Consider the following 210100-nt stretch of genomic DNA (forward strand, 5'->3'; position numbering starts at 1 on the left):
GTCTTAGTATTCAAGTTTTGAGCTTCGTTGTTTGATGCATCGTCCGCATATGGGTTCGCATTTGTATCTGCGTACTTGTCTGCCAACTCTTTATCGTCATCAACGAGCTTGTCACCTGTGATATCGAATTTCTCTTCAGAAACAACGTATTTCTCTGGTTGGAACTTAGGTTCTTCTGGAGGAGTTACACGGTTGTTGAACTCTTTATCCGCAATGTCGCCAACTTTCGCGATCAGAACTTTAGCTGTTCCGTCGTGTGATACAGTGACTGTTACATTCGCTTTCATTGTATCGTATGTAACGGTTGCGTCTGAGCCTTTAACTTCTTCTACAGTGTAGTTGTGTACGCCTTCGTCACCCTTCTTGAATGACATAGCTGAGAACTTAACGTTACCAGATGCATCATTGCTTACAGTTTCAAGAGTCTTACCTTTTGAATCTTTAAGAACGAAGCTGAATTCGTTCGCTTTCAGTTCACGGCCTTCCAAGCGTTTAGTGAAGTTGAATTCTACTTCAACTGGAACGTTGTTTACACGTTTTTCAGTTGGTTTGCTTGGTTTTTCAACTTTCTTAGTTGTTGGGTTGTAGTAGTTAACTACTTGAGCCGCAGTATTTTCAATATCTACACCGCCAGGAACGTCTGCGTTCACAGTTGCTGGAATGTCAAATTTATAGTAGCGTCCAAACTCGAACTTAGTAGTGTCGATGATTTGAGTGTTTTCAGCATCACCAAGTGACTTAGTGAAGCCATCTTTGAGGTTAGCTGTGATTACACCGTTAGAGATTGAGATATCAAACTTAGATGTAACATCCGCACCTGATACTGAATCGTATGCCTTGATGTCTGAAGCATTCACAGTCAACTTAGTTTCATCGAAGTCATCTGTGATACCAACTGTTTGGATGTTGTCCTTGTTAGCTGCATCAAATTGAGTAGTGTCAAGCCATACTTGGTAGTAAAGTTTTTGGCCACGTTTCACAGTCTTGGTGTTCAAGTTTTCTTCTTCGTTGTTTGATGCATCGTCCGCATATGGGTTAGCGTTTGTATCCGCAACCTTATTAGCCAATTCTTTGTCATCATCAACGAGTTTTGTACCTGTTACATCAAATTTCGCTTCAGAAACAACATATTTTTCAGGATTGAACTTAGGTTCTTCTGGAGGAGTGACACGGTTGTTAAATTCTTTATCCGCAATGTCGCCTACAGTCGCGATCAGAACTTTAGCAGTACCGTCGTGTTTAACTGTGACTGTTACATTCGCTTTCATTGTGTCGTATGTAACGGTTGCGTCGCTTCCTTTAACTTCTTCTACAGTGTAGTTGTGTACGCCTTCTTGGCCTTTCTTGAACTCAAGTTTAGAGAACTTAACGTTACCTGATGCATCGTTGCTTACAGTTTCAAGAGTCTTACCTTCTGAATCTTTCAATACGAAGCTGAATTCGTTCGCTTTCAACTCACGGCCTTCCAAACGTTTAGTGAAGTTGAATCCCACTTCAACCGGAACGTTGTTTACACGTTTTTCAGTTGGTTTGCTTGGTTTTTCAACCTTCTTAGTCGTTGGGTTGTAGTAGTTGACTACTTGAGCCGCAGTATTTTCGATATCTACTCCGCCAGGAACATCAGCTTTCACTGTTGTTGGGATGTCGAACTTGTAGTAACGTCCGAAGGCGAATTTAGTTGTGTCGATCACTTGAGTGTTGTCCGCATCGCCAAGTGACTTAGTGAAGCTATCTTTAAGGGTTGCAGTGATCACACCGTTGTTCACAGCGATATCGAATTTAGCTGTTACATCATCACCTGTTACTGAATCGTAAGCTTTGATCTTAGTAGAATCAAGTTCCAACTTCGTTTCATCGTAGTCATCTGAGATTCCTACTGATTGAATGTTGTCCTTGTTAGCTGCGTCGAATTTAGTTGTATCCAACCATACTTGGTAAACCAACTTGTCGCCACGTTTAACAGTCTTAGTATTCAAGTTTTGAGCTTCGTTGTTTGATGCATCGTCCGCATATGGGTTCGCATTTGTATCTGCGTACTTGTCTGCCAACTCTTTATCATCATCAACGAGCTTGTCACCTGTGATATCGAATTTCTCTTCAGAAACAACATATTTCTCTGGTTGGAACTTAGGTTCTTCTGGAGGACGAACAGTATTGTTGAACTCTTTATCAGCAGGATCTGTCACGTTTGTGATCAAGGCTTTCGCTGTACCATCATGACGAACTTCAACTGTAACGACAGCTTTCATTGTATCGTATGTAACGGTTGCGTCTGTTCCTTTAACTTCTTCTACTGTGTACTTGTAGGTACCTTCTTGACCCTTCTTGTATTTAAGGGCAGTGACAGTTTCACCAGCTTTATTTGTGTACTCTACTGGAGCAAACTTGATCTTACCAGCTTTGTCGTTGGTTGCAGTTGCGATCACAACATTGTCGCTGTCTTTCAACTCGAATGTAAATTCGCCAGCTTTAAGGTCGCGACCTTCCAATTTCTTAGTGAAGTTGAATTCTACTGAGATCGGAACACTGTTGACACGTTTTTCAGTTGGTTTGTTTGGTTTTTCAACAGTCTTGCTTACTGGGTTGTAGTAGTTAACAACTTGTGCTGCCTTGTTTTCAATATCTGCACCAGCTACGACATCGTCTTTCACTGTTGCTGGGATATCAAATTTATAGTAGCGTCCAAATTCGAACTTAGTAGTATCAATGATTTGAGTGTTTTCTGAGTCGCCAAGTGACTTAGTGAAGCCTGCTTTCAGGTTAGCTGTCAGAACACCATTGTTATCAGAGATATCAAATTTAGTTGTTACATCTGCACCAGTAACTGAATCGTAAACCTTGATATCTGAAGCATTAACAGTCAATTTATCCTTGTCGTAGTTATCTGTGATTCCTACTGTTTGGATGTTGTCTTTGTTGTTTGCGTCAAATTTAGTTGTATCCAACCATACTTGGTAGTAAAGTTTTTGACCACGTTCAACTGTCTTAGTATTCAAGTTTTCATCTTCGTTGTTGGCAGTTGTATCGACATATGGATTGGTGTTTGTTTCACCATATTTATCTGTCAATTCAGAATCGTCATCAACGAGCTTCGTACCTGTGATATCGAATTTCGCTTTAGAAACAACGTATTTCTCTGGTTGGAACTTAGGTTCTGTTGGTGGAGTGACACGGTTGTTGAATTCTTTATCGGCAGGTTCTGTCACGTTTGTGATCAAGGCTTTCGCAGTACCATCATGACTTACTTTAACAGTTACAACTGCAGCCATTTCATCGTAAGTAACAGTTGAATCTGTACCCTTAACCTCTGTTACAGTGTAAGTGTACGTACCTTCTTGACCCTTCTGGTATTTAAGGGCAGTGACAGTTTTACCAGCTTTGTTTGTGTAGTCAACTGGAGTGAACTTGAAGTTGCCGCTTGCGTCGTTGGTTGCAGTCGCAATCACAACATTGTCGCTATCTTTCAACTCGAATGTGAATTCGCCAGCTTTAAGGTCGCGACCTTCCAATTTCTTAGTGAAGTTAAATTCAACTGAGATTGGAACATTGTTTACACGTTTTTCAGTTGGTTTTTCAGGTTTTTCAACTTTCTTAGTCGTTGGGTTGTAGTAGTTTACAACTTGAGCCGCAGTATTTTCGATATCTGCACCAGCTACCACATCGTCTTTCACTGTTGTTGGAATATCGAACTTGTAGTAACGTCCAAATGCGAATTTAGTTGTGTCGATGACTTGTGTGTTTTCTGCATCGCCAAGTGACTTCGTGAAGCCAGCTTTCAAGTTAGCAGTGATCACACCGTTGTTCACAGTAATATCGAATTTATCTGTTACTTCTGCGCCTGTTACAGAGTCATAGGCTTTGATGTCAGCTTTATTAAGATTTAATTTAGCTTCATCATAGTTATCTGAGATACCAACTGTTTGGATGTTGTCCTTGTTAGCTGTATCAAATTTAGTTGTATCCAACCATACTTGGTAAACCAATTTAGAACCACGTTCAACAGTCTTGGTATTCAAGTTTTCTGCTTCGTTGTTTGATGCATCGTCCGCATATGGGTTCGCATTTGTATCTGCGTACTTGTCTGCCAACTCTCTATCATCGTCAACGAGCTTGTCACCAGTGATATCGTATTTTTCTTTAGAAACAACGTATTTCTCTGGTTGGAACTTAGGTTCTGTTGGAGGAGTTACACGGTTGTTGAACTCTTTATCAGCGATTTCGCCAAGCTTAGCCACTAAAACTTTAGCTGTACCTTTGTGTTCAACAGTGATAGCTACAGTTGCTTTCATTGTGTCGTATGTCACAGTAGCATCTGTTCCTGCAACTTCTTCAACAGTGTAGTTGTGAACGCCTTCTTCACCCTTCTTGAATGTAAGAGCTGAGAACTTCACATTACCATCTTTATCGTTGCTTACAGTTTCAACAACTTTACCTGTTGAATCTTTCAATACGAAGCTGAATTCGTTAGCTTTAAGCTCACGACCTTCCAAACGTTTAGTGAAGTTGAATTCCACTTCAACTGGAACGTTATTTACACGTTTTTCAGTTGGTTTGCTTGGTTTTTCAACAGTTTTGCTTACAGGGTTGTAGTAGTTGACTACTTGAGCTGCAGTATTTTCGATGTCTGATCCACCTGGTACATCAGCTTTAACTGTTGCTGGGATATCAAATTTGTAGTAACGTCCAAAGGCGAATTTAGTTGTGTCAATGATTTGAGTGTTTTCTGCATCGCCAAGTGACTTCGTGAAGCCAGCTTTAAGAGTTGCAGTCATCACACCATTTTCAACCTTGATGTCGAATTTGTTTGTTACATCGTCACCAGTTACTGAGTCATATGCTTTGATTGCTGAACCATCTACATCAACTTTTGTTTCATCGAAGTCATCAGTAATTCCTACTGATTGAACGTTTTCTTTGTTAGTTGCTGAGAATTTAGTTGTATCTAACCATACTTGATAGTAGAGTTTATCTCCGCGGTTAACAGTCTTCGTATTGATGTTTTCTGCTTCATTGTTGTTTGTTTTATCAACATATGGATCAGTATTTGTTTCACCATATTTATCAGTCAACTCAGCATCATCATCAAGAAGTTTGTTATCAGTGATTGAGTATTTAGCTGTATTCAATACATACTTCTCTGGTTGGAACTTAGGTTCTGTTGGAGGTGTTACGGTATTGTTGAACTCTTTGTCAGCTGGTTCAGTTACGTTAGCAACCAATGCTTTAGCTGTACCGTCGTGAGATACTGTTACAGTTACTTCTGCCTTCATTGTATCGTAAGTGACAGTTGCGTCTGTACCTTTCACCTCTGTTACAGAGTAAGTGTAAGTACCTTCTTGACCCTTCTTGTATTTAAGGGCAGTGACTTTTTCACCAGCTTTATTTGTGTACTCTACTGGAGAGAATTTAATCTTACCATCTGCATCGTTGGTTGCCGTTGCGATCACAACATTGTCGCTATCTTTCAACTCAAATGTAAATTCGCCAGCTGTTAGCGCACGACCTTCCAAACGTTTTGTGAAGTTGAACTCTGCAGTGATTGGTACACTGTTCACACGTTTTTGAGTTGGTTTTTCTGGAGTTTCAACAGATTTGCTTACTGGGTTGTAAACGTGAACGATTTGGTTGGCTTTGTTCTCGATGTCTACCCCACCTGCAACGTCTGCTTTAACAGTCGCTGGGATATCGAATTTATAGTAGCGACCAAATGCAAATTTAGTTGTGTCAATAACTTGAGTGTTATCAGCATCACCTAAAGATTTGTTCATAGAAGCTTTAGATGTCGCTGTAATGACTCCGTTAGCTACTGTAATATCAAATTTAGATGTTACATCAACTCCTGTTACACTATCGTATGCTTTAATGTCAGCAGTGTTAACAGTCAATTTATCTGCATCGTAAGTATCAGAGATACCAACAGATTGGATGTTGTTTTTGTCAGTGAAGTTCTTAGTATCCAACCATACTTGGTAAACTAATTTATCACCACGCTCAACAGTCTTCGTATTGATGTTTTCTGCTTCATTGTTCTTGACTTGATCAGCATATGGATTTGCATTTGTTTCTGTGTACTCATCCTGAAGCTCATTGTCATCGTCCATTAATTTTGTACCTGTTAGGTCAAATTTTTCTTTGTTAAGTACAAATTTTTCTGGTTGGAACTCTGGTGTTTCCGGAGGAGTGATTTTGTTGTTGAATACTTTATCTTCCTTACCATCAGTTGATGCTCCGTTATCATCTACACCACCAGTTGATGATACGTTTGTTACAGTTGTAAGAGCATGACCATTCTTAGCAACTTCAACAGTGATGGTTGCTTTCATCGTGTCATATGTCATACCTACTTCTTTAGTTGCAGGGATCACTTCTTCTACTGTATAAGTATGAGTACCTACTTTAGTGTTGTCAAATGAAATTTCTGTAAATGTTACAGTTCCATCTTTTTTGTTAGCTACCGTTTCAACTTCTTGTCCATTTGCATCTTTAAGAACAAATTTAAATTCTCCGTCTTTAAGTTCACGTCCAGCTAATTTTTTACTGAAGTCAAACTTAGTCTTAACTGGCGCTACAACATAGTTGTTGAAGATTTTATCTTCATCACTTGATTTGAATCCACCTTCAGCACTGTATTTAACTTTAGCTTGCAAATCACCTTGAGCGTTCTCAGTTACAGTAACAGTCATCGTAACTGTCATTGCATCGTAGTCAACGTTTGTATCAGAACCCTTTTGTTCAGTGATCTTGTATTTATAAGTACCAGCTTTGTTAAAGGTAAGTTTGCTAAATGTAGCTTTACCATCTTTATTGGTAACTGTTTCTTCGTGCTTGTCAGGAGTACTCTTCTCTTCTGTTAATTTGAAACTGAATTCACCATCAACAAGCACACGTCCTTCCAATTGTTTTTCAACTTCCGGAGTGACTGTTACTGGTTCTTGTTTGACATAGTAATAAATTGGTTGCTTGTATGGTGTCAATGAGTTGAGCAAGTCAACGTTTGTACCGATACCATTTACTCCACGAACTAATTGTTCGTTTGGAGAAAGGTGACCAATGTTATCTCCCAAGAATGGAACAAAGACAGTCTTATACGGTGTATATCCTGCAGCTTTTTGGAAGTCAAATGGAACTTCCTTACCATTTGCATAGGTTACACCTTTACTATCTGTGAAAGGAATTGTGTGAAGAGGTGATTTCTTAACATTTAATTCTTGTTTGTTATAATCACCAGGTTTAATAGGCTTCGTTTCTGCTAGCAACATGTAGCCATCGGTGCTCAAGGTACCATCCGAACGTTTGCTTTGTTGTTTTGGATCTAGAAGATAAACACGAACGACTACAGTTCCATCTTCACCTACGATTTCTTTAATTCGTTTAATTCCTGCACGCTCAGCGTCCATGAATTTAGTTCCAACTTTGTAAGGGCGACTTACATAACCTGATTGATCATTTGCATCAGCTGCTTGATACAATTTGTAACCATCAAATTGACGCTCTCCAGATGCTGTGAAGTTTTGCCCTTCCATAGCTTTAGTTGAATATCTAGCTAAATCTACTTCATTACCATTTTCTTTATAATCTTGAACCGTTACATCAGTTTTATTAGCGTTGAATGTAGGGTTGTTTTTATCAACTACTTTATAGTAAGTTGTTTTATTAATTGCTTCTGGTATTTTAGCATTAGTATCTGTAATGGTACGACCGTTATAAGCTGGTTCTACAACGTTGATAATATCTGTTGATGTACGAGCAGCATAAACAGCATCGTATAATTTTTGTTCGTCAGGTGTAAGTTGGTGTCCTGGAGCTACTAAAGCTTGGATGCTTGCTCCAACTTCATAACCATATTGAATAAATGGTTGGTCCGTTTTACCAGGACCAGTTCCTGTACCTGGATCGTAATCAACTTGCCAAGTTAATTCTCCTCTAGATGCAGTAGCAGTAGTAGTGAATTTTTGAATACCACTAGATGCAGTAATTTTTCTAGTTTCTACTACATTACCTGTATTTTTATCAATTAATTCTACAGTAGTATCAGTAGAATCATTAAATCCCTTGTAAGCACGTGTGTAGTAGTTTGTATTGTAACGTTCATTAAAGCGAGTGAGGTTTACGATGCTATAAGTATAGACATCGCCTTCCTTAGCAGCGTAACCAGCTGGCACAGGTTGAGATGAAACAGTTGCACCGTTTGGATTCGTCATATCAGGTGTAGCAACTTCACCGTCTTTTAAGAAAGTTGCTACAGCAACCGGCTCGTTATTGTGGTCTGTAGCGGCACGACGTCCACGACGGCTACGACCCGTTGCCAAAGCTCCACCGTTAGTCATATCAGTTGCTGCACGGTCAAGTACTGCGCTACGAACTTCAGCTGCTGCTTGATCTGCTTTAGGAGCTTCAGTACCACGAAGTGAAGCTGGCTGCGCTTTAGGATTGAGGGCTACTGCTGCAGCTTCACTTGCGCTTGTTGCTTCTGAGCTTTCGCTAGTTGCAGCGCTTGTAGAAGCAGCTGGTTTTGCTGCTTCTTCAGCTTTAGCTGGTGTTGCAGTTGCTTTCGGTGCTTCAGCTTTTGGAGCTGGTTTTGCTGCTTCTTCAGCTTTAGCTGGTTTTGCTGCTTCCTCAGCTTTAGCCGGTTTTGCTGCTTCTTCAGCTTTAGCCGGTTTTGCTGCTTCCTCAGCTTTAGCCGGTTTTGCTGCTTCCTCAGCTTTATCTGCTGCTTTGTTAGTCTCAGATTGCTCTGAGACTTCTTTCGCAGCACTTGTATTTGCTTGATCGACATTTGTTACTGGAGCATTATAAGATGCTTCAGTAGAAGAGGCAGTTGTTTCAGCTGCTACTGTGCTATCAGATGCAGACTCCGTCGAAGCTGACGTTGACGCACCTGAAGAGGCAGTTGTTTCCTCCGCAGAAGCCGTATTGGCACCTGCAGCAAAGAGCGCTGTTCCTAAGAGAACAGAACAAACCCCAACGCTATACTTTCGCAATGAAAAGCGCTGGCGCTTATTAAATACATCCTTCATTTATAGGATCTCCTTTTTCATATTTCATGATTCCATGATACAAATAAAATTGTAACATGATTGACACAGAGAATCAATGTGTCGAAATAAATATGTCATAATTTTGTAAAATTGTCATATTTTACACCGATTTTTTAATCATTTTGTCACATTTTTTCCTAGCCGGGTCATTTTTTTTACACCAATTAAAAAAGCCCGAGAAAACAAAGTTGTGTTATTTTCTTGGACTCTTCTATTTTATTTCACTTCGGAGATCAATCCGGTATCCACATCATACACAGCTCCTGAGATAATGACATCCTCTGGAATCAAAGGGGAAGCCTTGAGAAGCTTCATATCCTCGCGGACACTTTCTTCAATGTCTTGAAAGGGGAGGAAATCGCGATCTCCCACATCTACTCCCAGCTCTTTCTTGAGATGCTGCCGGAAACCTTCGTTTTCAAAGGTTTGTGCCCCACAGTCTGTATGGTGCAAGACGACAATTTCACGGGTTCCCATTTGCTGCTGGGAGATAACCAAGGAGCGGATCATATCATCAGTCACGCGCCCTCCAGCATTCCGCAAAATATGGGCATCTCCAAGAGCCAGACCTAGTGCAGGCGCCACGTGAAGACGGGAATCCATACAGGTCACGATGGCGACTTGTGTTTTTGGCTTAATCGGTAGACGGAGGTCTCCATGCAACGCCACATAAGCTTGGTTGGCTGTTAAAAAATTATCAAAATAAGACACGGTCTCTCCTTTATTCCTTTGAAATTCAAACCATCTATTATTTTACCATATCCTCTCTTTTCTGTCAGGTGCTATCTGCATGTATTTGTCACATCGGAAAAAGGCTCTAAACTTTTCCATTTAGCACCTTTTCTTCTATTGAAATACTTTTTTTAGGACTTCACTTAGTGTCGTCACACCGATGACTTGGATCCCCGATGGTGTCGTGATCCCAGTCAGAGAGTTTTTCGGAACATAAATCTTGGTAAAACCGAGCTTAGCCGCTTCATTGATCCGTTGCTCAATCCGGCTAACCCGACGGATTTCTCCTGTCAAGCCCAGCTCCCCTACAAAACATTCCTGCGGGTTGGTTGGCTTGTCCTTATAGCTCGAGGCAATTGCTACTGCTACGGCCAGGTCGATAGCAGGCTCATCTAGTTTGACACCACCTGCAGACTTGAGGTAGGCATCCTGATTTTGAAGGAGCAAGCCGGCACGTTTTTCTAGCACTGCCATGATGAGGCTAGCTCGATTAAAATCAAGTCCCGTCGTCGTCCGCTTAGCATTCCCAAACATGGTCGGAGTCACCAGGGCCTGTACTTCTGCAAGAATTGGACGCGTCCCCTCCATGGTGACCACGATAGAAGAACCCGTCGCCCCATCTAAGCGTTCCTCTAGAAAGACCTGACTCGGATTAAGAACTTCGACCAGCCCACCTGATTGCATCTCGAAGATCCCAATCTCATTGGTGGAGCCAAAGCGGTTCTTGACCGCTCTCAGAATCCGGAAGGTATGGTGGCGCTCCCCCTCAAAGTAGAGCACCGTATCCACCATGTGCTCCAACATACGCGGGCCCGCCAAGGTTCCTTCCTTGGTCACATGGCCAACGATGAAGATGGCGATGTTATTGGTCTTGGCCAGCTGCATGAGTTCAGCCGTCACTTCTCGCACCTGAGAAACCGATCCTTGTACTCCTGAAATCTCAGGAGACATAATGGTCTGGATCGAATCGATGATAAGAAAGTCAGGTTGGATCCGCTCTACCTCTGCACGCACGCTCTGCATATTGGTCTCAGCATAGAGGTAAAACTCGCTATCGATATCTCCCAATCGCTCTGCACGGAGTTTGATCTGCTGGGCAGACTCCTCGCCACTGACATAGAGAACCGTTCCCACTTGAGACAACTGGGTCGAGACTTGAAGGAGCAGGGTTGATTTCCCTATCCCTGGATCTCCCCCGATGAGGACCAGACTTCCTGGTACCACTCCACCTCCAAGGACGCGGTTGAATTCCTCCATTTCCGTCTTGGTCCGATGGACATTGATGGAGGTCACATCCGCCAGTTTCATGGGTTTGGTCTTTTCACCCGTCAAGGATACCCGGGCATTCTTAACTTCTGCAACCTCAACTTCCTCCACAAAAGAAGACCAAGCTCCACAGTTTGGACAGCGCCCTAGATATTTGGGTGAATTGTAGGCACAATTTTGACAAATAAATGTCGTTTTTTTCTTTGCGATGATAAACCTCTTTCTATATCTCTATCTCACATTCAATCACTTGGCAAAAATCAATGGTTTCATTCGGTACAAATTGACGAATGAGCATGCGATGGGCTACAACTACCACAGTTTGATGTTCCCGATACTTAGCCATGCATTCTAGAAAACGAGACTTCATCTCTACAGCTGTCTCATATTGAACAGGAGAATTTGGGAGCAACTCCCCCTTGTTTTCTAAAAACAGACATCTAGCTGTTTCAAAGTTCTCTATACCTGTTTCATAAACCTGCCATTCATGCAATAATGGCTCTACCCTCAAAGGTAGGCCCGTAGCACAAGCCAGATAAGAAGCTGTTTCTAAAGCTCGCGTCACTGCTGAAGCTACTAGCAGATCAGCTGATTGGAACAAGGGGTTTTGGCAAAGGTCCTGAGCCTGTTTCCTCCCCTTCTCAGATAAGGGAGCCAAATCTATCCCGAATCCAGTATAGGAACGTTCCTCTAACTCACGGTAATCCGGCTCCCCATGACGGACAAAGATAATCTTCATCTCAGTGCCCTGTGCTTCCAAATCCACCAGTACGAACTCCGTCTGCTTCATCTCCATCTGCGATTAAAAATGGTGCAAAAACAGCTTGAACCACGCGTTCCCCAACTTCAAGGACGACTTCTTGGTCCGTAATATTTTTCATCTGAGCAAAGATATGGCCTTCATTTCCTGGATTGCCATAGTAGTCTCCATCAATAACACCCACAGAGTTAATCAAGACCAGGCCTTTTTTGCGAGGGTTAGAAGAACGGTCGTAGAGATAGAGCACCTCACCCGCTTGCATATAGGCCTTGACCCCAGTTGGAACGAGGACGATTTCTCCTGGTGCAATCACTGTACGTTCTGCCACTTTTAAGTCATAGCCGGCCGCATGAGCCGTCTCCCGTTTTGGCAGCAAGTCCTGATTGGTATAGCTTGATACAAGTTCAAATCCACGAATTTTTGTCATCATAATTCCTCTTTCATTCTAAAATGTTTCTATCTCTTCTATTATACCATCACTTTGCCCTAGCGTCTCCTCAATTCTACTATTCGTATTCTTTCAATAAAAACTTACTTTTCCGTCCTTCTTTTTTGTAAATGGGTTGGTATTTTCGTGGTTATTTTCTGAAAGAGAACAAAAGTTGATGAAATCTCTTAAAAGTTCGTAATTCCTGCCTCATTTCATCAATTTTAGCTTGAAGCTACTCATTATTTTTGCTATAATTCCCTTTGTAGGGAATAATTTTAAAAGTAAAATATTTTACCCTATAAAATAATTTTATGGAGGTCGTGTCTCAGCACTCAATTCTTATTACCAACAGATAGGATTTGGACGTTCCTATCTTTAAGAGCAATCAGGCATTGATAACTAGGCACTAATTTTTTATGAAAAGGGAAGATAAGATGAAGAATAGAAATATTAAAATTTTCTCATTTGTCCTTTGTTTAGTCGCCATGCTTTTCGCTTTAGGTCTAAATCGCACTTCAGCAGAAACTCCTGGAGTGACCGTTAGCGGAAAATTGGTCGATACGATCAAAAATATCAAAGTTACCAATAATGAAGGTGGCAACCTTGATTGGGAATTACAACAATGGGCAACATTCCGAATTAACGCTGATTACGATTTGTCTGGAAAGAATGTTAAAGCAGGAGATTCAACTGTAGTTACAGTTCCAGATGCTTTAATGATTACTTCAGCTTCCTTTAAAATTCGTGATATCAATACAAATGAAATCATAGCGAATGCTGATGTAAACCCAGACAATAAATCCATTACAATTACCTATACAGATTATGTTGAAAAACACTCAGATACAAGTGGAAATTTCTTCTTCTATGCTCGTATAGATTTCAAAAAACACCCACAAAAAGGTGAAATTCCGATAGAAATCACCATTAACAAAGAAACAAAAGTTGGTGGTAAAGTATCATTTACTGGTATTGGCGATGGTAATCCTTATCTTTTAACAAAGACTAGTTGGGTTAATGAAGGTGATAAAAGAGAGGTCCAATACACTATTTCAGTCAATCGTACAAAACAAAACATCAAAGGTGTAACGATTGAGGACCACTTGCAATTTACAAATGCTTCTTACGTAAAAGATAGCATTAAGATTATTAAAGGTAAATTCTCATATGATACTGGTGAATGGGTATTCTCTGATAGAGTTGATGTAACAGACCAGCATAAGATTACAATTAGCGAAGATGGTCAATCATTTGTTATTGATTTAGGTGACATTACAGATCAAGATCAGTATCGTATTAATTATAAAGTTCGTTTAAATTATGATCCTGCCGACGGAGAAGTCTTGAAAAATGAAGCAACTCTTAAAGGTCTAGGTATTGAAAGCAAAAATGTAACTAATGCTGCTGCTGTTCAAATTGCTGGTGGTGCTGGTCTTGGTTATGTTTACTCAATCAATATCCATAAAGTAGATGAGGCGAATCAACCACTTAAGGGTGCTAAATTTAAAGTAGTTCGTCAAGCAAATAATCAAGTTATCGGTGAGTTTGAATCAGACGAAAATGGAAATATTGCTGTTGGAAAACTCTTAAAAGATAAATATATCTTAACTGAAATTGAAGCCCCTTCAGGTCACGTTATCAAGGATGCTGTTACAGAAGTTAATGTTGAAGATTTTGGTGCTGATCATTCAGTAACGAAAACAATTGTAAATCCGAAAGATAAGCCAAAAGAAACAAAAGCTACCATCGAACTTGATAAAACTCTTACCGGTCGTGATCTAAAAGACGGTGAATTCAGCTTTGAATTGTACGAGGGTGCAACTAAGCTTCAAACTGTTACAAACAAAAACGGAAAAGTAACATTTGCACCAATTGAGTACACCGAAGAAGGTGAACACACTTACACTGTTAAGGAAGTAGCTGGAAATACCCCAGGTATTACCTATGACAAGACTGATAAACAAGTAACTGTTAAGGTGAAAAAAGATGGCGACAACCTGAAAGCAGATGTGGCTTATCCAGATAATAAAACCTTCTCAAATACTTATACGGCTCCTCAACCAGCAAAAGCTAAAATTTCAGCTAGCAAGATTTTAGAAGGTGCTGAATTGAAGAATGGTGAATTCAATTTCCAATTGTTGGATGAGACCGGAAAAGTTCTTCAAACAAAACAAAATGCTGCAGATGGTACGGTAGCCTTTGATGACATTTCATATTCATTAGAGGACGCAGGAAAAACCTTCCACTACACGATTAAAGAAGTCATTCCTGAAAGCAAAGCAAAAGGAATGACCTACGATGAAGGAAGTATTGATGCGACTGTAACTGTCACAAAAGATGATGCAAGCAATACACTCAAAGCTTCTGTGACATATGGCGATAAGACATCCTTCACTAACAAATTGGTAACCACTTCAATCCCACCAACACCACCGACTGTTGACAAACCTGAATTGAAACTTTACAACATTCTATTGCACAAAGCTAACGCAGATGGAAATGCTCTTGCAGGTGCTGTATTTGGTCTCTTTGAAGCCGACGGTACAACTCCAGTTGCAAACCCATACGGCGAAGGTCAAGCGACCGCGACCTCAGATGCCAATGGTCTGGTTACCTTTACAGGATTTGAAGCAAAAGATTATGTAGTGAGAGAGCTTACAGCTCCAGAAGGTTATCAACTATCAACAGATGTGATTAAAGTTTCTGCTAGCGAGTTGAAAGCTGCGACTAACCTCGTCGTAGACAAAGGAACAGTGGTCAACAAACCATTCACTTCAATTCCGCCAACTCCTCCAACTGTTGACAAACCTGAATTGAAACTTTATAGCATTCAATTACATAAAGTCAACAATGAAGGAAAACCACTTGTTGGAGCCGTCTTTGGACTCTTTGAGGCAGATGGTACAACTCCAGTTGCCAACCCATATGGAGAAGGTCAAGCGACTGCGACCTCAGATGCCAATGGCCTCGTTACCTTTACAGGACTTGTAGCCAAGGATTATGTTGTGAAAGAAATCACTGCTCCAGAAGGCTACCAACTTTCTGAAGAAGCAATTACTGTTTCAGCTAGTCAATTGATTGCCTCAACTGACCAGGTGCTTGATCAAGGAAAAGTAGTCAATAAACCGTTCACTGCGATTCCACCAACTCCTCCGACAGTTGACAAACCTGAGTTAAAACTTTACAACATCCAATTGCATAAGGTGAATAAAGAAGGTAAAGCACTTGCAGGAGCTGTCTTTGGACTCTTTGAGGCAGATGGTACAACTCCAGTTGCCAACCCATACGGCGAAGGTCAAGCAACTGCGACCTCAGATGCCAATGGCCTTGTCATCTTCAAAGGATTTGAAGCAAGAGATTATGTCATCAAGGAGTTAACAGCACCAACTGGCTATCAACTATTAACGAATCCAATCACTGTCACAGCGGAAGACTATGTACAAGCTACAGACTTGGTTGTAGATAAAGGAAATGTAGTTAATGAACTAACTCCTCCGACACCTCCGACCCCGCCAACTACTCCTCCAACTCCACCAACTACTCCATCAACAGACAAACCAAAAGGTGATAAGCCTTCTGGAAGTCAACCAAAAGAAGAGAAGAAACATACTCTTCCTTCTACAGGTGAAACAGTGAGTGAGGGACTAGTGGCTGCAGGACTTGCTTTGGCAGTAGCTGGAAGCGCCTTGGTTTACAAAAAACGTGAAAATTAATTTCTAAAACAGGTTTTGTTCTAGCCCCGCTAGACAAACCTGTTTTTTTTACGCGATAAATAGTAGTTGTCTTTATCTATCGCCTATCGTGAATCAGGACATATCCTATCTTATTCTTTCACACATACATTGGGAAAGCTCCCTATCTTTAGTCTTTTGCCTGTTAACACACACGACAAGAGTCAGGAAAACATGGAGTAAAATATCCTATGTGCACTAAAAGAGAGGTTGATACCAATTCAACCTCTCTTTTTCTTATAATTCCTGTAATAAATAACGGAAGAGTTCTAAATTCCCTTTTTCTTCATTGACCAAGTATTCTGGATGCCACTGCAAGCCCATAATGCGATGACCATCTACTGCTTCAATGGCTTCGATGGTGTGATCGCGCGGATCAAAGGCGGTCGCACGGAAATTCGGTGCGAGATCCTTGATACTTTGACGGTGCACGGAATTAATTCGACTGGCCTGCCCAAAAAGTTGCTCTACCACACTACCTTTTTTAGTCTCTATAGAATGGGAAGTCCCAAACGGAAGTCCTTGCCAATGCCCTTCGATCTCTTGGTTGAGTGTTCCTCCAAAAGCCACATTGATCAACTGAACCCCACGGCAGATTCCTAGAACCGGTTTGTTTTGGCGAACCGCTTCCTTCAGTAGGGCAAGCTCAAATTGGTCCCGTTCGATATTGTAATCGTCGCTCTCGATCGTTTTTTCTTCACCATAAAGACTCGGGTCCACATTTTGGCCCCCACTTAAGATCAATTTGTCAATCGTTTCAACATAGTCCTTAACTAAGGAAGGATCCCCCATCGGGATGACCATTGGAAGCCCGCCTGCTTGACGAATCCCTTCTGCAAACTGACTAGATACGGAGGAATGAAGGTTTTTCCCTTCTGGGTCCACCGGACAGAGATTAGCGGATACTCCAACAATTGTTCTGCACATATTCATTCCTCCTTCATTTTAACTACTACTTATCTTACCACCCATTAGTGATAGTGTCTAATATGTATTTTTAAAGGAGATGATAAATAATATTTATCGCGTAAAAAAACAGGTTTGTCTAGCGGGGCTAGAACAAAACCTGTTTTAGAAATTAATTTTCACGTTTTTTGTAAACCAAGGCGCTTCCAGTTACTGCCAAAGCAAGTCCTGCAGCTACTAGTCCCTCACTCACTGTTTCACCTGTAGAAGGAAGAGTATGTTTCTTCTCTTCTTTTGGTTGACTTCCAGAAGGCTTATCACCTTTTGGTTTATCTGTTGATGGAGTAGTTGGTGGAGTTGGAGGAGTAGTTGGCGGGGTCGGAGGTGTCGGAGGAGTTAGTTCATTAACTACATTTCCTTTATCTACAACCAAGTCTGTAGCTTGTACATAGTCTTCCGCTGTGACAGTGATTGGATTCGTTAATAGTTGATAGCCAGTTGGTGCTGTTAACTCCTTGATGACATAATCTCTTGCTTCAAATCCTTTGAAGATGACAAGGCCATTGGCATCTGAGGTCGCAGTTGCTTGACCTTCGCCGTATGGGTTGGCAACTGGAGTTGTACCATCTGCCTCAAAGAGTCCAAAGACAGCTCCTGCAAGTGCTTTACCTTCTTTATTCACCTTATGCAATTGGATGTTGTAAAGTTTTAACTCAGGTTTGTCAACTGTCGGAGGAGTTGGTGGAATCGCAGTGAACGGTTTATTGACTACTTTTCCTTGATCAAGCACCTGGTCAGTTGAGGCAATCAATTGACTAGCTGAAACAGTAATTGCTTCTTCAGAAAGTTGGTAGCCTTCTGGAGCAGTGATTTCTTTCACAACATAATCCTTGGCTACAAGTCCTGTAAAGGTAACGAGGCCATTGGCATCTGAGGTCGCAGTCGCTTGACCTTCTCCATATGGGTTGGCAACTGGAGTTGTACCATCTGCCTCAAAGAGTCCAAAGACGGCTCCAACAAGTGGTTTTCCTTCATTGTTGACTTTATGTAATTGAATGCTATAAAGTTTCAATTCAGGTTTGTCAACAGTTGGAGGAGTTGGCGGAATTGAAGTGAATGGTTTGTTGACCACTGTTCCTTTGTCTACGACGAGGTTAGTCGCAGCTTTCAACTCGCTAGCAGAAACTTTAATCACATCTGTTGATAGTTGATAACCTTCTGGAGCTGTAAGCTCTCTCACTACATAATCTTTTGCTTCAAATCCTGTAAAGGTAACCAGACCATTGGCATCTGAGGTCGCGGTCGCTTGACCTTCTCCATATGGGTTGGCAACTGGAGTTGTACTATCTGCCTCAAAGAGTCCAAAGATAGCTCCAACAAGTGGTTTCCCTTCATTGTTGACTTTGTGTAATTGAATGCTGTAGAGTTTCAATTCAGGTTTATCAACAGTCGGTGGTGTTGGTGGGATTGAAGTATATGGTTTATTCACCACATTTCCTTTATCCACTGCCAAGTCTGCCGAAGCTGTCAATTCAGCTTCAGAAACGGTGATTGAAGCAGTTGAAAGTTGGTAACCTTCTGGCGCTGTCAATTCTTTGACCACATAATCTTTCGCTGCAAATCCTACAAAGCTGACAAGACCGCTCGCATCTGAAGTTGCTGTCGCTTGGCCTTCACCGTATGGATTAGCTACCGGGGTTGTACCATCTGCTTCAAAGAGGCCGAAGACAGCTCCTGCTAGAGCTTGGCCTTCACCATTAACCTTGTGAAGTTGGATGGTATAAAGCTTAGCTTCAGGTTTATCGACAGTCGGTGGTGTTGGCGGGATTTCACTCGTCACAAAAGTATTGATAAAGGATTTCTTTTCACCATAGGCCACTGTAGCGTTGATGGTATTGCTTGCTTCATCTTTCGTAACCGTTACTGTCACTTCGATGCTAGCTTGATCGTAGGTCATTCCTTTTTCTTGAGTTGTAGGGATCACTTCCTTAATCGTGTAGTGGAACGTTTTTCCTGCATCTTCTTGTGAATAAGAAATTTCATCAAAGGCTACAGAACCATCTGCAGCATTTTGTTTTGTTTGAAGGACTTTTCCAGCTTCATCCAACAAGGTAAAGCTGAATTCACCATCCTTCAAGGCACGGCCTTCCAAAATCTTGCTTGCTGAAATCTGAGCTTTTGCTGGACTTGGAGCTGAGTAAGTATTTGTAAAGACCTTGCTTTCTGGATAGACAACTGTTGCTTTTAGGTTGTTTCCATCTTTTGTTACCTTAACGGTGACTTGTTTTTCAGAAGTATCGTATGTGATACCTGGGGTAGTTCCCTTCACTTCCTTCACAGTATAAGTGTGTTCTCCTTCTGCTGTGTAAGGAATCGCATCAAAGCTTACTTTGCCAGATTTGTTGGTGACAGTTTGAAGTTTGTTTGCACCTTCATACAATTCAAAGCTAAACTCACCGTCTACCAAGTCACGACCTGTCAACTCTTTATCCAACTCAATTGTTGCAGTCGTTGCGTTTGGTGTGAAGGCATTGGTAAATGTTTTGCTTTCTGGATAGATAACTTCTGCTTTCAAAGCCTCTCCATTACGAGTGACTTTAACAGTTACTTGTTTTTCGGAAGCATCGTAAGTAATAGTCGCATTATCGCCTTTGACTTCCTTCACAGTATAAGTGTGTTCACCTTCTGCTGTGTAAGAAATCGCATCAAAGCTTACTTTGCCAGCTTTGTTAGTAACAGTTTGAAGCTTGTTTGTACCTTCGTACAATTCAAAACTAAACTCACCGTCTACCAAGTCACGACCTGTCAACTTTTTATCCAACTCAATTGTTGCATTCGCCGCCTTTGGGGTGAAGGCATTGGTAAATGTTTTGCTTTCTGGATAGACGACTTCTGCCTGCAAGGCATTTGCAACACGAGTAACCTTAATAGTCACTTGTTTTTCGGAAGCATCGTAAGTAATAGTCGCATTATCGCCTTTGACCTCTTTCACAGTATAAGTGTGTTCACCTTCTGCTGTGAACTCAATCGGCTCGAATGTAATTTTCCCGCTTTGGTTAGTCGTTGTTTGAAGCTTGTTTGCACCTTCGTACAATTCAAAGCTAAACTCGCCGTCTACCAAGTCACGACCTGTAAGAACTTTATCCAGCTCAATAACAGCTTGGGTTTTGGCCGGCTTCTCTTTCTTGTTTATAATGGTTTTGCTAACAGGTTTCGTTGGTGTCGTAAATTCACTAGCTTCAACAATTGTATCTTCTGCCAACTCATACCCTTCCGGAGCTTGAATTTCTTTGATGATGTATTTATCTCTCAAGAGTTCCTTAAGGCTAAATTCACCTTTAGCATCTGATTCAAACTCACCTAATACTTGGCCAGTTGCTTGACGGATAACTTGGAATTTCGCACCTTTCAGCGGTCCGTTACTTTCGTCAACTTTATGAACTTGAATGCCGAAGGCATAACCAACACCTTCACCACCCGCGATTTGGATATTTACTTTACTATTTGAATCGTATGGTTTTTTATTATCCCCTACGATAGTCGCCTTATTTTTGATCACCTCACGGTCAACCGCATCATAGTTAACAACTGCTTCATATTCAACTGCAAAGTGATCGTTAGCAGAAATGTTCCCTAGATTAATCGTAAATGTAGTATCTGTTGCATTTACAGTGTATTGAGAGGTGACATCTGTTTTGTTTTTAAGTTGCCATGTTCCAGTGCTGTAATCCCAAGTACCTTTGTAGATCTTAAAGCTACCAGCCTTGTAGGTGACACCTGGTGATTCCATAGAATCTGAAAGAACTGCATTGCTGATTGCCTCGTTGGTCCTATTTACAGAAATACGAAAACCTAGACTCTTGTGATCTCCATTATCCCAACCAGATTTGATAATAGTATACCGTTTACCTTCTCCGACAGTCCCACTTTTTACTGTACCATCGAATTTCACTTTGTTATTAACAGAGACCTTAACTGGCGCATTACCATCATTTGGAAACTTATCTTTATTAACACCAGCATAGAAGAAGAACGAACCTGAAATATCATTTTTCTCTTCAACAAACTTTGTGAATGTCAAGACAATTTTACCAGTAGTTGCATCAACCTTTGCGTTAGCGATCAATTTACCAGTAATGGAGTCATTAATTTCAAAATCCTGCGATTTGATGTCAATTGGAGAAGCAATAACTACTTCCGTCGTATCTCCTGCTTTAACGTTTTTTCCTTCCAAAGCAAACTTTGCATTAAGACGGAAAGTATCGTATCTTCCAAGCGGAGCTGTTAAATCCCCGCCATCATTGTTTTGAACTTTTACATCCGTGATAACATCCACTTTTTTAGATGTTTCTGCATTTACCTTTTTAGAAAAAAGCGTAAAGCATACTATCAATAATGAAAGCATCATCAATAGATATATTGCCAATTTTTTCATTTTATCTCCCCTTATATTCATAATAATAGGCAAAAAATATTATATCACAAATTAGTAGTAATGCAAGTAAAAGGTAGCTTTTTTTTATTTAGCATCTTGTCAAAATGAAATATCTTCACAAAACAATTGATAGTTATACAAGTTTTTTTACCTATATTATGTTAAAATAGAGAGGAAAATAGAATCATCTTCAAGGCCCTTTTGAGGCGGTTTTGAAGAGGCAAGTCCTAGATTTATAGCCTTGCTTAAAAATAGACATAGAAATGGAAGATACAATGGAAAAACAAACCGTTGCAGTATTGGGTCCTGGTTCATGGGGAACAGCCCTTTCACAAGTCCTCAATGATAACGGCCATGAAGTCCGTCTCTGGGGAAATATCCAAGAACAGATCGATGAAATCAACACTGATCATACCAATCAGCGCTATTTTAAAGACATCGTTATTAGCGATCAAATTACAGCTACGACCGATCTAAAAGCAGCCTTGGACAGTGTAGATGCCATCCTCTTTGTGGTCCCGACTAAGGTAACCCGCTTGGTAGCTAAACAAGTCGCTGAGACACTGGATCATCCTGTAACAGTTATGCACGCATCTAAAGGGCTAGAACCCGGTACACATGATCGAATTTCTCAGATCCTTGAGGAAGAGATCCCTGCTTCTCTTCGCAGTGAGATTGTGGTTGTTTCTGGTCCGAGCCATGCTGAAGAAACCATTGTCCGTGATATCACTCTCATCACAGCCGCTTCAAAAGATCTAGAAGTTGCACGCTATGTTCAAGAACTCTTTAGCAACCACTATTTCCGCCTTTATACCAATACCGATGTCATCGGGGTGGAAACAGCTGGTGCCTTGAAAAATATCATCGCTGTTGGAGCTGGAGCCTTACATGGACTTGGATACGGGGACAATGCCAAAGCAGCTATCATCACGCGCGGTTTGGCTGAGATCACCCGCCTGGGAGTGAAGCTCGGGGCCAGCCCTTTGACCTACAGTGGCTTGTCTGGTGTCGGAGACTTGATCGTTACTGGAACGTCTGTCCATTCCCGCAACTGGCGTGCTGGGGATGCGCTTGGACGTGGTGAAAAATTAGAAGACATTGAAGCCAATATGGGCATGATCATTGAAGGGATTTCTACAACCAAAGTCGCCTATGAACTCGCACAAGAGTTGGACGTCTATATGCCGATCACACAGGCCATTTACCAAGTCATCTACGAAGGGCAAGATATCCGAGAGGCCATCCACAACATGATGAGCAATGAATTTAAAGAAGAAAATGAGTGGAAATAAGTCAACCACTCTCTTATCAATCATACCTTTTAGAAAGGAATCTATATGACTAAAGTTAGAAAAGCAGTCATTCCTGCAGCTGGCTTGGGGACCCGCTTCCTCCCAGCTACCAAAGCTTTGGCAAAGGAAATGTTGCCAATCGTTGACAAACCTACGATCCAATTTATCGTAGAGGAAGCTCTCAAATCAGGTATCGAGGACATTCTGGTCGTAACAGGGAAATCAAAACGTTCGATCGAAGACCATTTCGACTCAAACTTTGAACTTGAGTACAACCTCAAGGAAAAAGGGAAAAATGATCTTTTACGATTAGTAGACGAAACAACAGGCATGCGCCTCCACTTCATTCGTCAAAAACATCCTCGTGGACTTGGAGATGCAGTTTTACAAGCTAAAGCTTTTGTTGGAAATGAACCCTTCGTCGTAATGCTTGGAGATGACCTCATGGATATCACGGATGACAGAGCCACCACGCTCACCAAGCAATTGATGAATGACTATGACGAAACACACGCTTCAACCATTGCTGTCATGAAAGTTCCCCATGAAGAAGTTTCTGCCTATGGAGTCATCGCTCCTCAAGGAGAAGGAATCAACGGACTGTATAGCGTTGAAACCTTTGTCGAAAAACCAGCACCCGAAGAGGCACCAAGTGACCTTGCCATTATCGGACGCTACCTGCTAACTCCTGAAATCTTCCAAATTTTGGAAAATCAAGAGCCCGGTGCTGGAAACGAAATCCAGTTGACCGATGCCATTGATACTTTGAACAAGACCCAACGAGTCTTTGCCCGTGAATTCAAGGGACGGCGCTACGATGTAGGAGACAAGTTTGGGTTCATGAAAACATCTATTGATTATGCCTTGAAACACCCACAGGTTAAAGATGATCTCAAACAATACATCATCAACCTTGGAAAACAATTAGAAGAAAAAGGAAAAGTGACCAAGGAGTAAAAAATACTCACCACGACTTTTCGACTATGAAGGAAAGAGACCGGACTAACCGTCCGGCCTCTTTTCATTTCTTAAAAAATTGCTTTTTAGACTTTGTTATGTTTGCGTTTTTCTACATAGAAGGCAAATCCAAGGGCACTAATCAAGACACCGCCGATGATACCAACCATTGAAATGGTTTGTCCAGTAGATGGCAATTTCTTGCTTTCTATTTTTTCTTCTACCTTAGTTGCCGATTTGTAGACAACGCCATAAGATGAGAAGTGATTGGTTGTGAAGGTTACCTTGCTCTTGTCTTCATTCAAGCTGAACTGGTAGGTTTCAACCTTGCCATCTTCTCCAATACCTACAACCGATTCTACTTCTTTCTTAGGATCAACTGGCATGGTCACTACAGTTGGGCTGAATTGATGAACAGGGCCATTTTGATTTGACAATTGAATGTCGTAAATCTGATAGTCTTTATCTTTGAGGGCTTGTACATCCTTCAATACAGAAGCTGCCAAATTAAAGCCACCTTGGGCAAAGTCTGGATTTTGTAAAGTGATTCCAGTAACAGGATCTACTAAAATGTAGGAATTCGTAGGAAGAACTGGACGATTGTTTGTAGTTGGAGCAGGGACAATCGTAGTTGGATGAGTTACATCCTTGCTTGGTTCAGTAGTTGTAGTTGTAGTTTCATCCTTACTTGGATCAGTACTTGGTTCAGTTGGCTTGGTTTCATCCTCGCTTGGCTTAGTACTTGGTTCGCTTGGCTTGATTTCATCCTCGCTTGGCTTAGCACTTGGTTCGCTTGGCTTGATTTCGTCCGTACTTGGATCGGTACTTGGCTCAGTTGGCTTGGTTTCATCCTTGCTTGGATCAGTACTCGGTTCGCTTGGCTTGATTTCGTCCGTACTTGGCTCAGTACTTGGCTCAGTTGGCTTGGTTTCATCCTCGCTTGGCTTAGTACTTGGTTCGCTTGGCTTAATTTCGTCCTTACTTGGATCGGTACTTGGCTCAGTTGGCTTGGTTTCATCCTTGCTTGGATCAGTACTCGGTTTGCTTGGCTTAATTTCGTCCTTACTTGGCTCAGTACTTGGTTCGCTTGGTTTGCTTGCGTCCGTTGGTTCCTTGTAATCATCTGGAAGAGATGCCCGATACGGATCATCTGTTCTACCCGCTTCTTTCAAGGTTGCTGAAAGCTCAGCTTCGTATTGTTTAAATTGTTTGAAAAGACGTTCAGAACGCGCTATTGATTCAGCAGTTACTTGATCTTCTGCCCCTTTTGCAGCTGCTTCATCAGCTTTCAAGGCAGCGTATTTTGCATCGCTCACTTTTTGTTCTATAATGAGCTGTTCTTCTAGTGCTTTCCAGTGATTTTGGATAGATTTTCCGAATAGATCTTGGTTATGGATGGCCATTTGGTCGATGTGCCAAACTGTCCAATACCATGAATTTGGATCATAAGTAGCTGTTTGAGGTTTAAAGGCTTCGTAAGTATCTTTTACATTTCCATAGAATGGAACATAAGGGGTATTCCGTGAAGGTCCCATGCCGAGCCATACAGTTCCACCAAATGATTTTGGAAGGTTTGGATTGATTTGATAGACATGGGCATCAATCACATTTTCATTTCCTAAAGCATACTTGTATTGGTCTTTACGAACAGTATCGTTGCTACCATCATCACCTTGTTTCTTAACACCAATTTGATCATCTGGTACAAAGCGTCCATTTAAGTGTTCAAAACGATTCCGTTGCAAAGCAAAAGCATCTTCTAAGGTGTATTTTTTGTTTGGATCGGTTGGTGAACGGAAGAGCTCATACTCATCATCCTCATAAGTGACTTTAGAGTCTGGATCTAGTAAGGTGATACCTGCATAGGTCCGTGAGCGGTCCCCTTCAGCATATTTTTCTGGTCCATAAGATTTAGCAATATGGAAATTGCCATCTTTATCAGTCTTGTAGTTGCCAGATTCCTTGGCTACTTTTTCTACATCTTTAGAGGCAATGACATTTTCAGTGTCATTCAAGTCTACATGGCCAAGGTAGTAGGTATTGGCAAAAACTGCATATTTATCTTCTGGCACCTTCACCGCTACATATTGGTGACCAGATAGAATTTCCATATACCAAGTTTCATTTTGGTCTGCAAAGACAACCACATTCCCTTCAGCTGAACCTTTTTCTTCGATGACTTTGGCCAGTAATTCAACCCCTTCACGGGCAGTCTTCACACGTGGCAAAATCACATCTAGCATAGCTGCTTCTGGTAGGCCATTCTCTTTCAAAGGATCCGTCGTCAAGACTTTCTTATTTGGGATTGCTGTTACTGTCGCAGTCATGGATACACCGGCTTCATTAAAACCGTGTTCCCCGAAAGCCCCGTTGCTACCGTCACCACGAGCAGAGTCATAAGTAGCTGTGTATTTCATTTCATTGACAGCATGCGGGTAGGTGAATCCGTTGGATTCATCCTCGATTTGATCTCCCTCATTATAGGTCTTGGCATCAACCACAACATAGTTTTTGTTGTGTTTTCCACCATTTGGATAATAAGGATAGTCCTCAGTCCGGCCAAACAGGGTCGTTCCATCCTTGGTCAACTGGCGACCAATGATAAATCCACAGCAGGCCTGAACGGCTTGAATTGGTAAGAGTAAGAACGTCATCGCTACCAAAGCTAGTTTAAACAACCATTTTTTCATGGCAAATCTCCTTTATGTTTGAATGTTCCTTTAGGAAAAAAGGTAGAATACCCGATTTTTTATACCTTAAGTCTATCTTTTTTCCACCTCTTTTGCAAGCGCTTTCTTCATTGAATGTTTATACTCTTTTATTCAGGACCTCCTAAGTTATCATCCTTCCAATACAGGATTCACTTACTTATCACAAGAATGTTATAATAAATATATATAATTACCGGTAATTTCATCAATTATCTGTTAGTTTACGATTTCGCTACATTTTTTAGTAAAAAAGAGGGAGTAGGAAAAAACTCCGTAAAATAAAAAAGATTGAAAAGGTTCTTCCAAACCTTTTCAATCTGCCCAGCCCCTTCTTAAAATAGGTTTAACAATTTGCCTAAAAAACAGAGGAATAGTAAGAGGTAAGACAAGGAGGCGCTGATCTGATAGCTTCGCTTCATAAAGAGGGCCTCCCCTCTTACTGGAAAGACATAAGCCAACATCACCCCAGCTACTAAGCCACCAATGTGGCCCGCCATACTGATGTCTGGCATAAAACTAAAGATCAGATTGACCACAATCAAGCTGGTATAGGACTGACTCAAGTGGCGAATATAGGGACTTTGGACAATAAAGCGCAGAGCGCCAATGGTCCCAAAAAGTCCAAAGAGGGCTGTAGAAGCGCCTGCTGCAATCACATCTGGCGTAAAAATAGCAACAAAGACATTGCCCATCATGCCTGATAAGAGATAAAGAGCTAAGAAAGCCTTGGAACCAAAGAGATCTTCTGCCAAACGTCCCAAGTAATAGAGGGTGATCATATTGAGCACAAAATGTTCTAGGCCGATATGAACAAAAGTAGCTGTCACTATTCGCCATAACTGGCTAGGATCGACTTTCACAGCCTCTCCAATAATACCACCGCTATAGTAAACAGCAGCACCCGTTTGGTAGTCGCCTCCAAATCGGATAAACATTGAAAGAAAAACTGCCGTTGTGACGAGCAACAAGATACTAGTCACAGGATAACGATGATCATAGAGTAATTTCATGGACTAGCACCTCCTGAACTGCTATATCAAATGTATTTGGCTGGAACTCCCCTTGCTGGATGGAATAAATGGTGCTGACTGTTTTTCCAGTAAAACCCTCTAAATAACGATCATAATAGCCACCACCATAGCCGATCCGATAGCCTTTAGATTGGAAAACCAAGCCCGGGACATGGATCAGATCAATCTCTGCTTTATCCACAACCTTGCCCTGTTCATTGGGCTCCAGCAAACCAAAGCGCGTTTTTTCCAAAATGTCAGGATCGTATTCCACAAATTCCATCCGACCTTGTGGATAGGTACGGGGAACACAGACGCGTTTTCCAAGTTGAAGAGCAGCTTGGATCAAGCCAGCTGTGGAAAATTCATGGTCAAAAGACAGATAGGTCGCAAGGGTCTTTGCCTCCTGAAAGGCTGGAAGCTCCAAGAGACGTTGAGTGAGCTGTTCATCTGCTTGAGTTTTCACGGATTCCGGCAACCGTTTCATGGCTGCGATGGTTTCTTTTCGTAGTGTTTTCTTCATTCCCTACTCCTTTTGTATAGCTTTAATTGTATCATTTTTTATGAAACATCCGAACAGTTTGCACACGAGAAAATAAAAATCCAACTCCAGGCGGAGTTGGAACAAACGCTTATTGGTTGGCTTTCACTTTCAAAAATTTACCAATGTTTTCCACAGCAAAGGGAAGGGCAGCCTCATTTGGGCTCATCTTCGGATGGTGCAGGGCATAAGGGGTATCAATTCCCAGCCAGAACATGACCCCAGGGACCTTGCTCAAGAGAAAGCCAAAGTCTTCTCCCGTCATCGCTGGCAAGATATCAATCAGGTTCACGTCTTCCTCAGCTGTGAAAAAGTCCATGAGTTCTTTGGCCAACTCTGGTTGGTTTTCCACAGGCAGGTAACCTCCTTGCTTGAGTTCCAGATCTAATTCTACATCAAAAGCGGCTGCAACCCCTTCCGCAATCGTTTTGACCCGTTTTTGAGTCAGGAGGTTCATCTCCATGGTCAAGGTTCGGATGGTCCCGTGAAGGAAGGCCGTTTCAGCAATCACATTATTGGTGGTTCCTGCATGCATGGAACCAAAGGTCACCACAGCACCTTCAATTGGATCAACATTTCGACTCACGACCGATTGGACTTGGGTAATGAAGTAAGAGGCTGCTACAAGAGCATCATTGGCCTCATGTGGAAAGGCAGCATGCCCTCCCTTTCCTGTAAAGGTGATCTTGACTTCACAGGTCCCTGCAAAAAGGGTACCGGTATTGGTCGCAATGTCCCCCACCTTCAAATCAGGGCGTACATGCAGACCATAAAATTCATCAGGGAGCCAGTCACCAAAAGCATTGTCCTTATACATGAGCATCCCACCTGCTTCATTTTCTTCAGCCGGTTGGAAGAGAAAGAGCAGGTTATTTTTTGGTTGCACTTGGACCAGTTGATCCAAAAGCCCGAGGGCTGTTGTCATGTGCATATCATGACCACAAGCATGCATCCGTCCTTCATGCTTAGAGGCAAAATCAAGGCCCGTTTGTTCCAAAATCGGTAAGCCATCGATATCCGTCCTCCAACCAATGGTTTTTTCAGGTGCAGCCCCATGGAGATAAACTAGGATCCCTGTCCGCCAAGTCCGTTTCTCTACAAACTCCTTGCCGGCTGTAATCTCTGCGATTCGCTCTAAGAGGTAGGCTTGGGTTTCAAATTCTTCCAGGCCAATTTCAGGGATTTGGTGCAAATCCCGTCTGATTTTGATTAAGTCCAATGTCATCGTTGTCTTCTTTCTATTAGAATAGGGAGTGGGAAAGAACTCTGATTAATTAAAAAGAGTTCGTTTTCCCACCCCCGCACAGTTGATTAGGTAGTCTTTGGAGCTTAATCAAGCGAACAAAGATGCCAATCAACCACTGCGTCATACAATTATTCCCTTTAAACACCAAAGGCTGGACACTTTTTGCCCGGCCTCTACTATCAATATGTTACAAATTACGCAAAGCGTCTTCCAAGGCTGTTTTTTGTTGTGTTTTTTCGTCAATTTCCTTGATGATGCGAGCTGGGACACCAGCTACAACCACATTTTCAGGGACATCTTGAGTAACGATCGCTCCAGCGGCAACGACTGAACCGTTTCCAACTTGAACTCCTTCGATCACAACAGCATTGGCACCGACCAAGACATTGTCCCCAATCCGAACAGGCTCCGCAGAAGCTGGCTCAATGACACCCGCAAGAACGGCACCCGCACCGATGTGGCTGTTTTTACCAACAGTGGCACGACCACCAAGGATAGCGCCCATATCAATCATGGTTCCTGCACCGATTTCAGCACCGATATTGATCACTGCTCCCATCATGACTACCGCATTGTCCTCAATCGTTACTTGATCACGGATAATAGCACCTGGTTCGATACGGGCATTCAGGTAGCGCTTGTCCAATAATGGGACAGCTGAATTACGACCATCTTGTTCTACCACATAATCCTTGTTCTCTGTTAAGTTGGCAAGAAGAGGCTCGATATCTTTCCAATCACCGAACAAAACATTGCCAAGTTTCGTAACAGAAGCAGGAACAGCTGTTGACAATTCCCCTTCAAAGGTTACTTTCACATTTGTTTTCTTTTCTGCATTTCCAATAAAAGCAATAATTTCTTGAGCAGACATTTTTTGTGCTGTCATAAGATTCTCCATTCATTTCAATTAAAGGTATTCATATTATACCACAATCCTAGTGGGATAAACACCTAAGGCGATGTGGATGTCGCCGAATCATCGAGACCCTTGATTTCACTGATAGTCCGATTACTTCCAAAACGAATAATGACTGATCGCGAATCAGAAAGTTTATAGTGAAAGGTTAAAAAAGACTCAGAACTCATTATACTCGACCAGGAAACACGGTTGGGGATTCCGACAGTATTCACAAGATCTGCATAGCTAGTTCCTATTTTAACACTCGCAAAATCCTCTCTGTTCAAACTGCCATTTTTATTGGCTAATTGCTCACTGTTTAAGTTCTCAAAATTAAGAGAAGATAGACGGTTACCAATCATATTTGAAAGCAAAACAGATACAGAAGAAGGGGATCCTTCAGCCTCATAATCCAAGCTTGTCATGAAAGGACCGACACTACCCTCTTGGTAGGTTTCTTCCCCACTACTAGCCTTGCCCAGTACAGCTACCACATCCTGCGGAGACAGATAAGTTGAAGAGGTACGGCCTTGATCCCCCTCACTTAAACCAGGAATCAGGGAAATCGCCTTCTCATAGGTCACTTGAAACTGAAATTCCCCCTCCGGAGCAATCAAGGTACTCGTGCCACTCTTCAAGGTTTCCTTTCTGACTCCATAAGACCGGCCAGTGCTTCCGTATTCACTAGTAGAAGAAGGATGTTCCTCTCTATGGATGCCTCCTGAAGGCATAAAAACAAATAATCCCACCATGGCCAATAAACCAAAAATAGCTGCAAGGAGAGAAGCTCCACTGCTTGAGGAAGAAGGATAGGCTCTCGCCGTATCCGATAGGACGTCCAGTCCAGTTTTTCTTGGTTCTTGGCGCCGGCCTCCTCCTAACGAAGCTAGATCTGCTTCTGAAATCAAGCGGGTCCCACCCTGGTGCTCTACTCTTTCCTCGCCCTTAGGGAACTGCTCTATTGCATCTTGTGTTGGTGGTTGTGATGTTAGCGGTCTGTCAGGAGAGTCTTCAACCAATACTTCGTTTTGCTCATCTATAGCTTTCTCAGTACCAAGCTCTGATTGGTCTTTTAGCTCCTCTACTTGCTTCACTGGTTCAGGAAAAATGGAGGAGTCTATCACTTCTGTCTCTTTTGGAAGCTTTTCTTCCAGCCTTTCATCCCTATTTTCAATGCTCTGGTTGGTTGAAGCGGAACTTTTCACTAGACTAGTTTCTTCTTCTAGCTGGCGTTTCGCAAATCGACTCTTGTGTTCATTTCGTAGGGTTGACCAGTCTTTCTTTCCCATTGTTCCCTCCTTAATTATTCTATAGCAAATTCATTCGGGCTGACCGTTTTTACGGTGCTGTAGGTGTCGAAGAAGAAGCTGGTGTGCTCGCTTCCACTTTAGGTGTGATATCCTTGATGGTTTGCCGGCTATCAAAATGGATGTGGACCGTTTGGGAATCAGCCAATCGATAAGTAAAGGTCGGTGCTTCACCGTAACCTAAAAGTCCGGACATATCTACCTCATCTGGAATCCCCACCGTATTAAGCAAATCTAAATAAGGCATCCCAACTTTGATATTAGTAAAATCGTCCTTCGTTAAACTGCCATTCTTATTTGCAAAACGATCACTTTTTAAGTGTTTCAAACTTAAAAAAGAAATCCTGTAATAGGCACCCATTTTTTCAAGGAGAACCTTCCCATATGCATCATCTGATTGGTAATCTAAGGTCAGCAAAAAAGGACTTGAACTGCTGTCACTATACGATGCCTCTCCACGGGTTGCTTTACCTAATGCTGCAACGATACCTTGCGGCGTAATCGTTCCAAAAGATGTCTTTTTTTCTTCTACTGCAAAATCAGGAATGAGAGACATGGCTTTTTCATAGGTTGTCTCAAATTGAACTTCCTTAGCAGATGCAACATAAGAACTATTTTCACTATTGAGATATTCTTTTCTGATACTATGCCGTGAAAAACTGTCAGCTCCATTGCTTGAGGAAGATGAAGAAAGAATCTTGTTGCCTGTGTTTTGAAGTACGAATACAAAGGCGACTAACAAGGCTAAGCATCCAAAAAATCCTAAAAGCGAACCGGTCCCTTCTTCTTTAGAAGAAGGTGAAGAACCAATAGTATCTGAATGACTTCTCATTTCTTGATGATTTTCCATCCCTAAAGAAGCTAGATCTTCTTCTGAAATCAAGCGAGTCCCACCCTGGTGAGATGAAGCCGCTTTTATGTCCGTCCGATGATTGTCCAATGATTTCTCCCTTCCTAAATCAAGACCAATTTTGAACCCTTTTTCTTCCATTCCATCACCACTTCTGGCTGACCTGGTATCTGATAACTCGCTCGATAACCCATTTCGCCATCTAGTAATTCCCCCCAGACCAAGCGTTGAGGATTTCCTAGCTTCTGAATGAGCTGGGCGAATTCTGTGCCTTTTTTGCCCTTTTCAGTAGTGATGTCTTTCTCACTGCTTGACTTCTCTGTTGCATCCAACAAATTCGTCGCATCCACCATCGTCAGGCGAAAACCTTTGGCCTGGTCCTGTTCAAACCATAGAGTGACACTTTTCTTGCCCTTATCTGACTGCTTGGCTGCATACGTCAAGACCAGAACAGTTTTATCCCCTTGAGCTGTTTTTGTGTACCGAACTTTTTGTGCTTTTCCCCATTTAGCTACAAGCGTTTCCAGGCGAGTCCCTGGTTGCTGACCTTGCTTAAGTCGGACTTTCAAATTTGCTACGGCTTCGATCGTCCACTGAAACTGCTTGACTTCTTGTTCATCAGTTACCAAATTCTGGTAATCTTTCGGCTGGAAATGGGTGAGTTTTTGAACCTCCTTAGTATCAGTCCCCTGCTCTTGCACCTGGATGGTTGCAATGGCAAGCAAGAGTCCTAGGAGCAAACACAAAAAGGGCAGTAAAAATTCTTTTTGATTTTTTTTTATCCATTCGATCATACACTTCACCCCTTCTTACTCAAACGATACTGACCACTCTGATCGCGTTCAAAGGTCAAAGAAACCAGCCCATCTGTTACCTGATAAGACAGGGCCAATACTTGTTTGTCCTTTATAGTGGTCAAACTAAGAGAATTGGGAAGGCCTGATCTTTTCAAGACGTCCTCTACTGCCGTTCCCTTTTCTTTCTTACCATCCAAGGGCTGATAGCTTGTAAAATCAGTCCGTTTCAAATTCTTTTTACTCTGATAGCGAGACGACTGGGGCGCAAACCCTTGAATGGCACTCAGATAAAAAGCACCCTCCTGCTTTTGGAATTCTATTGTAAAAGGATTAATCCCCTGGACAGCAGTCCCATAACCTAGCTGGACTTGTGCTCCAAAACTGGTTTCTTCTTGTGTAAAACTCTCTGCTTTCCCAAATTTCTTTACGAAGGCAGCCAAGGTCACCCAGTTCTTTCGAGTCTTGCTATCTTCCTTTGTAAGTTCTAACGATAAGAGGTCTTCTATTGCCAGTTCTTTGGTGGTTTTCCCAACATATTGTTGGCTTGTTTCTTGCATCTGAGGAAAGGTTAGTAAGCGATCTTTGGGCACGGTTTTAACCGGATGAATCATGAATACTAAGCAAGCACCGATCATAAAAGCTAGCAAAGCTATCCCAGCTTTTCGGAGGAGCCTTTTATGATTTTCTATCCATGTTTTCATTTCTTCCATCCTTTGTTCTCTTTCTATTCAAACTCCTTCTATTGTATAGAAAAATAGCGCATTTGTCTTGTCTTATCTGAAAGAAAAAAGGCTTGCGCCTCTTTCTTTTCTTATCCTGTTAATAGCTGTCTTTACTGCTCAAGAGGAAATCCCCATTGGATTGGCGAACAAAGGTCAAATCCACATAGTCCCCATTTTTCTTTTTGAAGTCCATGAGCATTTCCACCTTGCCTGAATAATCAGATGCTCTCACACTCAGATTGACACCATCCCCGTATTTATCCAAGAGCTCTTTATAAGAAGTGCCTCCAACACCTGTCTCACTATCTCCAACTTTTAAGCCATCTGCAAAATTATCCTCTACTATGAGATCTTTCTCATACTGATTGAATTCAAACTTAGAAAGCTGCAATTGTTTCCCATTCTTAGTATAAATGGCTCTGACCTCTTTATTATAAGAGCTATTATCCCAGTTTAATTTCAACTCTCCATCATCAAATTGAACAGCATTCGCTTTCCCATAAGCCTCTACCATTTCTTCAGGACTCATCCCATCATCTTCTCCAGTCAGAAATTGAAGTTTCTCGACATCTGACTGCTCCCAGCTAAAATTGGACTCTGCATCTTCAGAAGTCAATTGCTCCAAATCAATAGTATAAGGAGAACCTGACTTGTCAGCTGATAAAGAGGTGTCCTGCTTTCTTGCTTGAGAGCTACTAGGAGCGGCTTGGCCGATGAGATAGCCACTAATACCACCGATTAAGAGACCTACTAAAATGCCAAGCGCAAAACGAATAGCCTTTTTATCTGCCGGATCCATCGGTTTTCGGACAGGAGGAGTTTGCTGGATCTGGATAGCTGGACCAGGCTGTGCTTGTGAATCAGCTCGTTCAGAAGCAAGACTGTAAGGAGCTTCAGCTACAGGCTGGAATGGAGGAATAGACTGGGGAGGAGCAACTGCTTGCAGATCTTTTTCGACAGTTGGTTCACCCACATCTGGGATCTCGACGGTGTCTGAAATAGCTGCTTCCGTTGTTTCTTCCTTCATTTCTGTCGCTGGCATCCCTGGTATTCCCCCTGGTTCCGAAACGACGACATCTTCTGATGCTTCTTTTGGGACAAAGGCTGGCGCAGCTACATCAAAATGAGGCGCTCCATCCAACGGAGCATCGTTTATCAATTTTTCTTGATCTTTCTCTGACATTTCAGGTTCTCCTTTTTATTCTTCTCTTCTACTATAACATAAAACCAACCTAGGACCAACTCCAATCTATAGGGAGCAAAAAAACGACCTCTTTCGAGATCGTTTTGTTGTCTATTATAGACGAGCGTTGAGTTCTTTGCTCAATTCTTCAAATCCTGGTTTACCAAGAAGGGCAAACATGTTACGTTTGTAAGCTTCAACACCTGGTTGGTCAAATGGGTTGATGGCATTCAAGTAACCTGAAAGGGCGATGGCCAATTCGAAGAAGTAGATCGTGTAACCAAGAGTGAAGGCATCTTGCTCAGGAAGAGTCACGTACATGTTTGGCACGTCACCGTCAGTGTGGGCAAGAAGAACACCGTCAGTTGCTTTTTTGTTAACGAAGTCAACGTCTTTTCCTTGAAGGTAACCAAGTCCGTCAAGATCTTCTTCCAAAGTAGGGATAATCACGTTCTTACGTGGTTTGTCAACACGGACAACTGTTTCAAACATGATACGAGTTCCTTCTTGGATAAATTGACCCAATGAGTGCAAGTCTGTTGAGAAGTTAGCTGAAGTTGGGTAGATACCTTTTTGGTCTTTCCCTTCTGACTCACCAGCCAATTGTTTCCACCATTCTGAGAAGTATTGAAGCGATGGCTCGTAGTTTACCAATATTTCAGTTGCATAACCTTTACGGTAAAGGATGTTACGAACAGCTGCGTATTGGTAAGCTTCGTTTTCTGAAAGTTTGTCTGAAGTGTAGTCTTTACGAGCAGCATTCGCACCTTCCATAAGGGCTTTGATATCTGCACCTGATGCAGCGATTGGAAGCAATCCAACTGCTGTCAAGACTGAGAAGCGTCCACCGATATCATCTGGAACCACAAATGTTTCCCAACCGTTCGCATCTGCTTCAACCTTAACAGCACCTTTTTGGCGGTCAGTAGTTGCGTAGATCCGTTTGTTAGCTTCTTCTTGACCGTATTTCTTCACCAAAAGTTCTTTGAAGACACGGAAAGCGATAGCTGGTTCAGTTGTTGTACCTGATTTAGAAATCACGTTTACTGAGAAGTCTTTGTCTGCTACGTACTCTACCAAGTCAGCAAGGTAAGTAGATGAGATGGAGTTTCCAGCGTAAAGGATTTGTGGCGCTTTGCGTTCTTCTTTTGTTTGCAAGTTTGCAAAGTGGTGGTTCAAGAAGTCAATGGCAGCTTTCGCTCCAAGGTATGATCCACCGATACCGATCACGACCAAAACATCGCTGTCTGCTTTGATTTGTTCAGCAGCTTTCAAGATGCGGTCAAATTCTTCACGGTCATAATTTTCAGGAAGGTCCAACCAACCTAGGAAGTCACTACCAGCACCTGTTCCTTTACGGATCAATTCATCAGCTGCAGTCACTTGTGGTTGCATATATTCCACTTCATGTGGGGCAACAAATTTACCCAAAACTTTTGAGTAGTCAAATTTAATATGAGACATGTTATTCCTCCAAAATTTCTTCTTCTCTATGATATCGCTTTACAGGAATTTTATCAAGGGAAACCACCCTGTAAAACGTTTTCATTTGCTGATTTTTTTATTTTCACAAATCAAGCAACGACGCAATAGCAATCGTTTGCATATTTGCACTATTTTTGACTAGAAAATCCAAAAAAAGAAGCTTCTCACGAAACTCTATTTTTTCTCTTTTATTCTTTGAATATAAACAGGACTCTGGTAAGTGATAGCCCTCACGTCGCTTCACTCCTCAGGATCAATATCTCTAAGTTCGGTTACGCCTTACAGGCTTTTTTCATTTTACGCTATAGCCCTCACGTCGCTTCGCTCCTCAGGATCAATATCTCTAAGCTCATCTGCGACTTCCAGTCTTGATTCGTTAAGAGCTTTTATCGGTTTACAGCTTTTTCCCTAACGGGAAAAACTGCATCCATTGCTCTAGGATTCGTCTGCGTCCCTTGGACTTGACTCATCAAGAGCAATAGAAAAGAGCACACAGTTCACTTCGCTTAGGGCTGCTGGATTCCTCCCCTGACCCGCTTCACGCAGAACTGTTGCTCCGATAGGTATTATATCATAATTTGTGGATTTTGCAAAGGTCCGGTTTTTATTCTTGTGTTTCGGCCTTGGCTGCGAGTTTGGCTTGTTTTTTTCGTTCTCGACCTTGGCGGAAGAAGGTCTGCATGATGGCTGCACATTCTGCTTCCAAGATTCCTGTTTCTACTTCGACTCGGTGATTGAGGCGTTCATCTGCCAAAATGTCGTAGAGACTACCTGCTCCACCGAACTTCTGATTGGTCGCCCCGTAAATCACCTGGGGAATCCGAGCTAGACCAATGGCACCACTACACATGACACAGGGCTCAATCGTGACAAAAAGCGTCGTATCCAGCAGGCGCCAGCTATTTTCACGCTGATTGGCCTCCTCGATCGCCATGATTTCCGCATGCATAACCGCCCGCTGCAGCTCCTCACGCGCATTATGTCCACGCCCGATAATCTGACCATCCTTGACCAAGACACAGCCAATCGGTATTTCATCATTGGCGAGGGCAATCTCCGCCTCCTTCAGGGCTTCCCTCATAAACATCGCTTTTTCCTCTATCGTGTAGTCCATCTCTTCCTTCTTCCTTTTAGTTTCTTTGTTCATTATACCATAGGCAGCTTACGACTCACAAAAAAAGCCGCCGATTGGGCGACTCTTATGGGAGATTATTATGAAAAAGTTTAGGAGGTTTAAACAAAGTTAGGAGGTCTTTGTTTATGCTTCTAGTATAGCTGGCCTATCTTAAATAAAGCTTAAGTTCTCTGAGTATTGATGATTTTGGAAATATCACCACTTAGAATCTCAAAAATATCTGACAAATTGCTGGCTTACTACTATCCGCTTTGTCGCAGAACCAACTATTGTGGCATCGCTCATCCTTTACGTAACTCAAGGATTTGGTCATAGCGCTCTTCTTCATCAATATGATGGGCTATTTCTAGTACCGTGATCGGCAAAGAAAAGATTAGGTCTCTAACCAGACGACTATTTTTTTCGTCCAAAGCTGATGTCACTTCGTCCGCTAATAAAATATCCTTCTCGCGTAAGAGAAAACGAGCCAACTCTAATCTGACACGCTGACCTCCTGAAATGTTTTCACCATTATTATGAATTTCTACATTCAAAATATCCTGAAATTCATCTATTAAGCCAACTCGGTCCAATACCTCCAATAATTCATGGTCCTGAAAAGGCTGACCAAAAGTTAGATTATAGCGGATAGTATCGTTAAACAGGAAGGGATGCTGGCTAATTAAACCGATATTCCCTTGGAAATGACTCGTTATTTGATTTCCATCATACTGAACGAAAATGTCACCCTCATCACATACTTCTTCTCCTAAAATCAAGCGAAAAAGAGTCGTCTTTCCAGACCCGCTCGGTCCTTTGATTAAGACCTTCTGACCTACTGAAATCGTCGCCGTCAAATCAGAAAAAAGCTGACGTTCAGCAAAACTTTTTGAAATATGATTTAAGCGCAACGATTCGAGATTTTCAACAAATTGATCCTTTGTCTCTTCGAAATCAGGTTCTTCCTCGATAATCTTAAACAGGCGGTTCGCAGTCGGCAAGGCACCTTGGAGATTGGCTGCACTGTACATCAGAGTTTGGATCGGTTCTACCAGCATCCCCGCAGCAACATACATAGAGATGAGGCTTGTAATAGAAATAGAATTTCCCTGTAAACTCAAATAAAAGCCTAAAGCAAGAGGAACAACCTGACTAAAAAAGACCATAAATCCATTAAAGAAAAAAATAATATTATGTGTGAAACAAAATCTTTGGATGGCTTTTTGATATTCTCCGTTTAAATCATTCACGCGCTCTTCATTCAGCCTCATGGCCTGATTAATCCGTAAGGTTTGGCTGCCTTGCATACTATCCGAGACAAGCCCATGTAATTTCGTTCTAAGCTTGGACCAGCTGTCTCCCGAATCTTGTAAACGACGATTCATGATGAACTGAGGAATAGGTCTCATAATCGTAAAAATGACAAAAATAAGTCCTAAGAGAAAATTTTGTGAAACAATATAAATGGCTGTAACAAGGGCGACAAATCCCCAACTCACCATAACATTTATATTTTCCAAATAATTATCGCCCACATATTCCATATCTTGAGTTAGCAGACTAACTTTTTCATCATTGGAAAATTTAGGATTCAATATGACTTTCTTAAATAAAAGGGCACGGACACTTTTGTTGATTTCTCTTCGGAATATATTGTGCGAATAGTTTGAAAACAGCATCAGACTATAAATAACAAGATAGACAGACAAACCAAATAAAACAAAATTGAGAATTTTTCCATAAGAAAGGCCGTCTTGATCTAACTTCAAGGCCTTCGTTAAAATCAGAGGTTGCGCCAACACCAAACCACTATTCACAATACACCCTAAAAAAATAGGAAAAAGATACTTCTTATCAATGTACTTATAAATATTTCTCATAATTATCATCCATCAAAATAGAGGGCTAGCACAACCCTCTTCTCTAATTTATTTAAAATCGTGATTATTTACAATCACAATTATAGTTAAATACTCTAGGTTTAGCATTCATTTTGTCATCGAATTTGTTATTCACTTTAACCTACAGTAAGTATACACCGATAGAAATATTAAATCAAGCAATATTCAGCAGATTAGAACAGTTCCAACTTTTAATATTTTGGAAAAGGTTATCCTATAAAAGCTGCAATTTCGCCAACTTCTTGAGCAATATAGGTGGCGCCGGCTTCTTCCAATTCTTCCCTGCTTCCAAAGCCATAAAGGACACCGATAGAATCAAGCTTTTGCGCTTGAGCGCCAAGCACATCGTGCTCCCTGTCTCCAATCATGATGGTATGCGCCAAATCTGTAATCCCATTTTGCTCCAAGGCATACTGGATAACATCGCTTTTTTTACTACGTTTTCTATCCATGGTCGCACCAGCGACAAAGTCAAAATAATCATACAAACCAAAGTGTTTGAGAATTTGAATGGAAAATTCTTCAGGCTTTGACGTAGCTACAATCAACTGTTTGCCAGCCTGCTTGAGAGAAGCCAGCTAGTCAGGAACGCCTAGATAGACCTCATTTTCATAAAGGCCTTTTTCGGAAAAATACTCATGATAGTAGTCAATGGCCTTTAAACATTCTTCCTTAGAAAATCCATAAAAGCGCTCAAAAGACTCCTGCAAGGGCGGACCGATGAAAACTCTCAATGCTTTCTTGTCTGGCACTTGAATCCCATATTTTCCTAAGGCATAGGCCACCGAGTTGGTAATCCCTAGTTCTGAATTGGTCAAGGTGCCGTCTAGGTCAAATAAAATCGTTTGATACATTTTTTCCTCTTTCTGCTTTCAAAAAGAGGCTGGGACAAAAGTCCTAGCCTCTCAATTGTCTTTGGATTGTCGAGCAAGACGCAGTAGTTGAGTGGGCTCTACTACGCTGATTTCATCAGCTTTTACAGCCCTACTCAACTGTGCGGAGGTGGGACGATGAAATCGAATTCTAACGAATGACCGATTTCTGTCCCACTCTCTTATCTTCATTTGCTTATAAACTAGACCACACACTTTCAAGGATATTGGTTTGGTCACGATCTGGTCCGACTGAGAAGGTTGAAATGCGCACACCAACTAATTCACCGATCCGGCGGACATAGTTGCGGGCATTTTCTGGAAGCTCATCCAAGTGGCGAACACCTGTAATATCTTCTGACCAACCTGGTAATTCTTCATAGATTGGTTTGCAACGTTTGAGTTGCTCCAAGCTTGCTGGGTAGTGATCGATGCGTTCTCCATCCAAGTCGTAAGCCACACAGATTTTCACCGTATCCAAGCCTGACAAAACGTCGATTGAGTTCAAGCTAAGGTTGGTAATTCCTGATACACGACGGCTATGGCGCATGACAACAGAGTCAAACCACCCGACACGACGAGGACGACCTGTTGTTGTCCCATACTCATGGCCGACTTCACGGATCCGATCACCCACTTCATCGAAGAGCTCCGTAGGGAATGGTCCATCACCAACACGGCTAGTGTAGGCTTTACATACACCAACAACCTTGTCGATCTTGCTTGGGCCTACACCTGATCCAATAGTCACCCCACCTGCGACTGGGTTTGAAGAGGTTACAAATGGATAGGTTCCTTGGTCGATATCCAACATAACCCCTTGGGCTCCTTCAAAGAGCACGCGCTTACCGTTATCCAAAGCATCGTTCAATATGACAGAAGTATCGGTTACATATTGTTTGATCTGTTGACCATATTCATAGTATTCTTCGAAGATATCGTCAAAGGAAAGAGCCTCTGCATCATAGAGTTTGGTAAATTGACGATTCTTTTCTTCCAAGTTGATGCGAAGGCGTTCCGCAAAAACATCGCGATCTAAGAGATCCGCGATCCGGATTCCCACACGTGCAGCCTTATCCATATAGGCTGGTCCAATCCCTTTGATGGTCGTTCCAATCTTGTTGTCTCCTTTTGACTCTTCTTGGAGACGGTCCAATTCGATGTGGTAAGGAAGGATGACATGGGCACGGTCAGAGATTCGAAGGTTATCTGTTGTTACCCCTTCTTCATGAAGATAAGCCAACTCTTTGACCAATGATTTAGGGTTGACCACCACGCCGTTTCCGATGACAGAGATCTTTTCAGGGAAGAAGATACCAGAAGGAATCAAGTGCAACTTGAACTTTTTGCCGTCGATCACGATGGTATGGCCGGCATTGTCCCCACCTTGGTAGCGAGCAATGACTTCTGCATTGGCTGATAGGAAGTCTGTAATCTTCCCTTTTCCTTCATCACCCCATTGGGTTCCTACTACAACAACTGATGTCATAATTCTTTTTCATATACCATAGATAGTTCCCTATCTATGCCTTTCTTCAAACTAGGGGCAGGAGTCTCACCTGCAAGTTTGTTTTACACCCTATTATAAGAAATTTCCTCGTTTTTTTCAAGGTTGGCTATTTCTTTGCTTGGTTTTTTACCCTTAAAATCCGCTTCTCATTTTCCGAACATCCATCTTTTGATCGTCATTTTAAACGTTAAAGAATGATTGTTCGTCTTTTGCCTTCTTTACTTCCTAAAACAGATCCTATTCTATTCAGTTTCTAAGCGAAGCTCTCCCCTGAAAATTTTTATCCCTTCATCGTCTAAATAAATCAAGTTACTCCCTTCACCTCTTTTCCTTTTTTATGCTAAAATAGAAGCTATGGACAAAATTATTAAAACTATCTCAGAAAGTGGCGCTTTTCGTGCCTATGTACTAGACAGTACAGAAACTGTACGAACAGCCCAAGAAAAACATCACACACAAGCTAGCTCCACGGTCGCACTTGGCCGTACCCTCATTGCCAGTCAAATCTTGGCGGCAAACGAGAAAGGAGATACTAAAATTACGGTCAAAGTCCTTGGAACTAGCTCACTGGGTGCTATTATCACTGTGGCAGATACTCAAGGAAACGTCAAAGGCTACGTGCAAAATCCCGGTGTGGATATCAAGAAAACAGCGACCGGTGAAGTTGTGGTCGGACCATTTGTCGGAAATGGGGAATTTTTAGTGATTACCGACTATGGCACAGGCAATCCTTACCACTCCATGACGCCCCTGGTCACTGGAGAAATCGGTGAAGACCTGGCTTATTACTTGACTGAAAGCCAACAAACCCCATCTGCGGTTGGACTCAATGTCCTACTTGATGAAGAAGACAAGGTCAAGGTTGCTGGTGGTTTCTTGGTCCAGGTCTTGCCAAATGCCAAGGAAGAAGAAATTGCCCGCTTCGAAAAACGGATCCAAGAAATGCCAGCCATTTCTACTCTTTTAGACTCTGAAGACCATATTGAAGCCCTTCTTGCCGCTATCTATGGGGATGAACCTTTCAAACGCCTCTCTGAAGAAGAACTTCGTTTCCAATGCGACTGTAGCAAGGAACGCTTCATGGATGCCTTGGCTAGCTTGCCAGTCAAAGACCTTCAAGAAATGAAGGACGAAGACCAGGGAGCAGAAATTGTTTGCCAATTCTGTCAGACAGCTTATCACTTTGACGAAAACGACTTGGAGGAACTCATTCGTGACAAATCTTAATACACCATTTATGATTGGGAACGTCGAGATCCCAAACCGGACGGTCCTAGCACCCATGGCCGGTGTGACCAACTCAGCTTTCCGGACCATTGCGAAAGAACTCGGAGCAGGGCTTGTGGTCATGGAAATGGTCTCTGATAAAGGAATCCAATACAACAACGAAAAGACCCTGCATATGCTCCATATCGATGAGGGAGAAAATCCTGTATCGATCCAACTTTTCGGGAGCGACGAAGATAGCTTAGCACGCGCAGCTGAATTTATCCAAGAAAATACCAAGACCGATATCGTCGATATCAACATGGGCTGCCCGGTTAATAAAATCGTTAAAAACGAGGCGGGTGCTATGTGGCTCAAGGATCCTGATAAGATTTACTCCATTATCAACAAGGTCCAATCCGTCCTTGATATCCCTCTCACTGTTAAAATGCGGACAGGTTGGTCGGACCCTTCTCTAGCAGTGGAGAATGCCCTCGCAGCTGAAGCTGCAGGTGTCTCTGCCCTTGCCATGCACGGACGGACTCGGGAACAAATGTATACGGGGCACGCGGATCTTGAGACCCTTCACAAGGTTGCGCAAGCTCTGACCAAGATTCCATTTATTGCAAACGGAGACATCCGTACGGTTCAAGAAGCGAAACAACGCATCGAAGAAGTCGGTGCCGACGCGGTCATGATTGGCCGTGCCGCTATGGGCAATCCTTACCTCTTCAATCAAATCAATCATTACTTTGAAACAGGAGAAATCCTACCTGATTTAACCTTCGAAGACAAGATGAAGATTGCTTATGAGCATCTGAAACGCTTGATTGATCTCAAGGGCGAGCACATTGCCGTCCGTGAATTCCGCGGCTTGGCCCCTCACTACCTCCGTGGAACATCTGGCGCTGCCAAACTACGCGGAGCCATCTCGCAAGCTAGCACCCTAGCAGAGATTGAAGAACTTTTACAATTAAAAGCATAAGAAGCATAAAAATAGGACCTTATATGAACTACACCCCCAAAGTCAGACTCAAAAAATCTAGCTTTGGGGGTGTTTTTATTATGAAATTGACAGATGAAAGATATTTCGAAGTAAGCGAGTTGTTAAATCTTCTTTTTGCATGGATAATTTCTCCTAAATGAACGATGTGACTTTGTTTCTTTTACGAATTGATAGAGATAATAAAGATAAGTGATAGAAGAAAGGGTAGCGATAGTGAATAGTAAATAATAGTTCCAATTGCTTGAAACGGTTTTCAGCTGTGGTAAAGATAGAATCATGAATCATAAAGCATAATGCTAAGTTCAGTATACGCGTTTTTTGGGAGTCTATCTTTAGATAAGTCAGTCCTTTATTGAGTGCTGGAAGAAAGACTAGAACGAGGATTATATCGTAGATGGGCAAGTTTCCTAAAATGATGATGAAAGTGAGTAAGGAAGCAAACAAAAGATGATAGGTAAGCAGGGTTACTAGTGATTTCATAAGCTTTCTCCTAATTGTCATCTTGATCTTCCTTGGCTTTTCGAATGCGAAATGAGACACTCATTTGCATCACCAAGCCGAAAAAGAAGGCTGCGAAAAGGATTGATATAAAATGGCCTAGATTGAAAAGAGAGGTAAGATAGTTTTTGCTATTATCCGTTAAGACATTGAGAAGTGGTATTCCAAAGAACATAAAAACTCCATAGAGCAGACCAGCTTTAATGCCAGGATAGCGTATCTGTTTTCTTTCTTTTTGGCTCAACATTTCGGGATCAATGGCTGTGATGCCCGTTTTCTTGGTTTGGGAGACCACATAGAAAGCAGACATCATCGCAATGCAAAACACTACAAGAGGATAGCCAATAGCGACAATTTGAGGATATTTATAAGCAAGGACAAAAGGAATGAGATTGCCAAATATCATCAGGTAAAAGAGAACCATAAAGACTTTATTTCCAATGCGATCTGCCTCGCGTCGTTTGTGTTCATCAAGTGGTCCAGAAATGCCATATGTGCGTTTAATCAGTTTTTCAGTAAAGGTTTCTTGTTTCATTTTCTTTTTCCTTTTTGTTAAAAATCATCTTCCCAAAAGAGATTGTTGAGGTCCGTTTGGAGGCTGTGAGCGAGATTGAGACAGAGTTCCAGGGTCGGATTGTACTTGTCGTTTTCAATCATGTTGATGGTTTGCCTCGAGACACCAATATCCTTAGCAAGCTCAAGCTGAGAAATCCCCAATCTCTTGCGGAATTCTTTCACACGGTTCATGTTTGCTCCTATTAAATAAATGTCGTATATATTTGACCATAATATAGTATTTCTTGCTAAAAAAAGCCCTCAGCTACGAAAAGTAACTGAGGACTGGTAGAATGGGCCTCGCTCGACCTACTCTTTTAAGCGATAGGTTTTGCGTGGTTTTTTCTTAGGAACCCGCTTGACGCCCACTTCTTCTACGAATTCTCCGAACTTCACGAGGAAGTTATTGCTAACCATCGGACGTCCCGGATTGATCAGATTGACCAATTCCGTTGCTTCATAGACGGTAAAGGGCTCCTCTAACAGATAGAGGAAGGTTGGATTCCAGTCCAGACGTCCCTGAATCCGCTTGATCGATTCTTGAATGATTTGATAGTGGTCAAAGGCAAAATCAGAAGCCGTTAAAACCTTTCCCTCTAGCAGGCACTGGGACTTTTTAAAATCGACGTCTAGAAAAACAACTTCCTTGGCATCATCTCCTGCACGGGCTAAGTCTACTACTTCTGCTGGCAGATAGACCAGATGAGCGATGGTAATGACCCAGCCTCTGGGGTCCCGCCCAGGGGTGGAAACGGTCAAGAGCTGCTCCACCTTGTTTACAGTGAGATCAAGTCCGACTTCTTCTTTGACCTCTCGGATGCAGGCATGGGTCGCATCTTCATCCTTGTTCACAAAGCCACCCACTAAAGCTAGACGGTGTTGATAAGGGTGGGCCTTGCGTCGAATAGCTAAAAGCTTGAGCTGGCCTTCAACAAAACAGTAGGCCACCATATCGGCTGTGACACTTGGGGTTTCATAAGTCGGTAGGTCTTGTTCCTTGTACCACTTGAGAAAGTCCGCTTCACTAGCAACTGTCTCGAAATACTCCTTCTCCGTCATTCCTGCTGGAATTAAGAGACTGGTCATTTAGGCCACCTCCTTCTTGAGGGCTTTGGTCCATTGGTACCAGCCCACTAGGCTATTCAGCGTGTAAACCCAGTACATCCCTTGAATATGAAGACTCTGATCCCACCAGAGATAGATACTAAAGACGTTGGTCGCAATCCAGAAGATCCATTGTTCCCGGTAAAGGCGGGTCATGAGGAGCTGGCCGACCCCATTGGTCGCATCGGTGATACTATCCCGGAAAGGACGAGCACTATGGATGCTCTGATAAGCAAAGCCCATACCAATCCAGATCACGGCACTCAAGGCCAAGTAGCGCATCCACTCGATCAAGGTCAATTTCTTAGCTTCAAAGTGAGATTCTTCCGCTTTTCCTTGATCGTTAATCCGATTGGAGAGCCAGACATAAAGACCGATCGGTTGCATAATAAAGAAATAAAGAGTTGTAAGGACTTCCCCATAGAAGTTTTTATTGAGGGCTAAAACAAGGTAAATCGCTGAATTCACTGCTCCAAAGAGGTAGTTACTGGCGCGACCTTCTGCAACCAGGATAACACAGACAATCCCTGTCCAAGAGGCGAACAGTCCCAGCCAATCATGCTCACCTGTGCCGTTGGTCCATTCTAAGAAGAAGGGAACGCTGGAAAGAAGAAGAAGATAAATCCATTGAAAGGCTGTCCGTCCCATGAAAAGATCCTTCCATAGGAGTTTCATAATGTTGACAAAGCCTTGTTTTTTCGCTTCTTTGTGGACATTTCTAAAGTCTTGGATAAAGGTTGAGAATTTTTTAGATAGGTTGTTCATTAGGTTATTCATAAGTTGCTCCTTAGTCGGCTTGGTAGATGGCATCAATAACGTTCTTGGCTTCTTCGTAGTTGCCAAGATAGTCTGAGGCGAGGAAAGTTGTCGGAATGTTTCCTAGGTATTGCTGGCGCAATTGATCTAGGTAGTTAGAAAAACTGGTGCGGATCTCTTCATCGGCCATGCTCATGTCTCGGAAACCATCATTGACATAAGAACCAATAGGCTGAACAAAGAGGATCAGATCCCATTTTTCCTTAGCCAGAATGCTGACGAAAAGATTATCGAAGGTATCGTTCATGCCGGCATCCTGTCCTTCGACTTCCATATAGTAGTCGTAGTAGCCTTTGGTTACCAGGGAATTGGTGTCCGCGATGACAAGGCCTCGATTGGCACTACTATCGATGAGTTTAGAGGTTTGATCGTACTGACCTAATAGTAGGTAATAGTAGTCTTTTGGCGTGAGCTCATCATCCCGAACATTGTTCTTGATCTGGTATTCACGCGCATATTCGAGACTAACTGGCGCGTCGTAAAAGCGAGCCAAGTCCTTGGCAAGAGTCGTTTTCCCATTGCTGGCGCTCCCCATGATTAAAACCTTCTTGGTAAACTGGCGACGGAAGGGTTGGGCAATGTATTTCCAGTATTTGCTTGGATTTTCCCGAATCATGGTCGCCGAGATCCCGAAGCGGCGTTCCTGTAAATGAACTTCAAACCCTCTGGCTTCCAGCTCTTCCTTGTAGGCCTGCTCTCCCACATAAAAGATCAACTCCTCTGCCTCTGTTTGATATTGAATGGTTTCTAGAGCTGTTTGTAACCAAGGTTCCCAACCCAGCGGATAACGTGGAAGCTCTGTTTCATCTAGTTTATAGACTTGGGTCAATTCATCATTTGAGAAAGCCTCACGGATATAACGGAAGCGTTTCTGTAAGGTCAAGCCCACTTCTTCGCCTCGATCCCCTTCATAACCAGACACAACTACGCGAACGCGATCACATTGGCGTTTCGCTCGTTGAATGAGATCAATATGTCCTTGATGAAGAGGAGCAAAGGTTCCAAATACAACAGCGATTCTTTCTTTCTTCATACTGGCCCTTTTTATAATTTTTTATAAATAGATTTTCTTTATGTTTTTATTATATACTATATTTTCTATCTGTCAATAGTTTTTTATAAAAAAATATATTTTTCTTTAAATGATGAAAAAAGATCTGAAGAGGCCCAACCGACCTTTCAGATCTTCCAGAATTTATTCACGGGTGAGGGCGTGGCTGACACCGTCTTTGAGGACAGTCACGCTTGATACAGAACCATCCTTTCCAACCACAATATCAAGAGTCGCTGCAGAACCATCGCCTGCTGAGAGATTGGCATGGTAATGACCATCATCCAAGGTATAGTTATAGCCACTAATACCGTAAGTTACGGGTTGACCACCAGGAAGTTGGATGGTCACTTGACCACCTTGGCCAATAGTGACCCCAGTGTCCCGTTTGTCAGACCAGTTCCCAGCTGCCGCAGAAAAATCACCTGCTGCTACAGAATAGACTCCCTTGTACTGAGCATTTTCAGTGGTAGATGCTTGTTTCTTAGCCTGTGCATGACCTTCTTCTAGACTTGGAAGTTTCTCTTTAGCTGGTTTAGCTGGAGTGGCTACTTCCTTTGTTTCTTTTGTCACTGGAGCTGAGGGAGCTACTGGCGTTGTTTCTCTAGCGGGAGCAGGTGTTTGACTAGCTGCAGCTTGGTTATTTTTGCTACCAATGGTTTGACTTTCTTCTGATTTACTAGCAGAAGATGAAGTGGCAATCGGATCTTTACTAGTGATCACTTTTTTCTTGGAAGAAGAAGAACTTGTTTGTTTGACTTGACTGGTCTTTGAGCTGCTAGCTTCACTTGTCTTTTCTTCTTTAGAACCTCCACAAGCTCCTAGGAAAAGACTCGCTACAAGGGCCATTGCTGCTAAGGAAACAATCTTTTTATTTTTCATAACCGAACCTCTTTTGTAACATTTGTAATATTTTGTAACATCATTGTAACACTGTTATATCTGCCTGTCAATAGGGTCTCACCTATTTTTTCAAATGTGAAAGTAGTTTTAAAACAGATGCTCCTCCCTAACTCATACAAAAAGAAGTCAAGGCCAAAGACCTCAACTTCTATATAAGAGCTGTTTATTAATTTTCCGTATCTGCCATTTACAAGCTTTCATGAATAAAGTAGGTTTTCTAGACAATCTCAAACTTGATAGCGCCACCTGTCGTTCCAACCTTGATGGTTTGCCCTTCTTGGACTTGTCCTTTCAGCAATAGCTCTGCTAACTGATCTTCCACTTCAGTCAGCAAGACGCGACGAAGTGGACGAGCTCCCATTTCTGGATCATAGCCTTTGCTTGCAAGCCATTTAAGCGCTGAAGGCTGGAATTTAAGGGTCATGCCTTGTTCTGCCAAGGTTGAAATAAGCGGTTTAACCATGACTTTCACCACCTGCTGCATGTCTTCGCTTGACAGGCTATGGAAGACCACCTTTTCATCAATCCGGTTGATAAACTCTGGACGATAAGTCTTCTTCAACTCTTCAAACATGCGTTTTTCCATATTAGCTTGATCAAAGCGGATATCTTTGGCACCAAAGCCAACGGTCTTATCATCTCGAAGGGCTGTCGCTCCCAGGTTTGAGGTCATGATGATAATGGTATTGGAGAAGTCGATCTTTCGGCCCTTGCTATCGGTTAAGACACCATCATCCAAGACCTGTAAAAGGACATTGAAAATGTCAGGATGGGCTTTTTCTACCTCATCAAACAAGAGGACAGAATAAGGTTTGTTGCGGACTTTCTCCGTCAACTCTCCCCCTTCTTCGTAGCCCACATAGCCTGGAGGTGCACCATTGAGACGACTGGCCGCGAATTTTTCCATGTACTCACTCATGTCAAAGCGGATCAAAGCAGACTCGTCATCAAAGAGGACTTCTGCAAGGGCCTTTGCGAGCTCGGTTTTTCCGACACCGGTAGGCCCTAAGAACATGAAGGAACCGATGGGACGTTTATTGCTACGGATACCTGATTGATTGCGTCGAATCGCCCGACTGATACTAGAAACCGCTTGGTCTTGGCCAATCACGCGCTTGTGCAATTCTGTTTCTAAGTTTAGGTACTTCTTGGCATCGGTTTGGGTTAGCTTTTGAGTGGGAATACCCGATAATTGGCTCAAGGTCAGCAAGACATCTTGATCGGTGACTTCTTTCTTGTAAACAATCGGAGCCGCCTCAACTTGTAAAAGCTGGGCTGCTTTCTTCCACTTTCCTTCCATCAAAGCGCGGTCCAAGGCGGTTAACTCTTCTTTAACGTGACCATTTGAATCACGATTTTGAACGGTAGCCGCCGCTTCATCCAAGAGGTCAATAGCTGAATCTGGCAATTGACGACTGGTCAAATAGCGGTGGGCATATTTGACAGCTGTTTCGATCGCTTCATCGCTAATGGTCACATGATGGTGGTCTTGGTAGGTCTCTTTTAAGCCTTGGAGAATCTGAATGCTGTCTGCAACACTTGGTTCTTCAATGGTAACTTTCGCAAAGCGACGAGAGAGGGCCGCGTCTTTTTCGATATGCTTTTGGTACTCATCTTGTGTCGTTGCTCCGACTGTGCGCAAGGTTCCACGGGCTAGAGCCGGTTTTAGGATGTTGGCTGCGTCTAAAGTCGAATCAATGCCGGATCCTGACCCCATAATGGTATGCAGTTCATCGATAAAGAGAATGACGTGACCGTCTTCTTCGATATCCTGGATAATATTGTTCATCCGCTCTTCAAAGTCCCCACGGAAGCGCGTCCCTGCCACCACATTCATAAGATCCAACTCCAGGACACGCATTTGCGCGATTTCAGCTGGAACATTGCCACTAGCTACCCGCTGGGCCAACCCCAATGCCAGGGCTGTTTTTCCGACCCCAGCTTCTCCTACTAGAACAGGATTGTTCTTGGTCTTGCGGCTAAGGATTTGGATCATGCGCGAAATCTCTGCATCGCGGCCAATCACAGGCTCAAGCTGTCCTGAACGAGCCATTTCTGTCAAATCACGGGTATAATCCTCGAGTCCTCCACTTGTGCTTGGGGGCATGCCCATCATATTTCCCATGGTTTGGCGGTTAGGATTTTGGGCCCGGTAGAGGCTCCGGATAGCTTTGATGTCATTTTTGTCCCAGCCTGCTTTGTCTTCCAAATTCTTGCGAAGGGAAGCAATGGGAACACCCTTATCTTGCTCCGTAAAGGCAAAACCTGCAAACTCCATGACCTGGCTAGCCAAGGTCCCACGATCTGCTAAAAGAGAGAGGAGCACGTGCTCTGTCCCCAAAGTTTTGGCATGAAGGACTTGCGCAATCTCCGTCGCGTGTTTCATCATCGCTTCCATCCGATAAGAAAACGGGAAGATTTCATACCGATTGTCATTTTGAAACACTTGACCTGTAATATGCTCAGCTGCATCCTGAAATTCGTCGATCTGCATGGGGTAATCGCTGAGCACAGAACCTGCTACGCTATAGGGATTATTGGCCATAGCTGTCAAGAGATGCCAAGTGTCCAAGGTATCCCCCTGATAGTGACCTGCTAGTATTTGGGCCGCTTCTATACTTTCTAACAGTGCTGTTGAATAGTTCATCTAGTCGGTATTTCCTTTTCTATCTACTTGTTGAATGATTTTTTTCAGCATGTTTGCTCGCAGGTTTGGGGCATGCTGACCCAAAACCTCATCAGAAGTCGTTGCAAGCAAGAGCTGCGTTTCACGTTTTGTCAATAATTTCTCTTCAAAGAGCATCTCTAGAATATCATTGAAAACCTGCTGGCTGATGGTCTCTCCAATATTGGCCGCCAGGTCTTGAAGCATCTGATGGTGATCTGAAAACTGGACCTTGCCAATGCGGATATAACCGCCACCACCGCGTTTGCTCTCTACAATATAGCCTCGGCTTTCGGTAAAGCGGGTCTTAATGACATAGTTAATCTGACTGGGTACGACCTGAAAGACATCTGCCAACTCACTTCTTTTGAGTTCTGCCATGCCAGCTTGAGCCAGCAAGGCCTTGATATAAGCTTCAATGCTATCAGATGTGTTCTTATTTGCCATGATGCTCCTTTCTGGCTTTTTTTCTAGATGGATGCTCTACTCTTTGGCCCATAAAAAATGGCCTTGGAGTGTTCCTTCTCATCATTGACCTTATTTGACTATTATACAATTTTTACGGCTGTAAATAAAGCAAAGACTCTATGGAAATAGGAATCTCTTAAGAAGGCAAAATAAAAGAGGCTAGTAAGAACTAACCTCTTATGAGAAGAATGAACTATTCTTTGCACCCGCGCCTCAACAACCTAAAGCAAGAATTTCTCACCACATTCACAAAACCTTTCTTTGAATATCGGTTTAAGCTTCTTTTCCTTCTACCTCTTGAACCACTTCTTCCATCACTTGGACTGTCAGTTCTGGAATAAAGCCGACCAAGCTTCCTTGATCCGGATGCAACAATTTGACCTGAAAGTCATAGACATCGGTCGCTTTTCCTGCAAAATCAAGGGTTGGAACTTGGACTGTTTTTTCCGTCTCTCCATCTACGAACTCAAGGGTAACGTTGGTATCTTTGTAGACCTTACCATGAACCCCTGTTCCCGGCTCTGTGATCAATTTGAGACTGGCACTTCCTTTAGAGCCACCTTTTCTCTTGACGACGACTTGCGCTGGGTCGCCTTTCTTAACAGCTAGGGTTGGCTGAGCAAACTCAAAGAGACCCTTTTCTTGGTTATTGAGGGCATAAATCCCTTCCGTTGCGATCGCATCTCCCTTGCTATTGACCAAGGTCAAGGTGTGGGATCCGGCTACCAAGTCTGGCGTTTCATAGACCTTTTGGCTCCGTTTGCGGCTTGGGCTTTGGGTATTGACCGTCGCTTGCTTTTGGCCATCGACATAGACATCCATTTCCCCATGACCAGGGTCCACAGTTGCGACCACATAGGCCTTGGTGCCTTCGAACTGATAGGTCACCGAAGCTCCTTTTTCCTTGGTCCACATAGAGGTGCCTCGAACGCCTTCTCCCTCTTCATTCCATTGGCCATTGGCCCGGTCAGCAGTCCGGTCGGAATGATAGGTCAAGCCAAGTGGGTAGCCATCGGTTTCTTCGATGCTAACTGGCGTCTTATAGACAGAGACGCCGTTCAAGATCGGAGTGGCTTGGGCATCGGTGATGGACACCCGGAGGTAGCGACTATCAACTGGTTTCCCTTTGATCAAACGGCGGTATCCAACGGTTGACCCAGCCCCAAAAGGAACCCATTGGCCATTCACTGCCACATCAATGGTGAAGCCAGAAATCCGTTGGCCTTTCTCGATGGTTTCTTTGAGCTCTACCACATCAAAGTGTTGCTCTTTTCCAAGATCGAGGACAAAAGATCCGGTCTTGGCATCATCGGCAGGTGCCCAACTGGTCTTCTCATCTCCATCCGTCAAATGGATGGCTGAGTAATGAGAATTGCGCCGTGTCGAGTCAGCTTCTACCAAAGCGCCCGCCGCATAGTCCACGCTGTAGAGTTGGTCCAGGGTCTGGCGGAATTCTTTCAAACGGGCCACATCGGCATCCGCAAATTTCCCATCTTGGTTGGGTGGGATATTGAGCAAAAGTGGGGTGCCACGGCCGACCGATTTGAAGTAAATGTCCATCAATTCGTGCAAGGACTTAGGCTCTTGGTTGTCATGGTAGAACCAGCCGGAGCGAATAGAAACATCCGCTTCTCCCACTGAGTATTGCTTCCCTTCCGGATCCCCGTGATTGAGGTAACTATTGGATGGATTGTTGCGAATCTTATCCGGATTGACCTTATGCCAAACTGGATCTCCAGCAATTCCCTTTTCATTTCCGATCCAACGAACATTGGTGGGCTCAGCTGAGAAGATGGCAATATCCCCTTGAGCCTTGCGGATGGCATCAAACCACTTGTCGAAGGTATAGGTGACTTTTTGAGCCCCATCGCCACGCGCTCCATCCATCCAGACTTCTACGAACTTGCCCTTGTTTCCATATTTTGGATCTTCAAGGATTTCTTTGAGCTGGTTGAGGTAGTATTGATTGTATTGGTCCTCTGTATCCACATGGTAGAGTGGGCTGTGAGCATCCCAAGGCGAGAGATAGACCCCCATATCCATGTCATACTTGCTAGCAGAAGCAGAAACTTCAGCTAGGACATCGCCTTTTCCTTCCTTCCAACCGCTTTTGGCAATGGTATGGTCGGTGTATTTAGAAGGGTACAAGAGGAAACCATCGTGGTGCTTGACGACCATGATGGTCCGTTTGAAGCCAGCGTCTTTCAGGGTTTTGATCCACTGATCGGTATCCAGATGCTCTGGATAGAAATCATAAGGATCTTCTTGCCCATCTCCCCATTCACGATCGTAGTAGGTATTCATCCCAAAGTGGATGAAAGCTGCTAGTTCTTCGCGGTGGTATTGCATTTGAGCCTTGCTTGGAAGGGGACCGTAGTCTGCAATCTCAGGCTCCTCATCTGGAGAAGTTGCTGGTTGGGTGGCTTCTGTCCCCTGGCTAACTACGCGGTTTTCTTTCTCACTCGTTACGGGTGAGGAATATTCTGATTTTTCTTGGTGCTCTTTCACAGTGCTCTCCTCCTCTCTTTGCTGTTTATCATATCTCAGTTTAATCGCCGGTGGCTCTCACTATTCTTAGTGATTTGTTGAACAAAAAGCCCAAAGATAAGCGATTGATTGTCTGTATCTTCAAGTAGCCTAGACTGTTGCTACAGTTCATCATCACTTGTGAGATGGAGGCGGTATTCTTGTAAGATAGTACCATCTTCTGCTTTATGGATGACACGGATTGGCTCACCTTCATGGACGCTTGGCACAACCGTTGCAAGACCGTGATAGCTAGCTGTCGCTTCCACTTGTGGATAAGCTCGATCACGCGCATCAATATAGTAATCGGTCACACTTGGATTGACACCTGGCAATACCTCACCATTGACACGAATGGTCACCTGGCTCTTTTCTTCTGCCGCAACCTTATTGGCAAATACCTGAATCTCTGAAATAGAGCTTCCACGTTTGCCTTCTGGTGTCTTCATGCGGATACGAACGGCATAGGTGTCGACTTTATCAAGACTGAAATGATTCATCTTGCCAGCTGTTACTGCTTCTTGAACACTTAGGTTGCTGACTTCTTTCCAGTTAGCTGGGTTGTTAAATGGATGGTCTGTTTCGTCTTTGACGCGATTGGGATTGCTTGGTACTGTTGGGATTTGCTCCCCTACATAGTACTCAATCACGTATTCACTTGGAGCCCCAACGCCGTGGTCTTCATGGAAACCAACATGGAGGTTGTCCACTGCTCGCTTGGTCAAGATACCAGAATCTCCAAACAAGATACCGACAGAATCTTCCGCATTGTCACGGCCCCAGTTGGTCCAACGGTTAGCTGGAGCATCGGTAAAGGAGATGACCTTATCATTGACCTTAGCAACTGGATCTGCATCGTTAGAGTCACTTGCAAAGGCAAGTGGCAAGACTGAGCCTGTCCATTGTTCTGCTACGTTGGCTCCCTTAACTGTGTTTGCGGAAACACGGATATGGAGACGAGTTGAAAGGTTGGTTCCTTCTACACGACCGGAGATAACAACTTCTCCTTCTTGGGCTAAGAGTTGCGGATCGACCGCATCCCAGGCTACCTTAGCAGCATAGGTCTTGCCATTAGAGTGATAGGTCCGCACGCTTTCTGGAAGTGCTGGTTTTTCATCTACTGGAGTTGTGGTGCTGACTTCTTCTACAGCGATAATGCCTTCAACTGTGACTTGGGCTTGGGCTTCTTTCTCCACCCCCTCTACCTGACCTGTGACTGTAAAGTTATGGTAATCCTTGACTTGATCTGCTGTTACGGCATCCCAGGTCACGCGTTTTTCTTTCGGGAATCCCTTGTCATACTCAACCAAGACTGTCTCTGGAAGAGCTGGCAAAACGTTTCGATCGGTGCTGATCCGTACAGGACGCACCTTGACAACCGTCTTTTCTTCAGTATTTGGTGTGATGGTAAAGCTGATTTCTCCTGTCTGTCCTTGGAAGCTAGCTTGTAAATGAACCAATCCTGCTTCCCGCAGTTCCAAACCTTTCTTAGTTGCGACTGCTTTTCCTTGACTATCAGCTGTTGTTTTGACATTGATTTGATCTGCTTGGAGGCTAGCTAGACTGCCATCTTGGTAATGGGCAATGACTTCAAGTGGTACCGTTTGGTCTTCCTTGAGTTCCTGTCCTTCTGGCAGACGCAATTCTAAACGCTCAATCTGTGGACTTTCTTCTTGGAATTGGACCACATAGGTCTGTACAGCTCCCGTATCCTGAGCAGTGACAAAGATTTGAGCTCTCAAACCATTTTCACGGCTAGCTTGTAGGACCGTCACTTGGGCATTTTCTGTACTTGCTGTGACTTGACCAGGCTCTTGCCCATAAGCCAATGGGCGGAAAATAGTATGGTTGCCACTACCAAATTTTGGAAGGGCTACCCCATCTAGCTGAGCCGTTGGTTTCTTAGCCTTGCTGACTGTTCCACCTGCAACCACTAGCGTCGCTTGGACGGCTTCCCCATTGCCTAGGAGACCTGTCGCCTTCAACCGTGCTCCTGGTGTGGACAACTGATCTTCCTGACCAGCTTCCAAGGTCCATTGATCAACTTCATAGCTAACTGTTTGGCCATCTGTGAAGACCAATTGCACAGTCTTATCCACTGTTGCTAGATCTGCTCCCTGTGGGATTTGTTTGATGACTGGAAGGACTTGCTCCACGCCGATCACATCGACCAGAGCTTCGACCGTCCGCCCTTGAACATGACCGGTCACACGAACTTGACCAGCACGACTATAGTCTGCCGCATCCCATTCAACGGCTTCTTCTTGGGCCTTGCCATCGCTATAGACGACAGATACGCGACTTGGAAGTTCAGGATTTTGTCCCAAGTACACTTTAGTTCGAACCGGTTCAACTCCCAAGACAGAGCGTTCTTCCTGGTCCTTCTTACCAGTAAAGAGGCTGACTTGGTCTGACTGCAAGCGGTCTGAGTCTGCATACAGGGTAAAGGCACCTGCTTGCTCAGTCGATTTGACAATCACCACCCCTTTGCCGTTAAAGGCCCGACGTTGCCATGAGCCATCTTCCTGTGCTTTGTAGCGTTCCCGGCTAGCTTGTTCCCCGTTGTCGACGCCGACAATTTGGCCTTGGCCATGCAAATGGAAATGCACCAAGTTATTGGCAGTTGGTACGACACGGCCTGCTTCATCGACAATCTCATAGGTAATATAAGTCAAATCCTTGCCGTCTGCCGCAATGGCGTGTTCTTCTTTCAGCAGACGAACACCGGCTGGCTTCCCAGCTGTTTCGATCTGATCGCGGGCAATCACTTCTCCTGCTTTGTTGCGGGCAATAGCTTCCACCTTACCTGGCACATAAGGAACCAACCATTCTAGATAGAGTCCATCCGGATTTGCCCCTTCTTGGTAGGTCCGGCCATCTACTGTGGTCTTCTTGGTATAGGTTTTGACTCCTTGTGATTCCCCATTGACAATCAATTCTACACTGTGGGCATTGGAGAAGGCACGAACAGGGATCCGACCTTCTTCATCCATGACACGATTGGCTAATTCTGGATTGTCCCAGTTCCAATGTGGTAAGAGATGAACCATTGGATGTTTCTCAGCTGACACCCATTGACTTTGGTAAAGGTAAAAATCATTCTTTGGAAGGCCGGCAGTATCGACAATACCGAAATAAGAACTTTTCACAGGTGTGTCATTTTGGTTGTGCCATGGTGTTGGCTCACCGATATAGTCGGTACCTGTCCAGATAAATTGACCTGCATAACCGGCATGATCGCGGTCAAAGGTCCAAGAGGCTGTCGCTGTCCGACCCCAACCAACCCGGTCATTGCCGTAGTCTGATTGTTCATAGTGGCGGTCTTCTTGGTTGCTTCCGACCCACTCTCTTTCAGGATGGTAGTAAGAGCCCCGCGTCCGCGTTGCAGAAGAGGTTTCAGAACCATAAATGAGCCAGTTTGGATGTTTAGCGCGTAGGCTTTCATAGTTGGCCTCTGAATAGTTAAATCCAACCGCATCGAGCTCTGCCGCTACCTTTTCATGCCCTCCCAAACCATCACCAAAGCGGAATTTATCAGCTCCCATGGTGACATAGCGAGTTGCATCCACTTCCTTGATGGTCTTGACCAGACGACGAACGGTTGCGACAGACTTATCCGATCCATCTGCTTCACCGACTTCGTTACCGATTGACCACATCACAATAGAAGGATTGTTCTTGCCTCGCACTACCATGGTCCGAAGGTCATAGTCAGACCACTTATCCCCTTTACGAGCTTCTGGATGTGTTGCATCCTTTTCAAAGAATCGACCGTAATCGTATTGCTTCTTGCCACCATACCAAGTATCAAAGGCTTCTTCTTGGACCATCAAGCCCAACTCAGCCGCAATTTGCAGGGTTTGTTCACTCGCTGGGTTGTGGGTCGTCCGGATGGCATTGACCCCCATGTCCTTCATCTGTTTGAGACGGCGGTATTCAGCCTTGTAATTTTCCTCAGCTCCGAGGGCCCCATGGTCATGGTGAAGGGAAACACCGTGAAATTTCGTAGCCGCTCCGTTAAGGAAGAAGCCACCTTCTGGTGTCCAGTTCAGATAGCGATAACCAAAGCGTTCCTTTTGCACATCGACCAATTGCGAATCCCGATAGACCCGCGTATACAGCGTATAGAGGGCTGGGTTATTGGTCTTCACATCCCAGAGGGTCGGTTTTTCAACATGAAGGGTATGAGACAGGTTGATCTCTTGACCAGCCAAAACGGATTGCACTTCACTGCGCACCTTTTCACTGACCACTTGACCATTTTGATCGACGATTTCGTATTCTGCATAAATACTGTGGGCTTGATCATCTTGGTTGACAATACGACTCTTCACAAGAGTATCGACTGCCCCCTTCTGTTGTTCTTCTAATTTTGGACTCGTGATGGTGGTCCCATACTTAGCAACATGGACCTTATCCGTCACACTGAGTTTGACATCACGGTAAATCCCACTTCCAGAATACCAACGACTACTTGGTTGTTGGTTGACCACATGAACCGCGATGGTGTTTTCACTTCCATCCGCATTCAAATAAGGAGTAATATCATAAGAAAAAGCATTGTAGCCATTTGGATAATGACCAACAAATTGCCCATTTACATAGACTTTCGAATCCATGTAAACTCCTCCAAATTCCAAACGCACCTTCTTATCCAGGTCCTTATCATCCAAACGGAAGGTCTTGCGATACCAAGCATCCCCACCGTTTAATTGTCCCCCTTCATTTTGGGCCGGAGAGTTGTGATCGAAGTCAAAGAAGATCGACCAATCGTGTGGTACATCTAATTTTTTCCAGTTTTTGACATCCACCTGGCGACCTTCTGCACCAGGAGCTGCATTTAATTTAAAATACCAATCTTTATTAAAGTCTCGTTCTCTATCTTTCACCATATCCTCCGCAATCCGATATTGATCTGGAAAAGTTCTTTCTTCCGCTATAGTAGGCGCTCAGATCCATCCGAAACGGGTTGACCTTTATCTGGAGGCTCCAACCTTTCTTCTATCCATGTAGGGGTGATGATAAAGGGAGCATCGTGAGGAGTTGAATGAACTGTTCCTACTGTCACAATCTGTTCTTCACTAGAGGCTATCAGCTCCTCTTCGACTAATGCTTACCCATCCTCCTAAGCTAAGATAAATGGAGCACCGTTTACTACAAAACAAAGTCGCCCCCAAAGTTTGCCAATCCTAAAAATAAAACGCTTTTCAAACAGCCTTCCCTATAAGAATCTCCTCTTAGGATGAACAGCTTAATATGAGCCTACTCTTACTTTCTATACAATCTCATATTAACTATATCAAAAAAAGAAGTGCAATAGCCCCCCATTTCGCTCCAACTATAGTTCGATTAAGAATTCCTTTAATTAGTTGAAAGCCTCTCAAACTGCCTAAAGATAGTAAAAAAGAAGCCATATGGCCTCTTTTTCCATCATATCTTATAACCCTGGTTCTTGACCGAGCTCAGCAGCCACCATCCAGATGTTCTTTTCAAGTTCTGCTTTTGCACCAACAAAGATATCATTGGTCACATCGTCGCCTTCAGCGTCCGTAACATCCATAGCTTTTTGGTAAAGGCTAGCAAGGTAACGGAAGATTTCAAGAACACGCGCCAAGCTTTCTTCTACATTGTTAGTAAATGCTCCACGACGTTCTTCAATATTGCTGTGCTCTAAAAATTCAGTCATGCTAGAATATGGAGCTCCACCAATTGTGATTAAGCGTTCACTCACTTCGTCCAAAGTAGCATCCAAGCTGTCCATGTATTCATCCATTTTTGGATGCCATACCAAAAAGCCACGTCCACGCATGTACCAGTGTACTTGGTGAAGAGCAATGTGAGCCACGTAGAGATCAGCTACCACTTGGTTCAAGATTGCTTTTGTTTCTGGAAGAGTTTCTTTATTGGAAGGTGCAAAGTTTGCTACATCAGTAGCTGCTTCATGTTTCATCATTGTCATGTTGTTCTCCTTTTTATAATAATTCTAATTAATTATGTCTTTATTATAATCCTTCTAATTAATAAAGTCAAGATAAAAGATCCAAAAAAAGATAAATTTAAAAAAAGTTGGAATAGTTGTCAATTGATAGAAGATACGATAGAATGAAGAAGACTAATCGAAAGGCTTTTCTAATGAAATACATTCTTACATTTTTGATCTCTATGGTTCCTCTCGTGGAACTTCGTGGCGCAGTTCCCTTCGCTATTTCAAGAGGAATCCCCCTCTGGCAGGCCCTCGCTATTGGGGTTATTGGCAATATGCTTCCGATACCTATAATCTTCTTCTTTGCCCGTCATATTCTCGCTTGGGGAGCAGATAAACCAGTCATCGGCTCCTTCTTTACCTGGTGTTTGAACAAGGGCCATAAGGGGGGACAGAAACTGGAAAAAGCTGCAGGAGATAATGGAATCTTCTGGGCATTACTGCTATTTGTTGGAATTCCGCTTCCTGGGACCGGTGCCTGGACTGGAACCCTCGCTGCTTCCATCCTAGATTGGGATTTCAAACGCAGTGTTCTAGCAGTTATGTTAGGGGTCATTTTAGCCGGACTCATCATGGGGATCCTCTCTCTCTTACTTGGACTGAATACCTTCGCCCACTAATTACAAAAGGACTGAAACAGCTGTTTCAGTCCTTTTCATTTTGCATAAAAGAGGCTGGGACAAAAGTCCTAGCCTCTCAATTGTCTTTGGATTGTCGAGCAAGACGCAGTGGTTGAGTGGGCTCTACTACGCTGATTTCATCAGCTTTTACAGCCCTACTCAACTGTGCGGAGGTGGGACGACGAAATCGAATTCTAACGAATTACCGATTTCTGTCCCACTCTCTTTTTAGTATTCTTAGTTGTTAAGAGCTGCTGCCATTGTAGCTGCAACTTCTGATTCAAAGTCGTTAGCTGCTTTTTCGATTCCTTCACCAACTTCAAAGCGAGCGAACTCAACTACTGAAGCATTTACAGACTCAAGGAAAGCTTCAACTGTCTTGCTGTCGTCCATGATGTAGACTTGTGCAAGAAGAGTGTATGCTTGGTCAACTTTTGTGTTGTCAAGCATGAAGCGATCCATTTTACCAGGGATGATCTTATCCCAGATTTTTTCTGGTTTGCCTTCTGCTGCTAATTCTGCTTTGATATCTTCTTCAGCTTGAGCAATGACTTCGTCAGTCAATTGAGCTTTAGAACCATACTTCAAGTGTGGAAGAGCTGGTTTACCAACCATTGCACGGCTTTCGTTGTCTTGGTCGATCACGTGGTTCAATTGTGCCAACTCATCTTTCACGAATTGCTCATCCAATTCTTTGTAAGAAAGAACAGTTGGTTTCATTGCAGCGATGTGCATTGAAATTTGTTTAGCAAGCGCTTCGTCTCCACCTTCGACAACAGAGATAACACCGATACGTCCACCGTTGTGTTGGTAAGCACCGAAGTGTTGGGCATCTGTTTTTTCAAGCAAAGCAAAACGACGGAATGAAATTTTTTCACCGATTGTAGCAGTTGCAGATACGTATGCTGCTTCAAGAGTTTCACCTGAAGGCATTGTCAACGCAAGAGCTTCTTCGTTGTTAGCTGGCTTCCCTTCAGCGATGACTTTTGCAGTTTCGTTTACCAATTCAACGAATTGAGCGTTTTTCGCAACGAAGTCAGTTTCAGCATTCACTTCAACTACTGCTGCAACGTTTCCGTCTACATAAACACCAGTCAAACCTTCAGCGGCAACACGGTCAGCTTTCTTAGCTGCTTTAGCCATACCTTTTTCGCGAAGCAATTCGATCGCTTTTTCGATATCACCATCAACTTCAACCAATGCTTTTTTAGCGTCCATGACACCAGCACCAGATTTTTCACGCAATTCTTTTACAAGCTTAGCTGTAATTTCTGCCATTTTTGTTCTCCTATATTTTTTTAATAAAATAAGAGGGTCGGGCTGAGCCCTGCCCTCTTAGGTTCGTTACGTATAAACTAGAATTAAGCGTTGTCGCCTTCTACAACTTCAACGATTTCTTCGATTGAATCAGCTTGACCTTCAGTCGCTGCCAATTCAGCTTCTACTGTCGCAACACTGTCTTCACCTTGACGACCTTCGATAACAGCATCAGCCATTTTCGCAGTGATCAATTTAACAGCGCGGATAGCGTCATCGTTCGCTGGGATGATAACATCGATATCATCTGGGTCAGTGTTTGTGTCGACCATCGCTACAACTGGGATACCCAATTTCTTCGCTTCTTTAACAGCGATTTGTTCTTTATGTGGATCCACAACGTACATTACGTCTGGAATACGAGGCATGTCTTCGATACCGCCCAAGAATTTTTCAAGACGAGCGCGTTGTTTGTTCAACAATGCAACTTCTTTCTTAGGAAGAACTTCGAAAGTTCCATCTTCTTCCATGCGTTTGATTTCTTTCAAACGAGCGATACGTTTTTGGATTGTTCCCCAGTTAGTAAGGGTACCGCCCAACCAACGGTGGTTGATGAAGTATTGACCTGCACGAACAGCTTCTTCTGCAACAGCATCAGCAGCTTGTTTCTTAGTACCTACGAACAAGATCACTGCATCGTTTGCAGCTGCATCACGCATGAAGTCGTATGCTTGGTCTGCATATTTTACAGTTTGTTGCAAGTCGATCACGTGGATTCCGTTACGTTCAGTGAAGATGTACTTAGCCATCTTAGGGTTCCAGCGACGAGTTTGGTGACCAAAGTGTACACCAGCCTCAAGAAGTTGTTTCATTGAAATTACTGCCATGAGTAAGTTCTCCTTTTTTGTTTTTTTCTCCTCTCTCAGACGTCAACTTGCAGCACGACCACAAGGGCAACGGTACCACAATGGATCCGAGATGAGTATTTGCTGTCTTAGACAACTCTATAAGTATAGCAGAAATCCCTAGAATTCGCAAGCTATTTGAGAGATTTTTTCTCCTCTCTCTTTCTTGATTGATTTGAAACAAAAAGTTTTTCTTGACCTATCTTGATTTTTAGGTTACAATATTATATGTTATGGCGGTATAGCCAAGTGGTAAGGCACGGCTCTGCAAAAGCTTGATCGTCGGTTCAAATCCGTCTACCGCCTTGATAATAAAATTTTTATCATCTTTTATCTTTTAAAAATTCCCCTAGCAATAGGGGGTTTTTTATTGCCATTTGCCTCACTTATCGATTATTGATATAATAAAACCCTCGCCTGATAGGCAAATGACAATTGAAAGGATATTTATGAAAAACATTCGTTTCTATACAGTCGGCCTTCTTTCACTTTTAACGCTAGCAGCTTGCTCACCTGCCAATTCTGCGCAACCAGCAAAAACAGCTTCTAGTTCCAAAAAGTCGGTCCAATCATCTTCAAGCAAAACATCATCGAGTAAAGAGACAAGCACGTCTTCTGAAAGTAATAGCTCAGATGATTTTTCAGATCGCTTCAGCATGGATCCGGATGACGGGGCTTCTCTCCAATATGTACCTGGAGCTGCGTCCATTCCTGAAATTGAAAAGCTTAGGAACCTTCATCCTACAACTGGTTTTGTACTAAGAACCCAAGATGGACAAGAGGTCGGAGGACCAAAAGCAAGAAGCAGTTACGATGACGTGGTCGCTGCCTTTGGCCAGCCAGTAAGTAGTACGGACAGTGCGAATCCCGGCGATGGGGTCAATGTCTGGGTAACAGACAATGGCGATATCATGGCTTTCTTCAACAATGGTGTCCTAACAGACATTACCTTTCGTTTAAGAGGGGGTGAGACCAACCACCAGTCTACTGGCGGAATTTCCAAATCAGATACAGCCAAAACGGCCCTCAAACGCCTCGGGAAACCCTATGCCATTATGCGTTCTGAATCCGGGACCAGCTATGTCTATAAAGATAGCAATGGGGATGAATCTAGCTTCTCTACACAAGGAGACAAGATCTTCAATGTCACGTCTGCTGCAGAAACCAAGCAGTTAAAAAAAATCACTGGCCTAGATAAAAATCAATAACGATCCATACAAAGAGGCTGGGACAAAAGTCCTAGCCTCTTAATTGTCTTTGGATTGTCGAGCAAGACGCAGTGGTTGAGTGCTCAAAGCACTGCTTTGAGGTGGCGGATAGAACTTGCGAAGCAAGTATCCTAAGTCTTTGTTCGCTTTTTAAGCTTCAAAGATGCCCTATGTTGACGGAAACTATGTTTCCTTTATCTGCAACCTTCAACAGTCTCCCAGACTGTTGAAGCTGTCCCACTCTCTCTTTCTTACAATTCAGCAATTTGGTTCAAATTCACTTCTGCAACTGTATCGTTACCGAACATAGAAATGACCATTTTCACCTTGTTGTTATCAATTTCAGTGATCTTTCCAGTGTAGTCTGTGAAGGCACCATCGATGATGCGAACCGTATCGCCCACCTTGACATCCAGATCAAACTCTTGCACGGTTTGACCCATAGAGAGCAAGATGCTGCGGATTTCTTCTTCCAACAATGGGGTTGGTTTTGAACGGTTCCCGTGTGATCCAACGAAACCAGTAACGTTAGGAGTATTCCGAACGACAAACCAAGCTTCATCTGTCATGACCATTTCCACCAAGACATAACCTGGGAAGCGGTTTTCTTCGATTTCTTTTGATTTACCGTTTTTCTCAACTTGTACGGTCTGAGTTGGAATCTCTACGCGCAAGATATTTTCTAACATATTGTAGGTTTGCGCACGTTGCAAAAGATTCTCTTTTACTTTGTTTTCATATCCTGAGTAGGTTTGTAATACAAACCAGCCTTTGTCAAAACTGTCCATTTGGGCATCCTTTCTTTCTGTTTAGCCTGCTCGAGCTTTTGTGAACATACTAAAAAAAGCCTCTTGGCTTTCGTTTTCCTAGCTTCATTATACCACATTTTGTAGGAATGCAAAGAGGTTTGCTGATTTATTTTTTAGAAAAGACAATAAAAAATGGGACCCTGAGGGTCCCATCTGGCTTCTTTTCTTAAAAGAAATTGATCATGTGCAATAGGCCACGTGCAATGACTTTGTCAAACAAATAAATCAAAGCTACAAAGAAAGCGGTGTACTCAATCACTGAGATAAAATTTTTCCATCTTTCCTTGCGATTTGGCCAAGTTGTATCTTTTAGTAAGACGAAAATATCTTTAATGAATTTCACAACTCTCTCCTATCGTGTTTCTTTATGGATGGTATACTTGCTGCAATGTTTGCAGAATTTATTGACTTCTAGACGTGTTGGTTTTGGCGTCCCACTCAACTTAATGGAGTAATTGCGTGACCCACAAACCGTACACGCTAGACTTGCTTTTTTTAATGCCATAACGCCTCCGTTCACCCCATTATAGCAAGTTTTCTACGTTTTGACAAGATTAGAAATCTCCCCACCAAGAAAAAAGCAAATATAAAGCGTTATCACTCTGGTTTTCTCTTCATTTTTGGTAAAATAATACAAAAGGAGACGAATATGAAAAGTGATAACCTAAAAGAAAGTAGAAATATCGAAGATCGACGAGGACAAAGCTACTCCCAATCTTCTAGCAATAGCAACCTTGGCGGGGGCATTTTACAGATCCTCTTATCTCCTGGAAGCTTCAAGAGCAAGATCGTCATTATCCTCCTCATGGTCCTTCTGGGTGGGGGAGGAGCTAGTCTTGGCGGACTCTTTGGAAATGGAAGCTCCCAGCCTTACCAGTCCACTCAAGTCACACGCACCAACCAGACCCATGTCGACGATGCAGACGCTCAGTTCGTCAGCAAGGTCCTGGGGACAACAGAAGATCATTGGCACAAGCTCTTTCAAGCAGAAGGTCGGACCTACCAGGAACCCAAACTTGTCTTCTATACTGGACGGACAAAGACAGGCTGTGGCATCGGACAAGCGTCAGCTGGTCCCTTCTACTGTCCAACCGATAAGAAAATTTATTTGGATATGAGTTTCTACAAAGAATTGACCACCAAATACAAGGCTAGTGGGGACTTTGCCATGGCCTACGTTATCGCCCACGAAGTCGGCCACCACGTACAAAACGAGCTGGGGATCCTTGGAAAATACCACCGGATGCAGCAAGGACTTTCTGAGAAGGAACGAAATGCCATCAGTGTCCGTATCGAGTTACAAGCCGATTATCTAGCAGGTGTTTGGGCACGCTCCATTCAAGACCGAAACCTCCTAGATATTGGGGATATTGAAGAAGCCATGAATGCGGCCCATGCAGTCGGTGATGACACTCTCCAGGAGCAAGCTTACGGCTACTCCGTACCAGACAGCTTTACCCACGGGACTTCTGAGCAACGCATGCGCTGGTTCAAACGGGGCTACCAGTACGGAGACTTACAACACGGCGATACCTTTAGCTTGTCAGATAGTGAACTCTAAACAAAAAACGATTCAGAAGAATTTCTGAATCGTTTTTTTGATTAGAAACCAAGCCAACCTTTGAAAGTATCCCAAGCGTTTTTCGCTTTTCCTGGAATATCGGCTTCGTCGATTGCTTTTTTCGCATCATCGACCATATTCGTCGCCTTTTCTTTGACTTCCTCAAAGAATCCTTTGTCTTCCTTGGTATCTGTTTCTGTATTTTCTTCTCCAACTGGAGCAATGCCATTTTCAGCATAAGAGTTCTTCACGGAATCAAACTGGGTACCGTCTGTATAAGGCAGGACGCTGTTGGCAACATTGCGGAAGATCTCTGACGCCGTTCCGGCACTACTATCGGTCAGGTAATGACCTTCATCGGTCGTTGGGAAACCAAGCCATTGACTGATGACCACATCTGGCGTGTAGCCGATCACCCATTGGTCTCCAGAGAGGTCCTTGTTAAAGCTGGTCTCTGTCGTACCGGTTTTTCCTGCCATGGTATAGCCATAAGGTGCAGCGTTAACCCCCGTACCATTACTGAAGGTTCCCAGCATCATATTGGTCATCTTATCCGTTGCGGATCCACTAAGCACCCGGGTTGATTTCTGACTATGGCTCTTGACCACCTGACCACTAGCATTTTCGATCTTGGTAATGAGGTGGGCATCATTCATGACCCCGCCATTGGCAAAGGTTCCATAAGCTTGGGCCATCTGCATTGGATTGGTCGTTACACCGGCTCCCAAAGCAACTGCAAGCGATTTTTCCACCTTGTCCATGTTGAGACCGAATTTTTTTCCGTATTCAAAGACCGTATTGAGACCCAAATCATTGGCCGTCGCAACGGCTGGAAGGTTGAGGGATTCTGCCAAGGCCTGGTACATCGGTACCGTTGGGCTCGACTGGATTCCTGCATAGTTATTGACTTCATAACTTCCGTATTGAGTGGTACTATTGTCCAATTCCTTATTGGTCGACCAACCTTCTGCAACAGCTGGGCTATAGACCACTAAAGGTTTGATGGTCGATCCCGGACTACGAGCAGCTTGGGTGGCATAGTTGTAAGTCCGAAATCCTGGATTTTCATCGCTACCGACACGACCTACGAGAGCCCGAACCCCGCCAGTCTTAGGATCAAGGGCCACACTACCGGACTCTGCGCGCGTCCCATCTTCTGCTACTGGGAAGAGAGCTGTATTGTCATAGATCACCTGCATGCTCGCTTGGTAATTTTGATCCAGCTCAGTGTAGATCCGGTAGCCATTTTTGACAATGTCTTCTTCGGTCAGGCCATATCTATTGACCGCTTCATTGATGACCGCATCAAAATAGGAAGGGTAGCGGTAGTCCTCTGACTTGCCTTCATAGGCATCGACTAGCTGGCCATGGATATCAACAGCAGCAGATTGATCGGCTGTTGCCTGGTCAATATAGCCAGCCGCTACCATATTTTGAAGGACCGTATTGCGGCGGTTGGTCGCATTCTCTACCGAATAGAGCGGGTTATAGATTTCCGGCCCCTTGAGCATGCCTGCTAGAACCGCTGACTGATCTAGACTTAATTGACTGGCTGAAACCCCAAAATACTTCTTAGAGGCATCTTCAATTCCCCAAACTCCATTTCCAAAATAGGCATTATTGAGGTACATAGTGAGGATCTCTTTTTTACTGTATTTTTTATTAATTTCAAGCGCCAAGAAGAACTCTTTGGCCTTACGCTCCACCGTCTGGTCCTGAGACAGAAAGGCATTTTTAGCCAGCTGCTGGGTGATGGTCGATCCTCCACCTGAGCGACCCAGGGTCAAAATCGCTAAGAAGAAACGGCCATAGTTGATCCCGCTGTTCTTGTAAAAACTCCGATCCTCTGTGGCCACTACGGCATTCTGCAGATTTTCACTAATGGCATCGAGTTCGACATAGGTTCCTTTTTGCCCGGTCAAACTTCCAGCCTGGTCCCCATTCTTATCATAGATAATAGTGGTTGCCTTGAGTGCATTCTGCAGATCCTTGACATTGGTTGTCTTAGCAAGGTAGAAGAGATAGCCCCCTGTCAAGAGGCTAAAGCCTAGCCCAATGATCAGGAGAATCTTGGTTAAATGGAAACGACGCCAGAAACGACGGAAGGGGTGCTGAGACAGAGGCTTGCTTCTGTGCTTGCCCGAGCGACTATAGGTCGTCTCCACCGCTTCTTCTGGTAACTCAGTGTCTGGCACTTCTTCTGCCACTGTTTTGGGCGGATGATCCTTTCTAAAAAAAGTGATCGCATTTTCAAATAATTCTTTTATTCTTTTCATACCTGTTATTGTAACACCTTATCCTTGTCCTAGCAAGAAAAGATCGCTCCTCGCTGTTTCTCATTTAGTTTTCTTTAAGCTTAGATTTTGCTACAATAGGGTCATGAACTATCAATTTACCATTCCACAATCCTTTCCCCAAATGACTGTGAAAGAGCTCCTTGAAGACTACTTCCTCATCCCCCGTAAGATCCGGCATTTTTTACGGGTCAAAAAACACGTCTTGGTCAATGGAGAGACCATCAACTGGCAGAGCCCCGTTCAAAAAGGGGATCAGATCCAGCTGATCTTTGACGCAGACGATTACCCTGAAAAAGAGCTCCTAGAAGGAGACCCCAGTCTCGTCGAAGAACTCTATCAGGATGAGCACGTCATCATCGTCAATAAGCCCGAAGGCATGAAAACCCATGCCAACGAACCGATGGAAATTGCTCTTCTCAACCATGTTTCCAGCTATGTTAGATCCACCTGCTACGTCGTGCACCGGTTAGATAAGGAAACCAGTGGAGCCATTTTATTTGCTAAGAATCCTTTTATCCTGCCTATTCTCAACCGCATTTTGGAAGATAAAAAAATCCAACGCGAGTATTGGGCCTTGATCCAAGGTAGCTTAAGGCAAAAGACCATCATCTACAAGGATAAAATCGGACGCGATCGCCACGATCGGCGCAAGCGCCTGGTCGATCCACGCAAGGGGCAGTATGCAGAAACCCAGGTGACGCAATTGAAAAAAATCGGGCGAAACAGTTTGGTCAAATGCCAGCTCAAGACGGGGCGGACCCATCAGATCCGGGTCCATCTCTCCCATCATGGACACCCGATTGTCGGGGATCCTCTCTATAACCCTGAACGCGGAGAGCGACTCATGCTCCATGCCCATCGCTTGACCTTCACCAACCCATTAACGCTTGAAACCATCCAAGTTGAGGCGCCTTCCAAGAGTTTTGAAGAAGGATTGAAAGCGTGAAAAAAAGAAGCCACAAAAAGAGGCTGGACAAAAACTGTTCAGCCTTTTATATTTGATAGAAATAACTGTATGACGCAGTGGTTGATTGGCATCTTTGTTCTCTTTTTAAGCTCCAAAGATGACCTATGTTGACGGAAACTATGTTTCCTTTATGTGCAACCTTCAACAGTCTCCCAGACTGTTGAAGCTGTGCGGGGGTGGGAAGACGAACTCTTTTTTACTAGTCGGAGTTCTTTCCCACTCCCTTTTTGTTATTGATAACGAGGACTTGCAAATCCACGAATATTGCCATGTCCAATACGATACGTATTGCGACGGACTTGGTTGTTGGAGTTTCCTTCAATGGTATGAATGATCCCATTTGAGACGCTCTCAACAATTCCGATGTGATCCGCAAATCCATTATTTTGCTGGGTATTTTGATCCCAGTTAAAAGTGATGATGTCCCCTGCTTTTGGTGTAGTGGTCCCATCTTCATTCCAAATGCCCAACCGTTTGAAAATCTGAATATGACGTTCAACCCCACATTCACGGCCAATCAAACCACTCAAGCCCTCACGCTGGAAGACCGTTGTGACAAAGATATCACACCAATCATCGGTCGTCTTCACAGTATAACCAACAGGAAGTGGTTTGACACTGTTGTAATCATTGACCAATTGATGGTGAGCTGCAGTTCCGCCACGAACACCAACTAAATTGGCTGCCGCCCGTAAGACACGGTCCCGTTGTCCATTGGTAACACGAGGAGTGAAAGCCGTTTGACCAACTGTCTCACGAGGATGCAAGGCTGTTTGACCCAGGTTAAAGCCTTCAACGCCACCATCCACATAGTCCACATAGACGTGAGTGGTGTAATTTCCTTTCTGGTACTGGTGATTCGCTGCAGAGACTTGTACTTCTGTATGCGTTCCAGAAGGGGCTGTTGTATACCAGAAGAGGTTTTCCTGATGGGATTGAGACCAGGCTGCAACACGGATGTTCTTGATCCGACGTCCCTGAGGTGCTTGATCCACCGTTACCGTAAAGGTTCCCGCACCAGAATTAACATTCTTAATCCCTGTTTGGGTCTTGGTCGTCATATTTCGAAATTCAACTTCTGTAGTTGTCGTACCAGCCCCTACACGAGAACCATCATTTTGGATGTAGTAAAGGTGAACATGGTATTTACCAGTGGAGTTCTTGTGATCACTCGCTTTGACAGAAACCTTGTAGTCTCCGTTCGCTTGACGAGTTGCTTCATACCAACGGATATCATCTTGACCATCCTTATCAGACCAAGTTGGAACTTGAACGGTTCGCACACCTTTAGGACTGTAGACATCCTTAATGATGACGTCAAAGATTCCCGTATCCCTGTTGTTGTTTTGGATTACAATTGTACCAGAACGTCGGGCTTGACGGACTTCTGCTGTAGTTTCTGTAATATAGTTTCGTTGGTTTTTTTGATCCACATAGTAAACATGGACATGGTATTTACCATCCACATTTTTATGATCTGAGGCTTTGATGGTCGCGCGGTAGCTGCCATCGCTTTGGCGAACTGCTTTATGCCAAACAAGATCATCCGGTCCGTTTGGATCTGACCAGGTTGGCACCAGAACTTCTTTCAAACCTTTTGGTGCAACAACATTACGAATTACTGCGTCAAAGGTACCTGTTACAGTGTTGTTATTCTCTATCGTTACAGTGCCACTTGGTTTTACGTGGCGAACTTCTGTAGTGGTTTCTGTGATATAACTCCGTTTGTTATTTTGATCTACATAGTAGACATGGATATTGTATTTACCATCATCATTTTTATGATCTGAGACTTTGATGGTCGCGCGATAGCTACCATCGCTTTGAAGAACTGCTTTATGCCATACCAGGTCATCTTGCCAGTTCTTATCTGACCAAGTCGGAATCAAGACTTCTTTCAATCCATTTGGTGCTACTACATTACGAATTACTGCATCGAAGGTACCTGTCTCGGTATTATTGTTCTCAATAGTCAACGTACCACTTGGTTTTACGTGGTGCACTTCTGTAGTAGTTTCTGTGATATAGCTCCGTTTGTCAGCTTGATCTACATAGTAAACATGGACATGGTATTTGCCATCATCATTTTTATGATCTGAGGCTTTAATCGTTGCGCGGTAGCTCCCATCACTCTGAAGAACTGCTTTGTGCCAAACAAGATCATCTTGCCAGTTCTTGTCTGACCAGGTCGGAATCAAGACTTCTTTCAATCCATTTGGTGCAACAACATTACGAATTACTGCGTCAAACGTACCGGTTACAGTATTGTTGTTCTCAATTGTTATAGTACCACTTGGTTTTACATGGTACACTTCTGTAGTGGTTTCTGTGATATAACTTCGTTTGTTATTTTGATCTACATAATAAACATGGACATGGTATTTGCCATCATCATTTTTATGATCTGAGACTTTGATGGTCGCACGATAGCTTCCATCATTTTCAAGAACTGCTTTGTGCCAAACAAGATCATCTTGCCAGTTCTTGTCTGACCAGGTCGGAATCAAGACTTCTTTCAATCCATTTGGAGATACTACATTACGAATTACTGCATCAAACGTGCCTGTCTCGGTATTTTTGTTCTCTATCGTTACAGTACCACTCGGTTTCTGTACTTCTTCTGTTGGTAAACTATTATCTTCTGATTCTACCACTCGTGCCCGTGCGCCGTAGGGAGCGCGACTAGCTACCACAGCAGGTGCTGGATTCTCTGATACAACCTTGTCGCTAGTTCCCTTGTCAAAAGACGGGTTATTGCCAACAATCGGTGTGACAGGTGTCGTCTCTGTTACAACCGGTTTTTCTGTCTGAACTGCTTGATCAGTTTTCACCCCATCGGTTGCAATATTCTGAGCTTCTGATACCGTTGTTGTTTTCAACACGATAGCTGAAGTATTTTCTGAGGTTTGATCGGATGCGACTTGCTCATCTGCCTGGACCTGTTGTGTCGAAAAGGCTAACAAAATCGTTGCCCCAGCATAAAAAATAAGATCTTTCTTTTTCATTTATCTTCCCTTGTATTTTTTTATACGGATTCTACCCACATAGTAGTATTATAGCACAAACCGTCAGATCACGAAACAACTTCATTAGAAGATTTCATACTTAATCTAAAGAAAAAAGAAGGCCGGATCGGCCTTCAATATGCTTATGCAAAAATAGAGAAGAAAGGTGCTCCGAGCTTGTTATCCATTGGGTCTTTACTCTTAATAGAGTGGAGATAATTGATCGAATACCAGCCGTTGTTGCCACTATTATATGGATCGCGGACATAGGTTCTACCATTATCATAGCCATGCAAGACCAATTCATGGGTATAAGGATCGCTAGTAAATTGGCTATTGCCTACCGCAGCAAGTACATGCTTGCCAGCCATGAGGGCTTCTGCAATGCCTCCAGCCCCGTTAACCAACTGACTCTTCAAGCCCCAGTTACGAGTAGCAGATACAATCCCATCTGCATCTGTTCCTACCTCACCTTTATTAAATGAATCAGTATTGTTGTAAAGATAATCAGCCACTGTTGTTGGCAGAATCGTTCTTCCAAGGATATCCGTAAAGGTCATGGCAAGAGAGGTCGGTACACAGCCTGACTGATCGACATTACTGATGCCATAATATTTCCCGGCCCAACGAGGGTCTCGTTGAGAATAGTAGGTCGTTTTAGGATTCACTTTTTGATTCCGTGGAGACAAGCCTGTCTGACCCAGGTTAAAACCTTCAACTCCCCCATCTTTGTAGTCCACATAGACGTGAGTCGTATAGTTGCCCGCTTCATTACCGTGATTATTGGCAGAGACTGTGATCTCTGTATGCATACCTGACGGTGTTGCAGAGTACCAGTATAGATTTTCTTGATGAGCTTTAGACCAAGCTGCGACACGAATATTCTTAATCTGACGTCCCTGAGGTGCTTGATCTACAGCTACTGTATAAGTCCCGTTCGTTGCATTGACATTCTTGATAGAAGCTTGCGTCTTGGTCATGGCGTTTCGGAATTCCACGTCTGTGGTCGTGGTACCAACACCTACACGAGAACCATCATTTTGGATGTAGTAGAGGTGGATATGGTACTTGCCAGTAGAATTCTTGTGGTCACTCGCTTTTACAGATACCTTGTAGTCTCCATTTGATTGGCGAGCCGCCTCATACCAGCGGATGTCGTCTTGGCCGTCCTTATCAGACCAAGTAGGAACTTGTACAGTCCGCACCCCTTTAGGGCTATATACATCCTTGATGATGACATCAAAGGTACCTGTATCCTTATTGTTGTTTTGAATCAAGATTGTACCAGAACGACGGGCTTGACGCACTTCTGCTGTGGTTTCTGTGATGTAGTTTCGTTGGTTATTTTGATCCACATAGTGGACATGGATATTGTACTTACCATCTTCATTTTTATGATCTGAGGCTTTGATGGTTGCACGATAGCTGCCATCACTTTGACGGACCGCTTTATGCCATACTATATCATCCTGCCAGTTCTTGTCTGACCAAGTTGGAACCAAGATTTCTTTCAAGCCATTTGGAGCTACTACATTGCGAATAACTGCATCAAAGGTGCCTGTCTCAGAATTATTATTCTCAATCGTTAACGTACCACTTGGTTTAATCTGATTAATTTGTTTAACATCTGTAACTGTCTCTGTCACATAACTTCGATGATTGTTTTCATCGATATAATGTACATGGACATTATATTTACCTGTGTCATTCTTATGATCACTCGCTTTTATCGTTGCACGGTAGCTGCCATCACTTTGACGGACCGCTTTATGCCATACTATATCATCTTGCCAGTTCTTGTCGGACCAGGTTGGGATCAAGACTTCTTTCAAGCCATTTGGTGCAACAACATTACGAATAACTGCGTCAAACGTGCCTGTTTCAGAATTATTATTCTCAATTGTTAGCGTGCCACTTGGTTTAATTTGATTAATTTGTTTAACTTCTGTAACTGTCTCTGTCACATAACGTCGACGATTATTGTCATCTACAAAATGTACATGAACATTGTATTTTCCACTATCGTTCTTATGATCGCTCACTTTAATGGTAGCTCGGTAGCTTCCATCACTTTGGCGAATTGCTTTATGCCAGACTAGATCATCCTGACCATTTTGGTTAGACCAAGTAGGAACTAAAACTTCTTTCAAACCATTTGGGGATACTACATCCCGAACAACCGCATCAAAGGTGCCTGTCTCTGAATTATTGTTCTCAATTCTTAACGTACCACTTGGTTTTAAATCCTCTGGTCGTTTTCCAATATAAACATTTGTCGTGGTTCCACCCACACCTGTCAATTGCCCATTGTTTTGAACATAGTAAAGGTGGACATTGTAAAGACCTGTTGAGTTTTTATGGTCCGACGCTTTTACATTGACAGTATAGGTTCCATTTGCTTGCCGATTGGCTGTATACCAAACAAGGTCATCTTGACCACCTGTTTCTGACCAGACCGGTACAGAAACTGTTCGAACTCCATTTGGTGCTTTGACATTTGAGATCACGACATCAAAGCGACCGGCCATGGTATCGTTATTGGAAATGCTGATCTTTCCACTTAAATTTCCTACTGTCGGGTCAGCTACAGGTTTTGCGTTTGCTGTAAAGCGACCTGTATAGTCCACACTGTGGTCAAAGAGGTGTTTGCCTGGAAGCAATTCCGCTTGAGAAGTGAACTGCCATGCTCCCGCTTTTCCATTGTAACGCAAACTTTTCGCATCATTTACAGATAGTTTTGGAGAAGGGTATTGGGCAACCCAGAAATTTTGAAGGCCAAATTGAGCGGTGTTGACTGGACCTTTTTTGCGAAGATTGTTTTCATCCAACCAGCTAGCACTGGTGTAGAACATCAAATTGGTGTAGCCATTTTTACGCATTTCATCTACCCAAGCTTGGGTGTTGCGGTTAATGTTTGGTTGCATCTTAGCATCCTCAAAGTCATTGACCATGAGGGTGTTCTTTGGAAGATTCAAGCGTTGCGCCGCTGCAATATAAAACCGTGCTTCTGCACGCGCTGCTTCTTCAGAAGTATAGCGAGAGAAGTGGTAGGTCGATACTTGCAGACCAGCTGCTTGCGCATTGCGAATTTGGTTCTCCGCATTCGGGTTCTTGTACCAAGTATCTTCTGTCAATTTGACAACGACACCACCCACGCCCTTATTAGCTAAGGTGCGGTAGTCTCCAATACTAATGTCTCCGTTGTGGCTACTCACATCAACGAATGATTTTGGCTGAACCGCCACATCTGTTGAACGACCAGCTGGAGCGTGAGCACCTGTATTAAAGAAGGTGGTGCTTCCTACATCAGACGGAAGAGGATTTTCTTCTGTCTTCTCAGTAGGCGCTATTTCTGTAGCTTTCTCTAAAGATGGTGTACGATTATCTGTAGCAGTGGTGCTACTTGCAGAAGCTACAGGCTGTTCAGTCACATTTGCTGGTGCTGCGTAGTTGCTTGCGACTGGTGCGACTGACTTTTCAGTAGTTGCTACTTCTGGCGCTGTTTCAGCTTGGACTTGGTTGCCTTCAGTAGTAGCGACTTCTTTTGAAACCAGCTCATCTGCATTGACTCCCTGAGCAGATACAGCCATCAAGACTGCCGCTCCGGCATAAAAAATAAGATCTTTCTTTTTCATATAAACTTCCCTTTATACAAATTTTATACGTTAATCATTTTACCACACGGTTTCAGCGATGAAAAGTTTTATGAGGCAAATTTTTAAAATTAGTGATATCTTTTGAAACACGAAAAAAGAAGCAAAGATAGCTTCTTATCATTAACTTTATACAAATTCTTTCTCAACAACTTCCAAAACTCGCTCAATAACCACGTGCATGTCGTAGTATTTATAGTCCGCCAAACGTCCACAGAAGATGACCTTGTCATTTTTGGCTGCTTCTTCTTGGTACTTAGCAAACATGGCGTTGTTCTTTTCATCATTGATTGGATAGTAAGGCTCATCGCCTCGTTTCCAATCAGCTGGGTATTCACGGGTAATCACCGTCTTCGGTTGGGTACCATATTCGAAGTGCTTGTGCTCAATGATCCGAGTATATGGAATTTCACGCTCAGTATAGTTGACCACTGCATTGCCTTGATGGTTTTCCTCATCCAAGACTTCATGTTCGAATCGAAGACTGCGGTATTCCAACTCCCCATGTTTGTAGTTGAAATACTGGTCAATCATCCCTGTAAAGACAACTTTTTCAGCAGAGCTTTCCAGTTCTTCACGATTGGCAAAAAAATCAACCCCAAGTTCTACTTCTACATCGCCCAGCATGTTTTCAATAATGACGTTGTAGCCACCGATTGGAATCCCTTGGTAACGGTCATTAAAGTAGTTATTATCAAAAGTCAAACGAACCGGAAGACGCTTGATGATGAAAGGAGGCAGGTCTGTTGCAGAACGTCCCCATTGCTTCTCCGTATAGCCCTTGATCAACTTTTCATAAATATCTGGACCAATCAACTTGATCGCTTGTTCTTCCAAGTTCTTGGGCTCAACATCCTTCATATCCGCCGTTTGTTCTGCAATCTTGTCCTTGACTTCTTGAGGAGTCTTGGTCCCCCACATGGCGTAGAAGGTATTCATATTGAAGGGAAGATTGTAGAGGCTTCCCTTGTAGTTAGCCACTGGTGAATTGATATAGTTGTTAAATTCAGCAAATTGGTTGACATAATCCCAAACCTTTTTGTTTGAGGTATGGAAAATGTGTGCTCCATACTTGTGAACATTGATCCCTTCAACTTCTTCACAATAGATATTGCCACCGATGTGGTCCCGTTTGTCAATTACTTTTACTTTTTTGCCACGCTTGGTCGCCTCATGAGCAAAAATTGCCCCCGATAAACCAGCACCAACAATCAGATAATCATACATTTTGAGCTCCTATTTATAATTTAACAATTCGATTGAAATAAGGAATTTTTATTAGTATTCCAACCACAGCGAAACTGACACTTAATGTGAAGATGAGAAAAAGCAAATATGCTCCTGCAAAACTAAATCCTACTAATTTCTCCCATACTTTCATAACAAAGGTATGTATAATAAAAACACCCATAATTTGATTAGAAATATAAATTATCCATCTGTTCTTATCTGTATTTAAATCAAATGTGAGTACCGTCAAAAAAAATCCTAAACTTACAATTTTCACAAAAATACTATCATAAAAATATTCAGCATAAAGATTATGGTGAATACCCTTCGCTAGCACATATAAGATAAACGGTGAAATAAATAGTAAAACTAAAGTTACTACTTTCATCCAATTCTTAAAGCAACTTCTTAGATTTGCTAAATTAAATTGCGCTATAAATCCACCTAAAATATAGTAGAAAAACCAGGTCCATAATCTAAATGTCTGTATAACATAAACTTGCACCGGCTTTTGAAGTAAATAATTTGTCAGTTCAAGTACAAAACCGATAATTACTAAGAGAGATAGAACCAACAAATACCGATTTTTTGATTTTAGAAATCTTTTCAAAATTGGTAGACACAAGTAAATAAGGATTAAAGCACCAAAAAACCAAAACTGGAAAAAATAACCTCTTTGTAACAAAGAACCCAAAACTTTTTTTATTGGATTTTGTGAGAAATCCCTCTTATAAATCCAAATGATTAAAGTCCATATCGATACGGTTACAAGAATCCATTTTATTTTTTGTAGGATGTATGAATAGCTTATTTCATTTTTTCCCAATAATAAATAACCATTTACCATAAAAAATACCGGAATTGAATAGGTACCTAAGTAATATAAATATGTTAAACAATTCCAAGATCCAGTTTCTTTAAATCCTGGCATTGTAGTATGGAGTAATACAACTCCTATGCAAGCCATAATTTTAAGGACGTCTAGGTTTATATTCCGTATTTTCTTCATTTCGATTGTTTTCCTATTATTTGTTTAAACTCTTTCACATTCACCACCTTAAAGAGCAAAATTAAGGTTCCATAAATGATCCCACCAAGCACCGCATACAGAACGACATTCAAAGTAGGCGAAATATGGACAATAGACTTGACTAGTAGCAAGAGACCATACATGAGGCCTGAAGCGAGCACAATCTTCATCATTGAGCCCATAATCGGCACTTCTTTAAGATAGGTTCGTGTGAAGTAGAGTTGAATCCCCCATACCAAAGCTTCTGTCAACACTGACACAATGGCAGCTCCAATAAAGCCCAGTTTTGGTAGGAAGATTAGGTTCAATCCGACACTGATAATGGCAGGAACAGTTGTCGAAATCATAAATTCTTTATTTTTATTATGAGGGATTAGAATTTGAATCCCCATGATATTGGTCCATCCGATAAAGAACATTCTAAAAATCATGATGGCAATGGCATAACGTGCATCCTGGAAATCCTTCCCTAGGAAGAACTGAACAAAGTCATCATTGACAATCAGCATGCCGGCAATAATCGGGAAAATGACCAAATTATAAATCAAAAAGGACATTTGGTGCATCTTGTTAACCGCCTTGTGGTCACCCGAGGATAAGAGGCTCGATACCCGAGGCAACATGACACTCCCCAGTGAAGTCACCAAGGTTAACAAAATATTGACCAGTTTTAAGGCCTGGTCATAGATCCCCACATCCATCTTAGATGCGAGAGCCCCCAGCATGGTTCGGTCCAAAGTGACATAGAGGGAAATGGCAATTTGCGGTAAAAAGAGCAAAATGACCGGTTTTAAATGCACCCGTGCATAAGCCGTATCAAAATGGGCTTTCCCAATAAATTCACGAGCAGGTAACCACATACTGAGCTGACCTAATAATTCAAAGATCGTTAATAAGAATACATAGAGATAAAGATCATTGGCAGATTTGACAAACAAGAAGATAGAGATGACTCCAACCAGTTTGACCGTGATATTCCGAATCGTAATCTTGCGGAAGTCCTCTAACCCCTGAAAGAGCCAAGAAATATCAAGCCCTTTTGATACTAAGCTAAGGCCCAAGATATAGGCAACAGGATTTTGCATGGAAGGAAGCGCCAAGCAAAGCAAGAGATAGAGTAAAATGGAGACAAAGGTCGCGCCTAACTGGAGAGTATAAATCCCCCAGAAATTCTTTTGGAGGTCCTTGCGGTGTCCTGAGATCTCCTTGGTTCCATAATTGGCTACTCCTAGGGTCGCTAAAAGGATAAAGTAGGTGACAATGGAGTTGAAATAGCCGTAAGTCCCTAAGTCATTTGAACTAAAGACCCTCGTCACATATGGGGTAGTGATAATCGGCAAGACAATCACTAGCAACTGGTAGGAGAGATTATAGGCGTAATTTTTTAACACTTTCATAAGGATGTAACTCGTCTTAATCTTTCTTTTTAACTGGAGTTAACTAAGTTTATTCAATTTTATTATCTGGATTCATAATAAACAATCGACTAATAAACAAAATTAATGGAGAGTAGCGAAGAACCAACATCTGAGGATCAAACATTCCATGGATAATCATAATCCCTAAACAGGCAAGTACGATATCTTTTCGAATGGATACAAAATATTTCATAACTTTAGTAAGAGCAAACAACATAAAGGCACTGACGATTAAACCATCAATAACTAACAGCTGAACAAACGAGCTATCAATGAAATTATAATTACTAGTAAAGTTCCCAAATATATCTAACGTAGAAAAAGAAATTCGTTGCCCAAACAAATGGACTCCAAAATTTTGAAAACCTTCTACACTAAGCCTTAGTCGATTATGGGTGTATTGATCCACTAAGTGAAAAAGATTGCCAGATGAATAAAAACAAAAATATAAGATAACAACTAAGGCAAGAATAAAACCATAATTCGTTAATCGTGAAATCCAAAAATTCTCAATAATAAAACCTTTTTTAAATATTTTGATACTAAATAATGCATATGCAAGTATCAAAATGCTTAAGTAAAATGGACTGGATGTTGAAGTTTGTTGGTACATGTAAATCGTAGCCGAAAATAAGGCCAGTAATTCTATGTAAGAAATTTTATTACCACGAAACATCAGATAACTACACAAAGCAAAAAATAACCTTTGTGAAGCAAATGATACATAATTAAAACCCAAACTAAAACGATAACCGTTGTCTGCATTCATAAACATATTGGCAATAATACCTTGTTGACTGGCAAAAATCGTCAAACAAAGTACTGAAAATGTCGCTAGAGAAAAAGTAGCCAATAATTTTCTAAAATCAATATCTCTAGCAGAAAAAACAAGAAGCAATACATTTATATCTAATATTCCATCACGATTTTTTGAAACTAAAGACATCACAATAAAAAATACTATTACTATTAATAATTGTTTCCAATGAAATCTAAAATAATGTATAGTTTTCGAAAAGTTCATAAACTCTTTTATCAACAGCATTAAAGTAGTACAATAAAGGACTGTGCGGTAAAATGATAGAAAGCCGTCTAATCGAACAAAATAAGTGGTTGTGACTAATGAAGCGACAACAACCCACACAAATAGGGTAAACAAATAGATTTTTTCTGAAATAAAACGATTGTTATTCACAAGTACTTTCCATACCTTTCGATTCTTGTATTAGAGGAAATCAAAATAATTTAAACGTAAGATAAATAGTAATAAGATCAGTCATATATGTTGACTTTATAAGAATTTAGAAATAATACACTAATCAATCTTTCCTAAATCTCTCATATCCTTTAATTTTATCCATTATTCGATTATATATTAGGCATAACTTATATTGTTTGAATTTCAACAACTTTCTAAATACAACATAACGATGTCCAATGGAATAATCTAGTCTACTACTATTAAAAGCCTTTGAAAATTTATTATCTTCTATTGTAGTTTTCATCAATTTTGACGCTTTATTTAAAGAGTAGGTTCCATTTAACCAAAGTGGTCCAAAGTAACGATCAATAAAAATAGTCATCGCATTTATGATGAACTTATCCTCTAGTAATTGTTTATCAGAATTATCAGGATAGATAGATAATATTTTTCTTACCTGATTCACAAATTCTACTTGACCAGCTAGATTTTTTTCGTTATAGAACATTAAACTATGCGTACCTGTTACAGTATAAAATTTTTCTGAACTAAGTAGTACATTATCTGCATAAGTAATAAAGTTAAAATTAAATAGCACATCTTCACTTACAGATAACTCTGTATTGAATCTTATCCTATTTTTATTAACTACCTCTGTTCTAAAGAACTTTCCTGCTACTCCAGGTTCAATGCCATATTCACCAATTCGTAACGAATTTTTAAAAACATTGATTTTCTTTTCAAAAGAAATTCTTGGTATATATAGATTTCTATCCAAATATTTAACATCTGTAAATAAGATATCAAAATTTTCCTCGATACTTAAAAAAATATCTAAAAAATTCTCTTCAAAAAAATCATCACTATCAACAAAGCTGATAAATGTCCCAGATACCACATCTAATGCAGTGTTTCTAGCTTGACTTACACCACCATGGTTATTTCGTATAATAGTCAAATTATCAAAAACAGATTTATATTCTTCCAATATAGCAACAGTACTATCAGTTGAACCATCATCCACACAGATTATTTCCACAGAACTACTGTGTTGACCAATTGAAGCAATTAAACTATCCATCGTTTTTGACAAGTATTCTGAAGAGTTAAAAGTTGGCATAATAAAGCTCAACAGTAATTTAGACATTTTTTACTCCTTATTAATAATTAGGATCTACTCGTTTCCCCATACGTTGAAAAATCCCATCCCAAAAACCTTTCCAAATAATCGGGAAGTTCTGTTTTAAATGTCGATGGCGAATAGCAAGCACAAGATGATGAGCAATTAGTATCAGTGGACTTAATTGACGAACTTTCCAATTTTTTCCATAACGCTTGTCAAAAATAATATTATTTCGAATCTTATAATAGTTTCGCCAATTATAAGGTTCTTCCTGTTTAATAACACTTGGATCTACCTTTACTGCAAGTTGACGATGTAATTGTGCTTTAGTAGCAAACACAATTTCTGAATACTGCTGAAGGCGTTGTGCAAAATCTGAATCATCATACTCAATGAAAAAACCACTGTCAGGAATACCAACTTTTCGAAGCAACGACATTTTAACAACAGGACCTTCAAATGGCATATCAACGACTTTTATCGCATCTTCATTGAACGGTCCATATGTTACCGTCTTTCTCAACTCTGTCCAAAATTTATGGTGATCGTCAAAATCAAAATTAGTAATAGCTCGATCGTCAAAATTCTCATCTGTTCGATTAGGAATACCCACTTGAACATTTTGTAAAGCCATTTGTTCCATAATTTTACCCAAGCAATCAGGTTCTGGGTAGACGTCATCATCCATGATCCAAACATAATCGTAGTCAAGTTTAGAGATCAACTTAATGCCATTAGCAAATCCCCCAGCACCTCCAAGATTTTCATGATTATGATAATAATAAAAGCGTCTTCCGTCCTTTTCAGTTTCATACAGATGATTTTCTACTATTTCATCGCTTTTTGCGTCAATGTATCCTAAATCAATAAGTGTCTCTTCCGTATCATCTGTAGCATTGTTATTAAAAATTAATACACCAGAAACTTTTTGTTGTTGATTTAAAATACCCTCTAATGCCTTTTGAAGATATTTTGAGCGATTGTAGGTTACTACCAATGCACAAACTGATTTCATTCTTTCTCACTTTCTTTACAATAATTCAAAACTACTTTTTTCAGGTAACAACTTTTCCAGTGTAGTAATAAATTCCTTCATCACCTGCTCCTCATCTTGGACGTTAAATCCATCATTGATACACATAATTTGGTATTTCCCAGAATTTAATAAGTCCCAAAATTCTGATCCGGCATTATCCAAAGAAAAGAGTCCCCCTAACTTGGGATTTCCGATAGCATATTGACCGCTAGCAATCTGCCAATACTTAAAGAGCCAAATATTAGTATCAGAAGGATTTCTGAAGCGACTAGCCGAGGTTTTTTCCAAGATAGCTTTTTCCTTTTCCCATACCAAATCCATAGTTGACTTTAATAGTGGATAGGGCAGATGACTTTCCCAGAAGCCACAGATAAATTGACTGTTTCTGTATAGTAATGACTTAACAATATTTTTCAATCCCTGCTTAGGATTAAAGAATTGCCCATTCTTCAAAATTTCATTTCTACTGAAATAGCTAGTTATTATTTCCATATCATTTATCTGAAAATTCCCTGTCCCAAATCTCTCAGGAATTATCGGAGATAATGCTGTATTGTATTTAGGTAAACCATTTTCAGAGAAAAAATCTGATGGAGAAACTGGAGCAGTTAAATACATATCATCATTAAAAAACACAAATTGTTCCGAAAGTCCTGAGATATTGTTAAGGTTACTTTCAATAGGATTTGCAGAAAAGACTGGTAAATAATCTGGAAAAATAATTTCTCTATGATCCACAATAACCAACTTCTCATTACTTATATCCAACCAATCTGGTTTCTGATTATCAGTTACAAGATAAACTTTATTTACCCACGGAGCAAATTTTTCTACACCTCTAAACCAATACTTAAAGGTGCCCCAATCTCTGTACGCTTTTTCTGAATTCATGCTTTTTTTTGACGTATCTACTGATCCATCATACCGACTTTTCTTTTTTCGCCAAATCGGATCACTTCCATCGACCCAAGTTACCACAAAATCAATTGGAAAATTCATATTACTTCCTTAATATTATTTACTTATATTTTTTATACAACTCCGAAAAATTCCGAATATAACTTTGTAATGAAAAGAGTTCTTTTTGGCGTTTGACAGATGCTTCACCAAATTGCTCTCTCTTCTCGCTGTTCTCTGCTAATTCTTGGATAGCCTTAGACAATTCTGCAGGCTGATTTGGTGTAGCAAGAAGACCGTTTTCGTCTTCCTTGACCATCTCACAGACACCGCCATGACGGTAACCCAATACAGGTTTACCACAAGCCATGGCTTCTAGGACGACTGTTGGTAATGGATCTGGATTGGTACTTGGCAAGACAAAGATATCAAACATATTATAGAGTTCTGTCGTCTTGCTATAATAGTCAATTCGCTTGATTTGGCTAGCTGCTGGAGAGTCTGAGATAGCTTTTTCCAACTCATCCACGCGCCACTCTTCCCCCTCAAAAGCACTCCCTGCTAAAAAGGCTACTGCTTTGGGATTAGACTCTAAGATTGGTGTCACAGCTTCTAGGAAGTCTCCTTGCCCTTTCCAAGCATTCACTCGACCAACCATTCCAATAACCAAGACATCCTGTGCGATCCCAAATTGGTCACGGACAGAGCTAGCATCGATTTCATGATAGACGGCATTGTCGACCCCATTATAGACAACTTGAACCTGATCGTCTTTCACATGGCGAGACTGCTTGACGTGGTTTGCTACAGCATTTGAAACCGTCACAATCGTATCAGCATAACGTCCCATCAAAAAGTTGATGAAATCTGAGATTGCTTTTGGTTTGACGATAATTTCATGTACATGCCAAATCAAAGGAAGTTTTAACTTCCGCTTGAGGTAAATTCCTTCCAGTACCGCAGTCGTATTGTTGTGAATGAGAGTAATCCCATACTCCTTAGCATATTGGGCAATTTGTTTGGAGTAACGGTTATAAGAGCTAAAGTACTCAAGGATTCCTTTTGGATTAAAATATTTGCGACGCAAGATTGGATAGTCGATGACTTTAACCTTAGCACCGACCTCTTCCAATGCACCAACTAAGATGCCATCATTGGGTAAGATAACATGTGCCTCAAAAGCATCTTTATCCAAACCCTTAATAAGCTCCAACAACACCTTGTCAGCACCATACATTTCGGCACCAGCATGGAGATATAATATTTTCTGCATTTCTAACCTTTAAATACTTTCTCGTAGTCTGTGACAATCTTTTCCCAAGTGAAGGCTTCTGCGATCCGTCGGCTTGATTTCTCATTAAGGTCTGCAATGGCTTGAGCGTCCAATTGTTCAGCTTGATCAATGACATGTGCTAGTTGGTCTTTCTTCCAATAAAGCGCCCCATCTTCTCCCACTTCTCGGTTGAAACCAACATCTAACAAGAGGTTAAGTTTGGTAGACTCAAGCGCCTCAAGAAGTGAGGGATTGGTCCCGCCTACCTCATGACCATGGAAATAAGCAAAAGCATTCTCACGAATGTATTTAAGCAATTCTTGATCATAGACAGTCCCAACAAACTTCACTCTAGGATCTTGATCAAATCCTGTATCCTTGCGCAACTGTTCATAGAACTTGTTTTGCTCTACATTGGTAATCAGGACAAAATCTTTTTTGGAGTTTGACTGCATAAAGCCACGAATCATAGCCTCATAGTTATTCTCAGGTACAAAACGTCCCACGACAAGATAGTAGTTTCCTTCGGAGACTTGCTTGTCCGCAAACCAAGTCCCTACTTTCTCGTCTTCTTTACTCAGGATAGACTTGCTTGTATCCGTTCCATAGGCAATATAGGTCGTCTGTGGTTGATACTTAGCATAGTCCTTTTGAATATAAGCCTCAATATTCTTGCTATCGCAGATTAACAGGTCGGCATGTTTAACCATGAGTTGTTCAGAAAACTTCCAGTACTTACGGACTGGGAGACTCCATTTCGCACGAAGCCATTCATGACCATCTGGATTGACCATGAGGGTCCCACCGATCGCCTTGATTTTCTTTTTAATTCTTGAAATAAAGGGACCAATTCGACAAGCTAAAACATAAAAGATAGGAGCTTGATCCTTATTTTCTTTAGCCATTTCAATAGCCTTATTGAGAGCCGCAATATCATAAGCAATGGCACGCGCAGGACCGATATTAGGGACGTCAATATTGTAACAGATTGCTCCATTATGCTCGAAAGTATCAGCTGTAATCCCTGATTTTGCTGAATTCTCCCGCATACAAGCTACATAATACTGGATATCTTTGTCTTGTTGGAATTCTGTCAATTTCTCAACAAAGGTTTCAAAACCACCATATTTTGCTGGAATTCCTTTGGAACCAACAATATAAATTGATTGTGTCATTTTTCTCCTAACATGGAAAGGACGAAGTAGGGCATTCCTACTTCGCTCCTTCTTTTCTAAGTACAACCTTCACGGTCTTGAGCAAGATCTGAATGTCTCTCCAGATCGTCCAGTCATCCATGTACGCAACGTCCAGTTTGACTACTTCATCAAAATCCTTGATTTCACTGCGTCCGCTCACTTGCCAAAGTCCGGTAATACCTGGCTTGAAGCTGAGTCGGCGTTTTTGAGCTGGCGTATAGTCTTGGTATTCGTCAACCGTTGGGGGACGAGTCCCGACCAGACTCATATCACCGATCAGAACATTGTAAAATTGTGGCAATTCATCGAGACTGGTCTTCCGGATAAAGCGACCGATTGGTGTCACCCGCGGATCATTTTCCATCTTGAACATCCCACCGGTCATGGTGTTTTGTTCCATGAGATCTTTTTTAATCTCTTCGGCATCCACGCGCATAGAGCGGAATTTATAGAAGTTGAAATACCGTCCGTTCTTACCGACACGTTTTTGTACAAAGAAGGCTGATCCGCCATCCTTACGGATCAGAGGGACTAAGACAATACTTACTAGACCACAAATCAAGAGACCAAAGAGGGCTCCTGCAATGTCCAAGAGGCGTTTGGCAAACACGTGACTCGGCTTGTAGAAATTGGTCGAGAAGGTGACAACGCTCAAGCCTCCAACCTCTCGAACCCGTTTATTCCCCAATGACGTAAAGTTAAAGGCATTGAGATTGACCGATACATCGATCCCCATGCTCTCAAATTCCGAGACCAAGTCACTGATATTATAGTCCTCACTCGGCAGATTGATAAACACTTCGTCCACCACTTCCTTGGTGACAAAGTTCATCATTTGCTCCGGCTGCACGACCCGTACGCCTGAATGGGTAAAATCCGTATCGTCCATGACGGTGACACCGATCAGTTGCCCATGATAGAGATTGGGCGAGTTTAGAATATCAAAGACTTTCTCCATTCGACTCGTAGCTGTAATCAGGAAAATTTTTCTCGAACTTTTCCGACGTGGCAAAATAGACTTCCGGTATCTCTTTATCAAGAGATCCATAATATAGACAGCAAAGGTATTAAAGAGAAAGAAGTAGATCATTCCCCGGCGAGAGATCGAAAAGACTCCATCGAGCATAAAAGAGGTAAAGGTGATCCCAACAGCGAAAAACACATTGTATTTCAAAACCTGAAAGAGCTCATCCAGGTAGCCCCTGCTGTAAAAACGATAGGCAATATTGCTAATGTAAAAGGCTACAAAATGTAAGAGATAAAGAATAGCGATCGTCTGTGACGTGTATTCTGCATCTTTAAAAAGACTCACAATGTAAGCCGAAAACAGGACAGCTAAACTTTGAAAGAGAACAATATTCAATTTTTCCAGTTCGATTCTTTCTTCTCCCATTTTCCCTCAATCCTATTCTTTACTTTTTCCCATACTCTCCGTATGATCCATATCCACCATACGAACCATACTCCGCAGCTTTAATATTAAATTTATTAAGCACGACTCCCAAGAAAGGTGTGCCTGTTTGTTCCAATTGGTCCTTGGCCTTTTGGACAGCCTTGCGTCCATTGGCCCCAGATTCTGTAATCAAGACCGTACCATCACAGCGTTGGGCAATGATAGCCGCATCGATTACGACCCCGATAGGAGGAGTATCAACAATGATGTAGTCAAAATGATCCCGCAAAGCATCCATCATGACAGTGAAATTCTTGCTTTGCAAGAGCCCTGTTGGGTTTGGCGCTACCTGTCCAGACTCGATAATATCCAAATTTGGAAAATCTGTTGCATATAAAATTTGGTCCAATTGGCTACGGCCAGACAAGAAATCCGTCAAGCCTTGGATCTTATCCCGACTACGGAAAACCCCTGTCATGACAGAGTTCCGGATATCGCAGTCAACCAAGAGGGTCTTGTAGCCGGCACGCGCAAAGGCAACGGCCAAGTTAGTTGAAGTGGTTGATTTTCCTTCATTTTCTTGTACAGATGAGATGGCGATCACTTTTAAATCCACCCCACTCAATTGGATATTCGTTGCAAGGGCATTGAAGTACTCTTCTGCCTTTCGAATTTCTTGCAGTTTATTTTTTGAAATTTCTAACGTATTCATGCGATCCCCAGTCTACAGTTTCTTAATATCTGGCACAACACCAAGTAGGGTTAAGCCCATCAACTCTTCGATATCTTCTGGTCTCTTGACACGATCGTCCAAGACTTCTACTACAACCAAGAGAACCACCATCAGACCAGCTCCAGCAATGAAGCCAAGAAGGACATTGCGTCGGATATTTGGTGAAGAAGGTGATTGCGGCACTTCTGCCTCATCCAAAGTCGTGACATCTGACACCTTGGTTACAGAGATGATCTTTTCAGCTGCTACATTGCGAAGGCCGTTGGCGATACGAGCAGCTTCTTTTGGATCTCCATCCTTAGCTGTGATGGAGAGGATCCGAGTATCGGTCGGAACAGACACACTGATCTTTTTCGACAACTCAGCAGGTGTCATATCGAGTTTCAATTCTTCGATGGCTTGCGTCAAGACATTTTGAGAAAGGATGATCTCACGATAGTCTTTAACCAAGTAAGAACCTGCCTGCAAATCCGAGTTGGTCAAGGCGTTGTTTTCCTGATTTTGACGGCTAACCACATAAATACGGCTGGTACTTTGGTATTCTTTCTTAGCTAAAAATGCGCTGTAGCCAAAGGCTGCGATAGCAAAGACAAGAGCGACCAAAACGATCGAAAACTTGCGTTTCCATAGGGTCTTCAGCATAGCGAAAACATCAATTTCCACTGCTTGTTTTTCTTGATTGTTCATTTCCTAATTACTCCTTCATGTGGATCTCTCCACCTGTTTCATGGTTAGATTAATTCATCCGCTAACAAGAGCTGTTGATTGTCGACAAAGAGCCGTTGAGCTCGTTGTTCTCCGTATTCTTCCTTGATCAAACGATAGGCTTCTGCCATATAAGGCGGTCGTTTATCCACATTGTGCATATCGCTGGCAACAAAGTGAACCAAGTCTTTTTCTAAGAAATACCGAGCCCGTTTTTTCAGTTGTTTTTGCTCATCCCCAAAGAGTCGAGGTTTGAGAACACTTGAACTATTGATCTGCATGTAGCAGCCCATGTCGATCATCTCTTGCACGCGCTCCTCATTTTTCTCCAAGCACTTGTAGCGCTCGATATGGGCCACCACTGGGGTGATGCCTAGATGGAGCAAACGGTCCAAGGCTGTATGAATCTCCTTGTATGGCGTTCCCATGCTGAATTCGATCAAAGCAAAGCGCGTCTCTGCCAAACGTGGAAAGATTTTCTCTTCCAATTTTTTCAAGACATCATTGGTAAAGTAGATCTCTGCACCGTAATGAATGTTCAGATCCGGCGCGACTTGTGCTGCGATTTTCTTTACTTCTTGAAAATTTTCTGCAATTTTTTCTTCTGGAGTTTCAAACATCCCCTTGCGACGATGAGAAGTGGAGATAATGGTCCGGACCCCTTGGCGATAGCTTTCTTCCAATAAGGCACGGGTATCTTCCCTTGTCTTTGGTCCATCATCCACATCAAAGACGATGTGCGAGTGGATATCAATCATTTTTCTTTTCCTTCCATTACTTTTTGAATGGTTTCCTTAGCTTTGGTCAAGCTGGCTTGATCCAACTCCATGACATAGAGGTTGTAACCTGGCATGGCATAAGATGGCAAGTCATTTCGACCTTGACCTGTAACCGCTTGGGAAGTCACCTCATAAGAGCCACCTGTTTCCAATTGGGTATTAATCAGATTCATCATGGTTGGCAACTGCATATTGGTTTGGACAGAATCTTGGAGGTTCCCGATAATCTCATTGTAGTTGCTCAAGACCTTGGTAGAGGTCAACTTTTTGATAATGGCCGCAATGACTTTTTCTTGGTTCTTCCCACGGTCATTATCGCCACCTTGGAGGGAGTAGCGTTCCCGAACAAAACCGAGTGCTTGCTCTGAATTCAAATGGACCTTCCCAACAGGGAAATGGAACTTGCCGTGAAGACTCGTGAATTCTTGATCATTTTCCACATCGATCCCCCCTACCAGGTCAATCAACTTGAGGAAGGATGTGAAGTTGAGACGGACATAATAGTTCAACTTAATGTCATAGAGATTTTCAAGGGTATGAATCGAGGCATCCACCCCATAGATTCCCGCATGGGTCAGCTTGTCATTTTGGTTGTTACCGCCATCTGCAATTGGCACATAGGCATCCCGCGGCGTCGTTGTCAACAGAACTTGCTTGGTCTTCCGATTGACGGTCATGATGATATTGACATCTGATCGTGAAACCGAGGTTACCGGACCATAGGTATCGATCCCGCTGACATAGATGTTAAAGACATCTGCATCTGCAGATACCTTACTTGTCGCCGCCACTTCTTTTCGAATCTTGTAGGAATAAAGTTTCTTTAATTTCTTAGCGTAGTCAGCATCTTCTGCTGCAATGGTATCTTCAAAGGTACTGTTCAACACAATGGCAGTAGCGTCACCCTCTTGCAAGCTCTTATATGCATCCAGATAGGTCGGTGCGTCCACTACGGAGATTTCCTGTCCCTTGTTCTTTTTGATATTGTCCAAGAGGGCCGTAAGATTGGCTTCGTTATTGTTGCCCTTTGGTGCCACCACTTCCTTGATTTCTTTGATGTCTTTGATGTCACTGTCTTTCTTGACATAGACAGCCATCTCAAACTCTGTATAGTTAGAATGGCCATTGACATTGCTCGTCAGATTTAGCAGCTGTTGACTAGCAAACAAAACTCCCGAACTAGCCAATAAGCCGACAAGAAGCAAGACCAAAGTTGTCTTTTTGGCCTGATTTTTGATCACAAACCAAGCTGATAAGAGCAAGAGAAGAGCTAGTAGTGCAATCACGAGAACATTGACATAGCGAAAAGCCAAGATGTTATTGGCCAACATAGTATAGGTCGCCCAACTTGCAGTCATAAGCAAAAAAATAAGCAATACGGAATTAATGATTCGCAATTGCCCCCACTTATGTTCTGAACGACGACTCCGTCTCCTTTGTGACATAAATACCTCCAATTAGTCCTAATCATGTTTATTGTAACATATTTTTAGCAAAAAATGCATTAATTATCACTTTTTTGTCCATTATGGACATTTGGAAAGTAAGCGTTTTCAAAAACAAGCAAAATCCCTTGTATACTTATGCAGAGAATCCAAAAAAACCGGGTGAAACACCCGGTTTTTGAAGATCCTACAAAAGATCATCCCGCTTGACTTGCTCAAAACTTTCCTTGCCATCATTGAGCTTGTCCCAGATGACAACCTTTCCTTCTTTCAATGATTTTTGAACATCAATAATCCGCTGGTTGGAAGAACCACGAAATTGCAACATGAGGTTGCGCTTGCTTTTATCATACCGTCCATCGACCAGGATATCAATCAGCGACAATAGCTCCAGTTTATCAGGCGTTTCTAACATCATTTCTTCCCAAGTGTAGCCGGTCCAAGACCAAATATCTTTTTCCGGCAATTCTTTCCGAATACGTTTTACAAGGGGTAAAAGAATACCTGTATTAAGAAAAGGCTCTCCCCCTAGCAAGGTTAAGCCTTGGACATAGGGTTGGGCCAGATCTTCCATGATCTGCTCTTCCAATTCTTTGGTATAAGGAATGCCTGCATTGAAAGACCAGGTCGCTACATTGTAACAGCCCTCACAGTGAAACATGCAACCGGCCACGTAAAGGGAGTTGCGCACTCCTTCTCCATCTACAAAGTTAAAGGCCTTATAGTCAATGATTCGCCCTTTACTCAGCTCCTCACTTTTCCATTCTTGAGGTTTGGGATTGTTCATCTTCATCCTCCAAATCAATCCAGTAGCGCTGACTTCTGTCGATTGTGTTTTCGTAAACACCGCCAGCAGAGAGAATGGTGCGACGACTGGCTTCGTTATCTTCATCACAGGTAATCAGTACTCGTTCCAATCCTTGCTTTCGAGCCTCTGCTAATCCTAGCTCTAGCTGCAACTTAGCCAAGCCCTTTCTGCGTTGACTGGGCCGGATGGAATAGCCAATGTGACCACCCTCTACAAATAATTTGTCATTCAAGGACAAGCGCAGGGCTAAAAAGCCCAGAGGGTAGCCAGTCTCATCAAAGGATAAAAATTGAATGGTAGGAACCCAGCCTTCTGGCAGATTCTCAGTATCCTCCTGCTGCTCTACAATTCGCAACCAATCCGCAAAATCCTTTGCTCGCTTCCAAGTGGAGCCCATGCCACCGTGCATATAGGATTTTGCAGCATCGAACTCAGCAATCATCTCTAAAATCGCGTCTTTATCTTCTAAAGTTGGTCGTTGTAACTTCATAAACTTTCCTCAATCTAAATCAATCCAATAGCGCTCTTTCCCGCCTCGAACATCCTCTAAAGCTCCGCCATTAGTCAGAATCACTGCTCGACTGGCAGCATTATCACAATCGCAAGTCACTAGGACTCGCTTTATATTTTTACTTCTAGCTACTTGTAAGCCTTGTAGTCAATAATCCGTCCTTGACTCAGTTCCTCACTCTTCCATTCGCCTGGTTTTGGTGTATTCCATGTCATCTTTCTAGTCCACCTCTATCCAATACCGTTCCGTTCCATTTCGAACATCCTCATAAACACCACCGTTAGCTATGATGACCGCTCGACTGGCAGGATTTTCTGTGCTACAAGTTACCAGAGCTCGTTTGATATTCTTTTCCTTAGCAACTTGTAAACCTTGACGGAGGGCTTCCTTGGCGTAGCCCTTGCCCCTTTCAGACGGTCGGATGGAATAGCCAATATGCCCAGCATGATTCAGCAACCCCTCATTCAGTCTCAGCCGTAGATTCAAAAAACCTAGAGCACGACCTACATCATCAAATGATACAAATTGAATAGAAGGAACACGATTTTCAGGCAAATTTATTCCCATTTCTTTATTATGGCTAGTTTCTAGCCACTCCTCATAATCAAAGTTCTCAGCATCCCAAAAGCCACCGTCATGAGCCGATTGGGTCTCTTCAAACTCTGCCATCATGCTTAGAATGGCCTCTTTATCCGCTAGAGTTGGTCTACGTAATTTCATCTTTACCTCCCCATAAGAGAAAAGTGAGAGCGGACTCTCACTTTTATTTTTTCTTAGCCTTTTTTAAAAATTGTTCTCTCAGGCTTGCTACTCGGTCTTTTTTATTGACTCCACCTGTTGAATGCTTCTCGTGGAATCGTTGCACCTGAGCCTTGCCCTTATCATCTAATTGGTATTTTCCCATAATGTCCTTTTCTAATCTGTCACTTGGTGTCCAGCTGATTTGATAGTGGATCCATTCATGTGTTTGACACGCGCAGCGATTTCCTTATGACGGCCATTGACCATCGGACGAGCTTGCGGGTTTCCTAGATAACCACAGGTCCGTTTGACCACATCGACCGTTTTCGGATCGCTATTACCACAGTTTGGACAAGCAAATCCGCGCTCGGTTGGTGTGAAGTCCCCTTCGAAGTCACACTTGTAACAACGGTCAATCGGCGTATTGGTTCCTAGATAACCGACCCGGTCATAGGCATAATCCCAAACCGCTTCCAGGGCTTTTGGATTTTGTTGGAGCACAGGGTATTCACAATAGTGGATAAAGCCACCAGAAGCCCCTGCTTCAGGATAAACTTTTTCAAAATCCAACTTCTCAAATGGCGTTGGGTTCTTACGAACATCGTAGTGGAAACTATTGGTGTAGTATTCCTTGTCTGTGATATCTGGGACCTTCCCAAATTTCTCCGTATCCAGGCGACAGAAGCGGTCTGTCAAACTTTCTGACGGTGTCGAATAAATAGAGAAGTGGTAATCATACTGGTCAGACCATTCTTCCACGCGCGCTTTCATATCCTTGATGATATCGATCGTGAATTGTTTGGCTTCTGGATTGTGTTCCCAATTTGGACCATAAAAGACGGTTGCAACTTCATAGAGACCGATATAACCAAGAGAAACGGTTGCTCTGCGATGACGGAAGAGCTGATCTACCTGGTCATATTTGCCCAAGCGTTTCCCGAAAGCGCCATATTGGTAAAGAATCGGTGCATTAGCTGGTGTCGCTTCTTTGGTGCGTTCCACCCGGTAAACCAAGGCATCTTCAGCGATGTTCATCCGTTCATTAAAGATTTGCCAGAATTTCTCCTTGTCTCCGCCAGATTCCAAGGCAATTCGAGGTAAATTGACCGTCACGACTCCAAGATTCATCCGGCCAGAATTGACTTCCACACCATTCTCGTCCTTCCAACCCTGAAGGAAAGAGCGACATCCCATGGGCACCTTGAAGGATCCTGTCAATTCTACAATCTTGTCATAAGAGAGGACATCTGGATACATGCGTTTCGTAGCACATTCCAAGGCCAATTGCTTGATGTCATAGTTGGGACTATCTGGTTCTAAGTTGAGGCCTCTTTTCAAGGTAAAAATCAACTTAGGGAAAATTGCGGTCCGGTGTTCTGAACCAAGTCCCTTGATTCGAATCTCAAGAATCGCCTTTTGGATTTCGCGTTCGAAGCGAGTAGTTCCAAGGCCGAAGCCCAATGAAGTAAAAGGTGTTTGCCCATTGGAAGTAAAGAGGGTATTGATCTCGTATTCCAAGGACTGCATAGCATCATAGATATCTTTTTTCGTTTTTTGCCAAGCATAGTCCTCACGTTTTTCCGGGAGAACCCACTCCTCTGCATCTTTCAAGTGCTTCTGATAATTCTTTTCTGCATAAGGAGCTAAGACCTCGTCGATCCGGTCAGCTGAGCAGCCCCCATACTGGCTAGAGGCCACATTGGCAATGATTTGCGAGATTTGAGCCGTTGCGGTTTGGATGGACTTGGGACTTTCTACTTCTGCATTCCCGATCTTAAAGCCATTTTTCAGCATGCCTTCAAAATCGATCAAACAGCAGTTGGTCATCGGTGTATAAGGGCTATAGTCCAAATCATGGTAGTGGATATCCCCTTTTTGGTGGGCATTGGCTACGTGTTTGGGCAACAGTTTAAGACCAATGGATTTCCCAACAATTCCTGCTGTTAAATCACGCTGGGTATTGAAGACTTCACTATCTTTATTGGCATTTTCATTGACGACAGCTTGGTCCTTGTTGAGGAGTTTTCCGATCGTAAAATTGATATCGGTTGCTTTTGAGCGCTCAAAATCCCGTTGAGTCCGATAGGTAATATAGCTCTCTGCAATCGCATATTCATTAGCTTGAAGCAATTCATGTTCGACCACATTTTGAATCTCATAGATCTTCACACCATTTGGGAAACGCTCCAAAATCTCTGCGATCACACGATCGACAATGGCCTCTAGTTTGGCTTCCATCACTGGAGTGAGAGAAGTCACTTCTTCTGTCGCCTTCAACAAGGCTTTATAAATTTTTTCAACGTCGAATTGAACACGGCGACCATCTCGTTTTTCAACAAAAATATCCGGGGCCATTCTCAGTTTTTCTTCTCTCAAGGTGATCATACCAAACGCGCCTTTCTTCATTCATTTACATACAAGTTGTATTATACCACTCCAAAAATAAAAATCAATATCTTGTGGTGAAAATTCTAAAAAACTTTCTAAAACACAAGATATTGATTTTATCAAGAGCGTTGATAGAGTTTGAAATGCCGGTATTTCTTCTCAACTAGACGGTAATTTTCTTTGAGGAGCTTCTTCATATTAGAGGTCAACTCTACTTGATTGTTAACCACAATATACTTAGCTTCAGATCGATCGATCTGTTGAGTCACATTGGTCCGGTTCTCATAAATTCCCAGATAAGAAGTTGGAGTCAATAAGGCAGAAGCCGCCAAACGATCACTCTCTTGGTAAAGAGTAGCCCTTGTATCCCAAGCATAAATGGTCTCCTTAGACTTGCTATGCTTTTGGATGTAGCTTGCGATTTCGCTCCGTTCACTAGATTGACCGGGTTGAAGAACCTGATCTTGCACTACTGGGGATGCAACTAAATAGATAAGGGCGATTACTGGTAAGAAAGCTTGACTTGTAAAGTAAGCAGCCCAGACTTTCTTGTTTTTCTTCTTACGGCCACGACGTTCAAGCCCTTCATCCGTTTCCTCGTCCCGTGAGAACCAAAGCGCAAATAAAGGAAGGACAAATGGCAACATCGGCAATAGTTGATAAGCCCCTTGTTCAGGGAGACCAATCGACACAAGGAGAACAACCAGGCTACCCACCCATCCCATAAAACGGAAGATCCGACGAGCGCTGCTATCTTGCTTGGTAAAGGACATTAAAAAGGCAGAAACCAAACCAAAGGCAAGCGCTAATAGTCCGTAATAAATGGCATTGCTAAAAGTCTGTCCATTCGTGAAATTCAAGGCGTTAAAGACATAGGTCACTTGATTAATGGCATAGCCGAAAGTCTGATTCCAAACGGTCACATACCCAATTGGATAAAAGACAAGTGAAAAACCAAGAAGGGCAGCCAACATTTGATAGAAACCACGCGCCCATCTCTTCTCCTTGATATTAAAACCTGTTAAGCCAAGGAAGGCTAACAAGTAGAAGAGTGCACTGGTCATCGGATCAATCAAGAAAGCCACAGCTGCGATTGCACCGTAAAAGATAAAGCCTTCGTCCTTACGATCCCCAATTAGATAAGCCAAAATAAAATTCATGCTGGCAAATAGGATTGGAAGGCTAAAGAAGGTCACATAAACTCCTCCAAAACCAAGGCCTAGTACTAAGAAATAAAAGAGTAATTGGATATTCTTGGCTGTACCTTTATCCGCCACGAGTAAGCGCACGACGCGATAGAGGTAAGTCCCTGCAAAGAAGAGGGCAATCGCTTGGAGGAGCATCAAGATCCAATGCCCACCAGCTAAGCTTCCTAACCAATTGATCGCATAGTAGAGGAGGCCGTTGGTCCCGTAAAAATCACCAAATGGTACTTGACCTTTGGTCATCGCCCAGCCGGCATAGAGGTCTTGAGACTGCTGGTTAGTTGCAAAACGGGTCAAAAATGGCACCCCGACATGAAGCAAACTAATCAAGAGGCTCAGTACAAATGGAAGCGCCAATGGCACTGGGCGTTTGGCTTGACTGCGGACAGGCTCAACCGCCACATCCTCTTCCAGCTCCTCGGCCTTTTCTTCTACAATGGGTGCTTCCGCTGTTCCTGCTTCCACTTTCCCTTTACGCGAACGACGATTGGCCCGACTTAGGGGCTGTTCTGGTTCCTCTTTCGGTTCTGCTAGCAATTCCGGATCTGATACAAGCGTATCTTCAACCTCAACGACAGCATCTGATGCTTCATTAGTATAGGGTTCCTCTAGAGCCTCTACTTGCGAATGATGAGAAGGCTGCTCTTCACGAAAGATCGACTTGTCTAACACTTCGCGAATCTCACGTGTGTCTTGGAAACTATCTCCCACGTGAAGCCCTAATTTTTTTGAAGTCATTTCTTGCTCTTTTTCGCTCATTCTTTTTCCTTTTCTTCACTATTCCTCTGCTTTTCCTTTTAGAAAAAAGCTCCTTATCTTTTCTAGTATACCAAATTCTGCCGACCCTGTCAGCCTCTTGCCACATAGTGATAGGTAAAAAGAGTCAGGCCTCTCAGCTTCTGACTCTTTTCTCTGTTTTCACACACTTGTTACAACATCGGTGTGAATAATTGCATAATTTCCTTGATCAAACTTTGGTGCCATGTAAAGCGGAAGGTATCTTCCGTGATCTCCTGAGACACTTCAAAAATGTGATCAAAGTCTGCTCGAATCTCTTTCAGTGCAGGTGTCCGATACATCCAGACCGCATTTTCGTAGTGATGGACCAAACTACGGTAGTCAAAGTTGATCGTTCCCACAACCGCCATTTCATCATCTGCTAACACTTGCTTACTGTGGATAAAACCGGGCGTGTATTCATAGATTTTTACACCTGCATCCATCAGATCCAAGTAAGCCCCACGTGTGACGATTTGGATCAATTTTTTATCCGGAATATGCGGGGTCACAATCCGGACATCTACCCCACGAAGGGCAGCATTGCGAATATCCTCTGTCAAATCGTAGTCAATGATCAAGTAAGGGGTCGTAATGTAGACATAATCTGTCGCCTGATTGATCATATTTTGATAGACTGTCTTTCCGACCTGCGACTTGTAAATCGGCTTTGGTCCACTCCCATAGGGAATATATAGTCCTTCGCCTTCAACTGCTTGATTTTCCATATGGTAACGATCAAAATCCTCAATTTCACCACGGTTAATGTACCAGGTCATGAGAAACAGTCGGGTCAAAGCCTTAACCGCTCGTCCGTCCAAACGGATAGCACTGTCCTTCCAGTGGCCAAACCGCTCAATCTGATTGATATATTCGTCTGCCAAATTGACACCACCTGTATAGCCAATCTGACCATCAATGACCAGAATCTTACGGTGATCTCGGTTGTTATAAGCTACCGTCAGACGGGGAATCACCTTGTTAAATTTATGGGCATCAATCCCCATCTTTCGCAGCCGTTTGGTATAGTTCCCTGCCAGGGTCGCCATACAGCCAATATCGTCATAAAGGAGCTTGACTTCAACCCCTTCTTTCACTTTCTGCTCTAGAATTTCTAGGATACTGTCCCACATCAAGCCCTCATCAATGATGTAAAACTCGATGAAGATAAATTTTTTCGCCGCTTTCAGATCCTCTAGCAATTGCGCATACATTTCCTCTCCAAGAGGATAAAAGGTTGACGCCGTCCCATTATAGAGGTCTGCATTGTGGTCCATGGATAGAATCGACTTGACCAAGCCATAGACCGCCTTGCTTTCTTGCTTGAGTTCCTTACGCAGTTGCTGACTATTGTCCTCTATATGCTTCATAGACTCCATATTTTCTAGCTGAAGGATCTCCTTTTTGGACAAACGTCGTTCGCCAAACATGAGGTATAGGAGCGATCCAAAGACAGGAATAACCGCAATCAAGAGCCAGGTCACCTTATTTTCAGGAGGGGTATTACGATTGACAATCGCCAAGATCGTTGACACATATAAAAGTCCAATAACTGCTACAGATAGCCAATGCGGGAACCATTTATTGAGCCAAAAGAAGGCTGCAAAGGAGGCCCATAGTTCAAAACCCATAAACAAAATACTAAATCCATACTTGGACATTAAAAGACGTAATTTTCGAAAGGTCACGGCATCCTCCTTTTTTCTTTCTACTAGTATACCAATTCTTTTTACCCGATGCAACGGCCAACCAACTCCCTTTGAAGCCATGAAAAAGAGGGGAAGACTCCCCTTCCGCCTCTCGAATCAATGATAGATACAATCTGATATAGCTTTCTTATTGTTTGGTCAATTCAATGATGCCTTGATCATCCTCTGCCTGCTCCAAATCTTCTAGCGATAACTGGTTCCCTTCAATGCGATAGCGATAAGGCTCATCCCCAATGCGCATGGATTGGTTGACCGGATCAACACTCACCTCTTTGGTCTCTTCTTCTCCATCAGCGTCTTGCACCGTAAATGTACCTTTTTGACCCGTCACAACAAGAAGGATCGTATGCTCTTCGTCCTGCCCTCGATAACTACCATCTATGGATACCCCATGCTCTGACTGTTCGCTAGACGGAGCTACTATCTCTGATGAGCTAGAACTTTCTCCATTTGACAACTGGCTTGCTTGATCCTGCTGGCTACAAGCCGTCAGGAAAATCGCGACCATAAAGGTCAACGCAACCACTATTTTTTTCATCATCATCGACTCCTTTCGCCTTCAACGGATACCATCTACCACCAGTATACGCCAAGAAAGTCTTCTGGTCAATTGTTTAAGCCTCTAATAAGAATGCCCTTACTTCTGCAATAAAATACAAGGAGCCCGTTACAAATAAGACCTCATCGGAACGACTCTGTTCCAAAAACTCCTGAATATAAGACTTATAGTCAGCTACATAGGGCAAGTCTTGACGATCACCCTGTGTGACTACTTCTCCATAATGGAAGGTTGTCAAAATCAATTCAGCCTCTGGTAAGCCCACTTGAAGTGCTTCGAGCATCCCGCTGTAGTCTTTTCGCTTGAGGGCTCCAAATAATACCTTCACTCGTCTCCCTGCTAAGCTCTTTGCAAACTCGATCAATCGCGCCATTGCATGGGGATTATGAGCCCCATCTAGATACAACTGCTCTCCAAATAGCTCTAAACGTCCTGGCCAACGAGTCTCCTGCAAGGCAAGCTTAACCCGATTCATATCCACTGCTTGTTCTAGGCCCTCCATGTAGAGGAAAAAGGCCTCTAAAGCTACCGCAGCATTTTCTCGTTGGTAGTCACCCTTCAAGCCAAGAGGAGGTAAGACAAGCTCCGCTCTTTCATTCCAAAAACGATCCTGCTCCAAGCCAAAATCTTTCTGGAAGGTGTGAAGATCCACAGCTAATTGCTCTGCTTTTTCTCGGCAAACGGCTGTAGCTTCATCCGATAAAGGCCCCACCACTGCTTTCTTGCCTTCTTTAAAGATCCCTGCCTTTTGCTGAGCAATTGCCGCAATAGTCGCTCCTAGCGTTTCTTGGTGATCCAGGCCAACCGAAGTGATCACTGCAATCTCTCCTGTCACTACATTGGTCGTGTCCAGAAGTCCACCGATACCGACTTCCAGCAGGACCACATCCACTGCTTGTTCCTTAAAATACAAAAGGGACATGAGACAGATAATCTCAAAATAGGAGAGTTGATCCTGGGTTTGGAGCAAGATTTGCTCCATTTGTTGTACCTGTTGGCCGATCCTAGTAAAATCTTCATCTGAAATTGGCTGATCCCCGATACAAATCCGGTCATGAATACTGATCATGTGGGGAGAAGTAAAGGTTCCAACCTTCTTCCCATGAGACATCAACAGTTGGCGCATAAAGGCAATCGTTGAGCCCTTTCCATTGGTCCCTGTTACATGAAGGATCGGGTAAGCCTTGTCAGGCATCCCTAGCAGAGTTACTGCCTGCTCCATACGATCCAGTCCTGATCGAAAATTCAGACCAATCCGACTATTCATCCATTGCTCAATCTTATTCACATCTTCCTCCTAAAAGAAAAAAGCAACAAAGCCTCTTCTGACATTTGCGCTCCTTTCTTTTGTACTCGTTTCTTTACGTTCCTATTTCCATCAAGCCCTTTGGACTTGTCAGCTCTCTCATATTTCCAGGAGTTGGGCTAAAAACGTCCCCCGGACGTTTTTACTCCTCCATAAAGCTGTTGAAGACTTCTTCGATCATGTCCCATTCTGCATCTGAGTCTTCTGGGATTGGTTGAAGGTCACCTTCTGTTCCATCTTCATTTTCTGTAAATGAATAAGCTTGGATTTCAACTTCGCCGTTTTCATCTTCTTCTGCATTGGCAGGGATCAAAAGGACATAGTTCTTGCCAAATTCTTCTTTTCCATCGATGGTCAAAAGGATTTCAAAAAGTGTTTCATTTCCTTGTTCATCCACCAATGTGATTAATTCACGTTCTTCATGGTCGTGGTTATGATCATGTGCCATACTGTTTTCCTCGTTTTCTTTCTAAAAATTGCGATCTAAATAATTTTGTAAAATGAGCTGGGCGGCCAACTTATCAATGACTTTTTTACGCTTGCTACGGCTCACATCTGCTTGTTCGATCAACATCCGCTCTGCAGCTACTGTGGTCAATCGCTCATCTTGATAATCAACTGGTAAGCCAAACTTTTCAGCAATCATGGCACCATAAACCTGACTAGCTTCCACACGTGGTCCGCTGGTGTTGTTCATATTTTTGGGCAAGCCCACAACAAAACGATCCACCTTGTACTGAGCCACTAATTCGGATAAGCGCTCCAAACCGAATTCTTTTTTATCCTCATCGATTTGGATGATTTCAAGACCTTGAGCTGTAAAACCAAGGGGATCACTTACCGCAACCCCAACTGTTTTTGAGCCAACATCCAATCCCATAATTCTCATTAGAGGTCTATTCCTTGCCCTTTCAAATAATAACGCACCAATTCTTCAACGATTTCGTCTCGTTCATACTTACGAATTTGGTTTCGCGCATTGTTATACCGAGGTACATAGGCAGGATCACCACTAAGTACGTATCCTACGATTTGATTAATTGGATTGTAGCCTTTTTCATCCAGTGATAAATAAACATCTTTCAAGGTTTCGCTAATTTCCTTACGATTTGAATCATCAAGATTAAAACGTACTGTTTCATCTGTAAATCCCACAAGAACACCCTCTTTCCTTAGAATATTACTATTATACCATAATCAGAGCCTTTTCACAACGGACAAGCCATTGATTTTAGAGCTTTTTCAAGCATTTTTAGGCTACTGATCCCCGACTGTTCTATTTTATTTTTGCTCACTCGCTCCGGCATTGATGAGATTATCCGCAAATTGACTTGGTGTCAACTTCAACAACTCTGGCAAGTGATTATTTTTGAAGTAGGTCATGCCTTCTGCCTTCTTCACATCCATGGCTTCAAAGTCATAGGTAATGGTCACCTTGTACTCATTCTCATTTTCCAAGGTCAGATCAGCCGTGAAACCAGGCACTGTCAAAGCTTCCTTAAAGGCATCATCCTTATTAAAGGATTCTCTCAATTGCTTTTGTGCTTCTTCGACACCGACCTGTTGGATCCCTTTTTTCAATTCCTCATCGGTTGCCGTCACATTGATGGTCTCCAATTTCTTGAAGGTGTTGCCCACATAGGTTACGATTTGGGTCTGTTGCGTTCCCTTGTCATCTTTTGGAAAGACAAAGGTTCGTGTGATCACTTGATTCTCCTCAGCCTTTTGCAAGATACTCTTATTATCTTTTTGCAGCTGTTCTGCTTTCGCTTTGATTGCTTTTTGCTCACTTGAGGTTGGCGTTTTCGCTTGCTTTTTTTGACCGCATCCTGTCAAACACAAAACAAGAGTACCCAATAAGAAGATCTTTCTTTTCATTTTTCATTCCTTACTAGTTATTGGTTTCTAAAATATTGTATCACAGATTTGGGAAAATGGCGCAGGAAACTACTCTGCATTTCTAAATTTAAAGAAAAAAATCAGAAACAAACTGTTTCTGATTTTCAATTGCTTTAAAGTGCTGCACGCATCCGCGCTTCTGCATTTTCTACATTTCGAACTGATCGTGGCAAGAAGGCACGAATATCGTCTTCTTTGTAGCCAACTTGGAGGCGTTTATCATCTACCAAGATAGGACTTTTTAGAATACGTGGAGTTTCCATAATGATATCAATGACTTCATTGACACTCAAGTCTTCGATATCCACTCCTAGATTTTTAGCGTATCGATTTTTTGAAGAGACAATGCTTGCCACTCCATTTTCAGTCTTTGTAAGGATATCCAATAATTCTTCTTTGGTGATCCCTTCCTTACCGAGGTTTTGTTCTTTATAAGTTAGCTGGTGAGCGTTGAGCCAAGTCTTTGCTTTTTTACAGCTGGTGCAACTTGACACTGTATATATTTTAATCATGCATGCACTCCTTTCGCTACACGATAATACTATCGTATTAAATTATAACACAAAAACCATCAGTCTAGCGACCTATTTTGAAAAAAATTAATCTTCAATTTCAATCGCGTCATCTAAATCTAGTGTCACTTCTTCTACGATCGGAGCTGCTTCTCCAGTTTTATCAAGCGGTTTCACTGCTTCGTCTTCTTCGATCAAACCAAAATGTACCCGAACCTTGTGGTCGATTTCGTCGAAAATTTCTGGGTGGTCTGCTAAGAACTTCTTAGCATTTTCAGATCCTTGACCGATTTTTTCACCGTTATATGAGTACCAAGCACCAGCTTTTTGGATGATATCCAAATCTGTTGCAATCTTCACCAATTCACCCGTACGTGAAATTCCTTCCCCGTACATGATTTCAACCATGGCTTCTTTAAACGGAGGAGCTACCTTGTTCTTCACAACCTTGATCTTTGTTTCCTTACCAACGTTGGTATCTTTTTGGTCCCCAGTACCCTTGATTTGGGTATTTCCACGAACATCTAGACGGACAGAGGCGTAGAATTTCAGGGCACGACCACCAGGTGTCGTTTCAGGATTCCCAAACATGACTCCAACTTTTTCACGCAATTGGTTGATAAAGATGGCAATGGTCTTGGTCTTATTGATCGAAGCTCCAAGCTTACGCATCGCTTGGCTCATCATCCGCGCTTGCAAACCAACGTGACTATCCCCGATATCTCCATCGATTTCCGCACGTGGTACCAAGGCCGCAACAGAGTCGATAACCACCAAATCAACCGCCCCAGAGTCGATCAATTTACCGGCAATTTCAAGTCCTTGTTCCCCTGAGTCTGGTTGAGACAAGAGAAGTTCGTCGATATTAACCCCAAGAGCTGCTGCATATGATGGATCCAAGGCATGCTCGGCATCAATAAAGGCAGCAATACCCCCTTCTTTCTGTGCTTGCGCAACTGCATGGAGGGCAACGGTTGTTTTACCAGATGATTCCGGACCATAGATTTCGATGATCCGACCTTTTGGATAGCCCCCAGCACCCAAGGCAATATCAAGAGCCAATGAACCCGAGCTCATGACCTGAACTTTTTGTTCCGCGCGTTCGCCCAAACGCATGATGGATCCTTTCCCAAAATCCTTTTCGATCAACTTCAGGGCATCATTGAGCGCTTTTTCACGCTCATCTCCAAATTTCTTAGAGATATCATCTAATTTTTTCTGTTTTTTCGCCATTCTTTTCTCCTATTTTTTACTATACAGGAAATGTACGCAACTCACCAACGATTACCGTCATTTGAAAGGCTCATTTCCTATCCATTTTTAGAATCATTCTTCATTTGGCACAAACTTCATTATACCAAATTTTCACTATTTAATACAGCCAGGCGCACCAAATTAAAGGCATGAAGGACTGCAATTTCGCGGACATCAGCCCGGCTACGTCCAGCGATATTGACTTGGACACTGTCCACTCCATTTGGAGTTGCCAGTCCGATAAAGACCGTCCCTGCTGGATGCCCTTCTAGACTATCTGGTCCCGCAACTCCGGTCAGGCTAACACCATAATCGGATCCTGTTAATTTACGGGCCTGCGAAGCCATAGCTTGGGCTGTAAAATGCGACACCACTCCGTGTTGTTCTAAGTCTTGAGCTGAGATGGACAACATCTTGCTTTTCTCTTCTAAGCTATAGGTGACAAAACCGCCTGCGAAGATGCTGGAAGCACCTGAAAAATCTGCCAAAGTCGCTTGGAAAAGGCCAGCTGTCAGGCTTTCTGCAGCTGTAATGGTCTTACCAGTCTGTTTCAAAAGATCAAAAGCAACCTTGGCCATCGAATTGTCATCTCCATAACCGTAAAACAACTCTTGCAAGGGTTGATGATCCAGGGTGTGGCGTGATAAGATTTCCTTTTCTAAGACATCGAGCTTAGCATCCGCTTCTGCCTGATCTTTCGCCTTTGTAGACAGACGCAAGGTCACTTCTCCTGTCTTGGCATAAGGAGCTACCGTCGGATCGCTCTGTTCTTCAATGATATCGGCTAAAATCGTAACCAGCTGGCTTTCCCCAATCCCAAAGAAGCGCAAAACTCTTGAAAAGAGCTGCTCCCCTGTTGTCAAATGAGGTACCAATTGTTCATTGACCATTGGCTTTAACTCACTTGGAGGACCAGGTAGAACGACATAGGTCACATCGTCGACTTCAATCAAACCTCCAACCGCGAGACCTGTACGGTTTTGAAGGGGGATTGATCCAGCGATCATTTGTGCTTGTCGCTCATTATTGGGCGTCCGGACATAATCAGGGCGACTGGCAAAGAAGGTGTCGAGTTTGGCAAGCGCTGTTGGATCAAAAATCAGTTCTTTCCCTAAAAACTTGGCAAGGGTTTGCTTGGTCAAATCATCCTCTGTCGGACCAAGTCCACCGCACAAAATCACCAAATCGCTGCGCTTTGAAGCTGTCTCAATGGTCGAGAAGAGACGGCCTTCATTGTCTCCTACCGCCACATGATAATAGACATCAATTCCTAAACTAGCCAATTTTTCAGACAAGAATTGAGCATTGGTGTTCACAATTTGTCCTGTTAGAATTTCTGTTCCCACTGCAATAATTTCCGCCTTCATGGTGCCTCCCACTTATACTATTCGTAATTTTCATTTCATTTTAACACAATTTCCTAAATTATTTAAAAAACAGATTGAAGATAAAGTTCATTTTGGACAACTTTCTTCAATCTTTTTCTTTTAGAGTATAAAGTGAAAAACTCTTAGAAACACTATTACATCAACATTCCTAAGAGTTTTAACTATGTGGTAATCAACTTCTAAAGGGCTATTTTCTATTGTTGATAGAGCTTATCTCTATTCTGAAGCAACCATATCGAGCGGTTGCTTTTTTCTTCTTTCTTGATCTAAAAGCCTTCTTCTGGCTCTAATTCTTGTTGTTTCCCCTCATTTTTTGTGATACAATAGCATCAATTTATTTCTAGGAGGATGAGATATGGTTTCTACTATTGGTATTATAAGTTTATCTAGTGGGATTATCGGAGAGGACTTTGTCAAGCATGAAGTGGACTTGGGGGTCCAACGACTCAAAGACCTGGGACTCAATCCTATCTTTTTACCTCATTCACTAAAAGGCTTAGACTTTATCAAAGAACATCCTGAAGCTCGTGCGGAGGATTTGATTCAGGCATTTTCTGATGATAGCATCGACATGATCTTATGCGCCATCGGTGGAAACGATACCTATCGTTTATTGCCCCATCTTTTTGAAAATGACCAACTACAAAAGGTTATCAAGCAAAAGATTTTTCTTGGCTTCTCGGATACGACCATGAACCATCTCATGTTGCATAAACTAGGAATCAAGACTTTTTATGGGCAATCCTTTTTTGCAGACATTTGTGAATTAGACAAGGAAATGTTGCCATATAGCCGCCACTACTTTAAAGAATTGATTGAGACTGGAAAAATCTCAGAAATTCGCCCTAGTAACGTTTGGTACGAGGAACGGACTGATTTTAGTCCCAAGGCTCTGGGAACACCTCGTGTTAGTCATGCAAATACAGGTTTTGACTTGTTACAAGGCAATGCTCAATTCGAAGGGGAAATCCTCGGTGGTTGTCTTGAGTCTCTCTATGATATTTTTGACAACTCTCTACACGCAGATAGCACAGACCTCTGCCAAAAATACAAACTTTTCCCTGACTTATCCGACTGGGAAGGAAAAATCCTCTTGCTAGAAACCAGCCAAGAAAAGCCTAATCCTGAAGACTTCAAAAAGATGTTGCGGACTTTAAAGGAAACTGGTATATTCGAGGTCATCAGTGGACTCTTGGTCGGAAAACCTATGGATGAAACTTTCTATGACGACTATAAAGAGGCACTATTGGATATCATTGATAGCAATATCCCAATTCTCTATAATCTAAACGTTGGCCATGCCACTCCAAGAGCAATTGTCCCCTTCGGAGTCCACGCGTATGTAGATGCAACGGAGCAAGTCATCCACTTTGACTATAACAAATAAAGCTGAGATAAGACTCTCAGCTTTTTCTATATTCTCTGATGTTCTAGTCATCTAACGTCACTTATTTCCACTTTTCCATTCACAATCATTCTCATGATCATTGACCAGGCCTGCTGCTTGTAGGTAGGATAGGACCGCAACGGGACCAGTAAACTTGAAACCATGCTTTTTGAGATCCTTGGCTAGCTTCTCAGAAAGAGCTGTCTTCGCTGGAGCCTGCCGGTAATCCGGAACATCATTGACGATGGTTTTCCCATCTACAAAAGACCAGAGATAGGAATCAAAAGAGCCGAATTCCACCTGAACCTGTAAAAAGGCCTGGGCATTGGCCCGTGTCGCAAAGATCTTAGCACGATTGCGGATGATGGCTGGATTGTCTAACAAAGCTTCCAGTTCTTCATCCGTCATGTCTGCAACACCTTGAAGGTGATAGCCATGAAAAACCTCACGGAAAGCCTGCCGTTTATTGAGCACCGTCTCCCAAGACAGGCCAGCCTGATAGGTCTCTAAGCAAAGCAACTCAAAGAGCGCCTGGTCATCATGGAGGGGACGTCCCCACTCCTCATCATGGTAGGCTACATATAGCGGATTGTTCATTTTGACCCATCCACAACGTTTTGGCATAGACTTCTCCTATCTTTGAAACATAATCAGGCAAGGGAACAGTAGACTTCTCCAATAGATTAATCCAACGATTAATATCTGGTGGTAGAGGGTTAAATTTTTCATCTGTTTGATACCTTGCTTGACCATCTGTTTCTATATCAGTTAATGTTTCAATCTGTTCTCGAAGTTGGTCTACAGTGATCCAATTAGTCCAACCTTCAAAAAAGCTTTCGGGAGCCAATGTTATTCCATACCATTCTTGAAACCATTCAATGTAGTCTGCACTTAACAGATAGAGTTTTTCGAAAGAACAAGATTCATCATTCACCTTTATACTATCTACTATATTGTCATTATCAACTATGGCAATACTCACACCACAAAATTCACAAGAAATTGAGCCAACTTGACCATAGCGAGATCCATTATGCAAAAATAATTCTGTCTGACTCTGTTGACAATTTTTACAAAATAAAGGAAAAACTTTACAGTGTATCCGTATTGTCTTAATCTTCCCATTCTTAAACATTATCTTGATATGGTTGTTACTGCTTCTTGCTTCAACTAGTTTAATTCGAGCAATGCTCATTATTTCACCAACATCTTCAGGGCAGACTTGATATAGTTCTCAGCAGTATCCGTCGTTCCTTCAAAGAATTTCTTGATTTTCTTAAGTTCCGTTGCCTTGTAGCCCAAAGCTAACATGGCTTCCATAGCTTCTTCAAGAGCTTGGTTTTCTTCTGAAACTTTGGCATTGGACTGAGCCGGTGCATCTTCTAGATCAAGATTGATCTTACCTTCTAGATCCAAGACCATTTGTTGGGCTGTTTTCTTGCCGATCTTCGGAAACTTGGTCAAGTAGGTGATGTTCTTGCTTTCGATGGCTTGGACGAGGCCTGCATTGTCATCCGCAGCAATGATGGCCAGAGCTGAGACTGGGCCAATTCCAGAGACTGAGATCAAGTTCAGAAAGAGCTTTTTCTCTTCTTCGGTCACAAAGCCATAGAGAAGATGAGCGTCTTCCCGGACCACTTGGTGCAGATAGACTTGCACCTCTTGATTCATTTTGCCAGAGTAGGCATAGGGATTGGCCACATGCAAGAGATAGCCGATCCCAGCTGTCTCCACCACGATGTATTTGGCGGTAATTTTTGTTAAAATTCCTTTAATGTATTCGTACATAATCTTCCTTTATCGTTTACTTAATATTTGCCCAATTCCCGCAGGCTAGTGTGATTTTCCTGAATGCGTCGGAACATCTTTTCCATATCCGACTTGGTGAAGTTAACCAAAACCGGACGGCCGTGAGGGCAGTTATAAGGGTTGTCGCATTGGGACAGTTGATAGATCAGATCGCGTGCAGAGTAATCGTCCAGTGTGTGGTTGGCCTTAATGGAGCGTTTGCAGGACATCATGATGGCCAATTCAGCCCGGTACTTCTTGATCGACACTTCCTTGGTCAAGAGGAGCATGTCACACATTTCATAGATGCCCGCCTCAATCTCCTCTTCCTTCATCCAGATTGGATGTTCCCGTAAGATCAACTGGTTGGCTCCGTATTCTTCTAAGTAGACTCCCACTTCTTCTAGAAGGTGCTTGCGCTGTTGCAGGCGGATCAGATCGTCTGTAGGGAATTCAAAGATATAAGGCACCAGCAGTTGTTGCTGACTGCCGTCCACATCCCCGATGCTCTCTCGGTACTCTTCGTATTTGATCCGCTCTTGGGCTGCATGCTGGTCGATGATATAGAGGCCCCCATTGCCTTGGGCAAAGAGATAGGTTCCATGCATCTGACCAAAATATTCCAACTCTGGGAAGGTCGATGCTCCCTCTCCCTCCAGCTTGTCGTAGGCCTTGTCTAGACTAGCCAGATCCAACTCTGGGTGATCCAGTTCATCGTATACCGCAGCCTTTCTTTCCGCAAACTTGATCGCACTTGTCGGTTTTTCTACTGGATTTTCTTGGCTTATCGAATCAGCAGTAGCTTCATCTGTTAGAGGAAGTTGAGGATCTGCCACCTCTGGTCGAAGTTTGAAATCTTGACTTTCTCGGTCATAATAAAGGCGGTTTTCTTTTAAAGGCAAGGTTGTCTGTACTGGCTTTTCTGTTCGGCGAATGGTCGACTTGGCTAGATTTTCTAGAGCATCCGGAATTAGGTCCTGCTCTTTCAGAGCATTCGCAATGGCTTGGGAAATCAAAGCCATCAATTCTCGTTCTTTAGAGATACGCACTTCTTGCTTGGTCGGGTGAACATTGACATCCGCTAAGTAAGGGTCGATCTGGATATGAATGATCGCAAGTGGGAAGCGACCCACCATGAGTTTACTACCGTAACCGTCTAAAATAGCCCGATTGAGCAAGAAATTCTTGATGTAGCGGCCGTTGATAAAGAGACTGATGTAGTTGCGATTGGCACGAGTCAATTCAGGCAAAGACACAAAGCCCGTCACTTCAAAATCTAGGTCGCGATTTTCAATGGCTACCATCTTCTTGGCAGACGCCAAGCCATAGACGCCCGCAATCGCTTGCCGGAGATTGCCAGTACCTGCCGTTTTGGTCATTTCTTTTCCATCATTGATTAAGGTGAAAGCAATCTCTGGATGGGCCAAGCTCAAGCGATTGAGAATATCCACGATATGGGATAGCTCTGCCTGCTGGCTCTTTAAGTACTTGAGACGAGCAGGGGTATTAAAAAAGAGATCTTCCACTGTGATCTTGGTCCCGACAGGGCTTGTCGCTGGCTCCAATTCCTCAATTTCGCCACCCTTTGCGACCAATTTGGTCCCGTGGGCAGCTCCTTCTTGCGCCGTTAGAAGGGTTAGAATACTAACAGAAGCAATGGAAGGCATGGCCTCGCCACGAAAACCAAGCGTTCGAATGCGAAAAAGATCCGCTTGATTCTTGATCTTACTGGTCGCATGTCGACGAAGGGCCAAAGCGACCTCATCATGCGCAATTCCTTCCCCATTGTCTGTGATCCGAATCGACTTCAATCCTGCTTCTTCGATTTCAACGACGATCTGGCTAGCCCCAGCATCGATCGAGTTTTCAACCAATTCCTTGACCACACTAGCAGGTCGTTCAATTACTTCACCTGCCGCAATCTGGTTGGCTAGGACTTCTGGCAATTCAATAATCTGTGACATAGCTGCTCCTTTACCTTTTTTCACCGATACATGTAGCTCTATTATACCACAGATCCACAGGACTCCCTTTCTTAAAAAATGGAGGCTGGCCCCATCTTCTTCCCTAAAAACCGCATAGGCAAAGAAAATGACCACATAAACAAATCCCCTTGTCTTCCCTTTGGAAAAAGTGTTTAATAGTAGTGTAAAGAAGGAGCCGGGCTAGCAGGCCAACCGACTTTACCTAAGAAGGGAGATAAAATTTTATGAAAGTTGAAGTACACATTGATCCCCATTTCCAAGAAGAAGCGGTGACCATTACAGCACCTACACTTTCTGCGCGTGTAGAACAAGTCCGTGATTTTGTGGAAATGTTGGACCAGAAGGAACGTTTGCGAGCGAAAAAAGAGGGCGAAACCTATCTTGTAGAGGCCCGCTTGTTCCATCGGTTCTATATTGAAAATCGGCAAGTAGTTGGTGAAACAAAGGATGATCATTTTATCCTTACAGGTCCTCTCTACCAAGTCTCTGAAGACTTGCCCAGCTACTTTTTAAAAATTTCCCAATCTGAAATTATCAACACCAAAGAAATCGATCATCTGCATTTTACCACTAGCGGATCGGTTCAAATCTATCTTAAAAACGGGAGTTTAGCATACTCCTCTCGTCGGTATTTAAAAGCTATTAAGGAGAAATTATCATGATGAAACACCATTTTACAAACGCTCTAAAAGGGATCTTGATCGGTCTCATCCTCTCCATCCTCTTTTCATTCTTGAACGCCCCTTCCACCTATATGCCCCTCAGTCCTAGCTCAGCTGTTGGCCAGTGGATGCAAAAACATGAAGTACACGGCTCTATTGTTATGCTCTATTGTGTCCTAATCTGGGCCGGAATCGGACTCCTCTTCAGCTTGGGGAATGTCCTTTTCAACAAAGATTGGAGTTTACTGCGCGCAACCGTCAGCCACTATCTTTTGATGCTCTTTGGTTTCCTACCACTAGCAACTTTGGGGGGCTGGTTCCCAATGCAAATCAGTTTTTATCTCTCCGTCATTCTTGAGTTCAGCTTCGTCTATCTCATTATCTGGCTTGTTTCTCACTACCTCAATAAAAAGAAAGTAGACGAGATCAACCGTCAATTACAAGGGAAAGCCTGAGGAATATAAAAAACAGTTCATTTTGAACTGTTTTTTATATTCTCTTTTTCATCTCGGCAACTGCCATCATGACTTCCATGGGAGTCATATTGTAGAGATCCAAATTCTTCAATTCTGTGATCACTGTATTTTCTGTCTCTTCCTCAAAGAGGGACATTTGTTCAGCAACCTGCGAAGGGACTTCCTTTGCAGGACTTGCATTCACAAGCGGAACTTGCTGGGCTTGTCCTTCGAGTTTGGTCAAAATAGCATCTGCCCGTTGCAACAAGGCCTCTGGTAAACCAGCAATCTTTGCCACGTGAATCCCATAGGACTTATCCGCTGGGCCAGGTTCAATCTTGTGCAAGAAGGTGACCTGTCCATCTCGCTCCAAGGTCGCGACATGGACATTTTCCAATCGGGATAGAGTCTCCGAGAGAGCCGTCAGCTCATGGTAATGGGTCGCAAACAAGGTTTTGGCTCCAGTACGATCGTGAATGTATTCGATGATGGATTGGGCGAGGGCCATCCCATCATAGGTCGCCGTTCCCCGTCCCAATTCATCAAATAAAATCAAAGACTGGGGCGTTGCCTTGCGAATGGCCTGATTAGCCTCCATCATTTCTACCATAAAAGTAGACTGGCCCGATACCAGGTCATCGGCAGCACCGATCCGGGTATAAATGGCGTCAAAGATTGGTAACTCAGCCTTTTGCGCTGGGACATAGGAGCCGATTTGGGCAAGAATCACGATAATCGCCAATTGGCGCATATAGGTAGACTTCCCGCTCATATTTGGCCCTGTAATCAGCTGAATATCCTGTTCTTCATCCATAAAGATGCTATTCGGAATATAGGACTGGGCCCCCATGACTTTCTCAACAACCGGATGACGGCCTTTGTCGATCGCTATCCGTCTCTCTTCATGGAAGAGGGGACGAATCAATTGTTGCGATTCGGCAACACTGGCTAGACTTTGTAAAACATCAACCGTCGCAATTGCCTGAGCCAACTGTTGCAGACGCTGAATATACTTACCAACTTCTTCACGAATCCGCATAAAAATCGTATATTCCAGATTAGCAGACTTCTCACGCGCCTCTAGCATATCGCCTTCGATGCGTGCCAATTCTTCCGTACCAAAACGTTCTGAATTTTTCAAGGTCGCCTTGCGGAAAAAATGAGCAGGAACGTGGTTCAATTGAGAATTGGTGACATGGAAATAGTAGCCATCCTTCTTGTTGTAATCAATTTTCAGACCGGTAATGCCACTAGCTTCGCGTTCCTTGGCTTCAATCTCAGCAATCCAACCAGTACCATCCCGAAGAACGACACGATACTGGTCTAATTGCTCGTCAAAACCTGTACGGATGATATTTCCCTCTGTAATAACAGCAGACGCTTCTGGAGCAATCGCGGAAGTAATCAAGCGGTGCAACTCAGGTAGCTCATCCAAGCGTGCAATCAAGACATCTAATACTGGATCACCAATCCCCAGTAGAATCGACTTGATCGTCGGCACATGCCCCAGAGTATCTCCTAGCTGCAAGAGATCCTTAGGATTGATCTTACCAAAGGAAACCCGACTCGCTAAGCGTTCAATGTCATAGACCCCTTTGAGGCTGTCGGTCAAATCGCTCCGTTCAAAGAAATGATCCATAAAGACCTGAATGATGTCCTGGCGCTCTTGAATCCGTTTCAAATCGACTAAGGGTTTCTGAATCCAGGACCGCAACAAACGACCTCCCATGGCCGTCTTAGTTTCATCCAAATACCAATACAAGCTACCATGTTTCTTCCCAGTCCGAGCATTCTCTGTCAAATCCAGACTGGCCTTGGTCGCAAAGTCCATCTGCAAGAAATCGCAAATCTCATAATGATGGGCTTTTTTGAGATGGCTCAATTCCCGCATTTGCGTCTGGTGGACATACTGGAGAAGTTTCCCAGCCGTTTTCTTTTCTAGCTCACTCAGATGATCCCCTAAGAGTTGGACATCGTCAAGCGCCGTCTCAACATGTGACAGCAAGAGATTCATCTGGCTCACAAAAACACGCTCTTCCTGTTCTGGCAACTCATAACCCAGGACCACCTCACGCGCACGTAAATTGCGGATTTCTCCACAAACCATAGTGAAGTCATTAAGGGTGGTCACCTGAAACTCACCTGTCACCAGATCCATATAGGCTAGTCCATAATCATTTCCTGAGCGATCCAAGGCAACCAAGAAGTTATTCTCACTATCCGGTTTTGTCGAATCCACCACTGTACCAGGGGTAATCACCTGTACCACTTCCCGCTTAACGACCCCCTTGGCTTCTTTGGGATCTTCCATTTGTTCTGCAATCGCAACCTTATAGCCCTGTTCAATGAGGACATCGATATACTGCTGGGCCGAATGGTAGGGAACACCCGCCATAGGAATCGGATTCTCTGCATTTTTATTCCGTGAGGTCAAGGAAATCTCTAAAATTTGAGCTGCATTCACTGCATCTTCATAAAATAATTCGTAAAAATCACCCATTCGAAACAGCAAAAAAGCATCTGGATAGTCTTTTTTGATATCTAGATACTGCTGCATTCCAGGAGATATTTTTTCTACTGCCATACTTTCTTTTAATCCTTACTGTGCATCATGTTCCGAAACAAGCGCCATAGATGAAAACAGGAGTAGATAGTTGCCTATCTTCCTCCTATGACATCTAAGAATCGGTTTACTTTCAATGGGCTTGATTATTGCATCATCCCTAAAATTTCATTTTGAATTTCAATGGCTGCATCTTGGTCTCGACAGACAATCAAGAGAGTGTTAGCCCCTGCTACTGTCCCTAAAATACGCTCATCTGACATCTCATCCACACCATTGGCCAAGAGGGCTGCTTCTCCAAGCTCTGTCCGTAACACCAAGGTGAATTCCGCTCGCGAGACAGATTTGGCATGGGTAGACAACATAATATAAATCTCTGCTACTTCTGGCTCGTTTGGTAAAATATAATACAATTGATCTTTTCGCTTCACCTTGACCAGACCTAGATCCCGCAAATCACGTGAGAGGGTCGTTTGCGTTACTGCAATTCCTTTTGCTTCTAAACGATCCTGAATCTCTTTTTGCGTGGACAGTTTTTCATTTCGAATCATCTGTTGAATCAAAAGGTGTCGTTCTGTCTTTTTCATTGGACCTCCACTTTTGAATAAATATACTTTAAATTATACCAAAAAAATTGAAAATTCGCTCAGAATTGTGTTAAAATAATAGTTAAAAGGACTAAGGAGCTAATATGAACAATAAAGAACTCATTGCTAGTGAATTGGCCAAAGTGATTGACTCTCTTGACCAAGATGCTATTTTAAATTTGCTTGAACAACCAAAATCATCTGATCTTGGTGACATTGCTTTTCCAGCCTTCTCACTTGCAAAAGTGGAACGCAAGGCTCCTCAAGCAATCGCTGCAGACATTGCTGAAAAAATCGACCAAAGCGCCTTCGAAAAAGTTGTTGCAACTGGACCTTATGTAAACTTTTTCTTGGACAAATCTAAGATCTCTGATCAAGTGATCAAATCTGTTATCGAAGCAGGTGCAGACTACGGTCAGCAAGACGAAGGACATGGAGGAAATATTACCATCGACCTTTCTAGTCCAAATATTGCAAAACCATTCTCGGTTGGTCACTTGCGCTCAACCGTTATCGGGGATGCTCTTTCAAACATCTTCCGCAAAATGGGTTACAACACCATTAAAATCAACCACTTGGGAGACTGGGGCAAACAATTTGGTCTCTTGATGGTCGCTTATAAAAAATGGGGTAGCAAGGAAGCTGTCGAAGCCAATCCAATCGATGAATTGCTAAAACTTTACGTTCGTATCAATGCCGAAATTGAAAACGACCCTAAGCTTGATGAAGAAGGACGTCTCTGGTTCAAGAAATTGGAAGACGGAGATCCAGAAGCGACTGAATTGTGGCAATGGTTCCGTGACGAGAGTTTGGTAGAATTCAACCGTATCTACAAACTACTCGGTGTTGAATTCGATAGCTTAAACGGAGAAGCTTTCTACAATGACAAGATGGATGAAGCTGTCCAAATCCTTGAAGAAAAAGGCTTGTTGAAAGAGTCTAAAGGGGCTAGCATCGTTGAGTTGGATGATGTCAACCTTCCACCAGCTATGATTAAGAAATCAGACGGTGCCACTCTTTACATCACTCGTGATATCGCAACCGCTATCTACCGTGCACGGACTTACAACTTTGTGAAAAACATCTATGCTGTAGGTCAAGAACAATCCAACCACTTCCGTCAGTTGAAAGCTGTTTTGAAGAAAATGGGATTTGACTGGAGCGACGATATGATCCACGTTGACTTTGGTTTGGTCACAAAGAACCGCCAAAAATTGTCAACTCGTAAAGGAAATATCATCCTACTCGAACCAACTCTTCAAGAAGCTATCTCTCGTGCCAAAGCTCAGATCGAAGAGAAGAACCCTGAATTGGAAAACAAGGAAGAAGTAGCACATGCAGTCGGTGTTGGTGCCGTTAAGTTCTATGACTTGAAGACTGACCGTCGCAACGGGTATGACTTTGACCTTGAAGCCATGGTATCCTTCGAAGGGGAAACTGGACCTTACGTTCAATACGCATACGCTCGTATCCAATCCATCCTTCGCAAAGCTAACTTCACTCCATCAACAGATGCAACTTACAGCTTGAGCGACCCAGAAAGCTGGGAAATCATCAAACTTCTCCAAGACTTCTCTCGTGTCGTGAAACGTGCTGCTGAAAACTATGATCCATCCTTGATTGCTAAATATGCCATCAACTTGGCTCAAGCCTTCAACAAGTACTATGCTCACACTCGTATCTTAGATGAAAGCCCAGAACGCGATAGCCGTCTTGCTCTTAGCTACTCAACAGCAGTTGTTTTGAAAGAAGCACTTCGTCTATTGGGTGTAGATGCACCTGAGAAAATGTAATTTCTTATCTAGTTGTTGATCAGTAGAATATCTCTTCTGGGAGTGAGAAAGAACTAAATGCATTTGAAATTAGTTCTTTCTCACTCCTTTTCTCATGTCCATACTCGGATTTTCGAAGAGACAACATTTCACACATCAATTTTTATTCAGTTTAGTGATCCTCTTTTTATATAACAAATACGAAAAAGAAACACTCAAACGGCTCCTACAAGAACAACTTTTGAAAGACCAAGCCTTCAAAGAGAGTATCAAGAAAAAAATCCAAGAGACCGATAACATCAACGATGTCATTCATGCCATCGATAAGGACTATCGATTAGGTCTTTTACTTGCTAAAGAAGTTATAGAGAAATTAAAATAAACCGTAAAAAAGAGAGTGGGACAGAAATCGGTCATTCGTTAGAATTCGATTTCGTCGTCCCACCTCCGCACAGTTGAGTAGGGCTGTAAAAGCTGATGAAATCAGCGTAGTAGAGCCCACTCAACCACTGCGTCTTGCTCGACAATCCAAAAACAATTAAGAGGCTAGGACTTTTGTCCCAGCCTCTCTTTATTTTACAGATGATACAGATCTTCTACAATCGCAGCTACTTTTTTGATATCCCCTAGCATCCCTCGCATCTCAAAGTCTGCTAGTATAGGGAAACCAAAGCGTTGACTGTACTGCTTGGCCGTTAGGCAATATTGATTATTGAAGTTGCGGTTTCCAGATCCTACAACACCCAAGCATTTAGTGGCATTGTCTCCATAGGCAATAAAGTCTGCTACATCTGTCGTCAAAATTTCCACATCCCCATTGTCAACACCATTACCTCCTTCTAGATAGGTAGGCAAAAAGGTGATAAAAGGAGTATCGACTTCAAAGAAGGGCTTCCCTTCTTTGACTAAGTCTTTGACATGGATTTTTTCAATTTCAAGCCCTGGATGGGCTTCCAGCAAATAGTCACTTAAACGGCGAACAAAACTCTCTGTATTCCCACTCAGACTAATATACACAAAGGATACTTTCATCTTTTTTCTCCAATCAAGAAGGTCTCTTATCCTCTAAGAGAGCTCCATTCAAACTTATCTATTAGGCCCTAGCTTGAGCTTTTCTCAAACGCAAGGCTTTATACAAAACAATTCCAAAGAAGAGGATGGCTATAGCCGTCAAGAATAACAAAGCAAGGGATGAAGATACTAGATATCGTTGACGAAGGGATGGATTTGAAAAAGTAGCTAATAGTGAGCGCCCTGCAAAATAATTATAACAAGAGAAGACTTGACTTAACACAATCTGTCCCATATAAGTATAATGGGCTGTTAACAGATCCTGCTTCATAAAGAGGAAATAGAAAGTTGCAAGTAAGGCAATCAAAATCAGTGAAACAAATAAAAAAGCTAGTGGAGACTGATTGACTTGTACTGATTTTTCATAATAAACTATGTAATCTGCCTTGTCTTGAGCTGTCGTTAAAGCAAGTTGGTTCGCAAAATCGTCTGTCAATTCGAAATTCTTTGAAGCTCCAAAGGTAGCGACAGCTGATGTTAGGGTTCCCACTGTGGAGAAAAATAACAGGATATACAAATAGATAGGTTTCTTTTTCATACAAACTCCTTTTCATTTCTTACACACTATTATATCGCGATACAGATAGAAAGGCAAGCACCTCAAAAGCATGGAAGTACTTGCCTGATCGCTGATATGTTCAAATGAAATTCATTTGGAAAAGTAATGTGTGCAAAAGATGAAAAAGACATCGCAACTGTATGATTGGAATGATTAGAGATCTAACGGAGTCCTATAAACTTTCATTCGAACAGGACTAGTATAGCTGATTTTTCTCTATTTCAGTAGATTATTTCTATTCTGCTTCATTTGGACACTATTTGGTCTTTAAAAGCCATTTCCGTTCCTTATCCAAAAACTATTCAGTTCTTTTTCTCAACTATTTGGTCATCACTCCATCAAAAAAGTCAGAAGGACTTGCCTTCTGACTTTCTTTATTTAGATGAATGAACGAAAGAAATAAGAATTAATCCTCTTTTTTCTTGCGAGCAAGACCCAATCCAAGCAATCCAACCATCGCACCTGCAAGAACAGCTGCAGCTGAGCTTTCTGTACCTGTATTTGGAAGCGCAGGTGTTTGTCGTTGCGCAGGTTCTACAGGCTGTTCCGGAACTTCAGGAGTTGGTTTTGTTGGAACCTCTGGAGTTGGAGGAACGATTGGTGTTGGTGGGTTGTATGGAGTTGGTGGAGTTGGAGGAACTAGTGTTGGTGGGGTTGGAATGTCTGTTTCCGTTACCACTTTATTCTTATGCCATTTCACTTCAGCTTCCGGTTTCACCGGTTTCGTATTTGGAACGACTTCAGGAGTCGGCGGGGTTGGTTGGGTTGGTGGAGTTGGAGCCTTTGGTTCCTTCACATCGACCGTAATGACAGTGTAGGTTGGTTGGGTTGGTGCTGTAGGAGCTGTTGGCGGAGTTGGTTCCGTCGGAATTGCTGGTAGTTTTTCAATTGTAATCGTTGGTGGAGTTGGAGCCTTTGGTTCTTCAGGAGCCGTTGGCTCTTTCGGTTCTTTACCTGGCTCTTTCGGAAGACCTACATTTGAGTTGATGGCAAACCAGTAAACCGTTGGTTGACCAGCCGCATTGGCCCCATTAGCTGTAAAGACTAAGTGACCATCAGACATCTTCAAGCCTGCTCCACCGTAATAGAGATATTTAGAAGATGGATTATCCCAACCTTCAAGAGTTGAAGATGTTTCCCCGTTAAAGACGGAACCATGTTCAATATATTGGTTATCCTTGAAAGAAGTTACTTCCTTAGTAGCCGCATCATAAGAAACACTTGAGTTTGGAATTGGAATAAATTTATTGTTTCCAACATTTACAGACTCTTGGTGGTCTACTGTTTCGAATTTCTTCTTAGGTGTGAACGTAATTTGACCAGTCGTTGCATCTACTTTGTATGATCCGAGAACGTCATCCTTACCTTCAAAGGTAAATTCTTCCGTTCCAATGGAATGAACACTTCCTGAACCTGAAGCATTCACAGTTAAGGCATCTGTTACTTCTTCCTTCTCAGGAGTTGTACCTGGTGCCCATTTACCGGCTTCAACTTCTACATAACCATAGGTCTGTTTCACAATTTTAAGAGGATTGTCCGCTGAAATGGAAACAGTGGCATCACCAAAGTTTGCTCTTCCTGTTTTAACCTTCACTTCATTGTTTTCAATGCTCATTGACGAACCATCTGCATAGGGATCCCATGTGCCACGAACAGTGTTACCATCTTTATCTTTGGCTTCTACTGTAAGGGCACGAGGTTTATCTCCACTATCTACATAGGAAGCACCTGTCCAGTGGTTGAGGGAGTTCAAAGCGACAATGGCATTGCGTTTCGTCAAATCAAATTTTTTGCCATCACCATCATAAAATTCAACATCGACAGCAACCTTAACAGGTTTATCTTGGTCTGTTGAAGCACCCACTGTCATAGTTACTGTTGGATCCGCACTAACTGCAGCAATCCCTTTGCCATCATTTGATGGAAGACTCAAAATCTCATAGCGGTAAATCACACGTTTGATTGGATGCATATCCGTATCTTCACGCATGCTAGACTGATTCAAGTTATCATAGGTCACAACAAATTTGTCGCCTTCCTTCACTTGAATGTATTCAGTCTCATTATTCGCCCAAGGACTGGTTGCTACAATATCTGCAGCTTCCAATTTATTGGAAGCATATTGTTGCACATTGCTGGTATTTAAACGAGCTTGGGCATCACGAGTAAGATACGTGCTGATCCCATCAATGGTATGCGTTGCTCCACCTTCACGTTGGAAGGTCAAATCTTGGACAGTTGACACATTTTTAAGGTCAGCATACGCATTGTCTGTCATATATTTGTCGTATGCTTGTTTCGCGTCCGTATATTGTTTTTTAGCAATTTCGTATTCAGCTAATTCCTTTTGATAAGCAATATAGTCATTTTCATACTGTGCTTTTTTAACATTGTATGTGTTAAGATCAGCGTCGTATTTTTTCTTGGCAGCATCTTCTTCTGCTTTCTTAGCAACTAACTTACCATAAGCTTCTTTATCTTTATCGTATTGAGCTTTCTTAGCTTGATATTCTTGTAAATCTTTGTCATATTGCGCTTTAGCTGTATTGTAAACAGCCATTTCCGCATCATACTTAGCTTTAGCTTCTGCATTCGCTTGATCTGCTGCTGCTTTTTCTGCTACTTTGGCATCGTAGGCTGCTTTTGTAGTATTGTACTCTTCTAAAGATTTATCATAAGCTGCCTTTTCCTGATTGTACTTTGCTGTTTTCTTTTGGTAATTTGCTTCCGCATCCGCATTTCTCTTTTCAATCAATGTGATTTCTTGAGATTTTGCTTCATACTCCGCTTTTGCCTTTTTGTAGTTATCAACTACTGTGTTGATTTCAGCTGTTTGAGCTTTATTATCTGCTTCTGCTGCTGCGATAGATGGTTGGACTTTTTCAGCTTCTTCTGTAACGGTCACACCTTCTGTAGCCGCATCAGCTTTTGCTTTTTCAAGTTCTGGTGATTCTACATAAGTCGTCGTAACTGTTTTATTTCCTTCTGTCACAGTTGTAGATGTCAACTTAGAACTTGTTGAAACAGCTGCATCGCTTGTTGCTGTATCCGTAGTAGTCGCTTCAGTTGCAGGCGCTGTTGCTTCATCTGCTTTCACTTCTGCTCCGTAGGTATTAACAGTAGCCAATCCAGCGATGGCCAATGAAACAACACCGACTGATAACTTACGAATTGAAAATTTTTCCTGCTTCGAAACATGTTCACGATAGCTTTTCATTTTCAAAACTCTCCTTTTTTGTTTAAAAAAATCTCACTGTAGAGGCAAAAATATGCTACTTTCAGTTAACTCCATTGTATCACAATCAACCATTTCTATATATTTGTTAATTTAATTTTTTATTTTACTTTAAATATATAACAACTTGAAATCCCAAACTTTCGAGCTCTTTTTCATTGTATGCTTATAAATGTATGCAAACACCTATGAAAAACTCTCTATTTTCAAGGATTTTTACATTCTATTTTCATTCACAAAATTTCACCAACTCTTCTTTCAAGGGGAAGTAATTTTTTATACCAATAAATTATATTTGAGGTTTGAAATAAAAAATTATGTAATTTTTTCCCTTATCCGGCTACGAAATTCAAAAAAACAATACTTTTTTAGGAAGCGATTCAAGTAGGCCCCCTTTTGCTCTAGCCTCTTTTAAACTATACAGAGGCCAGTATTTCTTATATTTTGTCTACCATTCAACCAACAGTTCCACCTCTACCATTTTTTAATGGATTATTCTCTCTCTGATTAACTTATATCCAAATAAAGATCTCCTACAAGAGAGATCTGCTATATCTAGGAAGATTCAGCCACTTCGCTCTTTAGAAACAAGTTCTAAACTCCCTTTATCTTTTACACTTTCTTTCTAAGTTCTCAATTAAAAAAACCAAGGTCTCAAGGACCTTGGTCTAAGATATAGCGATTAGTTCAAGTGCCAGATATCTTCGTTGTACTGAGCGATGGTACGGTCAGATGAGAAGAATCCTGCTTTAGCAATGTTGACGATGACTTTATCCAACCATGCATCACGGTTTTCGTAATCAGCCAACATTTGCTCTTTCACTTTGATGTAGTCTTCCAAGTCAAGAAGAGTCATGAACCAGTCTTTGTTGATCAATTCATTGTAAAGACGTTCCAAGCGTTCTTTCTTACCAACTGCAAGAACAGCGTCGCTCACAATAAAGTCAACCAATGGTTTGATCGCTTCACGAGCGTAGAATTCGCTTGATTTGTATGCAGATTTTTCGTAAAGATCGATAACAGTCTCTGAATCTTCACCAAAGATGTAAATGTTTTCGTCTCCAACCAACTCAGCGATTTCCACGTTAGCTCCGTCCATAGTACCAAGAGTCAAAGCTCCGTTCAACATGAATTTCATGTTACCAGTACCTGAAGCTTCTTTTGAAGCCAATGAAATTTGTTCTGAGATATCACATGCTGGGATCAAGAAGCTTGCTGCAGTAACGTTGTAGTTTTCAACCATTACGACTTGCAAGTGTGGAGCTACTGCTGGGTCGTTTGCAATCACTTCTGACAAGCAAAGGATCAAGTGGATGATGTCTTGAGCGATTGTGTAGGCAGGAGCTGCTTTACCACCAAAGAATACTGTGATTGGACGAGCAGGGATATTTCCAGCTTTGATGTCCAAGTATTTGTGGATCACATACAAAGCGTTCATTTGTTGACGTTTGTATTCGTGGAGACGTTTGATTTGGGTATCAAAGATAGAGTTAGGATTGATTTCCACACCTTGATGGTCTTTCAAGAAACGAGCCAATTTCCGTTTGTTGTGAGACTTGATGTTTTCCAATTTTGCTTTGACTGCATCTTTATCTTCATAAGAAAGAAGGTCTTCCAATTTAGATGCGTCATGGTGCCAGTCACGTCCGAGGATATCATCCAAGTAGTGTGACAAGGTTGGGTTGGCATGCATGAGCCAACGACGGAATGTGATACCGTTTGTTTTGTTGTTGAATTTTTCAGGGTAAATGTCGTAGAAGGCTTTCAACTCAGAATTCTTCAAGATTTCTGTGTGAAGTGCTGCTACCCCGTTTACGCTAAATCCATAGTGGATATCCATGTGCGCCATGTGTACGCGATCATTCTCATCGATGATTTGAACAGCTGGATCTTTGTATTCAGCGCGAACACGGCGGTCCAATTCTTCAATGATTGGAACCAAGTGAGGAACCACTTCTTGCAAAAATTCAAGTGGCCATTTTTCAAGGGCTTCTGCAAGGATTGTGTGGTTAGTGTAAGCCGTCATGCTACGAACGATAGAGATGGCTTCATCCATTCCAATACCACGTTCTGTCAAAAGACGGATCAATTCAGGGATGACCATTGATGGGTGAGTATCGTTGATTTGGACAACAGCATAGTCAGCAAGGTCATGCAAGTTGCTTCCTTTTTCGATGGCTTCGTCGATGATCAATTGTGCACCGTTTGATACCATGAAGTATTGTTGGAAGATACGGAGCAATTCCCCTTGACGGTTACTATCATCTGGGTACAAGAAGAGGGTCAAGTTGCGAGCGATATCTGTCTTGTCAAAGTTAATACCATCTTCAATAATAGATGAATCAACTGAATCCAAGTCGAACAAACGCAAACGGTTCTTGGTTTCAATCTTGTAACCAGGGACATCGATATCATAAAGGGTAGAAGTCAATGTGAAGTGTGCAAATGGCACTTGGTAGCTACGGCTTGAACGAACGAGCCAGCTTTGGTCAGTCAACCATGCATTTGGAATCGTTTCTTGTTGGTTGTTTTTAAGGACTTGTTGGAACAAACCAAAGTGGTAGTTCAAACCAACCCCATCCCCTGTCAAACCAAGGCTTGAGATAGAGTCGATAAAGCAGGCTGCCAAACGTCCCAAACCACCGTTACCAAGTGATGGTTCCAATTCCACTTCTTCGACTTCGATCAAGTCTTTACCAGCATCTGACAATTCTTTTTTAACATCGTCGTAAAGACCCAAGTTGATCAAGTTGTTAGACAAGAGTTTACCGATCAAGAACTCAGCTGAGATGTAGTAAACTTTTTTCTTACCAGTATTTAATTTCTTTTGAGCGCTTGCTTGCTTCGTGTAATTTAGCAAGGCAATGTACAATTCTTCATTTGAACATTCAGCAATTGTTTTTTGATGATGATCAATCACATATTTTTGTAATGATTCCATGTTGGGAGTCTCCTTTGTTTCAACAATTTTAATAGGGGGGAAAGATTATTTTTTTGCTTTCTTAACTTCTTTTTTCAAGTCTTTGTTTTCACGACGATAGATCGTAGTGAAATCAAGCAATTCTTGCTCGACAGCTGGAGTCAATTGATCCGCTGTCATTCGCCATGACCAGTTACCACCGAGAGTAGATGGGAAGTTCATCCGAGCTGAGCCATCTAACTCAAGCAAGTCTTGCATCGTAGCAATCGCCATGAAGCTGACGGAAGCAAAGACGGTGCGAAGCATAGCATGCGGTACAGATTCGTACTCTTTCCGGTTGGTATAACGAGCAAGATACTCACGAGTTGGATCGTCGATTTCATTGCGGTACCATCCAAGAACTGTGTTGTTATCATGTGTTCCAGTGTACATCACAGAGTTGTTTGGTGCCAAGTGAGGGCTATCGATACTTTCATCGTCAGGATTGAAGGCGAATTGAAGAATCTTCATTCCTGGGAAACCAGTACGTTCGCGAAGCTCAATAACTTCATCCGTCATAAAGCCAAGGTCCTCAGCGATGATGTTCAAATCACCGAGCTCTTCCTTCACGGCTGCAAAGAGTTTGTAGCCAGGACCTTTGACCCATTTACCTGGTGCTGCAGTTTCAGAACCAGCAGGGATTTCCCAGTATGATTCGAAACCACGGAAGTGGTCGATCCGAACGATGTCATAGATCTTGAAGCTTTCACGCAAGCGTTCAATCCACCATTGGTAGCCATCTTTGTCCATTGCTTCCCAGTCATAGATTGGGTTCCCCCAAAGTTGACCAGTTGCTGAGAACTCATCTGGCGGGCATCCTGCAATGCAAGTTGCTTTTCCGTTTTCATCTGTTTTGAAGAGATGAGGATTAGCCCACATGTCACTTGAATCTTCCGCTACATAGATTGGCATATCTCCCACAATTTCAATGTGGTGGTCGTTGGCATAAGCTTTCAAGGCCAACCATTGTTGGAAGAAGAAGAATTGAGTTACACGATGGTAAGTCAATTGATCAGCCAATTCTTCACGGTATTTAGCCAAAGCTTTTGGCTCACGCGCACGAATAGCTGCATCTGGCCACTCTGTCCAAGCTTTCAAATCAAAGTGTTCTTTAATAGCCATGTATTCTGCGAAGAGCTCCAACCAAGAAGCATTGGCTTCGCAAAAGGCTTGGAATTCTTTTTGATCACCTGATTTCAAGAAGTTCGCAACGGCTTTTTCTAAAAGGGGACGACGTTGTTCGAAGATCTTCGCATAGTCTACTTCTATTGGATCTTGACCAAAATCAACACCTTCAACATCAGATGCATCCAAGAGCCCTTGCTCGATAAAGAGATCGAAGTCAATAAAGTGGGTGTTACCTGCAAAAGCTGAGAAAGATTGATATGGAGAATCTCCATAACTGGTTGTTCCGAGAGGCAAAATTTGCCAATACCGTTGCTTGGTCCGAACCAGGAAATCCACAAAATCGTAGGCCGCTTGACCAAACGAACCGATTCCATACTTCCCAGGCAAGGATGAAATGTGCATCAAGACACCACTTTGGCGTTTTTTCATTGAGGGTACCACCTTTAGTTTAATATTTTTTGTTTCAAAGAAAAATAGACGAACCTTCTACACTGTTTCTGATCCAACTCCGACTCTCAGAAAGAATAGAAGAAGCCCAGCCATCAGACATAGAACTGAATTTAACCTATTTATAAATGACTCTAGGTCATCTTTATGCAACGTCCAAGGAAAACGTTTGCGTTACGTGTCCATTATAAAGTATTCCTGCAGTTTATGCAAGAGGTTTCCTAAACTTTTATGATTTTTTCTGCAGATTCACTCCATGCCTAGTTTAACCCTTTCTTATTCTCTTGTCAACTATTTGTGTGTATATAATAGAAGATAAAAAAATTTTAAAATTTTTTGCACAAAGAGCTTGCAAACGTTTTCGCCCTGTGATATACTATTCGTGTTAAGGAAAACGTTTGTCTAAAACGTTTTCAACTAATAATCTTATTTTTATTCTTTAGGAGGAATAAATCATGAAACGCACAATTCTTCGAAGCGCTGCTGTACTTGGTACAGTTGGATTCGCATCACTTCTTTTGGTAGCTTGTGGAGGCAAAAAAGAAGATTCTTCTGCTGCTAGTGAAAACTTGACTGTCTATGTCGACGGTGGATACGAAAAGTACATGAAAGAAGCTGCGAAAGCTTTTGAAAAAGAAAGTGGAACAAAAGTAACTATCAAGACAGGTGACGCTCTTGGTGGATTGGACAAATTGTCTCTTGACAACCAATCTGGTAAAGCGCCAGACGTTATGATGGCACCATACGACCGCGTAGGTGGACTTGGTAACGACGGTCAATTGGCTGAAGTGACATTGAACAAAGACAGCAAGACTGACAAAACAACTGAATCACTTGTAACAAACGGTGGTAAAGTATACGGTGCACCAGCTGTTATCGAAACATTGGTTCTTTACTACAACAAAGACCTCTTGCAAGAAGCTCCAAAAACATTTGGTGAACTTGAAGAATTGGCAAAAGACAGCAAGTATGACTTCGCTGATGAAGCTGGTAAAAACACTGCCTTCCTTGCTGACTGGACAAACTTCTACTATGCATATGGACTCCTTTCAGGTAACGGTGGCTATGTCTTCGGTAAAGATGGTACAGATCCAAAAGACGTTGGTTTGAACAACCAAGGTGCAATTGACGGTATCGAATACGCAAAAACTTGGTACGCTAAATGGCCTAAAGGATTGCAAGACACTAAAAGTGCTGCAAACTTTATCCAAACTCAATTCCAATCAGGTAAGACAGCCGCCATCATCGATGGTCCATGGAAAGCTGCTTCATTGAAAGAAGCAAAAGTAAACTACGGTGTAGCAACAATCCCTACTCTTCCAAACGGAAAAGCTTACTCTGCCTTCGGTGGTGGTAAAGCTTGGGTTATCCCTGCAGGTGCTAACCACCCTGAAGCAGCTCAAAAATTCGTTGACTTCTTGACTTCAACTGATCAACAAAAGGCCTTATACGATAAGACTAACGAAGTGCCAGCTAACACAGAAGCTCGTGAATACGCTGTTGGTAAAAACGATGAGTTGACTGCTGCCGTTGTTAAACAGTTTGAAAATGCACAACCAATGCCAAACATCTCTGAAATGAGTACTGTTTGGGACCCAGCTGCAACTATGCTCTTCGACGCTGTAAGTGGTAAGAAATCTGCTAAAGATGCTGCTGACGATGCTGTTAAATTGATCAAAGAAACTATCGAACAAAAATTCGGTGGCAAGTAATACAGTTCCCAAGGGGCTGGGAGTGTTTCCCAGCCTTTCGCTGTGATGTGGCCTCTGGTCGCTCACTTATAAGGAGTCGATATGGAAACACAACAAAATCCAAAAAAGGCAATGTGGTTATCCCTCATTCCTGGTTTGGGACAAATCTATAACAAACAGAAAGCAAAAGGATACATCTTCCTCGGTGTAACACTTGTCTTTCTTGCATACTTTTTCGGTATTGGTTTGGAGGAATTGTCCAAACTCGTTACCCTCGGTACTGTCCGTGGAAAAGATAATTCTCTTTTTATCTTGATTCGTGGTGCCTTCCACTTAATTATCACCGTCGTTTATTTGATGTTCTACGCCTTGAATATCAAAGATGCGGGTACTGTAGCTAAGCGGATTAATAACGGTATTCGAGTGCCGAAGACCCTAAAGGAGATGGTGAATGCTATCTATGAAAATGGCTTCCCCTATCTCTTGATCATCCCTTCTTATATTGCCATGACCTTTGCAATCATCTTCCCTGTTTTGGTTACCTTGATGATTGCCTTTACCAACTACGACTTTAAGCATACAGCTCGCTTTACGCTCCTTGATTGGATCGGACTTCAAAACTTCACCAACATGTGGACTTTGAGTACCTTCCGTTCTGCCTTTACATCTGTATTGGGCTGGACCTTGATCTGGGCCTTGGCAGCTTCAACACTTCAAATCGTTCTTGGTATCCTGACGGCCATTATTTCCAACCAACCATTCATTAAAGGAAAACGCATCTTCGGTGTTATTTTCCTTCTTCCTTGGGCGGTTCCTGCCTTCATCACGATCTTGACCTTCTCAAACATGTTCAACGATAGTATCGGGGCCATCAATGCGCAAGTCCTTCCGCTCTTTGCGAAGATTTTCCCATTCTTGGATGGGGTTCTCATTCCTTGGAAAACAGATCCTACTTGGACAAAAATTGCTTTGATTATGATGCAAGGTTGGCTCGGCTTCCCTTACATTTACGTCTTGACACTCGGAATCTTGCAATCTATTCCAAACGATCTTTACGAAGCAGCCTATATTGATGGGGCGAATGCTTGGCAAAAATTCCGCAACATTACTTTCCCAATGATTTTGGCGGTTGCGGCACCAACACTCATCAGCCAATACACCTTCAACTTTAACAACTTCTCCATTATCTACCTCTTTAACGATGGTGGACCTGGATCTGTTGGAGGAAATGCTGGTTCGACAGATATCTTGATTTCTTGGATCTATAAATTGACAACGAACTCATCACCTCAATACTCAATGGCTGCTGCGGTTACGTTGATTATCTCTCTGATTGTGATCTCGATCTCGATGATTGCCTTCAAGAAACTGCACGCATTTGATATGGAGGATGTGTAAAATGAAAAATTCAGTTCAATTTAAACGCCGCCTGAATCATTTCTTGACTTACCTCTACTTGGTTGTCCTTTCCATCATCATCATCTATCCCTTGTTGATCACGGTTCTTTCAGCCTTCAAAACTGGTAACGTCAGTGCCTTTACACTTGATTTCAGTGGCAGTCTCAGCTTTGATAACTTCCAAAAACTCTTTACGAATACCCTATATGGTACTTGGTATCTCAACACCTTGATTATCGCCATTATTACCATGGTTGCTCAAACATCCATCATTACCTTGGCAGGGTATGCTTACAGCCGCTACAACTTCTTGGCTCGTAAGCAAAGTTTGGTCTTCTTCTTGATTATCCAAATGGTCCCTACCATGGCTGCTTTGACTGCCTTCTTCGTTATGGCCTTGATGTTGAATGCCTTGAACCACAGTTGGTTCCTGATCTTCCTCTATGTCGGTGGGGGAATCCCAATGAACGCATGGTTGATGAAGGGTTACTTCGATACAGTCCCAATTTCACTTGATGAATCTGCAAAATTGGATGGTGCTGGACACTTCCGTCGCTTCTGGCAAATCGTCCTTCCATTGGTTCGCCCAATGATTGCGGTCCAAGCTCTTTGGGCCTTCATGGGACCTTTTGGAGACTACATCTTGTCTAAATTCTTGCTTCGCGATGAAATCAATTATACGGTAGCTGTTGGTCTTCAGACCTTTATCAGCGACCAAAAAAATCAAAAGATTGCCTTCTTTGCGGCAGGTGCGATTCTGATTGCAGTCCCAATCTGTGTGCTGTTCTTCTTCCTTCAAAAGAACTTTGTTTCAGGCTTGACCGCTGGTGGGGATAAAGGATAAAATAAACTTTTCTATAACCTTCCAGCAATGATGAAAAGAACGAAGTTTCCTCTCGTGCTTTTCTCCCAGTCACATAAATTTTATCTTTAAGGAAAGGATGGGAGTGGGACAAGGATAGCAAGTTGATTGATTTGCTACCGGTCTCTCTCCCATCTTTGGTTAAGGATAAAACCATGTTATGCTCTCCATAAAAGGGAAATCCATCCCGGAGATTAGAAAGGTCTCTTCATGCCCTATCCATTTAATTATTTTTCCAGCCTTTTTCAGGTAAGAAAAGCATTTGCGAACCGCAAACAACTCAACTGGTTCCAAATGATCTTTACCTCACTCTTTCTTCTATCCTTGACCCTGATTCCTGTTTCCGTTCAAAATGCGGAATTACAGACCTACCCCTTAACCACCTTTGTTAGCGATGTCTTTGATCCCTTAACAGAGGATGTTATGAAGGACTTGAAAGAAAATGTCCGTATTGAACAGCATGAACTAGTCTATAACAGTCATTTTGGAGTTCATAAGAACAAAGCTGGCCATGTTATCATTGGTCATCACGAAGGGACTCCATTAGGTGAAAAATTAACCCTCTATTTCGATAAGACCCAACTAGTGATCAGCAGAGAAAATAAAGAACTTGCAAGCATTCCTTATCAGGCAATCAATCAAAAGAGTCTTGAAAACAAAGATGCTTTAAGCCAAGGCATTTCCAAAGATTGGTTCCAAGCCAATCGATTGGCAGTTAGTCTCTTCCTCGTCCTCTTCTCAGGTTTCTTATCTGCTGTGAATTTTGCAATTTTAGTATTTGGAGCTTCCTTCTTCCTCTTCTTGACACGGAAGTCCCGTCTCTTCTCTCTCAAGACCTTCAAAGAATGCTTCAACTTCACTCTCAACTGTCTTGGATTGCCTATTCTTGCGAGCGTCCTGATCAGTTTAGTATTCCACCAAGTCTTTACGACAACCGTCTTGATCCAAAATATCCTATTTGTCTTGTTCCTCGCACTTGCTTTCTATAAGACTCATTTTCGGGATCCAGATTACAAACCTTAGGGAGGTCCTTTATGCGTGTCACCATCAAAGATGTAGCCAAACTTGCTGGCGTTGCACCATCTACCGTTACACGAGTGATTCAAAATAAATCTACCATCAGTGAAGCCACTAAAGAACGGGTTCGTTCTGCCATGAAAGAACTAGATTACCATCCAAACCTCAATGCTCGTAGCTTAGTGAGCCAGTCCAGTCAGGTGATTGCCCTTGTCTTGCCTGATGAGAGTGATGTGTTCTTCCAAAACCCCTTCTTCCCTACGGTCCTACGTGGGATTAGTCAGGTTGCTTCTGATTATGGCTATGCCATTCAGATTTGTACAGGGGCGAATGAAACCCACCGCCTCGATCAACTCAAACAAATGATTTATGGTAAGCGGGTAGATGGGCTCATCTTCCTCTATTCCAAATTGAATGATCCTCTGGTTGACTTCTGTATTCAAGATAAATTTCCTTTCTTGATTTTAGGGAAAGCAACTTCACCTTTTGTATCCTTAGTCGATAACGACAATGTTAAGGCAGCCTTTGACGCGACCGAATATTTTATCAATAAGGGATACCAACACATCGCCTTTGTTGGAGGAAATAAGGAATTGGCCGTTTCTCAAGACCGCTACAAGGGCTACCAAGAAGCTCTTGCTAGTCACCAGATACCTCTCCGTGAGGAATTAGTCAAGTTCTCCTTTGGTTTCTTGCTGGAAGAAAATTCTTACCAAATCATGGATACCCTGCCTTTTGAAGAACTTGAAGCACTCATGACAACGGATATTCTAGTTGCCGAAGGGGTTCGGAGATACCTGAGCGACAAACAAGTCGAACTTCCGATTATTTCCTTCGACTCCATTCAACCGCGGATCCCTATTGACGCCTATATTGATATCAATACGGTTGAATTGGGACGCGAATCTGTCAGAACCTTACTCCAAATTATTAAAGACAACAAGGAAAACAAAACTGTTTGCTACAGACAACTCATTGAACACTCGATTATTGAACTTTAGGAGAACCTATGACCACACACTTTGCAGCTTATTTAGATGACCAAGACTTGATTCGCATGGAAGGAGGAGAGAGCGTAACGGCCTTTCTTCCTTTTACATTGACGTCTGGTTCGAAAACGATTGAACTCTTGCCGACAGAGGAAGAAAAAACTCTTCGAAGCCCCCTTCCCATCGACATGAGTCAAAGCTATACTCTCTCCAACGCTAAAGGAGAAACCTGCCTCCTCCACTACCGCGACATTGTCCGCCAACCCATCTTTGATCAGCTATATGCTTATGATGGAGAGGATTTAGGAGCTCATTACTCAAAAGAAAAAACGACCTTTGCCTTCTGGGCTCCCATTTCTCAAGAGGTTGAGCTCTTGATTAACCAAACTGCCTACCCGATGGAGCGGACAGAAAAAGGAGTTTGGCGTCTAGAACTCGAGGGAGATTGGGAAAAAGCCTCTTACTACTACCAACATCAAGTCAACGGTGTAACCCATATCGTTCATGATCCTTATGCTCTTTCTTCTGAAGCCAATTCAGGAGCTAGCTATGTCATCGACCGACACAAGATTGAACGCCCCATTCAGAGAGCAACGACACAATTGGATCCGACTGAGTCCATTATTTATGAACTGAGTGTCCGTGATTTCTCTGTCCAAAAAGAGGCTGGCTTTAAACATCCTGGAAAATTTACAGCCCTGACAGAATCTCCTCAACTCAATGGTCAGACACTTGGATTTGATTACCTTCGCTATCTTGGCGTCACGCACGTGCAGCTACTTCCTGTCTATGATTTCGGAAGTGTCGATGAAGAGGATCAATGGAAAGCCTACAACTGGGGCTATGATCCTGTCCAATACAATGTGCCTGAAGGAAGTTACGCAAGTGATCCCAACGATCCTTATGCACGAATCCTGGAGCTTCAAGATACCATCGCTACCTATCACCAAGCCAACCTCAGTGTCATCATGGATGTCGTCTACAACCACGTTTACAAGGCAGATGAATTTGCTTTTGAGCGGATTGTCCCAGGCTATTTCTATCGCTATGACCAAGACCGCCAACGAACCAATGGGACCTTCTGTGGCAATGATGTAGCTAGTGAACGAGCTATGGTTCGTCGTTATATCAAACAGTCCCTCAGACAATGGGTAGAGCTATACGGCTTTGATGGTTTCCGCTTTGACCTGATGGGGATTTTGGATATTCAAACCATGACAGAGATTGCAGAGGAACTCCGAAGCCTCTATCCCAACATCTACCTCTATGGAGAAGGTTGGAAGATGGATACAGGGCTCTCTGAAGACCAGCTCGCTCACCAGTACAAAGCAAAAGCATTACCAGACTTTGGCTTTTTCAGTGATAATTTCCGGGATACGGTCAAGAGAACACTCCTAGCCGGTCACCGTCGTGACAGTCAGCATCCAGCCAATGATTTCGCTAACATTCTAACGGCAAATGTCGGAAAGGTGGGGCCTGCTCATTTCATCCAACCCCAACAAGCCATTCAATACGTCGAATGTCATGATAACGCAACTGTTTTTGATTATTTCCAAATTGAAAAGGACCAGATTCGTCTAGAGGAGAGAAAAGCTCTCTCACGATTAGCTCTTCATTTAGTGTTACTAGCGCAAGGAGTGCCGTTTATCCATGCTGGTCAAGAATTCTATCGCACAAAAGGGCTCGAAGACAACACCTATAACCTGCCAGATCATCTCAACCGATTGGACTGGACAGCCCTTTCAAACTGCCAAGAAGAAATTGCTTTTATTAAAGAATTGATTGCTTATCGAAAATCGCAGCCACTCCTTCGTTTGAGAAAAGGGCTAGAGATTCGAGACTTCTGTGATCTTAAATGGTTGTCTGATCATCATTTTATCTATACCATTGAAAAAGATCGCAAGAAAATAACAATTCTCGTCAATATCGGTGATCAAGAAATAACCTATCAACATGCGAGCGATAGTCAACTGCTTTTTGCCTATCCTCAAGCCAAGCTCCACACGCCTATTCCTAAAGGGAAAGAACTTTCTCTTTCTGCCCATAGTTGGATCTTACTCTACGAAGCCAGTTAAACAAAACAAGGCCACCACAACATGTGGGGGCCTTGTTTTTATTCTTCCGTTTCCAAAAAGTATCCAATAATATGAACATTTTCAGAAATGGTGATAAAAGCTTGAGGATCAGCTTTTTTCATGATGTATTTAAATTCATTAAACTCTGCACGCGTAATAACTGTCAGTAGAACCGCTTTTTCTTGATGGTTATAGGTTCCTTCTGCATTGTGGATGATCGTCGCTCCTCGATTCAATTTTTTATGAATCTTTTCAACAATAGCATCTGGATGGCTCGTCACGATCATGGCCTGCATGCGTTTTTGCTTGGTGAAAACAGCATCTGTTACGCGACTTGATACAAAGATGGTAATCATAGAGTATAGAGCATACTTCCAACCAAACGTCAGACCAGCAATCAACATGATGGTCCCGTTTACAAAAAAGGAGATGCTCCCAACATTCTTTCCAGTGCGTTTTCGAATCGTCAAACTGACAATATCTGTTCCCCCACTGGAGATATTGCTCCGAAGGGCAAAACCAATTCCTGTCCCCATGACAACCCCACCAAATAGAGCATTCATAATCGGATCATTGGTCAAAGTGACCACCGGTACAAGCTGAATAAAGAGGGAACTCATCGAAACCGTAATAAAAGTAAAGATGGTAAATTTATGGCCAATTTGATACCATGCTACAATCATCAAGGGAATATTAATGGCATAAAAGGTTAATGAGACCGGTATCGTAAAACCAATAAAGCGTTGACTTAAGACAGATAAAATCTGAGCTAGTCCTGTAGCACCACTGGAGTAGACATGTCCTGGTTGGAAGAAAAAGTTGACAGCAATTGCCGATAGGAACCCATACAGCAAGGACGCCGATACTTTTTCATCGTATTTCTCCCGGGAGATACTCTTCATCACGCGCAATAATTTGATGTTATATGCTAATCTCCGCATATTATAACGAAAGATCTTGTAAAAGCGAGTTTTTTTCATTTTTAATCCATTGATTAGAAGAAAAGGAAAATCTTAGAGCAACTAATTTCAAGACTTTCCTTTTTTAATCTTGTCCTATTCTTGATCTGCTACTTCTACTTGAAGCTGTAACTCTTCTAATTGTTTTTCAGAAACGACAGATGGAGCTTGTGTCATTGGGTCTGTCGCTTTATTATTCTTAGGAAAGGCAATGACTTCCCGGATATTGTCCTCACCGGCAAGAAGCATAACCAAACGATCCAAGCCAAGCGCCAATCCTCCATGTGGTGGGAAGCCGTAATCCATGGCTTCCAACAAGAAACCAAATTGTTCATTTGCAGCTTCTGCTGTAAATCCAAGGGCCTTGAACATCCGTTCTTGTAAGTCTTTATGATTAATCCGAAGGCTTCCTCCACCTAATTCATAACCATTTAAAACGATATCATAGGCAATAGCACGAACTTTTGAAAGATCACCTTCCAATTCATGCTCCGTTTCAGCTTGCGGGAGTGTAAATGGATGGTGGGCAGACATATACCGGCCTTCTTCTTCAGACCATTCAAACATTGGCCAATCGACTACCCACAAGAAATTGTATTGATTGTTGTCAATCAAGTCAAGCTCTTTAGCCAGACGAACACGTAAAGCACCAAGCGTTGCATTGGCCACTTCAAGAGTATCTGCAACAAAGAGAACCAAATCTTTTTCCTGCAATTGTAAAGCATCTGTCAAGTCACTTGTCAAGTCTGTCAAGAACTTCGCAACAGGACCGTTCAAAGCACCCTCAGAATATTTCACCCAAGCAAGACCTTTTGCACCGTATTGCTTCGCAACTTCTGTCAACTTATCGATGTCTTTACGAGAATACTGATCCGCCGCACCTTTGACAACAATCGCCTTGACTGCAGGAGCTTCTGAGAAGACTTTGAAGTCTACACCCTTGACAAGATCTGTCAAGTCTTGTAGTAACATTTCAAAGCGTGTATCTGGTTTGTCTGAACCATACAAGGCCATAGCATCATCATACTTCATGCGTGGGAATGGGAGTGTTACTTCAATTCCCTTGGTTTCTTTCATGACACGTGCAATCAAGCCTTCTGTGATATCTTGAATTTCTTGATCACTCAAGAAAGAAGTTTCCAAGTCAACCTGTGTAAACTCAGGTTGACGGTCTCCCCGTAAATCTTCATCACGGAAGCACTTCACGATTTGATAATAACGATCAAAACCGGCATTCATCAACAATTGTTTTGTAATCTGAGGACTTTGTGGAAGGGCATAAAAATGCCCCTTGTTGACACGAGAAGGAACCAAGTAGTCACGTGCTCCTTCCGGAGTTGATTTAGAAAGAAACGGTGTTTCAACATCAATAAACTCTAATTCATCTAAATAATTACGGATCGAATGGGTCACTTTCGCACGGAGTTTGAGATTTTCCAACATCTCAGGACGACGAAGATCTAAGTAACGGTAACGAAGACGAGTGTCATCATTGGCTTCAATTCCATCCTTGATTTCAAACGGAGTTGTTTTGGCAGTATTAAGAACTGTAATAGCTTCCACCTTAAGTTCTACTGCACCTGTTGGCAAGTTTGGGTTGGCTTGTTCACGAGCTTCCACAAGACCTGTTACTTCTAGTACATATTCACTACGGATGCTTTCAGCTGTAGCCATCACTTCTGCACTAACTGTTTCTGGATTGATCACCAATTGCATGATTCCTTCGCGGTCGCGCAAATCGATAAAGATCAAACCACCTAAATCACGACGACGACTAACCCATCCTTTCAAAGTAATGTGAGTTCCAACGTGTTCTTCACGAACACGTCCAGCATACATTGAACGTTTCATTTCTCATTTATCTCCAAACTAATATTCTTCCTTCTATTTTACCATAAAGACCAGCAGAAAGCGGCCTTTAGCTCAACTTTTTCAGAAGCTGAGCAATTCAGTTTTTATGAAGGTCTTTTCTTTCTTTTTTAGGATCATCATAAAGAGTGGGTGCTAGCACCTTCATCAAAGTCGCCGTCCCAAATCGCAAGACAGCTGCTACTAACCCAAAAATAAAGGATAAGTAGCGGAAAAAGAAATCCCCTCTGATCATGTAAGTAATCAGACCCACAATCAGAAAAATGCTAATTCCCTGGACGATCGCGTAAAACCATATTTTTCTCACAGCTGTTCTCCTTTTTTCATTCTTTTCTGACTTATCCACTGTTTTCTATAAGTTATCCACAAAAATGTGGATAACTTCCTTCCGTTTTCCCCTCAAAATAGGAGTATACAACAGCATCAGGACTTGTTTTCATCATTTTACACCTAAGTTTCCCACAGCTTGTGGATAACTCTCTAGATTTCCTGTGACTTTCCGATCACTTTGCTCATAAATCAAGGAGCCAGGATTCGATCCTGCCTCCTTGTTCCGGCATTATTTAAATTGATCCGGTGTCCCTTTATACTGGGCCCAGTCTTTGCTAAAGAAGCGATCATTCAGATGATAAGTTGGCGCTTTTTCAGCCTTTGTGACAAAGGGATTAACCGCCTTATCAAAAGCTAGCCAACCATTCCATCCCATATGAATCGTATCTTCCATAAAGTAGGACTGATCCCCATCTTTAGAAAAGTCTGCAATATTGGTGAAACCTTGGCTTTCCAATTGGTAGCGAATCTTTTGAACGGCCTGTTCATACATTTCTTGGCTCAAACCTGTGTATTTCATCCATTTGGCATTGACTGGCGGAATGACAAAGATGACATTGGTCCGAGATTTAGCAAACTGGTCTAGAACCAATTGCAAGTCATTGTACTCCGGCGATTGGACATAGGATTCGTTCTTTTGGAAACCTTTTAGTTTCTTCAACTTCATTTTTAAACGGGTATTGTAAAAATGATTGCTGATGCCAAGGTCGTTGTTATTGGTTTTGACTTTTGCTTCAGCCGTTGCAATTTCCTCCAATTTCTCATATGAGAATTGGTCTGGCAAATCTTGTAGACGTTTTTTGACCTTCTTATCATAATTCCCGTTTGTACGAGTGGCAAGATTGCTAAATAAGGCATCTTCGCGCTGAACAAGATGGGAAACAAGCTGGTTCAAAGACTGATCAAATCCTGAAATTTGCTTTCCTTGAGAAATTTTGGTCACAACACTTTGAAAGGCGACATTTGGATACTGTTGCAGGAGGCGTTTCGCAGCATACTGGGATGCAGCATCCTGTTGGTAATTGGCAATAAAGCTATTCAACTGATCGCTATTAAAGAATTGTTGAAAGGCAGAGGAATCATAGCCCTTCTTGGTAAACCATTGCGGAGAAACCACATAAACAGCTGTATTGTCCTTGAGTTCTGGCAAAATCTGTTGCATTCCAAAATACTGGTTCAAAGAAGCCGCACCACGTTCTCCTAAAAAGTAGGGTCTGTAATTACGGTCATATTTTTCAGCCAAAACTGCTGGATGCACCACATCAAAACGCAACCACTCACTTGAGCCGAAATAAGGAACAAAGCGATGCCGTGGATCAGAAAGTGCTTCTTGTTTCTTTGTACGACTCTTGAAGCCTTCTGCATTGAGACTAACCGCAGCTTTTTTCTCTTCTGTATAGTCGTGTTTATGATTGATTGGATAAAAGAACAGTAAGGCTGCTACCATAAGGAGGGCGCAAAAGACAGGCCCCAAAATCAGCCATAAACGCTTAAGCATTCTGAAGCTCCGTTACACCTTCTACGATCTTGTTGGCAGTGTTCCAATCATCGCGTCCAAATTCAGATACAGGAACACGGATGCCAAAGCGATTTTCCAATTCCACAATCAATTCCACTGTTCCCATACTATCAAGGACACCCGCATCAAAGAGGTCTTCATCCATCATGTCTGAGACATCTTCCATAAACAATTCGTCAATAATTTCAATTACTTGTGATTTTACATCCATTTTTCTATTCTCCTTTTATTTCAATTTTGGAAACCATTGTTGATCCAAGAATCCTGAGAAAATCAGGAAGGACAGCATCACTGTGTTAAAGGAGATAAAGATCCCCAAAGCCTTGGTCCAACGATTATCCGGGATCGGATCCAATCCTTTTGCTTTTCTTTCTTTATTGATGGTCTTTTTCTTGCGAATCCAAGCATCATTGATGACCAGTCCAAGTCCATGGAAGAGACCATAAGCGATGTAGTACCAAGTCACTCCATGCCAGAAGCCCATGACCAACATATTGATAATGTAGGCAACATTTGAGGTGGTAATCCGGCTCTTGAAGACTTTATTGCGCATCAGTACCATTACGAGACGCATAAAGACGAAATCACGGAACCAGAAAGATAAACTCATATGCCAGCGATTCCAGAATTCCTTTAAATCACGTGATTTAAAAGGACGGTCAAAGTTGATAGGACTTTTAATCCCCATCAAATTGGAAGCCGCTAAAGCAAACATGGAATACCCTGCAAAGTCAAAGAAGAGATCCAAGCCATAAACATACATGACTCCCAGCGTTCCGATGTTGAAGAATCCACCTTGAGACAAGGCATAGGTCTGCACATGACCTAATAATAAGTGGCCAAAAATATGAGCTAGGATAAATTTATAAAGGAAGCCATACATGATGTACTTAACAGCTTGCTCCAACATATCCAATAATTCTTCGCGCTCAGGAATGGCTCTATAATCCTCATTAAAACGCTTGAAACGATCGATCGGCCCACTTGAGAAGGTGGGCATAAAGAGCATGAATCGCAAGAATTCCCAGAAAGTGAATTCTTTCAAAACACCATCACGCATTTCGATAATCATTCCGACAGCTCGAAAGGTTAAATAAGAAATACCTAAAAATCCAAACAAGGATTGGTGCCCATTTTTGATCGCTGGCTCTACCTTTACAAAGATCAGGGGCAAGACAGATAAGAAGGAATGAAGATAGAAAACCCACTTATTGTCCGCCTTCTGACGATAAAACTTGTAGGAATAGACAATCAAGATTTGCCAGACTACGTAAAAGAGTAAGGCATAAATTTGCTTGAGATTCGAACCAGTCAGCATCAAAATGATAAAGATCAGGCTCACAAGTCCTTCATATATTGGAAATCTCTTTTTGAAGAAGAGACCCACAAAGATCGGCAAAAAAGCTAGAATAAGGTAGATAAAATAGATCGGTGTTCCATAGTGTTCTAAATGAGGGAGCTGTTTCAAAAACTCGATCATCGGTTGTTAACCTCGCTAATCAACCCTTTGATGTCGATTTTCCCATTTGGAGTTAGCGGCAAGCTGTCACGGTAGAGGAATTTTGAGGGCATCATATAAGACATCATGATGTGTTCCAAATCTTCCTTGATCGCTTTGGTAATATCAATTTCGCGCTCAAATTGTTCCTTGACCCCATCTTTTAAGATGACATAGGCCAAGAGATTTTGGACCTTGTGATCTTTGTTGTAGCGCGGTACTGCAACAGCCGAGTCAATGTACTGAGATTTGTTCAAGTTTTGAGAAACATCTTCTAGCTCAATACGGTAACCGTTAAACTTGATCTGGAAGTCCATCCGTCCACCATAGAGAAGGAGACCTTCATCTGTCATGGTTCCGACATCTCCCGTATGGTAGGCTGGAAGACCTTCAAATTCGAAGAAGGCTTCTGCTGTTTTCTCTGGATTATTCATATAACCTTTTGAAACAGCTGGTCCAGACACGATGATTTCCCCTTGCTCTCCATTTGGCAATTTATTGCCTGCCTCATCAATGATGAAGGTTGGAGAATCTTCTTTGGTGTAACCAATTGGCAAGCGTTTAAGAGTCGCTAACATCTCATCTGTAATAGCGACTGCCGACAAAGCAACAGTTGCTTCCGTTGGCCCATAGGCATTGATGATGCGCGCATTCGGGAAACGCTCACGCAGTTTTTGAGCCGTTTTAACCGTTAACTCTTCCCCATCAAAGTAGAAATGGGTGATGCCTGGCATCTTTTCAGCATTGAAATCTTCAGACAGCATGGCCATATCTGCAAAAGATGGCGTCGAAGTCCAGATAGCAATCGGAAGTGAAAAGATGGTCGCAAAGAGTTGTTTAAAGTCTTGAGTGATGGCTGATGGAAGGGCAAAAAGTGTTCCTCCAAGAGCCAAGGTCGGTGCCCAATACATGACAGACAAGTCAAAGGAATAAGGTGGTTGCGCCAACATTTGCGGACGCTCTGGCGTTGCAAATTCCTTGTCCGTAATCATCCAGTTGGTGAAGCTGAGCAAGTTATCATGCGAAATTTGCACCCCTTTTGGTTTTCCAGTTGTTCCAGAGGTAAAGATGATGTAGTAGTTATCATCCCCTTTGACTGGATGTTGCAAATCATAGGCATTCTGAGCCGCATAAGCTTCACGCACTTGCTCCAAGGACATGATTGGAGCAGCTGGGTCTTCAATTGGGAACTCATTGATGGCGATAATTAAGCTTGGCTCAGCCACTTCAAGAATGGCAGACACGCGCTCCAAAGCAGAATGGCTATCAATTGGGATATAGGCATGGCCAGATTTGGTCAAGGCCACAAAGGTTGCCAACATTTCATATTCTTGGCCACCAAAGACCACAACAGGTGACTTTTCAGGAAGTCCCATTTGGTCAATGTGAGCTGCTAAGCTATCTGAGTCTGCCTTCAATTGGCCATAGGTATGCTCTTCTCCAAGGACATTGTAGACAGGATAGTCTGGCTGTAGTTGGGCGAAGCGCTCAATCGCCTCGATCATATCAGTAATTGGTTGGTTTGACACGGTAGGGATCTCCTTTAAAATTCATTGTAGATAAAGCCACCTTGACCTTGACCAAGGTAACTAAAGAAATAGAGTAGGGCTAAGAAAATAGCAAAATACAAGATTGTTTGCCCTATAAATTTATAAAGTGTTTTATGTTTCATCTTTTTCACTCTTCATTTTGATTGTCAATGTCTATTTTACCATTTTTTATACCAAGTAAGCAATTTTAAACATAGTGAGAATGTCATAGAAAACGTTATCATTTCGAATCATTAAAGCCTTCTAACCAAAGCAATTTTCTTCTTTACATTTTCTGATGGGAATTCTTTTTATTTTATGTTGCTCTGACGAATTAACTCCAAGCACTTGTCTAAATCTACATCTCTTTCAAAATGGTCAGGACTCCAGGGAACCTCTATATCCGGCTCCACACCTTGATCCGTCATTCCTTTGCCTTGATCCACGCTTAGACAGCGAGAAGTGGGAAACATCAATCGATAATCACCATAATCAACGGTACAACAATTGGAATAGTCTAAAATCCCGAGAGTTGGTCTACCTACCACTGTTACCTTCTTAAACTGCTTCATCATCTGGACAAAATTATCCCCAGATGACGCACAATAGATATCTGATAAGATAAAGATCCGCTCGGGATAGTGGCCTCCTCTAACCTCTGGGAAGAATTCCTCGCATTCTTGCTGATACGGTACATAGCCTTTCCCCCGATGGCGGAGCAATTCCTCTTTCATCTCTTCAAGCAGTTTAATGGTTTCAGGACTAATTTCTTCCTGTTGCATCCAGTCCTCAAAGTCTTTCAAGCGTAAATCGACATTGCGTTCCGTGTAGAGAATTTCCATGCCATCATCGTCCCAGTCAAGCGAATCATAGCCCTGATCCTTCTCTAAGCCTAGATGTAATAGAGGAAGGTATAAAGAATCTGTCCCTCCGCCGTTCTGTCGGACATCAATGAGAAGGAACTTGACCTCCGTCATCATCGGTAAGCACTCTTGGTATACCCGACCAATAGCTCCTTCATCCATAAAGTTATCCAGACGAAGGTAAAGGATCTCATCGTCTAATCGTTTCCAAAAGATCTGATCTTGGATCGGCTCTCGACTGGGCACTACTTCAATGGTCTTTTCTACCCCTTCTCGAAGCAGGGTGACCCTTGTGGACTGAGAGACCAAATCCGCCCATTCTCGGTAGTGTCTTTCAGGGGTCTTACTGATAAAATAGTCCTTATGAAGAGACGCTACCTGCTCCAAGCCACTTCCATCCAAAGCTAAGATCTGATCTCCTACTTGAAGTCCCGTATCTTCATTTGCCCCTTCTACAAAGAGACCGTCGTCTGTCGAGCGCAACAAAAAACCATTGTTGGGGGCCTTTTTCTTTCCAAAGGAAACATGCCCGATCACCCCAAAACTAGCTAGGTAGGACCTGACTTGATAAAGAAAGGCATCATCTGTCATATCATCTATAATTTTTTCTCGAAAAGGCTCTGGATCGCATCCTCTTTGGTCTTTGATGGTAGATGAATCGTGAGTCATAATGGAGACGACATCTTCAAAAATAGCAGTCTTTTTCATAAAGGATTCCTTCATTTTTTTAGAAACAGTATACCACTTTTCCTTAAAAAGTTCTTAAAAGCCTAAAAAGCTATCCTAAAGGAGGATAGCGTCTATAAGTTCTTTCTTTTCTTAGCCTTCTTGGTCAAGGATACATCGCAATGATAAATTTCTTCTGTTAGGAGAGTCGTCATTGCAAAATCGTCAACTTCTGGTCTCAGATCCACTTCATAATCCAAGGTAAGCTGTTCCCCATTTTGGCTTGTATTAACCGAAATTAAGTCGACTTCTGTACAATTGCGTTCCAGTAAACGGCTGATCCTATCCGCAATCCTAGACTGATTTTCTAGCTCAATCGTCAGGTGACGGCGCCGTTGGTGGTCGGTCTTACTTTGCTTGGTTTCGAGCAAGAGCCAGATAGCTAACAGAAAGGCCGTAAACAAACTGCCAATAAGAGGTAGCCCGATCCCGCCGCCAAACCAATGATCATGGCTAGGAAAATCGCAATCAATTCTCTCGATCCACTGGTAGCGGAACGAAATCGAATCAAGCTAAAGGTTCCCGCTACTGCAATCGAGGTCCCCAGACTCCCGTTCACTAGGAAAATCACCAGGGTCATCATGCAGGGAAGCAAGGTGAGACTGACGATAAATTCACGCGTATAGAGGGTACGGTATTTGTAGGTCCAAGACAGGGCCATCCCTAGCACCAGGCTGACCAGTAAGGCCAGCATCAGGCGCACCGGATCTACGGTTGCCGTAGCATTGTTAAAAATAGAATCAAATAGATTAGACATAGGCAGCACCTGTCCTTTCCTGAATTGGCGTTGGTGCATAATCTAAACCTTGTGACTTATGGTAGGCACAACTGTATTTCGAAAATTTCTGTTTGACCAGTCCGTACTATCCAGAATATCCTTCAACCACTGAGGTTCTTCACCTGGGGCCTTGATTTCCATAATGATGGTATTTTCTTCTAATAAAGGCTCCCCAGCTTTCCCACGAAGGAGACTTACCTGCTGATCACGATAGACTAGGTTTTGATCCAGGGTGACCCGAATCTTATTGTAAGGATAGCCTTGGATGCTCTTCTTTTCTTTTAAGGACAAACGATCATAATAGATGTACATCTGAGGCTGTAGTCGGTGATCATAGCGCTGACGCAGAGCTTGGATTTCTTGCACCAAGTCCAAATCCTGAATGGTCTGATCCACTAGTCCATCCGTCATGAGGCGGGTAATAGAGGAGGGGTTAGAGACCAAACGGAACTTGTGACCAATACCTTCTGCATCCTTTGATTTTACTTCTAGAAAGGCCGGACTATCCACTGTTGGATGCTCTATATAGGTCCGCATCCGAATCTTTTCACGACGGTTCTGTTTAGCAAGGGCATCTTGGATCACATCGAAGTCTTCGGTATCAAAATAGACATTCGAAATCGTGGAGATGGGATAATCATCTTCAACCACATATTTCTTCAAATCTTTCAATAAGTCATCCAAGTCTTCTTTATTCACTACATATTTGGTTTCAATCCGCTTGAAACTTGTCTCTACCGTTTTTTTCATGTTTTTCTCCTTTTCTTCTATAAAAAGTTGGTCATTTTCTTTATCGTTTTTGTTGCAAAGCCACGAGTCGCTTTACTGGTTCCTTAGTTTAGTGGCCTTTTCTTAAGCTTTCATTAAGCTAAACTTAAAGAAAACTAAAGTTAAGGTTCCTTTCAGAAAAACTTTAGGAAACTTTCAGCTAGCAACTTTAGACTAGGAGCATATCAATGGAACGAGAGGAAAAACTCATGAAATCAAACAAATGGAAATTCTTAGTAACGGGGTCCGCGACCCTCACCTTACTGACAGCTTGTACCCAAGCGTCATCTCAATCAGCTACAACAAGCAATACCGCCCAAACAACCGCTGCTTCTACTTCAAATAGTAAAACAGATAGCTCCAACTATTTTACAGATAAGGACAAGGACACTTCTTACGACGAAAGTACAGCCTCTACTGTCAAACTGTCTGGATCTTCTGCAAGTGTATCAGGTGACGGCGTAGCTGTATCTGGATCAACTGTGACCATCTCAAAGGCTGGAACCTATGTCATCTCTGGTGAATCCTTTGGGGTTCAAATCAAGGTCGAAGCTGGTGACTCAGATAATGTTCATATCGTCTTGAAAGGCGTTACCATGACCAACACCAACGCGCCAATCTCTGCTACGAAAGCGGGACATGTCTACCTGACTTTAGCAGAGGGCACGACCAATACCCTATCTGATTCAAGTTCAAATAATGATGAAGATGCCGATGCGGTCATTTTCTCTAAAGGCGATCTTACCATCAATGGTTCAGGTACGCTCAACATTGATGCTAAGAAGAACAACGGGATCAAGGCCAATGATACCCTCCACATCACAGGTGGAACCTATAAGATCACAGCTGTAGGGGATGCCTTTAACGTCAATGACGAACTCAATATCACCGGTACGACGATGACCATCGATGTAGATGAAGACGCCGTCAAGGTGGATAACGATGAAGACACTTCTGTCGGAACCATGTATTTATCTGACAATACCATGACCATTTCAGCTGGGGACGATGGCATCCATGCTTATGGTGATCTGGTCATCGATAGCGGAACCTACAAGGTAAGCGAGTCTGTCGAAGGGCTTGAAGGAAAATCGATTACCATCAACGGTGGAGATATCACCATCTACGCAACCGATGACGGTGTCAATGCAGCCAATGCTAATGCCAACCAAGATGAAATTTTCTTCACCATGAATGGTGGAACCCTTAATGTTGAAGTTGGCCAAGGCGATACCGATCCAATTGATTCGAATGGAAATATCACTGTTACCGGAGGAACCATCAATTTGACGGGTCAATCTGGATTCGACTTTGATGGTACTGCTACCTACACTGGCGGAGACATCTATATCAACGGTGAAAAACAAACGGAAATTGTCAACTCCATGCCTGGAGGTGGCGGCGGACCTCAAGGTGGCGGACCTCAAGGTGGTGGACCTGGAGGCGGACATCCATAATAACAAATAAAGGCAGGATTTCTTCCTGACCTTTTTTTGTTGCCCTTTTTATGATAGAATAGAAAATCAATCCACTTGTTGAAAGGAACATGATGAAAAAACAGACACTACCTCTTTTCTTCACACTCTTGCTGTCTCTTCTTTTTCTATCAGCCTGTGTGCCGGACCTTAAGATCAACTTTAAAAAAGAACCCACTACTAGCACCTCAAAAAAGAAAACCACTAAAAAAAGTAGTTCGAGCCGTTCTAGCCACCCGAGTCGTTCAACTAGTTCAACTAGCACAGGTAATTCCTCTAGCACTCCCTCAACTACTACGGAAACCACTTCTGACATCATCACAACCGAAGGGCTCCCTAGAAATGCCCAAGAAGCACCCAAGGATAAAATTTATGCAACAGGGAACTTAAAAGTAGCCTACTCTAGAAATGACGACAATATTTTTGTACAAACGCCGGATTATGAAGGGTATACGGCTGCTCTTATCCAAAAAATCCTTGGAAATCCAGAGAAACAACTAACAGACCCTGCTTATATTAGCGAATCTTTTCAAAATATTGAACTAGAAAATATTAAAAATCTCTACCGTAAGGGGAAAATTACAGAAGAACAAGCTCATGCCTTTTTATTGGGGGCAGTTGATCTGAAACAAGCTTCTAAATTTGGAGTAGCCTACACCATTTACACCTATAAAAACAACACCATCCAATTGGTCTTTGAAAACGACCAACTCCTCTATATTACGCCAAATCCTGATGTTGTCTTCTTTAAATAATGAATATTCTCGCTTAAACAAGCGAGAATTTTTGTTTCACATGAAACAAAAAACTCTCAACTCCAAATGAGTTGAGAGTTCTTGACGATTAGTCCTCTTCATATTTTTTTGGATTGTAAAACCACATCCCTAGTCCCGCAAATAGAGCAATGGTCATCAAAAGAAAGACCACTTGATTTCCAATTTCTCCTGTCATCGAAATCGTTTGACGAAGACCAGAGACGGTATAGCTCATTGGCAAGAATGGATGAATGGCTTGGAAAAATCCATTTGTTAAAGCAAGTGGATAGGTTCCTGCACTAGAAGCCAATTGCAAGAGCAAGAGGATCAACGAGAGGAAAGCACCGACCTTTCTTTGCCATGTTGTTAAAGCGGTCACGATAGACATGAAGGCCACACTACCGATCACACAAAGGAAGAGGGTAGCCATCTCATGATTGGCAGATAAACCAATCAAGTGAACAGCACCATAGACCAAGATTCCTGCAACCACCGCAATGGTTCCATTGACCTCAAAGCGAGATTTAAACCATGCCCAACGACTTTCAGGATGACGACCGGATGGCAATTTTGCAAAGATCATATTGGTTGACAAGGCACAAACAAAGAGTGCTACAGAGATCATATAAGGAGCCATTCCGACCCCATTTACAGGGACATTATCTTGATCTGTTTTAGAAGTCGTAACAGGATTGGCTAAGGTTTTTGCGTTTTCTTTTTCAGTTGTAGCAGCATTCAATTGTCCCTTAGCATCGTTTAATCCTTGACTCAAGGTTTGGCTTCCTGTTGCTAATTCACCTAAACCGTTTGTCAATGTTTGGCCACCCGTTGCTAATTTGCTGGATCCTTCTGAGATTTGATTTGCTCCGTCAGCTAGTTTATCAGCCCCCGTCACCAATTGTCCTGATTTCTCTGTCAACTGGTTGACACCTGTGACAAGTTTATTGACACCACCTGCCAACTCTGGAGTTTTGCTGTTCAATTGCCCTACACCATCAGCTAATTTTCCAGCTCCAGCAACCAATTCACCAGACTTACCTGTTAATTGTGTTGCTCCTGAAGCCAGTTGATTCATACCTGATGTCAAAGCAGGCATCTTACCATTTAACTCACCTAGTCCAGAAGTTAATTGATTACTTCCTGCAAGCAATTCCGATGATTTACTATCTAGTTGGCCAACACCTGCTGCTAACCGACTAGCACCATCTGTTAAAGTGTTACTATTGGTCTGAAGTTGGCTTGCCCCACTAGCGATTTTATCAACACCAGCTGTATAAGCGCCGATCCCTTGACTGATGGTTTGGCTAGCTGGCAACAATTGTCCACTAACTGCGGATTGGATCTTAGACAAGCCACTTGACAAGTCTGTCAAGGTAGAAGAAGCTGTTGGTAAAACTTGATTGGCTGCCGTTTGCAGCTGTGTCAAGCTATTTTCTGTATTCAAACTACTTTGGATCGTTTGGATCGTTGTCAAGATCCCTTGAGCTGCTGTTTCACTCGAGCTTGGACTCGATGAGATCGCCGCACTGATTTCCGCTTGTTGATCAGCTGTCATTGCTTGATAAGCTGCTGTCCCTTGCACACTTGCAAGGGCATTTGCACGATCCGCTTGGGCTGAAGCAAGGATCGCTTGGGCTGAATTCGCAATATTCGTCAAGCCAGATAAAAGTCGACTGGTATCTACCGAAGCATTTTGAATCGCTACATTTAATTGGTTCAAACCAGCTGCCAATTGCTCAATCTGTCCAGATTGACTTGTAGAAGCTTGTAGCTGGCTTGATAAGGTTTGAATACCTGATTCTAATTGAGAAACACCATTTCGTAGAGTAGCAGATTGGCTACTTAATTGACCCGCTCCCTCTGATAATGAAGCAACTCCATTTGTATAGGTCACTAAACCATTTGAAAAGTTGGATAGACCTGAATTCAATTGACGCACACCATTGGTATAATTCCCAAGACCGTCATTGAATGTTCCCATACCGCTGGTTAATCGACCAACTCCTGAGGCCAACTGAGGGGTTTGACTCGCCATTTGATGAAGGCCATTTCCCAATTGATCCACTCCGGTAGCGTAAGCCATCAATCCTGTATTAAAAGTGCCAAACCCATTATTTAATTGATTGACCCCTGACACCAAGTTTGGAACTTGACCAGCCATTTGATTGAGACCATTTCCCAATTGACCAACACCATCTGTATAGGCTGCTAGACCAGTTCGGAGAGTGGTTGCACCATCTGAAAATGCCAAGCTTGAACGAGCTAATGTATTCAAATTAGTGGTCAGTGTTTGCCCACCATTTTCCAACTTTGTTGCACCATCTGCTAATTGAGCACTTCCATCTGCCGCTGTCCCCATACCAGATTTAAGCGATCCCATTTTGGAAAATAAAGCTGTTGTATAAGTATTGGTCACTTTTTCAGCCACTGTCTGCTGCATTTTTGTCATCGCAGAGTCGCTCATTTTTCCTGCGATAAAACTATGACCACTGGACGTTTGGTAATCAATAGTCATCTGTTCCGGATGATTGGTTAAGATGGAGCTAGCTTTTTTTGAAAGATCCTCAGGTAGCGTTACAATCATATAATAATCGCCATTTTTTAGACCATCTTTCGCAGCCTTCTCATCTACAAAATGAAAATCAAGCGAATCGTTATCCTTTAAATTGGACACCATGTCTTTCCCGATTTCCATTTTTTGTCCATTATATGTAGCAGATTGATCCTTGTTGACAACCGCTACAGGAAGATCCGAAACCTGACCATATGGATCCCACATGGAAGATAGAAAAATAATATTATAAAGAGCTGGAATCAACGCAACTCCAAGCATGACAATGATAAATGTCGGCTTTTTAAGAACAGCCTTCCATTCTTTCATCATATTTTTTGTCTCCTTTTTATACACAATGTCTAAATTTCTGATATAATAGATTATACAGTTTCTAGAAAATTTCACAAGTAGGAATTTTATTTTTTGGACACTGTGTATAATTTTGTGCAAAAAGGATTAACAGATGACTGAGAGCAATAAACGATTAAAAACAAAACGAAATATTGAGGAAGCGATGGTTCAACTACTCGAAAAGGAATCATTCGACCAAATCACAACGGTTGAGTTGGCGCAAGAATCCGGCATTAGTCGCTCTAGCTTTTATACCCACTATCGAGACAAGTACGATATGATCGAGCGCTACCAACAAGCACTCTTTCACAAGCTTGAATATATCTTTGATAAACACCAAGACGACAAACGCCAAGCGATTACAGAGGTGTTCGAATTTCTAACCAAGGAGCCACTCTTTGCGGTTCTTCTGACAGAGAATGGAACCAAGGAGATCCAAACCTTCTTACGACATAAATTACAGATTCTTCTGGTTGATAGTTTGCAAGAGCGCTATAGTCATAAATCATTAACAGATATTGAAAGAGTCTACAGTTCTGTCTATCTGACCAATGCCTTCTTCGGAGTCTGTCAAATGTGGGTTTCTCGCGGAAAAAAAGAAAGCCCTCAACAAATGGCTGAATTTTTAATGAAAATGTTACGGTAACAGTGCCTCCTGATCTAGATAGATCAGGATTTTTTTATTAGCAGTTTTAGGTTTTAAGAAAACAAAAAGGGTAGCTAACCCAGAAATCAACGGTTTAAGACAAAACAAAAAGCCCACTGTTGTAGGCTTTCTGCAAGTTTTTTCTTAAAATTAAAGCATTTTGTTGTAGAATTCAACGACAAGTGCTTCGTTGATTTCTGGGTTGATTTCATCGCGTTCTGGAAGGCGAGTCAATGAACCTTCAAGTTTGTCAGCATCGAATGATACGAATGCTGGGCGTCCAACTGTAGCTTCAACAGCTTCAAGGATAGCCGGAACTTTAGCTGATTTTTCGCGAACTGAGATCACTTGACCTGGAGTTACACGGTATGAAGGGATATCAACGCGTTTTCCATCAACAAGGATGTGACCGTGGTTAACGAATTGACGAGCTTGACGACGAGTAGTCGCAAGTCCAAGACGGTAAACAACGTTATCCAAACGACGTTCCAAAAGAAGCATGAAGTTGAAACCGACAGTTCCTTCTTTAACTTTAGTAGCTTGTACGAACAAGTTACGGAATTGTTTTTCACCAAGTCCGTAAGAGAAACGAAGTTTTTGTTTTTCAGCTAATTGCAAACCGTATTCTGACAATTTTGAACGGTTATTTGGTCCGTGTTGTCCTGGTACGTAGTTACGACGTGCCAATTCTTTACCTGTACCTGTAAGTGACAAGCCAAGACGGCGAGATTGTTTCCAAGATGGTCCTGTATAACGTGACATGTGAAATGTCCTCCTATAAAAATAATTTTTGTAGGAAATAACGTTTTAGACAAACCTGATTCGTTCAGAAAGCCTTCGCCCAAACAGCAAAGGTTACTTTTCTAGCTGACTTCCTGTTGACGAGCTTCATTTTGTCCTGCTGTCATTTCGCACAAATTCTATTTTATCACGGAATAGAGACTTTGTAAAGTACTTCAAAACAATTTCAATGAAATTCAGACAATAATTCTATGATTCGTTTTTTATATTGCAATTGTTGCCAGTCTCTATCCGTTGCTGGATCCCATTTTAAAGGAAGATCTGCAACAATTTCTCCAGGATTATGATTCAAGATATAGACCCGGTCACTCAATGTCAAAGCTTCTTCGATACTATGAGTGATCAAAAGAGTGGTGAGACCAAGACGTTCCTTGCTTTCCAGATACCATTGATAAAGATCCTGCCTTGTCAATTCATCTAAAGCACTAAAAGCTTCATCTAGTAGAAAGACAGAATGGCCCAGAAGATAGGTTCTCAATAGCGCCACCCGTTGCCGCATCCCCCCACTCAGCGCATTGGGATAAAGGTTGGCGATACTTCTTAGCTTAAATTCCTCTAACAATTTTAGAGCTGTAGATGTCGCCTCTTCCTTAGGAATTTTTTTTAATTGAAGGGGAAGAATAATATTTCCCAATACTGTCTTATGTTCTAACAAAAGATCCTTTTGTAACATATAGCTGACTTTCCCAAAAGAGATCGGGGCATCATCTACTTCTATAGATCCCGTTTGCAAGGGAAGGATCCCAGCAATTAAATTGAACAAGGTTGATTTGCCAACCCCACTGGGACCTAAAATAGATACGATTTCTCCTTTTTGCACTTCTAGTGATACATTATTTAAAACTGCTTTATCTCCAAATGTGAAACTTACATCTTTTACTGTTAAAATATCAGTCACCTACCAATTCATTTGTGAAACCTTTGTCTCTTAAGTCATTTGAAACCAATCCTTGCTCTTTTGCCCAAGCATAAAAAGCATTCCAACGTTTAGGATCAAACTGCCCCCACTTGTCCTTGTCTGAAGCATATTGACTAGAAAGATATTTTTGGGAAGCCAGGACAAAATCACGCTGATTTGCCAAGGCAGGGGCCTGTTTGATCAAGATATCCGCAGCTTCTTCTGGATGCTCTATAGCATATTGGTAGCCCTTTTTCACCGCTTGAATGAATTTTTTTGCTTCCTCTTTATGAGACTTCAAATAGTCATTGTTAGCAATAATAACAGGCGAATAGTAGTCAAATGCAGGAACAAAATCTTTCATATAGAAGAAATTCGTCTTCATTCCCTTTTGCTCAGCCAAAATTCCATCCCAACCATGATAAATCCAAGCAGCATCAAAGAGCTTATTTTCAATCGGAGTAATGGAATTTGAATCACTATTTGGAACCAATTTTACTTGATTAAAATCAGCCCCTTCTTTTTTCATCATCGATTTGATCATTTCCAACTCAATTGGATCATTCCAGGTGCCATACCGCTTACCAACCAAATCTTTTGGACTTGTGATCGCTGCATCTTTTCTTGAAATAATCCCTGACGTATTGTGTTCGACGATAGCTGCAACAGCGGTAATCCCCGCACCTTTATCCAATTTCTTGGCCATAGAATCTTGGAAATAAATACCAAATGGAGCTTTCCCATTGATAATCAAATCAGAACTACTGTCTTCCGGGGGAAGTTTTATATCTACATCCAGTCCTGCATCTTTAAAGTAGCCTTTTTCCTTTGCTACATAGAGACCTGTATGATTGGTATTCGGGGTCCAATCTAGAATAAAATCAATCTTCGTTTCATTACTTGACGATTTTTTGACAGAATTTTGACAAGCAACCAAAAAAACAACTCCACAAATAATTGATAAAGCCAAAGCTAACTGCTTCTTCATAAGAAATACCTCTTTTACATTATTGTCAATTTATTTTTACACTATTTACAAGTTTGTCAACCCTTTTTCCACTTCAAAATGCGTTTTTCTAATTGGTCAACGAGAAACATACCGAGTAAACTAATAGCAGAAATTAATACAATGATCGCAAACATTGTATCATACTGAAACAACTTCTTCGATTGGATCATATAAACTCCCAATCCATCAAACCCTCCTAACCATTCTGAAACAACCGTACTGATAAAGGCATAGGAGACACTTACGCGTAAACCTGCAAAAAAATAAGGAAGTGCTGCAGGAATTTTATAGTGGACTAAGGTCTGAAAACGGTTGGCTTGCATAATCTGAAACAATCTCAAGATGTCTTGATCACAATGTCGAAAGCCATCTAAGAAACTAACTACAATGGGAAACACTACCGTAATAATAATCAAGACAAGCTTTGGAAGCATACCATACCCAAACCAAAGGACCAATATGGGGGCTAAGGCAATCGTCGGAATGGTTTGAATAACAACCATAAAGGGATAGACCAAATCATTCACCCATTGAAAACTATCCATGAGAATTGCTAAGCCAGCAGCCAAAAGAACCCCTATAACAAGTCCGATCAAGGCCACTTGAAGGGTAGACAAACTGTGATGCATCAGAAGCACTCGATCTCGCACAAAGGCAGTCCCAATTTCAAGTGGCGTCGGCAATACAAATTTTGGTAAGATGTTTAAAACTCCTGCCAACTGCCATAAAACAAGAAGAGCAGTAAATCCTGCAATCCCTATTAACTGCTTTGAATATCTATTTACAAGAGACATCGTAACCTCCTTTCTCACAAATAAAAAACGCCTCCAAAATAGGAGACGGATTGCACAAGGTCACTTAAAACGAAAAATAAATTTCATTTGTTTCCTACGCTGGCATTACCCAGATCAGGTGCGGTCGAAGCTTACACTTCCTCTCAGACTGTACACAGACTCCCATATGTATTTATTATAATAACTGATTTAGACGATAAAAGCAAGAAATTAATCCAAATAACGAATTAAATTCTTCTCTGTTAAAATATCTGAATAGGTGTAAGACTCCACGTATGTATTGGCCGGTTCACCTGGTAAGCTATTGTCGTTCGTATACTCGATAATAAATAAAGAAGGATAGACCTCAATCAAGCGTCCGAATTTATTTTTTTGACGTTTCCGTCCATTTTCAAGTGTCATTTCAACCACTTGTCCTTCATGAGCCTTGATCTCTTCTTTAATTTTTTTCATTTTTGCAACATCTGTAAATGCATCACTCATCTTATTGATCCTCTCTCTTTGAAATGCTTGAAAATTTATTGTATTCCTTTTGGAAAATTAATTCTACTGTTCCACGCGCACCTGAACGGTTTTTCTCTATAATCACTTCAACCGTATTATTGGGAATACCATCTTCTTCCTCTTCACCAGCCCGATCATAATAATCATCTCGATACAAGAAGGCAACAATATCCGCATCCTGCTCAATGGATCCAGATTCACGAATATCAGAAAGAACAGGACGTTTATCTTGGCGCTGTTCCACACCACGTGACAGCTGACTCAAAGCAATAACAGGTACTTTTAGTTCCTTGGCCAAAATCTTTAACTGACGGGAAATTTCTGAAACTTCCTGTTGACGGTTTTCTCTTCCAGTCCCTGTAATCAGCTGCAGGTAGTCAATCAGAATAAGACCGAGATTGCCTGTTTCCTGCGCTAATTTTCTTGCTCTCGAACGAATCTCAGTGATCCGAATTCCTGGCGTATCATCGATGTAAATACTCGCATTGGCCAAATTTCCTTGAGCAATGGCATACTTTCGCCACTCTTCATCCGTCAATTGACCTGTACGAATCGAATGGGATTCAATCAAGCCTTCAGCTGCTAACATCCGGTCGACCAAACTTTCAGCACCCATTTCTAATGAGAAAATAGCCACTGTCTTATCCAACTTGGTTCCGATATTTTGTGCAATATTTAGAGCAAAGGCTGTTTTCCCTACTGCAGGACGAGCTGCTAAAATGATCAACTCTTCCTCATGTAGCCCCGTCGTCATATGGTCCAAATCGCGATAGCCTGTCGCAATACCCGTGATATCAGAGGTTTGAAGCGAGCGGGCTTCCAAGCTACCAAAGTTACTATTCAAGATGTCTCGGATATTTTTAAATCCACTACGATTTGCGTTTTCACTAACATCAATCAGAGCTTTTTCAGCACCCGCAATGATTTCATCTGAAGGACTTGCGCCATCATAAGCTTGATTAATACTTTCCGTTAATCGAGAGATCAAACGACGTAGGACAGCTTTTTCGGCTACAATCTTCGCGTAATACTCCGCGTTAGCTGAAGTTGGTACCGAATTAATGACTTCTACCAAATAGGAGAGACCACCAATATTTTGGAGATCTCCTTGACCATCTAAAATATTTCGAACAGTCGTCGCATCAATCGCATCCCCACGGTCAGCTAGATCAATCATGGCTTTAAAAATCAAACGGTGCGAATATTTAAAGAAATCGCCAGGTTCGATATATTCACGAACAAAGACCAATTTTCCCTCATCAATAAAGATGGCTCCCAACACTGATTGTTCAGCTTGGATATCTTGAGGTTGTGTTCGTAATTCCTCTATCTCAGCCATAAAAAAACCTTTCTATCGATCGTGTTTACCCTTCGTTTACACGAATATTAATCACACTTGTAACATCTTGATAAATTTTTACAGGGACATCAATCAAACCTGTTGCACGAATTGGGGAGGCAACTTGGATATGACGTTTATCAATTTTAATGCCAAATTGTTTCTCAAGTTCTTCTGCAATCTTTTTATTAGTAATAGAGCCGAAAGTACGGCCATCTGGCCCAATTTTTTCAGTGAATTGAACAACAGTTGCTTCTTCTTCCAATTTCGCTTTAATCTTTTGCGCTTCTGCTAACAACTCAGCATGCGCTTTTTCTTCTGACTTTTGCTTTCCACGAAGTTCACCGATTGCTTGGGCATTGGCTTCTTTCGCAAGATTTTTCTTGATCAAAAAGTTTTGTGCATAACCAGTAGGCACTTCTTTAATTTCGCCTTTTTTACCTTTACCTTTTACATCCGCTAAGAAAATAACTTTCATTCTACATTCTCCTTTTCAATAGTTACTTCGTTTTCAATCGTCTCAATCAGTTGTTGACGAATACTCATCAAATCTTGACCCTCAATTTGAGAGGCTGCCGAATTGAAATGACCTCCTCCGCCAAGTTGTTCCATGATACGCTGTACATTGACTTTGCTTCGACTTCGTGCAGAAATCGAGACAGTCCCACTTTGATTACAAGCAATGACAAAGGTTGCTTCTACCTCAGACATGGCTAGCATACTATCAGCAGCCTTACTAATGGTTACTGAATCATAGGCTTTAGTCGTGTTGGCACAAGCCACTATGATATGTGGCAAAATCTTTTCACCTGTTAAGATCAATTCGTTTACTTCACGGTACTCATCAAACTGGATAGCAGAGATCTCTTGAATAGCTACACTATCACTACCTCTGGAACGAAGGTAACTAGCCACATCAAAGGTCCGACTTGTAACACGTGTGGAGAAGTTCTTAGTATCCAGCATGATTCCAGCCATTAAGACACTAGCTTGAATCTTCGTCAATCGATTTTTCTTCGACTTCTGGAACTGAATAAGTTCACTTACCAATTCGCTCGCACTACTTGCTCCACTTTCAATATAGGTGATCAGAACATTTTCAGGGAAATCATCATCTCGACGATGATGATCAATGACAATAATCTGTTGAAATTGTTGATAAAAATCTTTAGAGAGAGTCAAGGCTGTCTTAGAATGGTCAACCATAACCAACAAGGAGCGATCCGTTACCATTTGCATGGCTTCCTCTAAGGTAAGGATTTTCGTAACTTGTTCATCTTCTAATTTCTCAATCGCTCGTGAAATATCGCTGGCCATCGCATGTGGGTCATAAACAACATAGGATGAGGCCAAAATATTACTAGAGAAAAATTGCATTCCCACAGAGGCACCCAATGCGTCCATATCTAAATTTCTATGCCCAACAATGAAGACTTGGTCAACAGATTTGATCTTATCCGAAATGGCTGTCATCATAGCGCGTGTCCTAGTTCGAGTGCGTTTTACAGCCGAGGCCGTTCCCCCACCAAAGAAAATAGGATTTTTCTGTTCATTATTTTCCTTGACAACTGCTTGATCCCCACCACGAACTTCCGCAAGGTTCAGGTTCAATAGAGCCACTTTACCAATACCATCATGCTCTCCATCACCATATGAGAATCCCATACTTAAGGTAATAGGTAGTTCACGATTTTTGGCATCTTCACGAAATTGATCAATAACAGAAAATTTCGATTCCATCAATTGCTCCAAGACCGTGTAATCCGTAAACAAATAGAAACGATCCATCCCCACACGTCTGTAAAACATATGGTAGTGAGCTGTAAACTCTTCCACAAAATTGGCAATAAAACTATTGATATTGCTAATATCCGAATCAGAAATGACATCTTCTAGATCATCGTAATTATCAACAGAGATAATACCAATCACTGGCCGAGTCGTCACTAATCCGACAGTTGCTTCATACTCACTTGAAACATCAAAAAAGTATACAACACTTGATGTCTGATCAAAGTAAACCGAATATTTCTTATCGGCTACAGTGACATAATGGCCTTTATCTTCAAACAAGGTGTTGAGTAGTTTTTTCAATAATTCAACGTTAAAATCACCATCATCTGTTGAAAAAATCAATTCTGCATAGGGATTAAACCACTCGACTTCCTGAGTTTCTTTATTAATCTTAATAACACCTACAGGCATTTTATCAAGTAGAGATGCTAATCCACTTTCTGCCTGATGGTTAACATACTGTATTTGTTCGAGTTCATCTAACTCTGAAATCTGTAATTGGTATTCAAATAAAGCAATCAAAGCAGCTAAGACTAGAAAAATTGCAATAAGAGTTACATAGCCTTTGCCAAAGATTCTTAAAAAAATTGCTAAAATTGCAAATGAAATAAAACCAATTAACACATAATGGATGAACGATAAACGAAATTTTTTCATCATAAACCTCTTCACGGAATTATACCATAAATGGAGGTAAAAAGCGAGGTTTCTCTTTATTATTAAAGAGAAGATAGACAGGCAAAAAGCTTTTTCACAGTCCACTTATCTGTAAACCTCATTGACAAACTTGTCAACAAACAGAAAGGATTGCAAACTATAAAATTGAGGCTGAAAAACTATTTCAGCCCCATGAGATTAGTAATTTTATTTATTTTTTGAAATGCTCCGACTCTTGCCTTCAAGATAAACCATCAAGATAGAAATATCGGCTGGGTTGACACCTGAAATCCGACTAGCTTGACCAATGGTCTCTGGATTAATCAGTTTGAACTTTTGACGAGCTTCTGTTGCGATGGAGTCAATATCATCCCAGTCAATATTGGCAGGAATTCGTTTTTCTTCCATTCGCTTCATTTTTTCAACCTGATCTAAAGCTTTTGAGATATAACCCTCGTACTTAATTTCAGTTTCGATCAACTCGATAATCTTATCATCTAACTCTTCAGCAGCTGGTCCGATAAAGTTAACAACATCTTGATAAGATACTTCTGGTCTTCTCAAGAATTCTTTGGCTGTGACAGCATCTGTCAATGGTTTAAAGCCTAGCGCTGCAACCTTCTCGTTCGTTTCCTTTACAGGTTTTAACTTAATACTGTCAAGGCGCTTCATTTCATTTTCAAACTGATACTTCTTGGTTTCAAAACGTGCCCAACGTTCGTCATCAACTAGACCAACCTCGCGACCGATTTCTGTCAAGCGCATATCTGCATTATCATGACGAAGAATTAAACGATATTCAGCACGACTTGTTAACAAACGATAGGGCTCAACTGTCCCTTTGGTTACCAAGTCATCAATCATGACTCCAATATAACCATCACTCCGTTTCAAGATGAGCTCTGGTTTTCCTTGAATTTTTAGGGCAGCATTAATCCCTGCCACAATTCCTTGGCCAGCAGCTTCCTCATAGCCAGATGTTCCATTGGTTTGGCCTGCTGTAAAGAGACCTGAAATTTTCTTGGTTTCTAAAGTTGCCCGCAATTGATGTGGAAGAACCATATCATACTCAATCGCATAACCCGTTCGCATCATCTCAGCATTTTCCAATCCCTTAATAGAATGGACAAGATCTCGTTGCACATCCTCTGGTAAACTGGTTGACAAGCCTTGGACATAGACTTCTTCTGTATTGCGTCCTTCTGGTTCAAGGAAAAGCTGATGACGTTCCTTGTCAGCAAAGCGAACAATCTTATCTTCAATAGATGGACAATAACGAGGGCCAACACCCTTTACAACACCTGTAAACATAGGGGCCCGGTGTAAATTGCTGTTGATGATCTCGTGGCTTTGACTATTGGTATAGGTTAACCAACAAGGGATTTGATCCTTTAAATAATCCTCGTCACGCGAATTGTAAGAAAAGTGATTTGGATTCTCATCACCAGGTTGAATTTCCGTTTCTTCATAATTGATTGACGATGCCTTTACACGTGGTGGCGTACCCGTTTTGAACCGTCCAATTTCTAGTCCAAGATTTTTGAGGTTTTCAGCCAAATTAATAGAAGCAAGGCTATGGTTAGGTCCTGACGAATACTTAAGATCCCCAATAATAATTTCCCCTCTGAGAGCTGTTCCTGTCGTCACAATAACAGCCTTGGCCCCATATTCTTGGTGAGTCGCAGTTCGAACACCAATAACCTTCCCGTCTTCTACCAAAATTTCATCAATCATGGTTTGGCGAAGGGTCAAGTTTTCTTGGTTCTCAACTGTCTTACGCATTTCCTTAGAGTAGAGCTCTTTATCTGCTTGAGCACGAAGCGCACGAACAGCTGGTCCCTTTCCTGTATTCAACATCTTCATCTGAATATAGGATTTGTCAATATTCTTGGCCATCTCTCCACCGAGAGCATCTACCTCACGGACAACAATCCCTTTTGCAGAACCACCAATCGAAGGATTACATGGCAAAAACGCCAACATTTCGATATTGATGGTTGCAAGTAAAACTTTACAACCCATTCGGCTCGCAGCAAGGGAGGCTTCTACCCCAGCATGCCCCGCTCCGATTACAATAATATCGTATTCTTCTATAAAATTATAAGTCATTTTTTCTCCTATTCTTCAAGATGGATGTGTCGTAATTGTCCGTCCCAATCTGGTAAGGCAGTTTTCAAAAATGCCGGCTTCAGATTTACAGTATGTAGATCATCTAAAGCAAGCCATCTGCAAGGTAATGACTTCGCATCTTCTTGCATGGTTAACGGTGCATCTTCCAGCAAGTCCACCAAATAATGAAATTCAATGTTATGGTAGTGGATTCCAGCTTGTTCAAAGCGATTTTCAACAATGAAAGCTAACTGAACAGCTCTAGACGCGACACCCAGTTCTTCTTTTACTTCTCGAACTACGGCATCTTCAGTAGCTTCATCCACTTGAATGGCACCTCCAATTGTATAAAAACCGTCTTCATCTTCTACGACTAACAAGCGATTGTCTTTTACAATCAAAGCAGTCGCTCTCACACCAAAAACTGTCTGATTCAACTTGGTCCGAAAATCCCGTTTTTGCATTTTACATCCTTTCGAAACGACACAAAAATAGTCAAAACTCTGAGAAGCGCAGGACAAAAAAGCCTGCAACATCCATGAGCTTTGACCATCACTTCTATTGCTTTTATTATTGTAGCAAATTGAGAATATTTGTCAATTTAAATATACTGACAAACTTTACCATCTCGGTAAGCATTGTCAATTAGTCCACCACCGAGACACTCTTCACCATCATAAAAGACAACAGCCTGACCTGGCGTAATGGCCCGTTGAGGTTCTGCAAAAATAACCTCAGCCTTGTCACCCTTGACATGAACCGTCACCTTGGAATCTGGCTGGCGATAGCGGAACTTAGCTGTACACTCCAGTGTAAACTCTTCTGGCATCTCTCGTGTAAAGTGAACTTGACTAGCTTGTAAACTTGTTGACATCAGCGCTTCATGATAGAAACCTTGACCGACATACAAAATATTTTGACTCAGATCTTTACCAACGACAAACCAAGGGGCATTGTCTCCACCTTGTTGACCACCAATTCCAAGACCACCCCGTTGACCGATCGTGTAATACATTAAACCGGCATGTTCGCCCATATCCCGTCCATCTACGGTCATCATTCGACCTGGTTGGGCAGGGAGGTAGTTACTTAGAAACTCTTTGAAATTCTTTTCTCCGATAAAGCAGATTCCAGTGGAATCTTTCTTTTTAGCTGTTGCTAATCCTGCCTCTTCTGCTAAACGACGAACCTCAGGCTTTTCCAAATGTCCCAATGGGAACATGGTTTTTTGAAGTTGTTCTTGTGACAACTGGCTTAGGAAATAAGTTTGATCCTTTCCATTGTCAACGCCGCGTAGCATATGGACAATGCCATCCTCATCACGCGCCACGCGTGCATAATGTCCTGTGGCTACATAATCGGCACCAAGTGTCATGGCATAATCTAAGAAGGCCTTAAATTTGATTTCTTTATTACACATGACATCCGGATTTGGTGTGCGGCCTGCACGGTATTCTGCAAGGAAGTATTCAAAGACGCGATCCCAGTATTCTTTCTCAAAGTTGACAGAATAGTAAGGAACGCCAATTTGGTCTGCAACTGCTGCTACATCTTTGTAATCTTCCGTAGCTGTACAGACGCCATTTTCGTCTGTGTCGTCCCAGTTTTTCATGAAGATGCCAATGACATCGTAGCCCTGTTGTTTTAACAACAAAGCCGTTACAGATGAATCGACACCGCCACTCATACCAACAACAACACGTGTTTTCGAGTTATCACTCATAGGTTTCTCCCATCTTTTCGTTTCTCACGATTGAAGGTCGTGGTTTGCTTCAACGATTGAAGGTCGTTTTGAGCATTATCAATTGTAACACGCTTTATAGTAGAAAACAAGCATCATGCCATTCTACTTATTGACTATTGTATCTAGACGTTTACAAGTATGTAAATCAAAAAGAGTCCAATTGCTGAACTATTTCATCTACTTTAATACCAACCATTGGCCAGCCAGAAGTTTTTAGCTGCCGACCATGAACCATAGCGGTTGACAACATATTGATTGGCTACTTTTTCCTGATTTGCTTCGGATAAATCACCGTTTAAATAAGAAAGGGATAACTGATAACGACCATAATATTGGCCATTTTGCGCTGTGTAACTGCCACTTGATTCTTTCTGGGCAATCCATTCTTTAGCCGCTGCATCTTCGGAACTCAAGCCATCTGAAGCAGATACCGTAGTTGTTGCTTGTGTAGTGTTAGCTTTACTAGTCGCAGCTTGCTCTGTAGTATTAGTTGTTGCCTTCTCATCTTCAATCTCTAAAACCTGACCAACTGTAATGAGATTTACATTGCTAATCTTATTTTTCTTAGCAATCGCATCAACCGTTGTATTCTTCTCTTTAGCAATAGCTGATAAGGTATCACCTGACTTTACAGTATAAGAATCCGCATTTACTGCAATTGGAAAGAAAAGTCCTGCAAGTAATCCGATTCCAACCATCTGTTTCATCATCTGTTTTTTATTCATTGTTTTTACTCCTTAATTGGTATAACTCTATCCTACAAAAGAAATATTTCATATTAATTGAAATCGTGTGTCAATTATTGCAATCAGATGTTAGAAATACTAAAATTTCAGGATAATATAAATGCTTTAAGCACCCTTTAAGATTTCTACCATATTTAGGGAGAAATACAAGAAATCATCAGCCATATCTGATATAATGAAGTAAAGTGATCGCAAAGGAGCAAAGAATGAACTCTTTAAAATTCCAATCAGTTTTTGATATCATTGGACCTGTGATGATAGGCCCATCTAGTAGCCATACTGCAGGTGCTGTTCGAATTGGTAAAATTGTTTCTTCTATATTTGGAGAAGAGCCCAAAGAGGTTGAGTTCCAATTATTTAATTCCTTCGCAAAAACCTATCGTGGTCATGGAACAGATTTAGCCTTAGTCGCGGGCATCTTAGGAATGGACACAGATGATCCTAGAATCCCAGATAGTCTAAAAATTGCACATGAACGAGGCATTCGGATTGTTTGGTCTATTCAAAAAGAGAGCAATGCTCCTCACCCAAATACAACGACCATTACTGTAAAAAATGATCATAAAACGATTTCTGTCACTGGAATCTCAATTGGTGGTGGGAACATACAGGTTACTGAGTTAAATGGCTTTGCCATCTCGCTAAATATGAATACTCCAACCATTATCATTGTGCACCAAGACGTCCCTGGAATGATCGCTCATGTAACAGAAGCCCTTTCTCGCTATGATATTAACATTGCACAAATGAATGTGACGCGGGAAAAAGCTGGAGAAAAAGCCATTATGATTATTGAAGTTGATTCAAGAAGTTGTGAAGCAGCTATCGAAGATATTCGTAAAATTCCTCATCTTCATAATGTCAACTTTTTCAAATAAGGAGTTTGTATGTTTTATTCAATTGTAGACCTCGTAGAACAAGCAAGTACGCAATACGAAGGAAACGTCGCAGAGTTAATGATTGCTACTGAATTCGAGTTAACAGGTCGTGAACGCGAAGAAGTCCTACGATTAATGACCCGTAATTTAGAAGTGATGATTGATTCTGTAAGGTTAGGGTTAAATGAAAATCAGTCTCGTAGTGGATTAACAGGTGGAGACGCTGCAAAATTAGATCGCTATATCAAATCTGGTAAAACCTTATCTGACTTAACCGTCTTGACCGCTGCAAAAAACGCCATTGCTGTCAACGAACACAATGCCAAAATGGGGCTAGTCTGTGCAACACCTACAGCAGGATCTGCAGGATGTCTTCCTGCCGTACTTACTGCAGCAACTCAAAAATTAGGGTTAAACCGTCAGCAACAATTAGATTTTCTACTGACAGCTGGAGCATTCGGTTTAGTGATCGCTAACAATGCTTCTATTTCAGGTGCAGAAGGTGGCTGTCAAGCAGAAGTTGGTTCTGCTTCAGCTATGAGTGCTGCTGCACTGACATTAGCTGCTGGCGGAACTCCTTATCAAGCCAGTCAAGCCGTCTGTTTCGTTATCAAAAATATGCTTGGCCTCATCTGTGATCCAGTAGCGGGACTCGTTGAAGTCCCATGTGTCAAACGAAATGCAATGGGAGCCAGCTATGCTTTTGTTGCGGCTGATATGGCCTTAGCAGGGATTGAATCAAAAATTCCTGTCGATGAAGTCATTGATGCCATGTACCAAGTTGGCTCTAGTCTTCCAACTGCCTTTAGAGAAACAGCTGAAGGAGGATTGGCAGCGACTCCTACTGGACGCAACCTACAGAAAGAGATATTTGGAGAATAACATGCAAGCCTTATTTTTTGACTTAGATGGGACATTAGTAGACAGTTCTAAAGGAATTGCAGAAAGTTTTCAACACACATTTGACACCTTAAAGGTTTCCCAACCTGATCTTGAAACTATCCGAAGTTTTATGGGACCACCTTTAATTTCTAGTTTTGAGGCTACTCTTCCTGAAACCTTAGTAGATCAAGCAGTCACCATCTATCGCCAGTATTATCATGAAAAGGGCCAATACAAAACAACCCTCTTTCCTCAGATAGTAGATGCCTTAGAATCTCTAAAAAATAACGGTTTTGAGCTCTATGTAACTACTTCAAAATATGAACCCGTAGCTTTACAAATGTGTCAAGATCTAGGAATAGCTGACTACTTTAATGGAATTTATGGTTCAAGTCCTGTGTGCGTCCATAAAGCCGATGTTATTCAACACACCTTGTCAATCAATAACATTCCAAAAGAGGAAGCTCTGATTATTGGAGATACGAAATTTGACCTTATTGGAGGTCAAACAGTTGGAATTAAAACCATGGCAGTCACTTGGGGTTTTGGAAATCTTGAAGAATTACTCCTTTACTCACCGGATTATATTTGTCAATCTCCACTTGATATCCTCTCAACATTTAAAAAATAGGTTTACAAATTTGTAAACCTATTTTTTTTAATAACCCCAAGCTGATAAACCTTGTGAGCTATATGCATTGTATGCTGCCTGGATTTGATCATCAACTGTTGCAGTTGAACCCCAACCTGGCATTGTTTGGAATAAACCACTTGCACCAGAAGCATTTGCTGCATTCACTTGTCCATTCGATTCACGGGCAATGATTGCTTCCCAAGTAGAAGCGGGTACGCCAGTCATTTCAGCCATACGAGCAGCTGCATAAGAGCCTTGCTCACCAGCAGTATTCCCATTTGCTAAAACAATTCCACCACTTGTTGGTTGCGTAGAAGTGACTGTAGCATTCGCAGCATAAGTTGTTTGTTTTTGAGCAGTTTGTGCGGTTGCTTCAGTTACAGGAGTTGCACTTTCAGCAGGTTTTGCTTGCTCTTGTGGAGCAATTTTATCAAGCATTGATTTAGAACGCTCCCCCAACTCAATAATTTGACCTGCATAAATTAAATCTTCATTGGTCAAATTGTTAGATGCAATAATATTTTCTACTGAAGTGTTATTTTCAAGTGCAATTTTTGATAGAGTATCTCCAGACTTCACTTCGTAAGTTTCAGCATTCACTGTAGCAATACCAGAAATGAAAAGCGATGCTGCTGAAAGCAAGGAAGTGACTGTCCATTGGAACTTTTTACTGTTCATGAATTTTATTCTCCTTTCGAACATAATTCTATCATACACACAAAATGTTACAGTTTCTTGTAGAATGTATTACAAATATTACAAGAATATGTGAATTTAATGTAAAAAGCGCTTTGTGTAGCGCTTTTTCCTTATTTTTGAACCGGTAGGAGCTTTTCTATCCATTTTTTAGATAAAAAACGAATAACATTAAACACAGAATAACGAGCAATGCTAGGGTATCTTTCACTCCCCACTGAAGTATCCGATAGCGTGTTCGTCCCTCCCCACCTTTGTAACCTCTCGCTTCCATCGCAATTGCTAATGCATCTGCTCGTTTAAAACTAGAAGCAAATAGAGGAATGAGAATAGGAATAAAGGAACGGATCCTTTTTAATAGATTTCCTTCACCAAAATCAACACCACGCGCCCTTTGAGCATTCATAATTCGATTCGTATCATCTACTAAGGTTGGAACAAAGCGCAAACTCATAGATAGCATTAACCCAATCTCATGAGCCGGAACCTTAATAATTTTTAGTGGTGTGAGGATCTTTTCAACAGCATCTGCTAAACTTAATGGTGTCGTTGTCACGGTTAGAATCGTCGAATAAAAAATAATTAAGATAAATCTACAAAATATGATTGCAGCTTGTGCCAATCCTTGATCTGTTAATTTAAAAAACCACCATTGATATAACAATGTTCCTTGAGAGGTAGCAAATAATTGGAAAACAGTTGTAAACGCAATGATAAAAATCATTGATTTTAGGCCTTTGACATAAAAACCGATAGAAATCCTTGTTAGATACATTAAAACAAAGATAAAACAAAAGAGAAGAATATTGGTCTGCAGGTTATTAGCCCAAAAAAGAAGAAAAATGAACAAAAACATCGAGAGCAATTTTCCACGAGGATCCAGTTGATGGATGATAGAATTTCCAGGGATATACCTTCCTAAAATCATATTATTCATGAAGTAACATCTCCTTTAATTCCTCAATTTTGATTGGTAACCTCTCTAGATCCATTCCTCTTTGTTTCAATTGAAGAGCAAAATTCGTGACTTGTGGAACTCCTAATTGAAGTTTGTGTAAATAGTCTACCTGTTGAAACACTTCCCTTGGGGATCCGTTTAGGACAAGTTTTCCCGCTTCCAAAGCAAATACAGTATCAGCAAAGTTTGCTACATCATCCATCATATGAGTCACCAAAACAAGAGTCATCCCATTTTTATGCAACGTCTCAAACAGCGCCATCAATTCCTTTCTTCCAGCAGGATCTAGCCCTGCTGTCGGCTCGTCCAATACTAAAATCTCTGGTTCGATAGCTAAAATACCCGCGATTGCAACCCGTCTCATCTGTCCACCTGATAGTTCAAATGGACTTTTATCATAGATAGACTCTTCTAAACCAACGATCGCTAATTTTTCTTTGGCTATTTCCTCCGCTTTTTCCTTAGGTACCCCAAAATTTTGTGGTCCAAATGCTACATCAGCTAGAACGGTTTCCGCAAATAGCTGACTTTCTGGAAATTGAAAAACCAAACCGACTTTTTTTCTCAGGTACTTCATTTCTTTTGGCTCAGAATGATTATCTAAAACAAAATCTTCAAATTGAATCGTTCCTTTAGTCGGACGAAGTAAACCATTTAGTAACTGTAACAAAGTGGACTTTCCACTACCAGTATGCCCAATGATGGCAGTATAAGAGCCGTCCTGTATTTCCAAAGATATATCAGAAAGCGCTTGTCCTTCAAAGGGACTTCCCTCTTGATAAGTATAATAGACGTTCTTTAAAGAAATTCCCATAGTTGGTCTAATAACTCACTTTCTGTTAAATAATCCTGTTTTAGCGGAAAATGCGAGCTGAGAGATTCTTGGACTTGCTTACTAAACGGCTTATCTAGTCCAATCTCATGCAAATCATTTCTTGAGAACAATTCCCTCGGCGACATGGAAGACTCTAATTTTCCTTTTTGAAACACTAGGGTTCGGTCACTTAGGGCGATTTCAGTTAAATCATGAGTAATGGAGATAATCGTTAATTGAAACTTTTTCTGGAGTTCTCTCATTACTGCCATTAGATCCTCTCGGCCTTCTGGATCTAACATACTAGTTGCTTCATCAAGGATAATAATATTTGGTCGCAAGGCAATAATACCCGCTATGGCTACTCGTTGTTTTTGACCACCCGACAATCGAGAGGGTTCCCTATCTTTAAACTCTAGCATGCCAACTTGGTCAATAGCCTTCTCTACACGTTGAATCATTTCTTCCCGTGGAATTCCTTGGTTTTCCAAGCCAAAGGCGACATCATCTTCCACTGTTGCACCGACAAATTGATTGTCCGGATTTTGAAATACAATCCCAATTTTACTGCGGATTTCCCATATCGTTTCACGAGTCAACTGTTGCCCATCAATATAAATCTCACCAGACTCAGGTTCTAAGAGACCATCCATCAAGCGTACAACGGTAGATTTCCCACTACCATTGTGCCCAACAATTGAAAGCCACTCCCCTTGTTTCACGTGAAACGAAACAGTATCAATTTGATACTCTTCTACTGTTTTATCGTATCGAAACGATACATTTTTTAGATTTATAATATGTTTCATTTACTTAAATGTGTCTTTAAAGAGATAGCTACTTCCCTTAAAGTAGTCATAACCAGAATAAATTGTAAAAATCAGTGCGATATAAAGTAATACTTGTCCTGGAAGGGTTAAGTGACAAAGCAAAAAGATAATGGCAAACATTTGGCTAAAGGTCTTAATTTTACCTGGCATAGCTGCGGCAAGCACTGTACCGCCTGTCTCAACAAGCAGAAGACGCAAACCAGTAACAGCTAACTCACGACAAATAATAACAGCTGCAATCCAAGCAGGAACCATTTTTAATTCGATCATCATGATGAAGGCTGACATAACCAATAATTTATCTGCCATTGGATCGGCAAATTTCCCAAAATTACTAACCACATTCCATTTTCGTGCAAGGAAGCCATCTAAATAATCTGTAATACTTGCAATTGCAAAAATAACTGCTGCTACAATATGGCCAAGATAAGAATGGCTTAGACTTAAAATGGCAATAAAAATAGGAATCATCACAACTCGAATTAATGTCAACGCATTAGGAATATTTTCTTTTTTCATACTTCCTCCAAAAAATAAACTATCTTTACAGCTGTTTTACTCACGCTGTAAACTTATAAAAATATACGATATAAATCACAAATCCAAGAATAGCAAAGCTAACTAGTAGATAATACAAGATCGGTAACCAGCTTGTTTTCTGCCTTAATTTTCTTGAATGAAGCTCTTCATCATCTACTAAGATTTCCTCATCAAATAACAACTCTTTTCCTTCACGAAAAGCTGTCAATAAAATGGATTCATCTAATCCCAAAGCCCACGATAGCTTCTTTAAATAGATTTGGGCGTAAAAGGGACTCGGTAGTAAATCAAACTCATCGTTTTCCAACGCTTCTATATAAGGAGCTTCTATAGCTGTCTTTTTTGACACATCCTGTAAACTTAAATGTAAATTAACTCTTGACAATCTCAACACTTGACCAATCGTTCTCTTCTTCATATTTTCCCTTCTTGACACATTGTTTACTACTTCTGAAAAATCATATAGTCAACCATCTCAGACTGATCAATGAATTGATGTCCTAATTTGATGATATCTTGTAAACTAATACCCTGTAAAATCTTTGGAAGATCATAGGAAGTGCTACCATCTGAAAAATATTCAAACTGAGTCGCACTATACTCAAGCGAATTTAAACCCTGTAAAAAATCACCAAACATTTCGCTTTTAATCGTATCTAAATGTTCCTGATTCACATCTGGATCCTTATCAAATTGTTTGATGGCTGACCTAAATTGATGAGATAGAGAAACTGGTTCTTGGGTATCCATTGTCAAAATAACAAAATGAAAGACTTCCTCAACCTCTACTTCTAGTGTCAAGGAGTTGTCAATTTTACCAGCTTCATATAAACTTTGAAAACGTTGTGAAGTCCACCCAAACATCATCGAAAATAATAATTTCAGCATTAATTTATAACGAAATTTTTCCTCTTCCTTGATGACATCATTCCCTCGAATTCCAATTGCCAACTTAGGACTGGCAACGTCCATTCTACAGGATTGATTCAATTTTACTTCGTTTTTTTCTACAGGAAATCGTTCTACCTGGATTGAAGGCTGAAGGGGAAGTTGATCATATTCGTTTACAACTTGTAATACTGCATCAAGATCAAAGTTTCCAATCACTAATAGATGCATCTGAGTTGGATGATAGAATAAATCAAAGTTCTCACGGAGATTGTCTATTGTAATGTCAGAAATTGACTCTCTTGTTCCAGCAATATCATCTGCTAACGGTGTTCCAGGATATAGGTTTTCTAAGGCACCAAAAAATAATCGATAATCTGGACTATCTTGATACATTCCTATCTCTTGTTGAATAATCTCTCTTTCCTTAGCAACTGATTTTTCTGTAAAAGAAGCTTTTGAGACCATCTCCAATAACAACTTGATATTTTCAGAGACCCTTGAGGTTGTTGAGAAAAGATAGCTGGTTTTTGTAAAACTTGTAAAGGCATTACTTTCCGATCCTAATTGAACGAATTTTTTTAGAAAATCTTGACCTTTCTCATCTTCAAACACTTTATGTTCCAAAAAGTGAGCAATTCCTGCAGGATATTGTTTTTCTTCACCATTAACTAAAATTCGTGTATCCACCGAACCAAACTTGGTTGTAAGCATCCCATAGGTTTCATAATAATCTTCTTTTGGAATTAAATGAATGGTCAAGCCGTTTGACAAACGTGTAAAGTAAACCTGCTCACCTACGGCTTCATAATATTTTTCTTTAATTTTCAATCTTTACACTACTTTCCTTCCATAAAATAAACCGACTGCAAATTAATTGTTTTTGCCGTTTCGATAATTTCTTCTTTACTAACCTTATTGATAGCTTCTAACCATTCCTCTAAAGAAAGAACCTTTGTTCCTAGGATCGTTTTCAGGTATTCTCTTTCGATTAATGTGTTTTGTCGATCCTGGGCTAATAAAGTCGTATTCACCAACATGTCTTTTGTCAATTGAAGTTCAGATTCTGTAAACTTTCCTCGTTTTAAATCATTCAACTGCCTCATAATCATGGTCATTACCTTGGTGCGATGTTCTTTATCAATACCAGCAAAAATTCTCATAAAGCCTGTAAAAATATCGAAATGGCTAGAGATGGTATAAGCAAGACCTTCTTTTTCACGAACTATTTGAAAAAGTCTCGAGTGCGAGAAAGCTCCCAACATCCCATTTAACACAACTAAGGGAATATGAAGAGGATCTCCATACTGGGTAGAAAAATGGTAGCCTAATTCTAAAATAGATTGTTGATTTTGCTTTTGCTCTAATTTCTCGCGAACTACATTTGAAAAAGTTTGTTGATAGTTGATAGACAAGTTGTTATCACGTGGTTTGAATTCAAACTGGTTTACTCGATCCACAATAGCAACTTCATTAAAATCACCTACGAAAAAGAAGTCAATATTATCGAAATGAAGCATCTGATGAAACTGTGAGAGAGTGGTTTGAGCGGTCTCTTGTCTTACTAAATCAACTTTTCCCAATCTTGACATTCTGATAGTTTCATCTTCGAAAAATAGTTGATTCAATTGTCCATGCGCATAATAATAAGGCTCTTCAATCTCAGATTCCAAGTCTGAAATCGTATTTTTCTTTTCAACTTCAAAAGTCTCAAAATCAAAGTGATCATCTACTACTAAAGGTGAAAAGAAGACAGTTTCTAGAATATCCAAAATCTCATCTGTCAGTACATTTTTCTTACTCAAAAAATCATCGCGTACAAAGGAAATATTCAAATCGACATAGTGAACGGGCCCTCTTTTAGAAATTGAAGTAGACAATTCTACTCCGTACAGACTCGCTAATTTTTCACGGAATAATTGTGAGGTTGGATATTTTTGGTTTGCAGTTTCCATCATACAAGCTACTAAAACACGTGCAGCCACTGTATTTTCATTCAATAGCGCTGTAAACCGGACCTTAATTTTATTTGTTTTAAATTTTTTCGACTGAAGAAAGTGAAGATTCACACCCTTAACTAATTCCATTTTCATCCTCGTTCTAATCAATAGTAACTTTCATTATAACACGAAATCACGCTAAAATCCTAATTCAAACTGAGAAAAAAGGTTCTCACTTCACTCAAGATTCTCTACCCTAGAAAAACTAAAAATATGGTATAATAACACGCAAAGAGGTGAACTATGAATTACAAATTATTTGATGACTTTATTACATTACAAGCAATCTTAAAAGAACTCGGTATTATACAGAGTGGTGGTGCAATCAAAGCCTTTCTTCAAGAAAAAGAAGTCTTTGTTAATGGTGAATTAGAACAACGGAGAGGCCGTAAACTTCGTGTCAATGATAAAATTGACATCCCTGAACTGAACATTATTATCACCATTCTCCAACCTTCTCCAGCAGAAATAGAAGAGCATCTTAAAGAGAAGGAAGAAAAGGAACGTGTGGCTAAACTTGTCAAGCAACTCAATCAACAACAAAAAAAACAACCGACAAAGACTAACAAAAAAGAAAAAGCAATTCGCTTTCCTGGTATCTCGTAATGTGGTTAAAACAGTTATCCATTCAACATTTTCGTAATTACCAAGAACTTGAAGTTGAATTTCATCCTGGCTTGAATATTTTCTTAGGACAAAATGCTCAAGGAAAAACCAATATTCTCGAATCGATTTATTTTCTGGCCTTAACCAGAAGCCATCGAACACGAAATGATAAAGATCTCGTCTACTTCGAATCCACAGATTTTAAAGTTTCTGGTCTATTACAAAGAGAAACTGGACCGCTTCCATTAGAAATTTCCTTAACACCAAAAGGTCGGATGACTAAAGTCAACCATCTAAAACAAGCTAAATTATCAAACTATATTGGTCATATGAATGTCGTCCTTTTTGCACCGGAAGATTTACAGTTAATCAAAGGGGCTCCAGCAGGACGTCGAAAATTTATTGACATTGAATTGGGACAGATGAAACCTATTTATCTATCCGATTTATCTCAATACAACCATGTTCTGAAACAAAGAAATAGCTATCTAAAAAATTCCGAAAAAATTGATGAAACATTTTTGGACGTATTAGATTCACAACTCGCTAGTTTTGGAAGTCGCGTCATCCACCATCGACTGGATTTTATACAAAAATTACAAGCTAAATCCAAAGAAAAACACGCTCTACTTTCTAACAACAAGGAAGACCTGACAATTCAATATCAGTCATCTGTTTTTTCAGAAGAAGTAGATGATTTAGAAGAGCAATTTTTCCGTATGTTGAAAAAAAATCGCCAAAAGGACCTTTTTAGAAAAACAACAAGCATTGGACCCCACAGAGATGATTTGGCATTCTTTATTAATGAAATGAATGCAAATTTTGGTAGTCAAGGCCAGCATCGGAGTGTTGTTCTTTCTCTAAAATTAGCAGAAATCGAATTAATGGAAGAAATCACTAGAGAAAAGCCGATTTTACTACTTGACGATGTTATGAGTGAGCTTGACAATTATCGTCAACTTCAACTTCTTGAAACTATCTCCAATAGTATTCAGACATTTATTACAACGACAACTCTTGATCATTTAAAAGAGCTACCCGAAGAATTAAAAATCTTCACCATTCAATCTGGACATATCAAAACAACACCTTGACAATATTGTTAAGGTGTTGTTAATTATATTTACATTTTTGTAAACTTATTGTGCTGAGTAGTTAGGTGCCTCATTTGTGATTTGTACATCATGAGGGTGACTTTCTTTCAATCCTGCGCCACTCATTTCAACAAATTGAGCATGATCGTGTAAATCCTGAATAGTTGCTGCACCAACATATCCCATACCTGAACGGATACCACCGATCATTTGGAAGACCATATCTGCTACGGAACCTTTATAAGCAACACGTCCTTCAATTCCTTCAGGGACCAATTTATTGGCTTCATTGACAGATCCTTGGAAATAACGGTCACTCGAACCTTTCTTCATTGCTGCAATAGAACCCATACCTCGATAGGTTTTAAATTTACGACCTTGGAAGATTTCTGTTTCACCTGGTGCTTCATCTGTGCCTGCAAGCATTGATCCAAGCATAACTGCATTACCACCAGCTGCAAGAGCTTTGACGATATCTCCTGAATACTTAATACCACCATCAGCAATGATAGTTTTACCATATTCACGAGCTACAGCAGCTGCATCATAAATTGCAGTCACTTGAGGAACACCAACCCCTGCTACAACACGAGTTGTACAGATAGAACCTGGTCCAATTCCGACTTTAACAACGTCTACCCCTGCATCAAATAACGCACGAGCGCCTTCAGCTGTTGCAATATTTCCAGCGATCAAGGTACGATTTGGGAAATGAGCACGAATTTCTGCAATTTTACGAAGAACCCCAGCAGAATGTCCATGAGCAGTATCGATAACAATTGCGTCTGCACCTGCTTCAAAAAGGGCTTCTGCACGTTCAAAGGTATCCGAAGTAACCCCTACAGCACCAGCTACAAGCAAACGACCAAATTCATCCTTAGCTGCATTTGGGAACTCAATAACTTTTTCAATATCTTTGATCGTAATCAAACCAGAAAGACGACCATTTTCATCTACTAATGGTAATTTTTCAATGCGGTGTTCTTGTAGAATACGCTCAGCTGTTTCCAAATCAGTACCAACTGGTGCAGTCACCAAATTTTCACTTGTCATGTGATTTGAAATAGGTTGATTGTAATCAGAAATAAAACGCAAGTCGCGATTCGTAAGAATACCAACTAATTTACGATTTTCAAGTGTTTCAACGACTGGAACACCACTGATTCGGTATCGTCCCATAAGCTCATTTGCTTCTGAAATTGTATGAGACGGGGTCAAATAGAAAGGATCAATAATAACACCATTTTCAGAACGTTTTACCTTCCGTACTTCATCTGCCTGTTGCTCAATTGACATATTTTTATGGATCACACCAAGTCCACCAGCACGTGCCATTGCAATTGCCATTTGACTTTCTGTCACTGTATCCATAGCGGCAGTAATGATTGGGATGTTCAAGCGTAAATTACTTGCTAATTGTGTACTTAAATCTGCATCATTAGGCAATACGTGACTTTCTGCTGGAATCAAAAGCACGTCATCGAATGTGAAACCTTTTTTTAAAAACTTTGTGTCCCAATTAGACATTAGCTGGATCCTCTTTTCTTTTTTTGAGCAAGGCTCGAATTTTTATTGTTAATATCATACCATTCTATCGCAATTTGTCAATCATTTATTGGCAAATTACAAAGGAACCGGCTAGAATATAACTCTATTACATTTTAGAGTAACTATTTTTTGAAATACGTAATACCCATGGCAGATTTTACTTCATCTAACGTTTGAGCGGCAACACTTCGAGCATGCTCACTTCCTTTTTCAAGAATAGAGTATACTTCCCCCATATCCTTTGCAAACTCAAGGCGTCTCTCGCGAATCGGTCTTAGTTCACGATCTAAAATTTCTAAAAGATACCGTTTAGTTTTTACATCACCAAGCCCACCACGTTGATAGTGTTCTTTCATTTCTGCAATTTCATCTGCATCTTCTGGTCGACCAAATACATCCAAGTAATGAAACACCATATTACCTTCGATTTTTCCTGGATCTTCTACTTTAATATGATCAGGATCGGTATACATACTCATCACTTTTTTCTTTAAAGTATCTGCATCATCAGCTAGGTAAATTCCATTATTCAACGATTTAGACATTTTAGCATTTCCATCTAAACCAGGTAAGCGTCCTGCTGCTTCATTTTCGGGATAAATTCCTTCAGGTTCCACCAAAGTATCTGTATTGTATGCACGGTTAAAGGAACGAACAATCTCCCGGGTTTGTTCAATCATCGGCTTTTGGTCATTTCCTACTGGAACAAAATTTGCTTTAAATGCTGTAATATCAGCTGCTTGTGAAATAGGGTATACCAAAAATCCTGTTGGAATACTCTCACCAAAACCTTTTTGAGAAATCTCAGTTTTTACAGTTGGGTTTCTTTCAAGTCGTGCCAAAGATACCAGATTCATATAATACATGGTTAATTCTGCTAATTCAGGAATCTGACTTTGAATGAAAATCGTAACCTTTTCAGGATCCAATCCTGCAGCAAGATAATCTAAAGCAACATTTCCAATAGATTCTACAATCGTTTTTGGATCTTTTGCATGGTCTGTCAAAGCTTGCTGGTCTGCTAGGAAAACAAACATATTATACTCGTCTTTATTTTGTAGCAAGACGCGATTTTTTAAAGAACCTACATAGTGGCCAATATGAAGTTTTCCTGTTGGTCTATCTCCTGTCAAAATGATGGGTTTTGTCATACTCTTCTCCTTAATCGTTATCCCTATCATTATAGCACTTTCTAGTTGAAAATGTTAGTCTTCCCTCTATGTTTGTGACGAAATAACACTTTACTATCTTGTCAACTAAATTTACAAAATTGTAAAAATAAATTGACACTAAAAAAGTTGAATTTTCCCCTATTTTCTAGTAAAATGAAGACATTATAGAAAGAGGAGAATATCATTGCTTACAGTATCAGACGTCTCACTACGTTTTAGTGATCGAAAATTGTTTGACGATGTCAATATCAACTTTACAGAAGGAAATACATACGGTCTTATCGGTGCCAACGGTGCTGGAAAATCAACCTTTTTAAAAATTTTAGCTGGAGATATTGAACCAACAACTGGTCATATTTCTCTCGGTCCTGATGAACGTTTGTCCGTTTTGCGTCAAAATCACTTTGACTATGAAGACGAACGGGTCATCGATGTTGTCATTATGGGAAATGAAAAGCTCTACAACATTATGAAAGAGAAAGATGCTATCTACATGAAAGAAGATTTTTCTGATGAAGACGGCGTCCGTGCAGCTGAACTTGAAGGTGAATTCGCAGAACTTGGTGGATGGGAAGCAGAAAGTGAAGCATCTCAATTGCTTCAAAATCTAAATATTTCAGAAGACCTTCATTATCAAACGATGAGCGAGTTAGCTAACGGGGATAAAGTGAAAGTTCTCCTAGCTAAAGCCCTCTTTGGTAAACCAGATGTCCTTCTTTTAGACGAACCAACCAACGGTCTCGATATTCAATCCATTACCTGGTTAGAAGATTTTCTGATTGATTTTGAAAATACGGTTATCGTTGTATCCCATGACCGCCACTTTTTGAATAAAGTCTGCACCCATATGGCAGATCTTGACTTTGGAAAAATTAAACTTTACGTCGGAAACTATGATTTCTGGAAAGAATCTTCTGAACTTGCAGCAAAATTACAAGCAGATAGAAACGCAAAAGCTGAAGAAAAAATTAAACAATTGCAAGAGTTTGTCGCACGATTCTCGGCCAACGCTTCAAAATCAAAACAAGCAACATCGCGTAAAAAAATGCTTGACAAGATCGAACTAGAAGAGATTGTACCATCTAGTCGAAAATACCCATTTATTAACTTTAAAGCGGAACGAGAAATCGGGAATGATCTCTTGACAGTTGAAAATCTCTCTGTCAAGATCGATGGAGAAACCATTCTTGACAATATCAGCTTTATCTTACGTCCTGGTGATAAGACTGCTCTAATCGGACAAAACGATATTCAAACAACTGCATTAATCCGTGCATTGATGGATGATATTGAATACGAGGGAACTGTCAAGTGGGGAGTCACTACTAGTCGATCTTATCTACCGAAAGATAATAGTCGAGAATTTGCGGGTGGAGAAAGTATTCTCGATTGGCTTCGTCAATTTGCAAGTAAAGAAGAAGATGACAACACCTTCCTTCGTGGTTTCCTAGGACGTATGCTCTTTTCTGGTGACGAAGTTAACAAGTCTGTCAACGTCTTGTCAGGAGGAGAAAAGGTCCGTGTCATGTTGTCAAAACTGATGCTCCTTAAATCAAACGTTCTTGTTTTAGATGATCCGACCAATCACTTAGATTTGGAGTCTATCTCAAGTTTGAATGATGGATTAAAGAATTTTAAAGAATCCATTATCTTTGCCAGCCACGACCATGAATTCATTCAGACACTTGCCAATCACATTATCGTTCTCTCAAAAAATGGTGTGATTGACCGCATTGATGAAACCTATGATGAGTTTCTTGAAAATGAAGAAGTTCAAGCAAAAGTGAAAGAACTTTGGAGTCAATAATAAAAATAAAGAGTCCTGAAATAATAATTTCAGGCTCTTTCAGTAGAAATATATGAATAAAACAAAGCTAAAAACATCCCTTTTTATAGTATCTTCTTTCCTGATTCCAGCTATCATGATGTTCTTTATTTACCTTTCACAAGGAATCTACTGGAACAGTGATACATCCCCATTATTAGGAGATGGGTATCATCAATATGTCATTTTCGATACCACACTTCGAAATATTTTACATGGAACAGATAGCCTATTTTACAGTTTTCAAAGTGGATTAGGCATTAATTTCTATGCACTCAGTAGCTATTATCTAGGAAGTTTCTTTTCTCCTCTTGTCTACTTCTTTGATGCGCAATCCATGCCAGATGCTGTTTATCTCGTTACACTTCTGAAATTTGGAGCAATTGGGTTAAGCACCTATGTTAGTCTACATGGAATGTTTTCTAAAGTCCCTAGATTCCTGGTTCTTAGCCTTTCAACATCATTTGCTCTGATGAGCTTTGCCATCAGTCAGCTTGAAATAAAAACCTGGTTAGATGTTTTTATCCTAGCACCATTGATTCTTTATGGATTCAAAAAACTAATTTATAACGAAGGAGAAATTCTCTACTTTGTTAGTTTGACTATTTTGTTTATCCAAAATTATTATTTTGGATTCATGATGTCTATTTTTCTTATTTTATGGTACTTGACACAATTGTCATGGCATGTCAAAAAAATTGGGAAACGCTTCCTTCGCTTTGTGATTGTATCTCTTTTATCGGTTATAACAAGTCTAGTAATGTTATATCCTACCTTCTTAGATTTACGCACTCATGGAGAAAATTTTTCAAAGGTTGACACTATCTTTACAGAAAAAAGCTGGTATCTCGACGTCTTTGCTAAAAATTTTATTGGTAGCTTTGACACTACCAAATATGGATCAATCCCAATGATCTATGTAGGCCTATTCCCGCTTTTACTAGCGATCACCTTTTTCTTTATAAAGTCGATCAAGTTTCACGTGAAACTTTCTTACTTTATACTCTTGACCTTCCTTATTTTGAGTTTTCGTTTTCAATTATTAGATCTTCTTTGGCAAGGTATGCACGCGCCAAATATGTTTCTTCATCGATACTCCTGGATTTTTTCTTTAACGATTATTCTGATGGCTGGAGAAGTTCTAAATCGAATCGAGGAGATCACCTGGATTCGGTTTACTCTCGCTAATTTTGTCCTCTTCCTGGGATTTGGAGCAACTGTCCTTTACAGCAATCACTATAAGTTTTTGGATGCTGTCAATTTTATTGTTACTTTTGAATTTTTAGTCGCCTTCTATTTAGTCTGTTTGGGATTCATTCTTAAAAAAATACCACCAAGGCTTTTCTATCTTTCGATTCTTTTTTTCTCCATCTTTGAATTATCTGTAAATAGCTATTATCAAATGGAAGGAATTGCAAACGAATGGGTATTTGCTTCTCGGTCATCCTACGAACGCGACTTAAAATCTATTCAAACCTTGGTAAGTGGAAACACAGACTCAAACTATCGGACTGAGATTCTACATCCCCAAACTGGTAATGATAGTATGAAGTATGGTTATAATGGTATCTCTCAATTTTCATCTGTACGAAATACGGACGCTAGCTCAACATTAGATAAACTTGGATTTAAATCTGAAGGAACCAACCTCAACCTTCGATACCAAAACAATTCCATTTTAATGGATAGTCTATTTGGTGTTCGCTATAATTTAAGCCAACAAGCTGTTCAAAAATTTGGATTTAAAGAGATCGCAACCAAAAATGGAATCTCACTTTCAGAAAATGAACATGCCTTGCCAATCGCATTCTTGACAGCTAAGCCTTATCAACATACTTCCTTTACAAATTTAACGCTTGATAACCAAGCACGATTCATTCACCAAATCACAGATGAAAAATATAAATTTTATAAGAAATTAAATATTCTCTCACATACTTCACAAAACACTACATCTTCGTTACAAACTGCAAAAATTGAAGAAGATAGCCATCTATCCTACGCAAGTATTCAATATGAAGTAACGGTTCCTGCCCATAGTCAACTATATGTCAATGTTCCCAATTTACAATTTTCAAATGAGGATCGGAAAGATATTGAAATCAGCTACAATGGACAGACACAACGCTATACGATTGATAACGCCTTTCCATTCTTTTCGATTGGCCATTTTGACACAGAGGAAACGATTACTATTCGTATGAGTTTCCCAGAAAATTCGACGGTCTCCTTTGATATACCAGAATTTTTTGCTCTAAATCTCGACCAATATACACAAGCTATCACCGCCATTCGTCAGCAAGAAGTTGCTATTCACAAAAAGAAGAATAAAGTGGTAGCAGCCTATAACGCAAATAGAGATACTACCCTTATTTTTACACTGCCATACGATAAAGGCTGGTCAGCTAAACAAAATGGAAAACCTGTCCAAATTCATCGTATCCAGAAAGGATTGATGGGAGTTCGTGTTCCGAAAGGATCAGGAACAGTTACTTTAACATTTGTTCCTCAAGGCTTCATAGAGGGACTCATTGCCTTTTTCCTTGGAATCATTCTCTTTTTCCTCTACGAATGGAGACAAATAAAAAAACGAAAAAAGCTGAGAAGTATCAACATGATTCAGTGATAAACACAAAGCTAGGATAGCAATTATCCTAGCTTTTTCAAAATAAAAAACACCCAAACGGGTGTTATACTAGCTCCGCCAGTAGGACTCGAACCTACGACATCATGATTAACAGTCATGCGCTACTACCAACTGAGCTATGGCGGAATGAGATATAGTCCGTACGGGATTCGAACCCGTGTTACCGCCGTGAAAAGGCGGTGTCTTAACCCCTTGACCAACGGACCATATATTCATTAACAGAACATATCCCATTATATCAGAATTTAACTAATTGTCAAGCACTAAATTCTAAATTTTGTTCTTCAATTAATTTTTTGACACGTTTGATATTACTTCTTGAAATCGGACAAGAATAACCTTCTTTCAATAGCAGGTGTTTCTTTTTCTTATCCATACCAATGATCATACTTCTATTCACAATATAAGATTGATGGGGGCTGAAATATCTATCTTCCACATCTTTCTCCAAAACATCTGATAAACTTCCGGCAATTTCTTTTTGAAAATTTTTCCCAACCAAGTTTAATTTATAAGCTGAACCAACAGTCTCAATATAAAGAATATCCTTAAATGGAATTTTAATTTTTTTATCTTTAAAGTCATATTCAAAATAATCTGTTAAATCATCATTCCCAATTTGAATGCTTGTCAGGTACTCAATACATTCCTTTAATTTTGATCGAAATAAATCTTCATTCAAATTTTTATCAATAAAATCCAAAGCAGATACTTTATAACGATAGGTAATAGAAGCAAATTCTGATTTTGTAGTTATGAAAACAATAATTGCATAAGGATTTGCTTCTCGTATTTTTTGAGCAATTTCTAACCCACAATACTCATTGTCTTGGATATGAATATCTAAAAAATATAATTGGTGGATATCCGAATGATGGATATAATTTTCAAATTCCGTAATTTTACCAGTAGAAATCACTTCAAGTTTTATTTCCAATTCCTTAGCAATTTCTTCGATATGTTTCTCTACCCGTATCTGTTGAGATAGTTCATCTTCTAATAAAAAAATCTTCATTCTTGTTCATATCCTCCAATCTTCAAAACTTGTAAAAAACGATTTTCCTGCAATTCTGTCTCTAAAAACATTGTTCCATAATTTGCTAAGATTTTTCTCACATTATTTAATCCTAGGCCTCTATTTTCTCCTTTTGTCGAATAGCCTTCTTCATATATTTTTCTAACATCAAAAGTGATTTGATTAGTTGTATTATGAATCACTAAGTAAACAATCTTTGAAATAGAGAAAATAGCAATATGAACTTTCTTTTCTTCTGCTTCTTTTGAAGCTTCCAAAGCGTTTGTTACCAGAATTCCAACAATTCTCACGATATCTAATAAATCGACTGGTAGCTGCTCAATTGGCTCACTCGTTTCAAAAGTCATTTCAACCCCAGCATCTCTTGCGTCCAACCAACCTCGAATCAAAATACTTCGTAAAGCAGAATCTCTGATATTGACCAAGTTGAATCCTGATAATTCTTCTGTGTTTATCTTTTTATAACCTTTTTCCAATACTTCTCTATGAATTCTCTGTATTTCTGGAATATTTTCTTCCTCAATGGCTAAGGACATAGAAATAACTAAATTTCCCAAATCATGACGAAATCCCCTGACAATAGAATAGAGACTTTGAATTTCAGCCATATAGCGACTCATTTGTTGCTCAGAAAATTCTTTATACTCCAGTTCTAAATTTTTACGGTACTGATCCCGCTCGATTTTCATATGGAATAAGCTGACTACAAAAGAGAAAAAACAAATCGTTGCCAACATACTCCCAAAATTTTTAAATTGCGCTTGTTCACTAATCCATAAAGCAAAATTGATCACTACAAATATGGCAAAATAAACATAAATTAATCTCTTTAAATACTTTTCAAATTCCTCTTCATAAAAAGGAGTAAAATCAAATTCAAATAAGTCAATTAAATTCAAAATGATTACTAAAGAAACTAAACGAATAAACATATTGTAGACTATCGAGTACGCTGCTACAAAAGCATCTCCCAAAACTGAAGAGACAATAATCGTCAAAAAGGTTGCTGTTCCTTCAACCGCTAAATAAGTAAAAAAAGAATAAAAAATAGAACACAAGCGATTCGTTCGATTAGCATAATGATAATAAGGATACAAATAAGCTGGCCACAAGAGCATATTTAAATCGGAGAGTTGAATATTTGAAAATAGAGTCACATCTAAAAATACTAGAAGACTTTCAAAAAGAAGAACAAAGGTACCTAAAAGAAAGATAAATGAAAATTGATGTTCCTGATAGATTTTTTCGTCCACTAATGCAAACGTCAGAACAATGATCCCTCCTAAAAGAAAAGACAAAACTAATGACTGAATCACTCAAACTCTCCCACTCTCTATTTTCTATTTTATTATACTTTAGTATTAAAGTATAATAAAATAAAATTTTATATACAAAAAATTATAATATAAAATAGCCTAAAATTAAAGGGAATAGATAAAATTGTAATCTTTTTAATGTTTTTGTTACAGGATTGAAAACTATTTTACATAATTCATATAATCTATATTTTGCACTATATCGAGATGATTGATTATTTTTTAGCATGATTCCAATAAATTTATTTCATTGATAGCAAAGAAGTACAAAAAATTAGTATTAATGAAAAAATATACATTTTATACAAAAAAAGATGTAGTCAAAAACTACATCTTTCATCTGATCCCAGCAGGATTCGAACCTGCGACCGTTCGCTTAGAAGGCGAATGCTCTATCCAGCTGAGCTATGGGACCAAGCATACTTCATTTTAGCAGAAAAAGAAGGGAGCGTCAAGGTTATTTATGGTAGGGACTCCCCTGTTTGATCATAAATGCTCGATAAATTTGTTCAACCAATACTAATTTCATTAACTGATGCGGAAGAGTAAGCTGTCCAAAACTCATTAAGAGATTGCCTCTTTGTTTCACTTCTATAGACAAACCAAGACTGCCACCGATGACAAACGTGAGATTTGAATACCCTGATGTCATGATCTGGTCGATTGTTTGACTAAATTTTTCTGAGGGAAATTGTTTTCCTTCGATGGCCAAGACGATTACATATTCCTTATCTGAAATTTTCGAAAGAATCCGTTCTCCCTCTTTTTCAAGGATTTGTTGATTTTCAAGTTGACTAGCACGATCAGGCGTTTTTTCATCAACTAATTCAATCTGTTCTACTTTTGCAAACCGACCAAGTCTTTTTATATATTCTGCAATGCCGTCTTTTAGATATTTTTCTTTTAATTTTCCAACAGTTATCAATTTGATTTTCATCATTCTATTGTAGCATATTTCTTCAATTCCACAAATAATCCACAGAAATAGAAAGGGAAAGCCTTCTCTAAAGACTATTTTAAGGCCAATGATCAACTGTTTTCTACAAGTTATCCACATTTTGTGGATAACTTTATTTATTTAAGTTATAATTAAGAAAGTTTTTCTATACTCTAGACAATTTGATATTCTTAGGAGGAAAATATGAAATCTTCATTCAATTTACTAAAAAAAGTTGGGAATATAGCCCTTGTTTTTATTGTAGGTCTTCTAGGTGGGATTCTTGGAACCTTTTTAACCTTACAAACATCTCGTTCTTCTACTTCAAATACTGAAAGTAAGCAAGTCCACTCAACCACTGTTAAAACAGCTTACAAAAATACAACCTCAACCAGTGAAGCTGTCGATAAAGTGAAAAATGCTGTGGTTTCTGTGATCACTTATTCTGATTCTTCAAATCAAGGTTTGTTTGAAAAAGAAGACAATTCTGACTCACAAATTTCTAGTGAAGGTTCTGGAGTCATTTATAAAAAAGAAGGAAAATATGCCTACCTTGTTACCAATACCCATGTGATCAATGGAGCTAAAAAAGTAGATATTCTTTTAGCAGATGGGAATAAAGTCCCTGGAGAAGTAGTTGGTTCAGATGTCTATTCTGATATTGCTGTGGTGCGTATTAGTGCAGACAAGGCAAAGGCAGTAGCTGAATTCGGAGATTCCGACCAATTAACAGTAGGTGAGACTGCGATTGCAATCGGTAGCCCTCTTGGAACAGATTATGCCAATTCTGTTACCCAAGGGATTATTTCTAGCCAAGGTCGCAATGTAAAATTGAAAGCTGATAATGGTCAAAATATCTCTACACGGGCTTTACAAACAGATGCAGCCATCAACCCAGGAAACTCTGGAGGTCCGTTAATCAATATTCAAGGACAGGTCATTGGGATTACCTCAAGTAAAATTTCAAATAACGGGCAAACTTCAGTAGAAGGAATTGGATTTGCAATCCCTGCGAATGATGTTGTCAATATTATCAAGCAACTAGAAGAAAAAGGGAAAGTGGTTCGACCAGCTCTCGGAATCCAAATGTTGGATCTCTCCAATCTTTCAACTTCTGATTTAAGCCAATTAAAACTTCCTGAAAAAATTTCTGGAGGAGTACTGGTTCGTTCAACCCTTGAAAACATGCCTGCTTCAGATAAATTACAACGCTACGATGTGATCACAAAAATTGATGATACAACTATAGAGTCAACTGCAGATTTACAATCTGCCCTCTATTCTCACCAAATCAATGATACGATCAAGGTCACTTTCTATCGTGATGGAAAACAACAAACAACTTCTATCAAGTTGACAAAATCAACTGATGATCTAAGTGAGTAAACCCTATCTTCTTGACATACTTGTAAACACACCTTTACGAAATTGTAAAGGTGTGTTATTCTATTCATAAGATGGAAAAATTAGAACATATAGCGGTAAAGGAGATTCGAACCAATCCTTTCCAACCAAGAAAAGTATTTGACCAAGAAAAATTAGAAGAATTAGCTCATTCAATCAAGGAAAATGGCTTGATTCAACCTATTATTGTCAGAAAATCTCCGATTATTGGTTTTGAATTACTTGCAGGTGAAAGACGTTTTAGAGCTTCGAAGATTGCTGGATTAGAAGTGGTTCCTGCGATTATTAAAGAGTTAACGGATCAAGAAATGATGCGACAAGCCATTATCGAGAATCTTCAACGAGAAGATCTCAATCCAATTGAAGAAGCTATCTCCTACCAGAAGTTAGTTGATCACGGCTATAAGCACGACCAAATCGCTCAATTTATGGGGAAATCCAGACCCTATATTAGCAATATGCTACGCTTGTTACAGCTATCTCCCTCTGTTCAAGAAGCTGTGATTCAACATGATATTTCTTCGGCTCACGCGCGTGTTCTCGTTCCTCTTGATGAAGAAGAGCAAGGTTTTTGGTTGAAGAAAATCAAAGAGGACCATTTAAATGTTCGGACATTAGAGAACAAAATCAGTTCGAAAAGAAAGCAAAAAAAGAAGAAATCTAAGGAAACTTTCCTACTAGAAGAGGAAAAAAGACTGAAAAAAATATTAGGGACAGAAGTTAAGATACATTCCTCTTCGCAACATAAAGGAACTATCCAAATTTCTTTTTCAAGTCTTGATGAATACCAACGAATTATCAACAGCCTAAAATAAGGCTGTTATTTTTATTTTTCTATTGACAAGCTTTTCCACCACAAAAACCTTTAACAAATGCTAGCAAAATCAGGATATTTTCTAGTTATCCCCACTTTGTGGATAACTGTTAGAAACACTGTGAATTAGTTTCCACAGATTGTGGAAAAGTTTACTTTTATAATTTACTTTCTTGAAATTTAGCCTGTGGAAAACTATTTTCGTTTGTGGTAGAATAGGATTAAGTATGATTTGATACAATTCAAGAAAAGGAGGGAAGTCTGATAGTGACACAAGAAGAACAATTTTGGTCTCGTTTTTTAGAATTAGCCCAATTACAACTAAAAGATAGTGCATATGATTTTTTTGTCGCAGATTCAAAATTAGTCAAAATCGAGGGAGAAACAGCTACCATTTATCTCGATGGAAATTATAAAGAATTATTTTGGGAAACAAATCTGAAAAATGCTTTGATCACCGCCAGTTTTGAAATCTACAATACGGATTTGAAATTCCAATTTATTTTTGAAGATATCGAAGAACTTCCGAATAGTCATAGCAGTGAAATCAGGAGACTTTCTCCATCTAATATAGCGAATGAACCGCTACCTAAAATTGATACAGGTCTGAAATCAAAGTACACCTTTGATAATTTTGTGCAAGGAGATGGAAATATTTGGGCGAAAGCAGCAGCGCTTGCAGTTTCTGAAAATCTTGCAACAACATACAACCCTCTTTTTATCTATGGTGGACCAGGGCTTGGAAAAACTCATTTATTGAATGCAATTGGAAATCAAATTCTAGAAAATATTCCCAATGCTCGAGTGAAATATGTTCCAGCAGAAACCTTTATTAATGAGTTTTTAGAACACCTTCGATTAGGAGAGATGAAGACGTTTAAAAATACCTATCGAAGTCTTGATCTTTTATTGATCGATGATATTCAATCTCTTGGTGGGAAAAAAGTCACCACTCAAGAGGAGTTCTTTAATACCTTTAATGCCCTCCATAGCGATAACAAACAAATCGTCCTAACTAGCGATCGAAGTCCAGATCATTTGGATAGTCTTGAAGAGCGATTAGTTACTCGTTTCAAGTGGGGATTGACGCAAAATATTACACCACCTGATTTTGAAACTCGGATCGCCATCTTACGGAATAAAATTGAAGATCTAGACTATATTTTTCCTAACGATACGCTGGAATATCTAGCTGGCCAGTTTGATTCCAACGTCCGAGACTTAGAGGGTGCCTTAAATGATATTTCTTTGATGGCAAAGGTTAAAAAACTCAAAGAAATTACGATCGATGTAGCTGCTGAAGCTATTCGAGCTCGTAAAAACGATAGCAACCAAATGCTTGTCGTCCCAATTGAAAAAATTCAGGAGGCTGTAGGCGCTTTCTATGGAGTCAGTGTAAAAGAAATTAAAGGTTCACGAAGAGTTCAGAATATCGTCTTAGCACGACAAGTTGCCATGTACCTTTCAAGGGAAATGACAGACAACTCCCTTCCTCGAATTGGAAAAGAATTTGGTGGGAAAGACCATACGACCGTGATTCATGCTTATGAAAAAATAAAAAGTATGGTCGATACAGATGATAATCTTCGACTGGAAATTCAAAGTATCAAGAAAAAATTAAATTAATCTGTGGATAACTTTCTCTAAACTTCTAGGGGTTATGCACAAATTTTAAACAAGTAACTTTTCAAGTCGTAGACAGGATTCTGAGAGTTTTCCACAACTTCCACACACTCTACTATTACTATTAACTTACTAATTATAAAATAAATAAAAGGAATGACCATGATAAATTTCTCTATTAACAAAACTTTATTTTTACAAGCACTAAATACTACCAAAAGAGCCATCAGTTCAAAAAATGCTATCCCAATCCTTTCAACAATCAAAATAGATGTCACTCCAGAAGGAATTGCCCTGTCTGGATCCAATGGCCAAATTTCGATTGAAAACTTTATTTCTATCAAAGATGAAAATGCTGGTTTGTTGGTGACTTCTCCAGGTTCCATTTTATTAGAAGCAACTTTCTTTATTAATGTGATTTCAAGTTTACCAGATGTTACTTTAGATTTTAAAGAGATTGAACAAAAACAAGTTCTCTTAACAAGTGGTAAATCAGAAATTACACTTAAAGGAAAAGATGCAGATCAATATCCACGTATCCAAGAAATTACTGCAAGTAATCCATTAGTTTTGGAAACAAAATTATTAAAACAATTGATTAATGAAACGGCATTTGCAGCAAGTGTACAGGAGAGTCGTCCAATTTTGACAGGCGTTCACTTTGTTTTATCAGATCATACAGAGCTAAAAACAGTAGCAACAGACTCTCACCGTATGAGTCAAAAAGTGATTACACTGGAGAAAAATGGAGACAACTTTGATGTCGTCATCCCAAGTCGTTCTCTTCGTGAATTCACCTCTGTCTTTTCTGATGATATTGAAACAGTTGAAGTTTTCTTTGCCAATAATCAAATCCTCTTTAGAAGTGAACACATTAGTTTCTATACCCGTTTGCTAGAAGGAAATTACCCTGATACAGATCGTCTGATTCCAACAGAATTCAATACAGAGGCAACCTTTAATGTTGCTAACCTTCGATTTGCCATGGAGCGTGCACGTCTTCTTTCAAATGCAACTCAAAATGGAACGGTCAAATTAGAATTCAAAAATGGAGTGGTTTCTGCCCACGTTCATTCACCAGAAGTTGGACGAGTAAATGAAGAGATCGATACTAGCACTGTTTCAGGAGAGGATTTGTCCATCAGTTTTAATCCAACTTATTTGATTGAAGCGCTCAAAGCTATTGACAGTGAACAAGTTGTTATTCGTTTTATTTCTTCTGTTAGACCGTTTACATTGGTTCCAGAAGGAAATGAACAAGGGTTCATTCAATTGATTACGCCAGTTCGCACAAATTAATAAAGGTGAATCATCATGTATACGTTAGGTGATTTTGTAGAAATGAAGAAACCTCATGCTTGTGTGATAAAAGAAACAGGAAAAAAGGCAAATCGTTGGGAAATTACGCGACTTGGTGCAGACATAAAAATTAAGTGTAGTAATTGTGATCATGTGGTCATGATGAGTCGCCATGATTTTGAACAGAAAATGAAGAAAGTATTATAAAAGGTTCAGTCACAAAAGTGACTGAACCTTTTATATTATTTTAATTCTTCAAATTTTCCATTTTTAACTTCTTTGAAACCACTTTGTTTCATCATATCAACAGTTGATTTGTAGCTGATATAGTCGACTTTTTTATCTTTTTGTGTCGTTACTAATTTCTTTTCAATTAACTGATCTAAGTCTGCCTTTTCATAATTTAGGGTTGTTTTTTCAACCATATAATCGTCTTTGTATTCAGCAGAGTGTGTGAATCCTTTGACATCCTTGTAGTCTTCATCGTATTTATCGATTATTTCCTTTAATTGATCTTTCGTAACTCCAGCATCTTTGTAATAAACAGTAGTGATAGTTTGGTTACTGATCGCTTTATCCCCTTTATGTTCGATTGTAATACGAACGTCAGTTTTCTTCTCTTGGTTGATTCCCTGAAGATAGGATTTTTGAACAGATTGTTTTCCACAAGCTCCAAGAAGAAAGAGAGTAAAAATAGCAATAAAGGAAAGAAGGATAGATTTCCATGTTTGTTTTTTCATCAGAAAAACTCCTTTGTGATTTTTTAAATAGAGTATACCATATTTTTCATTTTCATACATTATAGTTTGAGGAAAAAACTAGTTTTGAAAGGAAATGAAATAGTCTATTTTTCATCACTTGTCTTTTGAATTGTGTTATAATAAGAGAGATTGAAATGTGAACGGAGAAAAAGAAAAATGGCATTAACAGCAGGTATCGTTGGCTTACCAAACGTTGGTAAATCAACCCTATTTAACGCAATTACAAAAGCAGGAGCAGAGGCTGCAAACTATCCCTTTGCGACCATTGATCCAAACGTCGGGATGGTAGAAGTTCCAGATGAACGTCTCCAAAAATTAACGGAAATGATCACTCCTAAGAAGACAGTTCCGACTACTTTTGAATTTACAGATATTGCTGGGATTGTGAAAGGAGCTTCTAAAGGGGAAGGACTTGGTAATAAATTCTTGGCCAATATCCGTGAAGTAGATGCTATTGTCCATGTAGTGCGTGCTTTTGATGATGAAAATGTCATGCGGGAGCAAGGTCGTGAAGATGCCTTTGTTGATCCACTAGCAGATATTGATACTATCAATTTAGAATTAATTTTAGCCGATTTAGAGTCTGTCAATAAACGATATGCGCGTGTAGAAAAGATGGCCCGTACGCAAAAGGACAAGGAATCCGTTGCAGAATTTAATGTTCTTCAAAAGATTAAACCGGTTCTTGAAGATGGCAAATCAGCTCGAACCATCGAATTCACAGAGGAAGAACAAAAAGTGGTGAAAGGACTTTTCCTTTTGACTACCAAACCAGTTCTTTATGTAGCAAATGTGGATGAAGATGTTGTTGCAGATCCAGACTCTATTGACTATGTGAAGCAAATTCGTGACTTTGCGGCAACAGAGAATGCGGAAGTCGTGGTGATTTCTGCGCGTGCTGAGGAAGAAATTTCTGAGCTAGATGATGCAGATAAACAAGAATTTTTAGAGGCGATTGGGCTAACAGAGTCTGGAGTTGATAAACTCACGCGTGCAGCTTACCACTTGTTGGGACTTGGCACTTATTTCACAGCTGGTGAAAAAGAAGTGCGTGCTTGGACCTTCAAACGTGGCATGAAAGCTCCTCAAGCAGCTGGAATCATCCACTCTGATTTTGAAAAAGGATTTATTCGTGCCGTTACCATGTCCTATGATGATTTGGTCAAATACGGTTCTGAAAAGGCTGTAAAAGAAGCAGGACGCTTGCGCGAAGAAGGAAAAGAATATGTTGTCCAAGACGGGGACATCATGGAATTCCGTTTTAATGTGTAAGATAGTTAAAAAAATGTAAAGGTTGGAAAAAAATATTTCCAACCCTTTTAGTGTTTTGAAAGGAAAGAGATGACGAAATTAATTGTTGGATTGGGAAATCCAGGTGATAAGTATTTTGAAACGAAACACAATGTAGGCTTTATGTTAATTGATCAAATGGCAAAGTCTTTAAATCTTACTTTCTCTCATGATAAGATTTTTCAAGCTGATATTGCCTCAACATTTTTAAATGGCGAAAAGGTCTATTTTGTAAAGCCAACCACTTTCATGAATGAGAGTGGAAAAGCAGTCCATGCCCTTCTGACTTATTATGGTCTGGATATTGAAGATCTTTTGGTTATTTACGATGATTTAGATATGGAAGTTGGCAAGATTCGTCTTCGAGCTAAAGGATCAGCTGGAGGTCATAACGGAATCAAATCGATTATTAATCATATTGGAACTCAGACTTTTTATCGAATTAAGATTGGCATTGGAAGACCTAAGCAGGGCATGTCAGTTGTTCATCATGTCTTAGGAAAATTTGATAAAGACGATTACATCACTATTCTACAAACAATCGATCGAGTGGAAGAAGCGGTTAACGATTACTTGGTAGAAGAAAATTTTGAAAGAAGCATGCAGAAATACAACGGGTAAGTAGATGAATGTAATTGATTTAGTGAGTCAAAACTCCAACCTTCTATCCTGGCAACAAGGTTTGCAAAAAAATAATAGGGAATTAATCTTAGGATTGTCTGCGACCACAAAGGCTATTGTAATGGCTTCAGCCTTTGATTCTATTGAAAAAGCAGTCCTCATCACTTCCAGTTATAACGAAGTAGAACGATTGGCCAGTGATTTTATTGCCTTACTTGGAGAAGAGAAAGTCCATACATTTTTGGGAGATGATAACCCTTTAGCAGAATTTGTTTTTGCTTCACAAGAAAGGCAATTTGCACGATTAGAGGCTTTGAACTTTTTATGTCAAGAGGATCGTCAAGGTATCCTTGTGACCAATGTGAGTGGTATAAAACTACTATTACCTTCTCCTAAAGTTTTTGCATCTAGTATTTTTAAATTGAAGGTTGGTCAAGAAATAGACTTAACTACCCTGAGTGAAACATTACAGAAGATTGGTTATCAAAAGGTGAGCCAGGTTTTGCAACAAGGGGAATTCAGTCTAAGAGGAGATATCTTAGATATCTTTGAGATCGAACAACTCCAACCTTATCGGATTGAATTTTTCGGAGATGAGATTGATGGAATCCGAATCTTTGACCCAGAAAGCCAGCGTTCTGTTGAAAGTGTCGAAAGAATTCAACTCAAAGCAGTGAGTGATCTATTATTGCAAGAGGAAGATTTTATCCGTGGTCAGAATCAAATAGAACAATTGCAAGAACAGAGCACGAATGAAGCATTTAAATCTTATCTAGCCGAAATTCTAGGGGATATTTCTCAAAGGAAACTTCATCCGGATCTTAGAAAATTTATTAGTTTCTTTTATGAGAAACAATATACCCTATTTGATTATCTTCCTAAACATACTCCAGTTTTTTTAGATGATTATCAAAAAATAGCAGATCAAATAGCAAGATTTGAACTAGATGCAGCTAATCTCTTGACGGAAGATTTACATAAAAATCGAGCCTCTTCTCGTCAAGTGTATTTTGGTGATACCAGTACAATATTAAGAAAATATACACCTGCAACTTATTTTTCAAACTTTCAAAAAGGTTTGGGAAATCTGAGGTTTGATCATTTGTATCAATTTAATCAATACCCAATGCAGGAGTTTTTTGGACAATTTGATTTACTAAAAGAGGAAATTGAACGGTATCGAAAATCAAACTATACCGTTATTGTCCAAGCAAGTTCTCATCACAATCTTCAACAGCTCCATAAAAATTTAGAAGAGTATGGAATTCGATTAGATTATATCGATGGGGATGCGATCATCCCTCAAGCTAGTCAATTAATTGTTGGAGGACTAGCTCACGGTTTCCAATTTGTTGATGAAAAAATTGTCTACATTACAGAATCAGAGATTTATCAGAAAAAGATCAAGCGAAAGATTCGCAGACAAAATATTTCCAATGCAGAACGTCTAAAAAATTATAATGAACTGGAAAAAGGGGATTATGTTGTTCACCAAGTTCATGGTATTGGCCAATATTTGGGAATTGAAACGATTGAAATTTCTGGTGTCCATCGTGATTATGTTTCGATTCAATATCAAAATGGAGATCGCATCTCGATTCCTGTCGATCAGATTCAGATGTTGTCCAAATACGTTGCAAGTGATGGAAAAACGCCAAAAATTAACAAGTTAAATGATGGGCGTTTCCAAAAAACGAAGCAAAAGGTTCAGACCCAGGTGGAGGGCATTGCAGATGATTTAATAAAACTTTATGCGGAGCGTAGTCAATTAGAAGGTTTTGCCTATTCCAAAGATGATGAAAATCAAGAAGCTTTTGAACAAGATTTTCCATATATTGAAACAGATGATCAATTACGTTCCATTGAAGAAATCAAAAAAGATATGGAATCAAATCGTCCGATGGACCGATTGCTGGTTGGAGACGTCGGTTTTGGGAAAACAGAGGTTGCTATGCGAGCAGCCTTTAAGGCAGTAAATGATCATAAACAAGTAGCAGTGCTGGTTCCTACCACTGTTCTTGCCCAACAACATTATGCCAATTTTAAGGAGCGTTTTGAATCTTTTGCAGTAGAGGTTGCTGTTTTAAGTCGTTTCCAGAGTAAGGCAGAGCAGAAAGAAACGCTTGAAAAATTGAAAAAAGGACGAGTGGATATTATTATTGGAACTCACCGGCTCTTGTCCAAAGATGTTGTTTTTTCAGACTTAGGCTTAATCGTGATCGATGAAGAACAACGTTTTGGAGTGAAGCACAAAGAAACCTTGAAAGAATTGAAAAAAAAGGTGGATGTGCTTACCTTGACAGCTACCCCTATACCTCGAACTCTTCATATGTCTATGCTGGGAATTCGAGATTTGTCTGTCATTGAAACCCCTCCGACCAATCGGTATCCAGTGCAAACTTTTGTACTAGAGACCAATCCAACCATTATTCGAGATGCTGTATTGAGGGAAATGGATCGTGGAGGTCAAGTGTATTATCTTTACAACAAGGTAGATACGATTGAGCAAAAAGTATCCGAGTTAAAAGAGTTGATTCCAGAGGCTTCGATTGGATTTGTTCATGGCCAGATGAGTGAAGTTCGCCTGGAAAATACCTTGTTGGATTTCATTAATGGCGAATACGATGTCTTAGTGACGACAACCATTATTGAGACAGGTGTAGATATTCCAAATGCCAATACGCTCTTTATTGAAAATGCGGATCATATGGGACTTTCAACTCTTTATCAACTAAGAGGTCGTGTGGGACGAAGCAACCGAATTGCTTATGCTTATTTGATGTATCGTCCAGACAAATCTCTTACAGAAGTGTCTGAAAAACGTTTAGAAGCTATTAAAGGCTTTACTGAATTGGGGTCTGGATTTAAAATTGCGATGCGAGATCTATCAATCCGTGGAGCAGGAAATATTCTGGGTGCTTCTCAATCTGGTTTCATCGATTCAGTTGGTTTTGAAATGTATTCCCAATTGTTAGAAGAAGCTATTGCTAAAAAACAAGGCCAAGAGCATCGTCGACAAAAGAGCAATGCGGAGTTGAACCTACAAATAGATGCGTATTTACCAAATGATTATATTTCGGATCAACGTCAAAAAATTGAAATTTACAAACAAATCCGTGAAATGAATTCTGCTGCAGATTATGAATATTTACAAGACGAACTGATGGATCGTTTTGGAGAATACCCAGATGTTGTCGCCTACCTACTTGAAATTGGTATAGTAAAAGCTTACTTGGATCAAGTATTTGTTCGTTTGGTGGAGAGAAAGCAAAAAAAAGTGGCAGTGAAGTTTGAACCAATTGCCAAACAACTGTTTTTGACACAGGATTATTTTAAAGCTCTGTCAATGACACAGTTAAAAGCTCAGCTTGCAGAAGAGAGGGGATTAATTGAAGTAATCTTTGATGTTCGAAATAAGAAAGATTTTGAAATTCTAGAAGCTCTGAAGCAATTTGGTCAAACCTTATTGGAAATTAAACAGGAAAAAGAAGAGAACTAGCAGTTCTTAGCTCATTTTTCGCATTTTATGGATAAAAAATGATACAATACTATGTTAGAGGTGACAGTATGAGATTAGATAAATATTTAAAAGTTTCTCGCATTATCAAGCGTCGCCCTGTCGCAAAGGAAGTTGCAGATAAGGGGCGAATTAAAGTCAATGGAGTGTTAGCCAAAAGTTCAACGGATTTGAAAGTGAATGATCAAATTGAAGTTCGTTTTGGAAATAAAGTATTGACGGTTAAAGTCTTGGAAATGTTGGATAGTACAAAAAAAGAAGATGCATCCAAAATGTACGAAATAATTAGTGAAACAAGGATAGAAGAAGATGCCTAAAAATATCGTTCAAATGAACAATAAATATATCAAAGACGAAGGTCAGCGAAAACGTTTTTTAGAAGAAGAAAGAAAAAAACGTAATCGCTTTATGGGACTTGTCTTGATTCTAGTTATACTACTGTTTATTCTTCCAACTTATAACTTGGCCCAGAGCTATCAATCACTACAAGACAAAAAAGAACAATACAAACAGTTGGAAAAAGAATATAAGGAAACAAGTGAACAAAAAGAATACCAGCAAGACATCGCTAAAAAATTAAAAGACGATGACTATGCAACAAAATATGCACGCGCTAAATATTCTTTTTCAAAAGATGGTGAATTTGTTTACACCATCCCAGATTTACTTCCCCAATAATCAATGGAAAATATCTTACAAACAGTTAAACAATTCCTTGAATTTTCGGATGAAAAATTAGAGGAATTAAAAAAGAAAAACCAAACACTCAAACTTCAAAAGGATGAAAAGGAAAGGAATACAGGTGTCTAAACGATTTCTGCTCCTACTGCTAGTCCCAATTTTATTTTTGGGACCTCAAGCAGCGAGTATTGAGCAATCTGAGTCCTCTCAGACAATTGCTTATCCATCAGAACTTTATTTTTCTTCAATTCCAGCAAACCCTAATGTCTATCGCAAAATTGTTGTTTTTTCTGATCCTCAGTTGAAAAAAGAAAAAGGAGAAATTCTTCCTAATACACCGTTTACAATTGAACAACTCTTTGTAAACGATGATGGAAAGGCTGTATTTAAAATAGCAGATAAAGGATATGTGCTAGCAGATTCTTCTGTCATTTTTTCTGATGTTGTACAAGAAACACAAGAAAAAAAACAAGACATATGGCTAAAACCTGGATTTAAAGTGTATGATCGACCCTTAATAAATGGTGCGAAAGAAAAAAACACCTCCCTTTCTTCTTATACAAAAGTGACCGTTTTACGCACAGCTCAGACTTTACGAGATGAGTTTGTGGAAATTGAGGGCCAAGGATGGGTTAACCAATCATTCATCACTGAAACAGATAATCGAATGGAAAAAGTCCAGGACTTACTCAATAGTAAATATAATTCTCCTTCGTATGGAATTTATGTAAAACAATTAGAGACAGGAAATACTGCTGGAATCAATCCCCAAAAAGAAATGTATTCTGCTAGTGTGACGAAATTACCCTATTTGTACTATGTCCAAGAACAGCTTAATAAAAAGGTTATTTCTCCAACGACAGTCTATAAGTATATTCCAGAAGTTAATGACTTCAAAGGTGGCTATGAACCAGAAGGAAGTGGCAGTCTTTCAAAGGCAGCAGATGGCAAGGAATACAGCGCCCAAGAATTAGTAGATAAGATTGCAAAAGAATCGGATAATGTTGGACATAATATTTTAAATTATTATGTTACCCATCAATCGGATCAAGATTTTCAAAAAACATTGGATAAAATTGCCAAAAAACACTGGGATGTTGAAAAAAGAGAGGCATCTGCTGAAATGGCTGGAAATGTGATGGAAGCTGTTTATCAGCAGAACGGTTCTATTATTGACGCACTATCCTCTACAAAATATGATGATCAACGAATTGCGCGTGATCTTCCAGTAAAGGTAGCTCATAAAATTGGGGATGCCTATGATTTTAGACATGATGTTGCGATTGTATACACCAATTCGCCTTATGTCATCGCGATTTTTACAGATCATTCGGATTATGATACGATTTCCAAAATTTCAAAAGACATCTATGAGGTATTGAAATAATGGAAAAGAAATTTTTAGAGTTTTGTGAAAAAAAAGATCTATTCACTTCCCATTGCCGTATTTTAATTGCCATATCTGGTGGATTGGATTCCATGAATCTATATGAACTTTTGGAGAAGAACAAAGAACGATTGGGGATTCAATTGGTACTCGCTCATGTTAATCATGGACAAAGACCAGAATCGGATTTTGAGGAAAGTGAACTTCGAAAGCTGGCTGAAAAGCGAGAGACACGTATCCACGTTGCTTACTATTCGGGAGCTTTTACAGAAGCAAAAGCTCGTACCTTTCGTTATGATTTTTTCAAACAGATTATGGAGATAGAGGATTGCACCGCTTTAGTAACAGGTCATCACGCCAATGATCAAGCTGAAACAACTCTCATGCGCTTGATACGAGGAACTAAATTACGTCACTTAAGTGGTATTCCTGTACGCCAACCATTTGGGAAGGGTGAGTTAATTCGCCCTTTATTAGCTTTTACAAAAAATGAACTGATGGAAATTCCTCATTTTGAAGATAGTAGCAATCACTCACAGGATTTTTTCCGAAATCGTGTACGCCATCAATACCTTACAGAATTTGAAAAAGAAAATCCTCAAATGCAAGCAAGTCTTTGCTATTTAGCAGAGGAAGTGAATCATTGGCACCAAGCACTGAAAGAATTAACTAGCGAGTTAACCATTCAAGATTTAGCTTCTTTTAGAACATATTCTCATTCTGTACAGTCCTTCTTATTAGAAGAGTATTTGGCACAATTTCCAAATTTGCAACTTGGAAGGGTCCAGTTTCAAGAATTATTAGTTTTACTAAGAAAGAAAAGAAATTGCGTTCATTATTTAAAATCAAATTATGAGCTAGATCAAGAATATGATTTCTTTGAAATACGAAAAATCAGTCAAAAGTCGGATGGCCAAGTCCTCCCATTTTTGTTAGAATTTGGGAATATATTTGAGATTGCAAATTATAAACTATCTTTTGGAATCCCTTTAGAAGGAAAAAATGTAGAAATACTTTCTGTTTCACGCGAAACACCCATTCTGATTAGAAGGAGAAAAGAAGGAGATCAGTTGCTTGTTAATGGCCACCATCAAAAATTAAGACGGTGGTTTATCAATCATAAGATTCCAATTTCTATTCGACAGGAAGCTCTCATTATAGAACAGAATCATAACATTCTTTCTGTAGTAGGATTAGTAACGAGTGATTTGAGTAAGCCCTCAAAAAGTGCTATAATAAAAGATAGACTTTATATTCAAAAAATAGATAGGTAACGAAATGTTAGAAAAAGATATAAAAAAAGTAATGGTTTCACATGATGAAATTGTAGAAGCAGCTAAAAAATTGGGTGAAACCCTAACAAAAGATTATCAAGGGAAAAATCCTATTTTCGTTGGTATTTTGAAAGGTTCTGTTCCATTTATGGCAGAATTGATCAACCATGTTGATACTCATATTGAGTTAGATTTTATGTTGGTGTCAAGTTATCATGGTGGTACAGCAAGCTCAGGTATCATTAATATTATCAAGGATATTGATCAGGATATTACAGGTAGAGATATTTTATTTGTGGAAGATATTATCGATACAGGTAAAACACTCAAGAGTCTAAAAGAACTCTTTGAAGAACGAAATGCAGCATCTGTGAAGATTGCGACATTATTGGATAAACCTGAAGGACGTTTGGTTGAGATCGAAGCAGATTATACCTGCTTTACGATTCCTAATGAGTTTGTTGTCGGATATGGTTTAGACTATGATGAAAATTATCGTAACTTACCATATGTAGGTGTATTAAAGGAAGAAGTGTACTCAAAATAGAGGAGACTAGATGAATAACAGAAAAAATAACGGTTTTGTTCGAAATCCTTTTCTGTATTTGTTGATTATTGTAGCGGCTGTGACAGGATTCCAGTACTTTTTTGCAGGTAATGGAGTTGGTCAAAGTCAGCAGATCAACTATACAGAATTGGTCAAGGAAATTAAAAATGACAATGTAAAGACAATTAGTTACCAACCGAATGGTAGTGTGATTGAAATTGCAGGGACCTATAATAAAGCAAAAGAATCAAAAGAAGATACAGGCATTCAATTTTTTACCCCAAGTGTTCAAAAAGTATCTCGCTTTACTAGTGTCATCCTTCCATCTGATATTACTGTCAATGAATTACAAAAATTAGCCGCTGACCACAAAGCAGAAATCACCATCAAACGTGAAAGTTCAAGTGGGATGTGGATTACCATTCTAACTTCCATTGTTCCATTTGTCATCGTGATGTTCTTCTTCTTCTCCATGATGAATCAAGGTGGTGGCGGTGGTGCCCGCGGTGCTATGAACTTTGGTCGTAACAAAGCGCGTGCTGCCAATAAAGAAGATATAAAAGTTCGTTTTTCGGATGTAGCAGGAGCTGAAGAAGAAAAACAAGAACTCGTTGAAGTGGTTGAATTTTTAAAAGATCCAAAACGCTTTACTAAATTGGGAGCAAGAATTCCAGCAGGAGTACTTCTTGAAGGCCCTCCAGGAACAGGTAAAACCCTTTTAGCAAAAGCAGTAGCTGGAGAAGCTGGAGTACCATTCTTCAGTATTTCAGGGTCGGACTTTGTTGAAATGTTTGTCGGAGTTGGCGCTAGCCGGGTTCGTTCACTTTTTGAAGATGCTAAAAAAGCTGCTCCAGCTATCATTTTCATCGATGAAATTGATGCTGTTGGACGCCAACGTGGTGTAGGTCTTGGCGGTGGAAATGATGAGCGGGAACAAACCCTCAACCAGCTCTTGATTGAGATGGATGGTTTTGAAGTCAATGAAGGAATTATTGTTATTGCTGCAACTAACCGTTCAGATGTTCTGGACCCAGCCCTTCTTCGTCCTGGCCGTTTTGACCGTAAAGTATTGGTTGGGCGTCCAGATGTGAAAGGTCGTGAAGCGATTCTTCGAGTTCACGCTAAGAACAAACCACTCGCTCAAGATGTAGATTTGAAATTGGTTGCACAACAGACACCAGGATTTGTCGGTGCCGATCTTGAAAATGTTTTGAATGAAGCAGCCTTGGTTGCAGCTCGTCGAAATAAAAAAGTGATTGATGCTGCTGATATCGATGAAGCTGAAGATCGTGTTATTGCAGGACCATCTAAGAAAGATCGGACGATTTCGCAAAAAGAACGTGAAATGGTCGCTTATCATGAAGCAGGTCATACGATCGTTGGTCTGGTTTTATCAAATGCTCGAGTGGTTCATAAGGTTACTATTGTTCCTCGTGGTCGCGCAGGCGGTTACATGATTGCCCTTCCTAAAGAAGATCAAATGTTACTTTCTAAAGAAGATATGAAAGAACAATTAGCTGGTCTCATGGGAGGACGTGTTGCGGAAGAAATTATTTTTAATTCACAAACAACAGGTGCTTCAAATGACTTTGAACAAGCCACTCAAATGGCGCGTGCAATGGTGACAGAATATGGAATGAGTGAAAAACTTGGACCTGTTCAATATGAAGGAAATCATGCCATGTTCGGAGCTCAAAGCCCACAAAAAATGATTTCAGAACGGACTGCTTATGAAATCGATGAAGAAGTACGTAGTCTATTGAATGAAGCTCGTAACAAAGCTGCAGAAATTATTCAAGGTAATAGAGAAACGCATAAACTTATTGCTGAAGCTCTATTAAAATATGAAACCTTGGATAGTGTTCAAATTAAATCATTGTATGAAACAGGTAAAATGCCCGAAAATTCAGAGCATGAATTGGAAGAAGAAGCCAAACCTCTATCATATGATGAAATTAAATCAAAATTAGAAGAAAATAACTAATCAAAAGAAGGAAATTTTTTCCTTCTTTTTTTAAAAAAGTATTGACAGGAAAAAATTATTCTGTATAATAGATTATGTTGTAAAAATGGTCCGTTGGTCAAGGGGTTAAGACACCGCCTTTTCACGGCGGTAACACGGGTTCGAATCCCGTACGGACTATCGATAGACTGTCACTGAGTGGCAGTTTTTTTGTGCATTCAGTCAGTATAGTTAAAAATAATGACCGAATAGTTTAAAAAACGAGCAGAATAGAAAAAAACTCCTAAAACCTTCTTTACTTTTATAAAATACATATATGAAAGTAAAGGAGAGCTTATGGAATTTAACAAGATGTATCAAAAAGTAAAATTTATTGTTCGAAAATGTGAAAAAGAATACTATATCCAGCTGTGGGAAAAAGATGATTGGGAACAAGAAGGCCAACTAACACTCTTTGAGCTTTATCAGAAAAATCCTGAAATAGGAACAAATGAAGAATTACTATATAAGTATTTTAAAACAAAATTTAGGAATCACATTAAAGATAAGTTAAGACAGCAAGAAAGCGATAAACGAAAAATCAACAGAATGCCGTATGTTGAAATTGGAGAAATTAGCCACAGAATTTCATCAAGAAAAATATATCTAGATGAACTTGTAGTATTAAGAGATTCCTTAAAACGATTTAAGGAGAATTTAACAATAGAAGAAAAAGAACAATATGAATCGTTATTAGCCAATAGAAGATGTCTAGGAAAAACGAAGATGAAAAAGAAATTAGAAAATTATTTGAAAGATTTTAAAAACTCCATTTAACAAGCATATAGTTAATGGCGTAAAATTAAGATTTTTTAAAAAAAGTAAACTTTTTTCAAAAAAGTTATTGACAAGAGATTGTGTACGTGATATACTAATATAGTTGTCGCGAGAGAGCGACAAAGACCTTTGAAAACTGAACAAGACGAACCAATGTGCAGGGCGCTATAACGGAAGTTATAGTAACTGAACAATAAAAAAACAATAAATCTGTCAGTGACAGAATGAGTTTAAGACAAACAATTATTTTAATGAGAGTTTGATCCTGGCTCAGGATGAACGCTGGCGGCGTGCCTAATACATGCAAGTAGAACGCTGAAGCTTGGTGCTTGCACCGAGCGGATGAGTTGCGAACGGGTGAGTAACGCGTAGGTAACCTGCCTGGTAGCGGGGGATAACTATTGGAAACGATAGCTAATACCGCATAACAGTAGATATTGCATGATATCTGCTTGAAAGGGGCAATTGCTCCACTACCAGATGGACCTGCGTTGTATTAGCTAGTTGGTGAGGTAACGGCTCACCAAGGCGACGATACATAGCCGACCTGAGAGGGTGATCGGCCACACTGGGACTGAGACACGGCCCAGACTCCTACGGGAGGCAGCAGTAGGGAATCTTCGGCAATGGACGGAAGTCTGACCGAGCAACGCCGCGTGAGTGAAGAAGGTTTTCGGATCGTAAAGCTCTGTTGTAAGAGAAGAACGAGTGTGAGAGTGGAAAGTTCACACTGTGACGGTAACTTACCAGAAAGGGACGGCTAACTACGTGCCAGCAGCCGCGGTAATACGTAGGTCCCGAGCGTTATCCGGATTTATTGGGCGTAAAGCGAGCGCAGGCGGTTAGATAAGTCTGAAGTTAAAGGCTGTGGCTTAACCATAGTACGCTTTGGAAACTGTTTAACTTGAGTGCAGAAGGGGAGAGTGGAATTCCATGTGTAGCGGTGAAATGCGTAGATATATGGAGGAACACCGGTGGCGAAAGCGGCTCTCTGGTCTGTAACTGACGCTGAGGCTCGAAAGCGTGGGGAGCAAACAGGATTAGATACCCTGGTAGTCCACGCCGTAAACGATGAGTGCTAGGTGTTGGGTCCTTTCCGGGACTCAGTGCCGCAGCTAACGCATTAAGCACTCCGCCTGGGGAGTACGACCGCAAGGTTGAAACTCAAAGGAATTGACGGGGGCCCGCACAAGCGGTGGAGCATGTGGTTTAATTCGAAGCAACGCGAAGAACCTTACCAGGTCTTGACATCCCTCTGACCGCTCTAGAGATAGAGTTTTCCTTCGGGACAGAGGTGACAGGTGGTGCATGGTTGTCGTCAGCTCGTGTCGTGAGATGTTGGGTTAAGTCCCGCAACGAGCGCAACCCCTATTGTTAGTTGCCATCATTGAGTTGGGCACTCTAGCGAGACTGCCGGTAATAAACCGGAGGAAGGTGGGGATGACGTCAAATCATCATGCCCCTTATGACCTGGGCTACACACGTGCTACAATGGCTGGGACAACGAGTCGCAAGTCGGTGACGGCAAGCTAATCTCTTAAAGCCAGTCTCAGTTCGGATTGTAGGCTGCAACTCGCCTACATGAAGTCGGAATCGCTAGTAATCGCGGATCAGCACGCCGCGGTGAATACGTTCCCGGGCCTTGTACACACCGCCCGTCACACCACGAGAGTTTGTAACACCCGAAGTCGGTGAGGTAACCTTTTAGGAGCCAGCCGCCTAAGGTGGGATAGATGATTGGGGTGAAGTCGTAACAAGGTAGCCGTATCGGAAGGGGCGGCTGGGTCAACTCCTTTCTTAGGAAATGGAAGCCTGTACGTTGGTCTTGTTTAGTTTTGAGAGGTCTTGTGGGGCCTTAGCTCAGCTGGGAGAGCGCCTGCTTTGCACGCAGGAGGTCAGCGGTTCGATCCCGCTAGGCTCCATTAACACTTAAGGGTGTTAAGCTTGAACATTGAAAATTGAATATCTATATCAAATAGTAACAAGAAAATAAACCGAAACGCTGTAAATATTTAAAGAGTTTAGGTCGCAAGACCAAAAATAAGGTTAAGTTAATAAGGGCGCACGGTGGATGCCTTGGCACTAGAAGCCGAAGAAGGACGTGACAAACGACGAAATGCTTTGGGGAGCTGTAAGTAAGCGACGATCCAGAGATGTCCGAATGGGGGAACCCAACAGGTAATGCCTGTTACCCATATCTGTTAAGGATATGAGGAGGAAGACGCAGTGAACTGAAACATCTAAGTAGCTGCAGGAAGAGAAAGCAAAAGCGATTGCCTTAGTAGCGGCGAGCGAAACGGCAGGAGGGCAAACCGAAGAGTTTACTCTTCGGGGTTGTAGGACTGCAATGTGGACTTAAAGATTATAGAAGAATGACATGGGAAGGTCAGCCAAAGAGAGTAAGAGCCTCGTATTCGAAATAGTCTTTATACCTAGCAGTATCCTGAGTACGGCGAGACACGTGGAATCTCGTCGGAATCTGGGAGGACCATCTCCCAACCCTAAATACTCTCTAGTGACCGATAGTGAACCAGTACCGTGAGGGAAAGGTGAAAAGCACCCCGGGAGGGGAGTGAAATAGAACCTGAAACCGTGTGCCTACAACAAGTTCGAGCCCGTTAATGGGTGAGAGCGTGCCTTTTGTAGAATGAACCGGCGAGTTACGATATGATGCGAGGTTAAGTTGAAGAGACGGAGCCGTAGGGAAACCGAGTCTGAACAGGGCGCAATAGTATTATGTCGTAGACCCGAAACCATGTGACCTACCCATGAGCAGGTTGAAGGTGAGGTAAAACTCACTGGAGGACCGAACCAGGGCACGTTGAAAAGTGCTTGGATGACTTGTGGGTAGCGGAGAAATTCCAAACGAACTTGGAGATAGCTGGTTCTCTCCGAAATAGCTTTAGGGCTAGCGTCGACATTAAGATTCTTGGAGGTAGAGCACTGTTTGGGTGAGGGGTCCATCCCGGATTACCAATCTCAGATAAACTCCGAATGCCAATGAATTATGGTCGGCAGTCAGACTGCGAGTGCTAAGATCCGTAGTCGAAAGGGAAACAGCCCAGACCACCAGCTAAGGTCCCAAAATAATTGTTAAGTGGAAAAGGATGTGGGGTTGCACAGACAACTAGGATGTTAGCTTAGAAGCAGCTATTCATTCAAAGAGTGCGTAATAGCTCACTAGTCGAGTGACCCTGCGCCGAAAATGTACCGGGGCTAAAACAATTTACCGAAGCTGTGGATACCTTTATAGGTATGGTAGGAGAGCGTTCTATGTGTGGAGAAGGTATACCGTGAGGAGTGCTGGAACGCATAGAAGTGAGAATGCCGGTATGAGTAGCGAAAGACAGGTGAGAATCCTGTCCACCGTAAGACTAAGGTTTCCAGGGGAAGGCTCGTCCGCCCTGGGTTAGTCGGGACCTAAGGAGAGACCGAAAGGTGTATCCGATGGACAACAGGTTGATATTCCTGTACTAGAGTATGTAGTGAAGGAGGGACGCAGTAGGCTAACTAAAGCGTGCGACTGGAAGTGCACGTCTAAGCAGTGAGGTGTGAATTGAGTTAAATGCTTAATTCTATAACATTGAGCTGTGATGGGGAGCGAAGTTTAGTAGCGAAGTTAGTGACGTCACACTGCCAAGAAAAGCTTCTAGCGTTAATCATACTCTACCCGTACCGCAAACCGACACAGGTAGTCGAGGCGAGTAGCCTCAGGTGAGCGAGAGAACTCTCGTTAAGGAACTCGGCAAAATGACCCCGTAACTTCGGGAGAAGGGGTGCTGGCTTTATGTCAGCCGCAGTGAATAGGCCCAAGCAACTGTTTATCAAAAACACAGCTCTCTGCTAAATCGTAAGATGATGTATAGGGGGTGACGCCTGCCCGGTGCTGGAAGGTTAAGAGGAGTGCTTAGGAGTAATCCGAAGGTATGAATTGAAGCCCCAGTAAACGGCGGCCGTAACTATAACGGTCCTAAGGTAGCGAAATTCCTTGTCGGGTAAGTTCCGACCCGCACGAAAGGCGTAATGATTTGGGCACTGTCTCAACGAGAGACTCGGTGAAATTTTAGTACCTGTGAAGATGCAGGTTACCCGCGACAGGACGGAAAGACCCCATGGAGCTTTACTGCAGTTTGATATTGAGTGTCTGTGCCACATGTACAGGATAGGTAGGAGCCATAGAGATCGGGACGCCAGTTTCGATGGAGGCGCTGTTGGGATACTACCCTTGTGTTATGGCCACTCTAACCCGGATAGGTGATCCCTATCGGAGACAGTGTCTGACGGGCAGTTTGACTGGGGCGGTCGCCTCCTAAAAGGTAACGGAGGCGCCCAAAGGTTCCCTCAGAATGGTTGGAAATCATTCGCAGAGTGTAAAGGTATAAGGGAGCTTGACTGCGAGAGCTACAACTCGAGCAGGGACGAAAGTCGGGCTTAGTGATCCGGTGGTTCCGTATGGAAGGGCCATCGCTCAACGGATAAAAGCTACCCTGGGGATAACAGGCTTATCTCCCCCAAGAGTTCACATCGACGGGGAGGTTTGGCACCTCGATGTCGGCTCGTCGCATCCTGGGGCTGTAGTCGGTCCCAAGGGTTGGGCTGTTCGCCCATTAAAGCGGCACGCGAGCTGGGTTCAGAACGTCGTGAGACAGTTCGGTCCCTATCCGTCGCGGGCGTAGGAAATTTGAGAGGATCTGCTCCTAGTACGAGAGGACCAGAGTGGACTTACCGCTGGTGTACCAGTTGTCTCGCCAGAGGCATCGCTGGGTAGCTATGTAGGGAAGGGATAAACGCTGAAAGCATCTAAGTGTGAAACCCACCTCAAGATGAGATTTCCCATGATTTTATATCAGTAAGAGCCCTGAGAGAAGATCAGGTAGATAGGTTAGGAGTGGAAGTTGTGTGAGCAATGGAGCGGACTAATACTAATAGCTCGAGGACTTATCCAAAGAGTCAAAAGATATTGACAATGTAAGGTTAGCTTGTTAGAATATAGATATTCAATTTTGAATGTTTAAGCATTCAGAGTTAAGTGACGATAGCCTAGGAGATACACCTGTACCCATGCCGAACACAGCAGTTAAGCCCTAGAACGCCGGAAGTAGTTGGGGGTTGCCCCCTGTGAGATAAGGTAGTCGCTTAGCAAGATAGGAAGTTAGAAGACTTCCTTTTTTGGGAGTTTAGCTCAGCTGGGAGAGCATCTGCCTTACAAGCAGAGGGTCAGCGGTTCGATCCCGTTAACTCCCATAGGTCCCGTAGTGTAGCGGTTATCACGTCGCCCTGTCACGGCGAAGATCGCGGGTTCGATTCCCGTCGGGACCGTAGAAACTTAGTTTCTAGCAGATAATGATACGACTCGTTAGCTCAGTTGGTAGAGCAATTGACTTTTAATCAATGGGTCACTGGTTCGAGCCCAGTACGGGTCATTATAGCGGGTTTGGCGGAATTGGCAGACGCACCAGATTTAGGATCTGGCGCTTTACGGCGTGGGGGTTCAAGTCCCTTAACCCGCATAGAAGAATAATAATGAGCCGGCTTAGCTCAGTTGGTAGAGCATCTGATTTGTAATCAGAGGGTCGCGTGTTCAAGTCATGTAGCCGGCATTTTTTTATATAAAGAAACAGATGCGAACGTAGTTCAGTGGTAGAACACCACCTTGCCAAGGTGGGGGTCGCGGGTTCGAATCCCGTCGTTCGCTTGAGGCAGCCGGGGTGGCGGAACTGGCAGACGCACAGGACTTAAAATCCTGCGATTGGTAACGATCGTACCGGTTCGATTCCGGTCCTCGGCATAGACTTAGGTTAGAGAAGAAGCACCCTTAGCTCAACTGGATAGAGTACCTGACTACGAATCAGGCGGTTAGAGGTTCGACTCCTCTAGGGTGCAT

General features: G+C 41.3%; 162 protein-coding genes, 14 tRNA genes, 3 rRNA genes, 1 other RNA gene and 7 pseudogenes. 60 read left to right on the top strand and 127 right to left on the bottom strand.

Going from position 1 to position 210100, the window contains the following annotated elements; genetic code table 11:
- The 5 genes from HMPREF9186_RS05400 to HMPREF9186_RS05420 all read right to left on the bottom strand — a co-directional run.
- Window positions 1–9017: SspB-related isopeptide-forming adhesin (locus HMPREF9186_RS05400; protein WP_009731793.1), on the bottom strand; the 9017-nt coding region annotated here is incomplete at its 3' end.
- Window positions 9018–9254: 237 nt separating this feature from the next.
- Entirely contained in the window at window positions 9255–9749 is a 495-nt protein-coding gene (locus tag HMPREF9186_RS05405; protein WP_009731794.1) for a beta-class carbonic anhydrase, read from the bottom strand.
- Between the two features lie 135 nt (window positions 9750–9884).
- The gene (gene radA, locus HMPREF9186_RS05410; protein ID WP_083889996.1) at window positions 9885–11246 is read right to left on the bottom strand and encodes a DNA repair protein RadA; all 1362 of its coding nucleotides are present in this window, start codon (window positions 11244–11246) and stop codon (window positions 9885–9887) included.
- A gap of 13 nt (window positions 11247–11259) precedes the next feature.
- Window positions 11260–11826 (bottom strand): histidine phosphatase family protein, encoded by a 567-nt coding sequence (locus tag HMPREF9186_RS05415; RefSeq protein WP_442852216.1) that lies wholly within the window; start codon window positions 11824–11826, stop codon window positions 11260–11262.
- Entirely contained in the window at window positions 11777–12223 is a 447-nt protein-coding gene (locus tag HMPREF9186_RS05420) for a dUTP diphosphatase (RefSeq protein ID WP_009731797.1), read from the bottom strand. The genes HMPREF9186_RS05415 and HMPREF9186_RS05420 overlap by 50 nt, the downstream gene beginning before the upstream one ends.
- Before the next feature lie 437 nt (window positions 12224–12660).
- On the opposite strand from HMPREF9186_RS05420, the gene HMPREF9186_RS11755 reads away from it, so the two are divergent.
- Window positions 12661–15939: a SpaA isopeptide-forming pilin-related protein gene (locus HMPREF9186_RS11755; RefSeq protein WP_009731798.1), complete on the top strand. Its 3279-nt coding sequence runs from the start codon at window positions 12661–12663 to the stop codon at window positions 15937–15939.
- A gap of 255 nt (window positions 15940–16194) precedes the next feature.
- On the opposite strand, the gene HMPREF9186_RS05430 is transcribed toward HMPREF9186_RS11755, so the two are convergent.
- Together HMPREF9186_RS05430 and HMPREF9186_RS11145 are read right to left on the bottom strand one after the other, a co-directional pair.
- Window positions 16195–16884 (bottom strand): gamma-glutamyl-gamma-aminobutyrate hydrolase family protein, encoded by a 690-nt coding sequence (locus HMPREF9186_RS05430; protein ID WP_003002057.1) that lies wholly within the window; start codon window positions 16882–16884, stop codon window positions 16195–16197.
- Window positions 16885–17035: 151 nt separating this feature from the next.
- Complete coding sequence (locus tag HMPREF9186_RS11145) at window positions 17036–21298, bottom strand: SpaA isopeptide-forming pilin-related protein (protein WP_009731799.1); 4263 nt, start codon at window positions 21296–21298, stop codon at window positions 17036–17038.
- A gap of 275 nt (window positions 21299–21573) precedes the next feature.
- Here HMPREF9186_RS11145 and HMPREF9186_RS05445 point away from each other — a divergent pair, with 275 nt between their 5' ends.
- Entirely contained in the window at window positions 21574–22590 is a 1017-nt protein-coding gene (locus HMPREF9186_RS05445) for an NAD(P)H-dependent glycerol-3-phosphate dehydrogenase (protein ID WP_009731800.1), read from the top strand.
- 45 nt (window positions 22591–22635) lie between these two features.
- Entirely contained in the window at window positions 22636–23547 is a 912-nt protein-coding gene (gene galU, locus HMPREF9186_RS05450) for a UTP--glucose-1-phosphate uridylyltransferase GalU (protein WP_009731801.1), read from the top strand.
- Between the two features lie 86 nt (window positions 23548–23633).
- Here galU and HMPREF9186_RS11680 read toward each other — a convergent pair whose 3' ends face one another.
- The 16 genes and pseudogenes from HMPREF9186_RS11680 to HMPREF9186_RS05525 all read right to left on the bottom strand — a co-directional run bounded on the left by HMPREF9186_RS11680 (window position 23634) and on the right by HMPREF9186_RS05525 (window position 41673).
- Window positions 23634–26237 (bottom strand): C69 family dipeptidase, encoded by a 2604-nt coding sequence (locus HMPREF9186_RS11680; RefSeq protein ID WP_009731802.1) that lies wholly within the window; start codon window positions 26235–26237, stop codon window positions 23634–23636.
- A 353-nt stretch (window positions 26238–26590) separates the two neighbouring features.
- Window positions 26591–27268 carry a rhomboid family intramembrane serine protease gene (locus HMPREF9186_RS05460; RefSeq protein ID WP_009731803.1) on the bottom strand — a complete coding sequence of 226 codons (678 nt, stop codon included), beginning with the start codon at window positions 27266–27268 and terminating at the stop codon, window positions 26591–26593.
- On the bottom strand, window positions 27252–27791 hold the full coding sequence (locus HMPREF9186_RS05465; protein ID WP_009731804.1) for a 5-formyltetrahydrofolate cyclo-ligase: 540 nt from the start codon (window positions 27789–27791) through the stop codon (window positions 27252–27254). The genes HMPREF9186_RS05460 and HMPREF9186_RS05465 overlap by 17 nt, the downstream gene beginning before the upstream one ends.
- Before the next feature lie 109 nt (window positions 27792–27900).
- Complete coding sequence (locus HMPREF9186_RS05470) at window positions 27901–29034, bottom strand: N-acetyldiaminopimelate deacetylase (RefSeq protein ID WP_009731805.1); 1134 nt, start codon at window positions 29032–29034, stop codon at window positions 27901–27903.
- Window positions 29035–29242: 208 nt separating this feature from the next.
- Window positions 29243–29941, bottom strand: coding sequence for a 2,3,4,5-tetrahydropyridine-2,6-dicarboxylate N-acetyltransferase (gene dapD, locus HMPREF9186_RS05475; RefSeq protein ID WP_009731806.1), 699 nt, complete (start codon window positions 29939–29941; stop codon window positions 29243–29245).
- A gap of 65 nt (window positions 29942–30006) precedes the next feature.
- A complete protein-coding gene (locus HMPREF9186_RS05480) occupies window positions 30007–31242 on the bottom strand; it encodes a hypothetical protein (RefSeq protein ID WP_009731807.1) in 1236 nt (411 codons plus the stop codon).
- A 49-nt stretch (window positions 31243–31291) separates the two neighbouring features.
- Window positions 31292–32251, bottom strand: a complete 960-nt coding sequence (locus HMPREF9186_RS05485) for a hypothetical protein (protein ID WP_009731808.1) — start codon at window positions 32249–32251, stop codon at window positions 31292–31294.
- Window positions 32215–32904 (bottom strand): hypothetical protein, encoded by a 690-nt coding sequence (locus HMPREF9186_RS05490; RefSeq protein ID WP_009731809.1) that lies wholly within the window; start codon window positions 32902–32904, stop codon window positions 32215–32217. Before HMPREF9186_RS05490 ends, HMPREF9186_RS05485 begins: the two co-directional genes overlap by 37 nt.
- Window positions 32905–32909: 5 nt before the next feature.
- Window positions 32910–33608 (bottom strand): hypothetical protein, encoded by a 699-nt coding sequence (locus tag HMPREF9186_RS05495; protein ID WP_009731810.1) that lies wholly within the window; start codon window positions 33606–33608, stop codon window positions 32910–32912.
- Between the two features lie 118 nt (window positions 33609–33726).
- Entirely contained in the window at window positions 33727–34812 is a 1086-nt protein-coding gene (locus tag HMPREF9186_RS05500; RefSeq protein ID WP_009731811.1) for a hypothetical protein, read from the bottom strand.
- Window positions 34813–34926: 114 nt separating this feature from the next.
- A complete protein-coding gene (locus HMPREF9186_RS05505) occupies window positions 34927–36276 on the bottom strand; it encodes a glucose-6-phosphate isomerase (protein ID WP_009731812.1) in 1350 nt (449 codons plus the stop codon).
- A gap of 491 nt (window positions 36277–36767) precedes the next feature.
- Window positions 36768–36863: signal recognition particle sRNA small type (ffs, locus tag HMPREF9186_RS11150), an RNA gene on the bottom strand.
- Window positions 36864–36901: 38 nt separating this feature from the next.
- Window positions 36902–37411, bottom strand: a complete 510-nt coding sequence (tadA, locus tag HMPREF9186_RS05510) for a tRNA adenosine(34) deaminase TadA (RefSeq protein ID WP_003016809.1) — start codon at window positions 37409–37411, stop codon at window positions 36902–36904.
- Between the two features lie 302 nt (window positions 37412–37713).
- Window positions 37714–39291 carry an ATP-binding cassette domain-containing protein gene (locus HMPREF9186_RS05515; RefSeq protein ID WP_009731813.1) on the bottom strand — a complete coding sequence of 526 codons (1578 nt, stop codon included), beginning with the start codon at window positions 39289–39291 and terminating at the stop codon, window positions 37714–37716.
- 230 nt (window positions 39292–39521) lie between these two features.
- Window positions 39522–40166 (bottom strand): annotated as a pseudogene (locus HMPREF9186_RS05520) (HAD family hydrolase).
- Between the two features lie 214 nt (window positions 40167–40380).
- Window positions 40381–41673, bottom strand: a complete 1293-nt coding sequence (locus tag HMPREF9186_RS05525) for an adenylosuccinate synthase (RefSeq protein ID WP_009731816.1) — start codon at window positions 41671–41673, stop codon at window positions 40381–40383.
- Window positions 41674–42048: 375 nt separating this feature from the next.
- Between HMPREF9186_RS05525 and hslO the strand changes: the two genes are divergently transcribed.
- Together hslO and dusB are read left to right on the top strand one after the other, a co-directional pair.
- Window positions 42049–42921: an Hsp33 family molecular chaperone HslO gene (hslO, locus tag HMPREF9186_RS05530; protein ID WP_009731817.1), complete on the top strand. Its 873-nt coding sequence runs from the start codon at window positions 42049–42051 to the stop codon at window positions 42919–42921.
- Window positions 42908–43885, top strand: a complete 978-nt coding sequence (gene dusB / locus HMPREF9186_RS05535) for a tRNA dihydrouridine synthase DusB (protein ID WP_009731818.1) — start codon at window positions 42908–42910, stop codon at window positions 43883–43885. Before hslO ends, dusB begins: the two co-directional genes overlap by 14 nt.
- 122 nt (window positions 43886–44007) lie before the next feature.
- Here the strand turns inward: dusB and HMPREF9186_RS11645 are convergent.
- From HMPREF9186_RS11645 to HMPREF9186_RS05595, 12 genes and pseudogenes are all read right to left on the bottom strand, one after another.
- Window positions 44008–44386, bottom strand: a pseudogene (locus tag HMPREF9186_RS11645) (hypothetical protein).
- Window positions 44387–44396: 10 nt separating this feature from the next.
- Window positions 44397–44939, bottom strand: a complete 543-nt coding sequence (locus HMPREF9186_RS05545) for a DUF3278 domain-containing protein (RefSeq protein WP_009731821.1) — start codon at window positions 44937–44939, stop codon at window positions 44397–44399.
- Window positions 44940–44956: 17 nt separating this feature from the next.
- Entirely contained in the window at window positions 44957–45151 is a 195-nt protein-coding gene (locus HMPREF9186_RS05550; protein ID WP_009731822.1) for a helix-turn-helix transcriptional regulator, read from the bottom strand.
- 117 nt (window positions 45152–45268) lie between these two features.
- Window positions 45269–46045: an NUDIX domain-containing protein gene (locus HMPREF9186_RS05555; RefSeq protein WP_009731823.1), complete on the bottom strand. Its 777-nt coding sequence runs from the start codon at window positions 46043–46045 to the stop codon at window positions 45269–45271.
- A complete protein-coding gene (gene pnuC / locus HMPREF9186_RS05560; RefSeq protein WP_037614060.1) occupies window positions 46046–46828 on the bottom strand; it encodes a nicotinamide riboside transporter PnuC in 783 nt (260 codons plus the stop codon).
- A 22-nt stretch (window positions 46829–46850) separates the two neighbouring features.
- Window positions 46851–47912 carry an AAA family ATPase gene (locus HMPREF9186_RS05565; RefSeq protein ID WP_009731825.1) on the bottom strand — a complete coding sequence of 354 codons (1062 nt, stop codon included), beginning with the start codon at window positions 47910–47912 and terminating at the stop codon, window positions 46851–46853.
- 162 nt (window positions 47913–48074) lie between these two features.
- A complete protein-coding gene (locus tag HMPREF9186_RS05570) occupies window positions 48075–48812 on the bottom strand; it encodes a hypothetical protein (protein WP_009731826.1) in 738 nt (245 codons plus the stop codon).
- Window positions 48813–49050: 238 nt separating this feature from the next.
- On the bottom strand, window positions 49051–51480 hold the full coding sequence (locus tag HMPREF9186_RS05575) for an ATP-dependent Clp protease ATP-binding subunit (protein ID WP_009731827.1): 2430 nt from the start codon (window positions 51478–51480) through the stop codon (window positions 49051–49053).
- On the bottom strand, window positions 51481–51945 hold the full coding sequence (locus HMPREF9186_RS05580; RefSeq protein WP_009731828.1) for a CtsR family transcriptional regulator: 465 nt from the start codon (window positions 51943–51945) through the stop codon (window positions 51481–51483).
- Window positions 51946–52239: 294 nt separating this feature from the next.
- Complete coding sequence (locus HMPREF9186_RS05585; protein ID WP_009731829.1) at window positions 52240–54474, bottom strand: alpha-L-fucosidase; 2235 nt, start codon at window positions 54472–54474, stop codon at window positions 52240–52242.
- Between the two features lie 146 nt (window positions 54475–54620).
- Window positions 54621–59524 (bottom strand): annotated as a pseudogene (locus HMPREF9186_RS05590) (Ig-like domain-containing protein); the annotation flags it as partial.
- Window positions 59525–59929: 405 nt separating this feature from the next.
- Window positions 59930–60451: a Dps family protein gene (locus HMPREF9186_RS05595; protein WP_009731831.1), complete on the bottom strand. Its 522-nt coding sequence runs from the start codon at window positions 60449–60451 to the stop codon at window positions 59930–59932.
- A gap of 173 nt (window positions 60452–60624) precedes the next feature.
- Here HMPREF9186_RS05595 and HMPREF9186_RS05600 point away from each other — a divergent pair, with 173 nt between their 5' ends.
- Window positions 60625–61095 (top strand): COG2426 family protein, encoded by a 471-nt coding sequence (locus HMPREF9186_RS05600; protein WP_009731832.1) that lies wholly within the window; start codon window positions 60625–60627, stop codon window positions 61093–61095.
- A 237-nt stretch (window positions 61096–61332) separates the two neighbouring features.
- Here HMPREF9186_RS05600 and tsf read toward each other — a convergent pair whose 3' ends face one another.
- The gene (gene tsf, locus HMPREF9186_RS05605) at window positions 61333–62373 is read right to left on the bottom strand and encodes a translation elongation factor Ts (protein WP_009731833.1); all 1041 of its coding nucleotides are present in this window, start codon (window positions 62371–62373) and stop codon (window positions 61333–61335) included.
- A gap of 83 nt (window positions 62374–62456) precedes the next feature.
- A complete protein-coding gene (gene rpsB, locus HMPREF9186_RS05610; RefSeq protein WP_003002189.1) occupies window positions 62457–63239 on the bottom strand; it encodes a 30S ribosomal protein S2 in 783 nt (260 codons plus the stop codon).
- A 253-nt stretch (window positions 63240–63492) separates the two neighbouring features.
- Between rpsB and HMPREF9186_RS05615 the strand changes: the two genes are divergently transcribed.
- Together HMPREF9186_RS05615 and HMPREF9186_RS05620 are read left to right on the top strand one after the other, a co-directional pair.
- Window positions 63493–63563, top strand: a tRNA-Cys gene (locus HMPREF9186_RS05615).
- A gap of 143 nt (window positions 63564–63706) precedes the next feature.
- Window positions 63707–64465: a hypothetical protein gene (locus HMPREF9186_RS05620; RefSeq protein ID WP_009731834.1), complete on the top strand. Its 759-nt coding sequence runs from the start codon at window positions 63707–63709 to the stop codon at window positions 64463–64465.
- Between the two features lie 251 nt (window positions 64466–64716).
- Here the strand turns inward: HMPREF9186_RS05620 and nusG are convergent, their stop codons facing one another.
- From nusG to rpmG, 3 genes are all read right to left on the bottom strand, one after another.
- Entirely contained in the window at window positions 64717–65253 is a 537-nt protein-coding gene (nusG, locus tag HMPREF9186_RS05625) for a transcription termination/antitermination protein NusG (protein ID WP_009731835.1), read from the bottom strand.
- Between the two features lie 187 nt (window positions 65254–65440).
- On the bottom strand, window positions 65441–65617 hold the full coding sequence (gene secE / locus HMPREF9186_RS05630; RefSeq protein ID WP_003002261.1) for a preprotein translocase subunit SecE: 177 nt from the start codon (window positions 65615–65617) through the stop codon (window positions 65441–65443).
- A gap of 9 nt (window positions 65618–65626) precedes the next feature.
- The gene (rpmG, locus tag HMPREF9186_RS11160) at window positions 65627–65779 is read right to left on the bottom strand and encodes a 50S ribosomal protein L33 (RefSeq protein WP_003009043.1); all 153 of its coding nucleotides are present in this window, start codon (window positions 65777–65779) and stop codon (window positions 65627–65629) included.
- 144 nt (window positions 65780–65923) lie between these two features.
- On the opposite strand from rpmG, the gene ypfJ reads away from it, so the two are divergent.
- Complete coding sequence (gene ypfJ, locus HMPREF9186_RS05635; protein WP_009731836.1) at window positions 65924–66835, top strand: KPN_02809 family neutral zinc metallopeptidase; 912 nt, start codon at window positions 65924–65926, stop codon at window positions 66833–66835.
- Window positions 66836–66876: 41 nt separating this feature from the next.
- Here ypfJ and pbp2a read toward each other — a convergent pair whose 3' ends face one another.
- Window positions 66877–69111, bottom strand: coding sequence for a penicillin-binding protein PBP2A (gene pbp2a / locus HMPREF9186_RS05640; protein WP_009731837.1), 2235 nt, complete (start codon window positions 69109–69111; stop codon window positions 66877–66879).
- A 103-nt stretch (window positions 69112–69214) separates the two neighbouring features.
- Between pbp2a and HMPREF9186_RS05645 the strand changes: the two genes are divergently transcribed.
- Window positions 69215–70078 (top strand): RluA family pseudouridine synthase, encoded by an 864-nt coding sequence (locus HMPREF9186_RS05645; RefSeq protein WP_009731838.1) that lies wholly within the window; start codon window positions 69215–69217, stop codon window positions 70076–70078.
- 251 nt (window positions 70079–70329) lie between these two features.
- Here HMPREF9186_RS05645 and HMPREF9186_RS05650 read toward each other — a convergent pair whose 3' ends face one another.
- The 34 genes and pseudogenes from HMPREF9186_RS05650 to HMPREF9186_RS05800 all read right to left on the bottom strand — a co-directional run bounded on the left by HMPREF9186_RS05650 (window position 70330) and on the right by HMPREF9186_RS05800 (window position 107252).
- A complete protein-coding gene (locus tag HMPREF9186_RS05650) occupies window positions 70330–73104 on the bottom strand; it encodes a GBS Bsp-like repeat-containing protein (RefSeq protein ID WP_009731839.1) in 2775 nt (924 codons plus the stop codon).
- A gap of 143 nt (window positions 73105–73247) precedes the next feature.
- Window positions 73248–76739, bottom strand: a complete 3492-nt coding sequence (locus tag HMPREF9186_RS05655) for a GBS Bsp-like repeat-containing protein (protein ID WP_009731840.1) — start codon at window positions 76737–76739, stop codon at window positions 73248–73250.
- A 147-nt stretch (window positions 76740–76886) separates the two neighbouring features.
- Window positions 76887–77984 carry a UDP-galactopyranose mutase gene (gene glf / locus HMPREF9186_RS05660; protein ID WP_009731841.1) on the bottom strand — a complete coding sequence of 366 codons (1098 nt, stop codon included), beginning with the start codon at window positions 77982–77984 and terminating at the stop codon, window positions 76887–76889.
- 13 nt (window positions 77985–77997) lie between these two features.
- Window positions 77998–78996 (bottom strand): acyltransferase, encoded by a 999-nt coding sequence (locus tag HMPREF9186_RS05665; protein ID WP_009731842.1) that lies wholly within the window; start codon window positions 78994–78996, stop codon window positions 77998–78000.
- On the bottom strand, window positions 78993–80414 hold the full coding sequence (locus HMPREF9186_RS05670) for a flippase (RefSeq protein ID WP_009731843.1): 1422 nt from the start codon (window positions 80412–80414) through the stop codon (window positions 78993–78995). The genes HMPREF9186_RS05665 and HMPREF9186_RS05670 overlap by 4 nt, the downstream gene beginning before the upstream one ends.
- Before the next feature lie 49 nt (window positions 80415–80463).
- A complete protein-coding gene (locus HMPREF9186_RS05675) occupies window positions 80464–81630 on the bottom strand; it encodes a hypothetical protein (RefSeq protein WP_009731844.1) in 1167 nt (388 codons plus the stop codon).
- Between the two features lie 124 nt (window positions 81631–81754).
- Entirely contained in the window at window positions 81755–82783 is a 1029-nt protein-coding gene (locus tag HMPREF9186_RS05680; RefSeq protein WP_009731845.1) for a glycosyltransferase family 2 protein, read from the bottom strand.
- A 13-nt stretch (window positions 82784–82796) separates the two neighbouring features.
- On the bottom strand, window positions 82797–83774 hold the full coding sequence (locus HMPREF9186_RS05685) for a glycosyltransferase family 2 protein (protein WP_009731846.1): 978 nt from the start codon (window positions 83772–83774) through the stop codon (window positions 82797–82799).
- Window positions 83775–83789: 15 nt separating this feature from the next.
- Window positions 83790–84794, bottom strand: a complete 1005-nt coding sequence (locus tag HMPREF9186_RS05690; RefSeq protein ID WP_009731847.1) for a Stealth CR1 domain-containing protein — start codon at window positions 84792–84794, stop codon at window positions 83790–83792.
- A 19-nt stretch (window positions 84795–84813) separates the two neighbouring features.
- Complete coding sequence (locus HMPREF9186_RS05695) at window positions 84814–85965, bottom strand: glycosyltransferase family 4 protein (protein ID WP_009731848.1); 1152 nt, start codon at window positions 85963–85965, stop codon at window positions 84814–84816.
- A 2-nt stretch (window positions 85966–85967) separates the two neighbouring features.
- Window positions 85968–87140 (bottom strand): beta 1-4 rhamnosyltransferase Cps2T, encoded by a 1173-nt coding sequence (gene cps2T / locus HMPREF9186_RS05700; protein WP_009731849.1) that lies wholly within the window; start codon window positions 87138–87140, stop codon window positions 85968–85970.
- Window positions 87141–87177: 37 nt separating this feature from the next.
- On the bottom strand, window positions 87178–88554 hold the full coding sequence (locus tag HMPREF9186_RS05705) for a sugar transferase (RefSeq protein ID WP_009731850.1): 1377 nt from the start codon (window positions 88552–88554) through the stop codon (window positions 87178–87180).
- Window positions 88555–88573: 19 nt separating this feature from the next.
- Window positions 88574–89266: a tyrosine-protein kinase gene (locus HMPREF9186_RS05710; RefSeq protein WP_009731851.1), complete on the bottom strand. Its 693-nt coding sequence runs from the start codon at window positions 89264–89266 to the stop codon at window positions 88574–88576.
- Window positions 89267–89278: 12 nt separating this feature from the next.
- Window positions 89279–89974: a Wzz/FepE/Etk N-terminal domain-containing protein gene (locus HMPREF9186_RS05715; protein ID WP_009731852.1), complete on the bottom strand. Its 696-nt coding sequence runs from the start codon at window positions 89972–89974 to the stop codon at window positions 89279–89281.
- A gap of 44 nt (window positions 89975–90018) precedes the next feature.
- Window positions 90019–90750 carry a capsular polysaccharide biosynthesis protein Cps4B gene (cps4B, locus tag HMPREF9186_RS05720; RefSeq protein WP_009731853.1) on the bottom strand — a complete coding sequence of 244 codons (732 nt, stop codon included), beginning with the start codon at window positions 90748–90750 and terminating at the stop codon, window positions 90019–90021.
- Window positions 90747–92216 (bottom strand): LCP family glycopolymer transferase CpsA, encoded by a 1470-nt coding sequence (gene cpsA, locus HMPREF9186_RS05725; RefSeq protein ID WP_009731854.1) that lies wholly within the window; start codon window positions 92214–92216, stop codon window positions 90747–90749. Before cpsA ends, cps4B begins: the two co-directional genes overlap by 4 nt.
- Window positions 92217–92403: 187 nt before the next feature.
- The gene (nrdG, locus tag HMPREF9186_RS05730; RefSeq protein WP_009731855.1) at window positions 92404–93003 is read right to left on the bottom strand and encodes an anaerobic ribonucleoside-triphosphate reductase activating protein; all 600 of its coding nucleotides are present in this window, start codon (window positions 93001–93003) and stop codon (window positions 92404–92406) included.
- On the bottom strand, window positions 92969–93514 hold the full coding sequence (locus HMPREF9186_RS05735) for a GNAT family N-acetyltransferase (protein ID WP_009731856.1): 546 nt from the start codon (window positions 93512–93514) through the stop codon (window positions 92969–92971). Before HMPREF9186_RS05735 ends, nrdG begins: the two co-directional genes overlap by 35 nt.
- A 9-nt stretch (window positions 93515–93523) precedes the next feature.
- Window positions 93524–93679 (bottom strand): annotated as a pseudogene (locus HMPREF9186_RS11170) (GNAT family N-acetyltransferase); the annotation flags it as partial.
- Window positions 93670–93750: pseudogene (locus HMPREF9186_RS11430) on the bottom strand (anaerobic ribonucleoside-triphosphate reductase activating protein); the annotation flags it as partial. The pseudogenes HMPREF9186_RS11430 and HMPREF9186_RS11170, both read right to left, overlap by 10 nt.
- Window positions 93751–93754: 4 nt before the next feature.
- Window positions 93755–94255: a GNAT family N-acetyltransferase gene (locus HMPREF9186_RS05740; protein WP_009731857.1), complete on the bottom strand. Its 501-nt coding sequence runs from the start codon at window positions 94253–94255 to the stop codon at window positions 93755–93757.
- 43 nt (window positions 94256–94298) lie between these two features.
- Window positions 94299–94439, bottom strand: a complete 141-nt coding sequence (locus HMPREF9186_RS11435) for a hypothetical protein (protein WP_009731858.1) — start codon at window positions 94437–94439, stop codon at window positions 94299–94301.
- A gap of 11 nt (window positions 94440–94450) precedes the next feature.
- Complete coding sequence (nrdD, locus tag HMPREF9186_RS05745) at window positions 94451–96661, bottom strand: anaerobic ribonucleoside-triphosphate reductase (RefSeq protein WP_009731859.1); 2211 nt, start codon at window positions 96659–96661, stop codon at window positions 94451–94453.
- Between the two features lie 122 nt (window positions 96662–96783).
- A complete protein-coding gene (locus HMPREF9186_RS05750) occupies window positions 96784–98628 on the bottom strand; it encodes an MFS transporter (protein WP_009731860.1) in 1845 nt (614 codons plus the stop codon).
- A gap of 170 nt (window positions 98629–98798) precedes the next feature.
- Window positions 98799–100334: a cardiolipin synthase gene (gene cls, locus HMPREF9186_RS05755; RefSeq protein WP_009731861.1), complete on the bottom strand. Its 1536-nt coding sequence runs from the start codon at window positions 100332–100334 to the stop codon at window positions 98799–98801.
- 148 nt (window positions 100335–100482) lie between these two features.
- Window positions 100483–100896, bottom strand: a complete 414-nt coding sequence (locus HMPREF9186_RS05760; RefSeq protein ID WP_232198429.1) for an SP_0198 family lipoprotein — start codon at window positions 100894–100896, stop codon at window positions 100483–100485.
- A gap of 73 nt (window positions 100897–100969) precedes the next feature.
- Complete coding sequence (locus tag HMPREF9186_RS05765) at window positions 100970–102202, bottom strand: bifunctional folylpolyglutamate synthase/dihydrofolate synthase (RefSeq protein ID WP_009731863.1); 1233 nt, start codon at window positions 102200–102202, stop codon at window positions 100970–100972.
- Between the two features lie 160 nt (window positions 102203–102362).
- Window positions 102363–102668 (bottom strand): DUF1292 domain-containing protein, encoded by a 306-nt coding sequence (locus tag HMPREF9186_RS05770; protein ID WP_003001941.1) that lies wholly within the window; start codon window positions 102666–102668, stop codon window positions 102363–102365.
- Between the two features lie 21 nt (window positions 102669–102689).
- Complete coding sequence (gene ruvX, locus HMPREF9186_RS05775; RefSeq protein ID WP_009731864.1) at window positions 102690–103109, bottom strand: Holliday junction resolvase RuvX; 420 nt, start codon at window positions 103107–103109, stop codon at window positions 102690–102692.
- Complete coding sequence (locus HMPREF9186_RS05780) at window positions 103109–103375, bottom strand: IreB family regulatory phosphoprotein (protein WP_003002070.1); 267 nt, start codon at window positions 103373–103375, stop codon at window positions 103109–103111. The genes ruvX and HMPREF9186_RS05780 overlap by 1 nt, the downstream gene beginning before the upstream one ends.
- Window positions 103376–103501: 126 nt before the next feature.
- Window positions 103502–104098, bottom strand: a complete 597-nt coding sequence (locus tag HMPREF9186_RS05785; protein WP_009731865.1) for an SP0191 family lipoprotein — start codon at window positions 104096–104098, stop codon at window positions 103502–103504.
- A 134-nt stretch (window positions 104099–104232) separates the two neighbouring features.
- Window positions 104233–104631, bottom strand: coding sequence for a transcriptional regulator Spx (spx, locus tag HMPREF9186_RS05790; RefSeq protein ID WP_003009108.1), 399 nt, complete (start codon window positions 104629–104631; stop codon window positions 104233–104235).
- Window positions 104632–104718: 87 nt separating this feature from the next.
- Entirely contained in the window at window positions 104719–105864 is a 1146-nt protein-coding gene (recA, locus tag HMPREF9186_RS05795; protein ID WP_009731866.1) for a recombinase RecA, read from the bottom strand.
- A 119-nt stretch (window positions 105865–105983) separates the two neighbouring features.
- A complete protein-coding gene (locus HMPREF9186_RS05800) occupies window positions 105984–107252 on the bottom strand; it encodes a competence/damage-inducible protein A (protein WP_009731867.1) in 1269 nt (422 codons plus the stop codon).
- Window positions 107253–107628: 376 nt separating this feature from the next.
- On the opposite strand from HMPREF9186_RS05800, the gene HMPREF9186_RS05805 reads away from it, so the two are divergent.
- Window positions 107629–108660, top strand: a complete 1032-nt coding sequence (locus HMPREF9186_RS05805) for a S66 family peptidase (RefSeq protein ID WP_009731868.1) — start codon at window positions 107629–107631, stop codon at window positions 108658–108660.
- A 57-nt stretch (window positions 108661–108717) separates the two neighbouring features.
- Here HMPREF9186_RS05805 and HMPREF9186_RS05810 read toward each other — a convergent pair whose 3' ends face one another.
- From HMPREF9186_RS05810 to mutL, 4 genes are read right to left on the bottom strand one after another with little or no spacing between them, the layout of a single operon-like run.
- Window positions 108718–109284, bottom strand: a complete 567-nt coding sequence (locus HMPREF9186_RS05810) for a DNA-3-methyladenine glycosylase I (RefSeq protein ID WP_009731869.1) — start codon at window positions 109282–109284, stop codon at window positions 108718–108720.
- Window positions 109226–109855, bottom strand: a complete 630-nt coding sequence (locus tag HMPREF9186_RS05815; RefSeq protein WP_009731870.1) for a hypothetical protein — start codon at window positions 109853–109855, stop codon at window positions 109226–109228. Before HMPREF9186_RS05815 ends, HMPREF9186_RS05810 begins: the two co-directional genes overlap by 59 nt.
- On the bottom strand, window positions 109855–110448 hold the full coding sequence (gene ruvA / locus HMPREF9186_RS05820; protein WP_009731871.1) for a Holliday junction branch migration protein RuvA: 594 nt from the start codon (window positions 110446–110448) through the stop codon (window positions 109855–109857). The genes HMPREF9186_RS05815 and ruvA overlap by 1 nt, the downstream gene beginning before the upstream one ends.
- A 20-nt stretch (window positions 110449–110468) precedes the next feature.
- Window positions 110469–112412, bottom strand: coding sequence for a DNA mismatch repair endonuclease MutL (mutL, locus tag HMPREF9186_RS05825; protein ID WP_009731872.1), 1944 nt, complete (start codon window positions 112410–112412; stop codon window positions 110469–110471).
- A gap of 245 nt (window positions 112413–112657) precedes the next feature.
- On the opposite strand from mutL, the gene HMPREF9186_RS05830 reads away from it, so the two are divergent.
- Together HMPREF9186_RS05830 and HMPREF9186_RS05835 are read left to right on the top strand one after the other, a co-directional pair.
- Window positions 112658–113095 carry a LytTR family DNA-binding domain-containing protein gene (locus HMPREF9186_RS05830; RefSeq protein ID WP_009731873.1) on the top strand — a complete coding sequence of 146 codons (438 nt, stop codon included), beginning with the start codon at window positions 112658–112660 and terminating at the stop codon, window positions 113093–113095.
- Entirely contained in the window at window positions 113092–113550 is a 459-nt protein-coding gene (locus tag HMPREF9186_RS05835) for a DUF3021 domain-containing protein (protein WP_009731874.1), read from the top strand. Before HMPREF9186_RS05830 ends, HMPREF9186_RS05835 begins: the two co-directional genes overlap by 4 nt.
- Window positions 113551–113584: 34 nt before the next feature.
- Here HMPREF9186_RS05835 and mutS read toward each other — a convergent pair whose 3' ends face one another.
- Together mutS and argR are read right to left on the bottom strand one after the other, a co-directional pair.
- Entirely contained in the window at window positions 113585–116134 is a 2550-nt protein-coding gene (mutS, locus tag HMPREF9186_RS05840; protein WP_009731875.1) for a DNA mismatch repair protein MutS, read from the bottom strand.
- A 125-nt stretch (window positions 116135–116259) separates the two neighbouring features.
- Window positions 116260–116700, bottom strand: coding sequence for an arginine repressor (gene argR, locus HMPREF9186_RS05845; protein ID WP_009731876.1), 441 nt, complete (start codon window positions 116698–116700; stop codon window positions 116260–116262).
- A 104-nt stretch (window positions 116701–116804) separates the two neighbouring features.
- Between argR and argS the strand changes: the two genes are divergently transcribed.
- Both argS and HMPREF9186_RS05855 read left to right on the top strand, forming a co-directional pair.
- A complete protein-coding gene (gene argS / locus HMPREF9186_RS05850; protein WP_009731877.1) occupies window positions 116805–118493 on the top strand; it encodes an arginine--tRNA ligase in 1689 nt (562 codons plus the stop codon).
- Between the two features lie 94 nt (window positions 118494–118587).
- Window positions 118588–118854, top strand: coding sequence for a hypothetical protein (locus HMPREF9186_RS05855; RefSeq protein ID WP_009731878.1), 267 nt, complete (start codon window positions 118588–118590; stop codon window positions 118852–118854).
- Between the two features lie 194 nt (window positions 118855–119048).
- On the opposite strand, the gene nrdI is transcribed toward HMPREF9186_RS05855, so the two are convergent.
- The 5 genes from nrdI to malQ all read right to left on the bottom strand — a co-directional run bounded on the left by nrdI (window position 119049) and on the right by malQ (window position 127865).
- A complete protein-coding gene (nrdI, locus tag HMPREF9186_RS05860) occupies window positions 119049–119504 on the bottom strand; it encodes a class Ib ribonucleoside-diphosphate reductase assembly flavoprotein NrdI (RefSeq protein WP_009731879.1) in 456 nt (151 codons plus the stop codon).
- 61 nt (window positions 119505–119565) lie between these two features.
- Window positions 119566–120081 carry an ABC transporter permease gene (locus tag HMPREF9186_RS05865; RefSeq protein ID WP_009731880.1) on the bottom strand — a complete coding sequence of 172 codons (516 nt, stop codon included), beginning with the start codon at window positions 120079–120081 and terminating at the stop codon, window positions 119566–119568.
- Window positions 120082–120508: 427 nt separating this feature from the next.
- The gene (locus HMPREF9186_RS05870) at window positions 120509–123319 is read right to left on the bottom strand and encodes a YSIRK signal domain/LPXTG anchor domain surface protein (protein WP_009731881.1); all 2811 of its coding nucleotides are present in this window, start codon (window positions 123317–123319) and stop codon (window positions 120509–120511) included.
- 700 nt (window positions 123320–124019) lie between these two features.
- Window positions 124020–126278 carry a glycogen/starch/alpha-glucan family phosphorylase gene (glgP, locus tag HMPREF9186_RS05875; protein WP_009731882.1) on the bottom strand — a complete coding sequence of 753 codons (2259 nt, stop codon included), beginning with the start codon at window positions 126276–126278 and terminating at the stop codon, window positions 124020–124022.
- Between the two features lie 45 nt (window positions 126279–126323).
- A complete protein-coding gene (gene malQ, locus HMPREF9186_RS05880) occupies window positions 126324–127865 on the bottom strand; it encodes a 4-alpha-glucanotransferase (RefSeq protein WP_332251622.1) in 1542 nt (513 codons plus the stop codon).
- 461 nt (window positions 127866–128326) lie between these two features.
- On the opposite strand from malQ, the gene HMPREF9186_RS05885 reads away from it, so the two are divergent.
- From HMPREF9186_RS05885 to pulA, 6 genes are all read left to right on the top strand, one after another.
- On the top strand, window positions 128327–129583 hold the full coding sequence (locus tag HMPREF9186_RS05885) for an extracellular solute-binding protein (RefSeq protein WP_009731884.1): 1257 nt from the start codon (window positions 128327–128329) through the stop codon (window positions 129581–129583).
- An 81-nt stretch (window positions 129584–129664) separates the two neighbouring features.
- Window positions 129665–130960 carry a sugar ABC transporter permease gene (locus HMPREF9186_RS05890; protein ID WP_009731885.1) on the top strand — a complete coding sequence of 432 codons (1296 nt, stop codon included), beginning with the start codon at window positions 129665–129667 and terminating at the stop codon, window positions 130958–130960.
- A gap of 1 nt (window position 130961) precedes the next feature.
- Complete coding sequence (locus HMPREF9186_RS05895) at window positions 130962–131804, top strand: sugar ABC transporter permease (protein ID WP_009731886.1); 843 nt, start codon at window positions 130962–130964, stop codon at window positions 131802–131804.
- A 228-nt stretch (window positions 131805–132032) separates the two neighbouring features.
- Window positions 132033–132845: a DUF1189 family protein gene (locus HMPREF9186_RS05900; protein WP_009731887.1), complete on the top strand. Its 813-nt coding sequence runs from the start codon at window positions 132033–132035 to the stop codon at window positions 132843–132845.
- A gap of 11 nt (window positions 132846–132856) precedes the next feature.
- Window positions 132857–133840, top strand: a complete 984-nt coding sequence (locus tag HMPREF9186_RS05905; protein ID WP_009731888.1) for a LacI family DNA-binding transcriptional regulator — start codon at window positions 132857–132859, stop codon at window positions 133838–133840.
- Window positions 133841–133848: 8 nt separating this feature from the next.
- Entirely contained in the window at window positions 133849–135903 is a 2055-nt protein-coding gene (gene pulA / locus HMPREF9186_RS05910; RefSeq protein WP_009731889.1) for a type I pullulanase, read from the top strand.
- A gap of 38 nt (window positions 135904–135941) precedes the next feature.
- On the opposite strand, the gene HMPREF9186_RS05915 is transcribed toward pulA, so the two are convergent.
- The 11 genes and pseudogenes from HMPREF9186_RS05915 to HMPREF9186_RS05965 form a co-directional block, all read right to left on the bottom strand.
- Window positions 135942–136883, bottom strand: a complete 942-nt coding sequence (locus HMPREF9186_RS05915; protein WP_009731890.1) for a YitT family protein — start codon at window positions 136881–136883, stop codon at window positions 135942–135944.
- A 75-nt stretch (window positions 136884–136958) separates the two neighbouring features.
- On the bottom strand, window positions 136959–138713 hold the full coding sequence (gene aspS, locus HMPREF9186_RS05920) for an aspartate--tRNA ligase (RefSeq protein ID WP_009731891.1): 1755 nt from the start codon (window positions 138711–138713) through the stop codon (window positions 136959–136961).
- Window positions 138714–138810: 97 nt separating this feature from the next.
- Window positions 138811–139038: a hypothetical protein gene (locus HMPREF9186_RS05925; protein WP_009731892.1), complete on the bottom strand. Its 228-nt coding sequence runs from the start codon at window positions 139036–139038 to the stop codon at window positions 138811–138813.
- A gap of 252 nt (window positions 139039–139290) precedes the next feature.
- Entirely contained in the window at window positions 139291–140559 is a 1269-nt protein-coding gene (gene dltD / locus HMPREF9186_RS05930) for a D-alanyl-lipoteichoic acid biosynthesis protein DltD (protein WP_009731893.1), read from the bottom strand.
- Window positions 140552–140791 carry a D-alanine--poly(phosphoribitol) ligase subunit DltC gene (gene dltC, locus HMPREF9186_RS05935; RefSeq protein WP_003002265.1) on the bottom strand — a complete coding sequence of 80 codons (240 nt, stop codon included), beginning with the start codon at window positions 140789–140791 and terminating at the stop codon, window positions 140552–140554. The genes dltD and dltC overlap by 8 nt, the downstream gene beginning before the upstream one ends.
- Before the next feature lie 15 nt (window positions 140792–140806).
- Window positions 140807–142060 (bottom strand): D-alanyl-lipoteichoic acid biosynthesis protein DltB, encoded by a 1254-nt coding sequence (dltB, locus tag HMPREF9186_RS05940; RefSeq protein ID WP_009731894.1) that lies wholly within the window; start codon window positions 142058–142060, stop codon window positions 140807–140809.
- Entirely contained in the window at window positions 142057–143607 is a 1551-nt protein-coding gene (dltA, locus tag HMPREF9186_RS05945) for a D-alanine--poly(phosphoribitol) ligase subunit DltA (protein ID WP_009731895.1), read from the bottom strand. Before dltA ends, dltB begins: the two co-directional genes overlap by 4 nt.
- 14 nt (window positions 143608–143621) lie before the next feature.
- On the bottom strand, window positions 143622–143750 hold the full coding sequence (locus HMPREF9186_RS05950) for a teichoic acid D-Ala incorporation-associated protein DltX (RefSeq protein ID WP_006595368.1): 129 nt from the start codon (window positions 143748–143750) through the stop codon (window positions 143622–143624).
- A 168-nt stretch (window positions 143751–143918) separates the two neighbouring features.
- Window positions 143919–145178 carry a S41 family peptidase gene (locus tag HMPREF9186_RS05955; RefSeq protein WP_009731896.1) on the bottom strand — a complete coding sequence of 420 codons (1260 nt, stop codon included), beginning with the start codon at window positions 145176–145178 and terminating at the stop codon, window positions 143919–143921.
- Between the two features lie 92 nt (window positions 145179–145270).
- Window positions 145271–145953 (bottom strand): annotated as a pseudogene (locus HMPREF9186_RS05960) (DUF4956 domain-containing protein).
- Window positions 145946–146724, bottom strand: a pseudogene (locus HMPREF9186_RS05965) (polyphosphate polymerase domain-containing protein). The pseudogenes HMPREF9186_RS05960 and HMPREF9186_RS05965 overlap by 8 nt, the downstream one beginning before the upstream one ends.
- Window positions 146725–146951: 227 nt before the next feature.
- On the opposite strand from HMPREF9186_RS05965, the gene HMPREF9186_RS05970 reads away from it, so the two are divergent.
- Together HMPREF9186_RS05970 and HMPREF9186_RS05975 are read left to right on the top strand one after the other, a co-directional pair.
- Complete coding sequence (locus HMPREF9186_RS05970) at window positions 146952–148199, top strand: carbohydrate-binding domain-containing protein (RefSeq protein ID WP_198006038.1); 1248 nt, start codon at window positions 146952–146954, stop codon at window positions 148197–148199.
- Between the two features lie 92 nt (window positions 148200–148291).
- The gene (locus tag HMPREF9186_RS05975) at window positions 148292–148972 is read left to right on the top strand and encodes a DUF4947 domain-containing protein (RefSeq protein ID WP_009731900.1); all 681 of its coding nucleotides are present in this window, start codon (window positions 148292–148294) and stop codon (window positions 148970–148972) included.
- 88 nt (window positions 148973–149060) lie between these two features.
- On the opposite strand, the gene HMPREF9186_RS05980 is transcribed toward HMPREF9186_RS05975, so the two are convergent.
- Complete coding sequence (locus tag HMPREF9186_RS05980; protein ID WP_009731901.1) at window positions 149061–151856, bottom strand: YhgE/Pip domain-containing protein; 2796 nt, start codon at window positions 151854–151856, stop codon at window positions 149061–149063.
- A 133-nt stretch (window positions 151857–151989) separates the two neighbouring features.
- Here HMPREF9186_RS05980 and HMPREF9186_RS05985 point away from each other — a divergent pair, with 133 nt between their 5' ends.
- Window positions 151990–152523, top strand: coding sequence for a TetR/AcrR family transcriptional regulator (locus HMPREF9186_RS05985; RefSeq protein ID WP_009731902.1), 534 nt, complete (start codon window positions 151990–151992; stop codon window positions 152521–152523).
- 150 nt (window positions 152524–152673) lie between these two features.
- Here the strand turns inward: HMPREF9186_RS05985 and rpsD are convergent, their stop codons facing one another.
- The 12 genes from rpsD to HMPREF9186_RS06045 all read right to left on the bottom strand — a co-directional run bounded on the left by rpsD (window position 152674) and on the right by HMPREF9186_RS06045 (window position 164897).
- Window positions 152674–153285, bottom strand: a complete 612-nt coding sequence (gene rpsD / locus HMPREF9186_RS05990; RefSeq protein WP_003002210.1) for a 30S ribosomal protein S4 — start codon at window positions 153283–153285, stop codon at window positions 152674–152676.
- A gap of 205 nt (window positions 153286–153490) precedes the next feature.
- On the bottom strand, window positions 153491–154222 hold the full coding sequence (locus tag HMPREF9186_RS05995) for an ABC transporter ATP-binding protein (protein ID WP_009731903.1): 732 nt from the start codon (window positions 154220–154222) through the stop codon (window positions 153491–153493).
- A complete protein-coding gene (locus HMPREF9186_RS06000; protein WP_009731904.1) occupies window positions 154215–155210 on the bottom strand; it encodes an ABC transporter substrate-binding protein in 996 nt (331 codons plus the stop codon). The genes HMPREF9186_RS05995 and HMPREF9186_RS06000 overlap by 8 nt, the downstream gene beginning before the upstream one ends.
- Before the next feature lie 56 nt (window positions 155211–155266).
- Complete coding sequence (locus HMPREF9186_RS06005; protein ID WP_009731905.1) at window positions 155267–156025, bottom strand: ABC transporter permease; 759 nt, start codon at window positions 156023–156025, stop codon at window positions 155267–155269.
- A gap of 210 nt (window positions 156026–156235) precedes the next feature.
- Complete coding sequence (locus HMPREF9186_RS06010) at window positions 156236–156508, bottom strand: Veg family protein (RefSeq protein ID WP_003009183.1); 273 nt, start codon at window positions 156506–156508, stop codon at window positions 156236–156238.
- A gap of 1 nt (window position 156509) precedes the next feature.
- Window positions 156510–157868 (bottom strand): replicative DNA helicase, encoded by a 1359-nt coding sequence (gene dnaB / locus HMPREF9186_RS06015; protein ID WP_009731906.1) that lies wholly within the window; start codon window positions 157866–157868, stop codon window positions 156510–156512.
- Window positions 157869–157893: 25 nt separating this feature from the next.
- Window positions 157894–158346 carry a 50S ribosomal protein L9 gene (gene rplI / locus HMPREF9186_RS06020; RefSeq protein WP_009731907.1) on the bottom strand — a complete coding sequence of 151 codons (453 nt, stop codon included), beginning with the start codon at window positions 158344–158346 and terminating at the stop codon, window positions 157894–157896.
- Complete coding sequence (locus tag HMPREF9186_RS06025; protein ID WP_037613974.1) at window positions 158343–160322, bottom strand: DHH family phosphoesterase; 1980 nt, start codon at window positions 160320–160322, stop codon at window positions 158343–158345. Before HMPREF9186_RS06025 ends, rplI begins: the two co-directional genes overlap by 4 nt.
- A 204-nt stretch (window positions 160323–160526) precedes the next feature.
- Window positions 160527–162428, bottom strand: coding sequence for a tRNA uridine-5-carboxymethylaminomethyl(34) synthesis enzyme MnmG (mnmG, locus tag HMPREF9186_RS06030; protein ID WP_009731909.1), 1902 nt, complete (start codon window positions 162426–162428; stop codon window positions 160527–160529).
- 8 nt (window positions 162429–162436) lie between these two features.
- Window positions 162437–162892 (bottom strand): NUDIX hydrolase, encoded by a 456-nt coding sequence (locus HMPREF9186_RS06035; protein ID WP_009731910.1) that lies wholly within the window; start codon window positions 162890–162892, stop codon window positions 162437–162439.
- A 137-nt stretch (window positions 162893–163029) separates the two neighbouring features.
- On the bottom strand, window positions 163030–164151 hold the full coding sequence (gene mnmA / locus HMPREF9186_RS06040; protein WP_009731911.1) for a tRNA 2-thiouridine(34) synthase MnmA: 1122 nt from the start codon (window positions 164149–164151) through the stop codon (window positions 163030–163032).
- 203 nt (window positions 164152–164354) lie between these two features.
- A complete protein-coding gene (locus HMPREF9186_RS06045) occupies window positions 164355–164897 on the bottom strand; it encodes a M23 family metallopeptidase (protein ID WP_009731912.1) in 543 nt (180 codons plus the stop codon).
- A 227-nt stretch (window positions 164898–165124) separates the two neighbouring features.
- Here HMPREF9186_RS06045 and sdaAB point away from each other — a divergent pair, with 227 nt between their 5' ends.
- The 3 genes from sdaAB to HMPREF9186_RS06060 are packed head-to-tail and all read left to right on the top strand — an operon-like array spanning window position 165125 to window position 167309.
- On the top strand, window positions 165125–165796 hold the full coding sequence (gene sdaAB, locus HMPREF9186_RS06050; RefSeq protein ID WP_003002135.1) for an L-serine ammonia-lyase, iron-sulfur-dependent subunit beta: 672 nt from the start codon (window positions 165125–165127) through the stop codon (window positions 165794–165796).
- Window positions 165797–165805: 9 nt separating this feature from the next.
- Window positions 165806–166678 carry an L-serine ammonia-lyase, iron-sulfur-dependent, subunit alpha gene (gene sdaAA / locus HMPREF9186_RS06055; protein ID WP_009731913.1) on the top strand — a complete coding sequence of 291 codons (873 nt, stop codon included), beginning with the start codon at window positions 165806–165808 and terminating at the stop codon, window positions 166676–166678.
- Between the two features lies 1 nt (window position 166679).
- Window positions 166680–167309, top strand: a complete 630-nt coding sequence (locus tag HMPREF9186_RS06060; protein ID WP_009731914.1) for an HAD hydrolase-like protein — start codon at window positions 166680–166682, stop codon at window positions 167307–167309.
- A 27-nt stretch (window positions 167310–167336) separates the two neighbouring features.
- Here the strand turns inward: HMPREF9186_RS06060 and HMPREF9186_RS06065 are convergent, their stop codons facing one another.
- From HMPREF9186_RS06065 to yfmF, 8 genes are all read right to left on the bottom strand, one after another.
- Window positions 167337–167990 (bottom strand): LysM peptidoglycan-binding domain-containing protein, encoded by a 654-nt coding sequence (locus HMPREF9186_RS06065; RefSeq protein WP_009731915.1) that lies wholly within the window; start codon window positions 167988–167990, stop codon window positions 167337–167339.
- Between the two features lie 157 nt (window positions 167991–168147).
- The gene (locus HMPREF9186_RS06070) at window positions 168148–168945 is read right to left on the bottom strand and encodes an energy-coupling factor transporter transmembrane component T family protein (protein ID WP_009731916.1); all 798 of its coding nucleotides are present in this window, start codon (window positions 168943–168945) and stop codon (window positions 168148–168150) included.
- The gene (locus HMPREF9186_RS06075) at window positions 168938–169780 is read right to left on the bottom strand and encodes an energy-coupling factor transporter ATPase (protein ID WP_009731917.1); all 843 of its coding nucleotides are present in this window, start codon (window positions 169778–169780) and stop codon (window positions 168938–168940) included. Before HMPREF9186_RS06075 ends, HMPREF9186_RS06070 begins: the two co-directional genes overlap by 8 nt.
- Complete coding sequence (locus HMPREF9186_RS06080) at window positions 169765–170589, bottom strand: energy-coupling factor ABC transporter ATP-binding protein (protein ID WP_009731918.1); 825 nt, start codon at window positions 170587–170589, stop codon at window positions 169765–169767. The genes HMPREF9186_RS06075 and HMPREF9186_RS06080 overlap by 16 nt, the downstream gene beginning before the upstream one ends.
- A complete protein-coding gene (pgsA, locus tag HMPREF9186_RS06085; RefSeq protein ID WP_009731919.1) occupies window positions 170590–171129 on the bottom strand; it encodes a CDP-diacylglycerol--glycerol-3-phosphate 3-phosphatidyltransferase in 540 nt (179 codons plus the stop codon).
- A gap of 40 nt (window positions 171130–171169) precedes the next feature.
- On the bottom strand, window positions 171170–171568 hold the full coding sequence (locus tag HMPREF9186_RS06090) for a helix-turn-helix domain-containing protein (protein WP_009731920.1): 399 nt from the start codon (window positions 171566–171568) through the stop codon (window positions 171170–171172).
- Between the two features lie 26 nt (window positions 171569–171594).
- Entirely contained in the window at window positions 171595–172869 is a 1275-nt protein-coding gene (yfmH, locus tag HMPREF9186_RS06095; protein WP_009731921.1) for an EF-P 5-aminopentanol modification-associated protein YfmH, read from the bottom strand.
- 8 nt (window positions 172870–172877) lie between these two features.
- Entirely contained in the window at window positions 172878–174125 is a 1248-nt protein-coding gene (gene yfmF / locus HMPREF9186_RS06100; protein ID WP_009731922.1) for an EF-P 5-aminopentanol modification-associated protein YfmF, read from the bottom strand.
- A gap of 156 nt (window positions 174126–174281) precedes the next feature.
- Here yfmF and yaaA point away from each other — a divergent pair, with 156 nt between their 5' ends.
- Together yaaA and recF are read left to right on the top strand one after the other, a co-directional pair.
- Entirely contained in the window at window positions 174282–174644 is a 363-nt protein-coding gene (yaaA, locus tag HMPREF9186_RS06105; protein ID WP_009731923.1) for a S4 domain-containing protein YaaA, read from the top strand.
- Window positions 174644–175738, top strand: coding sequence for a DNA replication/repair protein RecF (recF, locus tag HMPREF9186_RS06110; RefSeq protein ID WP_009731924.1), 1095 nt, complete (start codon window positions 174644–174646; stop codon window positions 175736–175738). Before yaaA ends, recF begins: the two co-directional genes overlap by 1 nt.
- Before the next feature lie 45 nt (window positions 175739–175783).
- Here recF and guaB read toward each other — a convergent pair whose 3' ends face one another.
- Complete coding sequence (guaB, locus tag HMPREF9186_RS06115; RefSeq protein ID WP_009731925.1) at window positions 175784–177265, bottom strand: IMP dehydrogenase; 1482 nt, start codon at window positions 177263–177265, stop codon at window positions 175784–175786.
- 143 nt (window positions 177266–177408) lie between these two features.
- Window positions 177409–178437 (bottom strand): tryptophan--tRNA ligase, encoded by a 1029-nt coding sequence (gene trpS, locus HMPREF9186_RS06120; protein ID WP_009731926.1) that lies wholly within the window; start codon window positions 178435–178437, stop codon window positions 177409–177411.
- Between the two features lie 205 nt (window positions 178438–178642).
- Here trpS and HMPREF9186_RS06125 point away from each other — a divergent pair, with 205 nt between their 5' ends.
- Both HMPREF9186_RS06125 and HMPREF9186_RS06130 read left to right on the top strand, forming a co-directional pair.
- Window positions 178643–180265: an ATP-binding cassette domain-containing protein gene (locus HMPREF9186_RS06125; protein ID WP_009731927.1), complete on the top strand. Its 1623-nt coding sequence runs from the start codon at window positions 178643–178645 to the stop codon at window positions 180263–180265.
- Between the two features lie 52 nt (window positions 180266–180317).
- Window positions 180318–182909, top strand: a complete 2592-nt coding sequence (locus HMPREF9186_RS06130; RefSeq protein ID WP_009731928.1) for a YfhO family protein — start codon at window positions 180318–180320, stop codon at window positions 182907–182909.
- 73 nt (window positions 182910–182982) lie between these two features.
- Here HMPREF9186_RS06130 and HMPREF9186_RS06135 read toward each other — a convergent pair.
- From HMPREF9186_RS06135 to rlmH, 6 genes are all read right to left on the bottom strand, one after another.
- Window positions 182983–183056 (bottom strand) — tRNA-Asn (locus HMPREF9186_RS06135).
- 8 nt (window positions 183057–183064) lie between these two features.
- Window positions 183065–183136, bottom strand: a tRNA-Glu gene (locus HMPREF9186_RS06140).
- Between the two features lie 50 nt (window positions 183137–183186).
- Entirely contained in the window at window positions 183187–183945 is a 759-nt protein-coding gene (locus tag HMPREF9186_RS06145; protein WP_009731929.1) for a response regulator transcription factor, read from the bottom strand.
- A complete protein-coding gene (locus HMPREF9186_RS06150) occupies window positions 183942–185282 on the bottom strand; it encodes a sensor histidine kinase (RefSeq protein ID WP_009731930.1) in 1341 nt (446 codons plus the stop codon). Before HMPREF9186_RS06150 ends, HMPREF9186_RS06145 begins: the two co-directional genes overlap by 4 nt.
- Before the next feature lie 341 nt (window positions 185283–185623).
- A tRNA-Arg gene (locus HMPREF9186_RS06155) sits at window positions 185624–185697 on the bottom strand.
- Between the two features lie 42 nt (window positions 185698–185739).
- Window positions 185740–186219 carry a 23S rRNA (pseudouridine(1915)-N(3))-methyltransferase RlmH gene (gene rlmH, locus HMPREF9186_RS06160; RefSeq protein WP_009731931.1) on the bottom strand — a complete coding sequence of 160 codons (480 nt, stop codon included), beginning with the start codon at window positions 186217–186219 and terminating at the stop codon, window positions 185740–185742.
- 204 nt (window positions 186220–186423) lie between these two features.
- On the opposite strand from rlmH, the gene HMPREF9186_RS06165 reads away from it, so the two are divergent.
- The 5 genes from HMPREF9186_RS06165 to HMPREF9186_RS06185 all read left to right on the top strand — a co-directional run bounded on the left by HMPREF9186_RS06165 (window position 186424) and on the right by HMPREF9186_RS06185 (window position 191566).
- Complete coding sequence (locus HMPREF9186_RS06165; protein WP_009731932.1) at window positions 186424–187605, top strand: S1C family serine protease; 1182 nt, start codon at window positions 186424–186426, stop codon at window positions 187603–187605.
- Between the two features lie 71 nt (window positions 187606–187676).
- Window positions 187677–188438: a ParB/RepB/Spo0J family partition protein gene (locus HMPREF9186_RS06170; protein ID WP_009731933.1), complete on the top strand. Its 762-nt coding sequence runs from the start codon at window positions 187677–187679 to the stop codon at window positions 188436–188438.
- A gap of 266 nt (window positions 188439–188704) precedes the next feature.
- Window positions 188705–190063 carry a chromosomal replication initiator protein DnaA gene (gene dnaA, locus HMPREF9186_RS06175; RefSeq protein ID WP_009731934.1) on the top strand — a complete coding sequence of 453 codons (1359 nt, stop codon included), beginning with the start codon at window positions 188705–188707 and terminating at the stop codon, window positions 190061–190063.
- Between the two features lie 159 nt (window positions 190064–190222).
- Window positions 190223–191359, top strand: coding sequence for a DNA polymerase III subunit beta (gene dnaN / locus HMPREF9186_RS06180; RefSeq protein ID WP_009731935.1), 1137 nt, complete (start codon window positions 190223–190225; stop codon window positions 191357–191359).
- Window positions 191360–191374: 15 nt separating this feature from the next.
- Window positions 191375–191566: a DUF951 domain-containing protein gene (locus tag HMPREF9186_RS06185; protein WP_003002008.1), complete on the top strand. Its 192-nt coding sequence runs from the start codon at window positions 191375–191377 to the stop codon at window positions 191564–191566.
- 35 nt (window positions 191567–191601) lie between these two features.
- On the opposite strand, the gene HMPREF9186_RS06190 is transcribed toward HMPREF9186_RS06185, so the two are convergent.
- Complete coding sequence (locus HMPREF9186_RS06190) at window positions 191602–192099, bottom strand: DUF1307 domain-containing protein (protein ID WP_009731936.1); 498 nt, start codon at window positions 192097–192099, stop codon at window positions 191602–191604.
- 177 nt (window positions 192100–192276) lie between these two features.
- On the opposite strand from HMPREF9186_RS06190, the gene ychF reads away from it, so the two are divergent.
- The 24 genes from ychF (at window position 192277) to HMPREF9186_RS06305 (ending at window position 210099) form a co-directional block, all read left to right on the top strand.
- Window positions 192277–193392 (top strand): redox-regulated ATPase YchF, encoded by a 1116-nt coding sequence (gene ychF / locus HMPREF9186_RS06195; RefSeq protein WP_009731937.1) that lies wholly within the window; start codon window positions 192277–192279, stop codon window positions 193390–193392.
- 69 nt (window positions 193393–193461) lie between these two features.
- Window positions 193462–194031: an aminoacyl-tRNA hydrolase gene (gene pth / locus HMPREF9186_RS06200; protein WP_009731938.1), complete on the top strand. Its 570-nt coding sequence runs from the start codon at window positions 193462–193464 to the stop codon at window positions 194029–194031.
- Window positions 194032–194035: 4 nt separating this feature from the next.
- The gene (gene mfd / locus HMPREF9186_RS06205) at window positions 194036–197530 is read left to right on the top strand and encodes a transcription-repair coupling factor (RefSeq protein ID WP_009731939.1); all 3495 of its coding nucleotides are present in this window, start codon (window positions 194036–194038) and stop codon (window positions 197528–197530) included.
- A 68-nt stretch (window positions 197531–197598) separates the two neighbouring features.
- Window positions 197599–197865: an RNA-binding S4 domain-containing protein gene (locus tag HMPREF9186_RS06210; RefSeq protein ID WP_003002258.1), complete on the top strand. Its 267-nt coding sequence runs from the start codon at window positions 197599–197601 to the stop codon at window positions 197863–197865.
- Entirely contained in the window at window positions 197858–198226 is a 369-nt protein-coding gene (locus HMPREF9186_RS06215; RefSeq protein ID WP_009731940.1) for a septum formation initiator family protein, read from the top strand. The genes HMPREF9186_RS06210 and HMPREF9186_RS06215 overlap by 8 nt, the downstream gene beginning before the upstream one ends.
- A 3-nt stretch (window positions 198227–198229) precedes the next feature.
- Window positions 198230–198358 (top strand): SP_0009 family protein, encoded by a 129-nt coding sequence (locus HMPREF9186_RS11685; protein ID WP_269596042.1) that lies wholly within the window; start codon window positions 198230–198232, stop codon window positions 198356–198358.
- Entirely contained in the window at window positions 198351–199616 is a 1266-nt protein-coding gene (locus HMPREF9186_RS06220) for a serine hydrolase (RefSeq protein WP_009731941.1), read from the top strand. Before HMPREF9186_RS11685 ends, HMPREF9186_RS06220 begins: the two co-directional genes overlap by 8 nt.
- Window positions 199616–200890, top strand: a complete 1275-nt coding sequence (gene tilS / locus HMPREF9186_RS06225) for a tRNA lysidine(34) synthetase TilS (RefSeq protein WP_009731942.1) — start codon at window positions 199616–199618, stop codon at window positions 200888–200890. The genes HMPREF9186_RS06220 and tilS overlap by 1 nt, the downstream gene beginning before the upstream one ends.
- A gap of 4 nt (window positions 200891–200894) precedes the next feature.
- Window positions 200895–201437 carry a hypoxanthine phosphoribosyltransferase gene (gene hpt, locus HMPREF9186_RS06230; RefSeq protein WP_009731943.1) on the top strand — a complete coding sequence of 181 codons (543 nt, stop codon included), beginning with the start codon at window positions 200895–200897 and terminating at the stop codon, window positions 201435–201437.
- A gap of 10 nt (window positions 201438–201447) precedes the next feature.
- Entirely contained in the window at window positions 201448–203421 is a 1974-nt protein-coding gene (gene ftsH, locus HMPREF9186_RS06235; protein WP_009731944.1) for an ATP-dependent zinc metalloprotease FtsH, read from the top strand.
- An 87-nt stretch (window positions 203422–203508) separates the two neighbouring features.
- Window positions 203509–203580: transfer RNA gene (locus tag HMPREF9186_RS06240), tRNA-Glu, on the top strand.
- 156 nt (window positions 203581–203736) lie between these two features.
- The gene (locus HMPREF9186_RS06245; RefSeq protein WP_009731945.1) at window positions 203737–204216 is read left to right on the top strand and encodes a hypothetical protein; all 480 of its coding nucleotides are present in this window, start codon (window positions 203737–203739) and stop codon (window positions 204214–204216) included.
- A gap of 247 nt (window positions 204217–204463) precedes the next feature.
- A 16S ribosomal RNA gene (locus HMPREF9186_RS06250) occupies window positions 204464–206012 on the top strand.
- Between the two features lie 53 nt (window positions 206013–206065).
- Window positions 206066–206138: transfer RNA gene (locus HMPREF9186_RS06255), tRNA-Ala, on the top strand.
- A 122-nt stretch (window positions 206139–206260) separates the two neighbouring features.
- Window positions 206261–209162: ribosomal RNA gene (locus HMPREF9186_RS06260) — 23S ribosomal RNA — on the top strand.
- Window positions 209163–209241: 79 nt separating this feature from the next.
- Window positions 209242–209357, top strand: a 5S ribosomal RNA gene (gene rrf / locus HMPREF9186_RS06265).
- Together the 16S, 23S and 5S rRNA genes with 9 tRNA genes alongside form the textbook arrangement of a ribosomal RNA operon.
- A gap of 30 nt (window positions 209358–209387) precedes the next feature.
- Window positions 209388–209460 (top strand) — tRNA-Val (locus HMPREF9186_RS06270).
- A 2-nt stretch (window positions 209461–209462) separates the two neighbouring features.
- A tRNA-Asp gene (locus tag HMPREF9186_RS06275) sits at window positions 209463–209535 on the top strand.
- Window positions 209536–209566: 31 nt separating this feature from the next.
- Window positions 209567–209639, top strand: a tRNA-Lys gene (locus HMPREF9186_RS06280).
- A 5-nt stretch (window positions 209640–209644) separates the two neighbouring features.
- Window positions 209645–209726 (top strand) — tRNA-Leu (locus HMPREF9186_RS06285).
- A gap of 17 nt (window positions 209727–209743) precedes the next feature.
- Window positions 209744–209816: transfer RNA gene (locus tag HMPREF9186_RS06290), tRNA-Thr, on the top strand.
- Window positions 209817–209839: 23 nt separating this feature from the next.
- Window positions 209840–209911 (top strand) — tRNA-Gly (locus tag HMPREF9186_RS06295).
- Between the two features lie 7 nt (window positions 209912–209918).
- Window positions 209919–210004, top strand: a tRNA-Leu gene (locus HMPREF9186_RS06300).
- A 21-nt stretch (window positions 210005–210025) separates the two neighbouring features.
- Window positions 210026–210099, top strand: a tRNA-Arg gene (locus tag HMPREF9186_RS06305).
- The last annotated feature ends 1 nt before the right edge of the window (window position 210100 follow it).

Origin of the sequence: Streptococcus sp. F0442, assembly GCF_000314795.2 — a bacterium.
Lineage (GTDB): Bacteria > Bacillota > Bacilli > Lactobacillales > Streptococcaceae > Streptococcus.

Excerpts from the sequence above, each read along its gene's own strand:
- pth (WP_009731938.1), top strand. The coding sequence starts at position 193,462 with ATGACGAAATTAATTGTTGGATTGGGAAATCCAGGTGATAAGTATTTT.
- HMPREF9186_RS06165 (WP_009731932.1), top strand. The coding sequence starts at position 186,424 with ATGAAATCTTCATTCAATTTACTAAAAAAAGTTGGGAATATAGCCCTT.
- guaB (WP_009731925.1), bottom strand. The coding sequence starts at position 177,265 with ATGTCTAATTGGGACACAAAGTTTTTAAAAAAAGGTTTCACATTCGAT.
- HMPREF9186_RS05620 (WP_009731834.1), top strand. The coding sequence starts at position 63,707 with ATGAAAAACATTCGTTTCTATACAGTCGGCCTTCTTTCACTTTTAACG.
- HMPREF9186_RS05835 (WP_009731874.1), top strand. The coding sequence starts at position 113,092 with ATGATGAAACACCATTTTACAAACGCTCTAAAAGGGATCTTGATCGGT.
- HMPREF9186_RS05490 (WP_009731809.1), bottom strand. The coding sequence starts at position 32,904 with ATGATCGAATGGATAAAAAAAAATCAAAAAGAATTTTTACTGCCCTTT.
- dltD (WP_009731893.1), bottom strand. The coding sequence starts at position 140,559 with ATGCTTAAGCGTTTATGGCTGATTTTGGGGCCTGTCTTTTGCGCCCTC.
- HMPREF9186_RS05695 (WP_009731848.1), bottom strand. The coding sequence starts at position 85,965 with ATGCAGAAAATATTATATCTCCATGCTGGTGCCGAAATGTATGGTGCT.
- HMPREF9186_RS05550 (WP_009731822.1), bottom strand. The coding sequence starts at position 45,151 with ATGAACCGTGTGAAAGAATTCCGCAAGAGATTGGGGATTTCTCAGCTT.
- HMPREF9186_RS06025 (WP_037613974.1), bottom strand. The coding sequence starts at position 160,322 with ATGATGAAAAAATTTCGTTTATCGTTCATCCATTATGTGTTAATTGGT.
- rpmG (WP_003009043.1), bottom strand. The coding sequence starts at position 65,779 with ATGGCATTAAAAAAAGCAAGTCTAGCGTGTACGGTTTGTGGGTCACGC.
- HMPREF9186_RS05735 (WP_009731856.1), bottom strand. The coding sequence starts at position 93,514 with ATGAAGTTACAACGACCAACTTTAGAAGATAAAGACGCGATTTTAGAG.
- pgsA (WP_009731919.1), bottom strand. The coding sequence starts at position 171,129 with ATGAAAAAAGAAAATATTCCTAATGCGTTGACATTAATTCGAGTTGTG.
- HMPREF9186_RS05900 (WP_009731887.1), top strand. The coding sequence starts at position 132,033 with ATGCCCTATCCATTTAATTATTTTTCCAGCCTTTTTCAGGTAAGAAAA.
- nrdI (WP_009731879.1), bottom strand. The coding sequence starts at position 119,504 with ATGAAAGTATCCTTTGTGTATATTAGTCTGAGTGGGAATACAGAGAGT.
- HMPREF9186_RS05655 (WP_009731840.1), bottom strand. The coding sequence starts at position 76,739 with ATGAAAAAGAAAGATCTTATTTTTTATGCCGGAGCGGCAGTCTTGATG.
- HMPREF9186_RS05815 (WP_009731870.1), bottom strand. The coding sequence starts at position 109,855 with ATGAGCATTGCTCGAATTAAACTAGTTGAAGCAAGAAGCAGTAACAAC.
- HMPREF9186_RS05970 (WP_198006038.1), top strand. The coding sequence starts at position 146,952 with ATGAAATCAAACAAATGGAAATTCTTAGTAACGGGGTCCGCGACCCTC.
- pulA (WP_009731889.1), top strand. The coding sequence starts at position 133,849 with ATGACCACACACTTTGCAGCTTATTTAGATGACCAAGACTTGATTCGC.
- HMPREF9186_RS06075 (WP_009731917.1), bottom strand. The coding sequence starts at position 169,780 with ATGGGAATTTCTTTAAAGAACGTCTATTATACTTATCAAGAGGGAAGT.
- HMPREF9186_RS05500 (WP_009731811.1), bottom strand. The coding sequence starts at position 34,812 with ATGTCAGAGAAAGATCAAGAAAAATTGATAAACGATGCTCCGTTGGAT.
- HMPREF9186_RS06215 (WP_009731940.1), top strand. The coding sequence starts at position 197,858 with ATGCCTAAAAATATCGTTCAAATGAACAATAAATATATCAAAGACGAA.
- HMPREF9186_RS05685 (WP_009731846.1), bottom strand. The coding sequence starts at position 83,774 with ATGAAATCAGTTTGTGCATTGGTAGTAACCTACAATCGCTCAAAATAT.
- HMPREF9186_RS05670 (WP_009731843.1), bottom strand. The coding sequence starts at position 80,414 with ATGAAAGTGTTAAAAAATTACGCCTATAATCTCTCCTACCAGTTGCTA.
- HMPREF9186_RS05555 (WP_009731823.1), bottom strand. The coding sequence starts at position 46,045 with ATGACCAGTCTCTTAATTCCAGCAGGAATGACGGAGAAGGAGTATTTC.
- cps4B (WP_009731853.1), bottom strand. The coding sequence starts at position 90,750 with ATGATTGATATCCACTCGCACATCGTCTTTGATGTGGATGATGGACCA.
- HMPREF9186_RS11685 (WP_269596042.1), top strand. The coding sequence starts at position 198,230 with ATGGAAAATATCTTACAAACAGTTAAACAATTCCTTGAATTTTCGGAT.
- HMPREF9186_RS05865 (WP_009731880.1), bottom strand. The coding sequence starts at position 120,081 with ATGAAAAAGAAACCTATCTATTTGTATATCCTGTTATTTTTCTCCACA.
- argS (WP_009731877.1), top strand. The coding sequence starts at position 116,805 with ATGAACAATAAAGAACTCATTGCTAGTGAATTGGCCAAAGTGATTGAC.
- ruvA (WP_009731871.1), bottom strand. The coding sequence starts at position 110,448 with ATGTACGAATACATTAAAGGAATTTTAACAAAAATTACCGCCAAATAC.
- HMPREF9186_RS06170 (WP_009731933.1), top strand. The coding sequence starts at position 187,677 with ATGGAAAAATTAGAACATATAGCGGTAAAGGAGATTCGAACCAATCCT.
- HMPREF9186_RS05650 (WP_009731839.1), bottom strand. The coding sequence starts at position 73,104 with ATGAAAAAGAAAGATCTTATTTTTTATGCTGGGGCAACGATTTTGTTA.
- HMPREF9186_RS05570 (WP_009731826.1), bottom strand. The coding sequence starts at position 48,812 with ATGAAAAATAAAAAGATTGTTTCCTTAGCAGCAATGGCCCTTGTAGCG.
- HMPREF9186_RS05740 (WP_009731857.1), bottom strand. The coding sequence starts at position 94,255 with ATGAAATTACGTAGACCAACTCTAGCGGATAAAGAGGCCATTCTAAGC.
- HMPREF9186_RS05430 (WP_003002057.1), bottom strand. The coding sequence starts at position 16,884 with ATGTGCAGAACAATTGTTGGAGTATCCGCTAATCTCTGTCCGGTGGAC.
- ypfJ (WP_009731836.1), top strand. The coding sequence starts at position 65,924 with ATGAAAAGTGATAACCTAAAAGAAAGTAGAAATATCGAAGATCGACGA.
- HMPREF9186_RS05885 (WP_009731884.1), top strand. The coding sequence starts at position 128,327 with ATGAAACGCACAATTCTTCGAAGCGCTGCTGTACTTGGTACAGTTGGA.
- glgP (WP_009731882.1), bottom strand. The coding sequence starts at position 126,278 with ATGGAATCATTACAAAAATATGTGATTGATCATCATCAAAAAACAATT.
- HMPREF9186_RS05895 (WP_009731886.1), top strand. The coding sequence starts at position 130,962 with ATGAAAAATTCAGTTCAATTTAAACGCCGCCTGAATCATTTCTTGACT.
- HMPREF9186_RS05690 (WP_009731847.1), bottom strand. The coding sequence starts at position 84,794 with ATGAATTTTCCAATTGATTTTGTGGTAACTTGGGTCGATGGAAGTGAT.
- rplI (WP_009731907.1), bottom strand. The coding sequence starts at position 158,346 with ATGAAAGTTATTTTCTTAGCGGATGTAAAAGGTAAAGGTAAAAAAGGC.
- HMPREF9186_RS06070 (WP_009731916.1), bottom strand. The coding sequence starts at position 168,945 with ATGAATAATATGATTTTAGGAAGGTATATCCCTGGAAATTCTATCATC.
- HMPREF9186_RS06145 (WP_009731929.1), bottom strand. The coding sequence starts at position 183,945 with ATGAAGATTTTTTTATTAGAAGATGAACTATCTCAACAGATACGGGTA.
- tadA (WP_003016809.1), bottom strand. The coding sequence starts at position 37,411 with ATGGACTACACGATAGAGGAAAAAGCGATGTTTATGAGGGAAGCCCTG.
- recA (WP_009731866.1), bottom strand. The coding sequence starts at position 105,864 with ATGGCGAAAAAACAGAAAAAATTAGATGATATCTCTAAGAAATTTGGA.
- HMPREF9186_RS06000 (WP_009731904.1), bottom strand. The coding sequence starts at position 155,210 with ATGAAGAAGCAGTTAGCTTTGGCTTTATCAATTATTTGTGGAGTTGTT.
- HMPREF9186_RS06090 (WP_009731920.1), bottom strand. The coding sequence starts at position 171,568 with ATGAAGAAGAGAACGATTGGTCAAGTGTTGAGATTGTCAAGAGTTAAT.
- rpsD (WP_003002210.1), bottom strand. The coding sequence starts at position 153,285 with ATGTCACGTTATACAGGACCATCTTGGAAACAATCTCGCCGTCTTGGC.
- HMPREF9186_RS05915 (WP_009731890.1), bottom strand. The coding sequence starts at position 136,883 with ATGAAAAAAACTCGCTTTTACAAGATCTTTCGTTATAATATGCGGAGA.
- HMPREF9186_RS06045 (WP_009731912.1), bottom strand. The coding sequence starts at position 164,897 with ATGAATAAAAAACAGATGATGAAACAGATGGTTGGAATCGGATTACTT.
- HMPREF9186_RS05580 (WP_009731828.1), bottom strand. The coding sequence starts at position 51,945 with ATGGCAAATAAGAACACATCTGATAGCATTGAAGCTTATATCAAGGCC.
- mfd (WP_009731939.1), top strand. The coding sequence starts at position 194,036 with ATGAATGTAATTGATTTAGTGAGTCAAAACTCCAACCTTCTATCCTGG.
- HMPREF9186_RS05800 (WP_009731867.1), bottom strand. The coding sequence starts at position 107,252 with ATGAAGGCGGAAATTATTGCAGTGGGAACAGAAATTCTAACAGGACAA.
- HMPREF9186_RS05665 (WP_009731842.1), bottom strand. The coding sequence starts at position 78,996 with ATGAAGAAAATACGGAATATAAACCTAGACGTCCTTAAAATTATGGCT.
- HMPREF9186_RS11435 (WP_009731858.1), bottom strand. The coding sequence starts at position 94,439 with ATGGGAAAATACCAATTAGATGATAAGGGCAAGGCTCAGGTGCAACGA.
- ftsH (WP_009731944.1), top strand. The coding sequence starts at position 201,448 with ATGAATAACAGAAAAAATAACGGTTTTGTTCGAAATCCTTTTCTGTAT.
- tsf (WP_009731833.1), bottom strand. The coding sequence starts at position 62,373 with ATGGCAGAAATTACAGCTAAGCTTGTAAAAGAATTGCGTGAAAAATCT.
- aspS (WP_009731891.1), bottom strand. The coding sequence starts at position 138,713 with ATGAAACGTTCAATGTATGCTGGACGTGTTCGTGAAGAACACGTTGGA.
- trpS (WP_009731926.1), bottom strand. The coding sequence starts at position 178,437 with ATGACAAAACCCATCATTTTGACAGGAGATAGACCAACAGGAAAACTT.
- HMPREF9186_RS05485 (WP_009731808.1), bottom strand. The coding sequence starts at position 32,251 with ATGGAAGAAAAAGGGTTCAAAATTGGTCTTGATTTAGGAAGGGAGAAA.
- nrdD (WP_009731859.1), bottom strand. The coding sequence starts at position 96,661 with ATGATCACCTTGAGAGAAGAAAAACTGAGAATGGCCCCGGATATTTTT.
- HMPREF9186_RS06130 (WP_009731928.1), top strand. The coding sequence starts at position 180,318 with ATGAATAAAACAAAGCTAAAAACATCCCTTTTTATAGTATCTTCTTTC.
- HMPREF9186_RS05905 (WP_009731888.1), top strand. The coding sequence starts at position 132,857 with ATGCGTGTCACCATCAAAGATGTAGCCAAACTTGCTGGCGTTGCACCA.
- HMPREF9186_RS05975 (WP_009731900.1), top strand. The coding sequence starts at position 148,292 with ATGAAAAAACAGACACTACCTCTTTTCTTCACACTCTTGCTGTCTCTT.
- hpt (WP_009731943.1), top strand. The coding sequence starts at position 200,895 with ATGTTAGAAAAAGATATAAAAAAAGTAATGGTTTCACATGATGAAATT.
- HMPREF9186_RS05575 (WP_009731827.1), bottom strand. The coding sequence starts at position 51,480 with ATGAACTATTCAACAGCACTGTTAGAAAGTATAGAAGCGGCCCAAATA.
- HMPREF9186_RS05680 (WP_009731845.1), bottom strand. The coding sequence starts at position 82,783 with ATGTCTAAATTACTGTTGAGCTTTATTATGCCAACTTTTAACTCTTCA.
- HMPREF9186_RS11145 (WP_009731799.1), bottom strand. The coding sequence starts at position 21,298 with ATGAAAAAATTGGCAATATATCTATTGATGATGCTTTCATTATTGATA.
- HMPREF9186_RS05980 (WP_009731901.1), bottom strand. The coding sequence starts at position 151,856 with ATGATGAAAGAATGGAAGGCTGTTCTTAAAAAGCCGACATTTATCATT.
- glf (WP_009731841.1), bottom strand. The coding sequence starts at position 77,984 with ATGTATGATTATCTGATTGTTGGTGCTGGTTTATCGGGGGCAATTTTT.
- spx (WP_003009108.1), bottom strand. The coding sequence starts at position 104,631 with ATGATTAAAATATATACAGTGTCAAGTTGCACCAGCTGTAAAAAAGCA.
- HMPREF9186_RS05810 (WP_009731869.1), bottom strand. The coding sequence starts at position 109,284 with ATGCCAAAACGTTGTGGATGGGTCAAAATGAACAATCCGCTATATGTA.
- sdaAB (WP_003002135.1), top strand. The coding sequence starts at position 165,125 with ATGAACTCTTTAAAATTCCAATCAGTTTTTGATATCATTGGACCTGTG.
- HMPREF9186_RS05420 (WP_009731797.1), bottom strand. The coding sequence starts at position 12,223 with ATGACAAAAATTCGTGGATTTGAACTTGTATCAAGCTATACCAATCAG.
- pbp2a (WP_009731837.1), bottom strand. The coding sequence starts at position 69,111 with ATGAAAAGAATAAAAGAATTATTTGAAAATGCGATCACTTTTTTTAGA.
- nrdG (WP_009731855.1), bottom strand. The coding sequence starts at position 93,003 with ATGAACAATCCCAAACCTCAAGAATGGAAAAGTGAGGAGCTGAGTAAA.
- HMPREF9186_RS06005 (WP_009731905.1), bottom strand. The coding sequence starts at position 156,025 with ATGTCTCTTGTAAATAGATATTCAAAGCAGTTAATAGGGATTGCAGGA.
- cps2T (WP_009731849.1), bottom strand. The coding sequence starts at position 87,140 with ATGACACAATCAATTTATATTGTTGGTTCCAAAGGAATTCCAGCAAAA.
- HMPREF9186_RS05705 (WP_009731850.1), bottom strand. The coding sequence starts at position 88,554 with ATGGGAGAAGAAAGAATCGAACTGGAAAAATTGAATATTGTTCTCTTT.
- HMPREF9186_RS06010 (WP_003009183.1), bottom strand. The coding sequence starts at position 156,508 with ATGAGTGATGCATTTACAGATGTTGCAAAAATGAAAAAAATTAAAGAA.
- HMPREF9186_RS06210 (WP_003002258.1), top strand. The coding sequence starts at position 197,599 with ATGAGATTAGATAAATATTTAAAAGTTTCTCGCATTATCAAGCGTCGC.
- HMPREF9186_RS05480 (WP_009731807.1), bottom strand. The coding sequence starts at position 31,242 with ATGGGAAAGAAAGACTGGTCAACCCTACGAAATGAACACAAGAGTCGA.
- mnmG (WP_009731909.1), bottom strand. The coding sequence starts at position 162,428 with ATGACTTATAATTTTATAGAAGAATACGATATTATTGTAATCGGAGCG.
- dnaN (WP_009731935.1), top strand. The coding sequence starts at position 190,223 with ATGATAAATTTCTCTATTAACAAAACTTTATTTTTACAAGCACTAAAT.
- HMPREF9186_RS06185 (WP_003002008.1), top strand. The coding sequence starts at position 191,375 with ATGTATACGTTAGGTGATTTTGTAGAAATGAAGAAACCTCATGCTTGT.
- cpsA (WP_009731854.1), bottom strand. The coding sequence starts at position 92,216 with ATGTCACAAAGGAGACGGAGTCGTCGTTCAGAACATAAGTGGGGGCAA.
- rlmH (WP_009731931.1), bottom strand. The coding sequence starts at position 186,219 with ATGAAAATCAAATTGATAACTGTTGGAAAATTAAAAGAAAAATATCTA.
- nusG (WP_009731835.1), bottom strand. The coding sequence starts at position 65,253 with ATGGACAGTTTTGACAAAGGCTGGTTTGTATTACAAACCTACTCAGGA.
- sdaAA (WP_009731913.1), top strand. The coding sequence starts at position 165,806 with ATGTTTTATTCAATTGTAGACCTCGTAGAACAAGCAAGTACGCAATAC.
- HMPREF9186_RS06035 (WP_009731910.1), bottom strand. The coding sequence starts at position 162,892 with ATGCAAAAACGGGATTTTCGGACCAAGTTGAATCAGACAGTTTTTGGT.
- mnmA (WP_009731911.1), bottom strand. The coding sequence starts at position 164,151 with ATGAGTGATAACTCGAAAACACGTGTTGTTGTTGGTATGAGTGGCGGT.
- HMPREF9186_RS05525 (WP_009731816.1), bottom strand. The coding sequence starts at position 41,673 with ATGACATCAGTTGTTGTAGTAGGAACCCAATGGGGTGATGAAGGAAAA.
- dltB (WP_009731894.1), bottom strand. The coding sequence starts at position 142,060 with ATGATCGAGTTTTTGAAACAGCTCCCTCATTTAGAACACTATGGAACA.
- mutL (WP_009731872.1), bottom strand. The coding sequence starts at position 112,412 with ATGTCACAGATTATTGAATTGCCAGAAGTCCTAGCCAACCAGATTGCG.
- HMPREF9186_RS05470 (WP_009731805.1), bottom strand. The coding sequence starts at position 29,034 with ATGACATTGGACTTAATCAAAATCAGACGGGATTTGCACCAAATCCCT.
- HMPREF9186_RS05710 (WP_009731851.1), bottom strand. The coding sequence starts at position 89,266 with ATGAATACGTTAGAAATTTCAAAAAATAAACTGCAAGAAATTCGAAAG.
- HMPREF9186_RS05515 (WP_009731813.1), bottom strand. The coding sequence starts at position 39,291 with ATGAGAAATATTTATAAGTACATTGATAAGAAGTATCTTTTTCCTATT.
- HMPREF9186_RS05750 (WP_009731860.1), bottom strand. The coding sequence starts at position 98,628 with ATGAGCGAAAAAGAGCAAGAAATGACTTCAAAAAAATTAGGGCTTCAC.
- argR (WP_009731876.1), bottom strand. The coding sequence starts at position 116,700 with ATGAAAAAGACAGAACGACACCTTTTGATTCAACAGATGATTCGAAAT.
- yaaA (WP_009731923.1), top strand. The coding sequence starts at position 174,282 with ATGAATTACAAATTATTTGATGACTTTATTACATTACAAGCAATCTTA.
- HMPREF9186_RS06060 (WP_009731914.1), top strand. The coding sequence starts at position 166,680 with ATGCAAGCCTTATTTTTTGACTTAGATGGGACATTAGTAGACAGTTCT.
- HMPREF9186_RS06080 (WP_009731918.1), bottom strand. The coding sequence starts at position 170,589 with ATGAAACATATTATAAATCTAAAAAATGTATCGTTTCGATACGATAAA.
- HMPREF9186_RS05715 (WP_009731852.1), bottom strand. The coding sequence starts at position 89,974 with ATGAACAATCAAGAAAAACAAGCAGTGGAAATTGATGTTTTCGCTATG.
- tilS (WP_009731942.1), top strand. The coding sequence starts at position 199,616 with ATGGAAAAGAAATTTTTAGAGTTTTGTGAAAAAAAAGATCTATTCACT.
- yfmF (WP_009731922.1), bottom strand. The coding sequence starts at position 174,125 with ATGGAATTAGTTAAGGGTGTGAATCTTCACTTTCTTCAGTCGAAAAAA.
- HMPREF9186_RS05855 (WP_009731878.1), top strand. The coding sequence starts at position 118,588 with ATGTCCATACTCGGATTTTCGAAGAGACAACATTTCACACATCAATTT.
- HMPREF9186_RS11680 (WP_009731802.1), bottom strand. The coding sequence starts at position 26,237 with ATGAAAAAATGGTTGTTTAAACTAGCTTTGGTAGCGATGACGTTCTTA.
- HMPREF9186_RS05760 (WP_232198429.1), bottom strand. The coding sequence starts at position 100,896 with ATGATGAAAAAAATAGTGGTTGCGTTGACCTTTATGGTCGCGATTTTC.
- rpsB (WP_003002189.1), bottom strand. The coding sequence starts at position 63,239 with ATGGCAGTAATTTCAATGAAACAACTTCTTGAGGCTGGTGTACACTTT.
- HMPREF9186_RS05870 (WP_009731881.1), bottom strand. The coding sequence starts at position 123,319 with ATGAAAAGCTATCGTGAACATGTTTCGAAGCAGGAAAAATTTTCAATT.
- dapD (WP_009731806.1), bottom strand. The coding sequence starts at position 29,941 with ATGACAGCACAAAAAATGTCTGCTCAAGAAATTATTGCTTTTATTGGA.
- HMPREF9186_RS05950 (WP_006595368.1), bottom strand. The coding sequence starts at position 143,750 with ATGAAACATAAAACACTTTATAAATTTATAGGGCAAACAATCTTGTAT.
- HMPREF9186_RS05565 (WP_009731825.1), bottom strand. The coding sequence starts at position 47,912 with ATGAAGAAAGAAAGAATCGCTGTTGTATTTGGAACCTTTGCTCCTCTT.
- dnaB (WP_009731906.1), bottom strand. The coding sequence starts at position 157,868 with ATGGCTGAGATAGAGGAATTACGAACACAACCTCAAGATATCCAAGCT.
- recF (WP_009731924.1), top strand. The coding sequence starts at position 174,644 with ATGTGGTTAAAACAGTTATCCATTCAACATTTTCGTAATTACCAAGAA.
- HMPREF9186_RS05985 (WP_009731902.1), top strand. The coding sequence starts at position 151,990 with ATGACTGAGAGCAATAAACGATTAAAAACAAAACGAAATATTGAGGAA.
- HMPREF9186_RS05445 (WP_009731800.1), top strand. The coding sequence starts at position 21,574 with ATGGAAAAACAAACCGTTGCAGTATTGGGTCCTGGTTCATGGGGAACA.
- HMPREF9186_RS05645 (WP_009731838.1), top strand. The coding sequence starts at position 69,215 with ATGAACTATCAATTTACCATTCCACAATCCTTTCCCCAAATGACTGTG.
- HMPREF9186_RS05805 (WP_009731868.1), top strand. The coding sequence starts at position 107,629 with ATGGTTTCTACTATTGGTATTATAAGTTTATCTAGTGGGATTATCGGA.
- HMPREF9186_RS05495 (WP_009731810.1), bottom strand. The coding sequence starts at position 33,608 with ATGAAAACATGGATAGAAAATCATAAAAGGCTCCTCCGAAAAGCTGGG.
- HMPREF9186_RS06065 (WP_009731915.1), bottom strand. The coding sequence starts at position 167,990 with ATGAACAGTAAAAAGTTCCAATGGACAGTCACTTCCTTGCTTTCAGCA.
- HMPREF9186_RS05955 (WP_009731896.1), bottom strand. The coding sequence starts at position 145,178 with ATGAAAAAGACTGCTATTTTTGAAGATGTCGTCTCCATTATGACTCAC.
- HMPREF9186_RS05460 (WP_009731803.1), bottom strand. The coding sequence starts at position 27,268 with ATGAAATTACTCTATGATCATCGTTATCCTGTGACTAGTATCTTGTTG.
- dltC (WP_003002265.1), bottom strand. The coding sequence starts at position 140,791 with ATGGATGTAAAATCACAAGTAATTGAAATTATTGACGAATTGTTTATG.
- ruvX (WP_009731864.1), bottom strand. The coding sequence starts at position 103,109 with ATGAGAATTATGGGATTGGATGTTGGCTCAAAAACAGTTGGGGTTGCG.
- pnuC (WP_037614060.1), bottom strand. The coding sequence starts at position 46,828 with ATGAACAACCTATCTAAAAAATTCTCAACCTTTATCCAAGACTTTAGA.
- HMPREF9186_RS05465 (WP_009731804.1), bottom strand. The coding sequence starts at position 27,791 with ATGAAGAAAACACTACGAAAAGAAACCATCGCAGCCATGAAACGGTTG.
- HMPREF9186_RS05830 (WP_009731873.1), top strand. The coding sequence starts at position 112,658 with ATGAAAGTTGAAGTACACATTGATCCCCATTTCCAAGAAGAAGCGGTG.
- ychF (WP_009731937.1), top strand. The coding sequence starts at position 192,277 with ATGGCATTAACAGCAGGTATCGTTGGCTTACCAAACGTTGGTAAATCA.
- HMPREF9186_RS05600 (WP_009731832.1), top strand. The coding sequence starts at position 60,625 with ATGAAATACATTCTTACATTTTTGATCTCTATGGTTCCTCTCGTGGAA.
- galU (WP_009731801.1), top strand. The coding sequence starts at position 22,636 with ATGACTAAAGTTAGAAAAGCAGTCATTCCTGCAGCTGGCTTGGGGACC.
- HMPREF9186_RS05545 (WP_009731821.1), bottom strand. The coding sequence starts at position 44,939 with ATGAAACAAGAAACCTTTACTGAAAAACTGATTAAACGCACATATGGC.
- HMPREF9186_RS05415 (WP_442852216.1), bottom strand. The coding sequence starts at position 11,826 with ATGAAGCAGACGGAGTTCGTACTGGTGGATTTGGAAGCACAGGGCACT.
- HMPREF9186_RS05595 (WP_009731831.1), bottom strand. The coding sequence starts at position 60,451 with ATGACAATGATGAAACATGAAGCAGCTACTGATGTAGCAAACTTTGCA.
- HMPREF9186_RS11755 (WP_009731798.1), top strand. The coding sequence starts at position 12,661 with ATGAAGAATAGAAATATTAAAATTTTCTCATTTGTCCTTTGTTTAGTC.
- hslO (WP_009731817.1), top strand. The coding sequence starts at position 42,049 with ATGGACAAAATTATTAAAACTATCTCAGAAAGTGGCGCTTTTCGTGCC.
- HMPREF9186_RS05890 (WP_009731885.1), top strand. The coding sequence starts at position 129,665 with ATGGAAACACAACAAAATCCAAAAAAGGCAATGTGGTTATCCCTCATT.
- mutS (WP_009731875.1), bottom strand. The coding sequence starts at position 116,134 with ATGGCAGTAGAAAAAATATCTCCTGGAATGCAGCAGTATCTAGATATC.
- HMPREF9186_RS05770 (WP_003001941.1), bottom strand. The coding sequence starts at position 102,668 with ATGGCACATGATCATAACCACGACCATGAAGAACGTGAATTAATCACA.
- HMPREF9186_RS06190 (WP_009731936.1), bottom strand. The coding sequence starts at position 192,099 with ATGAAAAAACAAACATGGAAATCTATCCTTCTTTCCTTTATTGCTATT.
- HMPREF9186_RS05505 (WP_009731812.1), bottom strand. The coding sequence starts at position 36,276 with ATGTCTCATATTAAATTTGACTACTCAAAAGTTTTGGGTAAATTTGTT.
- HMPREF9186_RS06245 (WP_009731945.1), top strand. The coding sequence starts at position 203,737 with ATGGAATTTAACAAGATGTATCAAAAAGTAAAATTTATTGTTCGAAAA.
- HMPREF9186_RS05785 (WP_009731865.1), bottom strand. The coding sequence starts at position 104,098 with ATGAAAAGAAAGATCTTCTTATTGGGTACTCTTGTTTTGTGTTTGACA.